Here is a 223,789-nt window from a genome sequence, read left to right on the forward strand (position 1 = left end):
GCCTTGGTTGCGTCCCACGCACCGAAGGCCGCCTTGGTTGCGTCCCACGCACCGAAGGCCGCCTTGGTTGCGTCCCACGCACCGAAGGCCGCCTTGGTTGCGTCCCACGCACCGAAGGCCGCCTTGGTTGCGTCCCACGCACCGAAGGCCGCCTTGGGGCGCTCGAGCGAGGGCGTGCATTCCGGGCAGCGCGTTGCCAGACTGGCCGGTATGGGACTGCGCAGCGAAGCTTGGTTCGACAACCCCGCCGACCCCGGGATGACCGCGCTCTACCTCGAGCGGTACCTGAACTGGGGCCTGACGCGGGAAGAGCTCCAGTCCGGCAAGCCGGTCATCGGCATCGCGCAGACCGGCTCCGACCTCACCCCCTGCAACCGGCACCACCTGCAGCTGGCCGACCGGACGCGGGAGGGCATCCGCGAAGCGGGCGGGATCGCCATCGAGTTCCCGGTGCACCCGATCCAGGAGACCGGCAAGCGCCCGACGGCGGCGCTCGACCGCAACCTCGCCTACCTCGGCCTGGTCGAGACGCTCTACGGCTACCCGATCGACGGCGTCGTGCTCACCACCGGCTGCGACAAGACCACCCCGGCGTGCCTGATGGCCGCCGCGACCGTCGACATCCCCGCCATCGTGCTGTCCGGCGGGCCGATGCTCAACGGCTGGTTCGGCGGCGAGCGCACCGGGTCCGGCACGATCATCTGGAAGGCGCGGGAGCTGCTCGCCGCCGGCGAGATCGACGCCGCCGGGTTCATGGAGCTGGTCGCCTCCTCCGCGCCGTCGCCCGGGCACTGCAACACGATGGGCACGGCGTCGACCATGAACGCGCTCGCCGAGGCCCTCGGCATGAGCCTGCCCGGCTGCGCGGCCATCCCCGCGCCGCACCGCGACCGGGCGCGGATGGCCTACCGGACCGGGCTGCGGATCGTGGAGATGGTCCGCGAGGACCTCAAGCCCTCGGACATCCTGACGCGCCAGGCGTTCGAGAACGCCATCGTGGTGAGCTCCGCGATCGGCGGCTCGACCAACGCCCCCATCCACATCGGCGCGATCGCCCGGCACATCGGCGTCGAGCTGCCCCTGGACGACTGGCAGCGGCTCGGCCACGGCGTCCCGCTCCTGGTCGACCTGCAGCCCGCGGGCAAGTACCTCGGCGAGGAGTTCCACCGCGCGGGCGGCGTCCCGGCCGTGGTGCACGAGCTCATGCAGCACGGGCTGATCCACGAGGAAGCGCCCACCGTCAACGGCCGCACGCTGGGCGAGAACTGCCGTGACACCGAGGCCGGCGACCGGGACGTCATCCGCACCTTCGCCACGGCCCTCACCCCCGACGCCGGGTTCCTGGTGCTGAAGGGCAACCTCTTCGACGCCGCCATCATGAAGTCGAGCGTGATCTCGCCGGAGTTCCGGCGGCGGTACCTGGCCGGGGGTGTCTACGAAGGCACCGCCGTCGTGTTCGACGGCCCGGAGGACTACCACGCCCGCATCGACGACCCGGACCTCGGCGTCGACGAGCACACGCTGCTGGTGATGCGCGGCACCGGCCCGCTCGGCTACCCGGGTTCGGCGGAGGTGGTCAACATGCGCCCGCCCGCGGAGCTGATCAAGCGGGGCGTGCACGAGCTGCCCTGCCTCGGCGACGGCCGGCAGTCGGGCACCTCCGGCTCGCCGTCGATCCTCAACGCCTCCCCCGAAGCCGCGGCGGGCGGCGGTCTCGCCGTGCTGCGGACCGGCGACCGGGTCCGCATCGACCTCGGGGCCGGCACCGCGGACGTGCTCATCCCCGACGAGGAACTCGCGCGGCGCCACCGGGAGCTGGCCGACGCCGGCGGGTACCCCGTCCCCGAGTCGCAGACGCCGTGGCAGGAGATTCAGCGGTCGATGACCGACCAGCTGTGCGACGGCATGGTGCTGCGCCCGGCCGTGGCGTACCAGCGGATCGCCGCGACCAAGGGGATTCCCCGCGACAACCACTGAGTTTCTCGCTTCGGAAGCCGGGAAAACGGGTATCCAGTCCGATAGCCGAGGCGAGGAGGCCCCCCATGCTCCCGGATCGTGAACGCCACGCCCTGCGCGAAATCGAGGCGGAGCTGCAAGCGAGCGATCCCGCGTTCGCCGCCGCGTTCAGCGGCCGCAAGCTGCGGGCCCCTCGGCGGTGGAGCCTGCTGCTGGTGCTCTGCGACGTCACCGCCGTGGTGATGCTGGTCGTCGGGCTGTTCGCCCGCGACGCCGCGCTCGTGCTCTGGGGCACCATCAGCGCGGGCGCGCTGGTGGCCTGGCACATCGCCCGCGCCGAATCCCTCCACGAGTCCACTGAGGACGGTGCGGCCGCCGACTCCCGGTGATCCCTCCCCGACGGACCACGGCCGCCCCCGGAACTCGCGCCGGGGGCGGCCGTGGTCCGTCGGAGCGTCACTCAGTCGTAGGACAGCGCCTCGACCAGCTCGCCGGCGGTCGGGTTCGACAGCGCCCGCGCCACGTCGGCCTGGGCGACGATCCCGACGAGGTCGTGGCCGTCGATCACCGGCAGCCGGCGGACGCGGTGCTCCGACATCGTGCGCAGGATCTCCTGGGCGTCGTCGTCGGCGCCGATCGTGACGACCTCGCCCTGGGCGAGCTCGCCGACGTGGACCGCGCGCACGTCCTTGCCCTCGGCCAGCACCTTCACCACGATGTCGCGATCGGTGATCATGCCCTTCAGCCGGTTGTCCTCGCCGCAGATCGGCAGGGCACCGACGCCCTGCCGGGCCATCGTGACCGCGGCGTCGTGCACGGTGTCCGACTCGCGGGCGCAGGTCGCGTCCGACGTCATGATGTCGCGTGCGGTGGTCATCGTGAACTCCTTTCTCCGGTCCGTTGCCCGGCGGCTACCCGGGTGCGCCGGGTTTACCCGCGGCCCGCGCGGGGAATTTCGGGCCACATGCCGGATTCCCGCGGTGCCGAGCCGCCGGACACCACCGATCTGGACCGCCTGCGGTCGGCGGCGTCCGGCTGCCACGGATGTCACCTGTACCAGGACGCCACGCAGACCGTCTTCGGCGAAGGCACGGCCAGGGCGAAGGTCCTCGTCGTCGGCGAACAGCCGGGCGACAAGGAGGACCTCGCGGGCGAACCGTTCGTCGGGCCCGCCGGCAAGCTGCTGGACCGCGCCTTCGAAGAGGCCGGGTTCGACCGGCGGTCGCTGTACGTGACCAACGCCGTCAAGCACTTCAAGTTCAAGCGCGACGAACGCGGCAAGCGCCGGATCCACCAGAAGCCGGGCCGCACCGAGGTGGTCGCGTGCCGCCCGTGGCTGCTGGCGGAACTGCGCGCGGTCCGCCCGGACCTGGTGCTGCTGCTCGGCGCGACGGCCGCGCAGTCGTTGCTGGGCCCGAAGTTCCGGCTCACCGCCCACCGCGGGGAGCCGGTCGAGGCGCCGGCGGACGTCGCCGAACTGGTGCCTTCGGCGGTCGCCACCGTCCACCCGTCGGCCGTGCTGCGGGCGCCCGACCGCGACGAAGCCTACGCGGCTTTCGTCGCCGACCTGAAGGCCGCGGGCAAGCTGCTCAAGTGAGCTGCTCCAGCGCCGCGGCCGCCGAGGCGGCGTGCTCGTCCAGGTTCCGCCACGGGTCTTCCTTGCGGGCCAGCCGCCGCTTCTCCTTCGCCGCCGACCAGCCGTCCGGGTCGGCGCCGCCCAGCTCCCGCCAGTCCAGCGGCGTGGCGGCCGCCGCACCCGGGCGGGCGCGCAGCGAGTAGGGGGCGACGAACGTCTGCGCGTACCCGTTGCGGTTGGCGTCGAGGAAGATGCGGTCGCCGCGCTTGTCCTTGCGCTGGGCCGTGGTCAGCCGGTCCGGGTCGTCCGCGGCCACGCGGTCGGCGAGGGCGCGGGACAGCTCCAGCACGGTTTCGGTGTCCGACTTCGCGTCCAGCGGCGCGAGCACGTGGAAGCCGCGGCCGCCGGTCGCCTGGACGAACGCCGTCAGCCCGGCCCGCTCGTAGTGGTCGCGGATGCGCCGGGCGACCGCGCGCAACTCGGCGGCCGGGGTGCCGTCCGGGGGGTCGAGGTCCAGCACCAGCCGGTCCGGCCGCTCGGGGGCACCGACCGTCGACAGCCAGACGTGGAACTCGAGCGTGCCCTGGTTGGCCAGGTACGCCAGTGTCCCGGCGTCCTCGCACACCACGTACTCGTCCGTGCCGCCGCCGCGGCGGGGCACGCGCTCGACGCGGATCGAGTCCGGGAAGTGCTCCCCCGGGTGCTTCTGGAACCAGCCCGGCTTCCCGATGCCGTCGGGGTACCGCCGCAGGGTCAGCGGGCGGCCGCGCAGGTGCGGCAGCATGACGTCGGCGACGGCGCGGTAGTACTCGACGACGTCGCCCTTGGTCAGGCCGTCCTCGGGGTAGAACACCTTCTCGGGGTGGGAAGTCTTCACGCGCGCTCCCGGACGACGTCGGCGGCCTTCTTGTCTTCGCGCAACCCGGCGAACCGCGGGTGCCGCAGCCGGCCGTCCCGCGTCCACTCGGAGAAACCGATCTGCGCCACCAGCTCCGGGCGCACCCAGTGCGCTCCGGGTTCCTTCACCGGCCCGGTGAAGGGCGACCGCGCCGTCTCCCGGTCCCGCAGCCGGGTGTGCAGCGACGTCAGCAGCCGCTCGTCGAAGCCGGTGCCGACCTTGCCGGCGTACCGGAGGCCGCCGTCTTCGTGGTAGCCGAGCAGGAGCGCGCCGAAGCCGTGGCGGGCGCCCTGGGGGTCGGTGAAGCCGCCGATGACGAACTCCTGGCCCTGCGCGCACTTGAACTTCAGCCAGTCGGGTGACCGCCCGTGGTGGTACGGCGCATCCGCCCGCTTGGCGATGATGCCCTCCCAGCCGCGCCGGCAGGCCTCCGCGTAGAACTCCTCGCCCTCGGTGTTGCGGTGTGCCGAGAGCCGGAGCGGGTCCGCGAAGCCGAACGCGTCCCGCAGCAGTGCCTTCCGCTGCCGCAGCGGCAGCTCGGTCGTGTCCTGGTCGTCGTAGTAGAGGAGGTCGAACAGGTAGTAGTAGACGCGCACCCCGGTGGCGCGGGCCCGCTGCGGGTCGCTGACGTGGATCCGCGGCTGCAGCGCGGCGAAGCTCGTGTTGGCCCCGTCGAACGCGACGATCTCCCCGTCGGCGACGAACCGCGGGCCGCCCTGGGCGGCGAGCGCCTCGACGATCTCCGGGTAGGCGGCGTCCATCACCTTGTGGTTGCGCGAGTAGAGCGTCGGCGTCCCGGAATCGCGCACGCACAGCGCGCGGACGCCGTCCAGCTTCCGTTCGAAGATCCAGCCCGCATCGGAGAACCGGCGGCCGGTGAGCGTCGCCAGGGTCGGCTCGCGCCAGCCGGGCCCGCTCACGACGCCTTCAGCGCCTTCTCCAGCTGGGCCCGCGTCATCTTCGACCGGCCCTTCACGCCCTGCTCGCGGGCCAACTTGTCGAGGTCGGCCTTGGACAACCCGGTCAGCTCGGCCTGCTGCTTCTTCGGCTTCTTCGCCTTGGCCGGTTTCTTCGCCGGCTCCTTGCCGCCGCCGCTCTTGCGGTTCTTCACGCTGCGCGACAGCGCCTCGAACAGGTCGACGACGTCGGCCGAGGGTTCCGGCGCCTCTTCGTGCGCGATCTCCTTGCCGGCTTCCTTGGCCTTGATCAGCTCTTCGACGCGCTCGGCGTATTCGTCCCGGTAGTCCTCGGGCTTCCAGGGCGCGGTCATCTCGTCGACCAGCGCGAGCGCCATGTCGAGCTCCTTCGGCCGCGGCTTCGGCAGCTCCGGCAGCTTGCCCATGACGTCCTTCGGCTTCCGCAGGTCGGCGACGAAGTGCAGCGTGTTGAGCACCATGACGTCTTCCCCGGCGCGGACGGCGGCGAGGTACTCCTTGCCGCGCAGCACGAACTTCGCGACGCCGGCCTTTTCACTGCGGTCCATCGCCTGCAGCAACAGGCCGTACGCCTTGGCGAAGTCCTCCTTCGCCGGCTTGAGCCAGTACGTCTTGTCGAAGAACCACGGGTCGATCTCGTCGAGCTCGACGAACTGCTCGATGTCGATGCGGCGGGACCGCTCCGGCGCGATCTCGTCCAGTTCGTCCGGTTCGACGAGCACGTGGTCACCGCCGCCGACGTCGTAACCCTTGACGATCTCGTCCTGGGTGACCTCTTCGCCGGTCCGCTCGTTGACGCGGCGGTTGCGGATCCGGTCCGACGTCCCCCGCTCGAACTGGTGGAAGTGGATCGTGTGGTCCGCCACCGCCGGGTACAGCTCCACCGGCACGGTGACCAGCCCCAGGCTCAGCGCGCCGCTCCACACCGGTCGGGCCATGTCGTCCTCCCCGCCTCAGGCGACGTCGCTGCTGCGCTGCCCGCTCCGGTGCAGCCCCAGCATGTCCAGCAGCCGGGCGCAGTCCTCGGGGTCCTTCGCACGCGCCGCCACGGCCAGTGCGGCCTTGCGGCGCGTGCGCACCTGCTCCGGCGAGTCCCCGCCGTCGACGAAGAGGTCCGCCACCGGGCGCAGGTCGTTCCGCTTGTCTCGCATGTTCGCTCCCCTCCGGCAGTTCGTTCGCGGGCGGGTTACCCAGGTTCACTGCGGGCGACACAGGTGTCACCGAAGGAGTCACCGACGTCCGGCCCGAATAGGCCGAACGAGTGAATTCAGCCGGCGCGAGCGCGAGACACGGCAAGGTGGTGAGACCCACGTCACACAGGAGGCCGGATGGGCACCCAGCTCCGCATCAGCCGTGAGGACGGCTCCCTGCCCTGCGAGGTCTGCGGCTTCCCGACGATGCACGTGGCCCGGCTCGTCGCCGACGACGGCACCGTGCTCGGCCGCACCCTGGTCTGCACGACGTGCCAGCGCAGCAAGCCGCGTCCGGAACCGGCGCCGGTGACGTCCGAGGCACCCCCGGACGAGGTCCCGGCCGGCCAGTGACGAACGCCGGCCGCTCACGCAGCTCGCCGAGCGGCGGCGCGGGCGGCGGCCGGCTCAGGTCGTCGTCGTCGCCACCGCCGCCACGAACTCCGCCGCCACCTCGTGGAGCTTCCGGTTGCCGTCCTGGGAGCGCTTCACCAGCCGCTGGAAGGCCTCTTCCGCGGTGATCCGGTGCGCGGCCATCAGGATGCCCTTGGCCTGGTCGATCACCGCCCGGGTCTCCAGCGCGCGGTTGAGCTGGTCGACCAGTTCGCGCGCCGCGAAGTACCGCCGCGCGCTGCGCAGCCCGATCACCACGGTCGCCGTGTACAGCTCGAGGATCTTGGTGCCGAGCTCGCTGAAACCGTGTTCGCCGAACCCGAAGAGGTTGACCGCGCCGGACATGTCGTCGTCCACGGTCAGCGGCGCGGCGAGGAAACTGGCCACGCCGAGCTGTTCGGCCGACGTGACGAACTGGGGCCACAGGTCCCCGACCGCGCCGATGCCGACGCGGACCGGCTGCCCCGTCTCGGCGGCGCGCAGGCACGGCCCGTCCCCGATCCGGTACTGCTCGCGGTCGAAGTTCACCGCCCGCTGGTCGGTGCTGGCCACCGTCTCCGGCACCCCGTCGCGCACGAGGGTGATGCTGGCCATGTCGGCCCCCGGCACGACCTGCACGACGTGGTCGCACACCGCCTGGAGCATCTGGCCGAGGTCGAGCTCGCCGTCCAGCATCGCGGTCAGCGACTCCATCGCGAGCGTGACTTCGTCCAGCCGCGCGGTGAGCTGCTCGTGGCCGCCCGTCATCCTGGTGACGCCCTTCTTTCTTTCGAGAGGGCGCTCTCAACCAGGGAGGACCCGGGCGCGCGCCACTAGTGGGCCGCTAGCGCTTTAACGGGTCCAGCGCGAGATTACTGCATCCCCGTCCGCCCGGGCACGAGCGGTCACCACCGCGGCGCGGCGCACGCCCGTTCGGAGCAACGGCGGTTGCGAGCCGGGGGCGCAGGGTTAGTGTCGGTGGCACGGTTCAACCAGCAGCCGCCCCACTCCCCCGAGCGCGGCGCCGCGGCCGCGCCGCACCAGGACGGTGGCGATCGGCATGAACCTCTCCCGGCCCCGGCACCCCGGACTCCGGCTCCGCACGGCGTGGCCCGCCCCGCACGCGGTCGTGGTGACCGTGCGCGGCGAACTCGACAGCGCGACGGCGGCTGACCTGGCCGCACTGCTGTCCGACCGCCTCTGGGCGACGCCGGCGCGGCTGGCCGTCGACCTGTCCGAAGTGGACTTCCTCGGCGTGGCCGGCGTCCGCGTGCTCCTGCACGCGGCGCTGCAGGCCGAGCAGGCCGGCACCGAGTTCCTCGTGGTCACCGGGACCAACCCGGTGATCCGGCGGGCCCTGCGGGTGACGGGGGCGGACCGGCAGCTGGCATTGGCCGACCGCCGGCCCGCCCCCGCACCGGCTTGACGGCGCCGGGCGGGCTAGCCGCGCAGCGCCGGGAGCAGTTCCTTCTCGGCGAAGTCGAGGAAGCCGTCCTGCTGGTCACCACCGATCTGGACGAGCGCGACGTCGGTGAACCCGGCCTTCTCGAACTCCTGCAGCGCCTCGGCGATCGGCTCGACGTCGGGCCCGCACGGGATCGAGCCGGCGACGTCGTCCTCGCGGACGAACTGCGTCGCCCCGGCGAACCCGGCCGGCCCCGGCAGCTCGGCGTTGACCTTCCAGCCGCCGCCGAACCAGCGGAACTGCTCGTGCGCGCGCTTCACCGCGGCGTCCCGGTCGGTGCCCCACGACACCGGCAGCTGGCCGACCTTGCGGCTCGGCGCACCACCGAGCTTCGTCGCGTCCCACTCCTGGGACAGCTCGACCTTCGGCTCGACGGCGATCATCACATCGGCGACCGGCGCGAACCGCCGGACCGACTGCGAACCGGACACCGCGACGCCGATCGGCACCCGCTTCTCCGGCAGGTCCCACAGCTTCGCCGAGTCGACGCGGAAGTGCTTGCCGTCGTAGTCGAAGTAGCCGCCGTCGAACAGGCCGCCGATGATCTGCACGGCCTCGGCGAGCATCTCGTGCCGGACGTTGGCCGGCGGCCAGCCACGGCCGATGACGTGCTCGTTGAGGTTCTCGCCCGCCCCGAGGCCGAGGGTGAACCGGCCGCCGGACAGCGCCTGCACGGTCGCCGCCTTCTGGGCCACCACCGCCGGGTGGTAGCGCATGGTCGGGCAAGTCACGTAGGTCATCAGCTCGGCCCGCTCGGTCACCTGCGTGACCGCGCCCAGCACGGCCCAGGCGTACGGCGCGTGGCCCTGTTCGGCGAGCCAGGGCGAGTAGTGGTCGCTCATGACCTCGAAGTCGAAGCCGGCCCGTTCCGCACCGGCGGCGAACCGGACCAGGTCTCCCGGGCCGGCCTGCTCGGTCATCAGGGTGTAGCCGATCCGCATCGGCGCCTCCTCTCGGTCGGCTCTCCGCGTACCCTCGGACCGCGCCGGGTAACCACCACGACCGGGATGTTTGCGCCGTGATCAAGCGGGTACCCGACCCGCGAGACGAAGGGAGCGGACATGCCTCAGTCCTGGAGCGGCAAGCGCGAACGCCAGTACGAGCACATCAAGGACTCGGCGGAGGACCGCGGAGCGAGCACGAAGCGGGCCAAGGAGATCGCGGCCCGCACGGTGAACAAGAACCGCGCGCAGTCGGGCGAGTCCCGCCAGGCGAGCAAGACGTCGCTCAAGGACAAGTCGCCGCAGCAGCGCGGCGGCGAGCGGTCCGGCAACCGCAAGGGCCCCGGCGGCCCGACGAAGGAGCAGCTGTACAACGAGGCGAAGAAGAACAACATCGACGGGCGTTCGAAGATGACCAAGAAGGAACTCGAACGGGCGCTGGGCCGTTGACCGTTCCCGGAACCCCCGACCACGAAGTGTCCGTGTCAGCATTACACCGGATGGGTAGTACCTCCCGCATGGAAGAAACTCGAAGCGACAGCTCGTTCGGCGCCAAGCCGACCGTCGACGAGCTGCTCGACGAACTCGTCGAGCTGCGGCTCCCCGCGATGGCGGAGCAGATCCCGCTGGTCCGGATGCTCACCCACGGCGTGGTCTCGCGCGCCGACTTCGGCCTGGACGCGATCGCCGACGCCAAGATGGCCGTCGACGAGGCGTGCGCGCAGCTGGTCCAGCTGGCCGAGCTCGGCTCGCAGCTGCAGTGCCGCTTCCGCCTGGCCCCCGACGGGCTGCACGTCATCGTTTCGACCCGCTCGACCGACCCGCGGCCGCCGAGCGACCGCACGTTCGGCTGGCACGTGTTGACCACCCTGAGCCGCTCGGTGACGGCCCACTGCGACACGCTGCCCGGCGGGGGTGCGGGCATCGTCACGATCGAGCTGGTGCTCAACCCGGGAACGAGCGCGTGAGCAGCGAGCGCAAAACCCTCCTCCACCGCCCGGACGAGTACGCCCACTGCGAACCGCTGTTCGCGGAACTGGGCGAGCTCGAGCCCGGCAACCCCCGGCGCGACGTCGTCCGGAGCAAACTGGTCACGGAGCTGCTCCCACTGGCCGAGCACATCGCCACCCGCTTCTCCGGCCGCGGCGAGCCCCGCGAAGACCTGGTCCAGGTGGCCCGCATCGGCTTGATCAACGCGGTCGACCGCTTCGACCCGGCCCGCGGCCACGACTTCCTGTCGTTCGCGGTCCCGACGATCATGGGCGAGGTCCGCCGCCACTTCCGCGACACCGGCTGGTCCGTCCGGGTCCCCCGCCGGCTCAAGGAGCTGCACCTGTCACTGAGCCAGGGCTCGGCGGTCCTGTCCCAGCGCCTGGGCCGCGCCCCGACACCGACGGAGCTGGCAGAGCACCTGAGCCTGGACGTCGACGAGGTCCGCGAAGGCCTCCTGGCGGGCAACGCGTACCAGGCCCTTTCGGTGGACAAGCCGGTCCACGACGACGCGGAGGCGTTGTCACTGGCGGACACGATGGGCGAACCGGACCACGAGATGGCCATGGTGGAGAACCACGAGGCCCTCCAGCCGTTGCTGCAGGAACTCCCCAAGCGAGAGCGCGCAATCCTGGTAATGCGCTTCTTCGGCGGCTTGACCCAGACCCAGATCGCCGACCGGGTCGGCATTTCCCAGATGCACGTATCCCGGCTGCTGTCCCAGACGCTGGAGCAGCTGCGCGGAAAGCTCACCGGCGAAGGCTGACAGCGACCCCTGCGCCCCAATGCGGCCTTGGTAGCGCCTGACGCACCGAAGGCCGCCTTGGGTGCGCAAGCGCAGAACAAACGCGAGTGCGACCGCAGGACATCCACCCCAGCCCGGCGCCACGGATTTGATCGCCCCGCGACAACTCGAGCCGAATCGCGAGATCCCGAAAACGCGAGTTCGACCGCGACAATTCCCAAAACTTGAGTTCGACCGCGACAATTCCGAAACCGCGAGTCATCAGCCCACCAGAAGTCCCGCACCCGTCCCGGCCACACCCCCCTGCCGACCCGATACGCAGCCGCATTAACGGCCGACAGGCTGTGTCAAGGCACGCTTTCCCGCCTTGACACAGCCTGTCGGCCGTTAAACAATCCGGCGTTCGGGCCGGCGGGAGAACTCCGGCAGAACTGAACCCGCAGAGAGAAATCCCGGCAGAGCTAAATCCGGCAGGTTCTACCGCAGAAACCGAGGCCTAACCCCTTTCCGCAACCTACCCCATTCCTTCCCAAACCGCCCCCGCAACCCCTCAGCCCGCGCACTCTCCCACCCATACAACAACCCGAAAACAAAAGAATTCTGCCCCTCCCCATGCCCGGCAATAGCCAACTGCCGCAGCACATCCCGCCCCACAACAGTATCCTGATGCTCCCCCAACGTCTCCTGAACAGCCTTCACATTCTTCCGCCACCGACGTAGCTTCTTCCCGTACACCGGCTTAACGGTGTCAGCCGCATACCGAGCCTGCTTCGCCTTCTTCCGAACCTCGTGCAGAGCGGTCTCCAACTCCTCCCCCACGAGCCCCCGGCTGGCGGCCTCAGCCCGCCCCAGCTTCCGCGCCACCTTCCGCACCGGCTTCCGCAGCCCCACCTTCGCCGGCTTCCGCGCCAGAGCCGTCAGCGGCGGCTCCGCCAGCAGAGCGTCCAACCCCCGCAGCAGCTCGAGGTACCGCTTCCCGGTCAACGCCGCCGCCACCCGGGTCCGCCCCTCCTCGGCCTCCCGGGCGAACTGCCGCGTCAGGAACTGCCGCACCGGCCCGAACACGAGTTCCGACGGCACGTCGTCGAGCTGCGCCCGCAGCCGTTCCTCGGTGACTTCGGTGTCCCGGGCCGGCGACAGCTGCCGGCCGAGCCACTGCAGTTCCGTGAGGAGAGGCGCGGTCTCCTTCTTGTCGACGATGGACCCGAAAGTGCGAAGCGTGCTCCGCAGCTTACGAATCGCGACGCGCATCTGGTGCACGGAATCGTCGACGTCCAGCCGCACCCCGACGTCCGCCCGGCGCAACCGGCTGTAGTGCTCGTGCAACACCGCCAGCACGACGTCCCCCGCCGAGGGCTTCTTGGCCGCTCGCGGCGGGGCCGGGACCCGGTCGCCGATGAGCCGGCGCAGCTTCGACGGCCACGGCGACGCCGACGCGCCGGCCTCGCTCAACGCCCGGTCGAACTCCGGGAGCAGCGCCGGGTCGGCCGACGGATCCAGTTCGAGTTCCAGCTCACGCCACTCGTCGAGCCGTGCGGTCTCGCCGCCGGCCTCACCGGTCACGTGGTCGTCGGTCAGCACCGCGACGGTGCGGCCGTCGGCGTCGGCCAGCCGGTGGGCGAAGCGGTCGGTGCGCAGGTGCGCGATCGGGACCAGCTTCTCCCCCAGCGTGTACGCCCGCACCAGGCGCCGGAGCCGGCCGGGCACCTTGTGGGCGTCGCCGCCCAGCGGCCACTGCAGCTCCTGCCGCTCGTCGGCCGACACCGGGAGCTTCAGGTGCCAGCCCGCATCGGGCCCGCCGACGCGCCGCCGCAGCGTGATGCCGCTGCGGGCCAGCCGGAAGGTCTCCGTGTCGTAGTAGGACGCGTCGAGGACGTGCTCCACCGGATCGTCCTGGGACTCGACGCCGCCGACGCCGACCAGGTGGGGCACGCCGCTGCCCGCGACGATCTCGTACTTGCGTTCGCGCTCGGTCACCGAAGACGGCGCTGACATGGTTCGTCCTCCCTGGGGCCGGGTTCACCGGATGAGTACCCGGCCGGCGCGCCGCCGACACGGGATTCGGCGCCGGAGCAGCGGGTATCCCCTGAGGCGAACCCGAGCCACGACCAGGAGAGCGCATGAACGGCAACCAGCCCGCCACCGACCTGACGACCGTCCTCACCGGCGACCACCGCGAACTCGACCGGCTCTGCACCGAACTCGAGCTAGGCCAGGGCAGCCCGGAAAACCGCAAGGACCTCGCCGATCACCTGATCGCGGAGCTGGTCCGGCACGCCGTCGCCGAAGAGCCCTACCTCGACGGCGACGGCGATCTGGCCGCGGCCGACGACCTGATGCGGCAGCTCGAAGGCGCGGGGCCGCAGGAGCCGCGGTTCGAGCGCCTGCTGGGCGGGCTGATCCGCGCCGTCCGGCGGCACGTCCGCGAGGAAGGGCCCGCCGCCGTGCGCGAGATCCAGCGGACCTGCTCCCCGGAGCAGCAGGCCGACCTGGGCAAAGAGGTGCTCGAAGCCCGGGAAGCGGCACCGACGCTGCCGCACCCGGACCTCGCCGACCGCGTGCCCCAGATCGATCAGCTGTGGCCGGGCCCCGGGTTCGTCGACCGGGCCCGAGCCGCCCTGGGCACCCCGGCATCGGGTTGAATGGAAGGCTGGCACCGCGAACCCGGAGACAGTGAGGACCCATGAGCGTCGGCGAAGAGGAGTGGGCCCGGGAACGGGCCCGGTTCGGGCAGGAGGAGGTACCCGGGCCGGGGCCGCTGGCCCGGCAGTTCGCCGACCTCACGCGGACCCTGCTCGACGTGGCCCCGACGGTCGGCGGCGTGCTGAAGCTGGTCGTCGGGGCCGCGGCCGCGCTCGTCCCGGACGCCGACCTGGTCAGCGTCACGCTGCGGGACGCCGACGGCACCTTCCACACCCCGGTCGAAACGGACCCGATCGCCGAACGGCTCGACCAGGTCCAGTACGACCACCGCGAAGGCCCCTGCGTGGAGTCGGCCCGCCCGGACGGCCCGGCCGTCGGCTGGTCGCAGGACCTCGGGCGGGACCCGCGCTGGCCGGCGTTCGGCCCGGCCGCCGCCCGGCACGGCTTCCACTCCGTGCTGGCCACGGCCCTGCTCCCGGACGCCCGCCCGCCGCAGCTGTCCGGGGCGCTCAACATCTACTCGCGGCGGCCGGGCGCGTTCGACGCCCGGGCGATCGACGCCGCTCTGCTGCTGGCCACGCACGCGTCGCTGGCACTGACCCACACCCAGGCCGTGGCCGCGGCCGAACTGGCCGCGGCGCACCTGCGCCGGGCGGTCGACAGCCGTGACGTCATCGGCCAGGCGAAGGGCATCCTGATGCAGCGGCGGGGCATCACCGCCGACGAGGCCTTCGACGTGCTCCGCCGCGCGTCCCAGGACCTCAACATCAAGCTCGCGGACCTGGCGAAGGCCCTCGCCTCACGGCACACCGAAGTGGACCTCCCGGCCGCGAAGGCCGACCCACCGGCGCAGGAGAGCGGCACTCTCAGGTGAAAGTGCCGCTCTCCCGCGGGTGTGCAAAAGCCGTTACTGCGCCGTGTACGGCGACCGGTTCTCCAGCGAAGGGCTTGCGGTCGGGTACCGGGGGTCCTGCGTCGGCACCGGGGTGACCGTGGTGCCCTGCTGCTCCGCCTCCACCCGCGGCCGGGGACCGCGCTGGACGACCGCCTCGACCTCCTGCTCACCGCGGATGCGGGCGAGGGCGCCGAGGGTGATCGCGTGGGCCAGTGCGAGGATCAGCAGCAGCACGCCGATCCGCCCGACCACGCCGGGCAGGTCGCTGCCGCCCATGTCGATGGTCGAGATCAGCGCCAGCACCCCGAGGGTCGCGAGGTGGAACAGAACGGTGACCAGGCGCGTCATCGAAGCGCCCGCCGCCGGATCGCCGTAGGAGTTCTCCAGGTACCGGCGGCCGCTGCGGTAGATGATCTGCCCGTCCACCAGGACCAGCGCAACGCCGATCGCGAGGAACGACAGGTACGCGTTCGTGGTCATAACGGACGCTCCTTCCAGGGGGACTCTGCGGAAGGAATACCCGGCAGGTCGCGCAGGGAAACGCCGCAGTCACCCGCTGAAGGTGGCGACCGTCACCCGGTGGGGGCGCCCGCGGTCACCCCGTGAAGGTGTCCGGGTCCGCGCCGGTGCGGCGGCCCTCGTCGAGCCGGCCGATCTCGGCCATGTCCTCCTCGTCGAGTTCGAAGCCGAACACGTCGATGTTCTGCCGCATCCGCTCGGGCGAGGCCGACTTCGGGAACACGATGTTGCCCAGCTGGACGTGCCAGCGCAGGACGACCTGCGCGGCCGTCCGCCCGTGCTTGTCCGCGAGGCCGGTGAGGACGGGGTCGTCGAGCAGCGCGGCCCGCGCGAGCGGGCTCCACGCCTCGGTGGCGATGCCGTGCGCCCGGTGGTACTCGCGCAGCTCGGCCTGCTGCAGCGCCGGGTGGAGTTCGATCTGGTTGACCGCGGGCACCAGCGACGTCTCCTCGGCGAGGCGGTCGAGGTGGGCGGGCTGGAAGTTCGAGACGCCGATGGCGCGGGCCTTGCCCGCGCGGAGGATGTCCTCGAAACCCAGCCACGTCCGGACGTAGTTGTCCTTGGCGGGCAGGGGCCAGTGGATCAGGTAGAGGTCGACGTAGTCGAAGCCGAACCGGCGCAGGCTGCCTTCCAGCGCGGTGATGGCGTTGTCGTGCCCGTGGGCGTCGTTCGCCAGCTTCGTCGTGACGAACACGTCTTCGCGGGCCACGCCGGACTCCGCGATCCCGGCGGCGACTCCGGCCTCGTTGCGGTACATCTGCGCGGTGTCGACGTGGCGGTAGCCCGTTTCCAGTGCCGTCCGCACGGCCTGGGCGGTTTCGCCGGGTTCGAAGCCGTACACGCCGAACCCGAACTGCGGGATCCGCACGCCGTTGTTGAGTTCCAGGGCGGGAACACCGGCCGTGGTGGTCGTCATGCGTACCGCCTACCCGATCGGCCCGGCACGCGAAACGCGGCGGGGCGGGTGATCCCGCCCCGCCGCGTCAACTCACCCCGATCGGGTGAGCGCGGGTACTGGTGAGCTCGGGTGCTACTGCCCCGGCCGGGCCACGTCACCGCGCCAGCCGCCGGTCTCCCGGCCGCGCTGCTCGATGAACTCCTTGAACCGCTTGAGGTCGCCCTTCACGCGGCGGTCGAGCACGCCGAGCTTGTCGGCGACGTTCTCGGCGAAGCCCTCCGGGTCGATGTCCATCTGGGCGGTCACCCGGGTGTGCGAATCGTCCAGCCGGTGGAACGTGATCACGCCGGCGTGGTCCGGCCCGGAGTCGGAAGTCCAGGCGACCCGCTCGTCCGGGTGCTGCTCGGTGATCGTCGCGTCGAATTCGCGCGTCACGCCGCCGAAACGCGTCACCCAGTGGGTGTGGGTGGCGTCCACCTGGCGGATCTCTTCGACGCCCTCCATGAACCGCGGGAACTCCTCGAACTGCGTCCACTGGTTGTACGCGGTCGAAACGGGGACTTCCACGTCCACGATTTCGGTGATCGTGCTCATGCACTCCTCCTCGTCGATGGTCGGTGCACTACGGCTACCCGGCGCAGTCGCGGTCAAACCCCGCGCGATTGACCCCCGGCGGGGCCGGGTACTCGCGGACCAGCAAAGGAGGTGTCCGGTGATCGAAGAGGCAAACAAGACGCCGGCGGCCGACCGCTCGGTCGGCGAGCTGGTGACGGACCTGACCGACGAGGTCAAGCGGCTCGTCCGGGACGAGATGCGGCTCGCGGTCTTCGAACTGCAGCGCAAGGGCAAGAAGATCGGCCTGGGCGCCGGGTTGTTCGGTGCGGCGGGCCTGTTCGCGTTCCTCGGGGCCGGCACGCTGGTCGCGGCCGCCGTGCTGGCGCTCGCGCTGGCCGTGCCGGGCTGGCTGGCGGCGGTGATCGTCGCGGTGGCGCTGTTCCTCGTCGCCGGGATCGCGGCGCTGGTCGGGAAGAAGGAAGTCACGCAGGGGGTGCCGCCGGTGCCCGAAGAAGCGATCAGCGGCGTCCGCGAAGACGTGGACACCGTGAAGCAGGGAGTGCGGGCATGAGCGGGGACTTCCCGAAGAACGCCGAAGAGGCGCGGCTCGACCGGGACACCACCCGCGAGGAGCTCACCGAGACGTTGACGGCGCTCGGCCAGAAGCTCGACGTGAAGGCCCGGGTCAAGGACAGCGTCGACGAGAAGCTCGACCAGGCGACCGCGAAGGTCGCCGACGTGACGAACGAGCCGACCGCGGCCAAGTTCCGCCAGGGCGCCGACACCGTCCGCGCCCACCCGCTGCCGGTCTTCGCCGGCGTGCTGGGCCTGCTCATCCTCATCCGCCTGATCCTGCGCCGGAGGGACTCGTGAACAAAGCACTGTACAAGCCGCTGAGCTGGGTGGTGGGCGCCTTGGGCGGCATCCTCGCCGGTCAGGTGTTCAAGCAGGTCTGGAGCCGCGTGGCGGGCGAAGAGGACGCCCCCGACGCCACGGACCGCGACTACACCTGGCGGCAGGTGGTCATCGCGGCGGCGGTGCAGGGGGCGATCTTCGGTGCGGTCAAGGCCGCCACCGAGCGGGCCGGTGCCGTCGGCTACCGCAAGGCGACCGGCGACTGGCCCGGCGACGACTGACCGGACACGGTACCGGACTGGCCACAGTGGACGGTGGGAGGTGTGTCCGCGACGCGGTCACGCCTCCCGGCCGGGCTGGGGGCCCAGGCCGGCGAGCGCGGCCCCGACGCGGGGGTGGACCTTCAGCACCAGGTCGGCGCCGGTGGCTTCGAGCGACCGGGTGACCGCGTGGCCGCCGAAGACGACGGCGAGTTCGGTGCGGGCGTTCGCCTCCAGCAGCGCTCGAACGCCGGCGCAGCTCAGGAAGGCGACGCGGGACAGGTCGACGACCAGCCGCCCGGCGGTGGCGAGGGCTTCGTCGAGCGTGCCGACCGTGGCGGCGTCGATGTCGCCGACCAGGGTCAGCACGGTGATGCCGCCCGGTCGTTCGGTCGTGGTGACGGTGAGGCCGGACGGTTCGTGGATCGTGCGGAAACAGTCGTACATGGCGCTCCCTATTCTCAGCAGTGCAGGGGCGCTGACCGGAGCACGTGTCTGAACAACAGCCAACCCCCCTGACCGTACGCCCCTGGGCTGGGAGGTCAACCCCGCGGGTTTCCCGGTACTGACCTCGGGTAATCCGTTCGAGACGGACATCCGGCCCGGAAGGAGACCCATGCGAGTCGTGATCGTCGGCGGCGGTTTCGCCGGCTACCACGCGGCGAAGAGCCTGCGGAAGAAAGCCGGCGCGGACGTCGAAGTCGTCGTGCTGAACCCGACGGATTACTTCCTCTACCTGCCGTTGCTGCCGGAAGTGGCGGCCGGGATCCTCGACCCGCGGCGGGTGACGGTTTCGATTCCCGAAACGCTGCGCGGGGTCCGCCTGGTGCTCGGCTCGGCGACCGCGGTCGATTTCGATTCGCGCCAGGTCACCTACACCGATCCCGAGGACAACGAACACCGGATCGGGTACGACCGGCTGGTGCTGGCCGCGGGCAGCGTCAACAAGCTGTTGCCGATCCCCGGCGTCGGAGAACACGCGCACGGGTTCCGCGGCGTGCCGGAGGCGCTGTACCTGCGCGACCACATCACGCGGCAGATCGAGCTGGCCGCGGCGGCCGAGGACCCGGCCGAGCGCGACGCCCGCTGCACGTTCGTGGTGGTCGGCGCCGGGTACACCGGCACCGAGGTCGCCGCGCAGGGTCCCGCGTTCACCGCGGCGCTCGCCGCGCGCCACCCCGAGCTGGCCGGGCAGCGGATCCGCTGGCTGCTGCTCGACCTCGCCGAGCGGGTGCTGCCCGAGCTCGACGAGCGGCTCGCCCGGACCGCGGGCGAGGTGCTGCGCTCGCGCGGGGTCGAAGTGCTCATGAAGACCTCCGTCGACCACGCGGACGCCAAGGGCGTCACCTTGACCACCGGGGACGCCGTGCCGGCCCGCACCCTCGTCTGGTGCGTGGGCGTGCGGCCGGACCCGCTGGTGGCCGAGCTCGGGCTCGAAACCGCCAAGGGCAGGCTCGTGGTCACCGAGCAGCTGAACGTGCCGGGCCGCGACGACGTGTTCGCCTGCGGCGACGCGGCCGCGGTGCCCGACCTGACCCGCCCCGGCCAGTACACCGCGATGACCGCGCAGCACGCCGAGCGCCAGGGCAGGCTCGCCGGGCGCAACGTGGCGGCGTCGCTCGGGTACGGCCGCCCCGGCACCTACCGCCACCACGACCTCGGTTTCGTCGTCGACCTCGGGGCCGGCGCCGCCGCGGCGAACCCCCTGCACATCCCGTTGTCCGGGCGGCCGGCGAAGGCGGTGACGCGCGGCTACCACCTGATGGCGATGCCGGGCAACCGCGTCCGCACGGCCGTCGACTGGCTGCTGGAGACCCTGACCGGCCGTCAGACCGTCCAATTGGGACTCGTCCGGTCCGGTGCCGTGCCGCTCGACACGGACGCCCCGGAACTCCCCCGTCGCTGAAAGGACTGCACATGCCCACCGAACCCGCCCGCTCCGAGGGCCCGTCCGTCGTGACCGCCGGCGACCTGTCGGGTCCCAAGGTGGTCGTCCTCGACCCGGCAGGCGCCGGCAAGCACGACGAACTGCCCGCGACCTGGCGGCCGCTGGCCGAGCAGCGGGCCGTGTTCTGGTGCCGGGTACCCGCCGGCGGCGCCCTGACCGAAGCCGACGACCTCCTCGGCGACGCCGGCCCCGGCGACCCCGAGATCGCCGTGGTGGCCAGCGGCCCCTTCGCGGCGGAGGCGCTGCAGCTGGTCGAGCGCCACCCGGGCGCGGCGACGCACCTGCTGCTGGTCGACCCGGCCTCGGACGCGTTCCTCGCCGCCGGCGACGCCGCCCAGGCCAACGAGGCGTGGCTGGCCGAACACGACGACGTCGTCGCCAAGCTGCGCGAGGCGGGCACGGAAGTGCGGATCGCGGCGTCGAGCAGCGACAGCCTGGACGACCGGGTGCCGCCGCCCCTGCCGCTCGGCCACCCGAGCGTGGTCACGGCGGTGCGCTCGGCTCTTGGGTTGGATTAGGTCCCGCCGGGGCGGGCGGAAAGTACGCACGATCGGAGAAGCCGGAGGTAGGTCCGCGCCGCCACAGCGTCCGGTACGCCCGGACGGCGGCGGCCCCCGCGATGACTGGTGTCGTGCGTCCCAGGTTCGCTGACGCTCCCCGACCCGGGCGTGGGTGCGGGTCCCGAGCGCCCCAATGTGGCCTTCGGTGCGTTGAATCAGCACTGCGGCACGAAGCGCCTCCGTTGAGGGTGGTGGCGGGGGCATGGATGGAGCACCCAAGGCGGCCTTCGGTGCGTCACACGCACCCAAGGCGGCCTTCGGTGCGTCTGACGCAACCAAGGCCGCCTTGGGGCGCTTGAGCCGGGCTGCCGTCGGCCGGGACTAGCTCCCGGACGCCAGCTCCACGAAAGCCCGCACCACCGGCGACACCGGCCCGGCCCGCCAGGCCAACCCCAAGTCGATCCGCGGGGTCGGGTCCGCCAGCCGGCGCAGCGCCACCCCGCGCCGCCGGAGGGCTCGCGCCCGGTGCTCCGGAACCGCGGCGACGCCCGCTCCCTCCGCCACCGCCCGCATCAGCTGCTCGTCCTCCGGTTCCTCGCGGACGATCGGCGGGAGGCCGGCCGGCCAGACCTGCGTGCTGATCGCGTCGTACTGGCCGGGGCCGTTCTCGCGGGGCCAGAACACCACCGGCTCGGTGGCGATCGCGGCGCGGCTCAGCCGGCCGCGGCGGCGGGCGAGGGCGTGGCCCGACGGCAGGGCCAGCAGGACCTCCTCCGACCCGACCACGGCGACCTCGACGCCCGGGGCGGTGACCGGCGGCCGCACGAAGCCGAGGTCGATCTCGCCCGCCGCCAGGCGGGCCAGGTTCAAGCTCGTCCAGCCCGTCTCCAGGGCCAGTTCGACAGCCGGGTGCCGCTCGCGGTACGCCGCGACCAGGTCGCCCGCCTGCGGGCCGGGCGCCGAACGCGTGTAGGCGATCCGCAGGCGGCCGGCGTCGCCCCGGCCGGCCGCGGTGATCGCGCCCCGGGCCCGGTCCAGCCGCTCGAGCAGGTCGCGGGCCTCGGTGGCGGCCACGCGCCCGGCCTCGGTCAGCGCGAACCGCGGCCCCGAGCGGTCGAGCAGCGCCACCCCCAGGTCCGCTTCGAAGGCGCGGATCTGCTGGCTGAGCGACGGCTGGGAGACGAACAGGCGAGCGGCCGCCTTCGTGAAGTGCATCTCTTCGGCGAGCACGGCGAAGTAGTGCCATCGGCGCAGGTCCACACAGCGATTATAGGACTCTCCTATAGCTTGATCGGGACGAAGTCTTGGACGGCCCGCCGCACCCGCTGCTGTCCTGGGTGGGTGACCACGACCAGCGCGCCTCCGACCCGCACCGACCGCAAGCAGCTCGCCCTCGCCGCCGCGGCGGACCGGGAGCTGATCTGCCCGATGGCCGGGTTCGTCGACCTCGCCGCCGTCCGCGAGGCCGTCGAAGACCTCACGGAGGCGTTCGCGCCGCTCGGGCGCGTGCAGCACACCGTCGCCGCGAAGGCGTGCGGCCTGGCGCCGCTCCTGCGGTTCCTGGGCGAGCTCGGGATCGACGCCGAGGTCGCGAGCCCGGGCGAGACGGCGGTCGCGGAAGCCGCCGGCCTGCGCGGCCCGCGGCTCGTGCTCGACTCCCCCGCCAAGACGACCGCCGAACTCGCGCATGCCCTCGCCGAGGGCACGGCGGTCAACGCCGACAACTTCCAGGAGCTCACCCGGCTCGACCGCCTGGTCGGCGCGGCACCGCCGCGGTCGGTGCTCGGCCTGCGGATCAACCCGCAGGTCGGGGCGGGCCGGATCGGCGACACGAGCACCGCCACCGCCGTCTCGAAGTTCGGCATTCCCTTGCGCGACAACGGAAACCGGGCGCTGCTGCGCGAGGCGTTCGCCCGGCGGCCGTGGCTGACGCGGCTGCACGTCCACGTCGGCTCGCAGGGCTGCCCGCCGGAGCTCATGGCCGAGGGCGTGGCCGCGGTGCACGAACTCGCCGAGGAGATCAACGCCGCGGCCGGGTACCGGCAGGTGACGAGCCTCGACATCGGCGGCGGCCTGCCGGTGGACTTCACCTCCGACGAGCCGGACCCCGCCTACGCGGACTACGTCGCAACCCTGCTGGCCCGGGTGCCGGCGCTGGCCGGCGGGCACTACTCGTTCGTCACCGAATTCGGCCGGTCCCTGCTGGCGAAGAGCGGTTTCCTGGTCAGCACGGTCGAGTACACGAAGGTCGCCGGTGGACGGCACATCGCCGTGACGCACGCGGGCGCCCAGGTCGCGGCGCGCACGGTGCTCCAGCCGGAGCTCTGGCCGCTGCGGATCGGCGCGTTCGACGCCGACGGCGTCCCGAAGAACGGGCCAGAGGTGCCACAGGACATCGCCGGTCCGCTGTGCTTCGCCGGCGACCTCCTCGCCCGGGAGCGGCCGCTGCCGCTGCTGGAGCCGGGTGACCTCGTCGTCGCCCACGACACGGGCGCGTACTACTTCGGGGCGCACTACGCGTACAACACGCTGCCGCGCCCGGCCGTGTACGGCTTCACCTCGTCGCCGGACGGTGACGTGGAGTTCACGCCGCTGCGCCGGGCGCAGACCCCGGCCGAGCTGGTCGCGGACGCCGGCGGGGAATTCCTCCCGGCGGGGTGATCCGCCGCGTACGATCCCCGGCCATGGGGGATGGTCGAGAGCTGCCGCGGTTCGCCGCGCTGCCGGTCGGGCTCGTCGTCGCCGTCCAGGCCGCCGTGCTGACGGCGTTGTCCGGACGCTACGGCTTCCACCGCGACGAGCTGTACTTCGTCGCCGCGGGCCGCCGTCCGGACTGGGGGTACGTCGACAACCCGCCGATCACGCCCTGGCTCGCGCGGGCGTCGACGGCGGTGTTCGGCGAGACGCCGTCGGGCCTGCGCGTGGTGGCGACCCTGCTGGGCATGGCGACCGTCGTGGTCGTCGCGCTGATCGCGCGCGAGTTCGGCGGCGGCCGCGGGGTCCAGCTGGGCACCGCGATCGCGACGGCGTTGTCGTCGTACGTGCTGGTCGTGTCCCACATGCTCGCGACCAACTCGGCGGACGTGCTGCTGTGGTCGGTGCTCACGCTGTTCGGCCTGCGGCTGCTGCGCACCGGCGACGGCCGGTGGTGGCTCGCGGTCGGGGCCGCCGCCGGGCTCGGCCTGGCGAACAAGTGGCTCGTGCTGCTCCTGCTGTCCGGGCTCGGCGTCGGCGTGGCCGTCGCCGGCCCGCGCGCGGTGCTGCGGACGTGGTGGCTCGCGGCCGGGGTCGTCATCGCCGCCGTCCTGGCCGCGCCGGTGGTGCTCTGGCAGGCGGCGCACGGCTGGCCGATGCTCACCGTGGCCGGCGGGATCAGCGAGGACGACGGGACGGCGAACCGGCTCCTGTTCGTGCCCATGCAGCTGGTCCTGCTCTCGCCGGTGCTGGTGCCGGTGTGGGTGGCCGGGCTCGCGCGGCCGTGGCGCGAACCCGGTCTGCGCTGGGCCAGGGCACTGGCCGTCGCCTACGCGGTCGTCTGCGTCGAGCTCCTGGCCGTGGGCGGGAAGCCGTACTACGCGGTGCCGTTGCTGCTGCCGCTGGTGGCGCTCGGCGCGGAACCGGCCGTGCGGTGGTTCGGCCGCGGCGGCACGACGCGGCGGGCCCTCACGGGCGTGGCCGTCGCGGTGGGCGCGGTGGTGTCCGTCCTCATCGGACTCCCGGTGGTGCCCGCCTCGGCGCTGAACGGGCCGTTGCTGGCGATGAACAAGGAACCGGGCGAGCAGGTCGGCTGGCCGGACTTCGCCGGCACGGTGGCGGGCGCGTGGGCACGCATCCCGGCCACCGAGCGCGACACGGCGGTCATCCTCACCGGCAACTACGGCGAGGCCGGGGCGCTGGAGCGCTACGGCCCCGAGCGCGGGCTGCCGCAGGCGTACTCGCCGCACATGTCGTACGCGGACTGGGGCCCGCCGCCGGACCGGCTGGTCGGCCCGGTCCTGCTGGTCGGCCGGATCCGGCCGGGCACGCCCGCGGCCCGCCTGATCACCGGCTGCCGGGCGGTCGCCAAGCACCACAGCACCGACGGCGTGCACAACGACGAGGACGGTGTCGTGCTGTCGCTGTGCACGCTGACGCGGCCCTGGTCCCAGGCGTGGCCCCAGCTGCGGCGGTACTACTGAAGCGAGCCGACGGCGACCACACTGTCGGGACACGGCGAAGAGCGCAGCAGCAGCCGCGATGTAGCAATTCTGGTCGGAATCACGGCATACTTCCAGATATCCGACAAAAATCATCGAAGCGGAAGGTCGAATTCTAGCTGCCGTCCCGAGTCCGGGGGCATTCGCAGCACACCGTCCACAGCTTCTGATGGCGCAACAAGAAGCTTAGGCTCAGTCCCGTACCCAGATTTTAAATGCAATCCCGCCATATCAACACGACCGGCAATCATTCTTACCGAATCGAATTCGATTTCGATCGCACCAATTGCGCGAAAACCTCTAAACTCCAGCTCGGAACCACCAAACTCCGCCCCATTGAACCAGACGTGACCAAGGCTGCGACTGCCTGCTTTCTCGCTGCATTCAAACTTGCCGCCCCCAAAATATATTCTTCCGCCCAGGAAACTTGAATCACGGAAAAACAGGTTGAAATCAGTAAATTCAGCTCCCCCGAAGAACACTTCACCCGCCTCAAACTTTGAACCATCAAAAGAGACGACACATTGGTCGAACCTCGCCTGAAAGAAAGATATTCCAGTCTTGAACACACAATTTCTCAGTCGAAACCAACCGAAGTTCTTGCCATCCTCTCTCCGTTGAAAACCCGTGAACCGCGAATCTTGAAATGTGACAATTCCATAAAATTTGCCGCCACTCAGATCCAAGCCGTCGAATGTTCCACCCGAAAAGTCAAAGTCATATCGCGACCAACTTGTTTCGGCATCGGGATCCTGAACATGCTGCCGGATAACCTCGAACAGCGATGCCCGTACTACATATTCATCGTCGTTGTCGACCATCGACACGTATGGCATTCGCAAATAAGCGCATAGCAAATCGATGCACATCTGTCGATTGTCCGGCCAATCGTCCGCCAGGCGGCTAATCGAATAGACACCTGCAAGCCGCACCGCCGCGCGCTCGTGACCCAACTGGACCGCGCCGTCTTGATACCTCTTGCTCAAATGCTCACCGTCTGCACGGAAACTCGCCGCTTCATCGATTCGCTGCTTCCGATAGGCATAAACGAGTGCGAACGTACCCGCTATCAAAGTTCCTGCCGACACGGTACTACGCACGAGATCAGGCAGAGCAGATCCCGACAACGAACCCGCCGACAACGGAGGTAACTTCACCCCCATAAGCCAAGCAAAAAGAATCATAAGAGCCACGGAAGCAACCAGCAATATCAACACGGCAACCAGCGTTATTGCCAGCAATCCGCGCAGCCGTGGTGTATATCGCCCACCTTTTGCCGAAGTGCGCCTGCTGCTCTCTTTTCCACTTCTCCACAACACCGGTATACTGTACTATATAGCAGCCAGAAAAGGCTCTAACTCGGACGTGCAGCAACCAGCTGGACACCGGGATTGCTCAACCTCTTCCGCGAAGCCCGCGCTGGCGATCAGCTCCAGGCGATCTTGAACACCCAGGTGTAGCGGCCGGCCTGGCGGGCGGCGGCCGGGACGTCGATCACGAGCGAGCCGTTCTCCACCGTCCAGTGCAGGGCGCCGCGGTAGCCGAGCAGCGTCACGCGGTCGCCGCCGCGGATCGGAACCGGGGCGTCCACCACCAGGCGGCTGCCCGGTGCCGTCAGCGAATGCACGTAGAACGCTTCGTTCTGCTTCACCGTGAAGCGAAGGTCGCCGAGCTGTGCCATCCGCGACCAGTACGTGGTGTCGTAGACGGCTTCGCCGTTGACCTTCAGCCACGCGCCCGCGTCACGCAGGTGCTGCTGCATGACGGCCGGGATCGTGCCGTCGAAGTCCGGGCCGATGTCGAGCAGGAAATTGCCGTTCTTGGAGACGATGTCGACGAGCGTCCGGACGACCTCCGCCGCCGTCATGTACTTGTCGTCGGGGGTCGCGCGGTTGTAGCCGTAGGAGAACGGGTCGAGACCGCGGCTCGCCTCCCACTTCGCCACCACCGTGTTCGGGTAGGTCGTGTACTCCGGCGTCGTGAAGTCGTGGTCCGGGATGCCGCCGCGGTCGTTGTAGGTGACGTCCTTGGGGCGCTTGCGGTTCTTCGCGCGGTTGAGGTACTCGCTGAGCACGGCCCGGCTGTCGTTGACCCCGCCGATGTCGAACCACAGCACGTCCGGGTCGAACTCCGAGACCAGCTCGAGCACCTGCGGCGCCTGGTAGTCGCGGACGAAGTCCTTCCCCGCCGTGTAGCCGGTGTAGGGCACCGGTGCGCCGGTGTAGGGGTTGCGCGGGGCGTGGCCCATCCACGGGTTGTCCGGGTTGAACCATTCGGGCAGCGAGAAGTACAGGCCGTTGCGCAGCTGCGGCGTGTACTTCCGCGAGGCCGCGAAGAGCTCCGCGACGATGTTCCGCTTCGGGCCGAGCTTCACCGAGTTGCGGTCGCTGACTTTCGTGTCCCACAACGCGAAACCGTCGTGGTGCTTGGACGTCAGCACGTAGTACTCCGCGCCGGCGTCCGCGATCAGGTTCAACCAGGCACGCGGGTCGAACTTCGCCGCGGTGAACATCGGGATGAAGTCGTCGTAGGTGAAGTCCTCGCCGTACTTCTGCTTGTGGTAGGCGTAGGTCGCGCCGCCGGGGTCCTGCTGGTTCTGCCAGTACCACTCCGCGTACTGCTGCCCCACCGGCGCCCACGCGGGCACGGCGTACACGCCCCAGTGGATGAAGATGCCGAACTTGGCGTCGTCGAACCAGTAGGGCGCGCGGTGCGCCGACAGCGACGCGTCGGTGGGCCGGAAGTCCGGGACGCCGAGGGTGATCGGCACCTGCTGCGTGGCCAGGGTGCCGCGCCCGGCGGTGACGCGGATCTGGCCGTTCGTGGTGGTGCCGGGCGGCACGGACGCGGTGGGCGCCAGCCCGAGCCGGACCGTGGCCTGCTCCCCCGGCGCCAGTGCGCGGATCGCCGCGGGCACGGTCGTCCGGCCGCCCGGGACGTCGACGGTCACGCTCACCCGGTCGCCCGCGCCCAGCCACACGGTGCCGGCGTTGACGATGGTCGCCTCGGCGGCCTGCGGGCCGCCGTCGGTCAGCAGGTTGGCCGTCGAGCGGCCGTCCAGGACCAGCGCCGAGCGGCCCACGGCGACCGGCTGCAGGGTGAGCGCGAAGACGTGCAGGCTGGCGACGTTCGGGGCCGGGTCCGCCGTCGTGGGCAGGGTCAGTGCGACGGCCTCGCGGGCCGGGTCGATCCAGACCTGGCCGGTGGCCAGGGAAACCGGGTTGGCGTCCACCACGCCGCCGGGTGCGTAGCGGAACGGCGAGACGAGCGCGCCGCTGCCGGTGTACCAGTCGGGCCCGGACAGCGAGCCGGTGCTCGTGCTGCCGTCGGCGTAGTGCACGGTGGCCGGGCCGCCGGTGGCGCCGTAGCTGGCGGCGAGGAGGAAGTACGCGACGAAGTAGCGGCCCTTCGGCAGGTCGACCGTCTGGCCGGTGGCGGCGATGTTGTTCTTCGCGCCGGCGGCGGCGGACCCGAGTTGGAACGGGACACCGCCCGCGGTGACGGTCTGCCCGGCCGGCACGTGCTCGGCCGGGAACGTGTACCCGGAGCCGTCGAAGTCGCCCCCGGTGGCCGACGCGCTGTCGATGCCGTCGTTGGTGAACCAGGCCTCCAGCGCGACCGGGACCGGTGGCGGCGGCGGGACGATCGGGGTGCCCGGGCTGTCGGGAGCGGCATCGGCGGGAACGGCGGCGCCGGCGGGCGTGCGGCCGGCCGCGCTGAGCGCGACCGCGCCACCCAGCGCGATGCCGAGGGCTTGACGGCGGGGGAAGGTCGGCACGGAACCTCCAGGGATCGGATGACTACGGCGGATTGACGGCAGCAGTCCGCCGTAGGAGGCAAACCTGTCGCCATTGGTGGTGATTCATCCGATGAATGACCCTGCTTGGTCACCTTCGCGCTGTCAAGACCCCAACCGGAGCGATCGCGGTGAACCACGCTCGTGTTCGCCGCGTATCCCTAGGTGACGAGCTGCAGCACTCGCACCCGACCAGCCGCACCGAAAGGCCAGACCGATGTCCACCCACCCGAACGCGCTGAGCCGCCGCGCGATCGCCATGCTCAAGGCGATCGCCGAAGGCCGTGCCGAGCTCCGCTGCAGCTGCGAACCCGACCTCCGCGTCGACGGCTTGTCGTGCTGCGACCAGAACACCGCCCACGACCTTGCCCACGCCGGCCTGGTCCGCGCCGCCGTCGTGACCGCGCCCGGCCGGTGGGCGCCCGCCGAACTGACCGAGGCGGGCCACCGCGCGCTGGCCGGGTTTCCCGCCGCCGCAGCCTGAGCCGCCCGCCCGGGAAGAAACTCCGGAACTGCGCTGAACCACCGCGGCCCGGCGGCCGTGCTCTGGGTGAGGGCGTCTCGCACACGCCCTCCGGGGTCGCCACGACGCAACGATCCGGGCCAGCCTCCGCCCGATCGGGACCGGGTACCCCGGCGAGCGGCCGTCGCGGCAACGGCCACCTCGCGCGGGCCCGTCCGGCATCCCCAGAATCCCGGACGGGCCCGCCCCTTTCCCGCCGAGCGCACTTCCCGGCCGGGGCGCTATTCCGAGACACTGTCCCGGATCCTGTCCGGTGCCCTCACCTGATCAGCGGTCACCGGCTCCGCGGCCGACGCGCGACGGTGGGCGGATGCGACGTTTCGTGGCCGTGAGCGCGGCTGTCCTGGCGGGTCTCGGCCTCCTCACGACGGCCGGCAGCGCGAAGCCGGAAAGCGCTGTCCCGGCGCAGCACGCGGTGGGTGGCTGGGCCGGCACGTGGGCCGCGGCGCCCGCGGCCGCCGTGCCGAACACCCCGGACGGCTACCCGGGCTACTCGATCCGCAACGTCGTGCACACCAGCGCCGGCGGCGGCCGTGCCCGCGTCCACCTGTCGAACGCCTTCGGTGCCACTCCCCTGACCTTCGGGCACGTCACGGTCGCGGTCCAGGCGACCGGGCCGGACGCCGTGCCGGGGACCCTGCGGTCGCTGACCTTCGGCGGCGCCGGGGACGTCGTCGTGCCCGCCGGGGCCGAGACGCTGAGCGACCCGGTGGACCTGCGGGTCCCCGCCGACGCGAACCTGCTCGTGACGACGTACGTGCCGGCGAAGTCCGGGCCGGTGACCTACCACCCGGCCGCGACGCAGACGTCGTACTTCACCCGCACCGGCGACTTCACCGCCAGCGAGTCCGGCACGCCGTACACCGAGCAGACGTCCGTGTGGCACTACGTCTCCGGCGTCGACGTCCAAGGCGGCGCGGAAGCTTCGATCGTGGCCCTCGGCGATTCGATCACCGACGGCGTCGGCTCGGCCACCGGGGCCGACCACCGCTGGCCGGACTACCTCGCCGACCGGCTGCACGGCCGGTTCGGCGTGCTCAACGCGGGCATCAGCGCCAACCGGCTGCTGCTCGACGTCCCCGGCTCCGGCGCCGGCCAGAACGCGCTCGCCCGCTTCGACCGCGACGTGCTGAGCGTCGGCGGCGTGCGGACGCTGATCGTGCTGGAGGGCATCAACGACATCCAGCAGGACCCGCACCAGACCGACCCGAACGCGATCACTTCGGCGTACCGACAGCTGGTCGCGCGGGCGCACGCGCGCGGCATCCGGGTCCTCGGCGGCACGCTGACCCCGTTCAAGGGCTGGCGCGTCTACGACGACACCCTCGAAGCGACGCGCACGGCGGTGAACGCGTTCATCCGCACCGGCGGGGTCTTCGACGGCGTCGTCGACTTCGACGCCGCCGTCCGCGATCCGGCCGACCCGCTCCGGATGCTCCCGGCCTACGACTCCGGCGACCACCTGCACCCCGGCGACGCGGGCTACGAGCGGATGGCCGCCGCCGTCCGGCTCGACCGGCTCTGATCCCGCGGGATGAACAGCACCGCGACCAGGCTCAGCACCGCCACCGCGACCAGGTAGAGCGACACCGAAAGCGAAGTGCCCGTGGACGTCTGCAGCGCCGTCGCGATCAACGGCGCGAAACCCCCGCCGAGCACCGCTCCCACGGCGTAGGAGAAGGAAGCCCCGCTGTAGCGGTAGCGCGGCTCGAACAGCTCCGCGAACAACGCCGACTGCGGCCCGTAGGTGGCGCCGAGGCCGATGTTGAGCACGACCACCGCCACGATCAGCCACGCCGTCGCCTTCGTGTCGACGAGCAGGAAGAACGGGATCGGCCAGAGCACCAGGAGCACCGATCCGGCCAGGTACACCGGTTTGCGGCCCACCCGGTCCGACCACGCCGCCGTGACGAGGATGCTCACCAGCCACGTCACGCTGCCGACGATCACCACGACCAGCAGCGTGGTCCGGTCGATCTTCAGCACCGAAGTGCCGTAGGACAGCAGGTACGCCAGGAAGATGTAGCCGACGGCGGTGTTGGCGACGAAGCTGCCGGACGCGACCAGCAGCGCCCGCGGCCGCTCGCGCAGCACGTCGACCATCGGGCGGCTGCTGCGTTCCTCCGCCTGCCGCAGCCGCGAGAACACCGGGCTTTCCTCGATCCGCAGCCGGATCACCAGCCCGACGCCGACGAGCACGATGCTCGCCAGGAACGGCACGCGCCAGCCCCACGCCGCGAACTGCGCGTCGGTCAGCGCGCGGCCGAGGACGAAGAACATCAGCTGCGCCAGGATGAGCCCGGCCGGCACGCCGATCTGCGAGAACGCGCCGTAGCGGCCGCGGCGTCCCTCGGGGGCGTGCTCGACGGCCATCAGCGCGGCTCCGCCCCACTCGCCGCCGGCGCTCAGCCCCTGCAGCAGCCGCAGCACCAGCAGCAGGATCGGGGCCCAGACACCGATCGCGGAGTACGTCGGCAGCAGCCCGACGCCGACGGTGGCCACCCCCATCAGCAGCAGGGACAGCACCAGCATCGCCTTGCGGCCGACGCGGTCGCCGAAGTGGCCCCAAAGGATGCCGCCGACCGGGCGGGCCAGGAACCCGACCCCGAGCGTCGCGAAGGCGGCGAGGGTGCCGGAAGCGGGCGACAGCGTCGTGAAGAACAGCTTGCCGAACACCAGCGCCGTCGCCGTGCTGTAGATGAAGTAGTCGTACCACTCGATGGTGGTCCCCACCGCGCTCGCCACGGCGACCCGCCGCAAGGGCCGGGCCGCGACCGCGGGGCCGCTCACGAGCCGGCTAGTGCGGGGTCGGAGGCCGGAACCAGGTCGTCCACGAGCAGGTCCATCAGCAGCCCGTCGTGCCAGCTGCCGTCGGGACCGCGTTCGTAGGACCGCATCGTGCCCACCGGCCGGAAGCCGAGCGCGGAGTAGAGCCGGATCGCCGTCTCGTTGCCGGCCGCGGGGTCGATCACCAGCCGGTGGTGCCCCCGCACCGTGAACAGGTACTCGGCCAGCGTCCGGATGGCGTCCGAACCGAGGCCGCGGCCCTGGAAGTCCGGGTGCACCGCGATGTCGATCCCGGCGTGGCGGTACTGCGGATCGGCTTCCTCGAAGGCGAGTTCGATGCCGACGACGGTGCCGGTCAGGTCATCGCCGGTCAGGTCATCGCCGGTCACGTCGTCGAGTTCGATGGCGTAGGTCGTGGTGCCTTCGTCGGGGTCCAGCAGGTAGGACACCTGGGCGGCCACCGGTTCCTCGGCGTCGGCCCACCAGCGGGCGACTTCGGGGTGCGACAGGATCTCCTCGAACCGGGCGGCGTCCGGGGCGGCGGCTGGCCGCAGCCGGACACGGCTTCCGGTGATCAGGCCGGTCATCGGCCCAGTGTCGCCCGCACGGGCGTCCGCTGTCGAGACCCCGAAAGGACCGCTCGGACCCGGACCGCGACGACGGCCGGCCCGGGCCCCGGCGGACTTGCACAGGGCCGCCGGGCCCGAACCGGTCAGTTCACCACGGGTTGTTGTCCTCGTCGTCGGCGGGAGCGGGTCGCCGCGGCGGCTGCGGCGCACCGGGCGCCGGCGGGGTCGCGGCGCCCCCGGCCGGGGACGGCGGCACCGGCTCCGGCGGCGCGGGCGGCTGCTCGTCCGGCTCGTCGGGGTCCGGGAAGCGGCCGCGCAGGTTGTCCAGCAGCGCGCTGCGGGTTTCGCGGTCCTCGTCGCCGAGCTGCTCGGCCATCACCCCGGCGACGCGGTCGGCGATGCCGGACTGCGCCCGCCGCATCGTCGTCAGGATCTGCCGCGACAGCTCCTCCAGCGGGAACGACTTGACCTTGTTGGAGAACGTCAGGTCGGTGACCGTGCCGTCCGCGCCGACGGTGACGCTGACCGCGCCGTCGGCGCTGGTCGCGGTCAGCCGCAGGCGTTCGGTCTGCTCCTGCGCGGCCTGGTAGCGCTGCGCCTTCGCGGCGAACCCGGCGGCCCAGTCGTCCATCCGGCGGATCGTCTCGTCGGGGTCCCGCACCAGGTCCCCGAGCCCGTTCGGCCCCGTCATGCGTTCGTCCTCGCTTCCACCGAGCGCGGCGAGGCCGCGAGCTGGCGTTCGAACGGCTGCGCGTTGGCGTCTTCGCCTTCGCGGTAGGACTGCGCGGCCGCCCGGACGTTGTCCGCCAGCCCGCGCACGCCTTCGCCCGAGGCCGTCAGCGCGTCCTTCGCCTGCTCGTTCGTCGGCCGGATGATCGGCGGGAGGAACGCGCACAGCAGCCCGTAGGCGTGGTCCGACATCGCCGTGTCCGCCGCCGAGCTCGCCGTGTTGAGCCGGTCGACCAGGCTCTCGACGTGACTCGCGTGCGCGACCAAGTCGTCCGGTTCGACCTCGAAGCCGGGAGCCGTCATCGCCGTCACTTCCAATCCTGGTTCTTCCAGTCGCCGATCACCGGAGGCGCGACCGCCTGCTCACCCGCGAAGAAGTTCGGGTCGTCGCTCTCGAGGTAGTCGGCCGACTTGTGTTCCTTGTCGTCTTCCTTCTTGCCGCCGCGGCCGGCGCCCATGCCGCCCATGCCCGGCGAGCCCGCGGCACCGGCCGCGCCGCGGCCCGACATCGCGTTGCGCGCCGCCGCGGCTTCGGCTTCCGCGGCCGCGCCGGACGCGGCACCACCGCTGAGGTTGCCCGCGCCCGTGCCGCGCACGCCGCCACCGGCAGCTCCGCCCGCCCCACCGGCACCGGCACCGCCGCCACCGATGCCGCCGAGGGAACCGCCACCGGCACCGCCGCCGGGGATGCCGCCGAGCCGGCTGGCGATGCTCTCGCCGTTGATCCCGCCGCTGCGGCCGATGGTCGGCAGCTTGGCGCCGCCCGTGCCGCCGCCGGGGATACCGCCCGGGCCGGTGCCGGTGGGCAGGCCGGTGATCGGGTCGATGCCGGGCGGGACGAAGCCCGGGATCGGCGAGCCGCCGCGGACCGAGCCGCCCCCGCCGGAGACGTCCGGGATGCCGGGGATCGACGGCGGGGTGAAGCCGCTGCCGCCGCTGCCGCCGGTCCCGCCGCCCGGGATGCCGGACGGCGTGAAGCCGGAGGAGGTCGTCGAGTCGTCGATGTGCGGCAGCGACGAGCCGGGGATGCCCGCACCGGTGAAGTTGCCGCCGCTCGGCCCGTTCGGGGCGTCGAAGTTCGGCGGCGTGAACCCGGCGCCGCCCGCACCGCCGGCACCGCTGCCGCCACCGGGGATGCCGCCACCCGAGAAGTCGCCGCCCGAGAAGCCGCTGCCCGAACCGCCGCTGCCGGAGCCGCCGGAGCCCGGGATCCCGCTGCCGGCGAAGTCGCTGCCCCCGGCGCCCGGGATGCCGCTGCCGGAGAACCCGGAACCGCCCCTGCCCGAGCCGCCGCCGGGGATGCCGGGCACGCCCGCACCGCCCGCCCCGGAGCCGCCCGCACCGGCGCCGCCGAAGGCCGCGGCGTTCGCGTCGACCGGGGTCTGCGGGGTCACGCCGTCCATCGCGGTCCGCGGCGCCATCAGCGGGTGTTGCGCGCTGCCCGCGCCGGCGCCGCCCGAGGCCGGGGTGCCGGACGAGTACGCCGTCGCGGTGGCGGTCGGCAGTTTCGGCGGGGCCGGGAACCGCGGGGTGGCGACGGCGGCACCGATGGTCTCGTCGTACTGGGTCATGATCTGCGCGGCGTGCTCCCGCGCGGCCTGCTGCGCCCGGTAGGTCTGCATGGCCTCGCCCGCGGCCGCCGCGTACTGCACGGGGTCGGTCATCGACATCAGGCGCTGGTTGGTGGCCTGGAGGTCGAACTGGACCGGCGGGTTGGCGGCCATCTGCCGCTGGGTCTCGTTGAGCGCCTGGGAGTGGATCTCCTGCTGCCGCCCGGCGAGCGTCGCGCCCTGCGCCGTGGCGCCGAGCCACTTGCCGACGCCGGCGAGGTGCTCGCGGACGGCGTCACCGGCGCCGCCCTGCCAGTTGCTGGTGCTGGCGTTGATCGCGTCGGCGAGGGTCTTCTGGTGGGTGCCGAGGTCGTTGCCGACGCTGACCCATTCTTCCGAAGTTTCCGCGACGGTCGCCGGGTTGGCGTCCTGCGTGATGGCTTCGTTCATCTGCTCGTGGCTGGCGTTGTTCCACAGCGTGCGCGGCGCCCCGCCGGTCTCGCGCATGGCGAGGCCCTCGTCGAGGCCGTGCTTGGCGTCGTCGAGGTGCTGCTGGTAGAGCTCCTGGATCTTCTTGTCGCGCAGCACCGGGTCGACGACCGGGCCGAGCCAGCCGCGCCGGATCTCGTCGTCGACCTGCAGGGTCGCCATTTCGCGGATCTGGTCGCCCGAGGGCGAGTGGTCCGTGGTCAGCGGCCCGACGTAGTACTTCGACGACGAATCGGCGGTCACGTCGTAGAGCGGACTGCGCGGGTCGTAGTCCGGGGACGACGGGTCCGAGACGGACTCGGCGGTGGGTGCCACGGTCTCCCTCAGCTCTGGTCGGCGGTCGGGAGCGAGGTCAACGTCTTCTGCGTCGTCTCTTCCCGGGACTTGTAGTTCTGCTTCGCCAGCTTGATGGCCTCGATGTAGGTCGGGAACTCCTGCCGCGCGGCCTGCAGCTGGGTGACGAGGCCGTGCTCGTCGGCGGCGGTGCTGACCATGTGCGCGGACACCCACTGCCCGGTGGCGGTCCGGCTCATCGCCGGGGCGTCGTGCAGCCGCTGCAGGGCGGCCCACCGCGCCTCGAGGGATTCGAGGACGCCTTCGAGCGCCTCGATCAGCTGGTTGCCGGTGGTGTCGTCGACGGCGAAGCCGCCGGTCTGGGCGAGCCGCTTCAGCTGCGCCCCGGCGAGGCCGATCCGCAGCGCGGCCACGGCCTTCGTCTCGGGGGTCGTGGCGGCCTGGAGCTGCATGGTGGCCTGGACAGCCTGGACCGTCGCCGCGGTCTCTTCCGTCGTCATCTGGTCCTCCCCGATCAGTAGACAGCCGCGATCGCGTCGCGGATGGCGCGCGCGAGGTCGGCCCGCCCGGCCGGTACGTATTCGGCGGTCAGTTCCCCGGCGTCCCCGGTGCGCGTGTGCACCAGGTAGCGGCCGTCGGCGGTGTCGAGCCAGCTCAGCGGTTCGCCGGCCAGCCGCTCCCCCCGCCGTCCCTGCGCGCTGACGGCGATGTGCCCGCCGCCGAGCCGCGGTTCGGCCAGCACCCGTTCGAGCACGGCGACGTCGGACGGTTTCGGCGACGGCGGCCGCCGCCCGGGCCGCACGACGGCCTTGACCTCGATCATCCCGAAGGCGTCGGTTTCTTCTTCGTCGAATTCGGCCTCGGCGATCCGCTTCGCGGTCATCGCGGAGACCTCCCGCCCGGCGGCCCGGTGCACGACGTGCTTCCCGGTGGTCGCGGCGGGCGCCGGCGGCAGCACCCCGGTGACGACCTCCACGAGGTCTTCGTCGGCGAACAGCGAGAACAGCAGTTCGTCGGTGTCGGGCGCCTGGGTGATCCCGAGCGCCTGGGCCCCGTCGCTGACGACGAGGACGGCGACGTCGGCCCCGAGCCCGTCGATCCCGCTGACGGCGACCGAGATCCGCGGCTCGGCGAGCAGCTCGAAGGCGGTCCGGACACCCGGGTGCAGCTCACCGGAGACCGACAGCCGCCGCTGTTCGAGGGCGTCGTAGACCTGCCGCGCGAGGCCCACGAACCGCACCGGATCGGCGGGCAGGTTCCCGGCCCGGAGCGGGTACCGCCGGACATCGCCCCCGGTGGCCCGCCCGACGACGAGCGCTTCGAAGACCTCGAGGACGAACTCGAACCGCTCCGCCATTTCCCCTCGCCGGTTCCTTTTCATCAAGCCTTCAAGCAAGTTCCCTGACGACACTAGCAGTGCGCCGGACAGGGGCGTCGGCGCCGCCACCCGGATGCCCGAAAGACCACGATCCCCTGGACCGGGCGGGCAAGGCTCGGGCTTTCACCCGATCGAATGGCGGCGTGGACCGGCTCAGACCTGCTGCCCCACCTCCGGCGCACCGGGAACCCGCCGGGCCCGGTCGATGTCCGGACCGCGGTAGAGCCGCTCCGGGATCCGGGCCAGCGTCGACGGGTGCACCTGCGGCCCCAGGCCGTAGAACTTCTGGAAGCTCATGACGAGCGGCCGCCAGCGGTCCGGGTCGATGTGGTCCTCGGTCCCCGCCAGCCGGATCTCCTCGTGCACCCACACGCGCTGCACCCGCACCTCGAAGGCGAGCACACCGCCGTCGTCCCCCACCGGGTGCACCGCCTCGACGACGACCTCCATGGCCACCGGGCACTCGGCGACCCGCGGCGGGCCCACCGTCGACGACGGCACCGGCGTCAGCCCGGCGCGGGCGAACTTGTCCGCCACGTGGAAGTAGCCGCGCTCCTGCTTGCCGGCCGGGACGGGGTCCGACCCCGTCGTCATGGCCAGCCGGTCGACCTGCGGGGCGAGCGCCTCCGACGGCAGGTTCAGCACGCCTTCGCGGGTGCGCAGCAGGTTCTGCGTGGTCTTCGACCGGGCGCCCAGCCCGAGCACCGCCCGCCAGCCGAGCCAGAACGCCGAGGACATCGGGGCCAGGTTGACGGTTTCGTCTTCGTTGGTCGTGGAAATCAGCACCACCGGGGTGCCGAAGTACAGGATGCCGGGCTCGATCGCCGTGTGCGCAACAGTTTTCACCCGGCCGATCCTGCCGTCCACACGGGACACCCGCTGGCGGGAATCGGCCGTGGCGATTCCCGGGGCGGCGCCGCGGAAGAGAGCCGCCCCGGGGATCGGTCAGCCGCGCGCCGCCGCCTGCGTCAACGCCCTGCGCGTCAGCACCCGCGCCAGGTGCCGCCGGTACTCCGCCGTCGCGTGCGGCTCGTCCGGCGGGTTCGTCCCCGAAGCCGCCAGCGCCGCCGCCTCTTCGATCGACGCGCCCGCCGCCAGTGCCTCCTCCGTGGCCGTGGCGCGCAGGGGTACGCCGCCCAGGTTCACCAGGCCGACGCGGCCGCCCGCGACCACCACCCCGGCCATCGCCCAGTCGATCGCGCGGCGGGTGAACTTCTCGAAGCCCCAGCCCTGGCCGGTCTGGGCCGGGAGGCGGATTTCGGTCAGCAGTTCCGTGGGTTCGAGCGGGGTCGTGAACGGGCCGAGGAAGAACTCCGCCGCCGGGATGCGGCGCTCCCCCGCCGGGCCGCGGGCCACCAGGACCGCGTCCGACGCCAGGACCGCCGCGGGCAGGTCCGCCGCCGCGTCCGCGTGCACCAGGGAGCCGCCGATCGTGCCGCGGTGGCGGACCTGGCGGTCGCCCACCTCGCCGGACACGTGGGCGAGCAGCGGGGCGTGCGCCAGCAGCACCGGGTCCTGCGCCAGCGCGCTGTACCGCGACAACGCGCCGATGACGACCTCGTCGCCCTCGAGCCGGACGTACCGCAGCTCGTCGAGCGGGCCGATGTCCACCAGGTGCTCCGGCGTGGCCAGCCGCAGCTTCATCAGCGGCAGCAGCGAATGCCCGCCCGCCAGCACCTTCGCGTCCTCGCCGTGCGTGGCGAGCAGGGCCAGCGCTTCGTCCACTGTGGACGCACGCGTGTACTGGAACGCCGCGGGGATCACCGGTTCACCTCCTGCCCCGAAGCGTCGATCACGGCGCTGACGATGTTGTGGTAGCCGGTGCAGCGGCAGAGGTTGCCCTCGAGGCCCGCGCGCACTTCGTCCCGCGTCGGCTTCGGGTTGTCGGCCAGCAGCGAGACCGACGCCATGATCATCCCGGGGGTGCAGAACCCGCACTGCAGGCCGTGCTGCTCCTGGAACGCCCGCTGCACCGGGTGCAGCGAACCGTCCGGAGAGGACAGTCCCTCGACGGTGGTGACGGCGTGGCCGTCGGCCTGCGCGGCCAGCACCGTGCAGGACTTGACCGATTCGCCGTCGAGCAGCACCGTGCAGGCGCCGCACGACGTCGTGTCGCAGCCGACGTTCGTGGCGGTGAGCCCGGCCGTGTCGCGCAGGAAGTGCACCAGCAGCGTCCGGTCCGGCACCTCCTCGGTCACCGGCCGCCCGTTGACCTCGATCGAGACCTTCACTGCGCGCTCCCCTTCCGAGCTTCTTCCAGTGCCGCCCACACCCGGATCGGGGTGGTGGGCATGTCGAGGTGCCTCACGCCGTGCGCGGCCAGCGCGTCCACCACGGCGTTGTGCACCGCCGGGGTGGAGCCGATCGTCGCCGCTTCGCCGATCCCCTTGACGCCGAGAAGGTTCCGGTCGGTCGGGGTCGCCATGTCGACCAGCTCGAAGTCCGGCAGCTCGGCGGCGGTGACGAACGAGTAGTCCGCCAGCGTCGCGGTCGTCGGGTTGCCGTCGTCGTCGTAGGTCACGACCTCCAGCAGCGCCTGGGCCGCACCCTGCCCGAGCCCGCCGTGGCGCTGGCCGCGGAAGGTGAGCGGGTTGACGATCGGGCCGGCGTCGTCGACGGCGACGATCCGGCGCAGCCACACCTTGCCGGTCTCGGTGTCGACCTCGACCACCGCGAGGTGGGCGCCGAACGGGAACGTCGGCTTGCCGTCGCCGAACCAGACGTCGGCGGTGAGCTTGCCGCCGTCGGTCCGCCCGGCGACCTCCGCCCAGCCGAGCACGGTGCTCGACGGCGCGCCGCGGACCTGCCAGACCCCGCGCCCGGCGTCGAGTTCGAGGTCGTCCGGCGCTGCTTCCAGTAGTTCCGCGGCCAGTTCGCGAGCCTGCGCGATCACCTCGTCGGCCGCCTGCCGGATCGCCGAGCCGCCCAGCTGCAGCGACCGCGAGCCGAAGGTGCCGACCGCCTTCGGCACCTCGTCGGTGTCGCCGTGGCGGACGGTGATCTTCTCCAGCGGCACACCGAGCCGGTCCGACAGCAGCATGGCCAGCGTCGTGCCGAGCCCCTGCCCGTGCGGCGAACTGCCGGTCCACGCGACGACCGAGCCGTCGGGGTGGACGTCCACGCGGCCGCTCTCGCCACCGCCGTCGCCGCCGGTGATCTCGACGTAGGCCGCGATGCCCAGGCCCAGCTCGACGGGCTCGCCCGCCTCCCGGCGCCGCCGCTGCTCGGCCCGCAGCTGCGCGTACCCGGCGGTGTCCAGCACCTTGTCCAGCGCCGCCGCGTACTCGCCCGTGTCGTAGGACGCCCCGGTCGGCGACTGGTACGGGAACTGCTCCGGCCGGATGAAGTTGGCCCGGCGGACCTCGGCGGGGTCCAGCCCGATCTCCGCGGCGAACAGGTCCATCGCCCGCTCGACCGCGGCCGTCGCCTCCGGGCGGCCGGCGCCGCGGTAGGCGCCGATCGGCGTGGTGGTGGTGACGACCGCACGGCTGCGCGTCTCGACCCGGGGGAAGCGGTAGACGCCGATGGCCATCAGCTCGGTCAGCGTCGGCAGCAGCAGCATCCGCGGGTACGCGCCCGAGTCCTGGACGACGTCGAGGCGGTAGGCCAGCACCGTGCCGTCGCGCTTCCCGCCGATGGTCACGGTGTTCTGCTGCGCGCGGCCGTGCGTCATCGCCGTGAGGTTTTCGCTGCGCGTCTCGACCCAGCGCACGCCGCGCCCGAGCCGCCTGGCCGCCCAGCCCAGCACGGTCGCCTCGGGGTCCGCGCCGATCTTCGCGCCGAAGCCGCCGCCGACGTCCGGCGCGATCACCCGCACCGACTCTTCGCCGACGCCGAGGGTCGCGGCCAGCTGGCTGCGGGCCATCTGCGCGTTCTGCGTGGACAGCCAGGCCGTCAGCCTGCCGTCCTCGCCCCACACGCAGGAAGCGCCGCGCACTTCCAGCGGCGCGGGCGCGACGCGCTGGTTGAGGATGGTTTCGGTGACGACGACTTCGCAGTCTTCGAAGAGCGTGTCGTCGAACTCCGCGACGCCCTTGACCTGCACGACGTTGCTGCCGTGCTCGGGGAACACCAGCGTCTCGTCGGCCAGGGCCGCGTCGACGGTCGCCACCGCTTCGAGCGGTTCGTAGTCGACGTCGACCAGCTCGGCCGCGTCCGCCAGCTGGTAGCGCTCTTCGGTGACGACGAGCGCGACCGGTTCGCCGACGTACCGCACCACGTCCCCGGCCAGCCACGGTTCCGGCAGCGGCCCCGCCCGGTGCGGGGCGAGCCCGAGGTCCGCGGCGGTGAAGACGCCGAGCACGCCCGGTGCCTCCTTCGCCGCGCTCACGTCGATGCCGCCGATCCGCGCGTGCGCGATCGGACTCCGCACGAAAACCGCGTGCGCGGCACCGGAAAGCGCTTCCTCCCGCAGGTCGTCCACGTACGTGCCGCCCGCGGTGATCAGCTCCCGGTCCTCCCGGCGGACCACCCTGGTCCCGACAATGCTCATCTGGTCTCCTGCTCGCCGATGTCCGCAGATCATGCCCGCAGGCCGAGGGCGACCGCCAGGCCCAGTCCGCCGATCCCGATGGCGATCCGCAACGGCGTCGCCGGCAGCCGGCGCACGAGCGCCGAGCCCAGCCACGAGCCGCCGAGCGAGCCGAGGCAGACCGCGAGCGCGGCCGGCCACACCACCTTCCCGGTGACCGCGAAGACGATCGCGGCGAGCAGGTTCGCCGAGCCGGTGACCAGGTTCTTCGCCGCGTTGGTCCGGGCGAGCGGCTGGCTCCAGACGGTGACGAGCAGCGCGAGCATCAGCACGCCCGCCGCGGCGCCGAAGTAGCCGCCGTAGACGCCGATGAGGAACGCGACCACGCCGGTGGCCGGGCTGAGGCCGTGGTGCTCGGCGCCTTCGGCCAGCCGGCGCAGCCGCGGGGCCGCCAGCAGGACCAGCGACGCCCCGCCGATCAGCCACGGCACGATGACGGTGAACGCGCTCGACGGCGTCAGCAGCAGCACGAGGCCGCCGCACGCGCCGCCGACGGTGGTGATCGCGCAGAGCGGGAGGAGCCGCCGCCGCTGCCCGGCCAGTTCGGGCCGCGCCCCGGCCGCGGCACCGGCGGTCGTGCCCAGCATGGCGACGGTGTTGGTGACGTTGGCCGTCACCGGCGGCAGCCCGGCGGCGAGCAGGGCGGGGTAGGACACGAGCGACGCGAGCCCGGCGGTCGCCCCGGTCAGGCCGGCGCCGACGCCGGCCAGCACGAGCAGCAGCAGCACCCACGGGTCGGTGATCACGTTGTCATCAGATCACGCCGCCGCCGCTGTCGATCCGGGCCGCCGCCGTTCGTCTCACGCAGCACCTGAACGCCGCCACCAAGTACGTCGCCTCGACCACCCTCGGCGACGCCGGCGCGCGGGAGAACTCGATCCTGCTGCGGGGCGAGGCGACCCGGACGGTGGCCGAGCTGAAGTCCCGGCCCGGCCGCGACCTGGCCGTCATCGACAGCGTGTCGCTCGTGCGGCTCCTGCACGCCGCGGGCCTGGTCAACCGGCACATCGGCTGCGTCACCACGACCAAGGGTGTCGTGATCGCGCACCACGAGCGCAGCGTGTAGGCCGTTATACGGATGTCCGAAACCGGACGGGATCCGCCGCCGGGGTTGCCCGTGGTGACGGCGGCGTCCCAGAATCCGCGCTGACAAGGTTGTCAACGACGGGAGACCCGGGCATGGAGCTGGACCGGCGGCAGGCGCTGCGCCTGCTGGGCGCGGGCGGCGCGGCGGCGGCACTGGCTTCGGGCCTGCTCCCCGGCCTGGCGCGGGCGGCGGCACCCGGCGGGCCGCCCGACCCGGTCGCCGCGACCTACCTGCGCGTGCTGCTGCGGCACACCCGCTGGGCCGAGCAGCAGTTCGACCCGGTCGCCGGCACCTACCCGGCCCGGGACTTCACCTTCGCCGTCGTGCTCGGCAACGCCGTCCTGCTGACGCGCGACGGCTACGACCCGGCGGTCGCCGGGGTCGACCGGGACACCCTGCGCGCCCACACGCTTGCCACGATCCGGCGCTTCGCCGCCTCCAACCGGCTCGCTGGCGGCGCCGAGTGGGGCCGCAAGCTGTTCTTCGACACGACTTTCCAGTCGTACTTCCTGCTCGCCGCCCGTCTCCTGTGGACGGACCTCGACGACCCCACCCGGGCCGCCGTCGAGCGCATCACCACCGGGCAGGCCGCGTACACGACCGCGCTCGGCACCGGCGACGACCCGGACTCCGGCGCCTGGACGCCGAACGGCCTGCTCGGTGGCCACGTCGGGGACACCAAGCTGGAAGAGATGGGTGTCTACGCCCAGTCGCTGGCCCCCGCGCTCGCGTGGGCGGCCGCCGACCCGCGGGCGGCGGACTGGCGGGCGGGCTTCGGCGCCTGGAGCCGCAACGAAGCCGGGCTGCCCGCCGCCGACCTGGCCAACCCGCGGCTCGTCGACGGCCGTCCGGTGAGCGCGAACACCGCCACGAACCTCTACGACACCTTCCTCGTCGAGAACCACGGCTCGTTCGGCCCGCACTACCAGGAAGAGCTCTGGCGCACCTCCGGCCGCAACGCGATGCACTTCCTCGCCGCCGGCACGCCGCTGCCGGAGGTGCTCACCGCGCAGCCCAACGGCGAACTGCTGTGGCGCACGATGCTGCTGATGACCAGCGACGCCGGTGAGCCGCTGATGCCGATGGTCGCCGACCGCGAGCACCTCTACGGCCGGGACGTCATCCCGCTGGCCTTCCGCGCCCAGGTGCTCGGCGACCGCTACGCCGCTTACGCCGAGGCTCAGCTGGCCGCGCGGCTCGAGCCGTACCAGGCCTACGCGCCCGCCGACCGGATCACGAAGTTCTCGGGCGAGCCGAAGTACGAGCCGGAGGCCCGCGCCGAAGTGGCCATCAGCTACCTGCTGCACGAGTGGCGGGCCGCGCACGGCGGCCCGGTCGTCCCGGTGGGCAAGGGCGAGTTCGACACCCACGCGGCCGGGGTCGCGGACTTCGGCGCCGGGCCGGGTCTGCTGGCCCACCGCTCCCCGGCCGCCTGGGCGGCCACGGTCAGCAAGCCCGGCTTCGTCAAGTTCGCCTGGCAGCCGCACCACGACGACTGGCTGTTCGTGCTCGGCGGCGCCAACCCGATGCTGCTGCCGTCGGCGAACTCCGCGGTGCGGGACCGGCACGCGACGGTCTACGCGAAGGTCCGCGACGGCTTCGACGGCACCGTCGGCGTCCTGCGCTTCGACACCGGGTACGCCGCCTTCGCCACCCTCCCGACCGGCGCCGCCGTGTACGCCAGCACCGGGGTCGCCGAGGGCGAAGGCGTCCTGAACGTCTACAACCTCACCATGCCGGGTGTCCCGGGCCTCGACGGCAACCGCACCTACACCGCCGCCGAGGGCACGGTGACGATCGCGGCGGCGGCCGCCCCCACCGGCGCCCGGACCGACGACCTGACGTTCACGCCGGTCACCGCGCGGCACGTCCGCATGCTCGGCGTCGAGCCGGACCCGCAGTACGGCTACTCGCTCTGGGCGTTCGAGGTCCGCGACGGCGACGGTCCCGACCTCGCGCGGACCGGGACCGCTTCGGCCTCTTCGGCGACGCCGGGCAAGGAAGCCAAGTACGCCAACGACGGCGATGCGGCGACGAGGTGGGCGGTGTCCACATCGGACCGTTCGCGGGCGGACAGCTGGCTCGCCGTCGACCTCGGCGCGCCGCGGCTGATCGACCGCGTGCGGCTGAGCTGGGAGTCCGCCGCCGGGCGCAAGTACCGCATCGAGACCTCGGCCGACGGCGTGACCTGGACGACGGCCACGACCTACCCGGTGCCGGCGCTGCGCAGCACCGGCGGGCGGCTGGACGTCGACGGCCGCGCCGGGATCACCGTCGCGGGCCCGAACCCCCTCACCGTCGCCGGCGACCGCGTCACGCTCTCCGACGGGCCGCCCGCCCGGTTCGTCGCCGAGCTGCGGCCCGGGCCGCCCCAGGCGAGCGGCCGCGTCCCGGCCGGCGCCGACGCGGTCGAGGCCACCGTCACCGACGGCTTCCTCGTGCTGCTCAACCTCTCCGGCGCCGCGGTCCGCGGCACGGCGGTCCTGCCCGGGGAAACCCGGCTGTACCGCGGCGAGCAGACCGTCACCCGGACGGGTACGGCACTGTCCTACGAGCTCGCTCCGGCGGAAGGCCGCATCGAGCCCCCGCGGTTCACCGTGCGCGGCCCAGCCGGGCTGAAAGCCGTCGTCCGCGACGCGAGCCGGGTCGAGCTCACCGCCCCGGCCGGGTTGCTGCCCGTGCTCGTCACCGTGACGCCCGACGGCGGTCGCGCGCGGCCGGTGCTGCTGCCGCCGCGGCGGACCGTCCCGGTCGTGTTCGCCGAACTCCGCCCCTACCCGCTGGCCGACCGCGCCCTCGGCCGGACCACCTTCCCCGCCGAACCCCTGCCGCCGGGCATGTCGAGCCCCGGCGCGGCCGTCGACGACGACCCCGCGACGGCGTGGCGGCCCGGCCCCGACGGGCGGATGGTCGTCGATCTCGGGGCGGTGGCGGAGGTTTCGGCGGTCGAGCTGGCCTGGACCCGCGGCCGGGTGCCCGGCGCGACGGTCGAGACCAGCGTCGACGGCGTCACGTACGCGACGGCGGACTCCGGGCCGGCCCGGTACGTGGCGGTCCGGACGCGCTGGCGGCCCGGCGACGCGAGCCTCACCCGGTTGTCCGTCCGCACTTGATCGATCTCGCACCCCCCGCGGCGGCCCCGCGGGCGAGTACCTTGTCACCACAGAGCTTGGCACCAACGGAGCTTTCCACCGCCCGATCGGGAGGACGGATGCGCGTCACGATCGCCGAGGTCGCCCGCCGCGCGCGGGTGAGCAAGACGACCGTGTCGCGGGTGCTCAACAACAAGGCCGACGTGGACGCCGCCACCGCGATCCGGGTGCGCGAGGTGATCGCCGCGACCGGGTACATCCCCAGCGCCGGCGCGGTCGGGCTGGCCCGCGGGGTGACGCGCACGGTCGGGATGCTGGTGCCGGGACTGACCTGGCCGTGGATGGGCGAGGTGCTCCAGGGTGTCGCCGACGTCGTGGAGTCCAAGGGGTACGGCCTGCTGCTGTCCACCGCCAACCGCGGCGCCGACTCCCTCGGCGAGTTCTCCCGCCAGGTCTCGGCGAAGGCGTTCGACGGCCTCCTGCTGGTGGAACCGCCGGACGCGGTGCGGCACCTGCGCGTGCTGCACGACTCCGGGCTGCCGGTCGTGGTGATCGACGACCGCGGCCGCCGTCCCGCGTTCCCTTCGGTCGGCACGGACAACCGGCAGGGCGGCGCGGCCGCGGCCCGCCACCTGCTGGCCACCGGCCGCACCCGGTTCGCCACGGTCACCGGGCCGCGGGACTTCGGCTGCACGGCCGACCGGCTCAACGGCTTCAACGAGGTCGTCCTCGACGCGGGCCTGACCCTCGACCCGCGGCTGATCATCGAAGGCGACTTCACGAGCGAAAGCGGTGAGGCGGCGATCCTGCAGCTGCTCGCCACCGGCCCGGAGTTCGACGCGGTCTTCGCGCACAACGACCTCACCGCGGCGGGCGTGCTGGCCGGGCTGCGCAAGTCCGGCCGTGCGGTGCCGGGGGACGTCGCCGTGGTCGGCTTCGACGACATCCCCCTGGCCGCGCACACGCAGCCGCCGCTCACCACGATCCGCCAGCCGCTGCGGCAGATGGGCGAGACGGCGGCCGGCCTGCTGCTGGATCGCCTGGCCGGCGCGCCGTCCCCGGACGCCCCGCTGATCGTCCCGACCGCGCTCGTGGTGCGCGAGTCGACTCAGGAGACCGTCAGCGTCCCCGACAGCGGGACGTTGCGCGACGAATCACCCACGTAGACCCGGTACTGGCCCGCGTTGGTCGTCCACGAGCCCGTCCAGTGCGCCAGGTCCCGCGGGGTGAGCGGGAAGGACACCTGGGCGCTCTGGCCGGGGTTCAGCGCCACCTTCCTGAACCCCTTGAGCTGCTTCGGCGGCTCGCCGTTCCCGGCGGGCTGACCGACGTAGAGCTGGACGACGTCCGCGCCCGCCCGGGTACCGGTGTTGGTCACCGTCGCCGTCACGGTCGCCGTGCCGTTCGTCCCCTGCGGCGTCACGACGAGGTTCGAGAACCCGAACGTCGTGTACGAGAGCCCGAAGCCGAAGGGGAACAACGGCTCGAGGTTGCGGCTGTCGTACCAGCGGTAGCCGACGTTGAGCCCTTCCGAATACTCGATCCGGTCGTTCGCGCCCGGGAACTGCTGGACGTTCGCCGTCGGCAGGTCGGCGAGCTGCTTCGGGAAGCTGACCGGCAGCTTGCCCGACGGGTTGACGTCGCCGTAGAGCAGCGACGCGAGCGCGTTGCCGTTCTCCTGGCCCGGGTACCAGCCCTCGAGCACCGCGGCGACCTTGCCCAGCCACGGCATGGTCACCGCCGAGCCCGTGTTGAGCACCACGACCGTGCGCGGGTTGGCCGAGGCGACCGCGTCGATCAGGTCGTTCTGCTGGTGCTGCAGGTCGATGCTGTCGAGGTCCTGGGTCTCGGACTCGCCGTAGCTGGCGAACACGATCGCGACGTCGGCCGCCTTGGCCGCCGCCACCGCACCCGGGATGTTCGGCGTCTGCACGTGCTCCCCGGCGCCGTCCACATAGGACACGGTGACGCCGGACCCGGCCCGCGCCTTGATGCCGTTGATCGGGTTCACCGACGCCGGCGACGGGTTGACCTTGGCGCTGCCGCCGCCGATGTTCTGCGGGTCGATCCCGTCGCCGCCGGAGAGCGCGATCGACTTCGTCGCCGCGGTCAGCGGCAGGACGCCGGTGTTCTTCAGCAGCACCGTCCCGGCCGCGGCGACGTCCCGCGCGGTGGCCACGTTCGCCGCGTTCGTCACGACGGACTGGGGTGTTCCCCGCCGCGCCCGGTCGAAGAGGCCGAAGCGGAACATCTGGGTCAGCACCCGCCGGACCATGTCGTCGACGCGCGCCTGCGTGACCTCGCCGCGCGAGACGGCGTCGAGCAGGCCCTGGCCGAAGAACGCGCCGCCGGGCATCTCCATGTCGAGCCCGCCGTTGGCCAGCTGCCGGGCCCCGCCGGTGGCCGAGCCCCAGTCCGAGCCGACGAACCCGCCCCAGCCGGCGTCCTGCTTGATGGCTTGGGTGAGCACGCCGGCGCTCTGGCAGGCCGGGACGCCGTTGATCTCGTTGTAGGCGCACATCATGGACGCGACCTGGCCCTGGCTCGCCACCTGCTGGAAGGCCGGCAGGTACAGCTCGTGCAGGGTCCGGTCGTCGACGATGACGTTGTCCGACGGCGTCCCGCGCGAAGCCCCGGCCTCGACGTTGTAGGCCGCCGCGTGCTTGGCCTGCGCCATCACGCCCTGGCTCTGGATGCCCTGGATCGTCGCGGTCCCGGCCGCGCCGGCCAGGTACGGGTCTTCGGCGTAGGTCTCGAAGTCGCGGCCCCAGCGCGGGTCGCGGACCAGGTTGATCGTCGGGCCGAGGGCGATGTCGACGCCCTTGCCCGCGAACTCCGCCCCCATCGCGCTGCCGTACCGGTTCAGCAGCCCGGTGTCCCAGGTCGCGGCGGCCGACACCGGCGCCGGGAACTGGGTGACGCCGTCGAGGCCGTCACCGACCCCGGCCGGGCCGTCCTGCAGGCCGAGCGCCGGGATGCACAGCTCGGGCACGGGATCGGTGTTGCCGATGTAGGGTCCCGTGGCGCCGTTGCCGTGCAGCACCTTCACCTTCTGCTGGGGCGTCATGACGGCCATCAGCTGGTTCACCCGGTCGGCGACCGGCGCCGTCGACCCCACCCACGGGCAGCCACCCGGGTTGGTCGGCGTGGTCGTCGGCGTGGTCGTCGGCGTGGCACTGTCGGACGTGTGGACCGCGAACTCCCACAGCGAGACACCCCACTGCGTCGCCCGCGCGGTCGCGGTCAGCCGGACGTACCGCGCGGTCCCGGACACCGCGGGGTGCTCGGTCCCGCCGGTCCCCGCCACGGTCGCCGCCGTGCTCCACGACGAGCCGTCGGTGGACAGCTGGATCGTGTACGCGCTCGCGTACGCCGTCTCCCACGTCAGGTCGACACCGCAGACCGGACGCGGGCTGCCCAGGTCGACCTGGATCCACTGGGGGTCCGCGGCCAGGCTCGACCACCGCGTCCCGAGGTCGCCGTCGAACGCGGCGCTCGCCGGGAACGCGTCGGACTGGACGCTGGACGCCGTCGCCGGTTGCCGCAGGGCCGCGTCGGCGCTGCCGCACGCCTGCGCGGAGCCGTCGCCGAAGACCTGGAACTCCCACAGCGACACGCCCCACTGGGTGGCGCGTTTCGTCGTGGCGAGGCGGACGTACCGGCCGCTGCCGGCCACCGGCAGCGTCTGGGTGCCGCCGGTGCCGGTGGTCGTCGAGTACACCGTGGACCACTGGCTGCCGTCGGTGGACGCCTGGAGGGTGAAGGCCGTCGCGTAGGCCGCCTCCCACTGGAGCACGACCTGGTTCAGCGTGTGCACCGAGCCGAGGTCGACCTGCAGCGTCTGCGGGTCCGAAGCCTGGCTCGACCAGCGGGTGCCGGGATCACCGTCGACGGCCGCGCTCGCGGGGAACGCGGCGTTCTCGGTCGACGACGCCGTCACGGCGTGCCCCTGCGACAACAGCGTCGGGGCGGCCTGGGCGGTGAACAGCGGCGCGGTGAGCAGGCCCGCCGCGACGACGGCGCCCGTGACGAGCGCGAGCCGCCGCCTCACTGGTAGACCCGCACGTAGTCGATCACCATGTCCTGCGGGAGCACGGTCCCGGCGCCCGGCGGACCGGGGAAGTCCCCGCCGATGGCGTTGTTGAGGATGAGGAAGAACGGGTGGTCGTACACCCACGGCCCGCGCGTGCTCTCGACGGTGTCGCGGTTGATCGTCTCGAAGGCGTTGCCGTCGACGGAGAAGGTCATGTGGTTCGCGTCCCAGTCGAGGCCGAACTTGTGGAACCCGGCGGAGACGTCCTGGCCGAGGTCGTAGGGCTGGCCGATGCCGCCGGCGCCGTTGTAGGCCGGGGCGTGGATGGTCGAGTAGGCCAGGTTCGGCGACTTCCCGACGTGCTCCATGATGTCGATCTCACCGCAGTTCGGCCACGGCGTGCCGCTGAAGAAGTTCGCGCCGAGCAGCCAGAACGCGGGCCACAGCCCCTGCGTGCCGGACACCTTGATGTTGGCCTCGACGTGGCCGTAGGTGAAGCTGAACTTGCCCGCGGTGTTGATCCGGCCGGAGGTGTACTGGCACGTGCCGCTGCCGCTGACCGGGTCGACCGGGCACGCGCTGCCCGGCGTGGCTTCGCGGCGGACCTGGATGACGAGGTCGCCGCGGCCGTCCTGCTTGGCGTTGTTGTTGTTCGTGTAGTACTCGAGCTCGTTGTTCACGCCCGGCCCGGTTTCGGCCGTCCACTTGCTCGCGTCCGGGGCCGCGCCCGCGGGACCGTTGAACTCGTCGCTCCAGACCAGCGTGCCCGGGAAGTGCGGGGCCGGCGGCGCGGGCGGCGGCTGCGTCGGGTTGCCGCCGGTGCCGTAGACGTCGAAGCCCCACAGCGAATAGCCGTAGCCGTTCGAGCGGGCGGTGCCGTACATCCGCACGTACCGGCCGGAACCGTTGACGGTCAGCGTCTCCTTGAAGCCCTTGCCGGTCGTGGTCGAGTAGACCGAGGTCCAGTTCGCGTTGTCGTTGGACACCTGGATCTGGTAGGCGACCGCGTAGGCCGGGTCCCACTGCAGGACGACCTGGTGGATCGCCGCGGGTGCGCCGAGGTCGACGCTGATCCAGCCGGGGTCGACCCAGCCGGTGGTCGCGCTCGTCGCCCAGCGCGTGGCCGGGTCGTGGTCGAAGGCCTTCGCCGGGAGGCAGCCCGGGCAGTTGCCGTCGTCCTGGTACGAGGACGCCGTGCCGGGCTTGCCGTAGGACAGCAGGACGTCACCGGGCTGGGTCGTGCCGCCCCCGCCGTAGACCTGGAACTCCCACAGCGAGTAGCCGTACTGGGTGGCCCGCTGGGTGCCGGTCAGCCGGACGTACCGGCCGCTGCCGGTCACGTTCAGGGTCTGGCTGCCGCCGGTTCCCGAGGTGGTCGAGTAGAGCGAGGTCCAGGTGGCGCCGTCGGCGGACGCCTGGATCGTGAACGCCTTGGCGTAGGCGGCTTCCCAGTTCAGCACCACCTGGGACAGCTGCTGGGTGGACCCGAGGTCGACCTGCAGGTATTGCGGGTCGCTGAAGCCGCTGGACCAGCGGGTGCCGGGGTCGCCGTCGACGGCGGCCGAGGCGGGGAAGGCGGCGGATTCGGTCGAGGACGCCGTCACCGGACGGCCTTGGGAGAGCAGGACGGGCGCGGCCTGCGCCACCGGCGCGGTGAGCAGGGCGGCCAGGACTAAGGCGAGGACGGCGAGGACCCGGGTCCTCGACATGCGGCGTTGCATGGGCACCTCCACGGCGAACCGGCGCCGGGGCGGCCTTGCCCCGGCGCGGATCGGCTCACGTGGTCCTCGGCGCGGGTGTGGGCCCGCTCGTCGGCACGCTCTTAGTTCAGGATATAAATAAAGAGTCGTAAAATGTCAACGGTGCTGCGCCGAACGGTCGCGGACCACCCCGCGCACCGGTCTGCGGCAACGAATCCGCGGCGGAGCCTTGACGCCGGTGAACTTCGCGCTGTTAACTGCGAACTCACCGACGGAACCGGTTCCGTGACCGCCACCGGGACGGCTCCGCCGCAACGAGCACCTTTCGGGCTGACCGGTTCGCGCTCACCCCTGCTCCGGCACCGCTCTCCCGGCTCACGGCTCCGGGCGGGGTGACCGGGCGCGGACCCGCCGCACCACCCGACGCCGGCGCGAGCTGTGGGGCTCGCACCGGCCCGCCGCTGTACCTCCCGTTTTCCCGATTCCCCAGGCAGGGTCATGAGATCAACGACGTTCTCCCCGGTACACCGCTCCTTCGTCCTCGCCACGGCCGTGGTCACCGCGCTCACGACCGCGGTGGTGACCGGCGCCGCACCGGCCCACGCGGCCGCGTGCGGCACCACCAACCTCGCGCAGGGGCATCCCGCCACCGCGTCGTCCACCGAGAACGGCGGGACGCCGGCGTCCGCCGCGGTCGACGGCAACCTCGGCACGCGCTGGTCGAGCGCGTTCAGCGACCCGCAGTGGCTGCAGGTCGACCTGGGTTCCGCGCAGCAGCTCTGCGACGTGACGCTGAGCTGGGAAGCCGCCTACGCGAAAGCGTTCTCCGTCCAGTTGTCCCCGGACGCGAGCAACTGGACCACGGCGTACTCGACGACCACCGGTACCGGCGGCACGCAGACCGTGCCGCTGTCCGGCACCGCGCGGTACCTCCGGATCACCGGCACCCAGCGGGCCACGCAGTACGGCTACTCGTTGTGGGAGGTCGCCGCGCACGGCACCGGCGACACCACGACCATCCCGCCGACCGACCCGCGCAACCCGAACCTCGGGCCCAACGTGTCGGTGTTCGACCCCTCGACCCCGGCCGCGACGATCCAGGACCGGCTGACCCAGCTGGCGAACCAGCAGCACACGAACCAGTTCGGCGACGAGCGCTACGCCGTGCTGTTCAAGCCCGGCACGTACAACGCCGACGTCAACCTCGGCTTCTACGAGCAGGTCGCGGGCCTGGGCCTGTCCCCGGACGACGTCAACCTCAACGGCCACGTCCGCGTCGAGGCGGACTGGCTGCAGCAGGGCGACAACCCGAACAACAAGGGCAACGCGACGCAGAACTTCTGGCGCTCGGCCGAGAACCTGTCGGTGACGCTGCCGGCCGGCCAGGTCGAGCGCTGGGCCGTCGCGCAGGCCGCGCCCTACCGCCGGATGCACCTGCGCGGCAGCCAGATCCAGCTGTGGAACGGCGGTGACGGCTGGGCCAGCGGCGGCCTGATCGCCGACAGCAAGATCGACGGCGTCGCCGTTTCCGGCTCGCAGCAGCAGTTCTTCACCCGCAACAGCGAGCTCGGCGGCTGGCAGGGCGGGGTGTGGAACATGGTGTTCGTCGGCTCGACCGGCACGCCACCGGCCTCCTTCCCGAACCCGCCGGAAACGGTCGTCGGCCAGACGCCGGTGGTCCGGGAGAAGCCGTTCCTCTACGTCGACGGCTCCGGTAGCTACAACGTGTTCGTCCCGGCACTGCGGCAGAACTCCTCCGGGACGAGCTGGGGTCACGGCGCCCCGGCCGGGCAGTCGATCTCGCTCAGCGAGTTCTACGTCGCGCACCCGTCCGACTCGGCGGCCACGCTCAACGCGGCGCTGGCGGCGGGCAAGAACCTCCTCGTGACGCCGGGCGTCTACCACCTCGACCAGGCGCTGAACGTCACGCGCCCGGACACCGTGGTGCTCGGGCTGGGCCTGGCGACGCTGATGCCCACCAACGGGACCGCGGCCATCACGACGTCCGACGTGGACGGGGTGAAGATCGCCGGGCTGCTGATCGACGCCGGCGCGGTCAACTCGCCGGTGCTCGTGCAGATCGGCCAGCCGGGGTCGAACGCGAACCACGCGGCCGACCCGGCGTCGCTGCACGACGTGTTCTTCCGGATCGGCGGCGCGGCCGTCGGGAAGGCCACGCAGACACTGGTGGTCAACTCGAACAACGTCATCGGCGACCACATGTGGCTGTGGCGCGGCGACCACTCGAACGGCGTCGGCTGGAACGTCAACACCGCGGCCAACGGTCTCGTCGTCAACGGCGCGAACGTGACCATGTACGGCCTGTTCGTCGAGCACTACCAGCAGTACGAGGTGCTCTGGAACGGCAACGGCGGGCGGACGTACTTCTTCCAGAACGAGATGCCGTACGACCCGCCGGACCAGGCTTCGTGGTCCAGCGGCGGCGGACGGCAGGGCTGGGCGGCGTACAAGGTGGCCGACTCGGTGACCAGCCACGAAGGCTGGGGGCTGGGCAGCTACTGCTTCTTCAACACGAATCCGTCCATTGTGGCCAGTCACTCGTTCGAGGTGCCGAACAGCAGCGGGGTCCGGTTCCACAACCTCGTTTCGGTGTCACTCGGCGGCGTGGGCACGATCGCCCATGTCATCAACGACACGGGTGACGCCGCGAACACCGGGCACCAGGTGAGCCCGCTCGTCTCCTACCCGTAACACCGCGGCGACGTACGCGTCCGGGCGGACCAGCCAGGCTTCGCCCGGGCGCGCGTCGAGCGCCCCGCCCAGCGGGATCTCCACCGATCGCAGCCCTTCGGCCCGCACCCCCGGGGTCGTCAGGGCGAGGAAACCCGGCCGGGCCAGGTCACGCAACCGTCCACTCGCGACGGTGACGTCCGGGAGCAGCACGCCCGGTCCCGGCGCCGGCAGCCCGCCCCGCGGCGGCCGTCCCCCGAACGGCCGCCCGGGGTCGGGCGTGGTCAGCGGCGAGCCGGTGTACCAGAACGGTTCGGCCAGCCGCCCCGAGTCGACCTGCTCGCAGGCCGCCGGGTCGTGCGCCGCCCGCGTGAGGACGTCGAGCCGGCGACGGCGCTGCTCGTCGTCCCGCGGCACCAGGAAGTCCATCGTCGCGGTGGTGACGGCCGCGTTCTCCACCGCCGCCGCGTGCCGCTCGGCGTGGTAGCTCTCCAGCAGCTCCTCCCCCGCTTCGCCGCGCAGGACGGCGGCCAGCTTCCAGGCCGCGTTCTCCGCGTCGGCCACGCCGGAGTTGAGGCCGCGGGCGCCGAAGGGCGCGACGAGGTGCGCGCAGTCCCCGGCGAGCAGCACCCGGCCGACGCGCATCCGCGGGACCAGCCGGGTGTGGAAGCGGTACACCGAGCGCCAGACGACCTCGTAGGGCTCCTCGCCCAGGATCGCGCGGATCCGGCGGTCGAGCGCCCCGCCCGACTCCTCGGCCGCGAGGTCGTAGTCCTCGGGTACCTGCCAGTCGATGCGGAACTGCGAGCCCGGGCACGGGTGGATGAGCACCTGGCGGCCCGGGTTCCACGGCGGGTCGAAGTAGAACCGCCGCTCGGCCGCCCAGCCCGGCAGGTCGGCGCGGATGTCGCAGATGAGGAACAGGTCCCGGAACGACACGCCCTCGAGGTGCTGCCCGAGGGCCCGCCGCACGGTGTCGCCGCGCGCGCCCGTGCAGGCGATCGCGTAGTCCGCCTCGATCCGGCGCGGCCCGTCCGTCGTCTCGCAGTGGACTTCGACGCAGCCGGGCTGGGTCAGGCCGGTGACGCGGTGGCCGCGGCGGACGTCGATCAGCGGCTGCCGGGCGATGAGCTCGTCGAGGACCTCCTCGACGCGGGCTTGGGAGAGGTTGACGAAGGGCGGCAACGCGGATCCGGCGTCCGGCAGGTTCAGCGAGAACAGCTCGGCGTCCCGGTGGAACGTCCGCGCGGTCCGCCAGGTCAGGCCTTCCTCGGCGAGGCGGCCCGCGCCGAGCCAGGCCCAGACGTCCAAGGTGTCCCGCTGCTGGCAGATCGCCTTGGACCCCACGGGATCGCGCCGCTCCTGCTCGTCGACGAGCACGACCGGCACCCCCCGGCGCGCGAGCAGCAGCGCGGCGGTCCGGCCGACCGGTCCGCCGCCGAGGACCGCGACCGTCATCCTTGGAGCTGGTCCCAGACTTCGCGGTCGCGCTCGGCGGTCCACACCACCGGCCGCTCGACGCCGGACAGCTCGTCCCACAGCCGCGAGACGTCGAAGGGCAGGCAGTGCTCGAAGATCGGCCAGTGGCCGTACTCGCCGTTCAACGCGGCGTGGGTGCGTTCGAAGGCGTCCTTGAGCGTGCCGCCGGCGTCGCGGACCGCGCCGACCTCGCGGATCATCGTGTCGAGGAAGTGCCGGGTCTGCGCGATGGCGGCGTCGACCGCTTCGCGGCCGCGGCTCACCCCGCCGCGGCCGCCGATCAGGACCTCCGCCCCGAACGCGGCCACCCGGTCCAAAGTGGACGATGCCCAGTCGCGGTGGAACGCGTCGCCGGTGTACAGCGCGGCCTCGGCTTCCACGAGGTCGCCCGCGTAGAGGATCTTCTGCCGCGGCAGCCAGGCGACGAGGTCGCCCTCGGTGTGGCCGCGCCCGCAGTACTGCAGGACGAGGTCGCCGCGGTCGCCGCCGAGGTCGATCGTGAGCCGGTCGGAGAAGGTCAGCGTCGGCCAGGTCAGCCCCGGCACCGATTCGGCACCCTTCGCCAGCCGCGGCATGCGGCCGAACTCGCTTTCCCAGTCCTCTTTGCCCCGCTCGGCGACCAGCGCGCGGGTGTTCTCGTGCGCGACGATGACGTCGGCGTCGAACGCGGACGCGCCGAGCACGCGCACGGCGTGGTAGTGGCTCAGCACCAGGTACCGCACGGGCTTGTCGGTGTGCTCCCGCAGTTTCGCGAGCCATTCGGCGGCCGCGACCGGGGTCGCCAGCGCTTCGAAGCAGACGAGGAAGTCCTCGCCCTCGATCGCGCCGATGTTCGGGTCGCCCTCGGCCGTCAGCGCGTACACGCCGTCCGCGAGGACTTCCAGGGTCTGCGCTTTCTCCGCCAGGTCGGCCGAAGAGGCGAAGGCTTTCTTCGTCACGGCGAGCGCTCCTTGCTCGTCAAAGGCTTGACTATCGGCGCGGTCAGGCTAGCCCGCCGGGCCGCCGCGGGGAACCCGTCGTCGCTAACCTGGCCGCATGACCGACCGACCGGCCGACCTCGACTACCTCTCGTTCGTCGACTACGCAATCGGGAAGACCCAGGCCGAGCTGCCCACGACCGACCCGGTGGCGATGCGCCTCGGCCTGACGCTGCACCGCCTGGCCGGCGCGCTGGTCTACGACTGGGAGTCGACGGTCCACCGCCCCCGCGGCTGGAGCTGGGGCGGCTTCCGGGTGCTGTTCGTGCTGTGGCTGGCGGGCCCCCTGGAGTCCCGCCACGTGGCCCGGCTGGCGGGGATGAGCCGCGCGGCGGTGTCGGCGCTGGTCAAGACCCTGGAGCGGGACGGCCTGGTGACCCGCACCCCGGTCCCCCGCGACCGCCGCGCAGTCGAGCTGACGCTCACGCGAGCGGGCCACACGGCGGTGGCCGACGCGTACCAGGAGCACAACACGCGCGAACAGGCCTGGGTCGCGGCCCTGACCCCGGCGGAGCAGACGGCGTTGATCGGCCTCCTGGAGAAGCTCACCACGAGCCCGGCCGCCGCAGCCGCCCAACGCCTCGCCTGACCCTCAAGCCACGCAACCCGACCGCCCAGGCACGCAAGCCGACCCTCCAGGTACGCAGCCCGACCCTCCAGGCACGCAAGCCGACCCTCCAGGCACGCGACCCGACCCTCCAGGCACGCAAGCCGACCCTTCAGGCACGCAGCCCGACCCTTCAGGCACGCAGCCCGACCCTCCAGGCACGCAGCCCGACCCTCCAGGCACGCGGGCCGACTCTCGGCGTACGCAAGCCGACCACCCACGCACGCAGGCCGACCCTCCAGTGTCGCGCATCTCAGGTCCGTGGCAGCGGCCCGCCCCGAGCGCCCCAATGTGGCCTTGGTTGCGTCTCACGCACCGAAGGCCGCCTTGGGTGCGTGAGACGCACCGAAGGCCACATTGGGGCGCTCGGGACCCGCACCCACGCCCGGCCCGGCCCGGCCCGGCCCGGTAGCGTCAACGAACCTGCGAACCCGCGGCAGTAGGCGCGCGGGCCGGCCCTCCGGGTCAGCTGGCCAGGCCCGGCAGGCTCAACGTGTGCCCGGTCTGCTCGGCCTTCGCCCGCAGATACCGCACGTTGTTCTCGGTCGCGTACACCCCGGTCGGCACCCGGTCGCGCACCGCGATCCCGGCCGCCTGCAGCTGGGCCGCCTTGTCCGGGTTGTTGGACAGCAGGTCGACGCGGTCCACGCCCAGCGCGCCGAGCATCTGCGCCGCAACCGTGTAGTCGCGAGCGTCCTCCGGCAAGCCGAGGGCGGCGTTCGCGGCGTAGGTGTCCAGACCGCCGTCCTGCAGGGCGTACGCGTCGAGCTTGTTGTACAGCCCGATCCCGCGGCCCTCCTGGCGCAGGTACAGCAGGTACCCGCCGGCCTCGGAGATCCGCCCGACGGCCTCGGCCAGCTGCGGGCCGCAGTCGCAGCGCGCCGACCCGAAGACGTCGCCGGTCAGGCATTCCGAGTGCGGCCGCACCAGCGGCACCGCCCCGGGCGTGCCCAGGACGAACGCGAGGTGCTCACCCCCGTCGGCCAGGCCGCGGAAGGTGACGGCTTCGGCGTCGACCGCGAGGCCGCCGTCGAGCCGCAGCGGGATCCGCACCCGCGTCCGCACCTCGGCCGTCATGCCTTCGCCCCTGGAATCACCCACAAGATCGACCCTACACCAGTTCAAATTCGAACATTCTGCCCCGCGGCGACGAGCGGTCGTACCCTCGGGGCCATGATCCCCGGTGCCACCGCTGCCTCCTTCCTGCTGGTCGTCGTGCTCGGCGCGATGTCGCCGGGGCCCGACTTCGTCGTCGTGACGCGCTCGGCGCTCAGCGGGGGACGGCGGGCCGGGATCGCCGCCGGCACCGGGATCGCGCTCGGCGTCTTCGCCTGGGTCGTCGCGATCGCGCTGGGGGTCGCGGCCGTGCTCACCGCGTCGGCGCTCGCCTTCACCGTCGTCAAGCTGGCCGGAGCGGCCTACCTGGTCGTCCTCGGCGTCAAGGCGTGGCTGGCCGTGCGCCGCGGCGAGTACCGGGACCTCGGGGAAGCCACCGCGGCGCGGCAGCTCGGGGCGGGCGCCGCCTTCCGGCAGGGGCTGACGACCAACCTGCTCAACCCCAAGGTCGCCGTCTACTTCCTGGCGCTGCTCCCCCAGTTCCTGCCCGCCGACGGCTCCACCCTGCAGACCCTCGAACTCGCCGCGATCGCCACCGCCGGCACGGTCCTCTGGTTCATCACCCTCGCCGTCGTGGTCGGGGCGCTGAAGCGGTTCTTCAGCGCCGGCCGCGTCCGGCGGGGCCTCGACGCCGTGCTGGGCACCGTGCTCGTCGCCCTCGGCCTCAAGGTCGCCGCCGAAGCGGCCTGAACCGGCGGTGTGGCTCAGCCGAGCGCCTCGGCAGCCAGGCGCGTGCCCTCCACGCGCGCCGCGATCTTCGCGAACGCGATGTCGCGCGAGGTCGACGTGTCGTCGGCGAACGGCGAGAACCCGCAGTCGTCGCAGGTGCCGAGCCGCTCGGCCGGGAGGTACTTGGCCGCCGTGAGCACCCGGTCCCGGACCTCTTCCGGGGTTTCGACGCGCGGGTCGATCGGGTCGATGACGCCGACGAACACCCGCTGGTCGGCCCGGAGCTGCTCGGCGATCACCCGCAGCGCGCGCTCGGGGTCGGCTTCGCTGGCCAGCTGGACGAAGAAGCGGCCCGCCTTGAGGTCGAACAGCGCCGGCAGCAGGCCCGCGTAGTCGACGTCGAGGCTGTGCACGGAGTCCTGGTCGCCGCCCGGGCACGTGTGGACGCCGATCTTCGCCCGTTCCTCGGCGGTGAACCGGTCGAGCACGGCGTTGTTGAGCTCGACGAACTGCCGCAGCAGCCCGCCGGACGGGTCGAGCTTCAGCGACAGGCGCCCCTCGGTGAAGTCGATCTGCACGCTGTCCGCGCCCGCCTCGAGGCTGCCGCGGATGTCCGCCTCGGCCTCGTCCACCAGGTCGGCGACGAACTGCTCCCGCGAGTACCCGTCGATGCCGTCGGCGGGGTAGATCAGCGACAGCGCGGACGCGGCGATCACCGCCTGCTTGACCGGCCGGTCGGTGCGCGTTTTCGCCTCCCTCAGGTACGACTCCGCGTGGGTCGCGTAGCGGAAGGGACCCGCGGTGAGCCGCGGCAGCTGCCGGGTGTGCCCGTCGGCGAACGGGATGACGACGCCGTCCGGCGCCAGGGCTTCGAGACCGGCCAGCGGGTACGTCGCGAAGCTCGGCTTGCCCTGTTCCCCGTCGGTCAGCACCGGTGAGCCGGTCTCCTCGAACCGCCGGATCGTGTCGGCCAATGCCCGGCTTTCGAGCTCGGCGAGCGCGGCGGCGTCGATCCGGCCGGCGGCGAACTCACCGAGCCCCTCGACGAGGTAGGCAGGGCGCGGGATGCTGCCGATCGGTTCGGTGGGCAGGGTCATCGAGTCCTCCGGCTGTTTGAAGGGCCTGACCGGCAGGCGGCACGAAGGCAGGACGTGGCCACCCGGCCGCCCCCACCGCCGTCCGGTCCGTGACCGGCCACGTTCGAACAGCAACATAACGTGGCCGACGCCGGTCACGGAGCGCGGATCACCCGGTCGGCCCAGAGAAAAGCACGAAATCGGAAGGCGTTCGGCGGTTCGCGGGGAGGACGATTGGGTATTCGCTACGGCGATACGGCGGGTTCGGCGCCGAAGGAGGCGCGATGCTCAGTCACCACGACCGCACCGAGCTCGAGAAGATCGAGCGGACCCTGGAGCTCAGCGACCCCGATCTCGCGGCTGCCCTGCGCGACGGCCGGCGCCCGAAGTCGCGCGCGCTGCGCGGCGCCTTCCTGATCTTCTTCGACATCGCCGCCGTGACGCTGCTGGTCCTGGGTCTGGTGCTGCCCGACCCGGGCGTGACGCTGTGCGGGATCCTCGCGCTCACCGGCACCGTCTGGACCCACGTGGCGCGCCACCGGATCTGAGGCAGACTGGGCGGGGTGAAGTGGGTCCTGCACGTCGACCTCGACCAGTTCATCGCCGCGGTCGAGATCGCCCGGCACCCCGAGCTGCGCGGCAAGCCCGTCGTGGTCGGCGGCAACGGCGACCCCACCGAGCGAGCCGTGGTGGCAACGGCGTCGTACGAGGCCCGCGAGTTCGGCGTGCAGTCCGGCATGCCGCTGCGGATCGCCGCCCGGCGCTGCCCCGACGCCGTGTTCCTGCCCAGCGACCCCGACGCGTACCTCGAGGTGTCGGCGCGGGTGATGGCGGCGGTGCGGGAGCTGCCGGTGGTGCTCGAGGTGCTGGGCTGGGACGAAGCGTTCGTCGGGGCGGAGACGCCGGACCCCGAGGCCCTGGCGGCGTCGATCAAGGAGAAGATCGCGACCGAAACGGGGTTGTCGTGCGCGGTCGGGATCGGCGACAACAAGCTGCGGGCCAAGCTCGCCACCGGGTTCGGCAAGCCGGGCGGGATCTACCGGCTGACGCAGGAGAACTGGTGGGACGTGATGGCGGCCCGCCCGACCGACGCGCTGTGGGGCATCGGCGGCAAGACGGCGAAGAAGCTCGCTTCGCTGGGCATCCACACGGTGCTGGACCTGGCGGGCGCCGACCCGGCGGAGCTCGCGGCGCGCTTCGGCCCGAAGACCGGCCCGTGGCTGCGCCTGCTCGGCGGCGGCATCAGCGACGCCGAGGTGAGCGCGACGCCGTGGGTGGCCCGGTCCCGCAGCCGCGAGACGACGTTCCAACGCGACCTGACGGACCCGGCGGAGATGGCGGCGGAGATCTCGGCGCTGGCGAATCGCGTCGCCCAGGACGTCGTCGAGGAGGGCCGCCCGGCGGCGCGGGTGGCGGTCAAGGTGCGGTTCGTGCCGTTCCTGACCCACACGCACAGCATCACGCTGCCGGAGCCGACGTCGGACGCGGCGGAGCTCGACCGGGCGGCGCGGGAGGTGCTGGGGATGTTCGAGCTGACCCGCGCGGTGCGGCTGCTGGGCGTGCGGGCGGAGTTCCCGCGCGAGGACCAGGCCGCGGCCGGCTAGCGGGCGGGCCGAGCTGCGCCCAGCCCGGCTCCCAGGCGACCTCCCGGGCGGGAGGCTAAAGCCCCTCCGGCAGCGGCAACGGCCGGTCCCGCCCCGCGCGACCGGTCCACTGGCTCCCACAGTGCAACTCGAGGCGCGCGAACCAAGCTCCCACCCAAGGACCGAGGTCCTCCGCAGCCGGGCCGGCTCCAGATTCACCCCGTGCGGCCGACCCATCGAAATCCGCGACGCAGCCGCCTGGGCGCGCGAACGAAACCTCCCGTGCGAGAGTAAGGCCCCCTTCCGCGGCAAAGCCCGGTCGAGGCAAGGCTGCGTCCCGCCCGGCTCCCGGGCGAACCGGATCTCCCGGGCGAGGACTACAGCCCCTCCGGCAGCGGCAACGGCCGGTCCGGGTCCAGTTCCACTCCGCCCGCGCGCAGCATGTGGTCCAGCATCGCCCAGATCGTGCCGGTGAGCTGGGCCGTCAGCTGGGGCAGGGTCAGCGTGCCCGGGTGGTCGAGCCAGCGGGTCGTCGCCGATTCGACGTAGCCGACCAAGCCGAACGCCATCGCGTCCGCCGGGGCCGGGTCCAGGCCGAACGCCGTCAGGTACCCCGCGAACAGCGAGCTGAGGTGGCGGGCGATCGCCCCGCGGACGTCGGGGCCGTCCGGGGTGCCGCGGGTCAGGTAGCGGTGCAGGTGGGCGTGCTCGGTCAGCCAGCGCAGGTGCGTCGAGATCACCGTGGAGATCATCTCGTTCGGCGAGCCCTCGGGGTGCCACAGCGGCGCCAGGTCGGCCGTCACCAGCTCGGCCGCCCGCTGGGCGATCGCCCGGCGGAGGTCCGCCGCGTCGGAGAAGTGGCGGTACAGGCGGGTGCGGGCGACGCCGGCGCGCTCGGCGATCTGCTCGGTCGAGACGTCCGGGCCGTGCTCGGCGATGGCGGCCAGTGCGGCGTCGACGAACTCCGCGCGCCGCCGTTCCTGCTGGCCCGCCCAGCGCGTCGCCCGTCCGTCGACCTTGGTCACGGCGAAAGCCTACTCACCGGCCGCCCGGCGGTGTACGCTCCCGAACTAGCTAGTACACCGCGTACCCCCTACTTTTCGGAGGCCGCCATGGGCGTCGAGGCCCAGGACCGGGACGTCACCGCGGCTCGCCTGCTCAAGAGCTCCGCGAAGAACTCCTACGACCCGTACGTCGACATCGACTGGGACGCGCCGCTCGCCGAAGGCAAGGCGTACATGCCGCTCGAACGCGTCTCCCTCTACGGCACGGACCTCTGGGCGAAACTGACCCCGGAGCAGCGGATCGAGCTGTCCAAGCACGAGATCGCCAGCATCATGAGCGTCGGCCTGTGGTTCGAGATCGTCCTGATGCAGCTGCTCGCCCGGTACGTCTTCGACCTCGACGCGCGCACCGAGCACGCGCAGTACGCGATGACCGAGATCGGCGACGAGACCCGGCACTCGGTCATGTTCGCCCGCACCGCCGAGCGGCTCGGTGTCCCGCGCTACGGCGTCCCGAAGGTGGTGCACCGCGCCGCGAAGGTGTTCGGCGCCACCGCCGCCGGGCCGTCGATGTTCGCCAGCGTGCTCGTCGCGGAGGAGACCACCGACCGGCTCCAGCGGTCGATGATGGACGACGACGGCATCCAGCCGCTGATCCGCTCGGTCAACCGCATCCACGTCGTCGAGGAGGCCCGGCACGTCCGGTTCGCCAAGGAGGAGGTGCTGCGGGAGACGCCGAAGCTGTCGAAGGCGGCCCTGCAGCGCCACCGGCTGCGCACCGCGCTGGTCGCGTTCGGCGTGATCGACAGCATGGTCGACGCGCGGATCTACCGCAGCGTCGGGATCGACCCGCGCGAAGGCCGGGCCGCGGCGCTGGCGAACCCGCACTTCCACGAGACGCGCCGCTGGATGGCCGAGAAGATCGTGCCGTTCCTGCGCGAGGCGAGCCTGATCGGCGGCCGTTCGGAAGGCATCTGGCGACGCGCGCACCTGGTCTAAATCCCTCGCGCCCGTCCCCGGCGTCCGCCAGGCTGCCCGGGTGATCACCACCCGGACCGCCCGCGCCGGGGACGAAGCCGTCCTCGCGAAGCTCGACGAACGCACGTGGACCCCTGCCGTCTCCCCCGCGCCCGCTCCCCCGCCCGGGACACCCTTCTTCGACGACGGCACGCGCCCCGAAGACGTCCTGGTCGCCGAGCACGAGGGCGTGGTCGCCGGGTACGTGCGGCTCGGCGCGGGGTTCGGCATCCCGGCCCACCGGCACGTGGTGGTGATCGACGGGCTCGCCGTCGACCCGGACCGGCGCCGGCTCGGCATCGCGCGGCGGCTCGTCGAGGCCGCCGTCGCCGAGGCGCGCCGCCGCGGCGCCCGCAAGGTGACGCTGCGCGTGCTGGGGCCCAACACCGGCGCCCGGCGGGTGTACGAGCGGTGCGGGTTCGTCGTGGAAGGCGTGCTGCGCGGCGAATTCCGCATCGGCGGCACCGATGTCGACGACGTTCTCATGGCCCGCCCCCTCGCTTGACAGCCTCGCCGCGGCTTTGCCATCCTGGGTGCGGGCCGAGAGGCGCTGCGACGGAGATCCCCTTCCGCCACGCTCGGCCCGAGACCACGACTCCAAGGGCGCCTCCCGCGAGGGAGGTGCCTCTTTCGTTGTCTTCACCGACTTTCGTGCTGCCTCCCGAGCGCATCCCGACGAACTCCGGAGTGCACCGAAGCATGAGTGACAAACTGCAGACCCGAAACGGCCTCGACTTCGCCGTGGCCGACCTCACCCTGGCCGACGCCGGCCGCACGCAGCTGCGGCTGGCCGAGCACGAGATGCCCGGCCTGATGGCGATCCGCCGCGAGTACGCCGCCGCGCAGCCGCTGAAGGGCGCCCGCATCGCCGGGTCGCTGCACATGACCGTGCAGACCGCCGTGCTCATCGAGACCCTGGTGGCCCTCGGCGCGCAGGTGCGCTGGGTGTCCTGCAACATCTTCTCCACGCAGGACGAGGCCGCCGCCGCGGTCGTCGTCGGCCCGGAAGGCACCGCCGACGCCCCGGCGGGCACCTCGGTGTTCGCGTGGAAGGGCGAGACGCTCGAAGAGTACTGGTGGTGCACCGATCAGCTCTTCGCCTTCCCGGGCGGCCAGGCCCCGAACATGATCCTCGACGACGGCGGCGACGCCACCCTGCTCGTCCACAAGGGAGTCGAGTTCGAGGCGGCCGGCGCCGTCCCGCAGCCGTCCGAAGAGGACCCGGAGGAGTACCGGATCGTCCTCGACACCCTCCGCGCGAGCCTCGCCGCCGACGGCGACCGCTTCATCCGGATGGCCAAGGAGATCCGCGGCGTCACCGAGGAGACCACCAACGGCGTCAAGCGGCTCTACAAGCTGGCCAAGGACGGCGAGCTGCTCTTCCCCGCGATGAACGTCAACGACTCGGTGACGAAGTCGAAGTTCGACAACAAGTACGGCATCCGGCACTCCCTCGTGGACGGCCTGAACCGGGCCACCGACGTGATGATCGGCGGCAAGCGCGTGGTCGTCTGCGGCTACGGCGACGTCGGCAAGGGCGCGGTCGAGGCGCTGCGCGGCCAGGGCGCCCGGGTGGCGGTCACCGAGATCGACCCGATCTGCGCGCTCCAGGCGGCGATGGACGGCCTCGACGTCGTCGAGCTCGACGACGTCGTGGCCGACGCGGACATCTTCATCACGACCACCGGCAACTTCGGGATCATCTCGGCGGACCAGATGGGCCGGATGAAGCACAACGCGATCGTCGCCAACGTCGGGCACTTCGACAACGAGATCGACATGGCCGGGCTGGCGAAGCTGCCGGGCGTCGTGAAGAACGAGATCAAGCCGCAGGTCCACGAGTGGACGTTCCCGGACGGCCACGCGGTCATCGTGCTCTCCGAGGGCCGCCTGATGAACCTCGGCAACGCGACCGGCCACCCCTCCTTCGTGATGTCGAACTCGTTCACCAACCAGGCGATCGCCCAGATCGAGCTGTTCACCAAGCCCGGCGAGTACGCCACCGACGTCCACCGGCTGCCGAAGCACCTCGACGAGAAAGTGGCCCGCCTGCACCTCGACGCCCTCGGTGTGAAACTCACCAAACTCACGAAGGCCCAGGCGGAATACATCGGCGTCGACGTCGAAGGTCCGTACAAGCTCGATCACTACCGGTACTGATCCGAGATTGCTCCATTCGCCGTAGTTTGGTTTATCGGGAAAATGGCCATCCTCCCCGCGAGAGCGCATCCGCCCGGACGGCACGGAGCCGGGCCGGGTCTCATGCGAAGGAGTGTGTCAAGTGATCATTCTCGGTGTGATTCTCCTTGTCATCGGGTTCATCGTGGGCATCCCGGTGCTGTACACCATCGGTATCATTCTCGCGGTGGCCGGCGTGGCACTGGCCATCCTGGGCGGCACCGGCCGCCGGATCGGTGGCCGCGCACACTGGTACTGATCCCGGGACTCCCGCCACGGCCTGGCGCGGACCGGCAGCGATGCCGGTGCGCGCCGGGCCGTTCGGCCGTTCGGGACGCAGACCGCAAAAGGTAAGCGCAAAGCAAATCCGCCGGCGTTTCCACCCGGCGGATTTCTTGCGTCCTGCCCAACGCAGGGCAGCCCGACGAAAAGGGTCCTCCGGCTCCGAGGGGGAGGGAGAGCCGAAGGACCCCGTTAGTGTTAGCACATCGCCCAGCGCGTGTACACAGCTGCATACACGATCGGGTTACGAGCTCGACGGCACCCGAACACGCGCAGACCTTCCCGGCAGGCGCGGGAGCCCGGCCGGGAAGGGCCGCCCGGATCCTGGCGGGAGGCTCAGGAAGCTCGGCGCAACAACGGCTTCCCGGGTGCGGCGGCACAGCCGCACCCGCCGCCGATGCCCTGGCAGTCGACGATCAGCGCGTGCCGCAGGCGGTCACCGTCCTCACAGGCCGGTTCCGTGCACTCGGCGAATCCGCCGTCCGGGTGCACCACCAGCGTGCCGTGGCAGTGGTCGATCCCCGCGTCACAAGAAGCACACCCCACGACCGGCCGCCTTTCCGCGCTCGTGCCCGACGTGCCCCAAGGTAGGGCCGGGACGCGGCCGGTTGCGGCACTGCGGCGGCGTGTCGGCACAACCACCCGACCGGGGCCCCTCAGGCGGGCTTCGGCGCCCGCTTGCGCGCGGCCGGCTTCTTCTTCGCCGGCTCGGCGTCCTCTTCGGACGCCTCCGAAGTGGACTGCCGCGACTTCTTCGCGGCGTCCACACTGGCCTGCAGGGCCGCCATCAGGTCGACGACGTCGGCCTTGGCGGTGACCGACGCCGGCTTGGTCGTCTCGTCGCCGGCAACCTTGGCCTCGATCATCTCCTCGAGGGCCTCGCGGTAGTGGTCGTGGTACTTCTCCGGCTCGAACACCGGCTCGGCCAGCGAGTCGATCAGCGAGCCCGCCATGGTCAGCTCCTGCGGGCGGATCTGCGGCGGGTCGTCGCGCAGGAACGGGAAGTCCGGCTCGCGGACCTCGTCCGGCCACAGCATGGTCGTCATCACCAGCACGTCGGCGTGCACCCGCAGCACCGCCATGCTCTCCCGCTGCCGGACCGCGACCTTCGCGATGGCCACCTGGCTCGACTTGTGCAGGGCGTCCCGCAGCACGACGTACGGCTTCACCGCGTTCTTCTGCGGCTCCAGGTAGTAGGTCCGGTCGTACTGGATCGGGTCGATCGACTCCAGCGGCACGAACTCCAGCACGTCGATCGTGCGCTGGGTGGACAACGGCAGCTCGGCCATCTCCGCGTCGGTGATCACCACCATCTCGCCGTCGGGCAGCTCGTAGCCCTTGGCGATCTCGGCGTACGGCACCTCCTGGCCGTCGATGGTGCAGAACCGCTTGTACTGGATGCGGCCGCCGTCGGCCTCGTGCACCTGCCGGAGCGAGACGTTCTTGTTCTCGGTGGCCGCGTACAGCTGGACCGGGATGCTGACCAGCCCGAACGACACCGAGCCCTTCCACATCGCCCGCATGCCACGCACCTCCGATAGACCGCCAGGTCGACTTCACGCTCGGTAACTACCGTAGCCCGAATCGTCCATCGGCGACAGTCGGATCTAGAGCTCTGCCAGGTACTTCTCCCAGCGTGCCGGATCCATGAACCAGTGCCGGAAGTCGGTCGGATCGGAGAACCCGTTGGCGAACCGCCGCGCGACCGCCGGGTGCTGCCCCGCCGCCCCGAGGATCTCGAGCACGTGCGGGGGCGGCGGGAGGAGCAGGGCGTTCGTCCATTCGGTGACGTGCCGGGCGTACTCCCAGTAGCGCTCGAAGGTCGCTTCCATCCACGCGGCGTCGAACGGCTGGTCGCCGTGGGCCACGATGGCGTCGAGGTAGGTCGTGGCGCAGTGGCTGGCGTTGTTCGAGCCCTGCCCGGTGATCGGGTCGTTCGCCACGACGACGTCGGCCATGCCGAGCACCACCGCCCCGCCGGGCAGGGTTCCGACCGGGTGGCGCACGACCGGCGTGTACCCGCCGGCCAGGGTCGCCTTCGCGTCGGTCAGCTCCGCCTCGCGGCAGCGGTCGTACTCCCACGGCACGTACTGCCGCATGAGGTCGAGCACGCGCTTGAAGTGCTCGTCCGGGCCCGGGCGGTCGTCGAAGCAGTCCAGCGGCCCGCCGGGCACGCCTTCGAAGAAGAGGATGTCGCAGTTCCCGCTCAGCGTGTACGCCGGGATCATGAACAGCTCGCCGACACCGGGGACGATGTTGAACCGCAGCCCCACCTTGTCCGGGTGCTCCGGACGGCGGCCCACTCCGTGGGCGTAGACGAGCGAGAGCGTGCGCATCGGCCGGGTGTACGGCGACCGCTCGGGCACCCGGTCGAACAGCTGGACCAGCTCGCCCTTGCCCGCCGAAACGACCACGAGGTCGTACAGCCGGGCCAGCGCGTCCAGCTCCGACGTCATCACGCCGTGGATGACGAGCTTGCCGCCGCGGTCCTCGAACAGCTCCAGCCAGCCGGCCATCTTCACCCGCTGGTCGACCGACTGCGCCGGGTGGTCGAGCTCGCCCAGCCAGTCGAGCGCGCGGCCGCCGTCCGGCGCGGCCACCGAGACGCCGAGGCCTTCGATGTCGACCGTGTCCGCTTCCCACAGGTTGATCCCGAGGTCCCGCTCGTGCTGCAGGGCGTAGTGGAACATGCACTGCGTCGACATCACCCGCCCGCTGCGGATCTCCTCCGGGGTCCGCGCGGACATCACGGTGACGTCGTAGTCCTTCGCCTGCAGCCCGAGGGCCAGTTGCAGGCCGGACTGCCCGGCGCCCACGACCAGGACCTTGCGCATGGAGCTCTTCACCTTCCAGGGGTTCAGGCGAGCGGGGTGCTGCCGGCGAGCTCGCGGCCCGCCGGGCCGGAGAGCACCGCCAGCGACAGCGTGTGGCCGACCAGTTCGGTCAGGGTGGCGATCGTCGACGCGCGGTCGCGGGCGTCGCAGGTGACCAGCGGGACGCTCGGGTCGAGCGCGAGGGCGTCCCGGACCTCTTCGAGGTCGTGCACCGGCATGCCTTCGAACTGGTTGACCGCGACGATGAACGGCAGCTCCGAGTCGTTCTCGAAGTAGTTGATCGCCGCGAAGGATTCGTCGATCCGGCTGGTGTCGACCAGCACGACCGCGCCGAGCGCGCCGCGGCTCAGGTCGTCCCAGAGGAACCAGAACCGCGCCTGCCCCGGCGTGCCGAACAGGTACAGCAGCAGGTCCGGGCGCAGCGTGATCCGCCCGAAGTCCATCGCCACCGTCGTGGTCGACTTGCCACCGGGCGGGATTTCGTCGATGCCCTGCCCGGCCTCGGTCATCCACGCCTCGTTGCTCATCGGCGGCACTTCCGACACCGCGCCGACGAAGGTGGTCTTGCCGACACCGAAGCCCCCGGCGACGACGATCTTCGCGGAGATCGTCAGCAGATCGCCCTCAGGCGGGGAGCCGCTTGAGCCCATCAAGGATCCTCTCGAGCACGTTGGTGTCGTGGTGGTAGGCGTGCGCGGTGGGGTGGACGAACACCGCGCCCTGGGCGGCGAGGTCGCCGAGCAGCACCCGCACCACGCCCAGCGGCAGGTCCAGCCCGACCGACAGCTCCGCGACCGAGCACCGCACCCGGGCGCGTTCGTAGAGCGAGCGGGACTCGGGCATCAGCGTGTCGCTCAGCGCGGGGTCGTACTGCGGCACCGAAATCAGCGTTTCCACCAGCAGCTGGAAGCGCGTTCCGGTACGGCCGCCGGTGAGGGCGTACGCGCGGATCCGGCGGCTGCGGCGCGGCAGTGTGGTCTCCGGCGGGGTCTCCGGCGGGGTGTCCGGTTCGGACACGGGCATCACATCCTGGTCAGGCACGGTGTCACATCCGGGGCCGGCGCGCGGTCAGCACCTGCCGCAGCTCCGCGCGCACCTCGGGGGTGAGCGCGTGGCCGGCGTTGGTGATGAACTGGGTCATCTCGTAGGCGACCACCTTCATGTCCGCCTCGCCCGAGGTCAGCACCGCGAGCCCGGCACCGGACCCGATGCCCATGAACAGGAAGTAGCCGTGGGTGAGCCGGATGATGATCTGCTCGCACTGACCCTTCCCGAACAGCGCCGCGCTGTTGCCGGCGAGCGAAAGCAGGCCGCTGGCGATCGCGGCGAGCTGTTCGGCTTCGGCCTCGCCGACCGAATCCGACGCGGTCAGCGGGAAGCCGTCCACGCTCATGATCAGCGCGTGGCTCACCCCGTGGACCTTGCGCACGAAGTCGTCGAGCAGCCAGGCGAAGTTCGCCGTGGCCGGGTGGGGTGCGCTCACCGGGCGGTTCCTCCGGGCGTCTCGTCCTGACGGGTGCGGTTCTCCGCCAGCGCGGCCTGCTCGCCGTCGGCGAACGCCCCGAGGTCGGCCAGCAGCCGTTCGTGCCCGGCGGCGTCCGGCGCCGGCGCGGGTGGCGGCGGCGGTGGTTCCGGTGCGGCACCGCGGATGCTGCCCGGCACGCGGCGCGGCAGGCCGTTCGCCGTGGTCCCGCCCGCGGCCCGCTCGACCGGCTGCGGCCGCGGCCGGGGGCTGGGCTTGCCGCGGGGCGCGGCGTCCGGGTCCTCCCGCGGGAAGGCGGCCGCCCGGCGGTGCGGCAACCCGCCGGCCGCGGCCGGTTCGCGGCCGGGCGCGACCGGCTCGATGGTGACGGTCCGGGTGCCCGACCACGCGTGCTCGGCGAGCTCGGTGACGACGCCGGTGGGCAGCAGCACGGTGGCCACCGTCCCGTGCGGGCTGCGCCGGTCGAGCCGGACGGTGACGCCGTGCCGGGCGGCCAGGCGGGCGACGACGGCGAGGCCCATGTGCCGCGCCGCGGCGTCGTCGAGGTCGCCACCCGCTTCCAGCCGCGCGTTGAGGTCCCCGATGCGGTCGGCGGGGATGCCGATGCCCTCGTCCTCGATCCGGACGAGCACGCTGCCCTGTTCGGTCAGGTGCGCGCTGACGTGCACCGGCGAGCTCGGCGAGGACTGGTTGGCGGCGTTGTCGAACAGCTCCGCCAGCACCCGCCCGAGGTCTTCGGCGGCGAAGCCGACGACGCCGAGGTTGACCACGCGGCCGATGGTGATCCGGGCGTAGTGGTTGATCGAGGACATCGCCTCGCGCATGAGGTCGAGCACCGAGGTCGCGCGGGCGGCGCCGTCGGCGGTGTCCTGCCCGGCGAGCACGCGCAGGTTCTCGGCGTTGCGCCGCAGCCGCGTGGCGAGGTGGTCGAGCTGGTAGAGCTCGGCGAGGCGGTGGTGGTCCTCCTCCCCCGCCTCCAGCTCCTCCAGCCGCGCCAGCAGCTGGTCGAGGAGGTTGAGGTCACGCAGGGCGACGCTGGCGCAGATCTCGGCCAGGACGCCTTCGCCGGACGGCGGCGCCACCGGCTCCGGCCGCGTCAGCTCCACGAACGCCGGCCCGGCCGCGGGTGCGTACCCGGGGTGCTTCGGAGGCGCGGTGAGGAACTGCGCGGCGGCGACGCGCGAGCGGTCCAGCAGGACGCGTGATCGATCCAGGAGTTCCCGGGCCCGGCTCGCCATGTGGTCCCACTTCTTCCTTGCTCAGGTTCGGAAACGACTGCGGAAACGGCTTCGCTCCGCCGACCCCCGGCGGCGATGCGGGACATGCAAGCAGAAAGGTTCGTGGGATGTCCACAGGCCGTTCCCGCGCGATCGCCGTGCGTGATCTTGAATTCGGAGCGTCGCCGCTGGTGAGCGCAGCGGATTAGGCCATTCGGTTCAATTTTGCAAATTGCGGGTCGCAACACTGCGCACGCGGCCGTCGAACGCCCAGCTGACGCAGGCCCTTGCCGCGGAGCCGCAGGTCGTGCCCGATTCGTCCCGAACTTGCGTGTCACGCAATTTTTTGCGCGGCACGCAAGTTTTTCGCTACACTCTGCACATGCCGCCGGAAGTACCACCGAAGCTGACCTTGCGCGAGCGGAAGAAGCGCGAGGCCCGCCGGGCCCTCGCCCAGGCCGCGCTCCGGCTCACGCTGGAGCGGGGGCTGGAGAACGTCCGGGTGGAGGACATCGCCACCGAGGTGGGGGTCTCGCCCCGCACATTCAACAACTACTTCTCCAGCAAGGAGCAGGCGGTCTGCGCGGTCGTCGCGGACCGGCACGAGGGGATGCGCGAGGCCCTGCTCGCCCGGCCGGCGGACGAGCCGCTCTGGGACGCGGTCAAGCACGCGGTGCTCGAGCAATATTCGCGTGATGGCGAGCCCGATCGCGCGTATGTTGCGCGTATCCGGGAGCTGATGGGCCAGCTCGTGCTGCGGGGCGAATTCCTCAACGCCCACGCGGCGGTCGAGCGGGTCCTCGCCGAAACGATCGCGATGCGGGTGGGCGGTGTGGACCACCTGCTGTGCCGGCTGATGGCCTCCTCGGTGGAAAGCGCCGTCCGCGTCGCCTTCGTCAACTGGTTCACCGAAGGCGAACCGCTCCTGCCGACCCTGGAGCGGCTGCTGGACGAGCTGGCCGCCGGGATGCCGACCCTGTCCGGCAGCACGGCCCGAACACCCGACCCGAACACCACCACCACCGCACTGGGGGAATCGTTGTGCTCGTGAAGCTCCTGCGCAGCCACCTGCGCCCGTACCGGGGCACGTTGTGGGTGATCGTCGCGCTCCAACTGGTGCAGACGATCGCCATGCTCTACCTGCCGACGCTGAACGCCGACATCGTCGACAACGGCCTGATCAAGGGCGACATGCCCTACATCCTGCGGATCGGCGCGGTGATGCTCGCCGTCACGCTGGCCCAGATCGCCGGCTCGATCGGCGCGGTCTACTTCGGCGCCCGCACGGCGATGGCGATCGGCCGGGACATCCGCGCCGGTGTCTTCCACCGGGTGCAGGACTTCTCGGCCCGGGAAGTCGGCCAGTTCGGCACGCCGTCGCTGATCACCCGCACCACCAACGACGTCCAGCAGGTCCAGATGCTGGTCCTGATGACGCTGACGCTGATGGTGTCCGCGCCGATCATGTGCGTCGGCGGGATCATCCTGGCGCTGAACCTCGACGTGCCGCTGTCGTCGCTGCTGCTGGTCATCGTGCCGGTCCTGGCGGTCGCGGTCGGCACGGTCATCGCCAAGATGCGCCCGGCCTTCCGGCTGATGCAGGTGCGGATCGACCGGATCAACCAGATCCTGCGGGAGCAGATCATGGGCATCCGGGTCATCCGCGCCTTCGTGCGGGACACCCGGGAGCGCCGGCGCTTCGACGTCGCCAACGACGAGCTGCTCACCGTGTCGCTGCGGGTCGGGCGGCTGATGGCGCTGATGTTCCCGATCGTGATGCTGGTGATGAACGCCTCCAGCGTCGCGGTGCTGTGGTTCGGCGGGCAGCGCATCGACTCCGGCAGCATGCAGATCGGGGCCATGACGGCGTTCCTGTCCTACCTGCTGCAGATCCTGATGGCCGTCATGATGGCCACGTTCATGTTCATGATGGTGCCGCGCGCGGAGGTCAGCGCCGAGCGGATCAGCGAGGTGCTCGACACGGAGTCGAGCGTGCGCCCGCCGGTGTCGCCGATCCGCCCGGGCGCGGTGCACGGGCACCTCGAGCTCGCGAACGTCGAGTTCCGCTACCCCGGCGCGGAAAAGCCGGTGCTGTGCGACATTTCGCTGATCGGGCGGCCGGGTGAGACCACGGCCGTGATCGGGTCGACCGGTACCGGCAAGACCACGCTGCTCAACCTGATCCCGCGGCTGATGGACGCGACCGCCGGCACGGTGAAGGTCGACGGCGTCGACGTCCGCGACCTCGATCCGGCGGTGCTCGCCCGCGCGGTCGGGCTGGTGCCGCAGAAGCCGTACCTGTTCGCCGGCACGGTGGCGAGCAACCTGCGCTACGGCAACCCGGACGCGACCGACGAAGAGCTGTGGCACGCGCTGGAGGTGGCGCAGGGCAAGGACTTCGTCGAAGCGATGGCCGAGGGTCTCGACGCGCCGATCGCCCAGGGCGGCACGAACGTCTCGGGCGGCCAGCGCCAGCGGCTCGCGATCGCCCGGATGCTGGTGCACAAACCGGAGATCTACCTGTTCGACGACTCGTTCTCGGCGCTCGACTACGCGACCGACGCGGCCCTGCGCCGCGCGCTGGTGGCGGAGACGAAGGACGCGACGGTGGTCATCGTCGCCCAGCGGGTCAGCACCATCCGCGGGGCCGACCGGATCATCGTCCTCGACGAAGGCCGCGTCGTCGGTACCGGCACCCACCACGAACTCATGGACGGCAACGAAACCTACCGGGAGATCGTGCTGTCCCAGCTGACCGAGCAGGAGGCGGCGTGAGCACCACGGAGACGCCCAAGGCCGCCGTCACCGACGCCGGCGAACGCCCGACCGCGCAGCGGCACCGCAACACCGGGACCGCGGCCGGCGGCCCGGCGGCCCGCTGGATGAGCGGCGGCGCGCCGGCGGAGAAGGCCCTGGACTTCAAGGGCTCCCTGAAACGGCTGCTGCGGCTGCTCCGGCCGCAGCGGGTGGCCCTGATCGGCGTCTTCGTGCTCGGCGCGGCCAGCGTGACGCTGACCGTGATCGGGCCGAAGATCCTCGGGCAGGCCACCGACGCCATCCTCGCCGGCGTGCTCGGCAAGCAGGTGCCGCCCGGGGTCACGAAGGAGCAGATCGTCGCCGGGCTGCGGGCCCGCGGCGACGGCACGCTCGCCGACATCTACAGCCGGGTCGACCTCGTGCCCGGCGTCGGGATCGACTTCGACAAGGTCGGGCAGATCCTGCTGACCGTGCTGGCGCTGTTCGTCGTTTCGTCGTTCTTCGGCCTGATCCAGGCCCGGCTGACGACGACGCTGGTGCAGCACGCGGTGTACCGGCTGCGGCAGGAGGTCGAGGACAAGTTCGCCCGGCTGCCGCTGAAGTACTTCGACCGCCAGCCGCGCGGCGAGGTGCTTTCCCGCGTCACCAACGACATCGACAACCTGGCGCAGTCGCTGCAGCAGACGCTCTCGCAGATCGTGTCGTCGCTGCTGACGGTGGTCGGCGTGCTGATCATGATGTTCCTGATCTCGCCGCTGCTGGCGCTGATCGCGCTGCTGACCGTGCCGTTGTCGGCGGTCGTGGCGGCGAAGGTCGGGAAGCGGGCGCAGCCGAACTTCATCAAGCAGTGGTCGACGACCGGCAAGCTCAACGCGCACGTCGAGGAGATGTACACCGGGCACTCGCTGGTCAAGGTGTTCGGCCGCCGCGACGAGTCCGCGGCGATCTTCGACAAGCAGAACGAGACGCTGTACCAGGCGAGTTTCCAGGCCCAGTTCATCTCCGGGATGATCCAGCCGGCGATGATGTTCATCGGCAACCTCAGCTACGTGCTGGTGGCGGTGATCGGCGCGCTGCGCGTGGCGTCGGGCAGCCTGACGCTCGGCGAGGTGCAGGCGTTCATCCAGTATTCGCGCCAGTTCAGCCAGCCGGTGACGCAGATCGCCAGCATGGCGAACCTGCTGCAGTCCGGGGTCGCCTCGGCCGAGCGGGTGTTCGCGCTGCTCGACGCCGAGGAGCAGGCCCCGGAGCCGGCTTCGCCGGAGCGGCCCGCGGAGATCCGCGGGCGGGTCGAGTTCCAGGACGTCTCGTTCCGCTACCTGCCCGAGAAGCCGCTGATCGAGGACCTTTCGCTGACCGTCGAACCCGGTCAGACGGTGGCGATCGTCGGCCCGACCGGGGCCGGGAAGACGACGCTGGTCAATCTGCTGATGCGGTTCTACGAGCTCGACGGCGGCCGGATCACGCTCGACGGCGTCGACATCGCGAAGATGAACCGCGAAGAGCTGCGCGACCAGACCGGCATGGTGCTGCAGGACGCGTGGCTGTTCGGCGGCACGATCGCGGAGAACATCGCCTACGGCGCGGACGACCCGAGCCGCGAGGAGATCGTCGAGGCGGCCCAGGCGACATACGTGGACCGCTTCGTGCGGACGCTGCCGGACGGCTACGACACGGTGCTCGACGACGAGGGCGGCACGGTCAGCGCGGGTGAGAAGCAGCTGATCACGGTGGCGCGGGCGTTCCTGGCCAAGCCGGTGATCCTCATCCTCGACGAGGCGACCAGCTCGGTCGACACCCGCACCGAGGTGCTCATCCAGCGGGCGATGAACGAGCTGCGCAGCGGCCGCACGAGCTTCGTGATCGCGCACCGGCTCTCGACGATCCGCGACGCGGACGTGATCCTGGTGATGGAGCAGGGCCGCATCGTCGAGCAGGGCGATCACGAAACGCTGCTGCACAGCGGGGGTGCGTACTCGCGGCTGTACGCGGCGCAGTTCGCCGAAGCGATGGCGGAAACCGACTGACGCCGGGCCCCGGTACCCTGGACGCTCCGGGAGCGGAAGGGGTACTGGGGCACCCATGGCGGACAAACTCGAGGAGTACCGCGGCAAACGGGCGCGCGACCGCACCTCGGAGCCGTGGCCGGACGGCCCGCCCGTGCCCGGCGGGAACGACCTCTTCGTCATCCAGGAGCACCACGCCACCCGGCTGCATTGGGACTTCCGCCTGGAGCGCGACGGCGTGCTCGTGTCGTGGGCGGTGCCGAAGGGCCTGCCGCTGTCACCCGGGGTGCCCCGGCTCGCCGTGCACACCGAAGACCACCCCATGGAGTACCTGACGTTCTCCGGCGAGATCCCCGCGGGCGAGTACGGCGGCGGCCGGATGACCGTGTGGGACACCGGGAAGTACGAAACCCTGCACTGGAACGACCACAAGGTCGAGGTGGTCTTCCACGGCGAACGCGCGCGCGGCAAGTACCTGTTCACCAACCGGCACGACGAAGACGGCCGGGACTGGACGCTGCGGCGCCTCGACCCGGCCGAACCCGGCCACGAAGACGCACCGGAGTTCCTCGAGCCGATGACGCCGGTCCCGGGCGACCTGCCGCCGGACGACGACGAGTGGGCCTACGAGTTCGCCTGGGGCGGCCTGCGCACGATGCTGCTGGTCTGCGGCGGCCGCGTCACCGCGCACGACGAAACCGGCGCCGACGTGACCGGCCGCTACCCCGAACTCCACAAGCTGGGCGAGCAGCTCGGGTCGACGGAAGTGCTGCTGGACGGCGAAGTCGTCGTGGTGAAGGACGGCAAGCCGTACCCGGAGGGCCTGGCGGAACGCCGCCGGGCCGACGGCGCGGCCGCCAAGCGGCTCAAGGCGAGCTGCCCGGTCTTCTACTTCGCGGCCGACCTCCTGCACCTGGATGGCCGGCCGACGCTGGACCTGCCGTACACGAAACGCCGGGAACTGCTGGACGGCTTGGCGGTCGAGGACCGCCACTGGCAGGTACCGCGGTACTACCTGGGCGGCGGCGAGGCGGTCGCGGGCGCCAGCCGCCAGCACGGCCTCCCGGGCGTCATCGCGAAGCGCGCCGACAGCCCGTACCGGCCGGGCGGCGGTCCGGGCGACTGGCTGCTCATCGAAAACTGAGCGACCAGAGCACGAGCCTGCGTGCCGGAGCCTTTCGCGGCCCACAGCCGGTGGCAGTTCCTGCTCCGGCCGGCGGTCAGGCCTTGTCCGGTGGCTCCTCGCGGGCATACGTCAGCGAAACCTCGGGTTCGTCCGGATCCGCGGGTTCGTTCTGGAGCAGCAGCATCAGCTTCGCGTTCCGGCGACGCTCCTGGTGCGTGGTCCGCGGCCGGGTCAGTCCGAGGTGCCGGTACAACGCGAACCGGTCGAGGTCGATGATCGTCGACACCGCGGTCATGAACTCGTCGGCCGCCGAGACCGCCGCGCGGTAGGCGACGTAGGCGAGCGCGTAAGGGATGAGTGCCAGCAAGAGCCAGAACCCGTCCGTGAGCATGGCCGACAACGTCATCGCGGTGGCCAGCAGCGACACCGAGCACAGCCGGACGGCGAGGTCGAGCTGCTCCCGCGAGTCCTGCAGGTACGCCACGTGGCTCTCCGGCGCGATGAGCGCGAGGTGTGGTGCCACGGTGATCGCGTCCAGCCCGTACTGACGCCCCGCCCGGTCCTCGACGGCCCGCAGGGCGTTCCCGAGCCGCGTCGGCATCATGCGGGCCCGTCCCGGGAACCGTTTCGTCGCCTTGAAGTAGATGTCCTCGGCGACCGCGTGCGACAACGCTTCGTCGTCCGCTTCCCCGGCGAGGTACTCGGCCCGCTCGCGCTGCCATTCGCCGGTACTGAGATCGCCGGCTCGTTCGCCGAGGTGGTCGTCCAGCTTGAACTGGAGGCTGTCCTGGTGCTCCTCCAGCCGGTCTTCGATCTTCTGCGCTTTGGCCCGGTAGTGCGCGGTGCGCAGCTTCACGGCGGCCCGCGCGAGCCGCGACGGGCCCCAGTACCCCTCGAGCAGTTGCACGGTCGGGAACTGGAGCGGGTGGATGAACAGGCCGACGAGCACGGTGGCGAGCACCAGCCAGGCGGCTCCGGCCAGTGACCAGTGGGCGAAGGCGTCGCGCAGCTCGCCGAGGCGCGGCTCGTGGGCCCAGGCGCCGCTCGCGTACAGCGCGTAGACCCACAGGGTGAAGTACAGCGCCGGCGCCACCGTGACCACGCTGAAGTTGCGGCCGATCCTGCCCGCGACACCGAGCGTCGCGTCAGGCAGTGAAGGCGTCGACATTCACTGCCTCTTCGTTTCCGCGTAGTCGAGCACCCTGCCGCACTGGCGGCAGTAGAACTTGCCCCGCTCCTGGCCGGCCCGGGTGACGATGGAGCTGTCGTACCGGCAGCGGCGAGGTTTTCTCCGGTGTTCCCCGGAGCCGGGAACGCGACGCGAGCCGCCTTGGGTCATGTCACCACCGCCTCCCCACCGGCCGGGCCCCATCATGGTAGGACTGTCGATCGTCCGAGTCGATGGGAGTTCGATGGGCACGCTGCGCCGGGCCGGCCGGTCGGTACTGGTCGTGGCGCTGCGACGGCCGTGGGTGCCGCCCGGTTTGGCGGTCACGACGATCGCGGTCGGTGGTCAGCTCGGCCGTGGCTGGCTGTACGCGGCCCTCGGCCTGGTGGTCGCCGGCGGGCTGGGGCTGGCCGGCGGGCTGTGGTGGCTGGGACGCGAGAGTTCGTGAGCCGGCGTCAGCGGGTCCACACCGCAGGTGTCATGGTCCGGAAGGCCGCGCTGTCCTCCGCGCCTTCGAGGGCGGCGCTTCCCGTGGGGCAGTGCGTGGGCGCAGCCCCACGGGGAGCCGCTGCGACTCCTGGAAACCGTGGAACTGCAGGTCAGCACCCGCAGGTGTAGTAGGTGATGTCCCAGTGGTTGCCTTCGTCGCAGTAGAGGTTGCCGGACGCCGCCTTCCACTGCGGGTAGCCGTCGCCGCGCAGGCCGATGTAGCCGAAGTTGTTCTTGATGTAGGCGTCGATGCAGCTGTTGTGCGCGATGTCCACCTTGTAGCCGTTGTAGTGGCTGTAGGTGCCCGACGCGTGGCCGACCTCGGTGCCGCCGGTGATGTTGATCGCGCAGCCGCTGGCCCGCTTCAGCGTGATGACGCCGTCGACCGTGCTCTGGTTGATCTGTTCGTAGGACGTGCACGTCGAGTTGGACCGCGTGGTGCAGCCGCCGCTCGACGAGTGCGTCACCCCGGCCGCGGACAGCTGCGACGCGGCCTGCGCCTGGGTGAGCTTGGTGACCTCGACGGTGGCCGACGCCGTGCCGATGGTGGCGAACACCGTCGTCGCCGCGGCCGCGGCCAGCCCCAGTGCCGCCCGCGCCAGCATCCGTTGTCCCGGCATGAGTTGCCTCCTCTTCTGCGACGATCCGGACGCCGGTGAGCCAAATCGGGACGGCCATAACTTCGCCAAACTCCGGCCGCCGCCCGCCGGGCCGGCTGCCGTCAGGTCCTGATCTTCGTCAAGACTTCACGAGTCCGGTCCCGGTCCGGGGATCCGCTCGTGACGGCGTCGAGTTCCCGCAGCGCGCGCAGCTCCCACAGCGGGAACCCGAGGTCCCGGAACAGGCCGGCCGAGGTGCGCAGCACCCGTTCCGCTTCGCCGCTGTCCCCCGCTTCGGCCTGCGTCCGCCCGAGGCTGAGCAGGGCGTACCCGGCGCCGCGGCGATCGCCCAGCTCCTGGAAGACGGCCAAGGCGAGCCGCAGGTGCCGCCGCGCGCCCGCCGAGTCGCCCGCGCGGTGGCGGGCCTCGGCGAGGCTGCGGTGGGTGTAGGCGGCGGCGTGGCGGTGCCCGATCTGCTCGAACAGCGCCAGCGACCGCGCCAGGAAGCGCTCTCCGTCGGCGACCTCCCCGGCTTCGGTGTGCAGGTCGCCGAGGCTGCGCAGGACGTGGGCTTCCCAGTGCCGCTCGCGGGTGCGGACGGCACCGCCGAGCGCGCCGGTGAGCAGGTCCGCCGCCTGGTCCCGGTCGCCGTGCCGGCGCAGGACGTCGGCGTAGCGCTTCGCGGCGTGGTCGTGCCCGCGGCTGTCGTCGCAGTGCCGGGCCAGCAGCATGCTCACTTCGAAGCTTTCGACCGCGCGCCGGACGTCGCCGACGTCCTCGGCCAGCGAGCCCAGCTGCGCCGCCGCGGCGGCCTGCCCGCGGTGGTCCCCGCACGCGCGCAGCAGGCCCATCGCCTCCCGCAGCTCGGCTTCGGCGGCCCGCGGGTCACCGCCGTCGAGGTGAACGTCGGCGAGCGCGGCCAGCACCGCGCCGGTGCCCCGCGCGTCGGCCAGGGCGCGGTAGCGGTGCTCGGCCAGAACGAAGCAGTTCTCCGCCCGCTGCCGGTGCCCGTGCTGCCAGTGCACGGCACCGAGGTGGTGGAGCTTCTCGGCCTCCGCCCGCGGGTCACCGCGGCGGCGGGCCGCGGCCAGCCCGAGCACCGAGACGGCGCGGGCGGCGTGGCCGAGCCACGGGGTGCCCGCCAGCGCGGTGCAGGCGTCGGCGAGCCGTTCGGTCAGCTCGTGCCAGCCGTGCGCGCCGGCCAGGCGGGCGGTGGCGGCGAGGTGCGCGGTTTCCGCGGCCGCCCAGCCCGCCGGGTCGGCGGTGATCCGCCGGGAGACCGCCGGATCCGGCTCGGGCAGGCCCGGTGCCGGGCGGCCGCGGGCGTGTTCGGCGTGCACCAGCGCGGCTTCGCACGCCCGGCGCAGCGCGGCCTCGTCGGTCTCCGCCGGGGTCTCCGCCAGGACCAGCCGCACGAACGGCGGCACCGCCCACCGCGGGCCCACCGGGTCGAGCAGGTGCGCGGCCGCCAGGTCGTCGAGCCGGTCGCGGGCTTCGCCGAGCGGCCGGTCGAGCAGGGCCGCGGCGCACCAGTCCGGGACGGTGGCGCCGAAGGCGGCGAGCAGCCGCAGCAGCGCCACGTCGGCGGCCGGGCGCTCCCGCAGCGCCGACGTCACCGCGGCGCGGACACCGAGGTCGCCCGCGGTCAGCTCGTCGAGCCGGCGGCGGTCGTCGGCGAGCCGCGCGACGAGGTCGCCGACGCACTGGTTCGGCCGGGCCGCGAGCTTCACCCCGGCGATCCGGACGGCCAGCGCGAGGCCACCGCAGTGCTCGAGAAGCCGTTGTACCGCTTCGGGTTCCGCCCGCAGCCGGGCCTCCCCCGCGATCGCCGCCAGCAATGTCCAGGCGTCCTCTGTGGACAGTGGCGGCACGGCGATCGCCCGCGCTCCGCACAGCCCCGGCAGTTCCCGGCGCGTGGTGACCAGCGTGGCGCAGCCGGGCCCGCTGGGCAGCAGGGCGCGCACCTGGGCCTCCGACGCGGCGTCCTCGAACAGCACCAGCAGCCGCCGGTCGGCGGTACAACTGCGCCACAGCCCGGCCAGCCCCGCGCGGTCGGCCAGTTCGGCCGGCGTCGCGCCGAGCCGGCGCAGGAACCCGGTCAGCACGGCCGCGGGTTCGGCGGGTGTCCCGTCCGGGGCGCGCAGTGCCGCGGTCAGCTGGCCGTCGGGGAACCGGCGGCGGGCGCGCCAGGCCGCCTGGACCGCCAGCGCCGACTTCCCGGCCCCGGCGGCGCCGTGCAGCACGACCGGGGCCGGCCCCCGCAGCGCCCGGGCGACGTCGGCGAGCTCGGCGGCCCGCCCGGTGAAGTCGGGCACCGCGGGCGGGAGCTCGGCGGGCGGCCCCGGCGTCGTCCACTCCGTGCCGGCGATGCGCCGGTACACCGCGACGAGGTCGGCACCCGGCCACACGCCCGCCTCGTCCCACAGCGCCCGCCGCGTCCGGCGGAGCACCTCCAGGGCCGATTCGCGGCGGCCGACGGCGCCGAGCGCGGCGGCGAGCCGGGCGGCGAACCGCTCGTCGGCGGGCCGCGCCGCGACCACCGGGTCGAGCCGTTCGACGACGGACCGGCCGTCGCCGTCGGCGAGTTCCAGCTCGACCAGCTGCAGCAGCGCCGCCGAGCGGCGGTCCTCCAGCCATAGCTTGTGCGCCTCCAGCAGCGGGCCGCCGGCGACGTCGGCGAAGGCGTCGCCCCGCCAGCACGCCAGGGCCCGTTCGAGCGCGCGGCGGCGCTGGGCCCGGTCGTCGGCCCCCGAGGCGAGCAGCGCCAGGAACTCGTCCGAGTCCAGCTCCCCCGGCTCGACGGCCAGCGCGTAGCCCCGCGGCCCCGAGCGCAGCCGCTGCCCGGCCTCGGCGGCCCCGAGGCCGGGCGAGAGCGTCTTGCGCAGCTTCGACACGGTGACCTGGACGACCGCCGCGGCGCTCGGCGGCGCGCCGTCCGGCCACAGTTCGTCGACCAGCGTGTCTCGGCCGACGAACCGGCCGGCGCGGGTGAGGAGGACGGCGAGCAGCCGCCGCGGCTGGGCCGCCGACGGCAACGGGACGGAGGCCGCCAACGGGCCGAGGACCTGGAACCGCACGGCTACCACACCCCACCCGCGAGATCACCTGATCGAGCGAGCCGAATCTAGCCGTCCGGCGCGCCGGCGGAACCCCGCTCACCCGGATGGCCGACGACGTTCGTCCTCACGCGTGCGCGAGCAGTTTCGCCAGCAGCTCCGGGTGCTGCGCCAGTCCCGCGCGCAGGGTGTGTTCGCGCAACGGCTTCAGGTCGCCGTACGGCTGGTTCGCCCAGTCCAGTGCGCCCTGCGGCGGCTCGGGGTCGTACTCGATGGCGAACTGGATGTTCGTCGCGACCTGCCGTCCGGCCAGCCGCTCGGCCAGGTGCAGCGCCAGGTCGATGCCCGCCGAGACGCCGGCCGCGGTGATCACCGGGCCGTCTTCGACCCACCGCCGGGCGACGGGGGTGGCGCCGAGGCCCGGCAGCAGGTCGCGGAACATCCAGTGCGTCGTCGCCTCCCGGCCCTGCAGCAGCCCGGCCGCGCCGAGGACGAGCGAGCCGGTGCACACGGAGGTCATGAGCTCGGCGTGGCCGGCCGCGGTGCGCAGCCAGGCGAGGAGGCGTTCGTCCGCCATCGCCTGCAGGGTCGGCACGGTGCCGCCGGGCACGAGCACCGCGAAGGGGGACGGCACCTCGTCGAACGTGTGGCTCGGGGCGATCCGCAGCGGCGTGTCGGTGCCGACGGTGTCCTTCGTGGCGCCGACGACGACGGTCCGGTAGCGCGCGTCCATCTGGGCGAGCGCGCCGAGGACTTGCAGCGGGCCGACGAGGTCCAGCGGGGTCAGGCCGGGGTAGACGACGAAGGCGATGGTCTTGGGGTCATCGGTCATGCCGCTCACGGTGGCTGCCGCACCGGACGCGGGCGACGCGGATGTCCGGATTCCTGCGAACCACGTCCGAGCGCCGGTCGGGCTGCTAGCGTTCGATCATGCCAGGCTCACCCAGACGGGTCGCGATCGTCGGTTACGCCGACGCCGAGCTGCTGGACATCGCCTGCCCCGCCGATGTGTTCGACGCCGCGAACCGGCTCGGCGCGCGCCCGCCGTACGAGCTGCAGCTGGCCTCGGTCGACGGCCACGGCATCCGCACCGGCTCCGGCCTGACGCTGCAGCCGCACCTGCGTCTGGACCAGGTCTCGGGCGACCTCGACACGCTGGTCGTCGCGGGCGGCTGGGGCAGCACGGCCGCGGCGGCCGACGAGCGCGTCCTGGCCCACGTCCGCCGGCTGGCCCGCACCAGCCGCCGCGTCGCGTCGGTGTGCACGGGCGCGGAGGTGCTCGCGGCGGCGGGGCTGCTCAACGGCCGCCGCGCGACGACGCACTGGCGGTACGCGGCCCGCCTGGCCCGGGACTACCCGTCGGTGACGGTGGACCCGGTCCCGCTGTACGTCCGCCACGGCAACGTCTACACGGCGGCGGGCGTCACGAGCGGGCTGGACCTGACGCTGTCGCTGGTGGAGGCCGACCACGGCCCGTCGCTGGCCCGCGAAGCCGCCCGCGCGCTGGTGACGTACCTGCAGCGGCCGGGCAACCAGGCCCAGGTCAGCCTCTTCCTGGCCGGGCCGCCGCCGGAGCACCGCGAGGTCCGCGACCTGACGGCGTACATCGCCGAGCACCTCGACGCCGACCTCGGCACCCCGGCCCTGGCGACCAGGGCCGGGATCAGCACCCGCCAGCTGACCCGGCTCTTCGACGCCCACCTGGGCACCACCCCGGGCCGCTACGTCCGCACGATCCGCACCGAACACGCGGCCCGCCTCCTGTCCGGAACGGATCTCCCGCTGGCGACGATCGCCCGCCGCTGCGGCTTCGGCTCGACGGAAACGCTGCGCCAGGCCTTCCTCGACCACTTCGACACCCCGCCGTCGGCCTACCGCAGGGTCCACGTCCGCCAGGCCTACGGCTGAAAGTCCGTGATGCCCCGGCAATCACGCGAGATACCCCTCCAATCACGCGAGATACGTCTCTGATCACGCGAGTTCCGGTTTCGATCACGCGAGTTCGGGGTTTGCTCGGGCGGGTTTCGCCGGGCCGGAGAGGCCGACACGCAGGATTGCGGGGACGACACGGCGCATCGGGACGAACCGGGCCGTCGGCGGCCCCTCGCGCGGGGTGCGGAAACCCGCTGTCAGGATGTGCGGGTGGACCGCCCTGACCTCGACGACGACGAAACCGGCCCGATCCGCCGGATCACGGACGAGGTGTCCCTTTCGCCGGACCGCGGGACGTCCGGAACGCCGGGTACGTCCCGCCAACCCGCCCGCCGCACCCCGCCGGAGGCCGCCCGCCGCGCGGCCGAGCCCGGCCGCCGCCGAGCCGACACCGGCCCCCAGCGCACGACGCACACCGGCTCGCTGCGCCTCCCGGCCGAAAACGGCCGTGCGGAGACCCCGCGGAAACGCCGCGGCGACACCGGACCGCAGCCCGCCGCGGGCAACGACCAAGCCGCCGCACCACGCCGCCGCGGCGACACCGGCCCACAGCGCGCCGCCGAGAACGCCCACACCGACACGACCGCACAACGCCGCCGCGGGGACACCGGACCACAGCCCATCCCGACCGAAAACGGCCGCGCAGAAACCCCGCGCAAACGCCGCGGCGACACGGGACCGCAGCCCGCCGCGGCAAGCAACCAGCCCACCGCCCAACGCCGCCGCGGCGACACCGGACCGCAGCCCGCCGCGAAAAACGACCAAGCCGCCGCACCGCGCCGCCGCGGAGAGACCGGACCACAGCCCATCCCGACTGAAAACGGCGGCGCAGAAACCCCGCGCAAACGCCGCGGCGACACCGGACCGCAGCCCGCGCCGGGCAACGACCAAGCCGTCACACCACGCCGCCGCGGCGACACCGGACCACAGCCCGTCCCGGCAGAAAACGACCGCCCCGCTTCCCGCCGCGGCGACACCGGCCCCCAGCGCGCCACCGAAGCCCGGCCCCGCCGCAAACCCACCCCCGACACCCCGGACGCGCACACCGGCCACGGCCACGGCCACGGCCACGGCCACGGACCAGCCGCCCCCGCGTCCCGGCGCGTGAAAACCCTCCTGATCTGGCTGCTGGCCCCGCTCGCGCTCGCCACCGTCGTCGGCATGGTCGTCCTCTACCCCTGGGGCAAGGCCTCGCCCACCAGCGTCGTCCCGCAGGGCACGCCCGTGCACGCCGACATCCGCGCCACCACCACCGGCCCGTGCCTCGCCCAGGGCCAAGTCCAGGTCGGCGACCAGAGCGATCCGAACGCGAAACCGTGCCTGACCGTCGAACTCACCATGACCGACGGCCCGGCCGACGGGAAACCGCTGCGGCTGACCGTCCCCATCGAGCCCAGCACTCCCCGCTTCACCGCCGGTGACGCCGTCGTCCTCGCCTACAACAACGGGAACCCGGACGACCCGGCCAGTTTCCAGCTCGTCGACTTCCAGCGCGGCACCCCGCTGCTCGTGCTGGCCGCGCTCTTCGCCGTCGCCGTGCTCGTGCTCGGACGGTGGCAGGGCATCGCCGCGCTCGTCGCGCTCGGGTTGTCCTTCGTCGTCATCGCGCTGTTCATCCTCCCGGCCATCCTCGCCGGGGAAAACCCGCTCGTCGTGGCCATCGCCGGGGCCGGCGCCATCATGTTCATCGCGCTCTACCTGACCCACGGGCTCTCCGCGCGGACGTCCGCGGCCGTGCTCGGCACGCTCGTCAGCCTCGCCCTCATCGGCGTCCTGTCCGCGATCTTCTCCGCCGCGGCGTCGCTCACCGGCCTCGACGACAGCACCTCGACGCTCATCGGCTCGCTCGGCCACGGCATCGACGCGCGCGGGCTGCTGCTCGCCGGCGTCGTGATCGGCGCGCTCGGCGTGCTCGACGACGTCACCGTCACCCAGACGAGCGCCGTGTGGGAGCTCCGGCGCGCCAACCCGGACCTGACCTGGCGCGAGCTCTACAACTCGGGCCTGCGGATCGGGCGCGACCACGTCGGGTCGGCGGTCAACACCCTCGTGATGGCCTACGCCGGGGCCGCGCTGCCGGTGCTGCTGTACTCGTCGATCTCCGGGGTGGGGCTCGGGGCGCTGCTCGGCAGCGAGGAGATCGCGCAGGAGATCATCCGCACCCTCGCGGGCAGCGTCGGCATCGTCGCGGCCGTGCCGGTGACCACCGTGCTGGCCGCGTTGATCGCCTCCCGCGAACCGGCCACGCACCTCAGCACGGCGGGCGCGGGACTCAATCCAGCGTAGCCACGAACCGGCTGACCGCCTCCATCGTGAAGCGCTGCACGTACTTGCCCGAGGGCGCCACCGACGCCAGGCGGTAGAGCGGGCGCTCCGCCACGCCGGAGCCGCGCGCCTCCGCCTTGAGCTCGGCGACGAGCAGCTCGCCGAACACGAGCCCGTTCGCCTCGGTGTTGTTCATCAACGCGTTCGCGAGCTTCCGCAGCTGCAGGATGCCCAGTTCGCGCCCGCCGGTCCCGGAGAACACCGCGAGGTCCACCTTCGCCACCTTGCCGCGCTGGCCCGCGTTCACCAGCAGGCTCACCGTGCGGTTGCCCCGGACGTCGCCGATGACGAGGTCGAGGCGGGTCGCTGTCGACAGATCGACCCGGCGCAGGCCCCACGTGCGCACGAGCAGCGTCGAGCCTTCGATCCAGACGCGCCGCCGGATGCTGACCGCCATCACGTACAGCAGCGGCAGCGCGATCACCAGCGCGACGACCAGGCCGGTCACCGTGCCGCCGATCAGGCCGGCGATCCCGCCGAAGGCCGCGGCGACGATCACCACCCCGACCAGTCCCGAGATGCCGCGGCGACGGCGGCCGCGCGGGTCCTCCTCGAACAGCGCGATCCGATCGGACGTCTCCTCGGCCATGTTCACGCCCCCGTCCCGGCCAGGAACGGGTTGCCCGCGCGTTCCCGGCCGATCGTCGTCGCCGGGCCGTGACCCGGCAGCACCACCGTGTCGTCCGGGAACGCCGCCAGCAGGTCCCGCAGCGCCTCCGCCACGTCGCCGCGGCCGATCGACCCGGCGAAGAGCGTGTCACCGGTCAGCGCGAGCCGGCCGCCCTCGGGCGTTTCCAGGCCCAGCACCACCGAGCCCGGCGTGTGGCCGGGCACGTGCCGCACGTCGACGTCCAGGTCCGCGAACACACCCGGCTCGAGCGGCACGCTGCCGCCGTCGTACAGCGGCGCGTCGGCGGGGTGCAGGTGCAGCGGGACGCCGTGTTCGGCCGACAGCGCGGCCGCCGAAGCGACGTGGTCGGGATGGCCGTGGGTGGCCAGCAGGGCCGCCGGGACCAGCCCGTGTTCGCCGAGCGCGGCGGCCAGCGGCGCGGCCACCTCCTGCCCCGGATCCACGACCACGCAGGGCCCGCCGGCGGCCGCCGCCAGCAGGTAGCAGTTGGCCTGCAGCGGGCCGCTGCCGAACCCGACGACGAGCACCGGACGCCTCCCCGGACTTCCGCGCCGGATGGCGCCGATCACGATCGGGTTGAGACTAGCGGGCCCTGTACATGGTCCTCACAGGCTGTGCCCATACACTCCCCCTACCTCAGACGTGTGACACGAGCGGAAACCTGGAGGGTACGGGGTGGCGACCAACCAGCAGCGCCGCGAAGCTGCGAAGCGCAAGCTCGAGCGGCAGCTCGAGCGCCGAATGGAGCAGCAGAAGCGACGCCGGATGATCGGGGCTGGTGTAGTCGGCGTGGCCGTCCTCGTCGTCGCCGGTGTCGTGGTGTGGATCGTGAGCGCGAACAGCGGCGACAGCACGAACACCGCGTCGCCGTCGTCTTCGGCCGCTCCGCCGCCCACCGACCTGCAGATCCCGACGCAGCGCACCGCGCTGCCGAAGCGGTCGAAGCCGCTGCCGAACCCGACGACGTGCGACTTCAAGGCCGACACGACGGGCAAGGCGCCGAAGAAGGTGAACCTGCCCGACGGCAAGAACGTCTCCTCGACCGGCACGGTGAACGTGACGCTCAAGAGCACCGCGGGCGACATCCCGCTGACGCTCGACCGGGCGCTCGCCCCCTGCGCGGTGCAGAGCTTCGTCAGCCTGTCCAAGCAGAACTTCTACGACGGCACCATGTGCCACCGGCTCGGCACCGAGGGCCTGCAGATGCTGCAGTGCGGTGACCCGTCGGCCACCGGTGACCCGACCCAGGACGGTCAGGGCGGCCCGGGCTACACGATGCCGGACGAGGCGTTCCCGGAGATCAAGTACGGCCGCGGCATCCTCGCCATGGCGAAGACGCAGGCCCCGAACTCGGGCGGCAGCCAGTTCTTCATGGTCTACGGCAACGCCGACGGCCTCCCGGCGGACTACTCGGTGTTCGGCAGCATCAGCGACGAGGGCCTGAAGGTGCTCGACGCGGTGGCGAAGGCGGGCATCGCGAACCCGAACCCGCAGGACGGCACCGGAGCGCCGACCAAGCAGGTCAAGTTCACCGGCGTCACCGTCTCGTAGTCCCCAGCCGACCGAAACCGCCCGTTCCGGACGTCCGGAACGGGCGGTTTCGTGCGTTCTCCCGGACGGAGATCTGAACCCCGGCCGCACCGGCCCCGTGTAGAGGGCAACACCGCCAGACCCAACGGGGTCGCCGGGGAGAGGTGCCGACGATGGTCGAAAACCGGGTTCGCGCGGTCCGCCGCGTCCTCGGGCGGGCCGGCCAGGCCGGCTGCGCCGGTGTCCTCTTCGCCGTGCTCGCCGGTGGTCCCGCGTTCGCGCAGACCGATCCCCCGCCGCCGCCGGTGAAGTACTTCATCGTGCCGCACGCCGACAACCCCGACGACATCACGCTGTTCAAGATCGCCGAACGCGCGCTCGGCGACGGACGGCGCTTCCCGGAGATCTTCGCGCTCAACCAGGGTCGGCCGCGCCCGGACGGCACGCCGTTCACCGATCCCACGTCGATCGAGCCGGGTCAGGTGCTCCAGCTGCCCGAGGACGCCGCCGCGCAGCCGGGCGTGCAGTTCGGCCCGCTGCCGGCGACCCCGCCCGTCACCCCGGCCGCCCGGCCCGCTCCGGCCGCCGCGGAGCCGTCCGGGCTCGGCGCCGGGCTGGCGTCGGCCGTCAGCGGCACCGGCGGCCTGTTGACCGGCCTGCTCGCCGGGCTCTGGTGGCGCCGGCGTCCGCAGCTGCTGCCGCCGGCGCCGTTCGAACCACCCGCGCGCGAGGAAGAGGACTTCGGCGCCGGCTCGGTCAGCGGCACCCTGCCGCTGCCGATCGTGGTCCCCGAACCGCGGCCGGACGTCGTGTTCCGGCCGGAACCGATCACCACCGAGCTGGCGATCATCGTGCTCGACACGGCCGAAACGCAGGTGATCGCCGCGGTCCGGCCGGGCTCGCGCTTCCACTTCCGGATCGGCGGGCAGCCGGACTCCGCGGACAGCTCCACCGTGCTCGTCGTCGACGCCGAAGGCGAGCAGCCCTGACCCCGTGGCGTGCCCGCCGGGGCACGGTGCGCTGAACGGATCAACCGGCGCCGGAACACTGGCCAGCGGGCCGCCGGGCCCGCGATAGTCGTCTCATGACCTGGGATCCGTTCGGCACCCTTCGGAAGGCCCTGTGGATCGGCGGCGCTGCGTGGACCGGGAAGTCCACCGTCGCGCGGCTGCTGGCCGAGCGGCACGGCCTGACGACCTACCACCACGACGACCGGGCCCGGCCCGGCACCCCGCTGCCGGACGACCTCCCGGCGGGCGACCAGCTGACCGCGATGATGGCCGAGTTCGGCAACCGCTTCCGCTACGCCGTCGACGACCTGCGCGCGCTGACCTCGCCCCGGCCGATCGTCGCCGAAGGCCGCGGGCTGCGGCCGGAACTGGTCGCCCCGCTCGTGGACTCCCCCGATCGCATGGTGGTGCTGGTGCCGACCGAGCTGTTCCGCCAGCACCAGCTCCGCCACCGGCCGGCCGGACCCGCGATCCCCGTGCAGCGCACCCGGTTGACGCGCGACCGGATGCTCGCCGCGCACGCCGTGCGGGCGGCGCGCGACCTCGGCATCCGCGTCATCGAAATCGACGGCAAGCTCGACCCGGCCGGGGTCACCGACGTCGTCGCCGAGCACTTCCACGCCTACCTCGACGGCTGAGCTCAGCGGAAGGTGAACCGCGGCGGACGCCGTTCGAGGAACGCGGCGACGCCTTCCGCGTAGTCCTCGCCGTGCAGGGCTTCCGAGCGGATCTCCTCGACTTCGGCGTCCGGCGATTCCTGGCCGGCGACGATCTTTTCGATGATCCGGTTCATGCCGCGGATCGACGCCTGGGAGCGCGAGCACAGCGTTTCCGCGAACGCCAGCGTCGAGGCCTCGAGGTCGTCGGCTCCGAAGACGTCGTTGAGCAGGCCGATTTCCCGGGCACGGGCGGCGGTGATCAGCTCGCCGGAGAGCAGGAAGTACTTGGCGTGCGCCGGGCCGACGAGCGAGACGAGCTGGCGCGTCGAGTCGAAGTGGTAGACGATGCCCAGCTTCGCCGGGGTGATGCCGAACCGCGCGCCCTCGGCGGCGAACCGGAAGTCGCAGGCCACCGAAACCTGGCAACCGCCGCCGATGCAGTTGCCCCGGATCATCGCGACCGACGGCTTCCGCATCGCGGTGAGGGCGGCGACCGCGCCTTCGACGGCCTTGTCGTAGCTCGCCGCGCCGTCCGCGGTGGTGCACAGTTCCCCGAACTCGCTGATGTCGGCGCCCGCGGAGAAGTGCCGTCCCGCGCCGGCGACGACCAGGACCTTCAGCGCCGGATCGGCCTCCACCTCGGCGACGACGTCCGGGATCGCCGCCCACATGCCGTAGGTGATGGCGTTCATCTTCTCCGGCCGCGTCAGCGTCAGGCGCGCGACTTCGCCGTCGCGGGTCAGGTCGAATCCGTCGGTCATGGACGGCACTTTAACGCTCGCCCTCAGCGAAACCTGCGGTGTGTGACGCGGTCGGGTGGCTAGTTTGGGGCCATGGCGACGATCGAGGTGGGCGGGACGGCGTTCGGCTGCGACGAAGCGGGAGAGGGGCCCGCGGTCGTGCTGCTGCACGCCGGGATCGGCGACCGCCGGATGTGGGACGCGCAGTTCACCGAGCTCGCCGCCACCCACCGGGTGATCCGCTACGACCGCCGCGGCTTCGGGGAGACCCGCGGCGAAACCGGCGAACACGCCCACTACGAGGACCTGCTGGCCCTGCTCGACGCCCGGGGGATCGAGCAGGCCGCCCTCGTCGGGGCGTCGATGGGCGGGGCGTGCGCGCTGGACGCCGCCCTCGCCGCGCCGGAGCGGATCACCCGGCTGGTCCTGCTCGGTTCGGGGCTGAGCGGGCACACCTGGCCCGGCCACATGCAGGCGGACATCGCGAAGGTGACGGCGGAAATCCTGCCGGCGGGCCGCCTGGCCCGGTACCAGGCCCGCGAACTCGAGGTGGCCCCGGCGGACGTGCGGGCCATGGCGGAGGCCAACATCCGGTACCTGGTCGCCGGCCCGGAACGCGACGTTTCGGTGCTGCCGGCCGAAATGCTGGCACTGGTGCGGGAAATGTGCGAGCAGGTCTACCGGCACGACTGGACGGCTCCACAGTGGACGGAGCGCGTCCCGGACACCCGGCACCGGCTCGCCGAGATCACCACGCCGGCGCTGGTGGTGATCGGGACATCGGACGCGCGGGGGCTCGTGGAGCTTTCGCAGCACCTGGCGGAGTCGTTGCCGCAGGCCGAACTCGTCGAGCTGGCCGATGCCGGGCACCTGCCGTCGATGGAACGGCCGGCCGAGGTGAACGCCCTGCTGCGGAAGTTCCTCTAGCCCGGGTTTCCGCCTGGAACGGGTCGCCGGGAAGTCGTCAAGAAAGCAGCCGCGCGGTCAGTTCCCCGCGGCTGCGGACACCCACCTTGCCGAACACCGACTTGAGGTGGTCCTGCACGGTGTGCGCCGAGATCGCCAGCCGGGCCGCGATGTCCGTTGTGGACAGCCCGGCCAGCACCTCGCGGCAGACGTCGCGCTCCCGGGCGGTCAGGCCGTAGGCGGCGAGCAGCACGCCCAGCAGCTCGGCACCCGAGGCGCGGTCGACGGTCACGACCGTTTCGCCGTCGCCCTCCCCCGCCACCAGCAGGCTCGCGTGCAGCACGATCCACCCGCCGTGGGCGTCGCGGACGCGGGCGCGGAACGTCCCCGTCGCGGCCGCGCGGGCGCCGGTCACGACCGCGCGCAGCAGGACGGCGAACCGGCCCGGGGCGATTTCGTCGAGTTCGGTGCGCCACGCTTCGGTCGCGGCGGTGGCCGCGCGCTGCCTGCCGTCCGGGCCGACCACGACGATCGCCGGCTCCGCCCGCGGCCCCGGCCCGCGGGTGCGCGCGGCCACCCGGGTCGCCGTCGCGAGCGCCGGGGCGACCGACGTCAGGAATTCGACCTCGCGGTCGCTGAACTCGCCGCGCCGCACCAAGCCGGCCGCGCCCCACGACGTGCCGTCGACCCGGAACACCGCGCGCAGGTCGTGGCCGAGCCCCAGCGGCCGCCAGACCTCGTTGAGCCGGCCGCTGCGCTCGGCGACCCGCCGCGGCAGGTCGGTCAGGCGCGCCACCGGCACCGGCCGCCGCGCCAGCTCGGCGAAGGTGCCGGGCTGCGCGCCGTCGTACTCGTAGGCCGCCAGCAGCGGCTCGTACTCGCCGGGGATGCGGGCCCGGCCGCTGGTCATCGAGCTGATCACCGCGGTGTCCGGGTCGAGCGACGCCCAGCAGGTCAGCTCGGCCGGCACCACGCGGTCGACCAGCTCGATCGCGGCGGCGTGCAGCTCGGCGACGCCGAGGCCCGCCGTGGCGAGCGCGGCGACGTCCCGCCGCACCGCCTGCGCCCGGCCGTCCCACATGGACGCAGTATGCGCCGCCCGCGCCCGAGCGGGTATCCCACATTTCCGGGATGGCCCCGGTGGCGGCCGCGTTCCTACCGTCGTCGGCATGACCCACTTCAGCGCCCCGGGTGACGGCCCGGAACTCGACACGCACGACGCGCGGATCACCGTCAAGGTCGGCGCGGAACACACCGGCGGCACCTACGAGGTGTTCGAGGTCGACGCACCCCGCGGGCCGTCGGTCCCGCCGCACACCGAGCCGTGGGCGAAGACCTTCTACGTGCTGCACGGCCGCATCACGGTCTACGTCGACGGCGAACTCCACGACCTCGACCCCGGGGCGTCGATCAGCATCCCGGCGGGCGCGGTCAACACCTTCACCGTGCACACGCCGTCGGCGCAGTTCCTCGCGCTGTGCCCGACCGACGGGATGGGCCGCTTCTTCCGCGCCGTCGACGAGGCACCGCCGGAGCGGATCCCGGAGCTCGCCGGGCGCCACGGGATCGAGCTCGTGCCGTGAACGCCGTCGCGCAGGTCTTCGCCGGGGTGGCGGTGCTGGTGCACCTGCTGGCGTTCGCCTGGGAAGTGCTGCTCTTCGAACGGCCGGGCGTGCACGAGGGCATCTTCCGGATCCCGACGGTGAACCTCCCGGCCACCCGGCTGTGGTCGTTCAACGTCGGGTGCTACAACCTGTTCCTCGCCGCCGGCCCGGTGCTCGGGCTGGTCCTGCTGCACACCGGCCACGTCGGGGCCGGGCGGGCGCTGGTGCTCTACTGCTGCGGGTTCATGCTGCTGGCCGGGGTCGCCCTGGGGGTGTCGGACGTGCTCGCGCTCAGCCGCCCGCGCGGCGCGGGCCGCGGTGGGGCACTGGCGCAGGCGCTGCCTTCGCTGGGCGCGCTGGTCGCGGCGTTGTTCTAGCTCTGGCCGGTCAGCTGCTCGCTCCACGCCTTGATCGCCGCGGCCTGCTCGGGCGTGAGCCGGTCGAGGACGAGGCGGCGGATGTTGGCTCCGTGGGCCCGGACCGCGTTCTCCGCCGTCCGGCGGCCTTCGGCGGTCGGCTCGATCCCGGTGCGCCGTCCGGTGGCGCCGTCCTCGATGCGCGCCACCAGGCCGCGGTTCTCCATCCGGGTCAGCAGGTGCGCGACGCGGCTCTTCTCCCAGTCGAGCGCGTCGGCGAGCTCGCCGACGCGCATCGGCCCGGTCAGCGTCATCAACACGCTGAACTCGGCCTTCGAAATGCCGCAGTCGCGCTGCAGCCCCCGGTCGAGTTCGCGGGTGAGCAGCCGCTGGGCACGCACCCAGGTGTCCCAGAACTCCCACTCCGCCGGCTCCAACACAGGAGTAGCATACTGAGTTGACGCGTCAACTCTTGGAGGAGAGCGATGAAGACACTGCTGCGCGGCGGCATGGTGGTCAGCATGGACCCGGCGCTCGGGGACCTCCCCCGCGGTGACGTCCTGGTCGAGGACGGCCGGATCGCCGCCGTCGCTCCGGAAATCGAGGCCGACGGCGCCGAGATCGTCGACGCGACGGGGAAGATCGTGCTGCCCGGCTTCGTCGACACGCACCGGCACACCTGGCAGACGGCGTTCCGCGGCCTCGGCGCGGACTGGACGTTCGACCAGTACCGCGTCGCCGCGCACGGCACGCTCAAACCGCACTACCGGCCCGAGGACGTCTACCTGGGCAACCTCCTCGGCCGGCTGGAAGCCCTGAACTCCGGCGTCACGACCATGCTCGACTGGTTCCACTGCGCCCTCCACCCGGAGAACGCCGACGCCGCGATCGCCGGGCTGCACGACGCACCCGGCCACTCGATCTTCTGCTACGGCGCCGACGGACCCGACGTCGCGCCGGAGATCCGGCGGGTGCGGGCCCTGCTGCCGGGCGACGACCTGGTGCTCGGCCTGCGCGGACCGGTGATCTCCACGATGGACGAAACCGCCGCCGATGTCCTGCTGGCCCGGGAACTCGGGCTGCCGGTGAGCGTGCACGTCCACGGCACGGGCGGCTGGCGCCACGGCGACCGGCCGATCGCCGGGATGGCCGAGCGCGGGCTGCTCGACGAGCGCACCACCGTCGTGCACGGCAACGGCCTGTCCGACGACCAGCTGAGGATGCTCGCCGACGCGGGCTCGTTCGTGTCGGTCAGCCCGGACGTCGAGCTGAAGATGGGCTTCGCGCCGCCGGTGACCGGCCGGGCGCTCGCCGCCGGCCTGCGCCCGACGTTGTCGGTCGACGACTGCCTGTCCGCCGGGGGTGACCTGTTCGGCGCCATGCGCACGGCGCTGGCCGTCGACCGCGGCCTCACGACGCGGACCGTCCTCGAGTGCGCCACGACCAACGGCGCCCAGGCCTGCGGGCGCAACACCGGCAGCCTCACCCCCGGCCAGGACGCCGACCTCGTCCTGCTCGACGCCGAGGACCTCTCGGTCTTCCCCGTCGGCGACCCGGTCGGCACGATCGTCAGCGCCGGTCACCCCGGCCTGGTGGACAGCGTCTACGTCGCCGGGAAGGCGGTCAAACGGCACGGCCGCCTGCTCGGCGTCGACTTGCCGCCGTTGCGCGCGCGGCTCCTGGAGTCGCGAGAGCGGATCGCCGCGGCCGCCGGCGTCTCCTTGATCGGTCAGGAAGCCGACGTCACGCGGTAGACGTCGTAGACGCCTTCCACGCCGCGGACCACCTTCAGGACGTGGCCGAGGTGCTTCGGGTCGCCCATCTCGAACGAGAAGCGGCTGACCGCGACCCGGTCGCGGGACGTGGTCACCGACGCCGAAAGGATGTTGACCTTCTCGTCGGCCAGCACCTTGGTCACGTCCGACAGCAGGCGGTGCCGGTCGAGCGCCTCGACCTGGATGGCCACCAGGAACACCGACGACGCCGAAGGCGCCCATTCGACCTCGACCAGCCGCTCGGGCTGGGACTGCAGGTCACCGGCGTTGGTGCAGTCGGTGCGGTGCACCGAAACGCCGCCGCCGCGGGTGACGAACCCGAGGATCTCGTCGCCCGGCACCGGGGTGCAGCAGCGGGCGAGCTTCGCCCAGACGTCGCTGGCGCCCTTGACCACGACGCCGACGTCGTTGGAGCCGCGGCGGCGGGTCACCGTGGACGGCGTCGCGCGCTCGGCGAGCTCCTCCTCCGCCGCGTCGACGCCGCCGATCAGCGCCACCAGCCGCTGGACGACGTGCTTGGCGCTCGTGTGGCCCTCGCCGACCGCCGCGTACAGCGACGAGATGTCGGCGTGGCGCAGCTCGGTGGCCACCGCGCCCATCGACTCCGCGGAGACCAGGCGCTGGATCGGCAGGCCGACCTTGCGGATCTCCTTGGTGATGGCTTCCTTGCCGCCTTCGATCGCCTCGTCGCGGCGCTCCTTGGCGAACCACTGCCGGATCTTCGCGCGGGCCTTCGGCGAACCGGCGAACTGCAGCCAGTCGCGCGACGGGCCGGCGTTTTCGGCCTTGGACGTGAAGATTTCGACGACTTCGCCGTTCTCCAGCTTGCGCTCGAGGGCGACCAGGCGGCCGTTGACGCGGGCACCGATGCAGCGGTGCCCGACCTCGGTGTGCACGGCGTAGGCGAAGTCGACCGGCGTGGACTCCACCGGCAGCGTGATCACGTCGCCCTTCGGCGTGAACACGAAGATCTCGCGGGAGGCCAGCTCGTACCGCAGCGACTCGAGGAAGTCGCCCGGGTCCGCCGCTTCCCGCTGCCAGTCGAGGAGCTGGCGCATCCACGCCATCTCGTCGACGTCCATGGCGTTGCCGGTGTGCGTGCCCTTGGTTTCCTTGTAGCGCCAGTGCGCGGCGATGCCGTACTCGGCGGTGCGGTGCATTTCGTAGGTGCGGATCTGCACCTCGAGGGGCTTGCCGTCCGGGCCGATCACGGTGGTGTGCAGCGACTGGTAGACGCCGAACCGCGGCTGGGCGATGTAGTCCTTGAACCGGCCGGGCACCGGCTGCCACAGCGCGTGCACGACACCCATCGCGGCGTAGCAGTCGCGGACGTCCTCGACGAGGATCCGGACGCCGACCAGGTCGTGGATGTCGTCGAGGTCGCGGCCGCGGACGATCATCTTCTGGTGGATCGAGTAGTAGTGCTTCGGCCGGCCCTCGACCTTGGCGGTGATCCGCGAGGAGACGAGGTTGCTGGTCAGGTCCGTGATGACCGAGCGCAGGTAGATGTCGCGCGAGGGCGCGCGGTCGGCGACCAGGCGCACGATCTCGTCGTACTTCTTGGGCTGCAGGATCGCGAACGCGAGGTCTTCGAGCTCCCACTTGACCGTGGCCATGCCGAGCCGGTGGGCCAGCGGCGCGAGGACTTCCAGCGTCTCGCGGGCCTTGCGGGCCTGCTTCTCCGGCGGCAGGAAGCGCATGGTGCGCATGTTGTGCAGCCGGTCGGCGAGCTTGATGACCAGCACCCGGGGGTCCTTGGCCATCGCGATGACCATCTTGCGGATGGTCTCGGCCTCGGCGGACGAGCCGAGCTGCACCTTGTCCAGCTTCGTGACGCCGTCGACGAGCTCGGCGACCTTCTCGCCGAAGTCGGCCTTCAGGCTTTCGACGGCGTACCCGGTGTCCTCGACCGTGTCGTGCAGCAGGGCCGCCACGAGCGTGGTCGTGTCCATGCCCAGCTCGGCGAGGATGGTGGCGACGGCGAGCGGGTGGGTGATGTACGGGTCGCCGGACTTGCGCCGCTGGTTGCGGTGCAGCTCCTCGGCGACGTCGTAGGCGCGCTGGAGCAGGCCGAGGTCGGCGTTGGGGTGGAGCTCGCGGTGGATGACGGCCAGTGGCTCGAGGACCTGCTTGACCGGGGCGGCGCGTTGCGCGGTGATCCGCCGGGCGAGCCGGGCCCGGACCCGCCGGGTCGCGGACGGGTTCGGCGCCGCACCGTTCGGCTTCGGCGGCGCGGGCTGTGCCGCCGCCTGCCCGTTCTGCTGGGCGCCCTGCTTCGCGGGCACCGCGGCGTCGAGCTCCTGGCTCACCCGCACCTCCTGCTGCTCGTGCGGCCTTCGGACCACCAGGGTAGCCGTTGCACCTCGCAGCCCTGTCGGGTGCGCCCGTTCAGGGGGATGCCGACGCCCCGACCAGCCCCTTCACGGGACGAAACCCGTCACCCGCGTGATCCGGGCCGTCACTGACGTGATCGAAGCCGGAACTCGCGAGTTCCGGCTTCGATCACGCGAGTTCCGGCCTCGATCACGCGAGTGACGGCTTCGATCACGCGGGTGACGGGTTTCAGCAGGCCTGGAGGGCGTGGACCTTGCGGTCGGCGAGGACCTGGCGGCCGCCCAGGGCGGCCAGTTCCAGGACCACGGACACGCTGTCGACCACCGCGCCCGCGTCCTCGAGGAGCTTGCCGGTGGCCGCGACCGTGCCGCCCGTGGCCAGGACGTCGTCGAGGACCGCGATCCGCTGGCCCGGCCGGACCACGCCGGCCGGGAGCTCGACCGTCGCCGTGCCGTACTCCAGGGCGTAGTCGACCCGGCCCGCCACGGCCGGCAGCTTGCCCGGCTTGCGGATCAGCACCACGCCGAGACCGCGGGCGTACCCGACGGCCGCGGCGAGGAGGAACCCGCGGGCCTCCACGCCGGCGAGCGCCTCGACCGCGGGGTCGAGGGTGTCCGCCAGCGCGTCGGTCACCGCTTTGAACGCACCCGCGTCCGCGAAGAGCGGGCTCAGGTCACGGAACAGCACGCCGGGCTCGGGGAAGTCCGGCACCTCGGCGATCAGGCCGAGGGCGTCGTCGAGTTCCACGTCAGCGCTTCCTCTTCCCGGCCGGGCGCTGCTTCTGGATGCGGGCGGGGACGCTGGCCGCGGCCGCGTACGCCCGCTCCTTGCGCAGTTCCTTCGCCAGGGCGTCGTCGTCCGAGGCGTCGAAGTCCTCGCCCGCCGCCGCCTTGCGCTCCTGGCCCGCGCGACGCTGGCGGACGCGCTCGGCCTGCTGCGCGTACTTCGGGTCGCGCATCTTGAAGTCGACCAGCAGCGGCGTCGCCAGTGCGACCGACGACAGGACGCCGACGAGGGTACCGGTGAGCTGCACCAGCGCCAGGTCCTGCAGCGTGCCCGAGCCGAGCAGCACGTACCCGACGATCAGCAGGCCGAGGATCGGCAGCAGCGCGATGAACGCCGTGTTGAACGACCGCATCAGGGTCTGGTTCAGCGCGAGGTTCGCGGCCTCGCCGTAGGTGCGGCGGGTCAGGCCGAGCAGGCCGCGCGTGTTCTCGCGGACCTTGTCGAACACCACCACCGTGTCGTACAGCGAGAACCCGAGGATGGTCAGCAGGCCGATCACGGTCGCCGGGGTGACCTCGAAGCCGACCAGCGAGTAGACGCCCGCGGTGACGAAGATGTCGTGCAGCAGCGAGATCAGCGCCGCCAGGGCCATCCGCCCGTCGAAGTAGATCGCCAGGAAGATGACCACCGCGACGAGGAACACGCCGAGCGCGATCAGCGCCTTCTGCGAGATCTCCCCGCCCCACGACGCGCTCACCGCGCTGTCGGAGATGGCCTGGACGCTCGGCTGGCCGTTGGTGCCCTTCGGGCCGAGGTCCTGGAACAGGCCCTGCTTGAGCTTCGCGACATCGGCCGCGTTCAGCGTGTCGGTGCGGATCTGGATGGTCGACGCGTTGCCCGTGCCGACCTTCTGCGCTTCGGCCGCCGGACGGCCGAGGGCCTTCTCGAACGAGTCCTTCGCCTGCTGCTCGGTGATCAGGCCGTGCGTGCCGTCGGCCGGCATCTGGATCTGCGTGCCGCCCTCGAACTCGATGCCGAGGTTGAAGCCGCGGAAGATCATCGAGGCGAGGCACACCAGCACCAGCCCCGCGAAGAAGATGTACCAGCGCTTGCGCTTGCCGACGACGTCGAACGCGCCCGTGCCCACGTAGAGCCGGTGGAACACGCTCTCCCGCTTGCCGGGCTTGGCCGCCACCTTGGCGTTGCCCTCGGCGTCCGTGCCCAGTTCTTCGACCCCCATGTCAGGCCTCCTTCACGTTCGCGCGGCCGACCGAGGTCGACTTCTTACGCTGCGAACCCACTTGCTGCACGGCGCCGAGGCCGAGGTGCCTCGGATTGGACAGGAACGCGTTCTTGGACGTGGACACGATGGCCACCAGCGGGTGCGTCACCAGGTACACGACCACCAGGTCGAGCACCGTGGACATGCCGAGGGTGAACGCGAAGCCCTGGACGTCGCCGACCGCGATGACGTACAGGATCGCCGCGGCCAGGAAGCTCACCGCGTCCGAGGCCAGGATGGTGCGCCGGGCGCGGACCCAGCCGCGCGGCACCGCGGACCGGAACGTCCGGCCCTCCCGGATCTCGTCCTTGAGCCGTTCGAAGTAGATGACGAACGAGTCCGCCGTGATCCCGATGGCGATGATCAGGCCGGCGATGCCCGCGAGGTCCAGCGTGTAGCCGATCCAGCGGCCGAGCAGCACCAGCACGGCGAACACCAGCGCGCCGGACAGGGCCAGCGACAGGATGGTGAGCACGCCGAGCAGCCGGTAGTAGAACAGGCAGTAGACGAAGACGACCAGCAGGCCGATGCCGCCGGCGATCAGGCCCGCCTGCAGCGAGGCGAGGCCGAGGGTGGCCGACACCGTGGTCGCGTCCGAGGACGCGAACGACAGCGGCAGCGAGCCGTACTTGAGGATGTCCGAGAGGTCCTTCGCCTCGGCCTGGGTGAACTTGCCGGTGATCTGGGTGTTGCCGTCGAGGATGGCCACCTGGATGTTCGGCGCGGACACGACCTGCGTGTCGAGCACGAACGCCGCCTGCTGGTTGACGTTCTTCGACGTGAAGTCGGCCCAGATCTTGGTGCCCTCGCTCTTGAAGCTGAGGTTCACCACCCACTGGCCGTTCTGGCTGTTGTAGGTCGAGTTCGCGTCGGAGATCTCGGTGCCCGGCAGGAACTCCGGCTCCAGCAGGTACTTGTACGTGTTGTGGTCACCGCAGGCGACCAGCGGCAGCTTCGGGTCGTCGTTGCCTTCGAGGGCGTCCTTGGCGTTCGGCGCGCAGGTGAGCGAGGCCATGGCCTTCGCGACGAGCTCCTGGTTCGGCTGGCCGTCGGCGCCGATCAGCTGCGGGTTCTGCCGGACCGCCTTGGCGGCCTGGATCTGCTGCGCGGTCTGCGCGTCGACCGACCCGTCCGAGGGGGCCGGCGCCGGGGTGGACGCGGGCGGCGGCGGGGTGCTGCTGCTCGGCGCGGCCGGCGTGGTGCTCTGCTGCTGCGCGGGCGCGGCGCCCGGCGCGCCACCGCCACCGGACTTGGTGGTCGGCGCACCGGAGGTCGCCGCCGGCGCGCCGGCGGACGGCGGGGCCGAGCTCTTCGGCGCGCCCGACGTCGGGGCGCCCGTGGCCGGCGGGTTCGTGGCGGGCGGCGCGGTCTGCGGCGGCACCACCGGCTGGGTGGCGCTGGAGACGACCTTCCGGAAGCCCAGCTTCGCGGTCTTGCCCAGGTTCTTCGCCTGGTCGCCCTGCTCGCCGGGGACCGTGATGACGACGTTGTTGCCGTCGAGGAGGACCTCGGTGCCGCTGACGCCGATCCCGTTGACGCGCCGCTCGATGATCTGGCGCGCCTGGTTCAGGGACTCCCGCGTCGGCTGGCCGCCGTCGGGGGTGCGGGCGGTGAGCGTGACCCGGGTGCCGCCCTGCAGGTCGATGCCCAGTTTCGGGGACGGCTTGTGGTTGCCGGTGAGGAACACCAGCGCGTACAGGACGACCACGATCAGGGCGAACAGGGCGAGATAACGTCCCGGGCGGAGATGCCCGGCTGAAGCTGCCACGGTGCTTCGGTCTCCTCGGACGGGGTGGACCCCAACGTTGCGGTGCCCGCCCGGAGGGTTACCGGGAGGGACTGTGTGCGATTCACTCCCGGGCGCGGGTATGACGGCGGACACGCACGCAGCACCGAGACACTACTCGGTGCTGCGTGAGCCCGGCGTGCGAGGCCGTACCGACTTTCGTCGGGATTCCCGCCCGGCCCAGGAGTGCCGCGAAAGTTACTTCTTGCCGTGCTCCAGCGGGGGCGCCACCTGCGCGGTGGTCGGCGGCTCCTCGGTCTTGACCGCGGTGGCGGACTCGATGACGGCCGGCTCCTCGACGGGGGTCTCGTCGACCTCGACGGCGGAGTCTTCCTCGGTCTCGACGACCGGCTCGACCTTCTCGCGGACGGCCAGGCGCAGCCAGGTGGTGACGACACCGGGCGCGATCTCGATGTCGATCGTGTTGTCGCCGGAAGCGTCGGCGACCGTGCCGTAGAGACCCGAGGTGGTCATCACGCGGTCGCCGGGCGCCAGGCTGCTCTGCAGTTCCTGCTGCGCCGCCTGCTGCTTCTTCTGCTTGCGCGTGCTCATCACCAGCGGCACGGCGAGGACGAGCACGAGGAGCAGGGGCAGCAATAGACTTTGCATGATTCTCCGTTCGACGGACACCGGCACGGCGCCGAAATGTCCGGTTCTTGGGTGTGTGCTCCGGTCAAGTGTGCCAGGTACCAGCGCGGACGCCGACACCCACCCGCCGGTTCGGGCCGCTCAGTCCTGCTCGAACAGCGTCGGCCCGCCCTGGTCCGGGCGCCCCGGGAGGTCCGCGGGCGGCACCATGCCGAGGTGTTCCCACGCGGTCGCGGTCGCGACGCGGCCCCGCGGGGTGCGGGCGAGCATACCGGCGCGCACGAGGTAGGGCTCGCACACCTCTTCCACGGTGGTCGCCTCCTCCCCCACGGCCACCGCGAGCGTCGAAATGCCGACCGGCCCGCCGCCGAACGACTTGGTCAGCGCGGTGAGGACGGCCCGGTCGAGGCGGTCGAGGCCCAGCTCGTCGACGTCGTAGACGGCCAGCGCGGCGCGGGCGATGTCGCGGGTCACCTTGCCGTCCGCGCGGACCTCGGCGTAGTCGCGGACGCGCCGCAGCAGCCGGTTCGCGATCCGGGGCGTGCCCCGCGAGCGGCCGGCGATCTCGGCGCAGCCGTCGCGGTCGATCGGGATGTCGAGGATCGTGGCGGCCCGGCGGACGACCAGCTCCAGCTCGGCGTCGGTGTAGAACTCCATCTGCCCGGTGAAGCCGAACCGGTCGCGCAGCGGGCCGGTCAGCGAGCCGGACCGGGTGGTCGCGCCGACCAGCGTGAACGGCGCGATCTCCAGCGGGATGCTGGTGGCGCCCGGGCCCTTGCCGACGACGACGTCGACCCGGAAGTCCTCCATCGCCAGGTAGAGCATCTCCTCGGCGGGGCGGGCGATCCGGTGGATCTCGTCGATGAACAGCACGTCGCCGGGGGCCAGGTTGGACAGCATCGCGGCGAGGTCGCCGGCCCGCTCCAGTGCCGGGCCGGAGGTGATCCGGATGGCCGCGCCCAGCTCGGCGGCGACGATCATGGCCATCGACGTCTTGCCGAGCCCGGGCGGGCCGGACAGCAGGACGTGGTCGGGCGGCACGCCGCGGCGCCGCGCGCTCTCCAGCACCAGTTCCAGCTGCTCGCGCACGCGCGGCTGGCCGACGAACTCGTCGAGCTTGCGGGGCCGCAGCGTGCCCTCGACGGTTTCTTCGCCGGTCTGGGCCCACGCCGAGAGGGCTTCTTCTTCCTCCACGGCTTCATACTCCACGGCCGCGCCTACCGCTTCCGGCCGAGGGTGGCCAGCGCGGCGCGCAGCACGCTCGCCGTCGTGTGGCCGTCACCGTCGGCGAGGACCTTGTCGACGGCCTGCTCGGCCTGCTTGGCCGGAAAGCCGAGGCCGGCGAGGGCCTCCACGACCTCCGAGCGCAGGGCGCCGGGGGCGGTGACGGCGGGCGCGTCGCCGGTGCCGCCGAGCGCGGTGACCTTGTCGCGCAGTTCGAGGGTGAGCCGTTCGGCGCCCTTGCGGCCGATGCCGGGCACCGAGGTGAGCACGGTGATGTTGCCTTCGACCAGTGCCGCCCGCAGCTTGTCGGGGTCGAGCACGGCGAGGGTGGCCAGCGCGAGCCGCGGCCCGATGCCGGACACCGTCTGCAGCAGCCCGAACAGCTCGCGGGCGTCGGCGTCGGCGAAGCCGAACAGCGTCAGCGAGTCCTCGCGCACGACCAGTGCGGTGTGCAGGCGGGCCTCTTCCCCGCGGCGCAGGGTCGCCAGCGTCGCCGGGGTGGCCTGCACGGCGAAGCCGACCCCGCCGACCTCGACCACCACGTGGTCGAGGCCGACCGACAGGACTTCTCCGCGTACCGACGAGATCATCGTGCTGCTCCCGGGTTCTTCGCTTGTTTGGCGGCCGCGGCCAGGCGGGCCTTGTGCGTGCGGGCCAGTTCGGCCGCGCGGGCTTCGGCTTCGGCCAGCCGGGCCCGCATCGGCTCCCGCCAGAGGTGGCAGATGGCCAGGGCGAGGGCGTCCGCGGCGTCGGCCGGGTGGGGCGCGACCTCGAGGTTGAGCAGGCGCATCACCATGGCGGTGACCTGCGCCTTGTCGGCCCGGCCCGACCCGCTGACGGCGGCCTTGACCTCGCTCGGGGTGTGGAACACGACGGGCAGCCCGCGGCGGGCGGCGGCGAGCGCGACGACGCCGCCGGCCTGCGCTGTCCCCATCGCGGTCCGGACGTTGTGCTGGGCAAAGACCCGCTCGACGGCGACGGCCTGCGGTTTGTACCGGTCCAGCCACCGCTCGACCTCGTCGGAGATGCCGAGCAGGCGGTGGGCCAGGTCGGCGTCCGCCGGCGTCCGCACGACGTCGACGGCGACGCACCGGACGGCCCGGCCCTTGCCGCCGTCGACCACCCCCAGGCCGCACCTGGTCAGACCGGGGTCGACCCCGAGCACGCGCACCCGCATTCCTTCCCGCCGCGAACACCAGTTCGAGCTTGCAGGCTACTGGGCGGCCCTGCGGCAGGATGGAGGACATGCCGGAGCCGTCGGATTTCGTCACCCACCTGGGACTCCAGCCGTTGCCCGTGGAAGGCGGGCAGTGGGCGCAGAGCTGGCGCTCGGCCGCCGGGTCCGCGATCTACTACCTGCTGGTCGCGCCCGAACGCTCCGCGCCGCACCGCCTGGACCGGGTCGAGGTCTACGCCCACCACGCCGGCGCGCCCGCGGCCGTGCTGCTGCTGCACCCGGACGGCTCGGTCGAACGGCCGGTGCTCGGCACCGACGTCGCCGCCGGGGAACGCCCGCAGGTCGTGGTGCCCGCCGGGACTTGGCAGGCCGCCGTCACGCTCGGCGCGTGGAGCCTGCTGGGCACGGTCGTCGTGCCGCCCTACACCGACGACTGCGTGGAGTTCGCGGCCGCCGCCGACCTCGCGCGGCAGTACCCGGAAGCGGCCGCCGACCTGCGGAAGTTCTAGGGCCGAATCAGGGGCCGTCGACGCCGGGGGTCCAGCTTTCGGGGTCGCCGCTCTCGGTCAGCACCGGCTGCCAGCGCGCGAAGCCCTCGGGCGCGTCCGGGTGCCAGGGGAACTTGCCCTCCGGCGTCGCGACGATCAGCTGCAGCGCCGGGAAGTCGCCGTCGGGGTAGATGAGGAACGCCGAGCCGAAGTACTCCGGGTAGTGGCCCTTGGCGACGCGCTCGAGGACCACCGGGACGCCCTGGAAGAAGTCGTCGTAGCGCCGGCCGACCTCGAAGATCTCGCCGTTGGCCGCGCGGTCGACGTAGGCGTCGAGCAGCACCTGGCCCATCTGGCCGGGCAGCCCGACGACGACCGCCTCCGGCACGTTGTGCAGCGCCCACGCGCAGGCGGTGAAGCAGTAGCCGGCGCCCTCGTCGTCGGAGGCGACGGTGATGACCGCGTTGCCGCGTTCCTTGGCCTGCCCCTCGATCCATTCGATGAGGCGCACTTCGTCCGCGGACAGTTCGGCGGCGATGTCGGCGGCTGCGGCGGGGGTCGTCGAGGTCACGGCGCACATTGTGCCTGACGGGCCACCGGAAGCCCAGTGCCCGGGCCGGAAAGTTTCCGGCCCGGGCACGAAAGCGGTGCGACGTAAGGGAAAACTCAGCCGACTTCGGCGAGCACCTCGTCGGACACATGGAATGCTACGCAGTGCGTAGACGTTCTGGACGTCGTCACCCGACTTCGGCGAGCACCTCGTCGGACACATCGAAGTTGGCGTAGACGTTCTGGACGTCGTCGCAGTCTTCGAGGGCGTCGATCAGCTTGAAGACCTTCTTCGCGCCGTCCGCGTCGAGCGGGACGCTCACCGACGGCAGGAACGTCAGGTCGGCCGACTCGTATTCGAAGCCGGCGTCCTGCAGCGCCTTGCGGACCGGCACCAGGTCGGTCGCCTCGGAGACGATTTCGAAGCTCTCGCCGAGGTCGTTGACCTCTTCGGCGCCCGCGTCGAGGACCGCCATGAGGACGTCGTCCTCGGCCGCCGCGCCCTTGGGCATGAGCACGACGCCCCTGCGGTTGAACAGGTAGGCGACCGAGCCCGGGTCGGCGAGCGAGCCGCCGTTGCGGGTCAAAGCGGTGCGGACCTCCGACGCGGCGCGGTTGCGGTTGTCGGTGAGGCACTCGATCAGGACGGCGACGCCGTTCGGGCCGTAGCCTTCGTAGGTGATGGTCTGCCAGTCGGCGCCGCCGGCCTCTTCACCGGCCCCGCGCTTGCGGGCGCGCTCGATGTTGTCCTGCGGGACCGAGTTCTTCTTCGCCTTCTGGATGGCGTCGTAGAGCGTGGGGTTGCCGTCCGGGTCGCCACCACCGGTGCCCGTGCGGGCGGCCACCTCGATGTTCTTGATCAACCGCGCGAAGAGCTTGCCGCGCTTCGCGTCGAGGTTGGCCTTCTTGTGCTTCGTGGTGGCCCACTTGGAGTGGCCGCTCATCTCTCCTCCATCTGTTCCGTACCCCGGCCGGGCACCGCGTCTCAGGCAGCCTTTCGCACGAGGTCGACGAACAGCCGGTGCACCCGCACGTCGGGCGTCAGTTCCGGGTGGAACGCGGTCGCCAGCACCGCCCCTTGCCGGACCGCGACGATCCTAGCGGTGTCCGCTTCGACGCCGGGCACGCCGCTGACCGTGGCCAGCACCTCGACGCCGTCACCGGCCTTCTCGACCCACGGGGCCCGGATGAACACGGCGCGGACGTCCCCCTCGACGCCGGCGAAGTCCAGGTCCGCCTCGAAGGAGTCGACCTGCCTGCCGAAGGCGTTGCGGCGGACGACGACGTCGAGCCCGCCGAGCTGCTGCTGGTCGGGCCGCCCGTCGAGGGTCTGGCGCGCGAGCAGGATCATCCCGGCGCACGAGCCGAACGCGGGCAGCCCCTCGGCGATCCGCGCCCGGAGCGGTTCCAGCAGCTCGAAGCTCTCCAGCAGCCGCGACATGGTGGTCGACTCCCCGCCGGGCAGCACCAAACCGTCCACTTCGGACAGCTCGGCGGCGCGGCGGACCGGCTTGGCCCGCGCACCCGCTTCGGCCAGCATCGCGACGTGCTCCCGCACGGCACCCTGCATGGCGAGCACACCGATGACCGGTTCCGACGACGCTCCTGCCACCCGACCTCCCGAAAGACCTTCCCACCAGCCTAGACGCCCCCGCCCCGCGCCTCACGAGCAGGTCAGGCCCGCTCCCCCGGCCCGTCGCCCCGGGCGCCCCAATGTGGCCTTCGTTGCGTCACACGCACCGAAGGCCACATTCGTTGCGTCTCACGCACCGAAGGCCGCCTTGGGGCGCCGGCAATGGGCCAACAGCGGAGTGTGAGTGTCCGGTCAGGGGACGCCGGCGAGGCGGAGGAGGGCCGCCGTGGCCGCGGCCGCGACCACCACCAGGACGAACGGGGCCTTCCGCCAGGCCAGGACGCCCGCCACCAGGACACCGGCCGGCCGGGCGATGCCCGCGAAGCCGTGGCCCTCGGTCAGTGCGCTGACCGCGACCAGGGCGGCCAGCAGGACCACCGCCGCCAGCGCCATCAGCCGTTCCGCCTTCGGGGTCAGTTTCACCCGGCTGCGCAGCAGCGGACCCGCGAAGCGGAAGGCGAACGTGCCCACGGCCAGCACGGCCGTGGCGATGAGCAGTTCCGCGCCGTCCATCAGTGCACCTCCTGCGGCTCGGGTTCCTTCGCGGCGACGCCCGCGACCACCCCGGCCAGCGCGAGCAGCACCGGCAGCCCGGCCGGCAGGAACGGCGTCGCGGCCAGCGCGACGAGCACCCCGAGCAGCACCGGCAGCCGGGCCGCCTTGTCGCGCAGGGACGGCAGCACCAGTGCCAGCAGGACGGCCGGGAAGGCCGCGTCCAGGCCGAACGCGTCCGTGTCGCTGATCGCCGTCCCGGCGAACGCGCCCGCGACGACGCCGACGTTCCAGCAGGCGAACAGGCCGATCCCGCACGCCCAGTACGCCGCGCGACGGCGGTGCGCCTCGCGCTGGGCCAGCGCGAACGCGACCGATTCGTCGATCATCAGGTGGCTGCCCGCCAGCCGCGCGGCCCACCGCTCGCCGAGGACGTCGCCGATCGCGAAGCCGAACGGCAGGTGCCGGGCGTTGGCCAGCAGCCCGGCGAGCACCGCGGCGAACGGGTTGCCGCCCGCGGCCACGATCCCGACGAACATGAACTGCGACGCCCCGGCGAAGACCAGCAGCGACATCAGCATCGGCAGCCACAGCGGGAAGCCGGAGCTCACCGCGATGGCACCGTAGGAGACCCCCACGAGACAGTCGGCCAGGCAGACCAGGCCGATGTCGCGGGCCAGGCCCCGATCGAGTGTTCGCCATATCGAACGCATGTGTTCTATAGTGAACACACGACCCCGTGTTCGTCAACGCGAACAAAACGACCGATGGAGCGAACAGTCATGCCGCACGAAACGCCGGGCGCGCCGCTGGACCTCATCGCGGCCTCGCTGCGCCGCGAACGGACCCGCGCGGGACTGTCCCTGACCGAGGTCGCGCGCCGCGCCGGCCTGGCCAAGTCGACGCTGTCCCAGCTCGAGTCCGGCACCGGCAACCCGAGCGTCGAGACGCTGTGGGCCCTCGGCGTCGCCCTCGACGTGCCGTTCTCCCGGCTGGTCGAACCGGACCGCCCGAAGGTCCGGGTGGTCCGCGCGGGCAAGGGCCCGACGGTGTTCGCCGAACACGCCGACTACGCGTGCACGCTGCTGTCGGCTTGCCCCACCGGCGCCCGCCGCGACATCTACGTCGTCCGCGGCGAGCCCGGCACGCCCCGCCGCTCGGACCCGCACATGTCCGGGGTGGTCGAGCACATCGTGCTGTGCGCGGGCCGGGCCCGCATCGGCGTCACGGACGACCCGGAGGAGCTCCTGCCCGGGGACTACATCTCCTACCCCGGCGACGTCCCGCACATCTTCGAAGCCCTCGAGCCGGGCACGTACGGCGTGGAGATCTCCGAATACGTCTAGGGGGCCCGGAGCGCCCGCCGGTACGCCCCCGGCGTGGTGCCGACGCGCTCGCGGAAGCGGCGGCGCAGGTTGACCGCCGAGGCGAGGCCGACGCGGGCCGCGACGGCCTCCACCGGCAGGTCCGTCTCCGCCAGCAGCGTGCGGGCCGCCGCCACGCGGCGGGACAGCAGCCACGCGCCCGGGCTCGTCCCCACCCGGTCGGCGAAGCGCCGGGCCAGCGTCCGCGGGGAGACGTTCAGCCGCGCGGCCAGCTCGGCCACCGGCAACGGCGTCCCGAGCCGCTCCTCGGCCCACGCGAGGAGGGCGGCGAACTCGTCTTCGCCCGCCGGTTCGCGTCCGTCGTCGCGGTGCGGCGGCAGGACCATGTGGCGGGCGAGCCGGGCGGCGTACTCGGCGCCGTGATCGCGCCGGACGAGGTGCAGGCACAGGTCGACCGCGGCACCCGCGCCCGCGCTCGTGGCGACGTCGCCGTGGTCGACGTACAGCGCGCCGGGTTCGACGCGCACCCGCGGGAATTCGCGCGCCAGCTGCTCGGCGCGCGAGGAGTGCGCGGTCGCCGAACGGCCGTCCAGCAGGCCCGTGCGGGCGAGCGCGAAGACGCCGGAGCAGATCGAGACCAGCCGCGCGCCGCGGGCGTGGGCCTGCCGCAACGCCTGCCGCACGCGGGCGGGCAGCGGGGCCTCCACCGGCGCCCAGCCCGGGACCAGCACGGTGCCCGCGGACTCCAGCGCCTCGAGGCCGTGCGCCACGGCCATCGCGTACCCGGCCGTCGTCGGCACCGGGCCCGGCGCCTCGGCGCACACCTCGAACTCGTAGTGCCGCGGCAGCCCGGCGCGCGTGGTGCCGAACACCTCGGCGGCCACGCCGAGTTCGAACGTCGACTGCACCGGCCGCACGAGGGCCACCACGCGATGCATGGCAGGAAAGTACCCCACGGTGTCGTTCCGGCCACTGTCGCGCACCGGCGGCGCCGAGGCACGGTGGGGCCATGCACCCGGAAATCCTCGCCCAACCGGGCTACACGTCCGCATCCGTCGCCGACGCCCCCGTCCGGGAGCTGTTCCCGGGCGTCCGGCTGCGTCCACTGTGGACGGGAGCGAACGGCGCCCACGCGAACGTCCTGGAGATGGCCGCGGGCAGTTCGTGGCCGCGGCGGGACGTCCACGAGCCCGGCCCGGAGGAGGTCTACGTCGTCGCGGGCACGTTCGAGGACGGCGCCCGCAGCTATCCGGCCGGGACGTTCCTGCACGCCCCGGCCGGGAGCTGGCACGTGCCCGCCAGTGCCACCGGCTGCACGCTGTTCCTCTTCTACCCCGAGGGTTAGGAGGTCACCAGCCGCGCTCGGCGAGGCGGTGCGGCTCCGGCAGCTCCTCGACGTTGATGCCGACCATCGCCTCGCCCAGGCCGCGCGAGACCTTGGCCAGCACGTCGGGGTCGTCGTAGAACGTCGTCGCCTTGACGATCGCCTCGGCGCGCTGGGCCGGGTTGCCGGACTTGAAGATGCCCGAGCCGACGAACACGCCCTCGGCGCCGAGCTGCATCATCATCGCCGCGTCGGCCGGGGTCGCGATGCCGCCCGCGGTGAACAGCACCACCGGCAGCTTCCCGGCCTCCGCCACCTCGCGAACGAGCTCGTACGGCGCTTGCAGCTCCTTCGCCGCGACGAACAGCTCGTCCTCGGGCAGGTTCTGCAGCCGCCGGATCTCCTGGCGGATCTTGCGCATGTGCGTGGTCGCGTTGGAGACGTCGCCGGTGCCGGCCTCGCCCTTGGAGCGGATCATCGCCGCGCCCTCGGTGATCCGGCGCAGGGCCTCGCCGAGGTTGGTCGCGCCGCAGACGAAGGGCACGGTGAACGCCCACTTGTCGATGTGGTTGGCGTAGTCGGCCGGGGTGAGGACCTCGGACTCGTCGACGTAGTCCACGCCGAGGGACTGCAGGACCTGCGCCTCGACGAAGTGGCCGATGCGCGCCTTCGCCATCACGGGGATCGAGACGGCCTCGATGATGCCGTCGATCAGGTCGGGGTCGCTCATCCGGGCCACGCCGCCCTGGGCGCGGATGTCGGCGGGCACGCGTTCGAGGGCCATCACCGCGACCGCGCCGGCGTCTTCGGCGATCTTGGCCTGCTCGGCGGTGACGACGTCCATGATCACGCCGCCCTTGAGCATCTCGGCCATGCCGCGCTTCACCTTGGCGGTGCCGGTGACGGACTGGACGGTGCCGCTGGAGGGGGTGGTCTGCTGCTCGGACACGACGAGGCCTTTCGACACGAAGACGGGGGGTTACCTCTCCGAGGGTAGGACCGCGGTGGACCCTCCAGGCAGGCCAGTGCGCGGGTATCTCAGGAGTCCACTTCCGGCACTCCCGCGACCAGGACCTCCGCCGCCTTCGTGCGTGCGTACAGCACGTGACGTCCGGCACGGTGGCCGCTGACCAGGCCCGCGGCCTTGAGGACGCCGAGGTGCTGCGACACCGCCCCGGCGCTGAGCCCGGTCCGGCGGCCCAGTTCCGCGGTGGACGCCGGCGCGGCCAGTTCGGCCAGCAGCATCGCGCGGCCGCGGCCGACCACGGCGGCGAGCGCGCCGGGCGCGGTGGCCGTGCCGGTCTCCCACAGCGTGGCGATCCCGCGCGGCGGGTAGCGCAGCACCGGCTGCCAGCGCGCGTCGGTCTTCGAGAACACCCGCGGCCAGACGAACGCCGAGGGCACGAGCACGAGACCGCGCCCGTCCAGCGGGACGGCCGCGTGCAGGTGCCGGTGCGCGACCGTGAGCGTGCCGCCCTGCCAGCGGACCAGCGGGGTCAGGTCGTTGAACAGCTCGGCCGCCCCGCCGCGGGCCAGCAGCCGGGACCGGTACAGCACGTCGGCTTCCAGCAGCGCCCGGATCCGCGGCCAGTCCGGGGCCAGGACGAGCTGCCAGTACCGCTCCATCAGCGTCGCGAGCCGCTCCAGCCCCGCTTCGGGCTCGCGGTGGAGGCGGTTCAGCGCCGGCGAGCGCGGCCCGCTCATCGCGTCCAGTTCGCGCCGGACGAAACGGGCGGGCACGTCCCGCAGGTCGGCGAGCTCGTCGGCCAGCTCGGGCAGCGGCGACGACGGCGTCCCGGCGAGGAACCCCGGCAGGTGCCGCAGCGGGACGAGGTCGCGCAGCAGCCCGATGTCCAGGCCGGCCTCGGCGAGCGCCGCGGTGGCGCGCTTGATCCACGGCAGGTGCAGGGCGTGCTGTCCCGGCGAGTTCAGGACGCGGACGCTCGCCACGATCTCCCACGCCGGGGAGAACGCGAACCGGGTGTGCGCCAGGTCCTCGGTGGAGAACGCCAGATCGAGCACGGCTGCCTCTCTGCGGAAACGTCCGCGCAGTCTAGGTAGCTCCGATGTGGACAGTCGAGCGGGGGGCCGGCAGTCCCTGCGGGAACGCGAAAACGCCGTGCGGGTCGTAGTGGCGGGCGACCGCGCGCAGCCGGGGCAGGTTCACCCCGTAGTACGCCTGCGCCCAGTCGGGCATTTCCGGGTCGAGGTAGTTGACGTACCCGGTCGTGCCGAACTCCGGTCCCAGCCCGTCGCGCACGGCGGCCAGCGCGCGCCGGGCCTCGGCTTCGCCGCCGTCGTCGGGCGTCGCGCCGTGCAGGAACTGGAAGCTCGCCAGGGCCGACCGGTGGGGAAAGGCGGTCTCGCGGGCGCCGACGCGGGCGATCGCACCGCCGGCGGAGTCGATGAGCGTGCCGACGCGCGGCGCCCGCGTCAGGACCTCGACGACCGCGGCCGGGTCGCGGACGGGCCGCAGCAGCATCCGCGAAGTGCCGACGTAGGCCGCCCGCACCGCAGCCGTCCCCGGACGGGACTCGTGGTCGTCGAACGACCGCATCGCGCTCAGGTGGTCCCGGACCACCGCCTCCCGTCCGGCGGGCGGCGTGCCTACGCGCCGGACGAGGTCGTCGAGCAGCGGCTTCAGCCGGGCTTCGGGGCCGAGGAACGTCCCGCTGGTCTCGGCGGCCGCCGCGCCGATGTTCACCCCCGACCACAGTTCGTCCGGCATCCCCGGCAGCCAGTCCTGCCAGCCCGCCAGCAACGCGGCCTGCGTCCCGGTGGGGAAGGTGAGCTTGTAGGTGACGACGTCGGCGATCGGGACGGTCGAGAAGGTGAAGCCGGTGACGATCCCGAAATTGCCGCCGCCCCCGCCGCGCAGCGCCCAGAACAGGTCGGGTTCCGCCGTGCGCGACACCGTGCGGACCCGGCCGTCAGCGGTGACGATCCGCGCTGCTTCGAGGTGGTCGCACGTCAGCCCGTGCTTGCGGTCGAGGAGGCCGAGGCCGCCGCCGAGGGCGACCCCGGCGATGCCGACGGTTTCGCACGAGCCGGCGGGCAGCACCCGGCCGCGGGCGGCCAGCGCGGCCGCGATCGGCCCCAGCCGGGCACCCGCCCCGATCGCCACCCGGCCGTGCGCGAGCACGTCGATGCCCGAAAACCGGCTCAGGTCCACCACGATCCCGCCGTCCACAGTGGAATAGCCGGGGTAGCTGTGCCCGCCGCTGCGGGCAGCGATCGGCAGGCCGTGCCGGGCCGCGAACCCGACCGCCGCCTGGACGTCCTCGACGCGCGCCGCGCCGACGACCGCGGCCGGCACCCGGTCGTCGTACATGGTGAAGAAACCCTGCTTGGCCTCCGGGTAGCCCGGGTCACCCGGGCGGTACAACGGCCCGGCCAGCCGCTTCCGCAGCCGCCCCCAGTCGTCCGGCGGGGGCCACCCCGCCAGGCCCGCCACCGGCACCGCCCCGGAAATCCGCAGGAAAGACCGCCTGTCCACGCACTCCCCCTCACACCGCGCCTCCCCCCGGGGGCATTCGGCTGGTCCCGAGGGCCTTGCCTTGCCGTGACCAGGGTAGCGGGTGTGTGATCGAGGACACATCCCGTACACCAGCCGTTCGCCGAGGAGTCGTCATGGCAGACAAACAAGCCAAGAACGCCGACGCCGGGGCCGCCGTCGCTGTGGACGACCCCGCCAAGGTCCGCAACGTCGTGCTCGTCGGCCCGGCCGGGTCCGGGAAGACCACCCTCGCCGAAGCCCTGCTCGCCGTCTCCGGCACGGTGCCGCGGGCCGGCTCGGTCGTCGACGGCACGACGGTGTGCGACCACGACCCGGCGGCGGTCCGCCAGCAGCGCTCGGTCGGCCTCGCCATCGCGCCGGTGCTGCACCAGGGCCACAAGATCAACCTGATCGACACGCCCGGCTACGCGGACTTCGTCGGGGAGCTGCGGGCCGGGCTGCGGGCCGCCGACGCGGCGCTGTTCGTCGTGAGCGCCTCCGAAGGCGTCGACGCGGCGACGGCCGCGGTGTGGGAGGAGTGCGCCGCGGTCGGGATGCCGCGGGCGGTCGTCGTCTCCCGGCTCGACCACCACCGGGCCGACGCGATGGCCGAGATCGCCGCTTGCCGGGCCGCGTTCGGCGCCGGCGTGCTGCCGCTGTACCTGCCGGCGGGCGACGGCCTGGTCGGGCTGATCACCCAGCGGTACTTCGACTACTCCGGCGGATACCCGCCGAAGCTCGGCGAGCCCGACCCGGCCGACCTGGAGCGGCTGGCCCAGGCCCGCAACGAACTGATCGAAGGGGTCATCGCCGAGAGCGAGGACGAGTCCCTGATGGACCGGTACCTCGCCGGCGAGGAGATCCCCGAGGAAACCCTCATCGCCGACCTGGAGACCGCGGTCGCGCGCGGGTCCTTCCACCCCGTCATCCCGGTGTGCTCGAGCAGCGGGGTCGGCCTGGCCGAGGTGCTCGACGGCATCGTCCGCGCGTTCCCCTCCCCGCTGGAGCACCGGCCCCCCGACGTCACCACGCCCGACGGCGGCGAGCACGCCGCGCTCACCGCCGACCCCGCGGGCCCCCTCGCCGCCGAGGTCGTCCGGACGGCGGTGGACTCCTACGTCGGCCGGGTGTCCCTCGTCCGGGTGTTCTCCGGGACGCTGCGCCCGGAACGGCCGGTGCACGTGTCCGGACACGGCCTCACCGAGCGCGGCCACGAGGACCACGACGCCGACGAGCGCGTCGCCCACCTCTATTCGCCGCTCGGCTCTTCCCTGCGGGAGGTGCCCTACTGCGTCGCAGGCGACCTCTGCGCGCTGACGAAGGTGGGCTCGGCGGAGACCGGCGACACCGTCTCCTCCCCCGACGACCCGCTGCTGATGGAGCCGTGGGCGATGCCGGAGCCGCTGCTGCCGGTCGCGGTGGTCGCGAAGACCCGCAGCGACGAGGACACCCTCGCCCGCAACCTGGCCCGCCTGGTCGCGGGGGACCCGACGCTGCGGCTGGACCGCAACGCAGAGACCGGCCAGCTGGTGCTGTGGTGCATGGGCGAAGCCCACGCCGACGTCGTGCTCTCCCGGCTGCGCGCGGGCGGCGCCGACGTCGGCACCGAACCGGTGAAGATCAGCCTGCGCTCGACGTTCGCCAAGCCGGCCAAGGGACACGGGCGGCACGTCAAGCAGTCCGGCGGGCACGGCCAGTTCGCCGTCTGCGACATCGAGGTCGAGCCGCTGCCGCGCGGCAGCGGGTTCGAGTTCGTGGACAGGGTCGTCGGCGGCGCGGTGCCGCACCAGTTCATCCCGAGCGTGGAGAAGGGCGTGCGGGCCCAGCTGCAGCGCGGGCTGGCCGACGGCCACCCGGTGGTCGACGTCAAGGTGACGCTGGTGGACGGCAAGGCGCACAGCGTGGACTCGTCGGACGCGGCGTTCCAGATGGCGGGCGCACTGGCCCTGCGCGAGGCCGCGGCCAACGGGCACATCACGATGCTGGAACCCCTGGAGGAGGTGGCGATCCGGCTGCCGGACGAGCACCTCGGCACGGTGCTGGGCGACCTGTCCTCCCGCCGCGGCCGGGTGCTGGGCACCGAAGCCGGCGACGGCGGCCGCACGGTGATCCGCGCGGAGGTCCCGGCGACGGAACTGGTGCGCTACCTGATCGACCTGCGCTCGATGACCTCGGGCACGGCGACGTTCACCCGCCGCCACGCGAGGTTCGAGCCGATGCCGGAAGGAATGGCGGTCCACTGAGCAGCCTGGAGGGTCGGCCCGGGTACCCGGACGGTCGGCCCGCGTACCTGGACGGTCGGCCCGCGTACCTGGACGGTCGGCTGGTGAACCGACCCTCTGGGTACGCGAACCGACTGCCTGGGTACGCGAGCCGACCCTTCCGGTTCGCTAGGAGGTGAAGTCGAAGCCGCCCGGGCGGTTGTTGCGGTCGGCCAGGAGGCCGGCCAACGTCGCCAGGGCAATCTCCGGCGGGGTGCGGGAGCCGATGTTCAGCCCGACCGGGCGGTGCACGCGGGCGATGTCCGATTCGGGCACGCCGAGGCCCTGCAGCGCGGCCACGTGCGGGCCCGGGTGACGCGGGTTGCCGAGCACGCCCACCCAGCGGGGCTCGCCCTCGAGCGCGGCCTTCAGCACTGCGCCGAGTTCGGGCCGGTGGTGGTCGGTGACGACGACGTCCGCGGCCGCGTCGAGCCGCGGCAGCACGGTGTCCGCCTCGAAGCCCTCGGGCACGTCGGTGACGCGCGCGGGGTCGGGCTCGAAGAGCGCGACGCGGTACCCGAGGTCCTTCGCGAACTTCAGCAGGTACCGGGAAACCGGCGAGGCGAACACCGCCACCAGGGTCCGCAGCCCGGGGTCGGCCGGGGCCGTGCCGTGGGCGACGTCGCACGTCTCACTCATGCGCCCAGTGTGTCAGCCGCCGACCTGCTCGCCCACCGTCACGCGGAACTGCCACACGTCCGTCCGGCCCTTGATAAGCACCAGGTACCCGTCGCCCACCTCCAGGACGACCCGCTTCTGCGGCGACGACGGCCGCGGCGGCCGGTGCTGCTTGGCCAGCAGGTACGCCTCGCCGAACGCGGTGTCGCGGTCGGCGTACCCCGCCGCGTCGGCGACGCCCCAGCCCCGGCCGTCGCCCGCACCGCCCTGCTCCTCGATGACCACCCACCACGTACTCATGCCCGTTCCGACGCCGGCGGGCCGCGGAAGGTTTCAGATCTCTTCGAGCACGCTCAGCCGGAAGTGGAACGTCGACGTCCGGCCCTCGACGACGACCAGGTAGCCGCCCGGGCCGCGCAGCACCGTCCGCGACTTCGGCGACCACGGGAAGGCGGGCTGGTGCTCCCGCGCCAGCCGCAGCGCTTCGGCCTCGGCGGTCGGCTGGTCGGCGTAGGAAAACCGCTCGGACAGCGACCACGTCCGCTCCGAGGTGCGCTGCTCCTCGACGACCACCCACCACACGTCAGACCTCCGGCTCGGCGAACTCGAAGTACTCCGGCAGCGGCGCGGTGCCCGCGAGGCGGAAGTACCGCACCTTCCGCCGCCGCCGCAGGCGCAGCGTGTCGCGGACGGCGTCGTTGTGAACGCGGCGGGCGATCACCACCCGGTGTTCGGCGTCGGTGAGTTCCTCGGCCAGCTCGGCCGGCAGGCACGCCCGGTCGACGCGCCTGAGCTGCAGCGTCAGGTCACCCTCTTCGGCCTCGCGGTCCGCGCGCGGTGCCGCTTCGGCGCGTTCGGCCGAGGTCCGCAGCTCGGTGTCGCCCAGTACCACCGCCACCGCGCGCGCCACCACCGCGCGGCGGGCCAGCGCCGCGTCGAGCGCCGCCCAGCCGGCGTCCGTGCGGATGTGCAGCCGGTCGAGCCGGTTCGCCGTCGCCACCAGGAAGAGCCCGCCCAGCACGACGATCGCCGCCAGCACCGGGAGCAGCCAGCCGAGCACGCTCACCGGGCGAGCTCCCGCTCCGGCGCCGCCACCCGCCGCGGGTCGGCCGCGACGGCCGTCTCGTAGACGCGCAGCACCTGGGTGGCCACCACCGACCAGTCGTACATCGTGACCCGCTCCCCCGCCGCCGCGGCCAGCGACGCGCGACGCGCCGGGTCGCCGAGCAGCTCGCGTAGCCCATCGGCGAGCGCGGCCGGGTCACCGGTCTCGACGAGCTGCCCGGCGCGGCCGTCGTCGAGCACCCGCCGGAACGAGTCGAGCCCGCTGGCCAGCACCGGGGTGCCCGCGGCCATCGCCTCGGTGAGGATCATCCCGAAGCTCTCGCCGCCGGTGTTCGGCGCGCAGTAGACGTCGACGCTGCGCAGCGCCTGGGCCTTCACGTGGTCGTCGACCTGGCCCAGCAGCTCCAGGTGCGGGGCCAGCTCCGGCCCGGCGTCGCGGCGCAGCTGCTCTTCGTCGCCGCGGCCGACCACGACCAGCCGCAGGTCCTCGAACTCCGGGAGGATCCGCCGCAGCGCCTCCAGCAGCACACCCATCCCCTTGCGCGGCTCGCCGAACCGGCCGACGAACCCGACCGTCCCGCCGGCCCGCGGGTAGCCCGGCAGCGGTGTCGCCGAGGAGAAGAACTCGACGTCGACGCCGTTCGGGATCTCCACGGCGTCGCCGCCGGCGTGCTCGACCTGCACCCGGCGGGCCAGCGCGGACACCGCGATCCGCGCGGTGATCTTCTCCAGCAGCGGCCGCAGCACCGGCTGGAACGCCGAGAGCGTGCGCGAACGCGTGGTCGCGGTGTGGAACGTCGCCACGATGGGGCCGTCCGCGATCAGCAGCGCGAGCAGCGACAGGCTGGGCGCGGCCGGTTCGTGCAGGTGCAGGACGTCGAAGTCGCCTTCGCGGATCCAGCGCCGCACCCGCGTGTAGGACACCGGACCGAACTGCAGCCGCGCGACCGAGCCGTTGTACGGGATGCCGAGCGCCTTGCCCGCCGGGTGGACGAATTCGGGCAGGTCCGCGTCCTCGTCCGCGGGCGCCAGCACGGACACCTGGTGTCCGCGCGCGAGCAGTGCTTTCGTCAGGTCGATGACGTGTCCCTGCACCCCGCCCGGCACGTCGAAGGAGTAGGGGCACACGATCCCGATCCGCATCGGCCGCGTGGCCACCGCTCAGCTCGCTTCTTCGAGGCTGACCCGCTCGCCGGCCTCGAGGTCGGCGGGCCAGAACTTCTGCACCATGTGCCAGTCGGCCGGGTGCGCGGCGATGTCGCCGGCGAAGATGTCGGCCAGCGCCTGGGTCGCGGCCGGGACCTCGGCCCGCGCGGTGACCCGGATGCGCGGGTGCAGCCGGATCTGCCAGCCGTCCTCGGTGAACCAGCAGCCCGCCGGGATCAGGGCCGCACCGGTCGTCGCGGCCAGCCGCGCCGGGCCGCCGGGCAGCCGGGCCGGCTCGCCGAAGAACTTCACCTGGATGCCGCTGGTGGTCAGGTCGCGGTCGCCGACCAGGCAGACCGCCTTGTTCTCGCGCAGGCGTTTCAGCAACACGCGCATCGCCGAGCTGTCGCCGGTCAGCGGCACGATTTCGAAGCCGAGGGACTCGCGGTACTCGACGAACCGGCGGTAGAGCGACTCGGGCTTGAGCCGTTCGGCCACGGTCGTGAAGCCGCCGAGGTAGTCGGCCAGCCACACACCGGCGACGTCCCAGTTGCCGCTGTGCGGCAGCGCCATCACCGCGCCGTTGCCCTCGGCCAGCGCCGCGTCGAGGTTCTCCACGCCGGTGATCGACGCCGCGACCTTGGCGCTGACCTCCTTGTGGTCCATCGAGGGCAGCCGGAACGTCTCGTGCCAGTACCGGGCGTACGAACGCATCGCGCGCCGGGTCAGCTCGTCGAGCTCGACCGGGTCGGCCTGCGGCACCACCCGGGCGAGGTTCGCGCGCAGCTGCCGCACGCCCCCGCCGTCGTGGCGGACGGCGAGGTCCGCGCCGAGCGAGAAGACCGTACCGCCGAACCCGGCGGGCAGCCAGCCGGCGAGCTTCCACCCGGCCGCGTAGCCGAAGGCGCTCAGCCGCTCGCTCAACTTGCTCATGCGCCCGCCTCGCTGACGCTCGGCGCGGCCTGAGCCGGATGCGCAGTGTTGAATGATTCGTTCGCAGGCTCACTCATGCCGGTTGCTCCCCGGCGGCCTCGCGGGCCGCCTTCGCCACCGCGGCGAAGCGCTGCGCCAGCGTGATCACGGACCCGGCGGCGAGCAGCCAGAGCGTGACGTCCACCGTGTACGGGATGCCGAAGCCGTGCAGCCCGGTGCCGACGAGGGCGATGATCAGCCGCTCGGCGCGTTCGACGAGGCCGCCGTCGACCGGCAGGCCGGAGGCGTCGGCGCGGGCCTTGACGTAGGAGATGACCTGGGCGAGGACCAGGCACAGCAGCGCCGCGGCGGCAGCCGGGTGGTTGTCGTCGACGACGAAGCACCACCAGGCGATGGCCGCGAACAGGGCGCCGTCGACCAGCCTGTCGCAGGTCGCGTCGAGCACCGCGCCGAACGGGGTGCCGTAGCCGCGGGCGCGGGCCATCGCGCCGTCGAGCAGGTCGAGCATGGCGAACCCCCACACCGTGAAGGTGCCCCAGAGGAGGTAGCCGTTCGGGAAGAAGGCCAGGGCGCAGACGACCGCGCCGGCGGTGCCGAGCACGGTCATCGCGTTCGGGGTCAGCCCGGCACGGACCAGCGCCTGGCCGATCGGGTCGGTGACGCGGGAAACGGAGGCACGCGCGAAGATATTGAGCATCGGTTCGTCGAGGCACCTGGCTACGAGGGTCGGGTGGGCGAATGCAGCCTATCCACCCACGTGCGCGGCCCCGACGCGCCGCCCCGGGTCAGCCCGATTTCGTGAGCCGGCCCTCGTGCTCCCGCGCCTCTTCTGCGGCCGCCGCGGCCGCGCACTTCGGCGAGAGCTGACGCCGGATCGCCGCACTGATCTCGCCGAGCGCCGTCACCTGCTCCGGGGTCAGCGGGTCGAACAGGCTTTCGCGGACGGCCTCGACGTGCCCCGGCGCGGCCGCTTCGAGCGCGGCGAAGCCGGCGTCGGTCAGCACCGCCCAGGCGCCGCGCTTGTCGGTCGGGCACGCCTCGCGCCGCACCCACCCGTTCGCCTCCAGCCGCGCGACGGCGTGCGAAAGGCGGCTGCGGGACGCCTGGCGCGCGTCGGCGAGCTCGCTCATCCGCAGCCGGCGGCCTTCGGCCTCCGAGAGCGCGACGAGGACTTCGTAGTAGGTGTGCGGCATGCCCGAGTCGTGCTGCAGCTGCCCTTCGAGGTGTGCGCTGAGCATGCGGGTGGCCGCGTTGAACTCACGCCAGACGCGCTGTTCGTCGTCGCTGAGCCATCGGGTTCCGGACATAACTCCAGCATACTCTCGGTTGAACACTCAATCAGGAGTTTTTGCCGGTCAGCGCGGCCGGCTCACCAGGCGTCGGCCAGCATGTCCCGCGTCTCGCCCAGCAGCTGCGGCAGCACCTTCGTCTGGCCGATGATCGGCATGAAGTTGGCGTCCCCGCCCCACCGCGGCACCAGGTGCTGGTGCAGGTGCGCGGCGATGCCCGCGCCCGCGATGTGCCCCTGGTTCAGGCCGATGTTGAAGCCGTGGGCGCCGGACACCGCCCGGATCACCTTCATCGCGTGCTGCGTGAACTCGGCGACCTCGCGCGTCTCCTCGACCGTCAGCTCGGTGTAGTCCGCGACGTGCCGGTACGGCACCACCATCAGGTGGCCCGGGTTGTACGGGTACAGGTTCAGCACGGCGAAGACGACGTCGCCGCGGGCGACGATCAGGCCGGTTTTGTCGTCCAGCGAAGGGATCCGGCAGAACGGGCAGCCGGGCTCCTCGTCGCCGTCCGGCTTGTCCTGGCCCTTGATGTAGGCCATCCGGTGCGGGGTCCAGAGGCGCTGGAAGGCGTCCTGGACCCCGATGCCCTGCTGCTCGACGAACTCGGGACCGTCACTCACCGAACGACCGTCTCCAGCGCGTCGGCCGACGGCGACGCGTTCTCGCGGCGCGCGACCCACTCGGCGATGGCCTCGACCGCCTTTTCCACCGGCACGCCGTTGATCTGGCCGCCGTCGCGGAAGCGGAAGGACACCGCGCCCGCCTCGACGTCCTTCGCGCCGGCCAGCAGCATGAACGGCACCTTCTGCGTGGTGTGCGTGCGGATCTTCTTCTGCATCCGGTCGTCGCTCGCGTCGACCTCCGCGCGGATGCCCTTGGCCCGCAACGCCTTCTCGACGTCCTGCAGGTACGCCACCTGGTCGGCGGTGATCGGGATGCCGACCACCTGCACCGGGGAGAGCCACGCCGGGAACGCGCCCGCGTAGTGCTCGGTCAGCACGCCGAAGAAGCGCTCGATCGAGCCGAACAGCGCGCGGTGGATCATGATCGGCCGCTGGCGCGAGCCGTCGGACGCGGTGTACTCGAGCTCGAACCGCTTGTTCTGGTTGAAGTCCAGCTGGATGGTCGACATCTGCCAGGTGCGGCCGATGGCGTCCTTCGCCTGCACGGAGATCTTCGGGCCGTAGAAGGCCGCGCCGCCCGGGTCCGGCACCAGCTCGAGGCCGGAGTCGACGGCGGCCTGCCGCAGCGTCTCGGTGGCCTCCTCCCACTCCCAGTCCTCGCCGATGAACTTGTCGGAGTCCCCGCGGGTGGACAGCTCGAGGTAGAAGTCCGAGAGGCCGTAGTCGGCGAGCAGGTCGAGGACGAACTTGAGCAGCGACTTGAGCTCGCCCGGCATCTGCTCCTTGGTGCAGTAGATGTGCGAGTCGTCCATCGTCAGCCCGCGCACGCGGGTGAGACCGTGCACCACACCCGACTTCTCGTAGCGGTAGACGGTGCCGAACTCGAACAGCCGCAGCGGCAGTTCGCGGTAGGACCGCCCGCGCGAGCGGTAGATCAGGTTGTGCATCGGGCAGTTCATCGCCTTGAGGTAGTAGTTCTCCTCGTCGAACTGCACCGGCGGGAACATCGTGTCCGCGTAGTACGGCAGGTGGCCGGAGGTGTGGAACAGCTCGCCCTTGCTGATGTGCGGGGTGTTCACGAACTCGTAGCCGGCCTCCTCGTGGCGGCGGCGCGAGTAGTTCTCCAGCTCACGGCGGATGATGCCGCCCTTGGGGTGGAACACCGGCAGGCCGGAGCCGATTTCCTCCGGGAAGGAGAAGAGGTCCAGCTCGGCGCCGAGCTTGCGGTGGTCGCGGCGCTCGGCCTCGGCGATGCGCTCGAGGTGGGCCTCCTGCGCTTCCGCGGACTCCCACGCGGTGCCGTAGATCCGCTGCAGCTGCGGGTTCTTTTCGCTACCGCGCCAGTACGCGGCGGCGACGCGGGTGAGCTTGAACGCCGGGATGAACTTCGTCGTCGGCACGTGCGGGCCGCGGCAGAGGTCACTCCAGACACGTTCCTTGGTGCGCGGGTCGAGGTTGTCGTAGATGGTGAGTTCGCCCTCGCCGACCTCCATCACCTCGGCGGTGTCCACTTCGGACTTGAGATCGACGAGTTCGAGCTTGAACGGCTCGTCCGCCAGTTCCTTCTTGGCCTCGTCGACGGAGTCGAAAACGCGCCGCGAGAACTGCTGAGCGCCCTTCACGATCTGCTTCATGCGCTTTTCCAGCGCCTGCAGGTCCTCCGGGGTGAACGGCTTGTCGACGGCGAAGTCGTAGTAGAAGCCGTCCTTCACCGGCGGGCCGATGCCCAGCTTGGCGTCCGGGAACTGCTGCTGCACGGCCTGGGCCAGCACGTGCGCCGCCGAATGGCGGATGACGCTGCGGCCGTCCTCGGTGTTCGCGGCGACCGGCTCGACCTCGGCGTCGGCTTCCGGCACCCAGGCGAGGTCGCGCAGCTTCCCGCCGGCGTCGCGGACCACGACGATCGTGTCCTCGCCCTTGGTCGGCAGACCGGCCTCGCGGACCGCCGCGCCCGCCGTAGTGCCCGCCGGTACCACCACGCGGGAGGCGGCCACGGGGGAAACGGGGGGCGACTGCGACACGATCGGCTCCTCAAGCTGGAGTGACAGAGATGACGCGGTCGATGCTAGTCGTCGGCGCCCGCGGACCTCACGCGCGTGGCGCGAACGCGGAACAGGCCGCTCCCGGATCCGGGAGCGGCCTGTCGGAGCGCGCTCAGAGGGTCTCGACGACCTGCTCGAAGTCCAGCCGCGGCAGGCGGTCGTACCACGGGTTCTCGCCCGGCTTGCCGACGTTGACGACGACGAGCGAACGCCACTTCTTGTCCGCGAAGAACTCCTCGTCCACACCCTGGGCGTCGAAGCCGGTCATCGGGCCGGCGGCCAGGCCGGCGGCGCGGACGCCGATGATGAAGTAGCCGACCTGCAGCAGCGAGTTCAGCTTGGAGAACTCGACGCGGCCCTGCTCGTCGGCGAAGTTGTCCTTCACCTGCGGGGCGTGCGGGAAGACCTGCGGGATGTTCTCGTGGAAGTCGACGTCCGCGGCCAGCACGACGGTCAGCGGGGCGGCTTCGGTCTTGGCCCGGTTGCCCGGGGCCATGTGCGGGAGCAGGCGGGCCTTCGCCTCGGCGGTCCGGAGCACCAGCGCGCGCAGCGGCTGGGTGTTCATCGACGTCGGGGCCCACTTGACGAGGTCGTAGATCGCGCGGACCTGCTCCTCGGTCACCGGCTCGGAGCTGAAACTGTTGGCCGTGCGGGCCTCGCGGAACAGCAGGTTCTGGACGTCCGCGGGGACCTGGATGGCTTCGGTCTGCTCGGCAAAGGTGGTCATGGGGCTGAGCTTCCTTCCGTTGGGTCGGTACCCCGTCCAACCAGGTTGAGCGTTGAACTATTTCGAGCTCAACTATCGAATCGTGGTGAGCTGGACCACAGGCGGGACCACCGGCTGTCGGCGGCTGTCACCCGAGCGGGTGACCGACGGCCGGCCGGGCGCCGGTAACCGGCGCGAACGGGCCAGGCCGGCTGACCCGTCGGACCCGGGTGCGCATGGGCCAACGGGCGCACCGGGGCGGCCTGACGGCCCGGGAGCGCGCGGGATCGCCGCGGGCCGTTGCACGGCGCAGCCACCGGGGCGGAAACGGGCACGGCCGCCGGCTCCCCGCGTCGGGAGCCGGCGGCCGTGGTGCGCGGCGCGGTGGAGCCGGGTCAGTAGGCGCCCTGCCCGCCCATCACCGCGCGGAACGTCTTCCAGAGGATCACCAGGTCCAGGGCGAGCGACCAGTCCTCGACGTAGCGCAGGTCGAGGCGGATGCTCTCCGCCCACGTCAGGTCGCTGCGCCCGCTGACCTGCCACAGGCCGGTGAGGCCCGGCTTGACGAGCAGCCGGCGGCGGGCGTCGGGGGCGTACGTCTCGGTTTCTTCCGGCAGCGGCGGCCGCGGGCCCACGAGCGACATCTTCCCGGCCACGACGTTGAACAGCTGCGGCACTTCGTCGAGCGAATACCGGCGCAGGAAACCACCCACCCGGGTGATACGCGGATCGCGCTTCATCTTGAAGAGCGGGCCCGCGCCCTCGTTTTCCGCGGCCAGTGCCTGCTTGATTTCGTCGGCGTTGGTGACCATCGTCCGGAACTTCAGCATGGTGAACGTCGCGCCGTCGCGGCCGACGCGGCGCTGCCGGTAGACCACCGGGCCGCCATCGTTCAGCTTGATGGCGACGGCGATCGCCAGCAGCAGCGGGGACAGCAGGGTGAGCAGCAGGGCGGAGCCGCAGCGGTCGACGATCTCCTTCACCACGCGGCGGCCGCCGGTGAACATCGGCGCGGTGACCCGCAGCAGGGGCATGCCGAGCACGCCGGTGACGTTGAGCCGGGGCCCGGCGACCTCCATCAGGACGGGCGCGACGACCATCTCCGCGCCGGTGCCTTCCATGTCCCAGGCGAGCCGCTGCAGCCGCTTCGGCGTCCAGTACTGGTCGGCGGTGATCGCCACGACCCGGTAGCCGCCGCGGCGGACGTGCCGGGACAGCTCCTCCAGCCGCCCGACGACCGGGACGCCGTCGATCTCGCCGCTGTCGCGGTCTTCGCCGTGCCCGGTGAACGTGCAAGCGGCCTCGACGCGCCAGCCGACGTGCACCTCGGAGCGGGTCCGGGCGATGAGGTCGGCGACGGTTTCCGGGCTGCCCGCGGCCATCACCGGCAGCAGGCAGAGCCCCTTGGCGCGCTTGCGGTGCAGCACCTGGCGCAGCAGGTAGCGCTGCGGGAAGGCCACCAGGGCGATGGCCGGGACGACGACGAAGACCCAGACCTGGACCTCCAGCGCGCCGAACAACAGGCCGCCGAGCGCCACCAGGACGGCGGCGGTGATGAAGCCGCGGCCGAGGGTGCGGTACTCCTCGGCGCCTTCGCCGAGCACGCGCGGGCTCCAGGCCCGGCTGGCGGGCAGCGAGACGAAGACCGCGAGGATCGTGCCGAAGGCGTGCATGTCGTGCGGGGCAACGCGATCGATGACGAACGCGCTGATCGCGATCACCAGCAGCGTGATGAAGACGTCGCTGCCGATGACCCAGGCTCTGTACCGCGCTTCCCAGGCCGCCGGCCACGCCTTGGCCGACGGGCCGCCGGCGTCGACGAGGCTTTCGTCCCGCTTGGCGGGACGCGGGATGGCCTGGAGGTCGATGTGCGGCGGTGGCTGGCTCACCGTGTACGAAGGCCGCACCGACTCTTCCATCTGACCTCCCGCGAACTGGATCGAGTTGAGCCGCAGGCACGCAGCGTCACCGGAGATGATTTCGGAGAGTTAACCGAATCTCAGTGGTCGCGCAGAGCCCGCGGAGGCTTCACACGGCAAGTTATCGGCGACCCTCTCAGCAGTGTTACAAGGGATTTCCAGCCACATCCTGCGGGCGATCCCCGCCAGAAAATGGCCGGAAGATAACAAGATGACGACGATGCGCGGGACGACGTATTCCCACGAAAACTACGTTGAGTAACGAATTGGGCGATGCCCGCACCCGGGTGGACCAAGCTCGGCCGAACGGCCCAACGGCGGGACGGGGTTCTACTGTGGACACTGCCGGGCCCGGGTGGTCCACAGTGGACCAAGCGGGCCGGTGGACTGGGCGCGGCGGACACCGACAGTGACATTCGTCGCTGCGGCGTCACGTGCGCCGGCGTTCGCCGGCTCTCCGGACGTGCCGAGGATCACATCGGACCTCCCGCGGGGTGACGTTCGACAGAAACCCGCCGTGGCGGCAAGGTTCGAAGGCACGTTCGGCGGGCCCCGGCGGCGCGGCACGAACCGCTTTCGTGAGCTCATACGGACGATTCGAACGGATCGTTCACTCCGCTTCGGGCGCGCGCGAGGCCTCGCCGCGGAAATGCGGCCCGGCCTGGGAACGCGGCGGCCGTCGCCGGCGGCGTCGACGAAAAAAGCCCCGTTCGCGGTTGGGCGAACAGGGCTCTCGGGTGGGCGATACTGGGATCGAACCAGTGACCTCTTCGGTGTGAACGAAGCGCTCTCCCGCTGAGCTAATCGCCCGCTCGCGGTGTTGTGAGGAACTCTACCGTACAACTTTCAGGCGCCTGCAAACGGGTGGTCCTGTCCGACCACACTCCGCTTACCGGCGAGTACGGAACGCACAACCCCGAGCTAGCCGGGGTCGTGCCGGCCGGGGGCCGCCTGACGCCACGTTCGACATCCGTGCGACGGTGCTATCGCCCGGCGACTAAACCGCGCAGTATGGAGGCGTGGGCTCCGCGGGGCGCGCCGGTCAGTTGCGCGCCGCGGGTGGTCACGGGTGGAGAAGGGGGCCGAAGCGCCCGGACGGGTGATCTGCGGCGCACCCGCGACGGAAGCGGCCTCCTGATGCGTCCAAGCAGTGACGCCCTCGGCCGGGCCGGGCCGGGAAGGGAGACGAAGGGTAGGACGATGCGCAACGATCACGTGACGCTCCGCTCGACGGCGGTCTTCGACCTGCTGGCGCCGCGGACTCCCGCGGTTCCGGTCAAGGTGGAACTGCGCTACGACACACGCGACCCGTACGCGGTCGTCGCCGCCTTCCGCACCGGCCGCGCCGGCTGGGTCGAGTGGGTGTACGCACGCGACCTCCTCGCGGACGGCCTCCTGGCCGACGCGGGTGACGGAGACGTCCGCATCCGCCCGTCGGTCGAAGACCCGGAAGCGGTCCTGATCGAGCTGAACTCGCCCTCCGGGCACGCCATGTTCGAGGCGTCCGCCCAGGAGCTGGCCGACTTCCTCGACCGGACGTACGACGTGGTCCTCCCGGGCAACGAGCACCTGTGGGTCGACGTCGACGACGCCCTGACCCACCTCATCCCGCACGATTTGGCCTGATGACGGGCCCGCAACGGCGGAGTGACACCCCGGTGTCGGGCCGGTTTTCGGGGTCCGATATGGTTTTCCCACACCACGGCGACGGGGACTCGGGTTCCCGGAGCTGCGGATTGCGGATGTAGCGCAGCTGGTAGCGCATCACCTTGCCAAGGTGAGGGTCGCGGGTTCGAATCCCGTCATCCGCTCGGTAGGCTCTCGAGCCTGGCACGGTGGAGTGGCCGAGAGGCGAGGCAACGGCCTGCAAAGCCGTGTACACGGGTTCGAATCCCGTCTCCACCTCGCGCGATTAGCTCAGCGGGAGAGCGCTTCCCTGACACGGAAGAGGTCACTGGTTCAATCCCAGTATCGCGCACTCGATCGCAGGAGAGCCCTGTTTGCGGAATGCGCAAACGGGGCTCTCTTCGTTGTGTCCTGTGGGGGCCGAGCCCCCACACCCCCGCCGGGGGCAAGCCCCCGGACCCCCGCGTGTGGTCACCTCGGGCAGTGCAGCCAGGGACTGCAGCCGGTATCTGGTTGAGCACGGCGTCGTCCAGTTCGAGCCCGTCCCACGCCGGTCGGTTGTTCGGCGGTCGAGGGCAGCTCACTCTCCGGTGGACGGCACGAACCCCGGGAAGCTCTGCTCACGTTTGCCCAGCCAGTGCGAAATGCGGGCCGGGGCGTGGGCGTACGGGTCGGGTACGCCCAGTTTGCGGGCGGCGTCCAGGGGCCAGTTCGGGTTGTAGAGCAACTCTCGGCCGAGCGCGACCAGGTCCGCCCGGCCGTGCTCGATGATGGACTGGGCTTGGGCCGCACGGACGATGTGCCCCACGGCCATCGTCCTGCTTCCGGTGCGCTCGCGGACCTGCTGCGCGTAGGGCACCTGGTAGCCGTAGCCGGTTTGCAAGCCTGGGAACGGCAGCCCGGTGATCCCTCCGGAGCTGCAGTCGATGACGTCGACGCCGTGCGCCTTCAACTCCCCGACCAGCTCGACGGTCTGGTCGATCGTCCATTCGACGTCGACGCACGAAAGGCGGACGAAAAGCGCCTTGCCGTCCGGCCAGACCGTCCGGATGCGGTCGACGATCTCCACGAGGAACCGGAACCGGTTCTCCGTCGACCCGCCGTAGTGGTCGGTGCGCCGGTTCGCCAGCGGCGAGAGGAAGCTGTGGATCAGGTAGCCGTGGGCCGCCTGCAGTTCGAGGACCTCGTACCCGGCTTCGTCCGCCCGTCGGGCGGCGTCCGCGAAAGCCGTCACGGTGTCTTCGATGTCGCGCAGCGTCATTTCGACCGGAGTCTCGGCGCCCTCGAGTCCCATGGGGATCGCGCTGGGCGCGAGCAGTGGCCAGTCCGCGGACGGCGGTGGTGTGCCGGGGATCCACGGCGGGTTCCGGCGCCCTTTGCGGCCGGCGTGGATGAGCTGGATGCCCGGCACGGCGCCACCGGCCTTGACGACTTCCACGAGCTGCGCGTAGAGCGGAACCACGTCGTCCTCCCACAGACCGAGGTCGCCCGCGGTGCCGCGGCCGCGCCGGTCCACCGTCGTGCCTTCCTGGATCACCAGTCCCGCCCCGCCTTCGGCCAGCCGTCCGTAGTGGACGGTGTGCGTCGGCGTCGGGTGACCGTCCACTCCGGAGTACTGCCACATCGGGGACACGACCACCCGGTTCGGCAGGCGCACCCCGCGGATCTCGATCGGACTGAACAGGGTCGGCGGCATTCCGCGGCTCCTTCACTCGGCGATTGACATGCCTCCACGGCGCACTTACCGTCATGCTAACCAATGAAACGCCGTATCGCATAGTGGCACGAGGAGCAGGCATGGCGACGAACCGGGTGACGGAAAGCCGCGAAGTCCACCGGCCGGACGAGACGTCCATCCGGTACTCGATCAGCGGACCGGACGAGGGGCCCACGGTCGTCTTCGTCCACGGCTGGGCGTGCGACCGGACGGACTTCGCCGCGCTGACCCGGTTCCTGCCGGACGAGTTCCGCGTGCTCGCGGTCGACCTCGCCGAGCACGGCGAATCGCGCTCGGCGCGCGACACCTGGACGATCGAGGAGTTCGCGCGCGACGTCGCCGCGGTCCTCGACGCCGAAGCGGTGACCGACGGCGTCGTCGCCGGGCACTCACTCGGCGGCGCGGTGGCGGTCGAGACGGGCCGGCTGCGTCCCGCGCGGGTCCGGCACATCGTCGCGCTTGACGCCCTGCACTACCTCTTCCTCTTCGGCGCCGTGACCGACGAAGAGGCCGAAGGGTTGCTGCGACCGCTGCGGGACGACTTCGCCGGGCTGGTCCGCGCCATGGTCGAGGCCGGTTCGCCGCCGGGCACCGACCCGGCGCTCAAGGACGCGCACTTCGCCAAGATGGCCGCGGTGCGGCAACCGGCGGGGACCAGGGCGTTCGAAGGCCTGGTCGCCTGGGACATGGACGAGGCGCTCGCCGACGTAACGCAGCCGATCACGGTGTTCGGCGTGCGCGACCTGGTCACCCCGGAAGCGATCGACCGGCTGGCGGGCCGGGCCGACGTGGTGCTCGTCGACCTCGGCAGTCACCACTTCCCGGCGGAGTCACCGGAAGGAACGGCCGAGCTCATCGCCGGCGTCGTGCGCGCGGAGGCCGTCACGGGGACGACAGCAGGCGGCTGATCTCGTCCGCGGCCGCGACGACCTTCTTCGCCAGCTGCTCTTCCCGTGCGGGCTGGTACCGCATTTCCGGGATGCTCAGCGTGACCGCCGCGATGGGTCGTCCGGCCGCGTTGGTGACCGCCGCGCCGAGGGAAGCGACGTGCGGGCGGTACCACGACGACATGTTCACGGCGTAGCCGCGCCCGGCGGTCCGCGCGATCTCCTCGCGCAGCTCGTCGGGACCGAGCAGCGGCGCACCCTCGAACTCCCGGGGCTCGGCCCGCAGGACTTCGCCGACCTCGCCGGGGTCGAGGCGGGCGAGGATCGCGACGCCGCCCGAGCTCGCCGCGAGCGGCACCCGGGTGCCGATCTCCATGAACACGCGGACGAGCTGCGAGCTGTCCTCGCGCGCGACGATCAGGTACTCGTCGCCGTCGCGCAGGCCGAGGAGCACCGTCTCGCCGGTCTCGGCGGCCAGGCCCTTGATGACCGGCGTCGCCACTTCGCGCAGGTCCTGCTCGCCCGCGCTGCGCAGACCCAGCACGAGCGCCTTCATCGTGACGCCCCACCGCGCGTGCTCCCGGTCCACGATCCGGAGCCAGCGGGCCTGTTCGAGGGTGACCAGGCAGCGCTGGACCGAGCTCTTCGGGATGCCCGTCACCCGGGCCAGTTCCGAGACGCCGATCGGCTGGCGCACCGCGACTTCTTCGAAGACGCGAAGCGTGCTCAGCACGCTGTTCATCGACCGGATGCTGCTGCTCGGCTTGTCCGGTTCGCCGCCGTCGCCAGGGGTGCTCATGAGGCCACGACCGTACCACTGGACGCACCTGCCGTACCTCATCCCGGCACAGCGACGTCTTTACAACGTCGACAGCGTCGGTCTACTGTGCGGCACAGCGTGCCGCACAATGGAACGGAGTGCGCATGGACCTGACTGTCGTGGGCGATGTCGTGATCTCGGGGTGGCCGCGCCGCCCCGGTGGCGCGGCCCCCGGAGCTTCGGCGTTCGGGCTGCTGCGCGGCGGCGACCTGACGATCGGCAACCTCGAAGTCCCGCTCACCGGACGGGGACAGCGCGCGGAGAAGCTGGTCGCCATGCGGGCCCCGACGTCGGGCGCCGCCGAGCTGGCCGACCTCGGGTTCGACCTGGTGTCCCTGGCGATGAACCACGCGCTGGACTACGGCGCCGACGGAATGCGCGACACCGTCCGCGCGCTGGACGCCGCGGGAGTCGGCCACGCCGGATTCGGCGAGACGCGCGCCGAAGCGACGCGTGCCCAAGTCGTCTCGGCCGGCGGCGAGAGCCTCGCATTCTTCAGCTTCTGCTGCGCGCTACCGCGGGGCTTCGACGCGACCGCGGACCGCGCGGGCATCGGCGCCATCCGGGTGCGTCAGTCCTTCGAATACGACAGCGGCTTCCTCGACGAGACGCCGGGCACGCCGCCCTTCGTCCATTCCGACGCCCACGAACCCGACGTGCGGGCGGCCGAAGCCCTGGTCCGGGAAGCAAAGCGGCACAACGACTTCGTCGTCGTCGCACTGCACTGGGGCGTGCCGCACTGCTACCTGCCCGCGGCGCAGGGACCGCTGGCCCAGTACCAGCAGCCCCTGGCCCGACGGTTGATCGACGCCGGCGTCGACCTGGTCATCGGGCACCACCCGCACTGCCTGCACCCCGTGGAGTTCTACGGGCACGGGCTGATCCTGTACTCGACCGGCAACTTCGTCTTCGACTGGTGCGACGGCTGGAACGCCGAAGCGATGGTGCCGAAGGAAGACGCCCACCCGTCGGCCCCTTACCAGCCCGCCCTGGTGCGCGGCCCCTGGTTCGAGAGCGCCGTGTTCCGCGTCGGGCTGGGCGGCCACGGCGGGCCCACTCTCCGCATCGACCCGATCGAACTCGACCCGGACAGCCAGCCGGTCCTCCCCCGGCCGGACGTCGCCGCGTCGATCCTCGCGCAGGTCGCCGAGGCGTCCAGGGACCTGGACCCGGCGATCGTCGTGGACGACGACGGCACCGTCCGGCGCGCTGCCACCGCCTAGCCGCCACCGACCACAGAGGAGCGTTGTCGATGTACAGTCCCGCCGCCGAACCCGACGACTACGAGTCATTCCCCTACCTCCGACGCGGGGTCGACTTCCCCGCCGTCGAGCTGTCCGATCCGGGCGCCCGCCGAAGCCGCTTCACCGCCGGTTCGGACGACCGGATCGACCGCCTGCTGGCGGACAACGTGACCATCAGCTTCCACGACCACCCGCAGCTGCTGCCCGCCGACTTCGCTGACACACCCGGCTTCCTGCGCGCCAAGCACGAGTTCACCGCGTTCGCCGAGCTGCGCCGGGCCGGCTTGACCGCGGTCTTCGACAACTGGTTCGGCGTCATCGGCAGCACGCGCCGGGCGGGCTGGAAGTGGGACGACCTGATCACCACGCTGGGCCTGCGGCTCGCCGACCTCGCCCACCAGGACGGTGTCGTCGTCGCCCGCACCGTCGGCGACATCCTCGGCGCCCAGCGCGACGGGCACGTCGCCTTCGTCATGGGCACCGAGTCCGCCGGGATGATCGAGAACGAGCTGGACCGCATCGACGTCCTCTACGGACTGGGCATCCGGCAGATGGGTTTGGTCTACGCGGAGGCCAACACCCTTGGCAGCGGCCAGAAGGAGCAGCGCGACGGCGGCCTGACCGCCTTCGGCCGGCGCGCGGTCGAGCGCATGAACGCCGTGGGCATGCTCGTCGACGTCTCCCACGCGAGCGACCGGACGAGCCTGGACGCGATCGAGGCGTCGGCCAAGCCCGTCGCGATCACGCACGCCGGCGCGCGGGCGGTCTGGCCCATCGCCCGGATGAAACCGGACGAAGTCCTCAAGGCGTGCGCGGAACGCGGCGGTGTGCTGGGCATCGAAGCGGCGCCGCACACGACCGTGTCCTACGAACACCGGGCGCAGTCCATCGAGTCGGTGATGGACCACTTCACCCACGCCGTCGAGCTGATGGGCATCGAGCACGTCGCGTTCGGCCCGGACACGCTCTACGGCGACCACGCCGCCTTCCAGAAAGCCATCTCCGACGTGATCAGCTCCTCCACCGTGTTCGACGCGGGCGACCTCGAGTGGGAGCGGGTCAGCCACGTCGACGGGCTCGAGAACCCGACCGAGAACTTCCGCAACATCGCCGGCTGGCTCGTCGAGCACGGGTACCGCGACGACGAGATCACCGCCGTGCTCGGCGGCAACATCCTGCGGCTGCTGGGAGAGGTGTGGCGATGACCACCATCGAAAGCGCTTTCGCGAGGCACCTCGACGACGTCTTGGCGTTGTCGCACGCGATCAACGCCGACCCGGAGCTCGCCTTCGAGGAGCACCGGACCTCGGCCGCGATCACCGACGTCCTGGCGCGGCACGGGTTCGTCGTCGAGAAGCCGGTGGCGGACCTGCCCACGGCGTTCGTGGCCTCAGTGGGTTCGGGTGAGCTGGTGTTCGGCATCTGCGCCGAGATGGACGCGCTCCCCGGGATCGGCCACGGCTGCGGGCACAACACGATCGCCGCGGCGGCCGTGGGCGCGGCCCTGGCGTTGGCGCCGTTCGCCGACGAGCTGGGCCTGACGCTGAAGGTGTTCGGCACGCCGGCGGAGGAACGCGGCACCGGCAAGGAGATCATGGTCAACCGCGGTGTCTTCACCGGCACGCACGCGGCCATGATGGTGCACCCGTCGCTGAAGGACGTCGTCAGCCCCCAGTTCCGGGCTTCGCGGTCGTGGCGGATCGAGTACACCGGCCGCGGCGGCCACGCGTCGCGTCCGTGGAACGCGCTGAACGCCGCCGACGCGGTGGTGGTCGCGCAGACCGCCATCGGACTGCTGCGGCAGCAACTGCGCGACGGAGTTCGGGTCCATTGCGTGGTGCCGGAAGCCGGTTCGGCGGTGAACGTCATCCCCGACCGGGTCGTGGCCGAGTGCATGATCCGCTGCGACACCATCGCCGAGGTCGACGAGGTGTGGGCGCGGGTCCGCCGGTGTTTCGAAGCCGGCGCGCTCGCGGCCGGGACCACCGTGGACTTCACCACCCAGCCGTCGCTGTACCGCGAGTTCCGGCACGACCCGGATCTGGCCGCGCTGTTCGAGACCCACGCGAAGACCGTGGGCCGCACGTTCCCGGACTACCCGGACAAGCTCTTCGGCTCGACCGACATGGGCAACGTCTCGCAGGTGATTCCCGCCCTGCACCCGATGCTGTCGTTCGACCTCCCGGAGGAGGACGGGAACCACACCGCCGCCTTCGCGGCCGCGGCCGGTGGCGCGGAAGGCGACCGGTTCGTGCGCGACGGCGGTCTGGCGATGGCGCTGACGATCGCGGACGTGGCGCGGTCCGCCTCGATCCGGGCGCGGCTGACGGCTTCCGGGAACTGAGGGAGAACGACCATGGAAAACACTCGGATCGGTACGGTCCCGGCGGAAGCGACCGGCCGGGGCAACCGCCGGGCGCTCGTCGCCGGCAGCATCGGCAACGCCGTCGAGTTCATCGACTGGGCGGTGTACACGACGTTCTCGTCCGTCTTCGCGCACCACTTCTTCCCGCCGGGCAACGACAGCGCGGCCCTGCTGTCCACTTTGGCCGTCTTCGCCGTCGGTTTCGTCGTGCGGCCGATCGGCGCCGCGATCATGGGCGCCTACGCGGACCGGCACGGCCGCAAGAAGGGCCTGATGCTCACGATCGGCCTGATGGCCGCGGCGACGTTCGTCATCGGGGTCTCGCCGTCCTACGCCCAGGTCGGCCTCGTGGCGCCGATCATCCTGGTGCTCGCGCGCTTGGCGCAGGGCTTCGCCGCCGGGGGTGAGTTCGGCTCTGCGTCGGCGTTCCTCGTGGAGTCCGCCGGCCCCGGCCGCCGCGCATTCGCGGGCTCGTGGCAGCAAGTCTCGGTCGGCGTCGGCATCCTCATCGCCTCGGGCATGGGCGCGATCGTCACCTCGGTGCTGCCCCGGCAGGCGGTGGACAGCTGGGGCTGGCGCCTGGCGTTCGTGGTCGCGTCGCTGTTCGGCCTCATCGGGCTCTGGCTGCGCCGCTCGGTGGAGGAAACGGCTTCGTTCCGCCGCGCCCGCGGCCCCCGGCGCAACGTCCTGGTGACGATGCTCCGGGAGCACCCGAAGGCGGCGTTGCGTGTCTTCGGCCTGAACATCGCCGGTGTCGTGCTCTACAACATGTGGCTGACGTACCTGCCCACCTACGCGGCCGTGTCCACGCACATCCCGCTCCACCAGGCGCTGCTGGCCAACGTCATCGGGCTCGTCACGTTCGTGGTCCTGCTGCCGTTCGCCGGGATGCTGTCCGACCGGATCGGCCGCAAGCCCACCTTGGTGGCGTTCGCCGGCGGGTTCCTGCTGCTCGCGTGGCCCGCTTTCCGGCTGCTGAACGGGGACTTCCGGCTGCTGCTGCTCGTCCAGGTCGCCGGGCTGGTCCTGCTCTTGGGTTACTCGGCCAACGTCGCGGCCGTCATGGCGGAGCAGTTCCCGCCGGAGGTCCGGGCGACCGGCATCGGTCTCCCCTACGCGATGTCGGTCGCGGTGTTCGGCGGCACCGTCCCGTACCTTACGACGTGGCTGACCACCCACGGGCTCGGGTCGTGGGTGTGGCTGTACTGCGCGATCGCCGCCGCGATCGGCCTCATCGTCTACCTGACCATGCCCGAGACCAAAGACAAGGCGATCGACTGATCAGCCGATCGTCAGCACGACCTTGCCGAAGCGGTCCGGGCTCACCAGCCGTTCGTGGGCCCGGGCCAGGTCGGCCAAGGGGAACACCGAGTCGACCACGGGCCGTACCTTCCCCGCGGCGAGCAGGGCGAGGACGTCGGGGACTTCGCGGAGGTCCCCGGCGTGCGCCCCGCGGAAGTCGACCTCGTGGCGGTAGAGGCTGTACAGGCTGATGTCGGCGTGCGGTCCGGAGTGCGAGCCCATGCCGATCAGCCGCCCGCCGGGGCGCAGCGCCCGGATGGACTCCTGGATGGTGGCCCCGCCCGCCGAATTGTGGACGAGGTCGACGCCCCGGCCGTCCGTCAGCGAGCGGACCGCGGCGCCGAATCCGGGCACCTTCCGGTAGTTCACGACTTCGTCGGCGCCGATTCCCCGGAGAAGGTCCCGCTTGTCGTCGGTGCCGGTCGTGGCGATGACCCGCGCGCCGAAGGCGTGGGCGAGCTGCACCGCGGCCGTGCCCACACCGCTTCCGGCGCCGACGACCAGCGCGGTTTCGCCGGGCCGCAGGTCGCCGCGCGTCACCAGCATGTGCCAGGCCGTCAGGTACGCGAGCAGGCTCGCCGCCAGGTCGACGTAGGTCAGGGATTCCGGCGCCGGGACGGCGTTGCGGGCCGGGACGGCGAGGTATTCGGCGTACGTGCCGTCGGTGTGCTCGCCGAGGAACTTCAGCTCGCGGCAGCGACTGTCCACATCGGATCGACAGGCGTCGCACGCGCCGCAGCCCAGCATGGGCAGCACGACCACGCGTTGCCCCACCTCGACGTTCGTGACCGCGCTGCCGACCGCCGCGACGTCTCCGGCACCTTCGACACCGAGGATGATCGGGAACGGCGGTTGTTCGGCGAACTTTCCGTCCCGGACGAGCACGTCGGCGCGGTTGAGCCCGGCGGCCCGGATGCGGACCAGGACGTCCCCCTCGCCGATCGGGGGACGCGGCACGTCGTCGATCTCGACGACCCCGGCTTGCCGGACGATGGCGGCCTTCATCGTGCTTTCCTTTCTCCAGTGTGCGTTTCGACCTGGCCGGTCGCGGTGATCCGGCCACTGTGGTCACGAACGGAAACCCCGCCGCCGGTGGCGCGCACCACCAGACCTTGGTGGTCGAACAGCGGCGCGACGACGCGGTAGTCGATCGCGGTGGCCGCCGCCTCGGTTCCGCGGACGGCTTCCGCCATGGCCAGCGCTTGCAGCGGGCCGTGGACGACCAGCCCCGGGTAGCCCTCGACGTCCCGGGCGTAGTCGCGGTCGTAGTGGATGCGGTGGGCGTTGTAGGTCAACGCCGAGAAGCGGAACAGGACGGTCGGGTCGACCGGGAACTCCCGCTCGTCCGCTTCAAGCGGCACCGGGGTCGACGCCGTCGCCGAGGTCGGCGCGGACGTGGCGTCGCGGTAGACGATGTCCTGCTCCTCGACGACCTTCACCTCGCTGTCCTGGCTGATGGTGTGCCGGACGACGACGAAGGTCAGCGGGCCAGAGCGGCCCGTCTTGTCCGTCGTCGACACCACTTCGGTGCGCCGGGTCGCGGACCGCCCGACGACCAGCGGCCCGGTGCGGGTGACCCGGCCGCCCGCCGCCATGCGCCGGCGGCCCGGCGCGGGCGGAGCCGGGACGACCCCGCGCACCGGGTGGCCGTCCGGCCCCAGATCGGCCTGGTGCGGCCGATCGAGCAGGTAGACCCAGTGCCACAGCAGCGGCAGTCCGTCGGTCTCCAGGTCCGGCAGGTCGACGCCGAGCAGCCGGGCCAGCGCCACGGCGGGCTCCGGTTGCAGCACTTCGGTGTGCTCGGTCACGGGGTGACCTCCTCGAATTCGGCGCGGAGGGCGTCGTTGTGCTCGCCGAGCCGGGGCACCGGACCCAGCACCGGTTCGACTTCGTCGATGTCGACCGGCGGCAGCAAGGCCCGGACGGCACGACCGGGGGCCTGGACCTGCTGCCAGCGATCCCGCGCGGCGAGCTGCGGGTGGTCGAGGAGCTCACCCGGCCGGCGCAGGCGGGCGCACGCGATCCCGGCCTCGCCGAGCAGGTCGACGACCTGGTCGGCGTCGAACGCGGCGAACGCCGACTCGATCAGCGGCTCGATCAGGTGGTCGTGGGCGACGCGTTCCGGGTTGTGGGCGAACCGCGGGTCGTCGGCCAGGTCCGGGCACCGGAGCACCTCCCGGCACAGCCGAACCCATTCGCGGTCGCTTTGGACGGCCAGGAAGACCTGGTTGCCGTCTCCCGTCCGATAAGGACCGTAGGGCGCGATCGACGCGTGCTTCGCGCCGGTCCGGCGGGTCTCCGAACCGCCGTAGGCCGCGTGGTAGGCCGGTTGGACCATCCACTCCCCCAGCGCGTCGAGCATGGCGACCTCGACGGTCGCGCCGACGCCCGTGGTGGCCCGGCGCAGCAGCGCGGTGAGGATGCCCGAGTAGGCGTACATGCCCGTTGCGATGTCCGCGATGGAAATCCCGGCCTTGCTCGGCTGGTCCGGCGTGCCGGTGGCGGTGACGAGCCCGGCTTCGCACTGGATCAGCAGGTCATAGGCCTTTTTCGCCTGGTACGGGCCGCCGGGGCCGTAGCCCGAAATCGAGCAGTGGACGAGGTCGGGACGGGTCGCGCGCAGGGTCGCGGCGTCGAGGCCGAGGCGGTTCACCGCGCCCGGCGCGAGGTTCTGGACCACGACGTCGGCGGCCGCGATCATCGCGTCGAGCACGCGGCGGTCGGCCGCAGCCTTGATGTCCAGCTCGATCGACTCCTTGCCGCGGTTGAGCCAGACGAAGTAGCTGGAGTCGCCGTGGACCGTCCGGTCGTAGCCGCGGGAGAAGTCCCCGGCACCGGGGCGTTCGACCTTGATGACGCGGGCGCCGAGGTCGGCGAGCTGCCGGGTCGCGAAGGGCGCGGCGACCGCCTGTTCCAGCGCGACGACGGTCGTGCCTTCGAGTGGGAGCATGGAAAGCCTTTCGTAGCCGGTGCTTCAGGACCGGAGGATCGCGTGGGCCCGGTCGAGCACCGGTTTGTCGATCATTCGCCCGTCGGGACCGGTGACCGCGCCTGCCGATCCCTCGGCCGCCCGAAGCACCGCACGAGCCCACGCGATTTCGTCCGCGCCGGGGGCCAGGCCGCGGGCCGTGGGCTCGATCTGGGCGGGGTGGATGCAGAGCTTGCCGCGGAAACCGAGGCTCCGGGCGTAGCGAGCCGCCGCGGTCACGGCGTCGGCGTCGTCGATGACCGTCGTGACGCCGTCGATCGGCGCCGGCAAACCGGCCACCCGGGAGGCGAGCACGATCGTGCTTCGCGCGAACAGCATCGCCTCGGCGGTGTCGTCGGCCCCGAGGTCGGCGGCCAGGTCGAGCGCACCGAACGCCAGCCGGGTCACCCCGGGCGCGGCGGCGACGTCGTGCACGCGGTGCAGCCCGGCCGCGGTCTCGACCAGCGCCACCACCGCGGTGCCCAGCCGCGCCGACAACGCGGCCAAGGCCGCCGGGTCCTCGGCCTTGGGCACGAGCACGCCGAGCAGCCCGGACGCGCCGGCGACGGCGTCGACATCCGCGTCGAACCACGGCGTTCCGGCGGCGTTGATGCGGACCCAGGCCTGTCCGCCTTCGGACAGCCAGCGGAGCGTCTCGGCACGGGCAGTGTCCTTGTCCTCGGGGCGCACCGCGTCTTCCAGGTCGATGACGACGGCGTCCGCGCCCGCAGCCGCCGCCTTGGCGAAGCGCCGAGGGCCGTTGCCGGGCACGAAGAGCCAGGTGGCCGCGGGCCTCATCGGACCGGGTTCCGCTTGATGAGCTGGCGTGCGATGACGGTCCGCTGGATCTCGTTGGTGCCCTCGCCGACGATCATCAGCGGCGCGTCGCGGAAGTACCGCTCGACGTCGAACTCCGTCGAGTAGCCGTAGCCGCCGTGGATCCGCACCGCGTCGAGCGCGATCTTCATGGCCGTCTCGGAGGCGAACAGCTTCGCCATCCCCGCTTCCATGTCCGCGCGCTCGCCGGAGTCGTAGCGGCGGGCGGCGTACTGGACGAGCTGCCGGGCCGCGGTCAGCCCGGTGGCCATGTCGGCGAGGTGGTTGCCGATCGACTGGTGCTGCCAGATCGGCTGCCCGAAGCTTTCGCGTTCCTGGCTGTACCGAATCGAGCGGGCGAGCGCGGCGGCGCCGACGCCGAGCGCCCGCGCCGCCACCTGGATGCGGCCGATCTCGAGCCCGCGCATCATCTGCGCGAACCCCTCGCCTTCGGCGGTGCCCAGCAACGAGCTGCGGGGCACGCGGAAGTCGGTGAAGGACAGCTCGCAGCTCTCCACGCCCTTGTAACCGAGCTTCGGCAGGTCGCGGGACACCTCGAACCCGGGTCCCTTTTCGACCAGCAGGATGCTGATGCCGCGGTGCTTCGGCTCGGCGGTCCGGTCCGTGCGGCACAACAGCGCGACCAGCTGGGCGCGGCGGGCGTTGGTGATCCAGGTCTTGGACCCGTTGATGACGTAGCTGTCGCCGTCCGTTCGCGCCACGGTCCGGATGGCCTGCAGGTCGGATCCGCCGCCGGGTTCGGTGAGCGCCATGGTCGCCCGGATCTCCCCGGTGGCCAGCTTCGGCAGGTAGTGGTCCTTCTGCGCCTGGGTTCCGTAGTGGAGCAGGAGCTTGGCGACGACGCTGTGCCCGCCCATGGCGCCGGCGAGGCTCATCCACCCGCGGGCGAGTTCCTCGGTCACGGCGGCGTAGCACGGGGTGGACACCCCGGCGTCGTTCCACGGCTCCGGAACGGCGAGCCCGAAGATGCCCATGCACTTCATCTGCTCGATCAGGGCTTCGGGGTAGGTGTCGGCGTGTTCCAGGTCCCGCACCACGGGCTCGACCTCGCGGTCGACCCACTCGCGGACGACGTCGACGATCGCGGTCTCGTCTGCGCTGAGTTCGTACATGGCTGTCATCATGGCTCGTGATGACGAGTCGAGAGAAATACCGATTCGTGATATCCCTAGACGCGTCCGGCAAACCGGCAGGAGGACGCGTGGAACTCAAGCAGCTCTTGGCCTTGGTGACCGTCGGCGACACCGGGAGCGTCACCAAGGCGGCACGCCGGCTCCACGTCGTGCAGCCCGCGGTCAGCCGGTACATCCGCGCGCTGGAGGACGAGGTCGGGGTCCCGCTCTTCGAGCGCAGCCGCCAGGGGATGACCCTCACCCCGGCGGGCGAAGTCCTCGCCGAGCGCGCGAGACGCGCGCTGCTCGAACTGGACCGGGCCCGCGCCGAGATCCGCCCGGACCGCGAGCACGTGCGGGGCATCGTGACGATCGGGCTGCTGGAAAGCACCGTCGAACTCGTCGCCGCGCCGTTGGTGGCGGTGCTGGGGCGCCGGCACCCGGGCATCGAAGTGCGGATCCTGAGCGCGTTTTCCGGTCACCTTCGGCAGTGGCTCGACGACGGCGCGGTGGACATGAGCCTGCTGTACAACGTGAACTCGACACCGTCGATCGCCGTCACCCCGTTGCTGAGCGAAGCGTTGTGGGCGATCGCTCCCCCCGACGCGGAACTCGGCCGCGAAGCACTCACCTGGCAACGGGTGTGCGACAACCGGCTGATCCTGCCGGTCGAGGGACACGGCCTGCGCACCCTCGTGGATCAAGCGCTCGGCACCGCGCCCACGATCGTGTGCCAGACCAACTCGATGCCGGTGCAGAAGAGGCTGGTGGCCGCCGGCACCGGGTGGAGCGTCCTTCCCGCGGCGGGCGTCGCCGAAGACGTGGCCGCCGGGCGGCTGCGGGGCGGCCCGATCGTCGATCCGGCGATCTCCCGCACGATCGTCCTGGCGTTGCCGCGAGCCGGCCGCGTCCCGCCCGCTGCCGAGGTCGCCGCCACCGAGATCGTCCGGGTGACCCACCGGCTGGTCGAGGACGGCTCTTGGCCGACAGCCAGCGTGGCTCAGGCCGGGTAGCCACACCCGGCCGACGGCGGCCGCCGCACGAACCAGGATCGGCATGACACCCCAAGCAGCGGCCTGGAGCCCCGGTCAGGGAACGTAGGGAGTCGCGATGGTGGCGAGAGCGTCCCAAGGCATGACCGCGTAGCCCGCCCCGTTGTGCCAGGCCCGGATCTGGCGTTGCGGGTCGACGGCGATCGCGTCGGCGCGGTGGTCACCGTCCAGATCGGCGAACCGCAGCGGGGCGACATCGGGGAACCCGGCGGCCACCACGATGCTCGCGCCCTCCCACGGCATCGGCGAGAACCCGCGCACGTTGTGCCACGCGTGCCCCTCGCCGTTCTCCCACACCGAGATGATGTCGGACTTGCCGTCACCGTCGAGGTCGGCGAAGAACGTGGTGGCCGGCTTCATGTCGGCGCCCACCACGATGCTCCCGCCCTCCCACGGCATGGGGGCGAACCCGCGGGCGTTGTGCCACGCGCGGACTTCACCGTTGGCGTCGACCGACATCGCCTCGGCCCGGCCGTCACCGTCGAGGTCGGCGAACTTGAGGCCCTGCGGATCGACGATTCCGGTCGTCACCACCACGCTCGCGCCCTCCCACGGCATCGGCGAGAACCCGCGGACGTTGTGCCACGCGTGCCCCTCGCCGTTGTCCCACAGAGAAACGATGTCGGCCTTGTGGTCGCCGTCCAGATCCGCGAAATAAGTCCGCCCGGGCCGCATGTCGGTGGCGACCACGATATCGGCCGGATTCCACGGATTGCCACCGAAACCACCGTCGTTGTGCCAGGCGTGCACATCCCCGTTCGGGTAGATCGCCATCAATTCCGCCCGGCCGTCCCCGTCGAGATCGGCCAGCATCACCCGCGACGGCGTGGCCGTCAGCGGCTTGGTCTGTTCGGCGATCCAACCGGCCAGGTCGTCGGCACGGGCCACCACCGCGCCACTGCGCGTCTCGGTCTCGGCCAGGCAACCGTGCTGCCAGGACGCGCTCGTGACACCCGCGAGCTCGACCCGGTCGCCGGTCTCACGCAGTGCCGGGCCGCCGGCGTCCCCCTTGCACGGATCGTTCGCCCCACCCGCCGCGGTGATCGACATCGAGGTCGCCGTGACGCCCTGGACGGTGTAGCTCGCGGTGTTCAGCCGGGCAGGAACCCATTCGGTGGCGGTCCGTCCGAAGCCCCCGACCCGCACCGTCTCCCCCGACGCCGGCGCGGTCGCCGCGATCGGTACCGGCGTCACCGACGGCAACGGCGAAGTACCGCTGGGGACCGTCACATGCGCGAGCACCACATCCCGGTCCGCGGCCGGCACCAACCGATCCACCACCGGCAGTGGCCCCGCTCCGGGGGCACCGGGCCCGAAGGACACCGTCGTGGGCTGCGGCGGCGGCCCATCCAGCACATTCTGCCCGAAGCATCGCTTCGCCGTGATGACCCACCCCTGAGCCACGACCGCCCCCGAGCAGCCCGCGGTCGTCCCGTTGACCACGAGCCGCGCGGCATAGCCGTAGCTGCCCTCCGGCGCCGCGGCTCCCCCGCTCACCGCACCCGCCGGCGCGGCCGAACAGACCCCGGCCGCACCGAGGACAACCGCCGCAATGGCCAGTTTTCGAACGCGCACCTGTTCCGCCCCCCTCGTCGCCGGCCTGTTCACCGGCACCCCTCACGGGAGAGTAGCAAGGGATACGGTTGGCGATCACCCGACCTTCGGCGGGCCGGCCGGCCGCACATCACTTCCGCCGCGGATTCCTGCTGGGCACGCCAACCGCGGACCTGAGCGAAGCCGCCTCGATCACAAACCCTCACCACCACTTTCCCTTTGCGGGTTCGTCGTCCGGAAAAGCCGTCGTGACCACGGTGGTGTCGTCGTGGGTGACCCAGTGACATCGGCATCGGTCACGTAGACGCGGGTGAGCTTGGCGCCGACGAGGTACGCCTGGGTCAGGTTGGCCGCGACGAGGTTGGCGCCGTCGAGGTTCGCGGCCCTGAATTGTGCCCCGGTGAGGTTGGCTCGTCCGAGGTCCGTCGTGTCGAGGTCCGCCTGATCCAGGTTCGCGCCGGTGAAGTCGGTCTCTTCGAGGTCCGACCAGGCGAGGCTCGCTTCCTCACCTTTCGCGTCACGGAAGCTGGCGCCGTTGAGAAGCGAATGGGCGATGCTGACGTGGTAGACGACCGCTCGACTGAGATCCGCACCCTTGAGGTCCGCCTCGTCGAAATACGTGTGGGCCAGAATTGAGTCGGCGAGATGTGCGTTGACGAGGTTCGCACCACCCAGGCACGCCCGGCTCAGGTCGACGCGGGCCATGTTGTCGTCTGCGGTGTCGCGGCGCCCCAAGATCGTGAGCGCGGCTTGGATATCCGCAGTCGGCAGCGCCGCCGGGCACCCGCCCTTGGCGACAACCGACGGTGCTGTGGTCCGGATGAAAGCGGAGAGGACCTCGATGATGGCCGGCTGGTCGCGGGGCGAGTCGCGAGCCAGGCGTTCAAGGCCGTAGAGCGCACCGAGGCGGCCCTGTAGGTGGTCACCACCCGCCTTGTCGAGCTGCTCGACCGCCTTCGTGTAGCGATCGGTGAACTGGCCCTGTTCACTCAGCGACACCCCGCCCGGCTCCGAGCGCGAGCCGGTGACGCTGTCTGCGGACGGCCGAGCCGGGGCCGGCGGGAAACGGCGGCGCGCAGCCGCAGGCGACGAGTGGTCACGTAACAACAGTCGCCGGCGGCCATCAGATCGTCACGCCTCGCGTCGAACGCCCCATTTCGCAGCGCGGCTATGCGGTAGCCCGGACTCCTCGGTGATCTCGCGAGCGAGGCGTTTTGCTCGGGGGTCTCGCCGGGTCACCGGCCAGCCAGCTCGGCAACGACCGGCGCAAGAGCAACGGCGGCCTCGGCGCCGACCACGAAGTAGGAGAACCCGATCTCCTCCCGCCGCCGTTGAATCTCCTCAGCAGCGGCAGCAGGATCACTGGGCAGGAACGCCAGCGAGTCCGCGGCCCGGACGGCAGCGGGGTCGGTGTCGGGTCCGGCCATGAACGCCGCGACCGAATCGCCGACCACCGGCACGTGCAACGCCAATTCCACACCGCGACGGTTGTCGAAGCCTTCCACCCGTTGCATCGACGCGGCCCGCGTCTCGATCTGCGGCATCACGAAGGTGACCGTGTCGGCGACTTCCGCGGCAAGCGCCTGCGCCTTCGGGCCGCCCACAGCCATGACCACCGGCGTGTGCCGGTCCGGGCCGTCGAGGTCACGCAGAGCCGCGACCACGTCACGCACCTGACTCAACCGCTGGCCCGCCGGGGTGGCCGGCAGGCCCAGCTCCCGGAGCTGGTCGGCGATCCCGGGCCGGCCGGTGCCGATGCCCAGCTCGAAACGCCCCTCGGTGAGCACCGCCAGCGAGTGCGCCTCCCACGCGGTGATCCACGCAGGCCGAACCGGAGACGCGTACACCCAGGTGCCCACCCGCAAGCCGGTGATCGTCGCCGCCACCGCGAGCGCCGGCCCCGGTGCCGGCTGCCACTGCGGCACATCGGGCATCAAGATCGTCGAGTAACCACTGTCAGCCAGAACACGGAGCTGATCACGCCACGCCGGTAAGCCTGCGGTGATCGGCGCCACGACCCCGAACCGCAACGGCCTGACCTCGCGTGCAGAGATACCCACCATGGTGCAGCCCCTTCCCCTAAGCCCCCGGCCTAACGCCGAGCTCATCCCTACCACGAACGAGCGACCGCGCATCCGACACAACCCGCCAAGCGATCTGGCGGCCACTCAAGAGCTGATCTTGAGCAGGAGACGCACGGCACTCGATCGCGCCGTCGAACCGCTACAAGGCCTCACGGACACTCAACGCCCTCGCCCCAGGAGACCGGCGTGGACACCCGGCAGATCCGCCCGGCGCATGGCGACCCGGGCACGAAAGGACAGCGCCACCGGGCCGGCTGGCAGCGGAGCCGTCCACCGGTAGGACGGGGCACGAGCCACCACGGCCACCACCAGCGTCCGACCGAAGCCGAAGCGGCGGTACTCGGCGGCGACGTGGACGTAGTCGAGGGTGGCTGTCGGCAGCCGGCGCACGGGCTCGCAGTGACCGCGCCGATTTCGGTGCCGTCGAGGTGAAATTCGATCCGACCGGCCAGTGTTCCGGCTGCCAGTGGATGGGCGACCAGGGCAAGCCCGTCGCCCGGGGCCGTGCCAGATCCGTGCTGTTGACGTCGAGGTGCGCTCACTCGGCGAGACGCCGGGCCGCGGGCTCGCAGCCCTCCTGCGCGCGGCAGACCGCTGGGTGCCAGAAACGGATGCGGAAGTTCGACCGCCGCCACGCTGCTGACCAACGAGTTCACCCCATCGAGCGCCGGCATAGTCCTCATGCAGCTCCGACAGCCACCGCTCAACCTCGACGTAGCCGTTGAAGATCGCGATCAACAGCCACGCCTTCCACAGCAGCAAGGGCGTGCAAATGCCCACCGAGCGAAGTCGCGGCGCGCACGCTCGCGCGGAGACCACCGGCAACCCCGGAAAAGTACCGTCAGAACGGCGCTTCCTCCCGTGCTTCACTCACTGGCATGCGGAAACACCTCGCCGCAAGTGCGGCCATCGTGAGTGCTCTCGTCGCCTTCGCCGCTCCGGCCGGCGCCGCGACGAGGTACTACAGCCAGACCGTCACCGGAACCACTCAAGCCCAGTGCGAAGCCGACGGCTGGGCGCTCGCCCAACAGAAGCAGGCCGAGGGCTACCTCGTCACCTGGATCGGCTGCGGCTACTCGAACTTCCGCTGGGCCGGCGTCCTCGGCTGGCACGACTGAGACAGCGGAGCTCGCCGATACGACCGGCTCCCGCCAGCCGCCCGGTTCAGGAGCCGGTCCGGGTGACCCCGGCGCACGGGATCGCGCCGGACCCGGTGCAGGACACTTCGGCCCAGGCCGTCTTGCCGCCCGCGGGATGCTCGAACACTCCCCATGCGCCGGCAAACTCGTCGACCACCCGCATCCCGCGGCCACCCGGCCGGTCGCGGACAATCTCGGCGACGTCGGGCCGGTCAAGGAAGCCGTCGTCGGCCTCGAGGCGCACCCGGCACGGTGTCGCGGTGCGGCTCAGCCGGATCTGCAGCGGGTGCCGGCCGTGAACGCAGGCGTTGGTCACCAGCTCGGTGGTCACCAGCAGGACGGATCCAGCTGGTCGAGCACGGACCGGATGAGGCTGGTGAGCGCGTTCGATCCTTCCGCGGTCCAGGCGTTGAACCAAGCGACGCGGACCCGTCCGCGATGCTCCTTCGCCCGGGTCCCGATCTCTTGACGTCCGCACGGGCACTCGACCCAACTCACCCTCATGCCGCAGTGAGGTCGTCTTCCGAGGTTCACGCCTGCGCCACGGCCGGGAAGCTGGCCCGCCGGCTTGACTTGGAGCGCGCTCCAGGTCCTAGCGTCGACGGCGTTCATCAGCTTTCGAGGTACGGCCCGGTCCGCCGGGCAGGAGGAGTATCCGCGCATGATCGCCCGGACCACGCTCGGCTCGCCCGGTCTCACCGTCAGCGCGATGGGGCTGGGGTGCATGGGGATGAGCGAGAGCTACGGCGCCGCCGACTGGGACGGCGGGATGGCCACCATCGACCGGGCCCTGGAGCTGGGCGTCACCTTCCTGGACACCGCCGACGCCTACGGCACCGGGCACAACGAGGTACTGGTGGGCCGGGCCATCCACGGCCACCGGGACCAGGTGCAGCTGGCCACCAAGTTCGGCATCGACCGCAGCGCCGGCGACCGGGCACGCCGCATCCGCGGTGCGCGCGACTACGTGCTGCGCGCCTGCGACGCGTCGCTGCTGAGGCTGGGCGTCGAGGTGATCGACCTCTACTACGCCCACCGCCCGCCCCAGGACGTGGAGATCGAGGAGACCGTCGGGGCGATGGCCGAGCTGGTCCAGGCGGGCAAAGTCCGCCACCTCGGCCTGTCCGAGGTCGACGGCCAGCTGCTGCGCCGGGCATACGCGGTACACCCCATCACCGCAGTGCAGAGCGAGTACTCGCTCTGGACCCGCGACGTCGAGGCGGTCACCCCCGTGATGGCCGAACTGGGAGTCGGGCTGGTGCCCTACTCGCCGCTGGGACGAGGATTCCTGACCGGCACCCTGGACCGCTCCACGCTGGGCGAGAGGGACTTCCGGCGCACCAACCCCCGCTTCGCCGGCGAGGCGGGCGAAGCCAACGAGAAAATCGCGCAGACCGTGCGCAAGGTGGCCGACCGGCTGGGTGCCACCCCGGCCCAGATCGCGCTGGCCTGGGTGTACGCCCAGGCCGACCGGCTCGGGGTGGCGGTGGCGCCCATTCCGGGCACCCGCAACCCGGCCCGCCTGGAGCAGAACGCGGCCGCGCTGGAGCTCACCCTTGACGCCGAGGCGCTGGCCACGCTCAACCCGCTGAGCGACCAAGTGACGGGCGAGCGCTACACCCACGCGCACACCTCTGAAGTCGCCCGGGGCTAACCGGCGCGCGCGACGTCAACGATGTCCGGGCCGCCGACGTCGCCGACACGACGAACTACCCCTGCCACCCCAGCGGAAGCGCGGCATTCGTTGGGGGATCACGGAATCGCATGGGTGTCAATCGGCTTATCGCGGGTCCGGCGTCGCTGACGCACCACGAGCAGGATCGGCACCGGCTCGGCGGCGTCGCGGTTCTCGAGCAGTGACTTGGTCAGCAGCATGGCCAGCACGCTCTTGCCCGACCCCGCATCCCCGAGCACGACCAGCCGGCGGGCGGGAATGGAGCGGAACGCGGACGAGATGCGGGTGACCTCCCCGGTCAGGCGTGGCCGCGGTGCTCCCGGCACGCCGCGCAGGCGTTCGTCGTCGACCACCGCGGCCGGGTGGTCGCTGATCCCCTTGCGCCGGGTGACGTGGAACCGCACCGGCAGAGGACGGGGACCGTACACTCCGCGCAGCAACGCCTCGTCGGTCCACTGGCGCCGCACTGCCGTGGCCAGGAACTCCTCGGCCTCGCGCAACGGCCCAGCCGGTTCCGAACGCCGGGTCTTCACCACCTCCAGCGCCAAGGCCAGGACAGCGAGCGCACCCAGCAGGCTCCAGACCACCGGTGTCCACCACGGGGGCATGGCGGAGACCGTGTTGGTGGCGAGGTTGGCGGAGAGCCCCACCAGGACCGTCACGGTGCCCGAGAACACGAGAAGTGTGGTCTGCGAGGGCCGCCAACGCACTCAGTTCTCCCCCGGGTTCAGAATCTTCAGCCGTTTCTCAGTCGTTCGGACCCGTGCCGATGTTTCACGCCGCCGACCCGCACCACAGGAGAAATCGGCATACTGATCGGCAACCGCGTCGAACTCACTACGGCGTCCGGGCCGGGATTGAGCGACCGGGCAAGTCACTCGAGCGGATTGGTTGTTCCGGCCGACGACGGCTTCACGGCGTCAGCGGTGGGGCGGCCGGTGCCGCTCCACCCGGGCGTCACGCCAGGTCCGGAATCAGCTCGCCGATCAGCCGGATGCTCTTCAGCACCTTCTCGTGCGGGATGCCGCCGATCTGCTGGAGGCACATCATCCGGTCGATGCCCAGCTCCGCATACGCGCGCAGCTTCTTGCGGCACGTCTCCGGGCTGCCCACGATCAGCGAATCCTGTGCACTCAGCACCTCGAACACCTCGTCGTCCGGGACCTGCTCGCCCTGCAGGATCCGGGCGATCAGAAGGTTCGCCTCCGACGGTGCGTTCGAAGCCTCGCCGCGCAGGAAGTCGCCCGTCAGGCCCGAGGACTTCATCAGCTCCTCGTTGCGGGCGTTGGCGCGCACGAACTCCGTCGCCGCTTCGAAGAACGTCAGCGCCGTCACCGTGTACCACGCCGCGGCCGCTGCCGCGCCGTTGTGCATCGCCTCTTCGTCCGTCTCCGCGCAGTGGACGAACGTGAAGAAGCCGACCTGGTCGTTGACGAACGCTCCGACCGGCTCCGTGCACTGCGCGGCCGCCGCGCGGTACAGGTCGACCAGACGGCCGGCGCGTTCCAGGGACTCCCACATCGTCGTGCCGAGCACGCCCACCCCGCGCCGGCCGGCCTCCTCGAACGACGCCGGGCTCGCGGCGGCCTGCCACAGCGGCGGGTGCGGCTGCTGCAGCGGCTTCGGCCCGATCCCGACGCCGTCGACGCGGTAGGCGTCGCTCTCGTAGGAGAACCGCTCCGACGTCCACATCTTCGGCACCATCTCGAACGCCTGCTGCGTCTGGGCGCGTGCGTCGTCGGGCTCGATACCGAACAGGCGCCACTCGGGGATCGTCGAGCGGGTCAGGCCCAGCTCCACGCGCCCACCGCTGAGGTGGTCGAGCGTCGCCGCCCGCTCGGCGACGCGGATCGGGTGGTTGAACCGCCCGGGCGCGAGCACCGCGGAGTGCCCGAGCCGGATCCGGCTGGTGCGCTGCGACAGCGCGGCGAGCATCAGCTCGGGCGCGGACGAAAGGCTGAACTCCCCCGCGCCGTGGTGCTCGACCTGCCACCAGCACCCGTAGCCCAGCTCGTCGGCGAGGACGGCCTGTTCGATGGCCTGCCGGAACCGCAGCTGTTCGTGCCCTTCGGGCCAGGGCCTCGGGTTCTGGATCTCGTTGAACAAGTCGATCTTCATCCACGGCTCCTCTGCGTCGGGTCACCGCAAGATCAGTCCGCCAGGACTATCGCTCCGTTACCGGCAGTCGCCCGGACGGACTAGTTCGATTCCCCGGGCCTCCCGGTGGCTCGCTCACGGGTGGTCTGCGGCTGCAGCCTGGGACGTTCTTCGCGCCGCGCCGCTCAGGGCGTCTGCTGAGCCGTGATCGTCGTGGTCGGGGTGCCGGGCCGGTCCGTGTTCGCGCAGGTACCGCCATGGTGATCGCCTGCCCGCCACCGGCCGTCACCGACGCGGGGAGCTCGCGGGCGGCCCGCCGGGTCGTGGCGAGGTCGAAGGCGGCGAGCTGGGTGTTGCCGAGGCTGATCCGCACCGAGCCCTGGTCGACTGCGGGGTCGGTCAGCTCCAGGCCGGTCAGGCGGTAGGTGCGCCCGCCGGAGACCACGTAGGAGAACAACTGCGGCCCGGACACCCCGGGGTACGCCGTGCCGGTGATGGTCAGCCGCGTCGTCGTCGCGGCGGTGGTGAGCCGGACGCCGAAGCGCCCGGCCCGCTCGTACCGGCCGAGCTCGGCCGCACGGGCGGGCAGGCCCGGCATCGGCACGCCGAGCGGAGCCACTTCGTGGATGTGCTCCCCCAGGATGCCCAGCGGCTGTCTGCTGGTGCACAGCTCGCGGAGGCCCGCGCCGTGCCGCAGCAGCGCACCGGCCAGCCTCGCGCTCTGGTCCAGCAGGTGCTCGCAGTTGTCCAGCACCAGCAGCACGGACCGGTCGGCGAGGAAACGCCGCAGCCCCGGGCCCAGCCCGCGCCGCGGATCGTGCTCGATGCCGAACAGGGCGGCGAGCTGCTCCTCGACCGACTCGGCGACCCCCAGGTCGCCGAGTTCGAGCAGCCACCCGCCGTCCGGGAAGCCGTCCCGCACCGAGGCCGCCACCCGGAGCGCCAGCCGGGTCTTGCCGACGCCGCCGGCGCCGGCGCCGGCGCCGGCGCCGGCGCCGGCGCCGGTGAGGGTGAGCAGCCGCGTCCGGGACAGCAGCGCCGCCACTTCGGCCAGTTCGGTGCGCCGGCCGACGAAGCTGCTCACCTCCGTCGGCAGCGGTCAGCCGATCGGCGGGCACTCTCCTGCGCCCGGCTGACCGGTGCCGCCGCCCAGGAGACCGCCGAGGAGGCCGCCGAGAGTTCCGGTGACCGTCGTGACGGTGCACGTGACCAACCCCGTCACGGGATCGAGCACCGGCACCGCCGACGGCTGGGACGGAGGCGGAGGCGAGACCGAAGTCGTGGGTGGGGCCGGGCGGGTCCCGGAGGTGGGCGGCGGAACGGGCGCGGACGTCGGCGGAACCGGTGGTGGGCCCGGCGGCGGAACGGGTGGGGGAACCGCGGTCGGTGCCGGAGCCGGCGGCAGGAGTGCCGGTGCGCCCTGCGGAGCCGCCGCGGCGGCCAACCGCGGGTCCGGGCTCACGGGGACCGCGCCCTGGTAGACCAGCATCCAGGACCGCACCTGACCCAGGTAGACGGCCGAGTGGTTGTAGCTGAGCACGGCCGCATCCAGCCCGGCCGCCGAACGCAGGTCACGGCCGCCCGCGCAGAGGTACCGCCCGCTCGCCTCCGCCGCGTCGGCCACGTTCTCCGGATCGGCCCGGCCGTCCCCGTTGCCGTCGGTGGCCCAGCGCCGCCAGGTGGCCGGGATGAACTGCATCGGGCCCACGGCCCGGTCCCACGCGGCGTCCCCGTCGAGCGCGCCTCCGTCGGTGTCGGCGATGGCCGCCGTGCCGGCCCGGCCGTCGAGCACCGGGCCGAGGATCGGGCTCAGCGCCGTGCCCGCGGCGTCGACCCGCCCGCCGCGGGCGTGCCCCGACTCCACCTTGCCGATCGCGGCCAGGAGGGCGACCGGCAGCCCGCACGCCGGGGTGTCGGCCGCGAGCCGGGCGGCCGCCCGCTGGTACGCCGCCAGCACGATTCCGGGGACCCCCGCCGTGCCGCCGGAAGTCCCGGCCTGGCCCGGAAGCTGCGGGCCGGCCGGCAGCGGAACCGGGACGCCCGCGAACGAAGGCAGCGGGAACTGCGGCACAGTGCCGCCGTCCACGCCGTAGGGCGCGGCGGTGTCCCGGCCGGCGCCGGGCGCCACCGGCGCGGCGTCCGGTGCCGGCCGCCGCTCGACGTGCGCGTCCGGCGCCGGGGTGACGTCACCGGCTCCCGCGCTCAACGCGGTGGCGGCCAGGAAGAGCACGGCGGCCAAGTGCGTGGTGCCCGCCGGGAGACGCACTCGCGACGGCCTGCTCGCTCGGGACATCTGCGGTCCTTCCGGGAGAGGTGGCGCTTCGAGTGGACCACCGGAGACCGCGGGCCGGACGGGATCCGCGCGAAGCCGGCCCCTGTGGCGGCCAGGTCGGCCCACAAGGGTCAGATCAGGCCGCCCTCGAGGGCAAAAGCGATGGCGTGGGCGCGGTTGCGCAGCTGGAAGCGGTTGAGCACGTCGTGGGTGACCCGCTTGATCGTCCGCTCCGAGTAGGCGAGCTTCTCCGCGATCTCCTTGACCTCGAAACCCTGGGCCACGAGGCGCAGCACCTCGGTCTCGCGGTCGCTCAGCCCGGTCGGTCCCACCCCGCGGGGCGCGAGCACCTGGTTCTGCAGCCGCGCCACCTGGTCGAACAACCGGCCGACCATCCGCGGCGACAGCACGCCGCCACTCCCGGCGACCTGCGTCACGGCCGCGACCAGCCGTTCGGGAGTGGCCTCCGCGCGCGGCACCACCCCGCCCGCACCGGCGCCGATGCAGGCGATGAGCGCGGGATCGTCGATTTCGGCGGGCACCAGCAGCACCCGGCCGTGCCCGGTGCCGGCGCCGCTCGCCTCCCGCACCAGGACCAGCAGCTCGTCGGTCACCGCGTCCCCCACCACGATGGTCACCGTGCCCGCGGGCGCCCCCGCGGCCGGCACGGGGAAACCCCGAAAGATCTTCCGGTGGCCGCACGACACCACGGACGTTCCTCGGGGCAACCCCCGATGCGGGGACCGGCTCCCCCGGTGGTCCGCCGGAGGTTCCCGGCCGACGGCAACCGCCGAAGTCGGAGAAGCGCAAAGACACGGCACCCGCGCAGGTGTCCGTCGCGACGGTGCGGCAAACTGCTGACGCGGATCGCGCCGACGTCAGCGAGCATCCACCACGCGGATACTCCCTTCAGGACAGGCGGTTTCCCACCGGCCTCGCTTCCCACACCGCCTCGAGCGGTCCCGGCAGCCGCAGCTTCCAGCCGTGGGGCGCCGCCCGCCGGCCGGGTGCGGGCCGCACGCCGGGGAAGCTCTCGAAGAACACCTCCAGCGCGGTGCGCGCGAGGGCGGTGACCAGCAGGTACGCCGGGCACCGGTGCGGTCCGGCGCCGAACCCGAGGTGGACGCGGGCTTCGCGCCGCACGTCGAACCGGTCCGGCTCGGTGAACACCGTCTCGTCGCGGTTGGCCGAGGCGATGGCCGCCGCGATCATGCTGTCCGCCGGGATTTCGCGTCCCGCCAGTGTCGTGGCGCACTTCGTGCGCCGGCCCAGCACGCCGACCGGGCCGCTCCACCGCAGCGCCTCGGACACCGCCGCGCCGGCCAACGCGGGGTCGGCGCGGACCGCGGCGAGCTGAGCGGGCGACGACCACAACGCCGCCAGCGTCCAGCCCGCGAGCCAGCCGGGTTCGACCGCGCTCAACGCGAGGTGCTTGACCACCGGCACCACGTCGGCGTCCGGCCTCGGGTCGCCGCGCGGCCGGTGGGCGTGCAGCAGGTCGGAGATCACCGACCCGTCCGGTTCCGCGCGAAGCCGCCGGACGACCGCGGTCAGGGCGCTGTCGGCGGCCAGGTCCGCGGCCGCGGCCGCCCCCGCCGCCGGGTCGCGGCCGAAGTCGTTGGCCACCCCGGTCAGCAGGTTTCCCCACCGGCGCAACGTTTCCGCGCCGGTGTGCCGGCCGAGCCCGAGCAGGGCGGACACGGCGATCGCCGCGACCGGTTCGAAGTAGCCCGCGGCGACGTCGGCCCGGCCGGCCGGGCGCAGTTCGCCGGCGACCCGGCACGCGACGGGCCGGGCGACCGCGTCGACGAAGCCGCCGATCCGCTCGGCTTCGAAGCCCGGCTCCAACGCCTCTCGCACGTCCCGGTGCGACTCGCCTTCCCGCATCAGCAACGGCGTTCCGCCGCACAGGCCGAGCATCGGCGACCCCGGCTGGTCGGTGGTGAACCGCTCCTCGTCGGTCAGCACAAGACGGACGTCGTCCCAGCCGGTCACCAGCCACTGGCGGACCTCCGGTACCCAGCTCACCGGCTCGGTCCGGCGCAACCGGGCGTAAACCGGGTACGGGTCGGCCTCGAGTTCGGCGACGGTGACCACCTGTCAATCCTGGAACGTCAGTGCGGTGGCCACCGCGGGCAGGGGGAACGGGTGGCCGGCCAGCCGTTCGGTGTGTTTGAGGAGGCTCTCCAGGAACTTCTGCGCGAGGTCGAGGGTGAACCCCTGCCGGCACACCACGCGGATCACGTCCACGTGCTCCAGGTCCGGCGGCAGGCTGTAGGCGGGCACGTGCCAGCCGTCGCCCTTGAGCGCCTCGGACAGGTGGTACACGGTGAAGCCCACGTCGTCCGGGTCGCGCAGGCGGAACGCCACCACCGGCAGGTCCTCGCCGTCGGCGATGACCTCGTACGGGGCAATGGCCCGGATGCCCGCCGCGACCTGCCGCGCGACTTCCTGGCACCGCTGCGCGATCAGCTGGTAGCCGGCGAGCCCGTTGCGCAGGAACTGGTAGTACTGGGCGATCACGCCGGATGCCGGGCGGGAGAAGTTCAACGTGAACGTGGGGTGGTGGCCGCCGAGCACGTTGCAGTCGAAGATCAGCGACGTCGGCAGGTACTCCGGGTCGCGCCACAGGCACCAGCCCGAGCCCGGGTAGACCAGGCCGAACTTGTGGCCGGACGCGTTGATCGACACCACGCGCGGCAGCGCGAAGTCCCAGGCGAAGTCGACGTCGAGGAACGGCGCGACGAAGCCGCCGCTCGCGGCGTCGACGTGCAGCGGGACGTCGACGCCCCGGTCGCGGGCGACGCCGTCGAGAGCGGCCGCGATGTCGGCGACCGGGTCGTAACGGCCGTCCTGCGTGCTGCCCAGGACCGCGACGACGCCGATCGTGTTCTCGTCGACCGCGTCCGCAGTCAGCGCCGGGTCCAGGGTCGTGCGGCCCGGCGCGAGCGGCACCGTCCGCGCTTCGACGTCCCAGAAGTTGCAGAACTTCGGCCAGCAGACGTGGACGTGGGTGCCGAACACCATGTTGGGCCGCCCCGTGCCACCGCGTTCCCGCCAGCGCCGCAGCATCGCGAGGCCGGCGAGCATGGCCGCCTCGGAGCTCCCGCTGGTGGAGCAGCCGACGAACGAGCCGTCGTCCTCGTGCCACAGGTCAGCGAGCGCGTTGATGCACTCCTGCTCGATCTGGGAACTCGCCGGGTACTCCTCCCGGTTCATGAGGTTGATCGACGCGGTCTCGGCGTAGATCTGTTCCAGTTCCGGCTCGGCGGCGGTGGTGCAGAACGTGGCCAGGTTCAGCGCCGCGCGGCCGTCGAGCAGCAGCCGGGAGCGCACGATGCCGGCCGCGACGCTCGCGGGCATCGGGTTCTCCGCGAGCCGTCCCTTCGGGACGACGTCCTCGTCGATCCGCTGGGCGAACAGCGGAGCTATCTGCAGATCGCGGTCATCGGTGATCACGCGCTGCAAGCTCATGGCAACCTCCGGAGCGTTCGGGAACTGTCTCGGCATCCGGCCGGGCCCTCGTCGATCCGGATCGGCGGAAGACGACCTGTTCGGATCGTGGCAGGTCGGCAGGAGGCAAGGGAACAGCACCGGCCAAGCACAACCCGGACGGGTCGGCGTCCGACCTCGTCGGCTGACCGCGGCTCACGGACCGTTCGCGCGGCCCGCTGCTGCCACTTCGGAAGGCACGAACGGCCCAACCCGGATCACCCGGCCGGGCAGTGGGCCACGGGTTCGCGGAACGGCAGGCGATCCTCTTGTCTTATGTGGACAGACGACTTCGCCGCCGACGTCGAGAGCTGGTCTCCCGATGTTTCTTGACCGCTACGCGGTTCGGGTCCGGGGTCAGCGAAGATGGGCCGGCGTACCCATGAACCAGTTGCCCGGGGCGTCCGGGTCGCTGCTGGTCCAGTAGTCGACGGTGGCGCGCACGAACTCCTGGGCCGACAGGGACCCGTCGCCGTCGGTGTCCATGTGGGCGAATGCCTGCTCGACCTCCACCTCGGACAGTCCCGGGAAGTGCCCGGCGACGAAAGCCCGGTACTCCGATGGGCCGACCCTGCCGTCCCGGTCGATGTCGGCGATGGCCAGGAACGCCTCGGCCAGAGCACCGACCGTGGCCTGCGCGGCGCCCGGATCGGTGGCCAGCGTCCGGGTCGAGCGCAGGAAGTGCTCCTTGGTGATGGCGGTGCCTCCGTCGGGGATGTGCGGCAGGTGCAGCTCCCGCCAGATCCGCACGTAGGCCTCGACGATGCGGCTTTCGCTGTCGGAGCCCGGCGCGTGCCCCAACGCGACAGCGACCCGCCGGCCCATCAGCACGTGGTCGTGTTCGGTGAGCCGGCCGTCGCTGTCGGCGTCGAGGTGATCGAAGCCGTGGTTGATCTTCGCCGTGAGAATTTCCGAGCCGCTCATGGTTCTTGCCTAGCGTGTCGCCCGCGGTGCCGGCACCGCCGAGCCGGTGATCATGCGTCCGGCACCAGGGTGGCGGGCCCGGCCCCGGCACCGACAGCGGAGGGGGAACCGGTGGTGCCGCGGGGTCCCGGCCGCGGCACCACCGGAGGGTCTGCGTCAGCAGGGACCGTTGTCACCCCAGACCGCCCAGGACCCGGGTGCGCCCGGCTCCGCGCCCGTGGAGTACCACTTGGACGTCCACTTGTGACCGCTGTAGGAGACCACGTCGTTCGGCACGTAGGCCTTGGTGGCGCTCCAGGCCGCGACGCCACCGCAACCGGCCGGCGGGGTGGTCGGGGTGGTCGGCGGGGTCGTGCCGCCCGTCGTGGTCGTCGTCGGCGGGGTGGTGGTCGGGCCGCCGGTGCACGTCGGCTCGCCCGACTGCGCCGGGACGCTCACCGCGTTCCACGCGTTCTTGACCGTCGTGAAGACCGCGCACGTGGGGTCCAGGGTCTTCGCCGCCTGCAGCGTCCACTTGCGGTAGGCCGGGTACGAGCTGGCCGACGTCTTCATCTGCATCGCGTTGTACATCACCGTGATGGCCTTCTGGACGCCGACGCCGGTCACCGAAGAACCGTTGCAGGTGGGGCTCTGCGGCTGCCCGTTGGCCGGGTTCGTGCCTTCGGCCACCAGGTAGAACCAGTGGTTGCCGGGACCGGCCGCCGCGTGCACCTCGCCGCCGGGCACCGAGGAGCTGTAGCAGTCGGGGTCGTTGTTGACCCGGGACGGGTCGGCCATGTTGCGGATCGGCCCGTTGCCGACCAGGTTGATCTCCTCGCCGACGGTGAAGTCCGGGGTGTCGTACGGGCTGGGCTCGTTGGCGAACCACTCGGTCGAGGCGCCGAAGGTGTCGGCGACGAACTCCTGCGTCCCGCCCTGGGACATGCTGCCCGGCGTGTGGTCGTCGATGCCGTGCCCCATCTCGTGCGCGACGACGTCGATCGACGGGATCCACTGGCCGGCCTGGTTGTGCCCGATCTGCACCGAGGTGCCGTCGTAGTAGGCGTTGACGTCGTTGAGGCCCATCTTGATCGGCCAGGCCCCGCCGTTGCCGTCGGGGCCGCTGCGGCCCAGCCACTGGGCCAGCATCCGGTTTTCCGTCTGCGTGGCGAACAACGCGTCCACGCAGCCGGTTTCCTTGTCGGCCGCGTTGCCGCTGCCCCAGCTGTCCGAGGCCTTCGTGAACACCCGGCCGGTGCTGTAGTCCGCGCAGCTGAGGTTCGCGATCTGCGGGTCCTGCATGACGTAACCGCTGCCGCCCCGGCTCGTGTCGATGTGCACCGGGTTCGGCCCGTTGTAGGCGGAGTTGCCGTCGCCGTGCGCGACGTGCTCGCGGGTGTCGAGCACCGCACCCGTGACGGCGTCGACGTAGACGGTGAGCCGGCTCGGTCCCCCGGTCCGGTCGGTGCCGTCGACGGTCGACTCCCAGGCGGCGCGCCCGTCCTTGCCGCCGAGCAGGTCGATCACCAGCCGGGACGGCTCGACCTTCGTGACGGAGGCGAGCCGGCCCTTGGCGGCCGATTCGGCCTGCGCCTGCGGGACGGTGGCCGTCGTCGGCACGGCACCGAGCGTCCGGTCCTGGGCCACGGACAGGTACTGGACGCCGCCGCGGGCGTCGGTGGCCACGACGAAGTCGCCGCCGACCACCGGCAGGCCGGCGTAGGTGCGCTCGTAGCTGACGTACTGGTTCCCGTTCGAGGAGCTCACGCCGCGCCGGACGAACGCGTCCTGCGGCCCGGCGTGCAACGCGGCGGGATGCGTGGCCACGAGTGCGTCGGCGGCGGAGGTGGCGTTGGCGACGGCTTCGGCGGCCGACGGCCCGGCCCCGGGTTCGGCGTCGCCGGGTGACGCGACGACGACGCCGGCCACGACCAGGGCCGCCGACAGGGAGCCTCCGACGGTGAGGAGACGGCTGGGTACTTTCACGACGTGCTCCTATCCCGGGCGGTGGTGCGCACCGGCCGGAAATGTGAAATAAGGACGCCTTTTGCTCACGGCCATGGCACACGATCGGGGGTTAATCACTCGTGTGAGTGGCCGACGAGGAAGGTGAAGTAACTGTCGATGACCAACGACCCGGAAACAACTGGGGAAACAGCTCGTACCGCTACCTGATCCGGGTACTTTTCCCGGCAGCCGTGGACTTATCCCGGCGCCGCCACCCGCGATCGGACGAGATCCTGCCGGGACCGGGCCCCGACCTTGCGCAGCGTGCGGGCGACGTGGAACTCGGCGGTGCGGGTCGAGATCGAGAGCGCCTCGGCGATGTCGCGGTTCGTGCGTCCCAGGTGGAGCAGGCGCAGCACCTGCTGTTCACGCGGCGACAGGTCGCCGCCGTAGCCGCGGCGGCCGCGGTGCGACGGGTTGACCACCCCGGACGACCGCAGCGTCTGGTGGCACCGCGCGGCGTCGGCGGTGGCCCCGAGCCGTTCGTAGCGCGCGGCGGCCTCGGTGAGCGCGGCCGCGTCGGTGGGGAGCCGCAGCCGCGCGGCTTCCTCGAACGCGCGGGCCGCGGGATACGGCGCGGGGAGGGCGGCGTACCGGTCCGCGGCCGCTTCGAACGTCGTGACGGCGGCGGGGTCACCGGCGGCGGCGAGCGCGAACCCGTGGCAGAACACCGAAGCCGCGGCGGCCAGTGGTGCGTCCACTCCGGACAGTCCGGTGTCCAGTTCGGCCACCAGCCCGGTGACGTCGGTGCCGTGCGCGGTCCGGGCGGCAGCCACCGCGGGCAGCAGGTCGCCGGCCCAGGCCCACACCCGCTTGGCGCGCAGCACGGCCAGGCCGCGCTCGCCCTCCGCGACCGCGGCCGGAGCCTGGCCGCGGCGGAGCAGCAGCCACGTCTTCGCCGCGTGGACCGCCAGGACGACGGGGGTGCAGGTCCGGCCGGGATCGGTGAGGTCGGGCCGGTCGAAGCCGTCGACGGCGGCGAAGAAGTCACCTCCGGCCGCGTCGAGCGCGCCCTGCACGTACGACAGTTCGCTGACCACGGGCCAGAACGCCGGATAGCCCGCCCGGAGACCGGCGGCCGCTTCGGCCAGCCCGGCCCAGGCGCCCGTGCGCCAGGCCAGGCACAGCCCGGTGGACCGCAGCGCGGCGGCGGTGAAGGGCAGCTCGGCCTCGGCGAGCTGCCCTTCGGCCGAGGTGAGCCACCGGTGGGCCCGCCGGTAGTGCCCGGTCAGCAGGTCGGCGTAGGCCAGGTTCGCGTGCGCGCGGGCCAGCTCCCGCCGGTCCTCGGGGCCCTCGCCGGCGGTCCCCAGCCGCTCGGCCCGCTCGCCCGCACCCGGTACCCCGGTCATCAGGTCGGCGGCGACGTCGTCGGCCAGCACCGCGAACCGCAGCGCGGGCTCGGCCAGCCGCGGCCCGCGCCGGCGCGCCACGGCCGCCCACCGCCGGTGGTGCGCCAGCGGCGCCGGGCCGAGCACCGGGTTCGCCAGCACCGCCCCGGCCCGGCAGGCCGCCGGCGAGCCGGGCGGGACGTCGCCGAGCGCCGCCGCCACCTGGGCGCGGCCGTCGGCCAGCGCCGGTTGCCGGAACAGGAGCAGGCCGAGGGCCAGCCGCAGCTCGCCCCGCACGTCCGGGGGAACGCGCCGGTCGTCGAGCAGGGCGCGCAGGACGCTCACGAGCGCGGTGTGGTCGGTCCCGTGCGCGGCCACCCGGCCGAGCCGGCGGGCCAGCCGGACGAGGTCGGCGGGCGCCAGGGCGGGGTCGGCGACGAGGTCGCGCAGCAGCGCCACCGCGCCCGGCACGTCGTTGGCCGCGAGCGCGTGTTCGGCCGCCGCTTCGCCGTAGCGCACCCATCGGGCGTGCTCGCCCGCGTGGCGGGCGTGGGCGGCGAGTTCCGCCAGGGGCGCCGGGCGCCACCGCGCCAGCACGGCCATCGACCGCCGGTGCAGGCGGGCGCGGTCCGGGCCGGGAACGCCGTCGTGGACCGCCTGCCGCGCCAGCGCGTGCCGGAACCCGTACCGGCCGGTCGCGGTCTCCACGACGGCCCCGGCCGCCAGCGCGGCCACCAGGGCCGGGCCGGTGTCGCCGGGGTCCAGGCCGGCGATCTCGGCGAGATCGGCTTCGGGCACCGGCACGCCGGCGACGGCCGCGGCGCGCACGAGGGCGACCGCGGAGTGCGGCAGTCCTGCCAGGCGTTCCGCGACCGCCTCGCGCACCACGTCGGGCACGGCCAGGTCGTCCAGCCGGGGCGCTCCGGTGCCCATGGCGTGCAGGGTCTCCTCGATGAGCAGCGGGATCCCGGCCGTCCGCTCGTGCAGCCGGGCGGCGAAGTCGAGGCCGACCGGCTCGTCGCCGAGGTGCGCCGAGGCCAGCGCGTGCGTCTGCTCGCGGGTCAGCGGCGGCACCGTCACCCGGGTCACGGTGACGTCGGCCGCCGGGCGCGCGGCGGCGCCGAGGGGCAGGCCGAGCGGGCAGTCGGACCGGCGGAAGGTCCCCACCAGCGACAGCCGCGGCGGCGGGTCGTCGGCGAGGAAGCGCAGCAGGTCGCGTGCGCCGTCGTCGGCCCAGTGCAGGTCTTCCACCAGCAGCACGACCTTCCCGGCCGCGTCCAGCAGCTGCCGCACGGCCCGGAACGTCTGGTGCCGCCGCACCCCGGGGTCGGCCGGCGCGGCCGGCGCGGGCGGCAGGAACGGGCCGAGTTCGGGCACGAGCGGCCGGAGCGCGCCGGTCACCGGGTTCAGCTCGGCCGGAGGCGGGAGCAGCGGCCCCAGTTCGGCGAGCGCCTCGAGCACCGGACCGTAGGGAAACGGTTCCCGCCGCGCCCGGCAGTGCCCGGTGAGCACCGGCCGGCCGCCGAGTTCGGCCGGCAGTTCGCGCAGGAGCCTGCTCTTCCCGATTCCCGCCTCCCCTTCGACGAGGACCACGGCCGGCGGGTTCGACACGGCCGTGGCGATCCGGTCCAGTTCCGCGCGCCGCCCGATGAGAACGGGCGAAGACGTCCGCGGGGCGATGTCGGCATCCATGGTGTCCCCTTGCGTTCCTCGGCCGGCCGTACCGGGTCACGATTTCCCGGCGGTTCCCGGGGCCGGTGGCAAAACCGCAGCATATTGGTCTGAACCAACGCGGGGAACGGACTTTAGTCGGCCCCGCACCCGGCACCCGGGCAGTTCGCGACGACTGCGGCATTCGTCCGATTCGCCGGTCAAACCGCACCACTACCGGAAAACCGGCCACACGCGACAGTCCACAAGAGACAGACGTGGTCCCGGTTAACCCGCCGGGTGGCGGAGCACCCTGCTCTCCCCCGTCCGGGAACGCTACTTCCTGCCTGGAACGTACGGAGGTACCCGGGAATTCGCCGGTGCGCTAACTTCGGTGGTGATTCGACTCGAACACGAACGCCGCCGCCGTGAATGCCCCTTCGATTCTTCGCTCCGCGCGGCGTGACCGTATTGCCGGAACTCGAAGAAGTGAAGGACGGTCGTGAGCAAAGCATTCGAGCATTCCCGGGCCGAGTACGCCACCACACCCGCGCTACCGCGACTCGTCGTGCGGAAATACGGCGGGACGTCGTTGGCCACCCCCGAGCTGGTCCACCGGGTCGCCGCCGACGTGGCCGCGTGCGCGCGGACCGGGCGAGCGGTCGTGGTCGTCGTCTCCGCGATGGGCGACACCACCGACCGGCTGGCCGCGTTCGCGCGACGGTTCGCCGACCGGCCGGACCCGCGTGAGCTCGACCAGCTGCTGGCCACCGGGGAGCAGGTTTCGGCCGCGGTCCTGGCCATGGCCCTGCGCCGGTGCGGCGTCGCCGCGGTTTCCCTGTCCGGCGGCCAGGCCGGCATCGAGACCGGCGGCGAGCCGGGCGCGGCCACCGTCGCGCGGATCGACCCGCACCCCGTCCTCGACCGCCTGCGGTCCGGCCAGGTGGTCGTCGTGGCCGGCTTCCAGGGCCGGGACGCCGCCGGGGAGCTGCGCACCCTCGGCCGGGGCGGCTCGGACACGACGGCCGTCGCGCTGGCGGCCGCGCTCGGGGCCACCGAGTGCGACATCCGCACCGACGTGCCGGGCGTGCACACCGCGGACCCGCGGATCGTGCCCGGCAGCCGGCCGCTGACGTCGATCCGCACCGACGTCATGGCCGAGCTGGCCCGCGCGGGCGCCGCGGTGCTGCACCCGCGGTCGGTCGAGCTCGCCGCCCGGCACGGCGTGACCGTGCTCGTCAGCCACGCCACGCGGACCGGGCCCGGCACCACCGTCCGGCCCGGTCCGCCGGAGCTGGAGCGCGGGACCGAGGTCGTCGGCATCGCGCACGCCCGTGACGTGCACCTGGTGCGGATCGAGGAGCCCGGCCTGACCCCGGGCCGCGGGAGCCGGCTGCTGGCGGAGCTCGTCGCCCGCGGCCTGCGGCCGGACACGCTGAGCTGGCCGGACCCCGGCGAGCTGCGGTTCACCGTCCGCGGCCCGGATCCGCGCGAGCGGCTCGCGTCGCTCGACACGGAGTCCACTGTGGACGGCGGCCTGGGTTCGGTGTCGGTGGTCGGTACCGGCCTGCTCGACACACCCGCCCCCTGCGCCGAGGTGCTCCGCCTGGCCGGCGAGCTGGGCGTGACCGTGCCGGCCATGGCCACCTCCGCCGGCCGGCTCACCGCGGTGTTCCCCGCCGGTCTGCTCGACACCGCCGTGCGCGCCCTGCACCGCTGCTTCCGCCTCGACCTGCCGGCGGAGGCCCGGCCGTGAGCCCGCACGCCACCCACGCCGGCACCCTCACCGCCGACGGCCGGGTGCTCACCTGCGCGGGGTTCGACCCGCGGATCCGCGCCGCCGACGGCGACCGGCTCGACCACGTCTTCGAGTCCTCGTGCGACCGCCACCCGGACCGGCTCGCGGTGGACGCCGGGGAAACCCGGCTCACCTACGGCGAACTCGACGCCGCGGCCAACCGCCTCGCCCGGCACCTGCTGGCCCACGGCGTGCTGCCGGGCGACCGCGTCGCGGTGCTGCCCGGCGAGCCGGTGGACGCCTACGTCGCCCTGCTCGCCGTCCTCAAGAGCAACGCCGCGTACGTTCCGCTGGACGCCGCCTTCCCCGACGAGCGGCTCGCCTACATCGCCGGGGACGCCCGCGTCCGGCTGGTGCTGACGTCCGCGGCGCAGGCCGGCCGGTTCGACGGCGAGACCGTCGACGTCCTCTGCCCGGACGAGCAGGCGGCCCGGATCGCCGAGCGGCCCGGCGGGCGGCTCACCGCGGCCGAACGCGGCGCCGAAGCGGGCGAACTCTGTTACGTCGTCTACACGTCCGGCTCGACCGGCCGGCCGAAGGGCGTCCCGATCGGGCACCGCGCGATCGTCAACTTCGTCCGGGTGGCGGCCGAGGTCTACGGCATCGAAGCCGGTGACCGCGTCTACCAGGGCCTGACGATCGCGTTCGACTTCTCGGTCGAGGAGATCTGGGTCCCCCTGCTCTGCGGCGCGACGCTGGTGCCCAAGCCCGCCGGACCCGGCCTCGTCGGCGCGGACCTGCACGAGTTCCTGCGGGAGCGGCGGGTGACCGCGCTGTGCTGCGTGCCCACGTTACTGGCCACGCTCGACGAAGACCTGCCGGACCTGCGGTTCCTGCTGGTGTCCGGGGAGGCGTGCCCGGAGGACCTGGTCGCCCGCTGGCACCGCCCGGACCGGCGGTTCCTCAACGTCTACGGGCCGACCGAAACCACGGTCACCGCGACCTGGGCCGTCCTGCGCCCGGACCGCCCGGTGACCATCGGCGTGCCGCTGCCGACGTACTCCGTGGTCATCCTCGACCGCGAGCGCCCGGTCGCGCTGCCCGCGGGCGAACTCGGCGAGATCGGCATCGCCGGGGTCGGCCTGGCCGACGGCTACCTGAACCGCCCGGACCTGACCGCCCGCGCGTTCGTGCCGGACTTCCTCGGTCTCGACGGCAATCCCTCCGGCCGGATCTACCGCACCGGCGACCTGGGCCGGATCACCGCCGACGGCGAAATCGCGTACCACGGCCGCGGCGACACGCAGGTCAAGGTGCGCGGCTACCGCATCGAGCTCACCGAGATCGAGTCGCTCCTGCTGCGGGAGCCCGGCGTCGCGCAGGCCGTCGTCGGGACGCACCACCCCGAGCCGGGCACCACCGAGCTGGTCGCGTACTACAGCCTGCGCGCCGACACCGCCGCGGTCGACATCGGCGAGCTGCACCGGCGGCTGCGCGAGCAGCTGCCCGCCTACATGGTGCCGGCGTACTTCGAACGGCTCGAGCGGATCCCGATGACCCCGGGCCAGAAGGCAGACCGCGCGCGGCTCCCGGCCCCGAGCGGGCCGCGGGCGGCGACCGGCAGCACCGCGTTCGAGCCCCCGGCGACCGAGACCGAACGCGTGCTCGCCGACGCCCTCGCCGCGGCGCTGCGGGTCGAGCGGGTCTCGGTCACCGCGCACCTGTTCGCCGACCTCGCCGCGGATTCCCTGTCGCTGGCCGGGTTCTGCGCGCGAGTCCGGGAAGTCCTCGCGCCGGTGGCAGTGCGGGAGGTCTACCGCCACCCGAGCGTGCGCGAGTTGGCCGCCGCGCTTCCCCGCGAGCCGGTCCCGCCGGCGCCAGCGCCCGAGCCGTACCGCGCGAGCAGTGCCGCGTACCTGCTGTGTGGGTTGGCCCAGGTCCTGGTGTTCCTCGGGTACGCCGTTGCTGCGGCCGCGTTCCTGGACCTCGCCTACGCGTGGCCGGCCGCCGCGGCCGGGCCGGTGGCCGCCTACCTGCGGCTGGCCGCCGTGGGCGCGGGCGGGGTCGGGGCGCTCTGCGTGCTGCCGATCGCGGCGAAGTGGCTGCTGGTGGGCCGCTGGAGACCGGGCGAAATCCGGCTGTGGAGCCCGGCGTACCTGCGGTTCTGGCTGGTCAAGACGGTTACCCGGTTCTGCCCGCTCGTGCTGTTCGCCGGTTCGCCGGTGTACGCGCTCTACCTGCGGCTGCTCGGCGCGAAGATCGGGGCCGGTGCGGTGATCCTGACCCGGGTGCCGCCGGGGTGCCCGGACCTGCTCACCGTCGGCGCCGGCGCGGTCATCCGCAAGGACGCGCACGTGCACTGCTACCGCGCCGAAGCGGGCAAGATCCACATCGGACCGGTCACGATCGGCCGCAACGCCTTCGTCGGCGAGAAAGCCGTGCTGGACATCGGCACCGCGATCGGCGACGACGCCCAGCTCGGGCACGCGTCCGCGCTGCTGTCCGGGCAGGAGGTACCGGACGGCGAGCGCTGGCACGGCTCCCCGGCCCGTCCCTCCACTGTGGACTACCGGGCGCTCCCGGCGGCGACGGCGAGCCGGCTGCGGCGCACGCTCTTCGGCTGCGGCCAGCTCGCCACCCTGCTGCTGGTGACCACGCCGCTGACGCTGGCGGCCGCGGGTGTCCTCGCCCGGTTCGTCTACCCGGCGACACCGGACTTCGGCGGCTGGCGGTTCTACCGCGACGAGCTCACCGAGAGCACGGCGGTGTACGCCGTCGCGGTGCTCGGCGGCCTGGCGGTCGTGCTCACCGTGCCCCGCCTGCTGACGCTGCTCCTGCGGCCGGGCCGGGTTCACCCGCTCTACGGCGTCCGGCACGCGGCGCTGCGGGCGATCACCCGGCTGACCAACATCCGGACCTTCACCTACCTGTTCGGGGACAGCAGCTACATCGTCCACTACCTGCGGGTCCTGGGGTACGACCTGGCGCGGGTGCGCCAGACCGGGTCCAACTTCGGCGTCGAGGTCAAGCACGAGACGCCGTTCCTGAGCACGGTCGGCTCCGGCACGATGGTGTCCGACGGGCTGTCGCTGCTGAACACCGACTACTCGGCGGCGGCGTTCCGGCTGCGGCACACGGCGGTGGCGCCGGACGCGTTCCTGGGCAACGAGATCGCCTACCCACCGGAGGCCCGCGTCGGGCGCAACTGCCTGCTGGCGACCAAGGTGCTCGTCCCGCTCGACGGGCCGCTGCGCGAGGACGTCGGCCTGCTCGGCTCGCCCGCGTTCGAGATCCCGCGCAGCGTGCGGCGCGATGTCGCCCTCGCGCACCTGCGAACCGGCGAGGCCCTGCGCCGCGGGCTCGCGGCGAAACTGCGGCACAACACGGCCACGATCGGCTGCTACCTCGGCGTCCAGTGGCTGCTGGTGACCGGTCTGACCGGCATCGGAGTCGCCGCGGGCAGCCTGCACGCACGGTTCGGCACGCTCGCCACGGCTGGCGGGATCGTCGTGTCGCTGGTGTTCTCGGTGCTGCTGCAGGTCCTGGCCGAGCGCGCGGCCTCCGGTTTCCGGCGGTTGCGGCCGCGGTTCTGCTCGATCTACGACCCGGTTTTCTGGCGGCACGAACGGTTCTGGAAGCTGAGCCCCGGTCGCTACCTCGCGCTGTTCGCCGGGACGCCGCTGAAGAACCTGCTGTGGCGGCTGCTCGGCGTCCGCACCGGCAAGCGGCTCTTCGACGACGGCTGCGGCGTCCCCGAGAAGACGCTGCTCACCCTGGGCGACGACTGCGTGCTCAACGCGGGCAGCGTGCTGCAGTGCCATTCGCTCGAAGACGGCGCGTTCAAGTCCGACCACACCACGATCGGGTCCGGCAGCACCGTCGGCGTCGGCGCGTTCGTCCACTACGGAGTGGCCATCGGGGACGGTACGGTCGTCGAGGCCGACGCGTTCGTGATGAAGGGCACCACCACCGCGCCGCGCTCGCGCTGGCGCGGCAACCCCGCCACGGAAGCGGCCGAGCACGGGAGGCAGTCATGACCGACGTCCGCACCACGGAACTCGCGCCGCACGTGGCCGGCGCGCTGCCGGGCCCGCGGTCGGCCGAGTTCCTCGAGCACCAGCGGCGCTGGGAGTCCAACGCCCGGGTGTACCCGCGGCACCTGCCCATCGCGCTGGCCGAGGGCACCGGCTGCCACGTGCGCGACGTCGACGGGAACGTCTTCATCGACTTCCTCTCCGGCGCCGGCGTGCTCGCACTGGGCCACAACCACCCCGAGGTCGTCCGCGCGGCGGCTGCGCAGCTGGAGACGCTGACGCACGGCCTGGATTTCCCGACCCCGGCCAAGCGCGCGTTCCTCGACGCGCAGCTGTCGATGCTGCCCGAGGGCCTGCGCCCGCGGATGAAGGTGCACTTCTGCGGTCCCGGCGGCGCGAACGCGGTCGACGCCGCGCTCAAGCTGTGCAAGACCGCCACCGGCCGCGGCGACGTCGTCGCGTTCCAGGGCGGCTTCCACGGCGCGAGCCACGCGGCGATGGCGCTGACCGGGCTCGTCGCGCAGAAACAGCCGGTGCCCAACGGCGTGCCCGGCGTGCACTTCTTCCCGTACTCGCACTGCGCCCGCTGCCCGGTCGGGCTCGCCCCGGACACGTGCGACGTCAACTGCGCCGGTTTCCTGGAGCGGGCCCTGCGCGACCCGAACGGCGGCGTGCCCCGGCCGGCGGCCGTGGTGCTGGAGCTGGTGCAGGGCGAAGGTGGCGTGATCCCGGCCCGGCCGGAGTTCGTCCACCGGGTGCGGCAGCTGACCCGCGAGCTCGACGTCCCGCTGGTGGTCGACGAGGTCCAGACCGGCTGCGGCCGCACCGGGACCTGGTTCGCGTTCGAGCAGTACGGCATCGAGCCGGACGTCATCGTGGCGTCGAAGGCGCTGAGCGGCGTCGGGTTGCCCGTGGCGGTCATCTTCTACGACCAGCGCCTGGACGTGTGGGCCCCGGGCGCGCACACGGGCACGTTCCGCGGCAACCAGGCGGCGTTCGCGGCGGGCGCGGAGACGGTCCGCATCATGCGCCGCGACGACGTCCTGGCCAACGTCCGCCGCCGCGGCGAGCAGCTCGGCGAGCTGCTCGCGGTGCTCCGGAACCGGCCGTGGGTCCGCGACATCCGCGGTCGCGGCCTGATGTGGGGCATCGAGCTGGCGGACCCCGATGCCGGCGACCGCGCACGGAAGGTGCAGGCGCACGCGTTGCACCACGGCCTGATCGTCGAGCTGGGCGGCCGGGACGACACCGTGGTCCGCCTGATGCCCCCGCTCACCATCACGGAACCGGTGCTTCGGACGGCGGCGCGCATCCTGCTGGCCGCCATCGAGGCGGCCGTGGTCACGCGGTGACCGTGCCGGACGGGACGGCGTCGCTCAGCCGCCGGCGGCGATGAAGGGGTAAACCTCGCCGGAGTTGTCACCTCGTCGCGAAGACCCACCGGTTGCTCGCCAGCGCGTCATCGGACACCGGCTCCAGACCGGCGTCGAGCGCACTGACCGTGACAGCCTGGCGAGGCTCCCTGCGCGGGGATGAGGTTTCCCGTCGGCTGGCGCTACCCTCGGTCTCGCGCGCCGAACGGAGGAAGCCCATGGGCCGGAACCGGAAGGTCGCCCGGCAGCTCAAGTACGGGCCGGGCGCCACCCCGCCCCGAGCGGGCGGCCGGGACGAGGAAGACGGGGACGACGGCGGCGCCGGGGTGCGCGAGCCGCGCCGCCCGCTCCCGCCATCGCCGCCGAGCGGTGGGGCCGCGCGGCCGCGGCCGGAAGAAACCGCCCCGCTGATACCTGTTGTCGATCACGCGTTCACCTCGTCGAGGCGATCCGAGGCTACGTAGGGGTGTCGTGGGCGGGCAGCCTGGTCCGCCGAGGATGGCGATCCGGCCGGGCTACAGCCGCCTGGTGGTGACCAAGGAGGGCCCGTGGACCGCGTCCACCTGCTCACGCCCGGCTTCGGTGAATCCGAGCTTCTCCAGCACGCGGCGGGAGGCCGTGTTCCACTCCCACACCGTGGCCCGCAAACGTCCGTACCCGGCCGACCTGGCCCACTCCACCACAGCCATCGCCGCCTCCGTCGCGTAGCCACGCCCCCAGGTCCGGCGCAGCAGCTCGAACGCCAGCTCCGGTTCTCCCTCGAACCCCTGCCCGTCATCGATCAGCCCGCAGTAGCCGATGACGTCGCCGGCGACCTTCCGCTCGACCGCCGGCAATCCGGCCGACGACCGGCCCGCACGAATCGCCTGCTCGAACTCGGCAACGGTGGGATGACCGGCCGCATCGATCCGCCGATGCGGCGGCACCCGCGGATCACGTTCGGCCCACAGCTCGCGCTGCACCGCCGCCTCGGCCACCCGCCACGGCCGAAGCAGCAGGCGATCGGTCTCGAGCACGACCTCGAGTCCCGCGGTCTCTTCAGCTGCCATGAGAGACAATCTCCCACGCGCACGTCCGGTCATGCAGATCTGCGGGCGTTGGGCGCAATCGCCTACCCCTAATCACCCGCCGACTCGTAGACACTCGCTGAATCAGCGTGCTCGGACCTCCCGGCACCGAGCTCGCGGCGTCTTAGCTTCCGCAACAGCGGCTGTAACCCCCGCTCCTATTTCCCGGCGGCGTGTGAAGCGCCGATTCCGCCGATCACCGGAGGGGTTATGAAAACAGGACGCTTCATCGTTCCAATCGGTCTGCTGGCCGCCGCGCTGCTGACCGCCGGGCCGTCGTCCGCCGCCGGACCGGCGATCAAGTGGCATCCGGGGCACTACATGACCAGTGACTGGTGGCACTCCGCCGGCACGCCGGCGAGCATGGCCGGCAACGAACTGCACGTCGTCAACACTTCGCCCAACGTTCGCGGGTGGAAGGGCAACTACTACTGGGCGGCCCTGGAAACCGGAAAGGGCGTCTACAACTTCTCGACCATCGACGCCGAACTGGCGCAGCTCAACCAGGGAAACCCTGCGCCTCGCAAGAAACTGGTCATCGAGGTCTCCTCGAGCGGGTTCCAACGGACCTCCCACCAGGACCCCGGTGGCTTCCTCAACACCGTGCTCCCCAGCTACCTGACCACCGACGCCGCCACGTACGGCTCCGCACCCAAGGCCGGCACCAGCGGCTGGTGGTACGGCGGCAGCGGCTTCTCCATCACCGCGGCCGTGTGGCGGCCCGCCGTCAACGACCGCCTGATCGCGCTGCTGCAAGCCCTCGGAGCGCGCTACAACAGCAATCCCGACGTCGAAGGCATCGAGCTCACCGAAACCGCGTCCCAGGTCTCCGACGGCGGTGGCTACAACGACAACACGCAGCTGAGCCAGCTCGAACGGATGCTGACCGCCGCCACCACCGCGTTCCCGAACACCAACGTCACCATCCAGAACAACTTCCTGGGCAACCAGGCCGACACCAGCGCGCTGGTGCAGTTCGAAAACACGCACCGGGTCGCGGAAGGCGGCCCGGACCTGCTCGGCAAGACCGCCGCGGACCGGACCTCACCGCCCAAGGAGCTGACCTGGGGCCAGCAGTGCGTGACGGGCTACCCCGGCACCGGGTGCACCAACCTCACCGGCAGCATCGCCGTCCTCCACAACGTCGACGAGCCCGAACTGCTCGGCACCCAGTTCCAGGGCGCCGGCGCTCCCTTCACCCCGCTCGACATCTACAACAACGGCGAGGACTACCTGCACGCCAGCCACCTCGAGTGGACCTACCTGATCGGGAGGCCGACCAACAACTGGCCGACGGTCGCCGCGATGATCGACGCCCACCCGATCCGGTACACGGCCTGCCCCACCGGCTACCCGGCGTGTGACACGCGGTGACCCGCACCCCGGGGGCCGGCCGCATGCCGACCCCCGGGTCGCCACGCCCCGCACGAATCTCGGGTCGGCCCTTCCCGTCGGTCAACCTGGGTGATTGGTTCAAGCACGCCAGCTGCGCCACCACGTCGACAACCATCCGGAAGCGCAAACGTCCTGTCCTCGAATACGCAGGGAACTCGCGGTCGAGGGCAACGAAGACCGGCACCGGGATCTGCAGGCGAATCCGGGCACGGAGCGGAGCGGGTGAGCGTGTCGGTCAGGTTTGGCACGCTTGGATCATGAGTGCGGCAAAGCGCCGGGAGGCCGCGATGCGTGCCGCCGGTGCACTCTCGCGGATGCCGCCACCGGCCGTGATCATGAGGGTGAGGTCGTTCACGGCGATCTCGGGGCGCAGGCGGCCGGTCTCCTTGGCGCGACGGATCAGTTCGGCTGCCGAGGTCAGCGAGGAAGTGCGGGCCGCGGTGAAGTCCATCGCACGCGGAAAGTCGGATTTGACGGCTGCGATGAAGCGGTGATCGCGTATTTGCAGCTCGCAGAGCTTTTCGACCACGAGGCAGAAGCCGTGCCACGGATCGGGGTCGGCGAGCCCTTCGTCCAGGACGGATCGCCATGCGCGTACCTGGTCGAGGAACGCCTCGGTGACCAGGATCTGCTTGGTCGGGAAATGGCGGTAGACGGTCGCGGGCCCGACTTCGGCGTGCCGGGCGATCTCCCGGATCGGCACGTCCAGGCCATCGGCGCCGAACACCGCGCGGGCCGCACCGAGGATGCGGTCGCGGTTGTCCCGGGCGTCGGAACGCCGGTCGTGAGGCAAACGAGCGGTCACTGCTCTCACTTTAGTTCAGGGGACACGGGTGCCCGTTACGGTCCGGCTACCAGTGCTGATCCGTTGTGGACGCCGGCGCGGCCGCCACTGCGGGTCCGCAGCCGACCGGACGGACAAGGCAGGGCGAGGCATGACTTCCCACCGGCACGACGGAGATACCTGGGACCTGGCGTCCAGCGTCGGCACGACCGCGACCGCGGCCGCAGCGGCCCGGGCGATCGCGACCCGCGAAGACCGTTCGCTGATCGACGACCCGTTCGCCGAACCGCTCGTCCGGGCGGTCGGTATCGACCTCCTGACCCGGCTGGCGACCGGCGCACTGCCCCCCGGCGACCTGGTCGGGCAGCCGGCGATCGACGTGGCCAAGATCCGCACCAAGTTCTACGACGACTTCTTCCTCGACGCGGCGAACGCGGGCATCACGCAGGCCGTGATCCTCGCCTCGGGGCTGGACTCCCGTGCCTACCGGCTGCCCTGGCCGGCCGAGACTGTGGTGTACGAGCTCGATCAGCCGCAGGTCATCGAGTTCAAGACCCGCACCTTGGCCGAGTTGGGTGCCGAGCCCACAGCCGAGCGGCGCGTAGCCGCGGCCGACCTGCGCGGCGACTGGCCGTCAGCTTTGCGCACCGCCGGATTCGACCCGGCACGGCCGACCGCGTGGAGCGCTGAAGGTCTCCTGGGCTACCTGCCGCCGGAGGCACAAGACAACCTCTTGGACACCATCACCACACTCAGCGCGCCGGGGAGCCGGGTGGCCACCGAGAGCAGGCCCAATCCGGGACCGGGGGATGACGCTACGACGAAAGAAACCCTGAACCTCCTTTCCGAACGCTGGCGCGCGCAGGGTTTTGATCCCGGCATGGCGAAACTGCGTTACTTCGGCGAACGCAACGAAGCAGCTCCCTACCTGACCGGCCTCGGCTGGACGCTGGCCGGAGCGACCATCCGGGACCTGCTGGCCGCCAACAACCTCTCGCTGGACGACGACGATCTGCGCATGGGCGACGTCCGCTACATCAGCGGCATCCTCACCGCGACTACGAAATAGCCCCTGTCCGGCAGGACGACCAGTCTTGTTGCGGAAGCTCGCGAAGCCGTGGCCGAGACTACATCCGGACCTCCGCGGGCCTGAGGTTGTAGTGGGGCGCCCCGCGTTCGAACGACACATTCTCGACCACGGGCAGCTCACGCAGCGGACCGAGGTCACCGTCGCGGACCGTCGTCCGCCCGCCGAACGCCACCGTGCGCAGGCGCCGATGTCCCCGCAGCGGCGCCAGGCTCTCGACCTCCCCCGCGTTCTCGAGGAACAGCTCCCGCAGCCGCGGCAGTGTGCGGACGAAGTCGAGGGACGCCACCTTCGCGCTGTGCAGCCGCACGACCTCCAGCTCCGGAAACGCGCCCGCGAACGTCACCCTGCCGTCGTAGAGCCACAACGTCCGCAGCCTCGGCGCGGCGAAGCCGGCCAACGTCAACGCCGTGGTGCGCTTGAGCTCCAAGCGCAGGAACTCCAGCGACGGCTTGTCCCCGAGCACCTCGAGGGACGGCTCCGTCTTGGGCCAGTCCCACACCGTCAGCTCCCGCAGCTCGCCCAGCCCCGCCAGATCCGCGACCGCCGGGAGGAACGGCATCCCGAGCACCCGCAGCCGCGTCAGGCCGGCGAGCGCGAGCGGCCCGCGGTAGTTCGAGGCCAGGGTCAGCTCCTCCAGACCGGGCACGTCGGCCACCGCCGAGCAGTCCGCGACGCCGCGCAGCAGCCGGACCCGGGTCAGCCCGGGCAGGTCCCGGACGAACCCGAGATCCGGGACGACGGGGCCGCCCGGCGAGCCGACGAGCAGGCCCGTACACCCCTCGGCCGCGAAGCGCTCGCCCAGCTCCGGGGCCCAGGGAACGTCCTCGACCTGGAGCTCCTTCGCGCCGTTGACCGTACGGACCTTCACACCCACGCTTCGCCTCCTCATATCGCACGTACTTGCGGGACGCCCGGATTCTGTCCGTCAGGCTCGCCCCGGCATCAGGCTCGCCGGTCGACGCCTACAGTGCTCCGGCGAGTTCGGTCACCGCGTCGGTCAGGATCCGGTCGGTTTGTTCCAGCACGGCCTGCGGTGGTGGCGTCCGGAGGTACCCGAAGAACACCTCGACGTCGACGAGATTGTGTCCGATGTGGACGCTGTATTCCCGGCTGATGACGACCGCGGGTTTGCCGTGGAACCGGCCGGTGAACGACCGGTTGCGCGTCCGAGCGGGGTAGGGCAACGCCGAAGGCGGTCCCGCCGTCAGGACACCGTCGAGATGTCCGCCGTCGTAGACCTCCTCCGGTACGCGGAAGTGCGCGCACGCGCGCGTGGCTTCGTCCATCGGGACGAACAAATCCTCGACACCCGTGTAGGAAGTGACCGATGCCGACACGTGTCCTCCCCCGACCGTGCCGTCGGCGGCGAACTCGAAGCTGCGCTGGACATCGGCCGTCCGCGGCTTCGCTTTCTCGATCGCGGCGAACTTCTTGTTTGCTGCGTCGCAGGCCACCGGAGTGACCGTCGCCGACGTCGAAGGCGCGTTGTCCTCGGGTTTCGCGTCGGCTGGGAGGACGGCGGACAGGCGGCCGAGTGCCGCGGTGGCGGCGGGTTCGTCCAGCGGGCGGCCGTGGTCCGTCGTCGTTGTCGTCGGGGTGACCGGCGTCGACGTCGGCGCAACGGGCGCGATGACCGCTTGCCCGGCCGCGTAGTCGCGCTCGGTGACGGTGACCGCCGAGAGCTGCCCGCCGATCAGGACCACCGCCAGCAAGACCGTGGCGACCCCGGCTCCCAAAGCCCACGGGATCGCTGTCCGCCGCGGGTTCCACTGTGCCCAGACCAAGACGAGCAGCGACGTCATCGGAAGCGTGACGACCAGCGCGACCAGCAGCAGCCAGCCGGGCACCTGCACCGACTGTTCGAAGACCGACGATTCCCTGGCGTACCCGGCGATCCGGACAGCCGTGTACTGGATGGCCCCGGCGACGGTGGTGACGAGCAGCCCGCACACCGCCGCCAGCGGCGTACCGGCAAGGATTGCGCCGCGACGCCGGGTCGCGATTGCGACCGCAACCGCCGCGACCAAGCCGGCGAACGCACAGATCCACCATCGCTGGTAGGCCAGCAGGTATCGGACATCGTTGCCCTGACCGGCCTGCAGCCGCAGGAGCCCGGACAACGCCGCGGCCGTGCCGCCGACCACCGCGGTCACCACGCCCACCGCCACCACGACCGGGCGGGGCCGGCGCCACCGCTGCCGCGAGCCGACGAACACGAGCCCGAAGAGGATCAGGGCCGGGGCGTACTGCCACACCTGATCGCTGCCGAGTCCCGCGACGTAACCACGCACGAGCGCCGGATCGTGGAACAGCAGATGGGTCGTCACCGAAGACACGGTCCCGCTGACGGCGGCGGTCATGGCGACCACGACCGTGAGAGCGGCACTGATCCAGCTCACCCACCGGCGCAGCGGGCTGTCCGCCGTCACAGCGAGACGAGTCGCGGTCGCCGACGTCAGCACGCTGACCGCGAACGCCGTGACCGCGAGGGCGACGATCAGCAGCGGCCGCTCCGGGGCGAAGAACGCGGTGATCGCCGCGGACGCACCCGGGGTTTGCAGGCAGAAGCCGGCGACCAGCCCGAGCACCGCGCCCGCCCAGGAGGCCGGCCACCCGGGCTTCGGCAGTGCTGCCCGGCGCGTCCACGCCGACAGGACGACCGAGGTCCAGAGCACCGCCGCGACGGCCATCGCCACGTCGGCCGGCAGCCGGGAACGGGTGTCGAGGAACCCGAGCAGGTTCCCGAGCACGGCGTGAACCCCGTGGTAAGTCAGCATCGCCACGACGCCGGCGACAGCCGTGTAGACGAACCCGCCGTCCCAGTGTCCGTCGCGGCTGTCCGGGACGAGCCGGTCCGACGCCGACGGGTGCGTGGCGAAAACCCGGTGGATCCACGAGGTCCGGTCGCTTGGGGGGTGGAGGACGACGGCCATGGTGTCCGGGTCTCCCGTCGCATCGGCCGCGTGCCGGTCGGCGGCCAGCTCACGCCGGCGCAGCAGGGCCGCACGGACCACCAGCAGAGAGACCGCGGTGACCGCGGCGACGACCAGCGATCCGCCGTAGAAGGTCCACATCGTCGCCGGCACGTCCAGGATCGGCAGCAGCGCCAGGACCAAAGCCGGAAGCGTCAACCAGCCGGCCCACCACGCGGCCGCAGCCCATCGGACGTCCCGGGCGCGGACATGACCCAGTTCGTGCAGCACGACGGCGTCGAACGCGGCCCGATGGGCGTACGCGTAGGCGTGCGGCACCACAACCCACGGCCGTGCGCCCGGAAGGCCTGTGGTGAACGGATCCCGCACGCCCGTCGCGGGCGGAGCGAGAACGAGCCTCGGCTGCCGGCGCTCGGCCAGCCCCAGGCTGTCGCACAACACCGTGAAGCGCTGGGTGAGCCGACCGAGGTCGGACGGCGGTACCCCGGCAAGCCGGCGCTTGCGCAGCCGGCGGCGCGTGCCCAGACCGCCGGCGACCATCAGGAGCCACGCCGTCACCGGGAGCGCGAGCGCCCCGGCGAGGCTGATGACCCCCAGTCGCCGGTCGTAGTCGTGGACGCAGGCGGCGTACAGCGGACCGATCGAAGCGGTCGGCTGCACGTCGGAGACGGAGATCCCGTTGCGAGCCAGGCAAGCCTGTGCCGCGGTGTAGTCGCCGAAGTCGTGGGTCACGAACAGGGCTTCCGCGGCGCCCGAGCCGGTGACCGCCAGCGCGAGCGTGACCAGCACGTACACCCACCACAGGCGCGGTGGCGCGGGCACCGCGCGCAAGGACGCGGGCTCATCCGGAGCCACGGGGACACCGGCGGTCAAGGGCGCTCGCCCCTCACGGCTCGGCGCAGCGCCGCCTCCACGGCATCGGCCAGCAATGCCGCTTCGGCTTCGTTCAGGCCCAACGTCTGCCCGTGGACGAGGCAGGCATCCCGGACCTCATCGATCCGGTCGACGTCCAAGGCCAGTTGCGTCGGCGTTGTCGCTCGCCGGCGGCGGCGCCACCACCGGCGGCGCTGCAGACCGGCGAACCCCGCCGCGCCAAGCACCTGGGCAGCGGTGCCGGTCAGCAGCGGGTAGATGATGTCGCTGAGCACCGAGGGATCGGTGCCGCCCAGGCCGATCTCGCCGCCGGTCCAGGCGCCGGCCGGCTTGCGGGGATCCCTGCCCGCCGCCCATTCGGCCGTCACCAAGGCCAGGTAGGGCAACTGGCCGGGAGCGACCTCGGCGACGACCTCCTGGGCGAGATCCGCGAGCCCGATCACGAGCCGGGCCGGCGCCACCCCGCCACGGCCCACGTCATCCGGATGGGTCATCTCGGTCATCCGGTCACCCGATCCCCGTGTCCACTCGACTGAATCAGCACGGGCTGTCAGTCGCCGCCCGCGCGCCGGGAGTTACACCAGCTGCCGAATCCCGTGGTGACCGCCTTCGACCGGTGAGGCGGCCTGCCGGGTTCGTGGTGCCACCCGGCAGGCCTGGCCGCCGGGAGCGAGTCGGGGGGATACCCGCGTGCCGGACGGCGTCCACCGATAGTGGCGATGGCCGGGGGTGTCGACCAGGGTCGAACGGCTCTGGCTATCGGTCAGCGCACGTCGTAGGTCATGCCCCGGCGGCGGGTGGTTCCAGCGCCAATGTGGACTCGAGGCCCAGGCTCATCAGCTTGCGACGGGCCGGCTCGGAAGCCACGAGACGCAGCGGTGTTCCGCGTGCGGCGCAGCGGTGGGCCAGTGCGACGAACGGGACGACGGCTTCCACGGTCAGGTAGGTCACCGCGGTCAGGTCCAGGACGATGGCGGCGGCACCGGCCGTGTACGCCGGGGCCACGACCTCCTCGGCGACGTGGGTTCCGATGAGCTCCCCGGCCGCGCGCAGGATCAGCACGTCGCTCGGCGGCAGCGCTCGCGAGTCGGTGAAGGTGGGATCACCGTGGGGATCCGCCACAGTGCTCACGTGCCCGTCCTGTTCCGCCGGGCATCCTCGACGCCTCTCCTGACGAGAGGCACAGGGTCGCGAGCTGCGCAGCTGTCCTACTGGGGTATCTCGTCGGGCATTCGTCGTGCGTTACCACTCGGATGGGTGGATCGAGGCGCGCATCAGGGTGGCTCTGGTCCGCGGCGATCGACCGCGCCGCGGTGACGTTCGCAGCAGCGGCGCGGCCTCGAAGTCGGGCGCCGGTCAACGGGGTTCGCGGGGCCCTGCCGCGCGGCGAAGCCGGTTGGCGATCGCGAGACCCAGCTCCGCCTCCGCCGGCAGTGACGCGATGATGAGGTCACACCCCAGCTGGTCGAGTTCCCGCAGGAAGCCGTACAGCCCGCGCGCGTAGTCGGCCATCGACTCCGGAACCGTCACCACGGCGTGCGCCTTCACCGGAACGTCGGCGCAGGACGGCGGCAGGAAGACGCCCACCCGGTGTCCCCGTTCCTGCGCGAGCTGCGCTTCGGCGACGATCTCGTCCGGCTCGACCAGGACGACCCGCGCGCGGGGTGCGTAGTGCGACGGGTGCTGCCCGGGCACCCGGATGGGGCTCGTCGACCCGGCCGCGACCGGGCGCCCGAGCACGGCTTCGAGGTCTTCGGCCGTCACGCCTCCGGGGCGCAGGATGCTCGCGGTGTCGCCGGTGGCGTCGACGATGGTCGACTCGACGCCCACGTCGCAGGGGCCACCGTCCAGCACGAAGTCGACGGCGTCCCCGAGTTCGGCGCGGACGTGCTCGGCCGTGGTGGGGCTGACCGAGCCGAAGCGGTTGGCCGAGGGCGCCGCGACACCGCCGCCGAAGGCCGACAGCAACTCGAGCGCGACGGGGTGGGCGGGCACCCGCACGGCCACCGTCTCCAGCCCGCCGGTCGCCTCCAGCGGCACCCGGCGACCGCGGCGCAGGACGAGCGTGAGCGGCCCCGGCCAGAAGTGTCCAGCCAGCACGAGCGCCGTCTCGGGCACGTCGGCGACCCAGTCGCCCAGCTGCTCGGCGGCGGCGAGGTGGACGATCAGCGGGTGCGTCGGCGGCCGGCCCTTCACCTGGAACACCCGCGCCACAGCGGCGGGGTCCTCGGCGTTGGCGCCCAGCCCGTACACCGTCTCGGTCGGCACGGCGACCAATCCCCCGGCGCGCAGCACGTCGACCGCCTGGGCGATATCACCGGCTCCTGCTGTCACCCTCAACCCCTTTCCGACCGTTCTGCCGGCGCGCCGAGCGGTCTCGTTCTCGAGCGCAGCGGCCCGGCACGTCCTGGAGCAGCGTAGAACCTGCAGATCGACCGGCGGCTTCCTGGTGCGTTCCAGAGCGAGTGCCCGGTTTACATCTCGGCTGGGAAGACCTTCACGGGCACCAGCGCCCACACGACCTTGCCGCGCGCGTCGGTGCGGACACCCCAATCCGAGGACAGCTGACCCACCAGCCGCAACCCGTACCTCAACGCGACGACCCGGACCGCGCCCGCCACCGCGTCACCGTCACACACCTCGACCAGCACGTTCTCCGACGTACGGCCGATCCGCAGCAGCTTCGGCGACCTCGCGTGGCGGTAGGCGTTGCCGACCAGCTCGTCGACCACCAGCAACACCGCACCGAAACGGTCGTCGAGCTCCGCGCCCGGCAGCATCGCCTCGATCATCGCCGCCCGCACCTGCCGCAGATCCGGCCGGCCGGTCAGATCGACCGTCACCCCCGCCGTCGAGCCCGCCAGCGGCCCGATCCCCCGGTTCTCGTCGAACGTCACGCCGTCGCTTCCTTCCACTCCGCCTGATGTGTGTTCGTCACCCGGCAGCGGATGGATGGGCGCCGAGGGTTGAATCCTTTTCCGGTGCCGGGCCCTCTTATGGGTGTTGGTCACGTCGAAAGGGACAGGTGCGATGGGATGGGTCAGCGAGCAGCTCGTCGAAGCCGCGCAAGGAGGTGACCGGGAGTCGATCACCGCACTCGTGCAGGGGGCTCATCCGCACGTGCGGCGCTTCGCCGACCACCTCTGCGCGTCGCCGCAGGACGCCGAGGACGCGGCGCAGGAGGCGTTGATCGTCCTCTACCGCAAGATCGGGTCGTTGCGCGCGACGGCGGCGCTGGCTTCCTGGATGTTCCGGATCGTCCGGCACGAGTGCCTGCGCCGGGCCCGGCGCGTCCTGGACGGCGCCGACGCAACCGGCCCCGCTCTCGAGGCCTCGGCCTCGGCCGAGGAGGAAGTCCTCCAGCGGCTGGAAGCCGAGCGCGTGGCCGAAGCCATCCGGGCGCTGCCGGACGTCCAGCGCCGCGTGCTCATCCTGCGCGATGTCCTGGGGCACCCGGGGCGGACGGTCGCCGACGGCCTCGGCCTGAGCACCGCGGCGATGAAGTCCCACCTCTACCGGGCCCGGACGGCGGTCCGGCTCCGGCTCCACAACTCCCCCGGCGCCTGATCCGCCGGCCGCGAAAGGAAGCCCACATGCTCGAAGCCGGATCGCCCGCGCCGCAGCTGACACTGGAAGACACCGAAGGACGGATCGTCCGCCTCGCCGACCACCGCGGCGAGCACGCGGTGCTGCTCTACTTCATGCGCTCGACGTCCTGCCCGGTCTGCCACCGGCACGTCCGTGACCTGGTCGAGAACGCCGACGCGCTGGCAGCCGCCAACGTCCGGGTCCTCATCGCCATCCCCGAGGACCGCCCGGCAGCGGCCGCTTGGCGGGCGAAGCACCGGATACCGTTTCCGGTCCTCACCGGCCGTCGCGCCACACCGCACGAGCTGGTCGGCCTGAGCCGGAAGATCTTCGGCTCGATGCAGCAGTCCGGCAGCATCCTCGTCGACGCCGAGGGCATCGTCCGCCACGCCCACGGCGCCACCATGCCCACCGGCAGCTACGACAAGAAAGGCATCACGGCCACCATCGCCGGGCTGCGCGCCCCGGCTTGACTGTCGAAGGCGACCGGTGGCACGGGTTCAGGCGAGCTGCCGGGAGCCGCTTCCGTGGAACACCAGCGGACGGGTCGATGACCGGAACTCGACCGCCGCCACCGGCAGCAGAGCGATCACGTGATCGCCGGCCGGCACCTCTTGGCGCAAGGTGCCATCGAACCGGGCAACGGCGCCGCGGAAGATCGGCCACGTGGTGGACGTGCGCTGGATCGAGGCGGCGACCAAGGGCGGTTCCAGGGAGATCGAGGCGAAGGCACTCACCGCCATCCCCGCCGGAGCGCCGGATAATTAGCCCGGCAAGGTCAGGAAAGAGTGGCCCCATGGCAGGACAGGCACCCACGCGGTCGTTTGCGGATGTCGCCAGGGCGGCCGCACAGGTCTTCACCCGGCGCGGGTACCGGGAGGCCGGCATTTCCGATGTGGCCAAGGAACTCGGGCTCAGCCACGGTGCGCTCTACACCTACGTCCAGAGCAAGGAGGCGCCGCTCTACGTCGCACTGGCCTGGTCGATCGACCCGGACCTGCTGGACGGGCTCGAGACGCCCGTGCGGCTGTCGTCCGAAGAGGAGATCGTCGCGCTCGCACGGCGGTGGACCGAAGCCGAAGGGTTTCCGCGGCTGGCCGCCGCCTCGGGCCGGCGGCGCGTCGAGTCGGCCCGTGCGGAGTTCGGCGAGATCATCGACGAGCTCTACAGCTTCATCGAGCACAACCGGGACGTCCTCGCGCTCGTCGCGCAGTGTGCCCGTGAACTGCCGGAGATGTTCCAGTTCTGGTTCGTGCAGCGCCGCCGCGGCCATTTCGACGCGCGGAACGGCTGGCCGAACCTGGCGATGGCGCGGGTGCTGAGCGACCGGTCCGGCGGACCGCTCGGCTCGCTGGCGCAACTGCCCCTCCTGCCGCTGCCGGCGGGTCCGCCGCTCATCGTCCTGTGCGTGCTCGGGGTCCGCCGGCTGGGCTGGGGACCGGGCCGCGACCACCGGTGGGCGCTGGCGGTCGTGGTGACCGCGGTCGTCGTTTTCACACTCGGGGGCGGCAAACCCTACTACCCCGCCCCCGCACTGATCGCGCTCTTCGCGGCCGGCGCGGTGCGCGCCGAAGCGACCAGCCGGGGCCGGCGCCGCTGGCCGGCGGTCATCGTCCTCTCCGGACTGATCGCCGTCCTGATCGGATACCCCGCACTGCCCGCCCGCGGCCAGAACGCGTTGCGCGCGATCAACCCCACGGTGATGGAGACGTTCGGCTGGCCCGAATTCGCCGACCAGGTCAGGGCCGCGGAAAGCCGGCTGCCGCCCGCCACCCCGATATTCACCAGCAATTACGGCGAAGCCGGAGCGCTCACCATCGACGGCGGATTCGCCGGACCGATCCTCAGCGGGCAGAACGCCTACAGCTTCTGGGAACCGCCCGCCGGCCGGCCGGACACCGTGCTGTGCGTCGGCGAGTTCAAGCTGTCCTACCTGCGGCGATTCTGGTCGGACGTGCGGGAGGTCGGGCCGATCACCATGCCGGACGGCATCGGCAACCAGGAGACCGACCACCACGCCGCGATCTACGAGTGCCGGGAACCACAGGGCACCTGGCAGCAGCTCTGGCCGTCCCTGCGCCACTTCGATTGACGGACGCCAGTACCTCGTCCACGACGACGTCCACCTGCGTGGCGGTGCCCGGTTCGAGAAATGATCGTTTTCCGACGCGATCAGAAGCGCTCCCGTGAATAGTGGACAAATCTTGCCGGTGCACGCCGACGCCACGACCATTCGGGCAGAGGTGACCCCAGACCCTTGACATCCTTTTTGGGGAAGGCCAGCATCTGGGATTGGTTGGGGTGTCGCAAGTATTGATCAATCGGGGGGTGAGCGGCGCGTGCAATTCGATCAGCCGGTTCTTCGGCGGGCCAGGACTACTCGTTGGCGGTCGCTCCCGGCGAGCCAGCTTTGGCACGCAAGGGAACTCGCGGCTTCCGATCCGACCATCCGCTCGCAAGACAATGGAGTTCAGCAATGTCCGAGTCTGCCATCACGACCGACATAGCCACGCGTCCGAGCCGGTCCATCGGATTTTCCGGAGAGCGGGCCAGAATCCAGACCTCCTTCGCTCCGGGAGCGACGGACCTGCCTTTGCTCGTGCCGATCATGTTCACTTTCATGTTCCGCAACATCGCCAGCGATGGCTTCATCTTCAGCGATCCGGAGTCGCCAGGCGACATTTCACGGGACTCGAAACCGGGGTGCATCATCGCCGCCCCGTCCTTCCCGGCCGCCACTCCCGGCATCGACGAGGACTACGTCTTCAACTGGGTGCGCGACGGGGCCATCACGGCCATGGAAGTGGCCAAGGCCGCCCTGCCCACCGGTCCCGACGGCACGGTGCAGACGCTCAACGACTACGTGCGGTTCGCCGACCTCTGCCACTCGAACGCCCAGCCGACCAAGGGGCACGCCTGCTTCACCATCGCCGGCGAGGCCCGTCCGTGGACCGAGCAGAACGACGGTCCGGCCCTGCAGTCGATCACCATCCTGGCCGCCTACGACCAGCTCGACGCCGACACGCAGAAGCGGGCGCTCGACCTGGTGAACTCCAACGTGGCCTTCCTGCTCGGCGTCTACGAGGAGCCCACCACGAACCTGTGGGAGGAGCACACCGGGTACAGCTTCTTCGCCCGGTCCGCCCAGCTGCGCTGCTTCGAGGAGGTCCAGGCCTCGACCGTCGCCGGAATCGACAAGCCGGCCGGGCTGCAGACCGCCATCGACTGGCTCCGCCAGGCCCTCGACGGCCACTGGGACGGGAACGTGTACGTGAGCATGCTGGCCGACCCCGGTGACGGCGGCCGGCCATCGCCCCAGAACCCGGTCGTGAGCTTCTACGACCCGAACATCGACATCGTCCAGTCGTCCGTTTACGGCGGCATTCCCGTCACCGACACCAAAATGCTGGCCACGGCGGCCCGGCTGCGCTCGCAGTGGGAGGAAGGCGGCATCGCCTGCTACCCGATCAACAAGTCGGACAAGGAACAGTTCGGCATCGGGCCGCTGTTCGGCCGCTACCCGGGCGACGTCTACGACGGTGACACCGCGCACCCGGTGCTCGGTGGCCACCCCTGGGCCCTCTGCACCTGCAACGTCGCCGAGCTGCACTACAAGCTGGCGGCCGAGATCAAGGCGAGCGGCGAGGTACCCCTGGACGAGCTGTCCGCGCCCTTCTTCGCCCAGTCCGGCATCGACGCGTCGACGGCGTGGGCGGCCGCCGCCGAGGCCCTGACGGCGACCGGGGACGCCATGGTGCGGTCCGTCGTCTACCACAGCGACCACTTGGAACTCTCCGAGCAGTTCGACGGCACCACCGGCTTCGAGCGCAGTGTCCACGACCTGACGTGGAGCTACGCCGCCTACCTGTCCGCCATGCGAGCTCGCGCCGAGGCCGTGTGACCCCCACCGACCCGGATCCCGGCCGGTCCGGCGAAGGAGTGACTGCCTCATGTACGTGAAATTCCCCGGCGGGGCGGCGAAGCGCACCGACCCCGCGGCGGCGGCGGACGTCGTCTACGACGCCGTCATCGTCGGCGGCGGGATCGCCGGCGCGATCGTCGCCTCGCGGCTGAGCGACGCCGGAAAGAGAGTGCTGCTCCTCGAAGCCGGCTCGGCCGAGGACCTCACCCTGCGGGGCTACGAGGGCTACCTCGACCGTTTCTACTCGGCACCCGGCAAGGACAACCAGTCCCCCTACCCGGTCGTCGCCAACGCCCCGATGCCCCGCGGCACCGACGCGCGGCGCATCGCGCCGGGAGTGCCCGACGCCTCGGCCTACATCGTCCAGAGCGGGCCGCTCGCCACCGACACCACCTACACGAGGGTCCTCGGCGGCACCACCATGCACTGGGAGGCCAAGACGCTGCGGATGCTGCCCGAGGACTTCCGGATGCGGACCCTCTACGGCGAGGGCGTCGACTGGCCGCTCGGCTACGAGGACCTCGCCCCCTACTACAACGAGGCCGAACGCGAGATCGGCGTCTCCGCCGACGTGGCGGACCAGGCCTACCTCGGGATCGCCTTCGACGAGGACTACGTGTTCCCCATGCAGGGGCTGCCCCTGTCCTACCTGGACCGGGTGGTCGCCAGGGACCTCGACGGGATGCCGGTCGAGCTCGACGGGCAGCAGCGGGAGCTGCGGGTGCGGCCGTTCCCCCAGGGCCGCAACGGGATCCCGAACCCGGCCTACGACGGCGGGAAGGGCTACGTGCCGCGCGGAGCGGTGAGCTCGTACCAGGTCGAGGTCGGCGAGCGGTGCCAGGGCAACAACAACTGCGTGCCCATCTGCCCGGTGCAGGCCAAGTACAACGCCGGCAAGACCCTCGCGGTGGCCCTGCAGAGCGGCCGGGTCGACCTGGTGGCCCAGGCGGTGGCCCACAAGGTGCACGTCGACGAGCGAACGGGCCGGGTGACCGAGATCGAGTACCGCCGCTACGACCGGCCGGACCGCCCCGGCTTCACCACCGTGCGAGCCCGGGGCCGGCTGTACGTCCTGGCCGCCAACGCGGTGGAGAACCCCCGGCTGATGCTGGCTTCCGGCCTGCGCGGCTCGAGCGGCCTGATGGGACGGAACTTCATGGACCACGCCTACCTGCTGGCGTGGGCCCTGCTGCCGGAGGTGGCCGGCACCTTCCGGGGCACCAACTGCACCGGCGGCATCACCGACCTGCGCGGCGGCCGGTTCCGCCGCCGCCAGGCGGCGTTCAGCGTCGACATCCACAACGACGGCTGGGGCTGGGCGCGCGGGGCGCCGATGACCGACCTGGTCGACCTGGTGGACGCCGGTGGCCGCTACGGCGAGTCGCTGCGCCAGGGCCTGGTGGACCGGGTGTCGCGGCAGCTGCAGCTGGCCTTCATGGTGGAGGTCCCCGCCAGCCCGGGCAACCGGATCACCGTCGACCCGGCTTACACCGACGACCTCGGGAACATGCGGCCCATCCTGACCTACGACCTCCCCGAATACACGATGCGTGGGGTGGCGTACGCCCGGCAGCTGTCGAAACGGATCTTCGCCCGCCTCGGGGCCGAGGACCACACCGTGTACGACCCGAACTTCTGGGGCTACGCCACCTACGCCGGTGAGGGCTACGAAATCCGCGGCGGCAACCACCTCGCCGGCACGCACATGATGGGCCGCGACCCGGCGACCTCGGTGGTCGACGCGGACCAGCGGTCCTGGGACCACCGGAACCTCTTCCTGGTCGGCGGGGGAAGCATGCCCACCGTGGGCACCTCCAACGTGACGCTCACCATCGCCGCCCTGTGTCTGCGCAGCGTCCGGGCCATGCTGGCCCAGCTGGACTCCGACGCCACGCCGATCGCCGTCACCCCGGACGCCGCCACCCAGGGCCACCTCCAGGAGGTGGCCCGGTGACCGCGTCCACCATCGACACCCGTGCCGAGCTGATCAGCTACCTGGAAACGGCGATGGCGCTCGAGCACGCGACCATTCCGCCGTACCTGACCGCGTACTACTCGATCCGGTCGACCACCAATTCCGACGCCGCGCACCTCATCCGGGTGGTCGCGGTGGAGGAAATGCTGCACCTGACCCTCGTCGCCAACGTCCTGAACGCCATCGGCGGGACGCCCGACCTGACCCGCCCCGGCTTCGTGCCCTCCTACCCGGCCTACCTTCCCGACGGAGAGGACGATTTCACCGTCGACCTGCGGCCCTTCTCCCCCGAGGCGGTGGAGACGTTCTGCAAGATCGAACGGCCGGGCCGGGCTCCCAGCGCCGACACCCGGCTGGTGCGCACCCGGGCCGGCGAACCGCCGCTGCTGGTTTCCAGCCCGACGGCCGAGCGAATGCACTTCTACAGCATCGGCGAATTCTACGCGGAGATCATCGAAGGGCTCGAGAAACTGGCGGCCGGCGACCCCGGGCTCTTCTGCGGGAACCCGGCCCTGCAGGTGGGGCCCGAGTACTTCTATTCCGGGGGCGGGAACGTGATCCCCGTCTTCGACCTGGACTCGGCCCGGCGGGCACTCAACTTCATCGCCGACCAGGGCGAGGGCCTCGATTCGGGCCTCTACGACGCGGAGGGGGAACTGGCCCACTACTACCGGTTCCGGCAACTGCAGCTCGGCCGCTACTACCAGGTCGGCGACCTCCCCGACGCGCCGTCGGGGCCGCCGCTCAGCGTCGCCTGGGACGAGGTGTACGACGTGAAGGTCAGCGCCAAGCTGGCCGACTACCCGGCGGGATCGGGACTCGCCGCCGCGGCCCGGCAGTTCAACGCCGACTACGGGGCCTTCCTCGCGCTGCTCACCCGGGCGTTCACCGGGGAACCGGCCCTCCTGCTGGACGCCGTCTGGGCCATGTTCCGCCTGCGCGACGGGTTCACCCGGCTGATCCGGAACCCCCTGCCGGGCAGCGGCGGCCGGCACGCCGCTCCCACCTTCGAGATCCCGGCCGTCTCCGCGGCGGTGGCGCCATGACCACCGAGCTGCTCGACGAGTTCCTCGTCCTCTCGGTCGACCTCACCGCCTTCGAGGAGACCGACCTGCTCGGCACCGGCCTGGCCCGGCAGTACCTGGCCAAGGTGCGGGACGCCTGCGGTGCCGAGGTCGTCACCGCTCTCCTGGCCGCCCACCGGGCGGCCCGGACCGACGCGGCCGGGAACGGTGACCAAGCCGTGCTCGACCGGACCGTGCTCGACCGGACCGTGCTCGACCGGACCGTGCTCGACCGGGCCCTGCGCCACCGGATCTTCAGCGACGACCGCCTCGGTCCGGTGGCCCGCAACGTGATCAAGCTCTGGTACGCCGGGATGTGGTTCGGGCTGCCACCCGAGTGGATCGACTGCTACGGAGCTCATCCGGCCGCGGGCACCTCGACCGTGACCGCCGCCTCCTACCAGGAGGGGCTGCTCTGGCGGGCCATCGGCGCCAACCCTCCAGGGGCGAAAGCGCCCGGCTACGGCGCCTGGGCGGAACCACCCCGCATCGAGGACCGCTACCTGAAGGGGCACCGGAATGACCGCAATCGTTGACCGCCTCGGTCCGGACAGGGTGAAACTCGGCGTCTGCTGCACCCTGTGGTGGAACGACGACTTCCCCACCATCGACGCCGGGATCTCCTTCGGCCAGGCCGTGAGCGAGATGGCGCTGGCCGGCTTCCAGGGCTGCAGCCTCGGGCACAAGTACCCGTCGGACGCCGCCACGCTCAAGGCCGCTCTCGACCTCCGCGAACTGTCGGTGTCCGAGCCCTGGACGAGCACCTACTTCACGATCGGCAAGATGCGGCAGAAGACGATCGCCGCCTTCGAGCAGACGCTGGCCCACATCAAGGCGCTGGGCGGGACCGAGCTGGTGGTGGCCGAGTTCGGCGCGTCGTCGCACCTGCTCCCCGTCGACGTGTTCGCCAACCGCCCGGTTCTCACCGACGCCCAGTGGGACGACCTGACGTCCGGCTTGCAGGAGCTCGCCAAGATCGCCGTCTCCGCCGGGATGAAGCTCAGCTACCACCACCACATGGGCACCGGCGTCATGTCCGGTGCCGACGTCGACCGGTTGCTGGCCTCGACCGATCCCGACCTCGTCCACCTGCTGCTCGACACCGGGCACGCCGCCTTCGCCGGCGACGATCCGCTGGAGATGGCCCGGGCGCACGCCGACCGCATCGGCCACGTCCACCTGAAGAGCGTCCGGCCCGAGATCGTGCGCCGGGTGCGTGCGGAAGGCCTGTCGTTCCAGGAGGCCGTCGAGCTCGGCGTCTTCACCGTGCCCGGCGACGGCGCGATCGACTTCCGGCCCATCCTCGAGGTGCTGGCCGACGCCGGCTACCGGGGGTGGCTGGTCGTGGAAGCCGAGCAGGACCCGAACCAGGCCGTCCCGCTCGAGTACGCCAAGAAGGCTCGCGCCTACCTCGCCGACGTCTTGGGCTGGTAGCGCATGAACGCGACCTTCGAACGAGACGTGTTCTTCAGCTTCTTCATGTTCACGGCCGATCTCAGGCCGCAGGACCCGCGTTACACCCGGACGCTGATCGGTCACCTGCGGGCCCTCACCGACATGGGCTACGACGGCTTCGACGTCCACATCGCCGCCCGGCCCGCGGCCGTCGACCACGAGCTGGAGGTCGAACACTACGCCGGCCTGAAGAAGGCGTTCGACGAAGCCGGGTTGGCGGAGGCGAAGTTCACCACCAACGTCGGGACCACGCGGACCTTCGACCCGACTTCACCGTACGAGGACCAGCGCCGGCAGGCCCTGTCCTACCTCGAATCACGCGTCGACATCACCCGGGTCCTGGGCGGCGACTCGATCATGTCGGGACCGTTCCTCTACCCCTACGGCGTCTTTCCGGTCACCGACGCCGGCGAGCCGATCTGGAGCGACGCCCTCCAGGATTGGCTGAAGCCGCGCTACGACGCGGCCCGTGACGTCTTCGAGGAGCTGTTGGCGTACGCGGAAACGCAGGGGGTGAAGCTCGCGATCGAGCCCGTCAAGAGCTGGGAGACGCCACCGCCCAACATGGTCTCGGAGGCCCTGGACTTCCTCGAGGGCCTCGATCACCCGCGGGGTGGCGTGACGATCGACACCGCGCAGGTCGTGCTGGAAAGCCAGGGGCCGGCGGTCTTCAAGGACAACGTCGCCCGGGCCGCCCGGCAGGACCGGCTCCACTACGTCCACATCTCCGCACCCGACCGGGGCGCGGTGCGCGACAGCTGGATCCCGTGGGACCTGATCCTGAACGAGGTCGAGCCGGTCTACCGCGGGCCCTACCTGATCGAGGTGTTCAACGCGGTCCCGCCGTTCGACAGCTCCATGCGGATGAGCCGACGGCGCTTCTGGCGGCCCGGCGAGGACGACCCGGTGTCCGATGTGGACAGCGCCTACGACGTCGCCAGGGCCGCGTTGGCGGAACTGGGCGAGCAGCTCGCTCGTTCCGCCCGAGCTCGACAGGAAGGTCACGGATGCTAGCCCAGGTGTCAGACCCCATCATCATGGTCGCGAAGCAGGCGGGCGACGTCCGCATTCACACCTTCGTCTCGTCCTTCGCCGACGGCAACATCGCGAACGCCACGCACATCGTCGAGACCGGGAACCAGCTCGTGCTCGTGGACGCGCAGTTCCTCGCGCCTTACGCAAGCGCCTTCCGGAGCTACGCGGACAGCCTCGGCAAGCCGATCGAGAGGCTGTACGTCTCGCACCGGCACCCGGACCACTGGTTCGGCTTGGGCGCGGCGTTCGGCGATGTCACGAGCTACGCGTTGCCGGAAACCAGGGACTTCATCCAGGAGCACGGCGAAGAATCGAGAAGCGACCACTGGAAGCTCGGTGACCTCGTGCCGGACCGGGTCGTCGTCCCGCAGAAGGTCGTCGACCCCGGCACGGAGACGATCGACGCGGTCAGGTACGTCTTCGACCGGGTGACGGACACCGAGATCGACTTCCACCTGACCATCGGGTTGCCGGAGCTGGGCGTGCTGTTCGCCCAGGACCTGGTCTACAGCGGCACCCACCTCTACCTGACGAAGGACATCGGCCACTGGATCCGGGTCCTGCAGGAACTGCTGGTGGCGGACTACGAACTCTACCTGCCGGGCCACGGCCTGCCGGCCGGCAAGAACGAGGTCGCCCGCAACATCGAATACCTCTCGGCCGCCCGGCAGGCCATCGGCAACGGGCTGACTGGCCGCGCCTTCAAGGACTTCCTGCTGCAGCGGTACCCCGAACGCAAGTGCCCGGGGATCTTCGACATCTACCTGCCCCGGCTGTTCGGCGGAGCGAGCGAATACTGACTACGGAGGTGTTCGAACCATGAACCAGGGGTACACCGTAGGACGGTACCTGGCGGACCGGCTCCACCAGCTGGGCTTGGCGCACCTGTTTTCGATCGCGGGCGACTATTCGATCGAATGGCTGAACCGGTACGTCGCGCAGAGCCGGATCGAGATCATCGAAGAAGTCAACGAGGCGAACGCCGGTTACGCGGCGGACGGGTACGCCCGGCTGAAGGGCATCGGCGCACTGTGCGTCACCTACTCCGCCGGCGCGTTGTGCGCCGTGAACGCGGTGGCGGGGGCCTACGTCGAGAAGGTGCCGATCGTGTTGATCAACGGCACGCCGAGCATCAAGAAAACCCTCACCTTCGAGCAGACCGGCTTCAGCGCGCACCACTTCATCAGCGGACGCGAAACGGATCTCCAGTCGTTCGAGCACATCACGGCCGCGGCCATCCGGATCGACAACCCCGACGTCGCACCGATGCTGATCGACTACGCGCTCACCCGGTGCATCAGCGAACGGCGTCCGGTGTACATCGAGCTCCTCCAGGACATGATCGACCTGGTGTGCGAACCACCGAGGGGCGTCCTCAAGCCGGCCCGGAAGCTGTCCGACGAAACCAGCCTCGAGCAGTCGGTCGCGCGGATCTGCGCCAGCCTGGCGACCGCCGAGAACCCGCTGATCTGGGTGGGCGTGGAGGTCGACCGATTCGGCCTGCAGGAGAAGGCCCTGCGGCTGATCCAGCTGCTGAACGTCCCGTTCGTCACGGAACTGCTGAGCAAGGCGGTCCTGCCCGAGGATGATCCGCTGTTCGCCGGGGTGCTGGACGGCCAGGCTTCCTCGGCGTCCGTCCTGGATCTGGCGAGGACGTCCGACTTCACGCTGGCCCTCGGCGTGTGGCTGACGGACATCAATTCGCTCGGCTGGACCCCGGACTACGACAAGACCGCGATCGCGTCGTTCGATTCGGTCAAGTTCGGCACCTATTTCGGCGCGCAGGTGGCGTTGGAGCACCTGATGGACGGGATCCTGGAGGAACAGGTCGCGGCCACGGCGCGGAAGCTGCCGGAGAAGAAGGTCCACCGCGCGCCGGCCGCCGGCTCGGTCGAAAACATCACGTACCAGGGATTCTACGAATTCATCCAGCAGTACATCGACGAGAACACCATCGTCGGTGCCGATGCGAGCATGAACTACTTCGGGAGCCTGCTGCTCGAGGTGCCCAGCCAGGGCGGGTTCATCGTCCAGTCGTCCTATTCGGCGATCGGTTACATCGGCGCGGCCGCGACGGGCATCTGCTTGGCGAAGCGGCACGACCAGCGGGTGATCGTGTTCTCGGGCGACGGCGGTTTCCAGATGACCGCCCAATGCCTCTCGACGCAGACCCGGTTCGGGCTCAACCCCATCATCTTCGTCATCGACAACGGGGTCTACGGCGTCGAGCAGTGGCTGGCGGATTCGACCGTTTTCGCCACGGAAAAACCGTTTTACGAATCATGCGTCCTGCACCGCTGGAACTACAGCAAGCTGTGCGACGTGTTCGGCTGCCAGGGCTGGAGCGTCGACACCTACCGGGAACTGGAAGGCGCGGTGGCGGGCGCACTGGCCAACTCGAACAGCCCGTCCCTCATTCAGGTGCTTGTGCCGGGCAAGTCGATTCCCGACAATGCGGAGTGGAAGACCCAGTAGTCGTACCAACGTTCACGATATCCCCGGAGAAAGGGCGAAAAAAGTGACCACGAAGATCACTGCGGTCTACGACAACCCCAAGGACGCCGAGGCCTTCGAAGCCGGCCACGCCGAACAGATCGCGTTGGCGAAGAAGCTTCCCGGGGTCATCAGGCTCGAGAGTGCGAAGGTCTGGCCGAAGGAGGACGGCAGCGAGACCCCGGCCTACCGCGTGCTCGACATCTACTTCGCCGACTACGACGCCGCAAGCCGGGCCGTCCAGACCGAGGAGGCGAAGGCGTTCGTCGGCAAGGTCTTCGAGCTGGCGACCGGCGGGGTGCGGCTCCTCTTCACGGACGTCGAGGAGGTCTGACCCACGCCTCGGGCGCCGGGACCCGGTCCGGCCACGGGGCCGGCGCCCCGGAGAGGCGGCGATGAAGGTCGAGGACGGCCTTCGCGCGGGCGAATTCGGCCGGGGTGAACGGCAGCAGCGCCCGGGTCACCACCAGGCCACCCTCGGTCCCGGCCAGCCGCAGCACCGTTCCGTCGAGGCCTTCACCGGTCCCCTTTCCCCGGCGCCCCAGGGGTTTCCGTTCGATTTCGCAATCGCCCAGGACCGCGAGCAGCAGCTGGACCAGGTCCGTTTCCGGCGCGGCCGCCAGCGTCAGCACCCGGGTCGGCAGGTCGACGAACTCGTGCACGTCCGTGGGTACGACCCGCACGGCCCGGCCGCCGCCGAGTTCGGTGACCGTGGCGATGTCCGCCGCGCTCGTGCCGGACGGCGTGCGGACCAGGAATTCGTCCACCACGCCGTCCGGCACCGCGAGCACCTGCAACGAGACGATGTCGTAGCGGTGCGCCGCCAGCGCGGCCGTCACGCCGGCCAAGCTTCCCGGCACGTCACGCACCGTGGCGCGCACCCGCCACGCCACTCCGGTCTGCGGCGGGTGTGCGCCGAGGTGGCCGCGAGCCGGGTCCGGTCGCGGGCGGTGCGTCCACCACCGGCGCCACGCGGCGGTGGCGATCAGGAGCCCGCCCAGCCCGAACAGCACGACCGGCCCCACCCGGTTGTGCGACAACGTGCTGACGAACAGATCGGCGACCCCGGTGGCGATGAACAGGGCGGCGAGCTCGACGAGCTCACGGCTCATCGAGGTCCTCGCTCGCCCGGCGGTCTTCGGCTGTGCCTCGGCTTCGCTCATGCGGCCAGCATCCACGGCGGCTCTTGCCCGGACCGCACTCATCTGTCTCGGTTCAGTTAACTCGGACCGCTCACCGGGCCCGCATGGGCAAACCCGTCGTAACCCGCCGTGCTCGAGCTCACTTCGGACCTTCGTCAGAAGCTCGGTCCGGAGTCGCCCTCCTGGTGGGTCACCTGGGGCGATGCGATCAGGTCGGTCAACGCGCCCAGCAGCCGGCGCCCCGCCTCCGGCCGGTCCGCCAGGTCGTTTTCCACCGCGGTGCGGAGGTTGTCCAGCCCGACCGTCGCCACGGCGAAGCGGCGGGCCTGGTCGAGGTTCCCCAGCTCGGTCACCGCAGCCTGGTAGGTCAGCTGGGCCTCCCGTTCCTCGTCGAGGCCCAGGTGCGCGAGCATCAGGTCGAACAGCACGCCGGCGCGGATCTGCCGCTCGTCGACAGCGCGCTGGAAGCAGTCCATCGCCTCGACGTACCGCTGCAGCCGGTAGAGGCACCAGCCGCGCAGAGAGTTCAGGAAGGCTTCCCGAGGGGAGATCCCCGCGAGGGCGCGCACCACCCATTCGTAGTGCTCGGCGGCCTGCTCCGGTTCGCCGGTCAGGTAGTAGGCGTTGGCGAGGCCCTTGCGCGGCCACGGATCCCGCGGCGCCAGCTCGACGGCGTGGGCGTAGACCTCGATCGACCTGGCGGGATCGGCGGCCTCGCCGTGCTGCAGGGCCCAGCCGAGCTCGAGGTACGTCGACAGGTCGGGACGGCCGAGGTCGATCGCCTGGGTGGCGGCATCCGCGGCTCGTTCCCACAAGCCCATGTCGGCGAAGATGTCGGCCCGCGCGGTCAGCGTTTCGGAAGTGTCCTCGAGCCGGGTCAGTGCGGCCAGCGCTTCCTCGAACCGCCCGGCCTGGGACAGCGCGAAGGACAGGTTCATGGTCAGCGTCGTGTTGCCGGGTGCGAGTTCGAGCCCGCGCGTGTACGCCGCCGCCGCTTCTTCGTAGCGCCCGGCTCCGGACAGCGTGTTGCCCAGCAGCCGCAGGACGTCGGGGTCGCCGGGGCTGCGCCAGAGCAGGTCGTCCAGCAGGCTCAGCGCCTGCCGGGTGTCGCCGGCCGCGGCCAGTGCCTGGGTGTACTCCTTCAGCAGGTCGACGTCTTCCGGCGCCCGGTGGATCGCGTCGGCGAGGATGGCGGCTGCTTCGTCCTGGCGCCCGACGCGCTCGAGCAGTACGCGCAGCTGGTGGTGGGTTTCGTGGTTGTCCGGCGCCAGTTCGAGCGCGCGTTTCAGGTCGGACTCGGCGTCGCCGAACCGGCCCGCTTGCGCGTGGGCAGCGCCGCGTGCGTTCAGCGCCGGCACGTTCGCCGGCTGGACGGCCAGCACGGCGTCCGCCTCGTCCGACGCTCCGGGCAGATCCCCGGCGAGGCGTTTCGCCGTGGCCAGCAGCGCGCGGTCGTCCGGTTGCTCCCCGTCCAGAGCCAGTGCCTGCTCGAGATCCGCCACCGCACTGACCGCGTCCCCCAAGCCGAGGTAAGCCCGGCCGCGAAGCCGGTGCGCCCCGGCGAGCCCGCTCTGTTCGCCGCACACCTCGATGGCCTGCGTCAGCAGGCGGACGGCTTCACGGTGCTTCCCTTGCAGCTGCAACGCCTGTCCCATACCGGTCAGCAGGTGGGGATCCCGGGGCGACTCCTTCAGGCCCGCTTCCGCCAGGTCGACGGCCTTGTCGAAGTACCGCTTCTTGGCCGTGGCCGCGTACCGCGCCAGATACGCTTCGACGAGGTGACCGCGGATCCAGCCGATCTCGACGCCGAGTTCGAGCGAACGTTCCATGTCTTTGATCGCTTCGGAGAACCGCTTCAGCGCCAGCAGCACTTCCCCCCGGGTGCCGATGGCGTAGGCGTATTCCGGCAGCAGTTCCACTGCTTCGTCCAGCTGGGACAGTGCGGCCTCGAACCTCCGGCGCCGGCGCAGTACTTCGCCGAGCAGCGCGTGTCCGACGGCGTTCGCGGGGTCGGCTTCCAGCGCCAGTTCGACCGTGCGTTCGGCCTCACCGAGTCGATCGGTCCCACCGGCGCTGAGCAGCGCGTTCGCGAGGCCGATCAACGCCGTGACCTCGCGCGGGCGCCGATCGAGTGTCTTCCGGTACCAGCGCTGGGCCTCGGTCCATTCGCCGAGCCCGGCCAACGCGTCGCCCAGCGTCGTCCACACCCACGGGACTTCCGGGTCGAGGGAGATCGACGTTTCGAGCTCCGCTTTCGCCTCGGCGAACCGTGACGCGCGGCAGAGCAGCTCGCCCAGCAGGGCGTGGGCTTCGGCGTTGCGGGGCTCCCGGGCGAGAGCGGCCCGGACGTCCGCGTCGGCGTCGGCGACCCGGCCGAGATCCAGGAAGGCGCGGCCGCGCAGCAGGTGCGCCCAGGCGTCGTCGGGATCGAGGCTCAGTGCCTGGTCGAGGAACTCCATCGCCGTGCCGAGGTACTCGGCGCGGGCGAACGCGGCACCGAGGTGGGAGAGGACGAAGGGCTGGCCGGGAGCGAGCCGGTCGGCTTCGCTCAGTGACGCGATGGCGAGGAAGGGCTCATCCGCGGCGAGGGCGAGGACCCCGGCCAGGATGGGGGTGCGCACGTCGTCCTCGGCGATCTTCCCCAGCCGGTCCACCAGCCGCCGGGCTTCGCCGACCCTGCCGACGTTGAGGAGCAGCTGGGCGTGCAGGATCAGCGCTTCGACGTCGTCAGGATCTTCGGCGCGGATCGCTGTCACCACTGTTTCGGCGCGATCGAACTCGCCGAGCTTGAGGAACAGCTCGGCCGCGGACAGCCGCTGTTCGGTGGTCCGCGCCGCGTCCAGTGCCACGGCGAGCCGGTCCAGCGCGTCGGCGGGGCGACCGTCGTCGATCAGCGCGTCGACCAGTGCCAGTTCCGCGTCCGCGGTCAGTTCCGGCGCCAGCCTCCGCACCTTGGCGGCCGCGTCGAGGGCGTCGTCGATGCGGCCGGCCGCGAGCAGCGCGGACAAGGCCGACAGCCACGCTTCCGCGGTGCTGCGCCGGTTGCCCTTCGTCGTCTCCATCAGTTCGGCGCGGGCGACCTGGGCCTGCCAGTCGTAGGGCGCGCGGTCGACCAGGGTGTCGAAGGCGTCCAGCGCCGCTCCGTGCTGACCGAGGTCGCGGAGCACCTCGGCGTGCGTGCGTCGGACGTCCGGGTTGTCTTCGCCCAGGTTGATCGCCGAGACCAGCCACCGCGACGCTCGCTCGGTCTCGTTCGCGCCGGCGAGCGCGATGCCGAAATCGGCGGTCAGGTCGCCGCGGCGCGCGACGACTTCACCGGCCCGGGTGAAGTCCGCCACGGCGTCGAGGAAGTGGTCCGGATCCGACTCGGCGATGCCCAGCACGGTGGACGCCGCCCCGGAGAGCGCGTGCAGCAGGCTGGTCTTCGCGTTCGGCAGCCGGAGCTTCCGCTCGACCTCGGACAGGATGTCCTTGGCCGAATTCACCGCCGCGTCCGTGTTGCCGTCCCGGAGGTCCTGCCGGGTCCGGTTCAGCTGCTCGTCGAGATCGGCCGTGTGCCGTGGCGGGAGCAGGGCGCGGGTGGGTGGCAGCGTCGAGGAGACCGCCCATTCGCCGGCGTAGGGGTCCCTTCCGGCCGGTTTACGCTTGACCACGACGGCCTCCTCGCTGCGGACGGCGTCCGGGCTGGGCCTTCCACATCGCTTTGACGTTGCCGTTCACCGTTTCGGCCCACTCGGGCGAACCGGGATTGGCCAGCCAGGCCGCCCAGGCCGCGTTCACCAGGACCAGCGGGTTCAGGTCGGCGGAAGAGCGCCCGATTTCGGCAGGCTCCCGTTCGAGCAGGGCCTGGTATTCCTCGACCTCGCCCCAGTTGGCGGCGTCGAAGGGATCGATGTCCTCCGTGTGCAGTTCATCGCAGATGCTCCGTGCGTACGGCCGCATCGAGTCCAGTTTCGGCTGGGAGAGCGAGGGGTCTCCGAGATGGGTCACCGCCTCCTGCCAGTACTCCCTGGTGAGCCTGACGACGTGCTGGTACTTGGCCGCGGTGCCGCCGAGTTCCTCCAGCACGCAGAGGATGACGGCGGCGCGTTCCAGGTCGAAGGGACGCTGCGGCTGGAACTTCAGCAGCGCCGCGGCACACCCGTAGGCCGGTCCGATGACGTAGGCGGCGTAGCCCTCCGCGAGCAGGGCTCGGTACGCGTCCGGCTGGTCGTCGGGCAGGCCCGGCACGGCCGTGCCGCGGTGTTCGAGGAAGAACTCGCTCATCGGTTTGACCGCGTGCGCCTTGCCGATCTCGAGGCCGACCAGCGGGATGTTCCAAATGGTCCAATCCGGGAAGCCGACCTTGACCAGCTCGTTGAGCGCACTTTGCAGCGTGGGCCGGCGGGCGGGCAGGGTCAGCAGCTTTCCCGAGGACGGTATGTAGCGCAGCAGCGCGTCGGTGATCGCACAGACCTCGTCGTCCAAGGCGTTGTCCCGCAGGGTGAGCCCGCCGAGCAGGTCGACGTAGTCCGCGAACAGGTCCTGGCAGCCGTTCTCGAAAGTCGACTCGTACGCCTTCCAGATCTCGCAGGGATCCTCGTCGCCCTTCAGCCGGTCTTGCAGAGCGGAGATGTCCGAGGCCAGTTCGGCGCAGCGGAGGTGGAGGCTGGCGGTCAGCTGGGTGTCGATCTCGACCACGGTTTCGTCGATGGTCGCCAGCTCGGCCTTGGCTTTCTTCGCCGTCTCGAAGGTGACGCGCAGCAGGTCCTCGAGTCCTCCCAGCGCCTGGTCCAGGTCGGTGCCGTCGTCGGCGTCACGTCTCAGGTTGAGGACGGCCCGCCTCGCCGCGGTCAGGTGGTTTATCACCGAGTCCCCGGTGGACGCTCCGATCAACCGGTTGAGCTTGTCGTGGCTCTGATGACGCGTACTCGCGGCGTTGGCGACGCGGCGTACTTTCGCGACGTCCTGAGCGAGCGCCACCAGCCGCATCTCCAGCAGCTCCTGGGGTTCCGGAATGCTCATCCGCTCACTCCTTCACTTCCCGGCACAGGGCGAGCGCTCGCTTGCTCACTTTGCCGAGAAGCCAGTCTTCGCAATCCCAGTGGTCCAGCCGCCACGTCCAGGCGGCGTTGAGGACGTCCGCGATGGTGACGTCCGGGGCCGGCGACGTCATGAACCGGTCATGGACCAGTTCCTGCACCCTGGCCGGCATTTCGTAGCGCGCACCGGGAAGGGCGTGGGTGGTGAGGAGGCCGACCATGGCTTTCGCCCGGCCGCGGATCTCTTCCGTGCACGGTGTGTTCGCCGCGACGGTGTCCGCGAGCGTGGCCAGCACCCGGCCCAGCGCGCTGTACCCGTCGCAGTTCGCCTGACCGTCTTCGCCGAGCACGGCGACGGTCGCTTCCACGGTGCGGACGCGCAGACTCCACGGCGGATGGGTCTCGCTCGTGGTCCCGGGCACGTCCGGTCGCGCGGCCAGGGTGAACATGGCGAACGGGTACGCGGCACCGAGCACGTAGGTCGCGTAGACGTCGGCGAACAGTTCGTTCGCGTGGGCCAAGCGGACCTTCCGATCGGGGCCGGTGCCCGCCAGCTCGCTGAGGTGGGCCCGGACCGGGCGGAAGTCGTCCCGCAGGGCGGGGTCGCTGTGGCTCAGTGCGGACGCGACGTGGTGGCCGAATTCGTGGGCCAGCACGGGCAGCTTCCACACCGACACATCGGGGAACCGGCTGCGCACCATGCTGACCGTGTGCTCGAAGAACTCGTTCTCCGCCACCGAAAGCAGCACGCCGCGCTCGACACCCGTGCGGCGCCGGAGGTGCTCGAGCAGGTGTTCCGCGACCTCGCCGATGCCCTGGTCGTGACCGCTTCGGCGCAGCAGTTCCCCCTGGGTGAACGACAGCGCCTCTTTTTTGATTTCGCTGGCCGAAACCCTTGCCGTTTCGAGCTTTGCCCAGCCGGCGCCCGGGTTCGCGTCCTTCTTGATCTCGGCGAGCTTGGCTACGGCGCCGGCGATGAGCCCGGCGAAGCGGTCTCGTACCGCCCGCCCGGTGGCGTTGGCCGGCGCTACGGCGTCCAGGACGGACGAGACCTGGCGCAAGTCGGCGATTTCGTGTTCTGCCTGTGCGGCCAGCAACTCGGCGGAAGTGGGGGCGGCCATCGGTTCACTCCGCCGCCCGTCCGACGATGCGGTTGCTCGTCCCGACGTACTCCCGGCCGATGACGACCACCGCGGCGACGAGCAGCACGTGCACGCCCAGGAGGATGAGGTGCAGGTGCGGGATGACCAGCTTGACGAACAAGGTGACCGGGGCGGCGAGGCTCACGGCGGTGCCGATCCACGCGCAGAGGTCCATCACCTTGGCGTGTTTCCCGCCGAGCTCCACCAGTTCCCCGGTGGCGGCACCCAGCTTGCCCGGGTCGAGTCCGCTCCGGTCGAGCTTCTCCCGGCAACCCCGGGCGGCTTCGTCGGCGCCGAGGACCACGCCGAGGGTGGCGAGACCGGGCGAGCCGTCGGCGGCGCTCCGGACCAACCGCTCGACGCGCTCGCGAACCGCCGCCAGCCGTTCCGAAGGCACGACCCGGTTCAGCAGGTCGACGGCCCCTTGGAGCGCGCGCAACCCCAGCTTCGCCAACCGGCCGCCGATCTCGTCCGAACGCACCTTCTCCTTGACCCAGTCCCACATGTCCTGCATCGGCTTGGGGCCGCCGTCCCGGATTCCGGTGATCGACTCGGTCACGACGTCCAACGAGCGTTTCGTCAGTTCCTCCAGGGTTTTCGAGAGCTGGTTGCACAGCGCCAGAACCGCTCCCTTTTCCGTGGCGGAATCGGGCGACGGCGGATCTTCCGGCGGGGCGACCGCCAATACTGCGACAGTTCGGTCGAGCTGCTGCAGCGATTCGTCGAGCGCCGACGGCTCGGCCTCGCCTTCTTCGCCGACCGCGATGCTCGCCGCGAGGAGGGTGTTGGCCACCTGGAATTGCCCCAGTGCCGAGGCGAGCACCTCGTCGGCGGCCTCCTGGCGCCGCTCGGGCGTGGGTTGTGCGCCGAGACCGTCGAACGCCATCGCGGCGGTTTCGTCGAATTGGCTCAGGCTTTGTTCGGCCGCGAGCGCGAGCCGGTCCGTGGCCAGTTCCAGGCCCGGGCCACCGAGCGCATCGCGGAAGTCCAAGCCCGCCGTGAGCACTGACGCAGCCGAAAGCCGGATCTTGTCACGCGGCATTGTCGTCGCCTCCCGCGGCCGAGCGCCCGTTTCACAATCCTAGTCGCGCGGTGCTACCCGAGCATTACAGAAACGTCCGGGTGACGAGTGGTCGTTACCGTCGCTCCGCTCCCCCGAGACGTTTCCACAATCGCGGACCGAGGACAGGACTCGCAGGATCACGGACATCCGGTCCCCGCCGGAGCCGGGACGGCGCGAAGGTTTCGGGCACAGCAGTCGGCCACCGACCACGAGGAGTCCCGATGAACCTGTCCTTGCGCACCCTGCCCGTCGTCCTCGCCGCATTGTCCCTCGCCGGCGTCTCCCACCTTCCCGCGTCGGCCGCCCAGGCGACCTGCACGCCGTGCAACGGCTACCGCTACGAGGAGCCCGGTTCGCCGGCCGTCTACGTGGTGATCGACGGTGTCCGGCACCACGTCCCGGACGAGGCGACCTACTTCAACCTGTGGCGGACCCGGGACGGCATCCTGCCCGGCGGCACGAACATCACCCTCGGGGAGCCCCTGCTGTCGAACTCCTACCTCGGGCAGGACGGCTTCGCGCCGTACAAGGTGTACCTCGTCGGCCGCAGCAGGCGGTGGATCCCGACCCCGGAGATCTTCAACCAGTACGCCTTCGACGCGAACAAGATCCAGCACCCGGCGAACATGCCCGGGCCGGGCCCGGACATCCCGGGACGGTGAACCGCCCCCTCCTCGCCGCCGCACCGCGTAGGCTGGTTGCGCGGCAGCGGCGGTGAGGGGGTCTCCGACGTGATCGAGGCACGGCGAGTGCTGGTGGTCGCCTACGACAACGCCCAGATCCTGGACGTCGCCAACCCGTGTGCGGCCTTCGAGATCGCGAACCGGCACGGCGCGGGTCCGCCGTACCGGCTCGAACTCGCCACGCCGGCGGGCGACCAGGTGCGCAGCTCGGCCGGGATCGCCCTGTCGGGCGCCCGCCGGCTCGCCTCGCTCACCGGCCGCATCGACACCCTGGTGGTCGTGGGCGGCTACGGGACCCGCGCCGCCATGGCCGACGAGGGACTGCTCACGCAGCTGCAGCGGCTGGCTCCGCGCAGCAGGCGGATCGCCTCGGTGTGCACCGGCGCGTTCGTGCTCGCCGCGGCGGGGCTGCTCGACGGCCGGCGGGCCACCACGCACTGGAGCTGGGGACAGCTGATGGCTTCGGTGTTCCCGGCCGTCACCGTGGACGTCGCACCGCTCTACGTCCGCGACGGCAACGTCTACACGTCCGCGGGCGTCACCAGCGCGCTGGACCTGTCCCTGGCGCTGATCGAGGAGGACCACGGGCCGACGCTGGCCCGCGACGTCGCCCGGGAGATGGTCGCCTACCTGCACCGGCCCGCCGACCAGGCGCAGATCAGCACGTTCCTGGCGCCGCCGCCGGGTGACCGGGTCGTGCGCGACCTGACCGGCTACATCACCGCCCACCTCGCCGACGACCTCAGCCCGACGGCGCTGGCCGCCCGCGCCGGGATCACCACCCGCCACCTCACCCGGCTGTTCACCGCCCAGCTGGGCGTCACGCCGGCTCGTGCCGTGCGGGCGGCGCGCGCGGAGGCCGCCGCCCACCTGGTCCGCGGGAGCGAGCTGTCGCTCGCGGCGGTGGCGCGGCGCTGCGGATTCCGTTCGGCGGAAACACTTCGCCAGGCGTTCCTCGGCCACTACGGCATGACCGGCGACCGGATTCGCCGGAGCGCGGAGCTGCCCCGGCCACTGGACGGGTGAGCACCCCGTGCCCCGGTCCGCGACGCCGCGTCGGGCCGGACGCGGCGATCGCCGCGCCCGGCCGGTACCGCATCAGAACCCGACGACGAGCTCGTGGTCGACTTCGACGAACTCCGTGATCAGGTCGGCGAACTTGCCGGAGATCAGTTCCTGGTACACCGCGGAACCGGTGTGCGCGTCGTAGGCGGCCTGGTCGGCGAAATGCTCCACGAACAGCAGGTAGTCCGGCTTGGCGGGGTCGCGGTACACGCGGAAGGACAGGGTGCCTTCCTCCCGGCCGGGGCCGAGGGGCGCGAACTCGTGCACGAGCCGCTCGGCCTCGGCCTGCCAGCCCGGTTTGAGGGGAATGGGGAAGACTTTCGCCAGCATGGAAAACCTCTCGGTAGCGGGGTGCGTGATCGGGACTCACCCTGCCGAGTGGGCGCGGTCGCGTCCGGTCGGATCCGGACACGTCTCGCCCGGTGCGCCGGGCACGGTCATGTCCGGATCCGGCTAGCGCCGGCCGGGCCGGATCGCCTACACCTGAGGACATGACGACTTTCTCGGCCGTGGTCACGACGGGCATCTACTGCCGTCCCGGCTGCGGGGCGAAGCCGCTCGCGGAGAACGTGAAGACGTTCGAGCTGGCCGCCGGGGCCGAGGCCGCGGGGTTCCGGGCCTGCCTGCGCTGCCGCCCGTACCGCGTCGCCGGCCCGGTCGGCGCCGACGCGCCGGAGCTGGTCTGCCGCGCGGTGCAGCTGATCATCGCCGGGGTGCTGGACACCGGGACCGAGGCGGCCCTCGGCGAGCGGCTGGCCGTGTCGCCCCGGCACCTGCGCCGGCTCTTCCGGGACCACCTCGGCGTGACGCCGGACGGGCTGGCCCGCTCGCGGCGGGCGCACTTCGCGCGCCGCCTGCTCGACGACTCCGACCTGACCGTCGCCGACATCGCGTTCGCCTCCGGGTTCGGCAGCCTCCGCCAGTTCAACCGGGACATGAAGCTGGTCTTCCGCGCGCCCCCGGTCGAGCTGCGCAACCGGCGCCGCAAGGCCGACCGGCTCGCCGCGGACGGCGGGCTGGTGCTGCGGCTGCCGTTCTCACCGCCCCTGCACTGGGAGGCGCTGAGCGCGTTCCTGGCCGAGCGTGCGGTCCCCGGCGTGGAGTCGGTGCGAGACGGCGTCTACCGCCGCACGATCAGCCTCGACGGCGAGGCGGGCGTCATCGAGGTGACCCGCGGCGGCGGCGACCACCTGCTGCTCACCGCGCACATGCCGTTCTGGGAAGGCCTCATCCACGTCGTCGGCCGCGTCGGGCGGGTGTTCGGCGTCGACGCCGACCCGGCACCGGCCGAAGCCGGGCTCGCCGCCGACCTGGTGATCGGCCCCCTGCTGCGCGCGCGGCCCGGCCTGCGCGTGCCCGGCGCCTGGGGGCCCTTCGAGGTCGCCGTGGCGGCCGTGCTCGGCCAGTACAGCGCCCGCGCACGGGTGCGGCGGCAGCTGGCCGGGCTGGTCGAGGCGGCGGGCCGGCCGGTGCCGGGCCTCGAACACGGCCTCACGCACCTGTTCCCGTCGGCCGCGACCCTGGCCGAGGCGGACCTGACCGGGGCCCGGCTGCCGGCGGAGGCCGAGCGGACGCTGCGCACGTTCGCCTCCGCGGTGGCGGACGGCGAGAACCTGCTCGACCCCGGCGCGAGCCTGGTCGGCTGCACCGCGGCGCTGACCGCGTTGCCCGGCATCGAGCAGAACACCGCCCAGGAGATCGCGCTGCGGCTGGGCCACGCCGATGCCTTCCCGGGGCGCACGTTCGAGACGACCTCGCTCGAACACGACCCCGCCGCCGACGCCGGCCGGCCGGCCGCGGCCTGGCACCCGTGGCGCGCCTTCGCCGCCACCCACCTGATCGCCGCCGGCGAGTCCACGTCGGCCGGTTGAACCACCGAGAAGGAGAACGGATGTCCACGAACCGGCGGGAGCTCGCCGAGAAACTGCGTGCCCTGCACGAGGGCACGCTGGTACTGCCGAACGCCTGGGACGCCGCCAGCGCGGCCCTCATCGCGCGGGCCGGCGCCCCGGCGATCGCCACCACCAGCGGCGGGGTCGCGTGGTCCGCGGGACGCCCCGACGGGCACGGCCTGACGCGCGAGGAGATGGCCGCACTGGTCGCGCGGATCGTGCGCGTCGTCGACGTTCCGGTGACCGCCGACATCGAGGGCGGCTACGACGACGTCGCGGCGACCGTGCGCGCGGTCGTCGAAGCCGGCGCGGTCGGGATCAACCTGGAGGACTCGACCGCCCCCGGCGGCCCGCTTTTCGACGCCCCCGAGCAAGCCGGACGGGTCCACGCGGCCCGCGAAGCGGCGACGGCGGCCGGCCTGCCCGAGCTGTGGCTCAACGCCCGCACCGACGTCCACCTGTTCGGCATCGGCGCGCCCGAGGGCCGGCTGGACGACGTCCTGACCCGCGCGGGCGCCTACGCCGCCGCGGGCGCGGACAGCCTCTTCGTGCCCGGCCTGGTCGACCTGGAGACGCTGGAGGTACTCGTGAAGGAGAGCCCCCTGCCGGTCAACGTCATGGTGTGGCCGGGCGCGCCGACCGTCGCGGAACTGGAAGCGGTCGGCGTCCGCCGGATCAGCGTCGGCACGGCGATCGCGCAGGCCGCCTACGCCGTCGCCCAGCGCGCCGCGGCCGAACTGCTCGAACAGGGCACCTGCACCGCGTTGGAGGGCGGTCTGGACTTCGGCGCGGTCAACAGGGCCGTGACCGGTTGATTCTCCCCGGGCTGCCACTGAACCGGCAGCCGAGCCACGACACCGCACCGCACGACGCCGGAGGCCGCCACACGAGGGTGGCGGCCTCCGGGGTCGGTCACCGCGGCACTCGTTCCCACGAGCCGTCGGCGCGGCTAACTGACCAGGACACAGCTCGGGCGGTTGTTCCACGTCCCGAGGTTCGAGCTGTTGTCGATCCAGCCCGTCTGGTCGCCGTGGCTCGGGCAGTTGTACGAGTCGTAGAAGCGGACGTCGCACTGGCTGTACGTGTGCACCGACATGGTCTCGTTGTCCCAGCCCTCGTAGAGACGCAGGTCGTAAAGGCCTTCGTCGTCCGTGTAGCCGGCAGTGCAACGCTGGAAGCCGTAGAAGGTGATGCACCGTCCGGCGTAGCCGGTGAGGTGGTACAAGGTGAAGTGCTCCACCGAGCCGGCGCCGGCGGTCTCGCACGTGACGGCGGCGGACACCGATGGGGCGGTTCCGGCGCCGGCTGCGACGGACGCCTGTGCGGGGCCGGCCGTCGTCACGGCCAGCACCAGCAACCCCAGTGCGACCAGCAGTCCTCGAATACCCTTCATGATTCCTCCTCGGTGATTCGCGACGATGTCTTGTTTGCGGTTCAGTCCTCGGTGCAGGCGCTGATCACCAGGCCCGCGAGGGGCGCGTGCGAGACTCCCGCGCGAATGTCCGGAATGAGGATGTACCCGTTCGCGCCCGTGGAGCCGCAGCCGTCGTACCGGTCGCCGAGGACCAATTTGCGGCACGCGATGTACTCGCCGCCGGCGAGCCAGTATTTGATGTCGTTGCGATCGGGGCTGGCGTGGTTGAAGACGCCGACCGTGTCGGTCAGCCACACCCACGGGCCCGTGCACTGTCCCGGCGCGGAGGCGACCCGCGCCCGGCCCCGCTGGGCCTGCAGGTTCGCCTTGGTCACCGCATCGGCCTCCGCTTTGGAGGCGAACGCCTGCGGCGCGGCGGCCGGCGAATCCACCTGCTGCGCGGTCGCCGGTGCGGCGCCCTGCGCACCTGCCAGTGCGAGCGTGGCGAGCGCAGCCGCCGCGACCACCGCGAAAGAGTTCCTGAAGCGCCGGTTCGTCATGAAAACGTCCCTTCGATTGCCGATGTTCGAGCCCTTGAGGACGTTCAGTGAACGGCCTCTCGCCAATTCGACGGCGGATCCTGGACGAAGCTGGACAGATCTGGACGATCGGGGGTTACGCTGGATGAGCTCGGCGACGCGGGGAGGGCGACGTGGGGGCGGATCCGTTGCGGGTGCAGACACGCGCCGATCTGGTGCGCCAGCTCGATCTGCTGCGCACTGACGGTGCCCGGGGCAGCGGGCGGCGGAAGGTCTCGCTCGCGGAGCTGTCACAGCGCATCAAGGTGCCGCGCTCGACGTTGCACACCTACCTCACCGGGATGACGTTGCCGCCGGCGGACGTGCTGGATCGGATCGTCATCGCCCTCGGGGGTGACGCCGACGCCCAGGCTCGCTGGGCGACGGCGTGGGATCGCGTGACGGCGAGTGAGCAGCGTCGCCCCCGTGGCCCGGTCACCGCGTCCGCCGTGGTGTGCCCGCCGCGGCAGTTGCCCGCCGACGTTCCGGTCTTCACCGGTCGCGACGAACAGCTCGCCGAGCTCGACCGCCTGCTGGCCGCGAACAGCGCGGGGCGGACGGTGGTGGTCACCGCCATCGCCGGCACCGCGGGGGTGGGGAAGACCGCGCTGGCCGTGCACTGGGCGCATCGGGTGCTCGATCGGTTCCCGGACGGGCAACTGCACCTCGACCTCCGCGGCTACGACCTCGACGCGCCGGTCACGGCGGCCGAGGCGGCCGCGTCGCTGCTGCGCGCGCTCGGCGTCGCCGAGTCCGGCATCCCGCGCTCACTCGACGAGCGCGCGAGCCGGCTGCGCAGCCTGCTGGCGGGCACCAAGGTATTGCTGCTGCTCGACAACGCGAGCAACGCGGAGCAGGTGCGCTGCCTGCTGCCGGCGTCGCCCTCCTGCTTCACGGTGATCACCAGCAGGGACACGCTGTCCGGGCTGACGATCCGCGAAGGCGCCCAGCGGCTGGAGCTCGACCTGCTGTCGATGGCCGAATCGGTGACGTTGCTGCGGCACCTGCTCGGTGAGCGCGTCGACTACGAGCACGACGACGCCGAGGAGCTCGCTCGGCTGTGCGGCCGGCTGCCGCTGGCACTGCGCATCGCCGCGGAGCGGGCGCGGGTGGGCGCCGGAGCGCCCCTGCGCGAGCTGGTCGGCCAGCTCGCCGACGAGCAGCACCGATTGCGGCTGCTCGACAGCGGCGACGATCCGCGCACCACGGTTCGCGCGGTGTTCTCCTGGTCCTACCGCCGGCTCGCACCGGAGGCGGCGAAGTTGTTCCGGCTGCTGGGCTGCCATCCCGGCCGCTCCTTCGACACGCGGACGGCAGCCGCGCTCGCCGGCTGTGCGGTGGCCGCCGCGGCCCGCACGCTCGATCTGCTGGTCCGCGCCAGCCTCATCCGCCGCCTCGGGGACGGCCGCTACGACCTCCACGACCTGTTGCGCGACTACAGCCGCGAACTCGCTCGAACGGCGGTTCGCGCCGAGACGCACGCGGCGACGGAACGGCTGTTCGACCACTACACCACCACCACGGCCCAAGCGGTCGCCCTGGTGTACCCGGCGCACCGGCAGGACCCGGGCGACGCCGGCTGGCCGCGTGACGAATCCACGGCCCGGTCGTGGCTCGACGCCGAGCTCGCCAACCTCGTCGCCGTCGTCGCGGCCGCAACCGGCGAGTTCGCCGACCGGGCCGTCCGGCTGGCCGCCGTCGCGGCGAGGCACCTGGACACGACCGGCCGGTGGCGGGACGCGACCACGATGCACACCCGGGCCCGTGACGCCGCCGAAGCCATCGGCGACACCGCCGCCTACGCGACGGCGTTGCGCGACCTCGGAATGGCGGTCGAGGCGCTCGGCGACCACGAGCAGGCGCTCGCCTGCTTCCGCCGGTCCGCCGGACTCCGGCGGGATCTCGGTGACCGGGCCGGTCAAGCCGCCGCGCTCACCAGCATCGGCGTCGCCCTCGATTCGCTGAGCCGGTTCGACGAGGCCATCGCCGCTCAGCAGCAGTCGCTGCGGCTGCGCCGGGAGATCGGCGACACCCACGGCACCGCGGTGTGCCTGCTCAACCTCGGCGTCGTGCTGCAGCAGCGAGGAGACCTCGAGTGCGCCGCGGACAACTTCCGGCAGGCCATGGCCGCGTTCGACGGCCTCGGCGACCGCCTCGGCCAGGCACACGCGCAGACGAACCTCGGCAACGTCCTCAACCTCACCGACAGCCACGACGCCGCGCTCGAACACCACACCCAGGCGCTCCGCAGCTACCGCCACCTCGGCAGCCGCATCGGGGAAGCGTTCGCGCACAACGGGATCGGCGTCGCCCTCGCGGCGCTCGGCGAGCACACCGAGGCGATCGACCAGTACGCCCGCGCGCTGGAGATCACCGGGGAGATCGACGACACCGGCCTTCGTGCCGAGCTGTTCAACCGGCTCGGCCGCGCGTACCACCAAGTAGGTGACCGCGCCGCGGCACGGGCCGCGTTCGACGAGGCCCTGGTGCTGGCCCGGACGCACGGAGACCGGCTGGAGGAGGCCAACGCCTTGGCCGGCCTGGGTCAGATCGCCCACGCCAGTGGCCACCCGGCCCAGGCGACGCGGCATTGGACCGCCGCTCTTGCCCACTACGACGCCCTCGGAGTTCCGGAAGCCGACCACCTCCGCGCGCGGTTGAACGGCTGAGCGTCACCGGTCTCGAGTCCGGCGCCGGGATCCGAACAGCACCCTCACGGCGAGATGTCCAGGAATTGTCCGGCTTTTGTCTGCTCCGTTCCGCGCGGCTGCACGATTCCGGCGCGCCTCACCGCTCTGGCTGACGTGCCGGTGCGCCAATGGCCGTATCCCGCTGCCGCGGCAACGGAAACAGCTGCACGGCGCTCACTCAACCGGGTCGCGAATCCACAATAAACCGTGCCACCGGATGACTTGGGTTTCGGTGTCCACCCACAACTGCCAGCATTGTTCGTAGCGGGTACCGGCACTTTCCGCCGCTTCCGGAAATCGTCGGAGTCTTCCGGCGGCGTCGCCGCGGTCCCGCTCAAACCGTGCAGTAACCCCAAGGAGGTCAGGGTGACAACGCACTTGTTCCCGAGATTCACCGACGGTCCCGTTTTCTCGCGCACCCGGCGGGCGGGACGGCGTGCAGCCGTCGCCGTCCTGCTCGTCGCCGGGCTGTTCGCCGTCGTTCCGGCGCCGACCGGGGAGGCCGCCGCGGCCACCTCGATCTGCCTTAACGGCAAGCTCGCTTTCGACCACGCCGACGCCGAAGCCGGCACCGGGAAACCCGTGGTGACGCTGCCCGCCCGCGGCGCGGCCTGGGACCTGTGGGGCCGCACCGGCTCGACCGGTTCCAGCCAGTGGCTGACGGGCAGCACCACCTGGCCGGACGACGGCCACTTCAACGCCTGCTACGACGCGGCGGCGCCGCTGCAGGACGTGTTCATCCGCTTCCGCTCGACCAGCTGGCTGTGGCAGGTCGTCAAGAGCACGGCCGACCAGACGCAGTACTCCTTCGACACCCCGCACATCGCTTCGCTCGGGGCCAGCCAGGACATCGGCACGGTGAAGGTGCCCACGGAGATGCAACGCGCCTGGAACATCATCGACACCGTCAACCTGCTCTGGTCCAAACGGGCGAACCCGTCGACCGAATGCTGGACGCGGCACCAGGCCTGGGGCACGTGCGACATGCTCACCTACGTCTGGAGCCAGAACGCGACCAGCGGCGGTTACTGGGACCCCGGCACCAAATACGTGATCATGAACGGCAACCAGCCCGACTCCCGGCACTTCATCCTGCACGAGGCCGGACACTGGTTCATGTGGCGCCTCTACAACCGCTCGTTCCCCGCGGTCGTCAACTGCAATCCGCACTACATCACGAAGTCGAGTTCGACGTCGTGCGCCTGGACCGAGGGATTCGCCGACGCCGTCGCCGCGTATTCGATGGGCGACTACCGGTACGTCTACGACGACGGAAACGAAACGAGCATCACCAACGACAAGAATTCGGCCGGTTGGGACCCGGGCGACACGGTCCAGGGCCGGGTCGGTGCCTCACTGCTCGATTTCTGGGCCGTCAACGGGCCGGACGGCGGTAACTGGAACCGCGACATCGACCTGATGTCCCGCCAGTCCAGCCAGGACTTCAAGGACTTCTTCACGGTCGGCCGCCCCAGCGCCGTCCCGGCGCTGAGCACGACCGGCACGGCGAAGACGATCATCGACGGCCACACCATCACGTATTAGCCATCCGTGGACAGGCCGGGTCCGGGCGAGGCTTCCCTGCAAGCCCCGTCCGGACGCGGTCACGCGTGTCCGGCCGACGCACCGGAAAGCGGGTTCAGTCGACGCCTTCGACGATGCGGAAGTCGCGCTCGACGGCGTCGGAGAGGGCGGCCAGCGCCTTCTGGTAGGCCTCGCTTTCGCGGACCGCCACCGCCTGTTCGAAGCTGTCGAACTCGATCACGATGGTGCGCTCGGCGATTCCGGCGTCGTGGGCGGCGACCCGCCCGCCCCGGACGAGGACCCGGCCGCCTCCCGCCTGGACGGCCGAAGCGGCCAGCTTGTTGTAGGCAGCCAGCTTTTCCGGATCCGAAATGGTGCGGTAGGAACTGACCCAATAGCCCTTCGGCACGGAACCTCCATCACGCCGACTGAAGATCAGTCATGCGGTTCGATCATACCAGCGCTACTTCAGCACACTGACCGCGCGGGCGATGACCAGCAACGACGTCAACAGCGCCGCGACGCTCTGCACCGCCATCAGGACCTTCGCCCGGGACGACAGCGGCATCGTGTCGGTGGGGCTGAACGCCGTCGAGTTGGTGACCGAAACGTACAGGTAGTCCAGCAGGGCCGGCACCCAGTCGGACTTGACGCTGGAACCTTCGGCCACTTCCTCGACGTTGTCGGCGTTCTCGTCCTGGGAGAAGCGGAAGTCGGCCAGCGGCAAGTCGGCGCGGCCGGCCTGGGTGCGCTTGACCGGGCCGCCGCGGTCGAGCTCCCAGTAGGCCAGGCCGAACGCGATCACGTTGGTCAGCCACACCTGCAGCGCCCCCAGCAGCAGGGCCGGGCCGCTTTCGGCCGCGCCGGCGACGAGGTCGTGGATGAGCAGCACCAGTGCGCCCAGGTTGGTCACGCCGATGACCGCGACCAGCGACAGCGACAGGACGCGGGAGAGCCGGGTCTGGCGGGTGACGCGCCGCGGGTTGATCGCGACGAGCGGCACCAGCAGCACGATCTCCAGCGCCGGCACCACGAACCGGGGCGCGACCAGCAGTTGCTGCGGCAGGGCCAAGTAGAGCGCGATGGCCACGAGCGTCGCGACGACGGCCGGCAGCCGGGCCTCGCCGCGGCGTTGGTGGCGGGGGTGGCGGGTCCGGACCTCGGCCCGATCGGCTGGCATGGTGGCGCTCCTCGCGGACGGCCGTCGACCGGCCTCTGTTCGTCGGGACGCCAGCCTAACGTCCGGCACGGCCCCTGCCGAGTACCGCACGTCCCGCGTCGGAGGCCCGAGGCCGACCGGCCGCCGGAATGTCCGTTTTGGACAGATGGTCGATTGCGCCCGCCCCCGTCATCAGGCTTCCCGGTCGGCGCGGTTCGCTCGGCCGCAGGTTCGGCTGTCAGCGCGGCGCGGTCGCCGTGGCCAGGACGCGTCGCATTCCGTCGAAGCTGGGGAGGAGCCGCCGGGCTTCCTCCTGCATGGACCGCATCCCGGGGTCGTCACCGGCGTCGGCGGCGAGCGCCTGCTGCCACAGCGTTTGCTCGGCCGCTCGCCACACCGGCTTGTCGGTGACCTCGACGTCCACGAAGCCGGCCGACGGCAGCTGCGCGGCCAGATCCATTTCCCGCATGCGCCGCGGCAACCGCTCGTCGGCCGGGTCCAGCGCTTCCCAGCAGGTGACGACCACGCGGCCGCCGGGCCGCAGCACCCGGCGGCATTCGCGCAGCGCGGCCGGCTTCGGCTCGGCGAACTGCAGGGAGTCGACGACGAGCACCGCGTCGACCGACGCCGGGCCCAGCCCGGTGCCGGTCAGCTCGCCCACCCGGAAACCGGCCCGGTCCGCCAGGCCCAGCTCCCGTGCCCGGCGGTGCGCCTGCTCGAGGGCGACGGCCGAAAAGTCCACCCCGACCACCCGGACCCCGGTGCGCCGCGCGATCTCCAGTCCGTAGCCGCCACGACCGCACGCCAGGTCCAGCAGCACCTGTCCCTCGCGCAGCGCGAGCTCCGCCACGACCTCGTCGAGCCCGGCCCCGGTCAGCAGGCTGGTGGACTGCAGGCCCGGTGGCAGACCGAGCACCCGCCGCACCAGCTCGTCGGCGACCGGCGAATCCGTCCGGTCCGCGTACCAGCGATCGAACTCCGCAGCTCCCAGCTCCACGCCCGGACCCTCTCACATCCCGGCTCGTGCGGTGGGCCCATCGAGAGGGCCTCCTGGCCGGACTTCGCGGGTGACCGGCGCGTCAGCCGGGGGAACGTGGGATCGTGGTCGGGTGGACGTCTCGGACGATCCCGGCTCGGCCGCCGCGGAGGCCACCCGCCTCGCCGGTGCGCGGTTGGACGATCTCCGCCGGCGGCGGGCGGAACTCGCCGCCGACCGGCGGACCGGTGACGCCGGTGCCCGGCAGGAGGGCGCGGATTCCGCGCTCGAGGCCGCCCAGCGGCGGGAACGAGCCGCGCGTAGCCGGCTGCAGGACGCGCTGCGACGGGCCGCCCGAGCCCACGATCGCGCCGCCGCGCGACACGATGAGGCCGCTGCCCGGAGCCGGGGTGCGGCCGCGGAAGAACACCGCCGCAAGGCCGCCGGCCACCGGTCCGCGGCCGGCGCCGACCGCCGGCGCGCCGACGACCTCACCTCGGGCGAGCACTCGCCGTGAAGGCCGGTGCCGCTCGGGAGCGAGTGCCCCGGGCGGCCGAAGCGGGACGACCCTGCCGGCCCCTCGGTTGGACCGGCAGGGTCTGGACCCGAAGGAACCCGTACGGGAGATCCGGATCTACGCTCTCGTTACCCCACCCGCGCGGGCGGAAAACACGAATCTTTCTCTCACCACGTCGTGCCGCGCGAGGGCTCGTAGCGGCCGGGCGGCCCGGCGCGTTAGGTTGGTCGCTGCGATGGTTGAGAACGCAGCCGTCTTCCACAGCTACTCAGGGAGACCGGCATGGACACCGACCAGGACTGGCAGCGCGACAAGGCCGCGTTCGTCGCGAACGACGAGCTCGCCCCCGGACCGCTGGCGGAGCAGTTCGCCCGGCTGACGCGCACCCTGGTCGCCGCCCCGACCGTGGAGGACGTCCTGCGGCGCGTGCTCGAGGCCACGACCGCGATGGTTCCGGCCGCCGACCTGGCCAGCTTCACCCTGCTCGACGCCGACGGCCACTTCCACACCCCCGCCGAGACCGACGAGGTCGCCACCGAGCTCGACCGGCTGCAGTACCGGTTCCGGGAAGGCCCCTGCGTCGAAGCCGCCGACCCGGGCGGCCCGGCGGTGGCGATCGCCCCGGACCTCGCGGCCGAAGCGCGCTGGCCCCGGTGGGCGCCGGCCGCCACGCAGCTCGCCATGGGGTCCGTCGTGTCCACCGCGCTCCTCACCGGGCCGCCGACCGGCGAGTCCAGTGGCGCCCTCAACGTCTACTCGCGGTCGCGGCACGGGCTGGACGCGGCGGACCGGGACGTCCTGCTGCTGCTGGCCACCCACGCCTCCCTCGCCCTGGCCGCCACCGACGCCGTCACCCGGGCGGAACTGAAGGCGGCGCACCTGCGCCGGGCGATCGACAGCCGCGACGTGATCGGCCAGGCCAAGGGCATCATCATGGCCCGGCGGGGTGTCTCCGCGGACGACGCGTTCGACGTCCTGCGGCGGACGTCCCAGGACCTCAACGTCAAGCTGGCCGAACTCGCCCGGACGCTCGCCGGCCGCCACACCGAGATCGACCTGCCCGCCCGCTGAGCGGCGCCGCCGGTCACCCCCGGCCGGCGGCGAGCAGGTCGTTTTCCCGGACCTCCGGAGCCGAGAGCGTCTTGTAGCCGTGCTCATCGAACACGACGGTGACCTTCTCGTCGTCGGTGGACATCACGATGCCGCGGCCCCACTCGCCGTGCTCGACCACGCTGTTGACCGCGAACGCCCCATCCCCGGCCGAGAGCGCTTCGGCGGTGCCGGCGATGCAGGTGTCGCAGTTGCCGCAGGGCTGCTCGAGCTGCTCGCCGAAGTAGCCGAGGAGGAACTGGCGGCGGCAGCCGGTCGTCTCGGCGTACCCGCGCATCATCTCGATCCGCGACCGGATCAGCCGCTGGTGGGCTTCGGCGGCCTCGACGCCGAGCTCGACGGCCTGGCCCGGGTCCACGTCCCCGCGGTATTCGAGGCGGCCGTCGGCCGTGACGCCGACCGACCCCGTCTCTTCCAGCAGGTTCACCGCCCGGGTGCGCTGGGCCGCCGAGACGTCCACCCGCCTGCCCAGCTCGGCCGGCTTCAGCGGCGTGTCGTGCCCGGCGAGGGTGGTGGCCACCTCGGCCAGCGCCTGCTCGGGCGCCTTCGCCGCGGTGAGGAACTTCTGCCTGCCGAGGTCCCGCGGCCGGTGGTACAGCGTGATTTCCGCCGGTTCCCCGTCGCGGCCGGCGCGGCCGATCTGCTGGTAGTACGTGTCGAGCGACTCCGGGGCCGCCGCGTGCAGCACGAACCGCAGGCCGGGCTTGTCGATCCCCATGCCGAACGCCGAAGTCGCCACCACGACGTCGAGGTCGTCGCGCAGTAACTCCTCGTGCACCCGTTCGCGGTCGGCCGCCTTCATCCCGGCGTGGTAGGCCGCCACGCGGACCCCTTCGGCGGCGAGCTCGTCCGCGTAGGTTTCCGCGTCCTTGCGGCTGGTGACGTACACCAGGCCCGGACGGGTCGCCGGATCCGCCGTCAGCGCCCGCGTCCGGGTGAGGACCGCCTGGTGCCGGTCGTCGTCGTCCGGCAGCGGATCGACCCCGAGGCACAGGTTGGGCCGGTCGAAACTGGCGAGCACCTCGCGGTGGTCGCGCAGCCCCAGCCGGGCCACGATGTCGGTGCGCACCGGCAGCGCCGCGGTCGCGGTCAAGGCGATCACCCGCGGGTGCCCCAGCCGCTCGATCACCGGCGCCAGGCGCAGGTAGTCCGGCCGGAAGTCGTGGCCCCACGCCGAGACGCAGTGTGCTTCGTCCACCACGAACAGCGAGACACCGAGCTCGGCGACCGCGTCGAGCACCTCGTCGGAGGCCAGCTGCTCCGGGGACAGGAACAGGTACTCCGCTTCGCCCGCCCGCAGCGACTCCCACGCGTGCTTGCGCTCGGCCGCGCGCTGCGCGGAGTTCAGCGCAACGGCCGCTGGGGCGCGGCTTTCCTCGATGCCTTCGATCTGGTCGTTCTGCAGGGCGATCAGCGGCGACACGACCAGGGTCGGGCCGTCCAGCAGCAACGCGGGCACCTGGTAGATCGCGGACTTCCCGGCGCCGGTGGGCAGCACGGCGAGGACGTCGTGCCCGGCCATCACCTGCTCCATCGCGGCCAGCTGCTCGCCGGTCAGCTGGGCCCAGCCGAACTTCTCCGCCGCGATCCGCTGGAGTTCCTCGTGTCTTCCTGCCATCCGCCGCAGGTACCCGCGCCCGGGGCGGAAAAACGCCGCCGCGTCGTCAGCCGGGCGATCGGGTGCACGGCCACCTCCCGGCGACCACCCCGGTAGGGCACCCCGCCGCGCAGCAGCCGGCCCGCAGCACACGCCCCGCTGGCCGCGGCGGCCGGTGCGGTCCTCGTCCAGGACCCGCCGACCCCGGGAGCCCGAGCATGCCCGCGACCGCTCCGGCCCGGGTGCCCGGCGCCGCCTGGCCGGCGGCCGAGCTCGGGCCCGCCGTCGCCGACCTGCTCGTGCCCGGCCCCTCCCGGCGACCGGACGGCGTCGACCGCCAGGTCGCCGGACTCGACGACGCGCTGTGGACCGCGGTGTCACAGCTGCCCGCGAACGCCGTCCTGCCGCGCTGCCGGCCCGGTGGTTCGCCGGGGCAATCCGGCGACGACGACTGACGGCCCCGATCCGCCTGCGCCGCCGCGCCGGACGCCGAACCGCTCAGCCGCGCGACCACCGCTGATCCGCCGCCCCAGCGCACGGCCGGACGACGAACGGCGTCCCATCAGCCGTCCCGTGCCCCTTCACGTCGAGGCACTTGCCGGAACCGACGTTGACCACCGCGCCGCTCGCCTGGACCCGCCACTGCTGCGTCGCGGCTCCGGTGCAGCTGTGGATCTGCACCGCGGTGCCGTCGGCCGTCGCGCCGGCGGCGGGCTCCAGGCACTTGGTGCCGAACACCTCGAGCCGGTTGCTCGTCGTCGACGTCCACGCCTGGTTGCTGCCGTTGTCGCACGACCACAGCGCCGGCACGGTCCCGTCGGCCTGGTTCGCCGCCGGGACGTCGGCGCACTTGCCCGACTCCGCCGACTCGAGGGTGCCCGTGGTGTCGCCGCGGGCCCACTGCTGGTTCGCGCCCCCGGTGCAGTCCCAGACCACCAGCGGGGTGCCGTCGGTTGTGCCGTGCGCGTTCGAGTCGAGGCATCGGACGGATCCGGGGTTGGCGACCGAGCCGTCGGCTTGGACGGTCCACTGCTGCGCGGCGGAGCCGTCGCAACCGGCGATCTCGGCCGGCGTGCCGTTCGCCGTGCCGCCGGCCCGGGTGGCCAGGTACTTGGTGCCGTAGACCCTCAGCCGCTCGCCGAGCCGGTGAGGAACTGCCGGCCGGGGCGGGTTCGAGTACAGCACGGCGATCAGCGGTCAGTTCATGAAGCCGGTCAGCCGAATTCACTGGCCCACAACGGTTTCCCGGTGGCGACGGCGCGCAGGTGGTCGCGTCCGAAAGATAGCCGCACGGGTAGTGGGAGCCGACGACACCGACGGCCGCGCCGAACCGGCTGTCGGCGAGCACGTCGTCGGCCGTGTTCCAGCCCGTGTCGTCCCCGACGATCTGCACGGCGCCGTAGCCGCGGGCGTCCAGTGCCGAGCGCAGGTTCTCGTACCAGGTCTTGTCGTGGCCGCGTTCGTTCCAGCCGCCGAGGTAACCGATGGTCAGCCAGGGCCACGAACTTGATCGCCGGGTTGCGGGCGACCGCCTGCTCGCCCAGCCAGAACTCGTAGCCGGCGGTGCAGTCGATGTCGCCGCGCACGTGCTGGTGACTCGGTCCGGCGCCGTCGGTCGAGTTCGCGTCCCCGCCGATTTCGAGCTTGAGCAACTGTACGGCGGCGCCGTAGCAGCCGGGAATTCCCGCCACCGCCGCTGATCGCGCCGACGCCGTCGACGGTCCGGCCGGTGCGGCCACCGTCGACGGCGACCGTGGTGGTGGCCGCGGCGGCGGGCGCCACCGAGGACCGCCGGCGAGCAGCGCTGCCGAAAGCAGGAGGAGAATCCGGCGCAGCGTCGAGTCGCGGTGGTCTGGGCGCGCCGGCAGGACTTCGCCAGCACAGCTCCCGGCCGCGCGCGAAGTCAAGGCACACCGGCGATCACGTCTCGTCATCGGTCTGGTCGGCCCGGAAGCTCCCCGGCCGGAACCCGTTTCGCGGCCGGCTCCCCGGGGTAGCCGCCGGGGGTCGCCGGAGGTGGGCCGTGGAAGACTCGTTCGAGCCGGAGCGCCTGGGAATCGTGCGCTCGGAGACAAGCACCGGATTCGCGGCACTGGCGTTGTCGGGGGACCTGGACGCCGCAACGGCACCGAAGCTGACCGGCACCGTGGTCGAAGTGCTGGCCGAGGAGCGCGAAGTGCTCATCTTGGATCTGTCCGGGCTGTTGTTCCTGTCCGCCGCCGGAGCCCGCTCGATCCGGCTCACCCACGACGCCGCCGGAGCCACCCGGCTGCGCGTCGTGACGGGCGGCGTCCGTGCGGTGGAGCACGTGCTGCGGGCGACGGGGTTCACGGCGGTGCTGGACTGCTACCCGACCCGGTCCGCGGCGCTGAGCGCCGGCAGCCGGAAGTCCTTCGTGAGCCAGGTGATCGCCTGCTGGGACGTCGACCGCTGACGACCCGGTCCGGCTTCTCCCCCGGCACGCCCCCGACCGGCTCCCGGTGGATCTCCTGAGCCGGTGCGGGCTTTCCCGCCGCCCCCAGGGCGGGAAAGCCCGGTCGGTCACGGAAGGCTGAGACCGTACGCCTGCAGCACCGCCGGCACCGGCTGGAAGAACGTCTCGCCGCCGGACGTGCAGTCGCCGCTGCCGCCGGAGGTCAGGCCGATGGCCGTGGCGCCGTCGAACAGCGCGCCGCCGCTGTCGCCCGGCTCGGCGCACACGTCGGTGTCGATCAGGCCGTACACCGAGCCTTCTTCGTAGTTGACCGTCGCGTCGAGGCCGGTGACCGTGCCGGAGTAGACGCCGCTGGTGGATCCGCTGCGCGTCACCGGTTCGCCGACCGAAGCGTCACCGGCGCCGGTGATCTCCTGGCCGGTGTTGACCGCGCTCGGCCCTTCGGCTCCCGGGTCGTAGGCGGCGTAGGAGTAGTCCGTGCCCGGGAAGTCGGCCCGCTGGGTGCTCGCGATGTGCTCGTAGTTCCCGGAATCGGCCCACCAGTCGTTCGTCGCGACGCCGCAGTGCCCGGCGGTGATGAAGCCGGGGTTGCCGCCCGGATCGTGCACGTTGAAGCCCAGGGAACAGCGCAGGCCCTGACCCCAGATCGCATCGCCGCCGCTGAGCAGCGGACGCAACCGGGCGGTCCGCTCGAGGCGGGCTTTCGCGCCGAAGCCGCGTACCTGAGCTGTCAGCTTCGCCAGCGCGGCGCCGGTGACCGTGGGGTCGGCCGTCACGCGGACCTGGCCGGTCCGCGGGTCGATCCGCCACGCGGTGCCGGGAATGCGGTCGAACCGGTTCAGCAGACCGGTCACCGCGGCGAGCTCGGACCGGCGGAAGGGCACCGGCCGGGGCTCGGCACCGGCCGCCCGCACCTGCGCCGCCGCGGCGGCGTCGGTGACGGTGACGACCAAGTGCGCGTTGTCGTAGTAGGCACCCACGGTGCGGTCACCGAGACCGCTCGTGAGCTGTTCGCCGAGCGCGGTCGCGGCCCGGACGTCCATGGGCTGGGCGGCGATCGCCGCGGCGGTCGGCGTGAGGGCGATCCCGGCGGCGAGCACCGCGGCGGCACAGATCGTGCCGCCACGCCGGATCCGGGAAGCCGGACGGGCAGTGGACATGGGTCATCTCCATGCTTGTGGGATGGGACGATGACACACCGGTGCGGAAAGCGCGCGTCGCCAGCCTACGACGGTGCGCCATTTTCCTTCCACCGACCAAAGTCGCATTCCTCCGGCACACCGGATCCGGCGAAGTCCATTTCCGGGAAAGCAAAAGAACCGCCGGTTTTCCGGCAACGGCGAATGGCCGGTTCGCGGCAGGCCGGCCGAGCCGGGATTATCCACCCCCACCTCTGTGAGGACCCTGAGAAGACACGGAACGACTATGTCCTCATTGGACTGTATCCGGGCGCGGCCGGGTTTCGCCGGCCCGGCACTCAGGTCCAGTACAGCGCCCGGGCGGCGGGCAGCCGCTCCGCCAGCGCGGTGTCGAACCACGTACGCAGTTCGTGCATGTCTTCCCGGCGGTAGACGTACTTCACCGAGCCGTACTTGCCGAACTTGCGTGACCGCTGCTCCGGATCCATCTCCAGCTTCGTGCGCGGGTACCAGCCGGTGAGGACTTCCCGGCTGCCCGGGGTGAACCGGTGCGTGATGCACTCGACGGTCAGGTCGAGCCCGGGCACGGCGTCGAGTTCCGCGGCGGCCGCGTCCAGCAACGCGCCGTACTCGTCCCGCCAGCCGGGCACGGGCATGATCGGGGCGATCGTCAGGCCGACCGGGTACCCCGCGCGAGCCAGCCTGCCGAGCCCGGCGAGCCGGGCGGCCACGGGATCGGTACCGCCTTCGAAGCGCCCGGCCACCCCGGCGGCGTTGACCGACGCGCGGATCCGCGTCCGGCCGCCGTGCGGCAGGCCGAGCAACGGCTCGACGGCGCCGAACTTGGTGGTCGCGCGCAGCTGCACCGGGCCGCCGAAGCCGTGGGTGCCCACGTGCGCGACCGCGGCGGCGAGGCTGCCGGTGACGTGCTCGATGCCCAGCGGATCGGTGTAGCACGACGCCTCGAAGGTCGTGCCCTCGTGGGCACGCGCGGCCGTGCCGGACGTGACGCCGCCGCGGCCGACGTAGGCGTCCATCCCGGCGAGGATGTCGTCGAGGTCGGCGTACACGCGGGTGACGGGCGGGCCGGACAGCGAGCCGGCCAGGTAGCAGTACTGGCAGTGCGCGGGACAGCCCTCGGCCAGGTCGAGCCGCCAGTCCGCGCTGGGCGGGATGGGCTGGAGCTTCCGCTTCGACGGCGGGCTGACCACCACCGCGAGCGTCGACTTCGCCCGGGCGTAGGTGGCGCGCTCGTCTTCGCCCCGCAGGCCGGTGATCCGGTCGGAGCGCAGGAACTCGATGTCGGCGACACCCGCGGCCTCGCACCGCGCGACGATCTCGGCGGCGTGCGGCCGCTCGGCGGCCGACCGGGTGACGACGACGTGTCGGGGGGTCCACAAGCGGGAGCGGGTCTGCGATGCGGTCATCACTGTTGTTCAACGCACCGCCGCCCGCCGGTGCATCCGGGGGCCGGCTAGACGTCGGTCACAGCCGGCCCCCGGTCGAGCTCACCCGGCGAGCGTCGCCTGCAGAGTGATCTCGGGCACCCCGGCCAGTGCGCGGCTGACCGGGCAGTTCGCCTTGGCCTGCTCGGCGTACTCGCGGAACTGCGCCTCGTCGACGCCGGCGACGCGGCCCTGCGTCGTCAGCTCGATCTTGAGGATCGTCGGCGCCCCGTCGACCGGCCGCAGCGTCACCGCCGCGTCCGTTTCGATCGACTCGGCCGGGAAGCCCGCGCCGGCCAGGGTGCTCGCGAGGGCCATCGAGAAGCAGGACGCGTGGGCCGCGGCGATGAGCTGCTCCGGGTTGGACCCGGGGCCGTCCTCGAAGCGGGACTTGTAGGTGACGCCGCCGCTGATGCTGCCCCCGCCCGCGGTGAACTGCCCGGACCCCGTGGGGATGTCGCCGTTCCAGTTCGCGTGGGCCTTCGAGACGGGCATGGGTCCTCCAAAGATCGGGTCGGTGCTCGTGCCGAGTCAATCAGGACCGGGCCCGCTCCGCCAAAGGTGTCCGGAACTCGCGCCGTTCGCCACCTCCGATCACCCGATCAGGCCCGGCCCTGCTCAGTACGCTGAACCCATGCTCGACAAGACCCCGGCGGACCTGAGCGCCGTGCTCGGCGGCGTCGCTCGCACCCTGCAGGCCGAGCCGGACGTCGGCTCGACCCTCGCCGCGATCGTCGAAGCCGCCGTCGACCACGTCGACGGCGCCGCGTACGCCGGTATCACCCTGGTCGAGCAGGACGGCTCGCTGCGCACCGTCGCCCCCACCGACGAAGTCGTCTCGGCGATCGACCGGCTGCAGTACCGCTCCGGACAGGGGCCCTGCCTCGACGCGATCGCCGAACACCGCGTTTTCCGCACCGGCGACCTCACCGCCGAAGCCCGCTGGTCCGGCTTCGCCGCCGCGGCCGCCGGGACCGGGATCCGCTCGATCCTGTCCTACCGGCTGTTCGTCACCGGTACCACCCTCGGCGCGCTGACCATGTACTCCGGCACCCGTGACGCGTTCACCGACCGGACCGTCGACGACGGCGCCGTGTTCGCCACCCACGCGGCCATCGCCCTGGTCGGCGCGCAGACCGAAGCGCAGCTGCAGGCCGCCGTCGAAGGCCGCGACATGATCGGCATGGCCAAGGGGCTCCTCATGGCGCGCCACGCCGTCGACCCCGTCCAGGCGTTCCGGTTGCTCGTCGAGGCGTCGCAGACCACCAACGTGAAACTGCGCGACGTCGCCGCCTGGCTGGTGGAGCACCACCGCGAAATGTGACGTGCCGGCGTGTCCGTCGTCGTGACGCGCCTCAGTGGAACGGCATGGCGTGCCGCCGGGCGATGACGGTGGCCCGCAGGCGCGCGGTCTCGGCCCGGGCGCGGGCCCCCGCGGTCTGCCGGTTGCGTTCGGCGGTGACCGTGGTCGCCAGGCGGACGGTGAACCCGCCGTCGTCCCG

General features: G+C 72.0%; 213 protein-coding genes, 4 tRNA genes, 3 pseudogenes and 1 riboswitch (1 of these 221 cut by a window edge). Of the genes and pseudogenes, 89 read left to right on the plus strand and 131 right to left on the minus strand.

The genetic code is table 11. The features are described 5' to 3' along the window. Positions 1 to 210: 210 nt before the first annotated feature. Together ACLJPY_RS26735 and ACLJPY_RS26740 are read left to right on the plus strand one after the other, a co-directional pair. Positions 211 to 1,977 carry an IlvD/Edd family dehydratase gene (locus tag ACLJPY_RS26735; RefSeq protein WP_410592492.1) on the plus strand — a complete coding sequence of 589 codons (1,767 nt, stop codon included), beginning with the start codon at positions 211 to 213 and terminating at the stop codon, positions 1,975 to 1,977. A gap of 65 nt (positions 1,978 to 2,042) precedes the next feature. Continuing rightward, a complete protein-coding gene (locus tag ACLJPY_RS26740) occupies positions 2,043 to 2,345 on the plus strand; it encodes a DUF3040 domain-containing protein (protein WP_410592493.1) in 303 nt (100 codons plus the stop codon). 71 nt (positions 2,346 to 2,416) lie between these two features. On the opposite strand, the gene ACLJPY_RS26745 is transcribed toward ACLJPY_RS26740, so the two are convergent. Further along, the gene (locus ACLJPY_RS26745; protein WP_410592495.1) at positions 2,417 to 2,833 is read right to left on the minus strand and encodes a CBS domain-containing protein; all 417 of its coding nucleotides are present in this window, start codon (positions 2,831 to 2,833) and stop codon (positions 2,417 to 2,419) included. Positions 2,834 to 2,920: 87 nt separating this feature from the next. Here ACLJPY_RS26745 and ACLJPY_RS26750 point away from each other — a divergent pair, with 87 nt between their 5' ends. Continuing rightward, the gene (locus ACLJPY_RS26750; RefSeq protein WP_410592497.1) at positions 2,921 to 3,553 is read left to right on the plus strand and encodes a UdgX family uracil-DNA binding protein; all 633 of its coding nucleotides are present in this window, start codon (positions 2,921 to 2,923) and stop codon (positions 3,551 to 3,553) included. Here ACLJPY_RS26750 and ligD (ACLJPY_RS26755) read toward each other — a convergent pair. From ligD (ACLJPY_RS26755) to ACLJPY_RS26770, 4 genes are read right to left on the minus strand one after another with little or no spacing between them, the layout of a single operon-like run. Beyond that, on the minus strand, positions 3,546 to 4,409 hold the full coding sequence (ligD, locus tag ACLJPY_RS26755) for a non-homologous end-joining DNA ligase (protein ID WP_410592498.1): 864 nt from the start codon (positions 4,407 to 4,409) through the stop codon (positions 3,546 to 3,548). The two genes, ACLJPY_RS26750 and ligD (ACLJPY_RS26755), sit on opposite strands and share 8 nt — an antisense overlap. Further along, positions 4,406 to 5,350 carry a non-homologous end-joining DNA ligase gene (ligD, locus tag ACLJPY_RS26760; protein ID WP_410592500.1) on the minus strand — a complete coding sequence of 315 codons (945 nt, stop codon included), beginning with the start codon at positions 5,348 to 5,350 and terminating at the stop codon, positions 4,406 to 4,408. The genes ligD (ACLJPY_RS26755) and ligD (ACLJPY_RS26760) overlap by 4 nt, the downstream gene beginning before the upstream one ends. Continuing rightward, positions 5,347 to 6,303 carry a Ku protein gene (locus ACLJPY_RS26765; RefSeq protein WP_410592501.1) on the minus strand — a complete coding sequence of 319 codons (957 nt, stop codon included), beginning with the start codon at positions 6,301 to 6,303 and terminating at the stop codon, positions 5,347 to 5,349. The genes ligD (ACLJPY_RS26760) and ACLJPY_RS26765 overlap by 4 nt, the downstream gene beginning before the upstream one ends. 15 nt (positions 6,304 to 6,318) lie before the next feature. Beyond that, on the minus strand, positions 6,319 to 6,516 hold the full coding sequence (locus ACLJPY_RS26770; RefSeq protein ID WP_410592503.1) for a hypothetical protein: 198 nt from the start codon (positions 6,514 to 6,516) through the stop codon (positions 6,319 to 6,321). 177 nt (positions 6,517 to 6,693) lie between these two features. Here ACLJPY_RS26770 and ACLJPY_RS26775 point away from each other — a divergent pair, with 177 nt between their 5' ends. Further along, positions 6,694 to 6,909, plus strand: coding sequence for a hypothetical protein (locus ACLJPY_RS26775; RefSeq protein WP_410592504.1), 216 nt, complete (start codon positions 6,694 to 6,696; stop codon positions 6,907 to 6,909). 54 nt (positions 6,910 to 6,963) lie between these two features. On the opposite strand, the gene ACLJPY_RS26780 is transcribed toward ACLJPY_RS26775, so the two are convergent. After that, positions 6,964 to 7,695 (minus strand): ANTAR domain-containing response regulator, encoded by a 732-nt coding sequence (locus ACLJPY_RS26780; protein WP_410592506.1) that lies wholly within the window; start codon positions 7,693 to 7,695, stop codon positions 6,964 to 6,966. A 292-nt stretch (positions 7,696 to 7,987) separates the two neighbouring features. On the opposite strand from ACLJPY_RS26780, the gene ACLJPY_RS26785 reads away from it, so the two are divergent. Further along, positions 7,988 to 8,353, plus strand: coding sequence for an STAS domain-containing protein (locus ACLJPY_RS26785; RefSeq protein WP_410592507.1), 366 nt, complete (start codon positions 7,988 to 7,990; stop codon positions 8,351 to 8,353). A gap of 14 nt (positions 8,354 to 8,367) precedes the next feature. Here ACLJPY_RS26785 and ACLJPY_RS26790 read toward each other — a convergent pair whose 3' ends face one another. Then, positions 8,368 to 9,333 carry a TIGR03557 family F420-dependent LLM class oxidoreductase gene (locus tag ACLJPY_RS26790; RefSeq protein ID WP_410592509.1) on the minus strand — a complete coding sequence of 322 codons (966 nt, stop codon included), beginning with the start codon at positions 9,331 to 9,333 and terminating at the stop codon, positions 8,368 to 8,370. A 120-nt stretch (positions 9,334 to 9,453) separates the two neighbouring features. Here ACLJPY_RS26790 and ACLJPY_RS26795 point away from each other — a divergent pair, with 120 nt between their 5' ends. From ACLJPY_RS26795 to ACLJPY_RS26805, 3 genes are all read left to right on the plus strand, one after another. After that, positions 9,454 to 9,783, plus strand: a complete 330-nt coding sequence (locus ACLJPY_RS26795) for a plasmid stabilization protein (protein WP_410592511.1) — start codon at positions 9,454 to 9,456, stop codon at positions 9,781 to 9,783. Positions 9,784 to 9,851: 68 nt separating this feature from the next. After that, entirely contained in the window at positions 9,852 to 10,301 is a 450-nt protein-coding gene (locus tag ACLJPY_RS26800; protein WP_410570908.1) for an ATP-binding protein, read from the plus strand. After that, the gene (locus ACLJPY_RS26805) at positions 10,298 to 11,089 is read left to right on the plus strand and encodes a SigB/SigF/SigG family RNA polymerase sigma factor (protein ID WP_410570907.1); all 792 of its coding nucleotides are present in this window, start codon (positions 10,298 to 10,300) and stop codon (positions 11,087 to 11,089) included. The genes ACLJPY_RS26800 and ACLJPY_RS26805 overlap by 4 nt, the downstream gene beginning before the upstream one ends. Before the next feature lie 456 nt (positions 11,090 to 11,545). Here ACLJPY_RS26805 and ACLJPY_RS26810 read toward each other — a convergent pair whose 3' ends face one another. Then, the gene (locus ACLJPY_RS26810; protein WP_410592512.1) at positions 11,546 to 13,063 is read right to left on the minus strand and encodes a CHAD domain-containing protein; all 1,518 of its coding nucleotides are present in this window, start codon (positions 13,061 to 13,063) and stop codon (positions 11,546 to 11,548) included. 125 nt (positions 13,064 to 13,188) lie between these two features. On the opposite strand from ACLJPY_RS26810, the gene ACLJPY_RS26815 reads away from it, so the two are divergent. Then, positions 13,189 to 13,710: a hemerythrin domain-containing protein gene (locus ACLJPY_RS26815; RefSeq protein WP_410592513.1), complete on the plus strand. Its 522-nt coding sequence runs from the start codon at positions 13,189 to 13,191 to the stop codon at positions 13,708 to 13,710. Between the two features lie 41 nt (positions 13,711 to 13,751). Next, the gene (locus ACLJPY_RS26820; protein ID WP_410592515.1) at positions 13,752 to 14,585 is read left to right on the plus strand and encodes a GAF and ANTAR domain-containing protein; all 834 of its coding nucleotides are present in this window, start codon (positions 13,752 to 13,754) and stop codon (positions 14,583 to 14,585) included. A 33-nt stretch (positions 14,586 to 14,618) separates the two neighbouring features. Here ACLJPY_RS26820 and ACLJPY_RS26825 read toward each other — a convergent pair whose 3' ends face one another. The 3 genes from ACLJPY_RS26825 to ACLJPY_RS26835 form a co-directional block, all read right to left on the minus strand. Then, positions 14,619 to 15,086 carry a hypothetical protein gene (locus ACLJPY_RS26825; protein ID WP_410592517.1) on the minus strand — a complete coding sequence of 156 codons (468 nt, stop codon included), beginning with the start codon at positions 15,084 to 15,086 and terminating at the stop codon, positions 14,619 to 14,621. 115 nt (positions 15,087 to 15,201) lie between these two features. Further along, on the minus strand, positions 15,202 to 16,041 hold the full coding sequence (locus tag ACLJPY_RS26830) for an aldo/keto reductase (protein ID WP_410592519.1): 840 nt from the start codon (positions 16,039 to 16,041) through the stop codon (positions 15,202 to 15,204). A gap of 114 nt (positions 16,042 to 16,155) precedes the next feature. After that, positions 16,156 to 16,617, minus strand: a complete 462-nt coding sequence (locus ACLJPY_RS26835; protein WP_410592521.1) for an SRPBCC family protein — start codon at positions 16,615 to 16,617, stop codon at positions 16,156 to 16,158. Positions 16,618 to 16,735: 118 nt separating this feature from the next. Between ACLJPY_RS26835 and ACLJPY_RS26840 the strand changes: the two genes are divergently transcribed. The 3 genes from ACLJPY_RS26840 to ACLJPY_RS26850 are packed head-to-tail and all read left to right on the plus strand — an operon-like array spanning position 16,736 to position 17,714. Continuing rightward, on the plus strand, positions 16,736 to 17,149 hold the full coding sequence (locus ACLJPY_RS26840) for a phage holin family protein (protein WP_410592522.1): 414 nt from the start codon (positions 16,736 to 16,738) through the stop codon (positions 17,147 to 17,149). After that, on the plus strand, positions 17,146 to 17,451 hold the full coding sequence (locus ACLJPY_RS26845; RefSeq protein WP_410592524.1) for a DUF3618 domain-containing protein: 306 nt from the start codon (positions 17,146 to 17,148) through the stop codon (positions 17,449 to 17,451). Before ACLJPY_RS26840 ends, ACLJPY_RS26845 begins: the two co-directional genes overlap by 4 nt. Further along, a complete protein-coding gene (locus ACLJPY_RS26850; RefSeq protein ID WP_364247189.1) occupies positions 17,448 to 17,714 on the plus strand; it encodes a DUF4235 domain-containing protein in 267 nt (88 codons plus the stop codon). The genes ACLJPY_RS26845 and ACLJPY_RS26850 overlap by 4 nt, the downstream gene beginning before the upstream one ends. Before the next feature lie 57 nt (positions 17,715 to 17,771). On the opposite strand, the gene ACLJPY_RS26855 is transcribed toward ACLJPY_RS26850, so the two are convergent. Continuing rightward, positions 17,772 to 18,140 carry an STAS domain-containing protein gene (locus ACLJPY_RS26855; protein ID WP_410592526.1) on the minus strand — a complete coding sequence of 123 codons (369 nt, stop codon included), beginning with the start codon at positions 18,138 to 18,140 and terminating at the stop codon, positions 17,772 to 17,774. Positions 18,141 to 18,309: 169 nt separating this feature from the next. Between ACLJPY_RS26855 and ACLJPY_RS26860 the strand changes: the two genes are divergently transcribed. Further along, complete coding sequence (locus ACLJPY_RS26860) at positions 18,310 to 19,599, plus strand: NAD(P)/FAD-dependent oxidoreductase (protein WP_410592527.1); 1,290 nt, start codon at positions 18,310 to 18,312, stop codon at positions 19,597 to 19,599. A gap of 11 nt (positions 19,600 to 19,610) precedes the next feature. After that, positions 19,611 to 20,159 carry a hypothetical protein gene (locus tag ACLJPY_RS26865; RefSeq protein ID WP_410592529.1) on the plus strand — a complete coding sequence of 183 codons (549 nt, stop codon included), beginning with the start codon at positions 19,611 to 19,613 and terminating at the stop codon, positions 20,157 to 20,159. Between the two features lie 363 nt (positions 20,160 to 20,522). On the opposite strand, the gene ACLJPY_RS26870 is transcribed toward ACLJPY_RS26865, so the two are convergent. Beyond that, entirely contained in the window at positions 20,523 to 21,401 is an 879-nt protein-coding gene (locus tag ACLJPY_RS26870; protein ID WP_410592531.1) for a LysR family transcriptional regulator, read from the minus strand. Positions 21,402 to 21,482: 81 nt separating this feature from the next. Here ACLJPY_RS26870 and ACLJPY_RS26875 point away from each other — a divergent pair, with 81 nt between their 5' ends. Together ACLJPY_RS26875 and ACLJPY_RS26880 are read left to right on the plus strand one after the other, a co-directional pair. Next, a complete protein-coding gene (locus ACLJPY_RS26875; RefSeq protein WP_410592533.1) occupies positions 21,483 to 22,802 on the plus strand; it encodes a diaminopimelate decarboxylase in 1,320 nt (439 codons plus the stop codon). Between the two features lie 23 nt (positions 22,803 to 22,825). Then, positions 22,826 to 24,319: an ArnT family glycosyltransferase gene (locus ACLJPY_RS26880; RefSeq protein WP_410592535.1), complete on the plus strand. Its 1,494-nt coding sequence runs from the start codon at positions 22,826 to 22,828 to the stop codon at positions 24,317 to 24,319. Positions 24,320 to 24,429: 110 nt separating this feature from the next. Here the strand turns inward: ACLJPY_RS26880 and ACLJPY_RS26885 are convergent, their stop codons facing one another. Further along, entirely contained in the window at positions 24,430 to 25,656 is a 1,227-nt protein-coding gene (locus tag ACLJPY_RS26885) for a hypothetical protein (RefSeq protein WP_410592536.1), read from the minus strand. A gap of 107 nt (positions 25,657 to 25,763) precedes the next feature. Continuing rightward, positions 25,764 to 28,115, minus strand: coding sequence for an alpha-L-fucosidase (locus ACLJPY_RS26890; protein ID WP_410592538.1), 2,352 nt, complete (start codon positions 28,113 to 28,115; stop codon positions 25,764 to 25,766). Positions 28,116 to 28,350: 235 nt separating this feature from the next. Here ACLJPY_RS26890 and ACLJPY_RS26895 point away from each other — a divergent pair, with 235 nt between their 5' ends. Then, positions 28,351 to 28,617 (plus strand): hypothetical protein, encoded by a 267-nt coding sequence (locus ACLJPY_RS26895; RefSeq protein ID WP_410592540.1) that lies wholly within the window; start codon positions 28,351 to 28,353, stop codon positions 28,615 to 28,617. A 349-nt stretch (positions 28,618 to 28,966) separates the two neighbouring features. Next, the gene (locus ACLJPY_RS26900) at positions 28,967 to 30,181 is read left to right on the plus strand and encodes an SGNH/GDSL hydrolase family protein (RefSeq protein ID WP_410592541.1); all 1,215 of its coding nucleotides are present in this window, start codon (positions 28,967 to 28,969) and stop codon (positions 30,179 to 30,181) included. On the opposite strand, the gene ACLJPY_RS26905 is transcribed toward ACLJPY_RS26900, so the two are convergent. The 12 genes from ACLJPY_RS26905 to ACLJPY_RS26960 all read right to left on the minus strand — a co-directional run bounded on the left by ACLJPY_RS26905 (position 30,139) and on the right by ACLJPY_RS26960 (position 41,729). Then, positions 30,139 to 31,446, minus strand: coding sequence for an MFS transporter (locus ACLJPY_RS26905; protein WP_410592543.1), 1,308 nt, complete (start codon positions 31,444 to 31,446; stop codon positions 30,139 to 30,141). The two genes, ACLJPY_RS26900 and ACLJPY_RS26905, sit on opposite strands and share 43 nt — an antisense overlap. Further along, on the minus strand, positions 31,443 to 32,030 hold the full coding sequence (locus ACLJPY_RS26910) for a GNAT family N-acetyltransferase (RefSeq protein ID WP_410592544.1): 588 nt from the start codon (positions 32,028 to 32,030) through the stop codon (positions 31,443 to 31,445). Before ACLJPY_RS26910 ends, ACLJPY_RS26905 begins: the two co-directional genes overlap by 4 nt. Positions 32,031 to 32,160: 130 nt before the next feature. Continuing rightward, complete coding sequence (locus ACLJPY_RS26915) at positions 32,161 to 32,703, minus strand: YbaB/EbfC family nucleoid-associated protein (RefSeq protein ID WP_410592546.1); 543 nt, start codon at positions 32,701 to 32,703, stop codon at positions 32,161 to 32,163. Beyond that, positions 32,700 to 33,044, minus strand: coding sequence for a type VII secretion target (locus tag ACLJPY_RS26920; RefSeq protein ID WP_410593058.1), 345 nt, complete (start codon positions 33,042 to 33,044; stop codon positions 32,700 to 32,702). The genes ACLJPY_RS26915 and ACLJPY_RS26920 overlap by 4 nt, the downstream gene beginning before the upstream one ends. 5 nt (positions 33,045 to 33,049) lie before the next feature. Then, positions 33,050 to 35,095 (minus strand): hypothetical protein, encoded by a 2,046-nt coding sequence (locus ACLJPY_RS26925; protein WP_410592548.1) that lies wholly within the window; start codon positions 35,093 to 35,095, stop codon positions 33,050 to 33,052. A gap of 8 nt (positions 35,096 to 35,103) precedes the next feature. Further along, positions 35,104 to 35,574, minus strand: a complete 471-nt coding sequence (locus tag ACLJPY_RS26930; protein WP_410592549.1) for a hypothetical protein — start codon at positions 35,572 to 35,574, stop codon at positions 35,104 to 35,106. 14 nt (positions 35,575 to 35,588) lie between these two features. Continuing rightward, the gene (locus tag ACLJPY_RS26935) at positions 35,589 to 36,431 is read right to left on the minus strand and encodes an ESX secretion-associated protein EspG (RefSeq protein ID WP_410592550.1); all 843 of its coding nucleotides are present in this window, start codon (positions 36,429 to 36,431) and stop codon (positions 35,589 to 35,591) included. Between the two features lie 174 nt (positions 36,432 to 36,605). After that, positions 36,606 to 37,298, minus strand: a complete 693-nt coding sequence (locus ACLJPY_RS26940; RefSeq protein WP_410592551.1) for a flavin reductase family protein — start codon at positions 37,296 to 37,298, stop codon at positions 36,606 to 36,608. Between the two features lie 99 nt (positions 37,299 to 37,397). Continuing rightward, the gene (locus ACLJPY_RS26945; protein WP_410592553.1) at positions 37,398 to 38,216 is read right to left on the minus strand and encodes an FAD binding domain-containing protein; all 819 of its coding nucleotides are present in this window, start codon (positions 38,214 to 38,216) and stop codon (positions 37,398 to 37,400) included. Then, positions 38,213 to 38,683, minus strand: coding sequence for a (2Fe-2S)-binding protein (locus ACLJPY_RS26950; RefSeq protein WP_410592554.1), 471 nt, complete (start codon positions 38,681 to 38,683; stop codon positions 38,213 to 38,215). The genes ACLJPY_RS26945 and ACLJPY_RS26950 overlap by 4 nt, the downstream gene beginning before the upstream one ends. After that, positions 38,680 to 40,944 (minus strand): xanthine dehydrogenase family protein molybdopterin-binding subunit, encoded by a 2,265-nt coding sequence (locus tag ACLJPY_RS26955; protein WP_410592555.1) that lies wholly within the window; start codon positions 40,942 to 40,944, stop codon positions 38,680 to 38,682. Before ACLJPY_RS26955 ends, ACLJPY_RS26950 begins: the two co-directional genes overlap by 4 nt. Positions 40,945 to 40,973: 29 nt before the next feature. After that, positions 40,974 to 41,729 (minus strand): sulfite exporter TauE/SafE family protein, encoded by a 756-nt coding sequence (locus tag ACLJPY_RS26960; protein WP_410592557.1) that lies wholly within the window; start codon positions 41,727 to 41,729, stop codon positions 40,974 to 40,976. A 161-nt stretch (positions 41,730 to 41,890) separates the two neighbouring features. Here ACLJPY_RS26960 and ACLJPY_RS26965 point away from each other — a divergent pair, with 161 nt between their 5' ends. The 3 genes from ACLJPY_RS26965 (at position 41,891) to ACLJPY_RS26975 (ending at position 46,328) form a co-directional block, all read left to right on the plus strand. Then, complete coding sequence (locus ACLJPY_RS26965; protein WP_410592558.1) at positions 41,891 to 42,049, plus strand: hypothetical protein; 159 nt, start codon at positions 41,891 to 41,893, stop codon at positions 42,047 to 42,049. Between the two features lie 113 nt (positions 42,050 to 42,162). Further along, positions 42,163 to 45,183: a discoidin domain-containing protein gene (locus tag ACLJPY_RS26970; RefSeq protein WP_410592559.1), complete on the plus strand. Its 3,021-nt coding sequence runs from the start codon at positions 42,163 to 42,165 to the stop codon at positions 45,181 to 45,183. Between the two features lie 98 nt (positions 45,184 to 45,281). Next, the gene (locus tag ACLJPY_RS26975) at positions 45,282 to 46,328 is read left to right on the plus strand and encodes a LacI family DNA-binding transcriptional regulator (RefSeq protein ID WP_410592561.1); all 1,047 of its coding nucleotides are present in this window, start codon (positions 45,282 to 45,284) and stop codon (positions 46,326 to 46,328) included. On the opposite strand, the gene ACLJPY_RS26980 is transcribed toward ACLJPY_RS26975, so the two are convergent. Next, entirely contained in the window at positions 46,271 to 49,213 is a 2,943-nt protein-coding gene (locus ACLJPY_RS26980; protein ID WP_410592562.1) for a glycoside hydrolase family 3 C-terminal domain-containing protein, read from the minus strand. The two genes, ACLJPY_RS26975 and ACLJPY_RS26980, sit on opposite strands and share 58 nt — an antisense overlap. Continuing rightward, complete coding sequence (locus ACLJPY_RS26985) at positions 49,210 to 50,916, minus strand: discoidin domain-containing protein (RefSeq protein ID WP_410592563.1); 1,707 nt, start codon at positions 50,914 to 50,916, stop codon at positions 49,210 to 49,212. Before ACLJPY_RS26985 ends, ACLJPY_RS26980 begins: the two co-directional genes overlap by 4 nt. A gap of 477 nt (positions 50,917 to 51,393) precedes the next feature. On the opposite strand from ACLJPY_RS26985, the gene ACLJPY_RS26990 reads away from it, so the two are divergent. Further along, the gene (locus ACLJPY_RS26990; RefSeq protein WP_410592565.1) at positions 51,394 to 53,607 is read left to right on the plus strand and encodes a discoidin domain-containing protein; all 2,214 of its coding nucleotides are present in this window, start codon (positions 51,394 to 51,396) and stop codon (positions 53,605 to 53,607) included. Here ACLJPY_RS26990 and ACLJPY_RS26995 read toward each other — a convergent pair. Further along, complete coding sequence (locus ACLJPY_RS26995) at positions 53,509 to 55,044, minus strand: FAD-dependent monooxygenase (protein ID WP_410592567.1); 1,536 nt, start codon at positions 55,042 to 55,044, stop codon at positions 53,509 to 53,511. The two genes, ACLJPY_RS26990 and ACLJPY_RS26995, sit on opposite strands and share 99 nt — an antisense overlap. After that, positions 55,041 to 56,003, minus strand: a complete 963-nt coding sequence (locus tag ACLJPY_RS27000) for an MBL fold metallo-hydrolase (RefSeq protein ID WP_410592568.1) — start codon at positions 56,001 to 56,003, stop codon at positions 55,041 to 55,043. The genes ACLJPY_RS26995 and ACLJPY_RS27000 overlap by 4 nt, the downstream gene beginning before the upstream one ends. A gap of 97 nt (positions 56,004 to 56,100) precedes the next feature. Between ACLJPY_RS27000 and ACLJPY_RS27005 the strand changes: the two genes are divergently transcribed. After that, positions 56,101 to 56,631, plus strand: coding sequence for a MarR family winged helix-turn-helix transcriptional regulator (locus ACLJPY_RS27005; RefSeq protein ID WP_410592570.1), 531 nt, complete (start codon positions 56,101 to 56,103; stop codon positions 56,629 to 56,631). Then, positions 56,628 to 57,092: a hypothetical protein gene (locus ACLJPY_RS27010; RefSeq protein WP_410593060.1), complete on the plus strand. Its 465-nt coding sequence runs from the start codon at positions 56,628 to 56,630 to the stop codon at positions 57,090 to 57,092. Before ACLJPY_RS27005 ends, ACLJPY_RS27010 begins: the two co-directional genes overlap by 4 nt. Before the next feature lie 22 nt (positions 57,093 to 57,114). Here ACLJPY_RS27010 and ACLJPY_RS27015 read toward each other — a convergent pair whose 3' ends face one another. Continuing rightward, positions 57,115 to 57,726, minus strand: coding sequence for a GTP cyclohydrolase II (locus ACLJPY_RS27015; protein WP_410593062.1), 612 nt, complete (start codon positions 57,724 to 57,726; stop codon positions 57,115 to 57,117). A gap of 96 nt (positions 57,727 to 57,822) precedes the next feature. Between ACLJPY_RS27015 and ACLJPY_RS27020 the strand changes: the two genes are divergently transcribed. Further along, positions 57,823 to 58,455 carry a LysE family translocator gene (locus ACLJPY_RS27020; protein ID WP_410592571.1) on the plus strand — a complete coding sequence of 211 codons (633 nt, stop codon included), beginning with the start codon at positions 57,823 to 57,825 and terminating at the stop codon, positions 58,453 to 58,455. Positions 58,456 to 58,469: 14 nt separating this feature from the next. Here ACLJPY_RS27020 and ACLJPY_RS27025 read toward each other — a convergent pair whose 3' ends face one another. Next, a complete protein-coding gene (locus ACLJPY_RS27025; protein WP_410592572.1) occupies positions 58,470 to 59,531 on the minus strand; it encodes a cobalamin-independent methionine synthase II family protein in 1,062 nt (353 codons plus the stop codon). Positions 59,532 to 59,794: 263 nt separating this feature from the next. Here ACLJPY_RS27025 and ACLJPY_RS27030 point away from each other — a divergent pair, with 263 nt between their 5' ends. Continuing rightward, the gene (locus ACLJPY_RS27030; RefSeq protein WP_410592574.1) at positions 59,795 to 60,058 is read left to right on the plus strand and encodes a DUF3040 domain-containing protein; all 264 of its coding nucleotides are present in this window, start codon (positions 59,795 to 59,797) and stop codon (positions 60,056 to 60,058) included. 15 nt (positions 60,059 to 60,073) lie between these two features. Next, positions 60,074 to 61,114, plus strand: a complete 1,041-nt coding sequence (locus tag ACLJPY_RS27035; protein WP_410592576.1) for a DNA polymerase IV — start codon at positions 60,074 to 60,076, stop codon at positions 61,112 to 61,114. A 356-nt stretch (positions 61,115 to 61,470) separates the two neighbouring features. On the opposite strand, the gene ACLJPY_RS27040 is transcribed toward ACLJPY_RS27035, so the two are convergent. Next, the gene (locus ACLJPY_RS27040; RefSeq protein WP_410592578.1) at positions 61,471 to 62,118 is read right to left on the minus strand and encodes a TetR/AcrR family transcriptional regulator; all 648 of its coding nucleotides are present in this window, start codon (positions 62,116 to 62,118) and stop codon (positions 61,471 to 61,473) included. A gap of 87 nt (positions 62,119 to 62,205) precedes the next feature. Between ACLJPY_RS27040 and ACLJPY_RS27045 the strand changes: the two genes are divergently transcribed. From ACLJPY_RS27045 to ACLJPY_RS27060, 4 genes are all read left to right on the plus strand, one after another. Next, positions 62,206 to 63,096, plus strand: a complete 891-nt coding sequence (locus tag ACLJPY_RS27045) for an AurF N-oxygenase family protein (protein ID WP_410592580.1) — start codon at positions 62,206 to 62,208, stop codon at positions 63,094 to 63,096. A 40-nt stretch (positions 63,097 to 63,136) separates the two neighbouring features. Further along, positions 63,137 to 63,619, plus strand: a complete 483-nt coding sequence (locus ACLJPY_RS27050; RefSeq protein WP_410592581.1) for a GNAT family N-acetyltransferase — start codon at positions 63,137 to 63,139, stop codon at positions 63,617 to 63,619. A 31-nt stretch (positions 63,620 to 63,650) separates the two neighbouring features. Then, positions 63,651 to 63,730: riboswitch (S-adenosyl-L-homocysteine riboswitch) on the plus strand. An 83-nt stretch (positions 63,731 to 63,813) separates the two neighbouring features. Next, a complete protein-coding gene (gene ahcY, locus ACLJPY_RS27055; RefSeq protein ID WP_410592582.1) occupies positions 63,814 to 65,274 on the plus strand; it encodes an adenosylhomocysteinase in 1,461 nt (486 codons plus the stop codon). 121 nt (positions 65,275 to 65,395) lie between these two features. Further along, a complete protein-coding gene (locus ACLJPY_RS27060; RefSeq protein WP_004559113.1) occupies positions 65,396 to 65,551 on the plus strand; it encodes a hypothetical protein in 156 nt (51 codons plus the stop codon). Positions 65,552 to 65,910: 359 nt separating this feature from the next. On the opposite strand, the gene ACLJPY_RS27065 is transcribed toward ACLJPY_RS27060, so the two are convergent. The 7 genes from ACLJPY_RS27065 to ACLJPY_RS27095 all read right to left on the minus strand — a co-directional run bounded on the left by ACLJPY_RS27065 (position 65,911) and on the right by ACLJPY_RS27095 (position 71,129). Next, complete coding sequence (locus ACLJPY_RS27065; protein ID WP_410592584.1) at positions 65,911 to 66,120, minus strand: hypothetical protein; 210 nt, start codon at positions 66,118 to 66,120, stop codon at positions 65,911 to 65,913. 110 nt (positions 66,121 to 66,230) lie between these two features. Then, positions 66,231 to 67,097: a Ku protein gene (locus ACLJPY_RS27070; RefSeq protein WP_410592585.1), complete on the minus strand. Its 867-nt coding sequence runs from the start codon at positions 67,095 to 67,097 to the stop codon at positions 66,231 to 66,233. Between the two features lie 84 nt (positions 67,098 to 67,181). After that, positions 67,182 to 68,408 (minus strand): styrene monooxygenase/indole monooxygenase family protein, encoded by a 1,227-nt coding sequence (locus ACLJPY_RS27075; protein ID WP_410592586.1) that lies wholly within the window; start codon positions 68,406 to 68,408, stop codon positions 67,182 to 67,184. 23 nt (positions 68,409 to 68,431) lie between these two features. Beyond that, entirely contained in the window at positions 68,432 to 69,058 is a 627-nt protein-coding gene (locus ACLJPY_RS27080; protein WP_410592588.1) for a GTP-binding protein, read from the minus strand. Next, entirely contained in the window at positions 69,033 to 69,431 is a 399-nt protein-coding gene (locus ACLJPY_RS27085) for a DUF742 domain-containing protein (protein ID WP_410593064.1), read from the minus strand. The genes ACLJPY_RS27080 and ACLJPY_RS27085 overlap by 26 nt, the downstream gene beginning before the upstream one ends. Positions 69,432 to 69,453: 22 nt before the next feature. Next, positions 69,454 to 69,891: a roadblock/LC7 domain-containing protein gene (locus ACLJPY_RS27090; protein WP_410592590.1), complete on the minus strand. Its 438-nt coding sequence runs from the start codon at positions 69,889 to 69,891 to the stop codon at positions 69,454 to 69,456. Beyond that, complete coding sequence (locus ACLJPY_RS27095) at positions 69,888 to 71,129, minus strand: sensor histidine kinase (RefSeq protein WP_410592591.1); 1,242 nt, start codon at positions 71,127 to 71,129, stop codon at positions 69,888 to 69,890. Before ACLJPY_RS27095 ends, ACLJPY_RS27090 begins: the two co-directional genes overlap by 4 nt. 361 nt (positions 71,130 to 71,490) lie before the next feature. On the opposite strand from ACLJPY_RS27095, the gene ACLJPY_RS27100 reads away from it, so the two are divergent. The 4 genes from ACLJPY_RS27100 to ACLJPY_RS27115 are packed head-to-tail and all read left to right on the plus strand — an operon-like array spanning position 71,491 to position 77,015. Continuing rightward, positions 71,491 to 72,159 carry a TetR/AcrR family transcriptional regulator gene (locus ACLJPY_RS27100; protein ID WP_410592592.1) on the plus strand — a complete coding sequence of 223 codons (669 nt, stop codon included), beginning with the start codon at positions 71,491 to 71,493 and terminating at the stop codon, positions 72,157 to 72,159. Next, complete coding sequence (locus tag ACLJPY_RS27105; protein ID WP_410592593.1) at positions 72,150 to 73,883, plus strand: ABC transporter ATP-binding protein; 1,734 nt, start codon at positions 72,150 to 72,152, stop codon at positions 73,881 to 73,883. Before ACLJPY_RS27100 ends, ACLJPY_RS27105 begins: the two co-directional genes overlap by 10 nt. Continuing rightward, positions 73,880 to 75,892: an ABC transporter ATP-binding protein gene (locus ACLJPY_RS27110; protein ID WP_410592595.1), complete on the plus strand. Its 2,013-nt coding sequence runs from the start codon at positions 73,880 to 73,882 to the stop codon at positions 75,890 to 75,892. The genes ACLJPY_RS27105 and ACLJPY_RS27110 overlap by 4 nt, the downstream gene beginning before the upstream one ends. A 55-nt stretch (positions 75,893 to 75,947) precedes the next feature. Next, positions 75,948 to 77,015, plus strand: coding sequence for a DNA polymerase ligase N-terminal domain-containing protein (locus tag ACLJPY_RS27115; protein WP_410592596.1), 1,068 nt, complete (start codon positions 75,948 to 75,950; stop codon positions 77,013 to 77,015). 76 nt (positions 77,016 to 77,091) lie between these two features. Here ACLJPY_RS27115 and ACLJPY_RS27120 read toward each other — a convergent pair whose 3' ends face one another. Next, the gene (locus ACLJPY_RS27120; protein WP_410592597.1) at positions 77,092 to 78,165 is read right to left on the minus strand and encodes a hypothetical protein; all 1,074 of its coding nucleotides are present in this window, start codon (positions 78,163 to 78,165) and stop codon (positions 77,092 to 77,094) included. Between the two features lie 244 nt (positions 78,166 to 78,409). On the opposite strand from ACLJPY_RS27120, the gene ACLJPY_RS27125 reads away from it, so the two are divergent. Continuing rightward, positions 78,410 to 78,613, plus strand: a complete 204-nt coding sequence (locus ACLJPY_RS27125) for a hypothetical protein (protein ID WP_410592599.1) — start codon at positions 78,410 to 78,412, stop codon at positions 78,611 to 78,613. A gap of 151 nt (positions 78,614 to 78,764) precedes the next feature. Here the strand turns inward: ACLJPY_RS27125 and ACLJPY_RS27130 are convergent, their stop codons facing one another. The 3 genes from ACLJPY_RS27130 to ACLJPY_RS27140 all read right to left on the minus strand — a co-directional run bounded on the left by ACLJPY_RS27130 (position 78,765) and on the right by ACLJPY_RS27140 (position 83,141). Next, positions 78,765 to 79,274: a hypothetical protein gene (locus ACLJPY_RS27130; RefSeq protein WP_410592600.1), complete on the minus strand. Its 510-nt coding sequence runs from the start codon at positions 79,272 to 79,274 to the stop codon at positions 78,765 to 78,767. Positions 79,275 to 79,375: 101 nt separating this feature from the next. Beyond that, positions 79,376 to 82,330 carry a BTAD domain-containing putative transcriptional regulator gene (locus ACLJPY_RS27135; protein WP_410592602.1) on the minus strand — a complete coding sequence of 985 codons (2,955 nt, stop codon included), beginning with the start codon at positions 82,328 to 82,330 and terminating at the stop codon, positions 79,376 to 79,378. A gap of 106 nt (positions 82,331 to 82,436) precedes the next feature. Continuing rightward, positions 82,437 to 83,141, minus strand: a complete 705-nt coding sequence (locus ACLJPY_RS27140; RefSeq protein WP_410592604.1) for a DJ-1/PfpI family protein — start codon at positions 83,139 to 83,141, stop codon at positions 82,437 to 82,439. A 98-nt stretch (positions 83,142 to 83,239) separates the two neighbouring features. Between ACLJPY_RS27140 and ACLJPY_RS27145 the strand changes: the two genes are divergently transcribed. Beyond that, complete coding sequence (locus ACLJPY_RS27145; protein WP_410592606.1) at positions 83,240 to 84,217, plus strand: GlxA family transcriptional regulator; 978 nt, start codon at positions 83,240 to 83,242, stop codon at positions 84,215 to 84,217. Positions 84,218 to 84,451: 234 nt separating this feature from the next. Continuing rightward, positions 84,452 to 86,527: a YibE/F family protein gene (locus tag ACLJPY_RS27150; protein WP_410592608.1), complete on the plus strand. Its 2,076-nt coding sequence runs from the start codon at positions 84,452 to 84,454 to the stop codon at positions 86,525 to 86,527. Here the strand turns inward: ACLJPY_RS27150 and ACLJPY_RS27155 are convergent. After that, the gene (locus ACLJPY_RS27155) at positions 86,514 to 87,155 is read right to left on the minus strand and encodes a hypothetical protein (protein ID WP_410593066.1); all 642 of its coding nucleotides are present in this window, start codon (positions 87,153 to 87,155) and stop codon (positions 86,514 to 86,516) included. The genes ACLJPY_RS27150 and ACLJPY_RS27155 overlap by 14 nt on opposite strands. A gap of 2 nt (positions 87,156 to 87,157) precedes the next feature. Further along, positions 87,158 to 87,724, minus strand: a complete 567-nt coding sequence (locus ACLJPY_RS27160; protein ID WP_410592610.1) for an MBL fold metallo-hydrolase — start codon at positions 87,722 to 87,724, stop codon at positions 87,158 to 87,160. Positions 87,725 to 87,872: 148 nt separating this feature from the next. Here ACLJPY_RS27160 and ACLJPY_RS27165 point away from each other — a divergent pair, with 148 nt between their 5' ends. The 3 genes from ACLJPY_RS27165 to ACLJPY_RS27175 all read left to right on the plus strand — a co-directional run bounded on the left by ACLJPY_RS27165 (position 87,873) and on the right by ACLJPY_RS27175 (position 90,375). Next, the gene (locus ACLJPY_RS27165; protein ID WP_410592611.1) at positions 87,873 to 88,748 is read left to right on the plus strand and encodes a peptidylprolyl isomerase; all 876 of its coding nucleotides are present in this window, start codon (positions 87,873 to 87,875) and stop codon (positions 88,746 to 88,748) included. A gap of 152 nt (positions 88,749 to 88,900) precedes the next feature. Next, positions 88,901 to 89,716 (plus strand): hypothetical protein, encoded by an 816-nt coding sequence (locus ACLJPY_RS27170; RefSeq protein WP_410592612.1) that lies wholly within the window; start codon positions 88,901 to 88,903, stop codon positions 89,714 to 89,716. A 95-nt stretch (positions 89,717 to 89,811) separates the two neighbouring features. Continuing rightward, the gene (locus ACLJPY_RS27175) at positions 89,812 to 90,375 is read left to right on the plus strand and encodes a hypothetical protein (RefSeq protein WP_410592613.1); all 564 of its coding nucleotides are present in this window, start codon (positions 89,812 to 89,814) and stop codon (positions 90,373 to 90,375) included. Positions 90,376 to 90,377: 2 nt separating this feature from the next. Here ACLJPY_RS27175 and ACLJPY_RS27180 read toward each other — a convergent pair whose 3' ends face one another. Further along, positions 90,378 to 91,157, minus strand: coding sequence for an enoyl-CoA hydratase/isomerase family protein (locus tag ACLJPY_RS27180; RefSeq protein ID WP_410592614.1), 780 nt, complete (start codon positions 91,155 to 91,157; stop codon positions 90,378 to 90,380). A 72-nt stretch (positions 91,158 to 91,229) separates the two neighbouring features. On the opposite strand from ACLJPY_RS27180, the gene ACLJPY_RS27185 reads away from it, so the two are divergent. Next, positions 91,230 to 92,063: an alpha/beta fold hydrolase gene (locus ACLJPY_RS27185; RefSeq protein WP_410592615.1), complete on the plus strand. Its 834-nt coding sequence runs from the start codon at positions 91,230 to 91,232 to the stop codon at positions 92,061 to 92,063. A 37-nt stretch (positions 92,064 to 92,100) separates the two neighbouring features. On the opposite strand, the gene ACLJPY_RS27190 is transcribed toward ACLJPY_RS27185, so the two are convergent. Beyond that, on the minus strand, positions 92,101 to 93,123 hold the full coding sequence (locus tag ACLJPY_RS27190; protein ID WP_410592616.1) for a LuxR C-terminal-related transcriptional regulator: 1,023 nt from the start codon (positions 93,121 to 93,123) through the stop codon (positions 92,101 to 92,103). Between the two features lie 88 nt (positions 93,124 to 93,211). Here ACLJPY_RS27190 and ACLJPY_RS27195 point away from each other — a divergent pair, with 88 nt between their 5' ends. Beyond that, positions 93,212 to 93,625: a cupin domain-containing protein gene (locus ACLJPY_RS27195; RefSeq protein WP_410592618.1), complete on the plus strand. Its 414-nt coding sequence runs from the start codon at positions 93,212 to 93,214 to the stop codon at positions 93,623 to 93,625. Continuing rightward, positions 93,622 to 94,023 (plus strand): DUF1304 domain-containing protein, encoded by a 402-nt coding sequence (locus ACLJPY_RS27200; RefSeq protein ID WP_410592620.1) that lies wholly within the window; start codon positions 93,622 to 93,624, stop codon positions 94,021 to 94,023. Before ACLJPY_RS27195 ends, ACLJPY_RS27200 begins: the two co-directional genes overlap by 4 nt. Here ACLJPY_RS27200 and ACLJPY_RS27205 read toward each other — a convergent pair. Next, positions 94,020 to 94,442, minus strand: coding sequence for a MarR family winged helix-turn-helix transcriptional regulator (locus ACLJPY_RS27205; RefSeq protein WP_410592621.1), 423 nt, complete (start codon positions 94,440 to 94,442; stop codon positions 94,020 to 94,022). The two genes, ACLJPY_RS27200 and ACLJPY_RS27205, sit on opposite strands and share 4 nt — an antisense overlap. 45 nt (positions 94,443 to 94,487) lie before the next feature. Between ACLJPY_RS27205 and ACLJPY_RS27210 the strand changes: the two genes are divergently transcribed. Further along, a complete protein-coding gene (locus ACLJPY_RS27210; protein ID WP_410592623.1) occupies positions 94,488 to 95,756 on the plus strand; it encodes an amidohydrolase family protein in 1,269 nt (422 codons plus the stop codon). On the opposite strand, the gene ACLJPY_RS27215 is transcribed toward ACLJPY_RS27210, so the two are convergent. The 8 genes from ACLJPY_RS27215 to ruvC all read right to left on the minus strand — a co-directional run bounded on the left by ACLJPY_RS27215 (position 95,732) and on the right by ruvC (position 104,888). Beyond that, a complete protein-coding gene (locus tag ACLJPY_RS27215; protein WP_410592625.1) occupies positions 95,732 to 98,086 on the minus strand; it encodes a RelA/SpoT family protein in 2,355 nt (784 codons plus the stop codon). The two genes, ACLJPY_RS27210 and ACLJPY_RS27215, sit on opposite strands and share 25 nt — an antisense overlap. A 253-nt stretch (positions 98,087 to 98,339) precedes the next feature. Further along, complete coding sequence (locus tag ACLJPY_RS27220) at positions 98,340 to 98,858, minus strand: adenine phosphoribosyltransferase (RefSeq protein WP_410592627.1); 519 nt, start codon at positions 98,856 to 98,858, stop codon at positions 98,340 to 98,342. Position 98,859: 1 nt separating this feature from the next. After that, positions 98,860 to 100,077, minus strand: a complete 1,218-nt coding sequence (secF, locus tag ACLJPY_RS27225) for a protein translocase subunit SecF (protein WP_410592629.1) — start codon at positions 100,075 to 100,077, stop codon at positions 98,860 to 98,862. Position 100,078: 1 nt separating this feature from the next. Next, positions 100,079 to 101,887, minus strand: coding sequence for a protein translocase subunit SecD (secD, locus tag ACLJPY_RS27230; protein ID WP_410592631.1), 1,809 nt, complete (start codon positions 101,885 to 101,887; stop codon positions 100,079 to 100,081). Between the two features lie 216 nt (positions 101,888 to 102,103). Next, positions 102,104 to 102,514, minus strand: a complete 411-nt coding sequence (gene yajC / locus ACLJPY_RS27235) for a preprotein translocase subunit YajC (RefSeq protein ID WP_410592632.1) — start codon at positions 102,512 to 102,514, stop codon at positions 102,104 to 102,106. Positions 102,515 to 102,634: 120 nt separating this feature from the next. Then, positions 102,635 to 103,702, minus strand: a complete 1,068-nt coding sequence (gene ruvB, locus ACLJPY_RS27240; protein WP_410592633.1) for a Holliday junction branch migration DNA helicase RuvB — start codon at positions 103,700 to 103,702, stop codon at positions 102,635 to 102,637. Positions 103,703 to 103,710: 8 nt separating this feature from the next. Next, positions 103,711 to 104,307 (minus strand): Holliday junction branch migration protein RuvA, encoded by a 597-nt coding sequence (gene ruvA / locus ACLJPY_RS27245; protein ID WP_410592635.1) that lies wholly within the window; start codon positions 104,305 to 104,307, stop codon positions 103,711 to 103,713. Further along, positions 104,304 to 104,888, minus strand: a complete 585-nt coding sequence (gene ruvC / locus ACLJPY_RS27250) for a crossover junction endodeoxyribonuclease RuvC (protein WP_410592637.1) — start codon at positions 104,886 to 104,888, stop codon at positions 104,304 to 104,306. Before ruvC ends, ruvA begins: the two co-directional genes overlap by 4 nt. Positions 104,889 to 104,962: 74 nt before the next feature. Here ruvC and ACLJPY_RS27255 point away from each other — a divergent pair, with 74 nt between their 5' ends. Further along, positions 104,963 to 105,403: a cupin domain-containing protein gene (locus tag ACLJPY_RS27255; protein WP_410592639.1), complete on the plus strand. Its 441-nt coding sequence runs from the start codon at positions 104,963 to 104,965 to the stop codon at positions 105,401 to 105,403. A gap of 7 nt (positions 105,404 to 105,410) precedes the next feature. Here ACLJPY_RS27255 and ACLJPY_RS27260 read toward each other — a convergent pair whose 3' ends face one another. The 5 genes from ACLJPY_RS27260 to ACLJPY_RS27280 form a co-directional block, all read right to left on the minus strand. Next, a complete protein-coding gene (locus ACLJPY_RS27260; RefSeq protein WP_410592641.1) occupies positions 105,411 to 105,962 on the minus strand; it encodes a DUF4262 domain-containing protein in 552 nt (183 codons plus the stop codon). Between the two features lie 157 nt (positions 105,963 to 106,119). Next, positions 106,120 to 106,875, minus strand: a complete 756-nt coding sequence (locus ACLJPY_RS27265; RefSeq protein ID WP_410592642.1) for a YebC/PmpR family DNA-binding transcriptional regulator — start codon at positions 106,873 to 106,875, stop codon at positions 106,120 to 106,122. A 41-nt stretch (positions 106,876 to 106,916) separates the two neighbouring features. Further along, positions 106,917 to 107,543 (minus strand): pyridoxal 5'-phosphate synthase glutaminase subunit PdxT, encoded by a 627-nt coding sequence (pdxT, locus tag ACLJPY_RS27270; protein WP_410592643.1) that lies wholly within the window; start codon positions 107,541 to 107,543, stop codon positions 106,917 to 106,919. Between the two features lie 213 nt (positions 107,544 to 107,756). Then, positions 107,757 to 108,077 carry an AzlD domain-containing protein gene (locus ACLJPY_RS27275; protein WP_410592645.1) on the minus strand — a complete coding sequence of 107 codons (321 nt, stop codon included), beginning with the start codon at positions 108,075 to 108,077 and terminating at the stop codon, positions 107,757 to 107,759. Further along, positions 108,077 to 108,769 (minus strand): AzlC family ABC transporter permease, encoded by a 693-nt coding sequence (locus ACLJPY_RS27280; protein WP_410592647.1) that lies wholly within the window; start codon positions 108,767 to 108,769, stop codon positions 108,077 to 108,079. The genes ACLJPY_RS27275 and ACLJPY_RS27280 overlap by 1 nt, the downstream gene beginning before the upstream one ends. A 69-nt stretch (positions 108,770 to 108,838) precedes the next feature. Here ACLJPY_RS27280 and ACLJPY_RS27285 point away from each other — a divergent pair, with 69 nt between their 5' ends. Then, entirely contained in the window at positions 108,839 to 109,402 is a 564-nt protein-coding gene (locus ACLJPY_RS27285) for a helix-turn-helix domain-containing protein (RefSeq protein ID WP_410592648.1), read from the plus strand. On the opposite strand, the gene ACLJPY_RS27290 is transcribed toward ACLJPY_RS27285, so the two are convergent. Next, positions 109,399 to 110,319, minus strand: coding sequence for a GlxA family transcriptional regulator (locus tag ACLJPY_RS27290; protein WP_410592649.1), 921 nt, complete (start codon positions 110,317 to 110,319; stop codon positions 109,399 to 109,401). The genes ACLJPY_RS27285 and ACLJPY_RS27290 overlap by 4 nt on opposite strands. Before the next feature lie 71 nt (positions 110,320 to 110,390). Here ACLJPY_RS27290 and ACLJPY_RS27295 point away from each other — a divergent pair, with 71 nt between their 5' ends. Beyond that, entirely contained in the window at positions 110,391 to 110,726 is a 336-nt protein-coding gene (locus ACLJPY_RS27295) for a cupin domain-containing protein (protein WP_410592651.1), read from the plus strand. 4 nt (positions 110,727 to 110,730) lie between these two features. Here ACLJPY_RS27295 and pdxS read toward each other — a convergent pair whose 3' ends face one another. From pdxS to ACLJPY_RS27310, 3 genes are all read right to left on the minus strand, one after another. Then, positions 110,731 to 111,654, minus strand: coding sequence for a pyridoxal 5'-phosphate synthase lyase subunit PdxS (pdxS, locus tag ACLJPY_RS27300; protein WP_410592652.1), 924 nt, complete (start codon positions 111,652 to 111,654; stop codon positions 110,731 to 110,733). A gap of 89 nt (positions 111,655 to 111,743) precedes the next feature. After that, entirely contained in the window at positions 111,744 to 112,727 is a 984-nt protein-coding gene (locus ACLJPY_RS27305) for a DUF5937 family protein (RefSeq protein WP_410592653.1), read from the minus strand. A 31-nt stretch (positions 112,728 to 112,758) separates the two neighbouring features. Continuing rightward, positions 112,759 to 114,201 (minus strand): FAD-binding oxidoreductase, encoded by a 1,443-nt coding sequence (locus tag ACLJPY_RS27310; protein WP_410592654.1) that lies wholly within the window; start codon positions 114,199 to 114,201, stop codon positions 112,759 to 112,761. Positions 114,202 to 114,335: 134 nt separating this feature from the next. On the opposite strand from ACLJPY_RS27310, the gene ACLJPY_RS27315 reads away from it, so the two are divergent. Next, a complete protein-coding gene (locus ACLJPY_RS27315; RefSeq protein ID WP_410592655.1) occupies positions 114,336 to 116,444 on the plus strand; it encodes an elongation factor G-like protein EF-G2 in 2,109 nt (702 codons plus the stop codon). Positions 116,445 to 116,591: 147 nt separating this feature from the next. Here the strand turns inward: ACLJPY_RS27315 and ACLJPY_RS27320 are convergent, their stop codons facing one another. From ACLJPY_RS27320 to ACLJPY_RS27380, 13 genes are all read right to left on the minus strand, one after another. Next, positions 116,592 to 117,101 carry an XdhC family protein gene (locus ACLJPY_RS27320; RefSeq protein ID WP_410592657.1) on the minus strand — a complete coding sequence of 170 codons (510 nt, stop codon included), beginning with the start codon at positions 117,099 to 117,101 and terminating at the stop codon, positions 116,592 to 116,594. Positions 117,102 to 117,113: 12 nt separating this feature from the next. Continuing rightward, entirely contained in the window at positions 117,114 to 117,380 is a 267-nt protein-coding gene (locus ACLJPY_RS27325; RefSeq protein WP_410592659.1) for a hypothetical protein, read from the minus strand. 33 nt (positions 117,381 to 117,413) lie between these two features. Beyond that, complete coding sequence (locus ACLJPY_RS27330; protein WP_410592661.1) at positions 117,414 to 117,662, minus strand: hypothetical protein; 249 nt, start codon at positions 117,660 to 117,662, stop codon at positions 117,414 to 117,416. Position 117,663: 1 nt separating this feature from the next. Next, a complete protein-coding gene (locus tag ACLJPY_RS27335; RefSeq protein ID WP_410592662.1) occupies positions 117,664 to 118,146 on the minus strand; it encodes an NUDIX hydrolase in 483 nt (160 codons plus the stop codon). Beyond that, positions 118,143 to 119,288, minus strand: a complete 1,146-nt coding sequence (locus ACLJPY_RS27340; RefSeq protein WP_410593068.1) for a glycosyltransferase family 4 protein — start codon at positions 119,286 to 119,288, stop codon at positions 118,143 to 118,145. The genes ACLJPY_RS27335 and ACLJPY_RS27340 overlap by 4 nt, the downstream gene beginning before the upstream one ends. A gap of 18 nt (positions 119,289 to 119,306) precedes the next feature. Next, positions 119,307 to 120,224: a phosphatidylinositol mannoside acyltransferase gene (locus ACLJPY_RS27345; protein ID WP_410592664.1), complete on the minus strand. Its 918-nt coding sequence runs from the start codon at positions 120,222 to 120,224 to the stop codon at positions 119,307 to 119,309. Between the two features lie 73 nt (positions 120,225 to 120,297). Further along, on the minus strand, positions 120,298 to 120,921 hold the full coding sequence (pgsA, locus tag ACLJPY_RS27350; protein WP_410592666.1) for a phosphatidylinositol phosphate synthase: 624 nt from the start codon (positions 120,919 to 120,921) through the stop codon (positions 120,298 to 120,300). Between the two features lie 88 nt (positions 120,922 to 121,009). Next, positions 121,010 to 121,531, minus strand: a complete 522-nt coding sequence (locus ACLJPY_RS27355) for a MarR family winged helix-turn-helix transcriptional regulator (RefSeq protein ID WP_410592667.1) — start codon at positions 121,529 to 121,531, stop codon at positions 121,010 to 121,012. A 62-nt stretch (positions 121,532 to 121,593) separates the two neighbouring features. Continuing rightward, on the minus strand, positions 121,594 to 122,136 hold the full coding sequence (locus tag ACLJPY_RS27360; RefSeq protein WP_410592669.1) for an HIT family protein: 543 nt from the start codon (positions 122,134 to 122,136) through the stop codon (positions 121,594 to 121,596). Next, on the minus strand, positions 122,133 to 124,160 hold the full coding sequence (gene thrS, locus ACLJPY_RS27365; RefSeq protein WP_410592671.1) for a threonine--tRNA ligase: 2,028 nt from the start codon (positions 124,158 to 124,160) through the stop codon (positions 122,133 to 122,135). The genes ACLJPY_RS27360 and thrS overlap by 4 nt, the downstream gene beginning before the upstream one ends. Before the next feature lie 133 nt (positions 124,161 to 124,293). Then, positions 124,294 to 124,908, minus strand: coding sequence for a malonic semialdehyde reductase (locus tag ACLJPY_RS27370; RefSeq protein ID WP_410592673.1), 615 nt, complete (start codon positions 124,906 to 124,908; stop codon positions 124,294 to 124,296). A gap of 374 nt (positions 124,909 to 125,282) precedes the next feature. Next, positions 125,283 to 126,806 carry a sugar transferase gene (locus ACLJPY_RS27375; protein WP_410592675.1) on the minus strand — a complete coding sequence of 508 codons (1,524 nt, stop codon included), beginning with the start codon at positions 126,804 to 126,806 and terminating at the stop codon, positions 125,283 to 125,285. A 738-nt stretch (positions 126,807 to 127,544) separates the two neighbouring features. After that, positions 127,545 to 127,616: transfer RNA gene (locus ACLJPY_RS27380), tRNA-Val, on the minus strand. 390 nt (positions 127,617 to 128,006) lie between these two features. Here ACLJPY_RS27380 and ACLJPY_RS27385 point away from each other — a divergent pair. From ACLJPY_RS27385 to ACLJPY_RS27400, 4 genes are all read left to right on the plus strand, one after another. Beyond that, positions 128,007 to 128,432, plus strand: coding sequence for an SsgA family sporulation/cell division regulator (locus ACLJPY_RS27385; protein ID WP_013227152.1), 426 nt, complete (start codon positions 128,007 to 128,009; stop codon positions 128,430 to 128,432). Between the two features lie 112 nt (positions 128,433 to 128,544). Then, positions 128,545 to 128,617: transfer RNA gene (locus ACLJPY_RS27390), tRNA-Gly, on the plus strand. Between the two features lie 23 nt (positions 128,618 to 128,640). Beyond that, positions 128,641 to 128,711, plus strand: a tRNA-Cys gene (locus ACLJPY_RS27395). Between the two features lies 1 nt (position 128,712). Then, positions 128,713 to 128,784: transfer RNA gene (locus ACLJPY_RS27400), tRNA-Val, on the plus strand. 228 nt (positions 128,785 to 129,012) lie between these two features. Here the strand turns inward: ACLJPY_RS27400 and ACLJPY_RS27405 are convergent. Then, positions 129,013 to 130,128 carry a hypothetical protein gene (locus ACLJPY_RS27405; RefSeq protein WP_410592677.1) on the minus strand — a complete coding sequence of 372 codons (1,116 nt, stop codon included), beginning with the start codon at positions 130,126 to 130,128 and terminating at the stop codon, positions 129,013 to 129,015. A gap of 101 nt (positions 130,129 to 130,229) precedes the next feature. Between ACLJPY_RS27405 and ACLJPY_RS27410 the strand changes: the two genes are divergently transcribed. Beyond that, positions 130,230 to 131,057, plus strand: a complete 828-nt coding sequence (locus ACLJPY_RS27410; protein WP_410592678.1) for an alpha/beta fold hydrolase — start codon at positions 130,230 to 130,232, stop codon at positions 131,055 to 131,057. On the opposite strand, the gene ACLJPY_RS27415 is transcribed toward ACLJPY_RS27410, so the two are convergent. Continuing rightward, positions 131,032 to 131,835: an IclR family transcriptional regulator gene (locus tag ACLJPY_RS27415; RefSeq protein ID WP_410592680.1), complete on the minus strand. Its 804-nt coding sequence runs from the start codon at positions 131,833 to 131,835 to the stop codon at positions 131,032 to 131,034. The two genes, ACLJPY_RS27410 and ACLJPY_RS27415, sit on opposite strands and share 26 nt — an antisense overlap. Positions 131,836 to 131,960: 125 nt before the next feature. Here ACLJPY_RS27415 and ACLJPY_RS27420 point away from each other — a divergent pair, with 125 nt between their 5' ends. The 4 genes from ACLJPY_RS27420 to ACLJPY_RS27435 are packed head-to-tail and all read left to right on the plus strand — an operon-like array spanning position 131,961 to position 136,746. Continuing rightward, positions 131,961 to 133,079, plus strand: a complete 1,119-nt coding sequence (locus tag ACLJPY_RS27420) for a CapA family protein (RefSeq protein WP_410592681.1) — start codon at positions 131,961 to 131,963, stop codon at positions 133,077 to 133,079. Positions 133,080 to 133,108: 29 nt separating this feature from the next. After that, on the plus strand, positions 133,109 to 134,305 hold the full coding sequence (locus ACLJPY_RS27425) for a dipeptidase (RefSeq protein WP_410592682.1): 1,197 nt from the start codon (positions 133,109 to 133,111) through the stop codon (positions 134,303 to 134,305). Beyond that, entirely contained in the window at positions 134,302 to 135,444 is a 1,143-nt protein-coding gene (locus ACLJPY_RS27430; RefSeq protein ID WP_410592683.1) for a M20 family metallopeptidase, read from the plus strand. Before ACLJPY_RS27425 ends, ACLJPY_RS27430 begins: the two co-directional genes overlap by 4 nt. A 12-nt stretch (positions 135,445 to 135,456) precedes the next feature. Beyond that, positions 135,457 to 136,746 carry an MFS transporter gene (locus ACLJPY_RS27435; RefSeq protein ID WP_410592685.1) on the plus strand — a complete coding sequence of 430 codons (1,290 nt, stop codon included), beginning with the start codon at positions 135,457 to 135,459 and terminating at the stop codon, positions 136,744 to 136,746. Here ACLJPY_RS27435 and ACLJPY_RS27440 read toward each other — a convergent pair whose 3' ends face one another. Genes ACLJPY_RS27440 through ACLJPY_RS27460 form a run of 5 tightly spaced genes read right to left on the minus strand, consistent with a single transcriptional unit; the run spans position 136,747 to position 141,684 of the window. After that, positions 136,747 to 137,772, minus strand: coding sequence for an alcohol dehydrogenase catalytic domain-containing protein (locus ACLJPY_RS27440; protein ID WP_410592687.1), 1,026 nt, complete (start codon positions 137,770 to 137,772; stop codon positions 136,747 to 136,749). Beyond that, positions 137,769 to 138,575 carry a MaoC family dehydratase N-terminal domain-containing protein gene (locus tag ACLJPY_RS27445; RefSeq protein WP_410592688.1) on the minus strand — a complete coding sequence of 269 codons (807 nt, stop codon included), beginning with the start codon at positions 138,573 to 138,575 and terminating at the stop codon, positions 137,769 to 137,771. The genes ACLJPY_RS27440 and ACLJPY_RS27445 overlap by 4 nt, the downstream gene beginning before the upstream one ends. After that, entirely contained in the window at positions 138,572 to 139,717 is a 1,146-nt protein-coding gene (locus tag ACLJPY_RS27450; RefSeq protein WP_410592689.1) for a CaiB/BaiF CoA transferase family protein, read from the minus strand. Before ACLJPY_RS27450 ends, ACLJPY_RS27445 begins: the two co-directional genes overlap by 4 nt. A gap of 24 nt (positions 139,718 to 139,741) precedes the next feature. After that, positions 139,742 to 140,533, minus strand: a complete 792-nt coding sequence (locus ACLJPY_RS27455) for an HpcH/HpaI aldolase/citrate lyase family protein (protein ID WP_410592690.1) — start codon at positions 140,531 to 140,533, stop codon at positions 139,742 to 139,744. Further along, positions 140,530 to 141,684 (minus strand): acyl-CoA dehydrogenase family protein, encoded by a 1,155-nt coding sequence (locus ACLJPY_RS27460; protein WP_410592692.1) that lies wholly within the window; start codon positions 141,682 to 141,684, stop codon positions 140,530 to 140,532. Before ACLJPY_RS27460 ends, ACLJPY_RS27455 begins: the two co-directional genes overlap by 4 nt. Before the next feature lie 89 nt (positions 141,685 to 141,773). On the opposite strand from ACLJPY_RS27460, the gene ACLJPY_RS27465 reads away from it, so the two are divergent. Next, the gene (locus ACLJPY_RS27465; protein ID WP_410592694.1) at positions 141,774 to 142,697 is read left to right on the plus strand and encodes a LysR family transcriptional regulator; all 924 of its coding nucleotides are present in this window, start codon (positions 141,774 to 141,776) and stop codon (positions 142,695 to 142,697) included. Positions 142,698 to 142,772: 75 nt separating this feature from the next. Here ACLJPY_RS27465 and ACLJPY_RS27470 read toward each other — a convergent pair whose 3' ends face one another. From ACLJPY_RS27470 to ACLJPY_RS27485, 4 genes are all read right to left on the minus strand, one after another. Continuing rightward, positions 142,773 to 144,233 carry an FG-GAP-like repeat-containing protein gene (locus ACLJPY_RS27470; RefSeq protein ID WP_410592695.1) on the minus strand — a complete coding sequence of 487 codons (1,461 nt, stop codon included), beginning with the start codon at positions 144,231 to 144,233 and terminating at the stop codon, positions 142,773 to 142,775. 249 nt (positions 144,234 to 144,482) lie between these two features. Continuing rightward, on the minus strand, positions 144,483 to 145,289 hold the full coding sequence (locus tag ACLJPY_RS27475; RefSeq protein ID WP_410592697.1) for a pentapeptide repeat-containing protein: 807 nt from the start codon (positions 145,287 to 145,289) through the stop codon (positions 144,483 to 144,485). 236 nt (positions 145,290 to 145,525) lie between these two features. Continuing rightward, a complete protein-coding gene (locus ACLJPY_RS27480) occupies positions 145,526 to 146,305 on the minus strand; it encodes an LLM class flavin-dependent oxidoreductase (protein WP_410592698.1) in 780 nt (259 codons plus the stop codon). A 228-nt stretch (positions 146,306 to 146,533) separates the two neighbouring features. Further along, positions 146,534 to 146,764, minus strand: a complete 231-nt coding sequence (locus ACLJPY_RS27485; RefSeq protein WP_410592699.1) for a hypothetical protein — start codon at positions 146,762 to 146,764, stop codon at positions 146,534 to 146,536. Positions 146,765 to 147,252: 488 nt separating this feature from the next. Here ACLJPY_RS27485 and ACLJPY_RS27490 point away from each other — a divergent pair, with 488 nt between their 5' ends. Further along, positions 147,253 to 147,492, plus strand: coding sequence for a hypothetical protein (locus ACLJPY_RS27490; protein WP_410592700.1), 240 nt, complete (start codon positions 147,253 to 147,255; stop codon positions 147,490 to 147,492). A gap of 46 nt (positions 147,493 to 147,538) precedes the next feature. Here the strand turns inward: ACLJPY_RS27490 and ACLJPY_RS27495 are convergent, their stop codons facing one another. Continuing rightward, positions 147,539 to 147,844 carry an ATP-binding protein gene (locus ACLJPY_RS27495; protein ID WP_410592702.1) on the minus strand — a complete coding sequence of 102 codons (306 nt, stop codon included), beginning with the start codon at positions 147,842 to 147,844 and terminating at the stop codon, positions 147,539 to 147,541. 330 nt (positions 147,845 to 148,174) lie between these two features. Between ACLJPY_RS27495 and ACLJPY_RS27500 the strand changes: the two genes are divergently transcribed. Beyond that, positions 148,175 to 149,167: an aldo/keto reductase gene (locus ACLJPY_RS27500; protein ID WP_410592703.1), complete on the plus strand. Its 993-nt coding sequence runs from the start codon at positions 148,175 to 148,177 to the stop codon at positions 149,165 to 149,167. A gap of 98 nt (positions 149,168 to 149,265) precedes the next feature. Here the strand turns inward: ACLJPY_RS27500 and ACLJPY_RS27505 are convergent, their stop codons facing one another. The 10 genes from ACLJPY_RS27505 to ACLJPY_RS27550 form a co-directional block, all read right to left on the minus strand. Then, complete coding sequence (locus tag ACLJPY_RS27505) at positions 149,266 to 149,865, minus strand: hypothetical protein (protein ID WP_410592705.1); 600 nt, start codon at positions 149,863 to 149,865, stop codon at positions 149,266 to 149,268. Between the two features lie 280 nt (positions 149,866 to 150,145). Beyond that, complete coding sequence (locus ACLJPY_RS27510; protein WP_410592707.1) at positions 150,146 to 151,306, minus strand: LLM class flavin-dependent oxidoreductase; 1,161 nt, start codon at positions 151,304 to 151,306, stop codon at positions 150,146 to 150,148. A 46-nt stretch (positions 151,307 to 151,352) separates the two neighbouring features. Further along, the gene (locus tag ACLJPY_RS27515) at positions 151,353 to 152,369 is read right to left on the minus strand and encodes a hypothetical protein (protein ID WP_410592708.1); all 1,017 of its coding nucleotides are present in this window, start codon (positions 152,367 to 152,369) and stop codon (positions 151,353 to 151,355) included. A gap of 15 nt (positions 152,370 to 152,384) precedes the next feature. Next, positions 152,385 to 153,578 (minus strand): lytic transglycosylase domain-containing protein, encoded by a 1,194-nt coding sequence (locus tag ACLJPY_RS27520; RefSeq protein ID WP_410592710.1) that lies wholly within the window; start codon positions 153,576 to 153,578, stop codon positions 152,385 to 152,387. 110 nt (positions 153,579 to 153,688) lie between these two features. Then, entirely contained in the window at positions 153,689 to 154,225 is a 537-nt protein-coding gene (locus ACLJPY_RS27525; protein ID WP_410592711.1) for a response regulator transcription factor, read from the minus strand. A 241-nt stretch (positions 154,226 to 154,466) separates the two neighbouring features. Beyond that, positions 154,467 to 155,654, minus strand: a complete 1,188-nt coding sequence (locus ACLJPY_RS27530) for a cytochrome P450 (protein ID WP_410592712.1) — start codon at positions 155,652 to 155,654, stop codon at positions 154,467 to 154,469. Positions 155,655 to 155,657: 3 nt separating this feature from the next. Beyond that, entirely contained in the window at positions 155,658 to 157,031 is a 1,374-nt protein-coding gene (locus tag ACLJPY_RS27535; protein ID WP_410592713.1) for a glutamate decarboxylase, read from the minus strand. A gap of 375 nt (positions 157,032 to 157,406) precedes the next feature. Continuing rightward, the gene (locus ACLJPY_RS27540) at positions 157,407 to 157,973 is read right to left on the minus strand and encodes an EF-hand domain-containing protein (RefSeq protein ID WP_410592714.1); all 567 of its coding nucleotides are present in this window, start codon (positions 157,971 to 157,973) and stop codon (positions 157,407 to 157,409) included. Positions 157,974 to 158,129: 156 nt separating this feature from the next. Then, positions 158,130 to 159,938, minus strand: coding sequence for a M4 family metallopeptidase (locus tag ACLJPY_RS27545; RefSeq protein WP_410592715.1), 1,809 nt, complete (start codon positions 159,936 to 159,938; stop codon positions 158,130 to 158,132). A gap of 218 nt (positions 159,939 to 160,156) precedes the next feature. Further along, positions 160,157 to 162,979: an ATP-binding protein gene (locus ACLJPY_RS27550; RefSeq protein WP_410592717.1), complete on the minus strand. Its 2,823-nt coding sequence runs from the start codon at positions 162,977 to 162,979 to the stop codon at positions 160,157 to 160,159. A 460-nt stretch (positions 162,980 to 163,439) separates the two neighbouring features. Here ACLJPY_RS27550 and ACLJPY_RS27555 point away from each other — a divergent pair, with 460 nt between their 5' ends. From ACLJPY_RS27555 to ACLJPY_RS27565, 3 genes are read left to right on the plus strand one after another with little or no spacing between them, the layout of a single operon-like run. Then, entirely contained in the window at positions 163,440 to 164,693 is a 1,254-nt protein-coding gene (locus ACLJPY_RS27555) for an aspartate kinase (protein WP_410592719.1), read from the plus strand. Further along, entirely contained in the window at positions 164,690 to 168,712 is a 4,023-nt protein-coding gene (locus ACLJPY_RS27560) for a Pls/PosA family non-ribosomal peptide synthetase (RefSeq protein WP_410592720.1), read from the plus strand. The genes ACLJPY_RS27555 and ACLJPY_RS27560 overlap by 4 nt, the downstream gene beginning before the upstream one ends. After that, a complete protein-coding gene (locus ACLJPY_RS27565) occupies positions 168,709 to 170,061 on the plus strand; it encodes a diaminobutyrate--2-oxoglutarate transaminase family protein (RefSeq protein WP_410592722.1) in 1,353 nt (450 codons plus the stop codon). The genes ACLJPY_RS27560 and ACLJPY_RS27565 overlap by 4 nt, the downstream gene beginning before the upstream one ends. A 536-nt stretch (positions 170,062 to 170,597) precedes the next feature. Here the strand turns inward: ACLJPY_RS27565 and ACLJPY_RS27570 are convergent. Further along, on the minus strand, positions 170,598 to 171,131 hold the full coding sequence (locus ACLJPY_RS27570; protein WP_410592724.1) for a GNAT family N-acetyltransferase: 534 nt from the start codon (positions 171,129 to 171,131) through the stop codon (positions 170,598 to 170,600). Positions 171,132 to 171,359: 228 nt separating this feature from the next. On the opposite strand from ACLJPY_RS27570, the gene ACLJPY_RS27575 reads away from it, so the two are divergent. Next, on the plus strand, positions 171,360 to 172,523 hold the full coding sequence (locus tag ACLJPY_RS27575) for a hypothetical protein (RefSeq protein ID WP_410592725.1): 1,164 nt from the start codon (positions 171,360 to 171,362) through the stop codon (positions 172,521 to 172,523). A gap of 256 nt (positions 172,524 to 172,779) precedes the next feature. On the opposite strand, the gene ACLJPY_RS27580 is transcribed toward ACLJPY_RS27575, so the two are convergent. Then, a complete protein-coding gene (locus tag ACLJPY_RS27580) occupies positions 172,780 to 173,349 on the minus strand; it encodes a TetR/AcrR family transcriptional regulator (protein WP_410592726.1) in 570 nt (189 codons plus the stop codon). Between the two features lie 130 nt (positions 173,350 to 173,479). Here ACLJPY_RS27580 and ACLJPY_RS27585 point away from each other — a divergent pair, with 130 nt between their 5' ends. After that, positions 173,480 to 174,397 carry a class I SAM-dependent methyltransferase gene (locus tag ACLJPY_RS27585; protein ID WP_410592728.1) on the plus strand — a complete coding sequence of 306 codons (918 nt, stop codon included), beginning with the start codon at positions 173,480 to 173,482 and terminating at the stop codon, positions 174,395 to 174,397. A gap of 58 nt (positions 174,398 to 174,455) precedes the next feature. On the opposite strand, the gene ACLJPY_RS27590 is transcribed toward ACLJPY_RS27585, so the two are convergent. The 6 genes from ACLJPY_RS27590 to ACLJPY_RS27615 all read right to left on the minus strand — a co-directional run bounded on the left by ACLJPY_RS27590 (position 174,456) and on the right by ACLJPY_RS27615 (position 181,121). After that, the gene (locus tag ACLJPY_RS27590; protein WP_410592730.1) at positions 174,456 to 175,292 is read right to left on the minus strand and encodes a hypothetical protein; all 837 of its coding nucleotides are present in this window, start codon (positions 175,290 to 175,292) and stop codon (positions 174,456 to 174,458) included. 88 nt (positions 175,293 to 175,380) lie between these two features. Continuing rightward, complete coding sequence (locus ACLJPY_RS27595; protein ID WP_410592731.1) at positions 175,381 to 178,206, minus strand: M48 family metalloprotease; 2,826 nt, start codon at positions 178,204 to 178,206, stop codon at positions 175,381 to 175,383. A 14-nt stretch (positions 178,207 to 178,220) separates the two neighbouring features. Then, positions 178,221 to 178,727 (minus strand): hypothetical protein, encoded by a 507-nt coding sequence (locus ACLJPY_RS27600; RefSeq protein ID WP_410592733.1) that lies wholly within the window; start codon positions 178,725 to 178,727, stop codon positions 178,221 to 178,223. 277 nt (positions 178,728 to 179,004) lie between these two features. Then, a complete protein-coding gene (locus ACLJPY_RS27605) occupies positions 179,005 to 179,355 on the minus strand; it encodes an STAS domain-containing protein (RefSeq protein ID WP_410592734.1) in 351 nt (116 codons plus the stop codon). 225 nt (positions 179,356 to 179,580) lie between these two features. Further along, positions 179,581 to 180,558, minus strand: coding sequence for an L-threonylcarbamoyladenylate synthase (locus ACLJPY_RS27610; protein WP_410592735.1), 978 nt, complete (start codon positions 180,556 to 180,558; stop codon positions 179,581 to 179,583). 140 nt (positions 180,559 to 180,698) lie between these two features. Further along, entirely contained in the window at positions 180,699 to 181,121 is a 423-nt protein-coding gene (locus tag ACLJPY_RS27615) for an ATP-binding protein (protein ID WP_410592737.1), read from the minus strand. A 133-nt stretch (positions 181,122 to 181,254) separates the two neighbouring features. Between ACLJPY_RS27615 and ACLJPY_RS27620 the strand changes: the two genes are divergently transcribed. Together ACLJPY_RS27620 and ACLJPY_RS27625 are read left to right on the plus strand one after the other, a co-directional pair. After that, positions 181,255 to 181,791, plus strand: a complete 537-nt coding sequence (locus ACLJPY_RS27620) for an RNA polymerase sigma factor (RefSeq protein WP_410592739.1) — start codon at positions 181,255 to 181,257, stop codon at positions 181,789 to 181,791. Positions 181,792 to 181,817: 26 nt separating this feature from the next. Further along, a complete protein-coding gene (locus ACLJPY_RS27625) occupies positions 181,818 to 182,285 on the plus strand; it encodes a peroxiredoxin family protein (protein ID WP_410592741.1) in 468 nt (155 codons plus the stop codon). Between the two features lie 27 nt (positions 182,286 to 182,312). On the opposite strand, the pseudogene ACLJPY_RS27630 reads toward ACLJPY_RS27625, so the two are convergent. Then, a pseudogene (locus ACLJPY_RS27630) lies at positions 182,313 to 182,558 on the minus strand (flavin reductase family protein); the annotation flags it as partial. A gap of 50 nt (positions 182,559 to 182,608) precedes the next feature. On the opposite strand from ACLJPY_RS27630, the gene ACLJPY_RS27635 reads away from it, so the two are divergent. From ACLJPY_RS27635 to ACLJPY_RS27680, 10 genes are all read left to right on the plus strand, one after another. Next, the gene (locus ACLJPY_RS27635) at positions 182,609 to 183,904 is read left to right on the plus strand and encodes a TetR/AcrR family transcriptional regulator (RefSeq protein WP_410592742.1); all 1,296 of its coding nucleotides are present in this window, start codon (positions 182,609 to 182,611) and stop codon (positions 183,902 to 183,904) included. Positions 183,905 to 184,432: 528 nt separating this feature from the next. Beyond that, positions 184,433 to 185,713, plus strand: a complete 1,281-nt coding sequence (locus ACLJPY_RS27640; protein ID WP_410592743.1) for a glycoside hydrolase family 15 protein — start codon at positions 184,433 to 184,435, stop codon at positions 185,711 to 185,713. 49 nt (positions 185,714 to 185,762) lie between these two features. Continuing rightward, on the plus strand, positions 185,763 to 187,688 hold the full coding sequence (locus tag ACLJPY_RS27645; protein ID WP_410592744.1) for a GMC family oxidoreductase: 1,926 nt from the start codon (positions 185,763 to 185,765) through the stop codon (positions 187,686 to 187,688). Then, positions 187,685 to 188,755, plus strand: coding sequence for a ferritin-like domain-containing protein (locus ACLJPY_RS27650; RefSeq protein ID WP_410592745.1), 1,071 nt, complete (start codon positions 187,685 to 187,687; stop codon positions 188,753 to 188,755). The genes ACLJPY_RS27645 and ACLJPY_RS27650 overlap by 4 nt, the downstream gene beginning before the upstream one ends. Further along, on the plus strand, positions 188,752 to 189,309 hold the full coding sequence (locus ACLJPY_RS27655) for a hypothetical protein (RefSeq protein WP_410592746.1): 558 nt from the start codon (positions 188,752 to 188,754) through the stop codon (positions 189,307 to 189,309). Before ACLJPY_RS27650 ends, ACLJPY_RS27655 begins: the two co-directional genes overlap by 4 nt. Further along, complete coding sequence (gene iolE / locus ACLJPY_RS27660) at positions 189,293 to 190,207, plus strand: myo-inosose-2 dehydratase (protein ID WP_410592748.1); 915 nt, start codon at positions 189,293 to 189,295, stop codon at positions 190,205 to 190,207. Before ACLJPY_RS27655 ends, iolE begins: the two co-directional genes overlap by 17 nt. A gap of 3 nt (positions 190,208 to 190,210) precedes the next feature. Further along, the gene (locus tag ACLJPY_RS27665) at positions 190,211 to 191,242 is read left to right on the plus strand and encodes a sugar phosphate isomerase/epimerase family protein (protein ID WP_410592749.1); all 1,032 of its coding nucleotides are present in this window, start codon (positions 190,211 to 190,213) and stop codon (positions 191,240 to 191,242) included. A gap of 5 nt (positions 191,243 to 191,247) precedes the next feature. Further along, on the plus strand, positions 191,248 to 192,063 hold the full coding sequence (locus ACLJPY_RS27670; RefSeq protein WP_410592751.1) for an MBL fold metallo-hydrolase: 816 nt from the start codon (positions 191,248 to 191,250) through the stop codon (positions 192,061 to 192,063). Between the two features lie 19 nt (positions 192,064 to 192,082). Continuing rightward, positions 192,083 to 193,738: an alpha-keto acid decarboxylase family protein gene (locus ACLJPY_RS27675; RefSeq protein ID WP_410592752.1), complete on the plus strand. Its 1,656-nt coding sequence runs from the start codon at positions 192,083 to 192,085 to the stop codon at positions 193,736 to 193,738. A gap of 43 nt (positions 193,739 to 193,781) precedes the next feature. Further along, positions 193,782 to 194,090 carry an EthD family reductase gene (locus tag ACLJPY_RS27680; protein WP_410592753.1) on the plus strand — a complete coding sequence of 103 codons (309 nt, stop codon included), beginning with the start codon at positions 193,782 to 193,784 and terminating at the stop codon, positions 194,088 to 194,090. On the opposite strand, the gene ACLJPY_RS27685 is transcribed toward ACLJPY_RS27680, so the two are convergent. From ACLJPY_RS27685 to ACLJPY_RS27705, 5 genes are all read right to left on the minus strand, one after another. Further along, positions 194,068 to 194,919 (minus strand): hypothetical protein, encoded by an 852-nt coding sequence (locus ACLJPY_RS27685; RefSeq protein ID WP_410592754.1) that lies wholly within the window; start codon positions 194,917 to 194,919, stop codon positions 194,068 to 194,070. The two genes, ACLJPY_RS27680 and ACLJPY_RS27685, sit on opposite strands and share 23 nt — an antisense overlap. A gap of 134 nt (positions 194,920 to 195,053) precedes the next feature. Further along, the gene (locus ACLJPY_RS27690) at positions 195,054 to 198,551 is read right to left on the minus strand and encodes a tetratricopeptide repeat protein (RefSeq protein WP_410592756.1); all 3,498 of its coding nucleotides are present in this window, start codon (positions 198,549 to 198,551) and stop codon (positions 195,054 to 195,056) included. Next, on the minus strand, positions 198,538 to 199,902 hold the full coding sequence (locus ACLJPY_RS27695; protein WP_410592758.1) for a hypothetical protein: 1,365 nt from the start codon (positions 199,900 to 199,902) through the stop codon (positions 198,538 to 198,540). The genes ACLJPY_RS27690 and ACLJPY_RS27695 overlap by 14 nt, the downstream gene beginning before the upstream one ends. 4 nt (positions 199,903 to 199,906) lie before the next feature. Further along, the gene (locus ACLJPY_RS27700; protein ID WP_410592760.1) at positions 199,907 to 201,040 is read right to left on the minus strand and encodes a hypothetical protein; all 1,134 of its coding nucleotides are present in this window, start codon (positions 201,038 to 201,040) and stop codon (positions 199,907 to 199,909) included. A gap of 4 nt (positions 201,041 to 201,044) precedes the next feature. Beyond that, positions 201,045 to 202,103 (minus strand): hypothetical protein, encoded by a 1,059-nt coding sequence (locus tag ACLJPY_RS27705; RefSeq protein WP_410592761.1) that lies wholly within the window; start codon positions 202,101 to 202,103, stop codon positions 201,045 to 201,047. A gap of 242 nt (positions 202,104 to 202,345) precedes the next feature. On the opposite strand from ACLJPY_RS27705, the gene ACLJPY_RS27710 reads away from it, so the two are divergent. Together ACLJPY_RS27710 and ACLJPY_RS27715 are read left to right on the plus strand one after the other, a co-directional pair. Then, positions 202,346 to 202,786, plus strand: a complete 441-nt coding sequence (locus ACLJPY_RS27710; protein WP_410592763.1) for a hypothetical protein — start codon at positions 202,346 to 202,348, stop codon at positions 202,784 to 202,786. A gap of 87 nt (positions 202,787 to 202,873) precedes the next feature. Beyond that, the gene (locus tag ACLJPY_RS27715) at positions 202,874 to 203,833 is read left to right on the plus strand and encodes a GlxA family transcriptional regulator (protein ID WP_410593070.1); all 960 of its coding nucleotides are present in this window, start codon (positions 202,874 to 202,876) and stop codon (positions 203,831 to 203,833) included. Between the two features lie 72 nt (positions 203,834 to 203,905). Here ACLJPY_RS27715 and ACLJPY_RS27720 read toward each other — a convergent pair whose 3' ends face one another. After that, a complete protein-coding gene (locus ACLJPY_RS27720; RefSeq protein WP_410592764.1) occupies positions 203,906 to 204,202 on the minus strand; it encodes a putative quinol monooxygenase in 297 nt (98 codons plus the stop codon). 161 nt (positions 204,203 to 204,363) lie between these two features. Here ACLJPY_RS27720 and ACLJPY_RS27725 point away from each other — a divergent pair, with 161 nt between their 5' ends. Both ACLJPY_RS27725 and ACLJPY_RS27730 read left to right on the plus strand, forming a co-directional pair. After that, complete coding sequence (locus ACLJPY_RS27725) at positions 204,364 to 205,743, plus strand: AlkA N-terminal domain-containing protein (protein ID WP_410592765.1); 1,380 nt, start codon at positions 204,364 to 204,366, stop codon at positions 205,741 to 205,743. A gap of 20 nt (positions 205,744 to 205,763) precedes the next feature. Continuing rightward, positions 205,764 to 206,579: an isocitrate lyase/phosphoenolpyruvate mutase family protein gene (locus tag ACLJPY_RS27730; RefSeq protein ID WP_410592767.1), complete on the plus strand. Its 816-nt coding sequence runs from the start codon at positions 205,764 to 205,766 to the stop codon at positions 206,577 to 206,579. A gap of 134 nt (positions 206,580 to 206,713) precedes the next feature. Here ACLJPY_RS27730 and ACLJPY_RS27735 read toward each other — a convergent pair whose 3' ends face one another. Beyond that, positions 206,714 to 207,157 (minus strand): hypothetical protein, encoded by a 444-nt coding sequence (locus tag ACLJPY_RS27735; protein ID WP_410592768.1) that lies wholly within the window; start codon positions 207,155 to 207,157, stop codon positions 206,714 to 206,716. 41 nt (positions 207,158 to 207,198) lie between these two features. Further along, entirely contained in the window at positions 207,199 to 207,678 is a 480-nt protein-coding gene (locus ACLJPY_RS27740) for a hypothetical protein (RefSeq protein WP_410592770.1), read from the minus strand. A 152-nt stretch (positions 207,679 to 207,830) separates the two neighbouring features. On the opposite strand from ACLJPY_RS27740, the gene ACLJPY_RS27745 reads away from it, so the two are divergent. Together ACLJPY_RS27745 and ACLJPY_RS27750 are read left to right on the plus strand one after the other, a co-directional pair. Beyond that, positions 207,831 to 210,365 (plus strand): ATP-binding protein, encoded by a 2,535-nt coding sequence (locus tag ACLJPY_RS27745; RefSeq protein ID WP_410592771.1) that lies wholly within the window; start codon positions 207,831 to 207,833, stop codon positions 210,363 to 210,365. A gap of 387 nt (positions 210,366 to 210,752) precedes the next feature. Continuing rightward, complete coding sequence (locus ACLJPY_RS27750; RefSeq protein WP_410592773.1) at positions 210,753 to 211,931, plus strand: metalloprotease; 1,179 nt, start codon at positions 210,753 to 210,755, stop codon at positions 211,929 to 211,931. Positions 211,932 to 212,025: 94 nt separating this feature from the next. Here the strand turns inward: ACLJPY_RS27750 and ACLJPY_RS27755 are convergent, their stop codons facing one another. The 4 genes from ACLJPY_RS27755 to ACLJPY_RS27770 form a co-directional block, all read right to left on the minus strand. Further along, positions 212,026 to 212,319 carry a DUF1330 domain-containing protein gene (locus ACLJPY_RS27755; RefSeq protein ID WP_410592774.1) on the minus strand — a complete coding sequence of 98 codons (294 nt, stop codon included), beginning with the start codon at positions 212,317 to 212,319 and terminating at the stop codon, positions 212,026 to 212,028. A gap of 54 nt (positions 212,320 to 212,373) precedes the next feature. Further along, on the minus strand, positions 212,374 to 213,090 hold the full coding sequence (locus ACLJPY_RS27760; protein ID WP_410592776.1) for a hypothetical protein: 717 nt from the start codon (positions 213,088 to 213,090) through the stop codon (positions 212,374 to 212,376). 217 nt (positions 213,091 to 213,307) lie between these two features. Beyond that, complete coding sequence (locus ACLJPY_RS27765; RefSeq protein ID WP_410592777.1) at positions 213,308 to 214,066, minus strand: class I SAM-dependent methyltransferase; 759 nt, start codon at positions 214,064 to 214,066, stop codon at positions 213,308 to 213,310. Positions 214,067 to 214,148: 82 nt separating this feature from the next. Continuing rightward, entirely contained in the window at positions 214,149 to 214,553 is a 405-nt protein-coding gene (locus tag ACLJPY_RS27770) for a hypothetical protein (RefSeq protein ID WP_410592779.1), read from the minus strand. Positions 214,554 to 214,844: 291 nt separating this feature from the next. Here ACLJPY_RS27770 and ACLJPY_RS27775 point away from each other — a divergent pair, with 291 nt between their 5' ends. Further along, positions 214,845 to 215,633 (plus strand): GAF and ANTAR domain-containing protein, encoded by a 789-nt coding sequence (locus ACLJPY_RS27775; RefSeq protein ID WP_410592781.1) that lies wholly within the window; start codon positions 214,845 to 214,847, stop codon positions 215,631 to 215,633. Between the two features lie 13 nt (positions 215,634 to 215,646). On the opposite strand, the gene ACLJPY_RS27780 is transcribed toward ACLJPY_RS27775, so the two are convergent. After that, positions 215,647 to 217,290 (minus strand): RecQ family ATP-dependent DNA helicase, encoded by a 1,644-nt coding sequence (locus ACLJPY_RS27780; RefSeq protein ID WP_410592783.1) that lies wholly within the window; start codon positions 217,288 to 217,290, stop codon positions 215,647 to 215,649. Between the two features lie 197 nt (positions 217,291 to 217,487). Here ACLJPY_RS27780 and ACLJPY_RS27785 point away from each other — a divergent pair, with 197 nt between their 5' ends. Then, a complete protein-coding gene (locus ACLJPY_RS27785; protein WP_410592784.1) occupies positions 217,488 to 217,724 on the plus strand; it encodes a hypothetical protein in 237 nt (78 codons plus the stop codon). 43 nt (positions 217,725 to 217,767) lie between these two features. Here ACLJPY_RS27785 and ACLJPY_RS27790 read toward each other — a convergent pair whose 3' ends face one another. The 3 genes and pseudogenes from ACLJPY_RS27790 to ACLJPY_RS27800 form a co-directional block, all read right to left on the minus strand. Next, a complete protein-coding gene (locus ACLJPY_RS27790) occupies positions 217,768 to 218,454 on the minus strand; it encodes an RICIN domain-containing protein (protein ID WP_410592786.1) in 687 nt (228 codons plus the stop codon). 148 nt (positions 218,455 to 218,602) lie between these two features. Further along, positions 218,603 to 218,761, minus strand: a pseudogene (locus tag ACLJPY_RS27795) (hypothetical protein); the annotation flags it as partial. Between the two features lie 61 nt (positions 218,762 to 218,822). Then, positions 218,823 to 219,203 (minus strand): annotated as a pseudogene (locus tag ACLJPY_RS27800) (hypothetical protein); the annotation flags it as partial. Positions 219,204 to 219,292: 89 nt separating this feature from the next. Between ACLJPY_RS27800 and ACLJPY_RS27805 the strand changes: the two are divergent. Continuing rightward, a complete protein-coding gene (locus ACLJPY_RS27805; protein ID WP_410592787.1) occupies positions 219,293 to 219,703 on the plus strand; it encodes an STAS domain-containing protein in 411 nt (136 codons plus the stop codon). A 107-nt stretch (positions 219,704 to 219,810) separates the two neighbouring features. Here the strand turns inward: ACLJPY_RS27805 and ACLJPY_RS27810 are convergent, their stop codons facing one another. From ACLJPY_RS27810 to ACLJPY_RS27820, 3 genes are all read right to left on the minus strand, one after another. Further along, positions 219,811 to 220,863 carry a S1 family peptidase gene (locus ACLJPY_RS27810; protein WP_410592789.1) on the minus strand — a complete coding sequence of 351 codons (1,053 nt, stop codon included), beginning with the start codon at positions 220,861 to 220,863 and terminating at the stop codon, positions 219,811 to 219,813. A 317-nt stretch (positions 220,864 to 221,180) separates the two neighbouring features. Next, positions 221,181 to 222,242 carry a spore photoproduct lyase family protein gene (locus ACLJPY_RS27815; protein ID WP_410592790.1) on the minus strand — a complete coding sequence of 354 codons (1,062 nt, stop codon included), beginning with the start codon at positions 222,240 to 222,242 and terminating at the stop codon, positions 221,181 to 221,183. A 108-nt stretch (positions 222,243 to 222,350) separates the two neighbouring features. Further along, a complete protein-coding gene (locus ACLJPY_RS27820; protein ID WP_329048788.1) occupies positions 222,351 to 222,782 on the minus strand; it encodes an OsmC family peroxiredoxin in 432 nt (143 codons plus the stop codon). 139 nt (positions 222,783 to 222,921) lie between these two features. Here ACLJPY_RS27820 and ACLJPY_RS27825 point away from each other — a divergent pair, with 139 nt between their 5' ends. Continuing rightward, entirely contained in the window at positions 222,922 to 223,611 is a 690-nt protein-coding gene (locus tag ACLJPY_RS27825) for a GAF and ANTAR domain-containing protein (protein WP_410592792.1), read from the plus strand. 31 nt (positions 223,612 to 223,642) lie between these two features. Here the strand turns inward: ACLJPY_RS27825 and ACLJPY_RS27830 are convergent, their stop codons facing one another. Next, positions 223,643 to 223,789, minus strand: partial view of an ATP-binding protein gene (locus ACLJPY_RS27830; RefSeq protein WP_410592794.1) — the final stretch only. It continues 825 nt past the right edge of the window; 147 of the gene's 972 nt are visible here — the last part of the coding sequence; the start codon falls outside the window, past its right edge — the gene reads right to left on this strand; the stop codon is at positions 223,643 to 223,645.

The sequence above is a fragment of the Amycolatopsis sp. lyj-23 genome, assembly GCF_046549135.1.
In the GTDB taxonomy this organism is placed as follows: Bacteria; Actinomycetota; Actinomycetes; order Mycobacteriales; family Pseudonocardiaceae; genus Amycolatopsis.

Excerpts from the sequence above, each read along its gene's own strand:
- ACLJPY_RS26995 (WP_410592567.1), bottom strand. The coding sequence starts at position 55,044 with ATGACGGTCGCGGTCCTCGGCGGCGGACCGGTCGGCCGGACCGCCGCG.
- ACLJPY_RS26990 (WP_410592565.1), top strand. The coding sequence starts at position 51,394 with ATGAGATCAACGACGTTCTCCCCGGTACACCGCTCCTTCGTCCTCGCC.
- ACLJPY_RS27290 (WP_410592649.1), bottom strand. The coding sequence starts at position 110,319 with ATGCATCGCGTGGTGGCCCTCGTGCGGCCGGTGCAGTCGACGTTCGAA.
- iolE (WP_410592748.1), top strand. The coding sequence starts at position 189,293 with ATGACCGCAATCGTTGACCGCCTCGGTCCGGACAGGGTGAAACTCGGC.
- ACLJPY_RS27030 (WP_410592574.1), top strand. The coding sequence starts at position 59,795 with ATGCTCAGTCACCACGACCGCACCGAGCTCGAGAAGATCGAGCGGACC.
- ACLJPY_RS27780 (WP_410592783.1), bottom strand. The coding sequence starts at position 217,290 with ATGGCAGGAAGACACGAGGAACTCCAGCGGATCGCGGCGGAGAAGTTC.
- ACLJPY_RS26775 (WP_410592504.1), top strand. The coding sequence starts at position 6,694 with ATGGGCACCCAGCTCCGCATCAGCCGTGAGGACGGCTCCCTGCCCTGC.
- ACLJPY_RS27275 (WP_410592645.1), bottom strand. The coding sequence starts at position 108,077 with ATGGACGGCGCGGAACTGCTCATCGCCACGGCCGTGCTGGCCGTGGGC.
- ACLJPY_RS27340 (WP_410593068.1), bottom strand. The coding sequence starts at position 119,288 with ATGCGGATCGGGATCGTGTGCCCCTACTCCTTCGACGTGCCGGGCGGG.
- ACLJPY_RS26830 (WP_410592519.1), bottom strand. The coding sequence starts at position 16,041 with ATGACGACCACCACGGCCGGTGTTCCCGCCCTGGAACTCAACAACGGC.
- ACLJPY_RS27210 (WP_410592623.1), top strand. The coding sequence starts at position 94,488 with ATGAAGACACTGCTGCGCGGCGGCATGGTGGTCAGCATGGACCCGGCG.
- ACLJPY_RS27315 (WP_410592655.1), top strand. The coding sequence starts at position 114,336 with ATGGCAGACAAACAAGCCAAGAACGCCGACGCCGGGGCCGCCGTCGCT.
- ACLJPY_RS27725 (WP_410592765.1), top strand. The coding sequence starts at position 204,364 with ATGACGACTTTCTCGGCCGTGGTCACGACGGGCATCTACTGCCGTCCC.
- ACLJPY_RS27665 (WP_410592749.1), top strand. The coding sequence starts at position 190,211 with ATGAACGCGACCTTCGAACGAGACGTGTTCTTCAGCTTCTTCATGTTC.
- ACLJPY_RS27640 (WP_410592743.1), top strand. The coding sequence starts at position 184,433 with ATGTTCCGCAACATCGCCAGCGATGGCTTCATCTTCAGCGATCCGGAG.
- ACLJPY_RS27265 (WP_410592642.1), bottom strand. The coding sequence starts at position 106,875 with ATGAGCGGCCACTCCAAGTGGGCCACCACGAAGCACAAGAAGGCCAAC.
- ACLJPY_RS27435 (WP_410592685.1), top strand. The coding sequence starts at position 135,457 with ATGGAAAACACTCGGATCGGTACGGTCCCGGCGGAAGCGACCGGCCGG.
- ACLJPY_RS26825 (WP_410592517.1), bottom strand. The coding sequence starts at position 15,086 with ATGACCACGAACGCGTACCTGTCGTTCCTCGCGATCGGCGTTGCGCTG.
- ruvA (WP_410592635.1), bottom strand. The coding sequence starts at position 104,307 with ATGATCTCGTCGGTACGCGGAGAAGTCCTGTCGGTCGGCCTCGACCAC.
- ACLJPY_RS26845 (WP_410592524.1), top strand. The coding sequence starts at position 17,146 with ATGAGCGGGGACTTCCCGAAGAACGCCGAAGAGGCGCGGCTCGACCGG.
- secF (WP_410592629.1), bottom strand. The coding sequence starts at position 100,077 with ATGGGGGTCGAAGAACTGGGCACGGACGCCGAGGGCAACGCCAAGGTG.
- ACLJPY_RS26810 (WP_410592512.1), bottom strand. The coding sequence starts at position 13,063 with ATGTCAGCGCCGTCTTCGGTGACCGAGCGCGAACGCAAGTACGAGATC.
- ACLJPY_RS27145 (WP_410592606.1), top strand. The coding sequence starts at position 83,240 with ATGCCAGGCTCACCCAGACGGGTCGCGATCGTCGGTTACGCCGACGCC.
- ACLJPY_RS27430 (WP_410592683.1), top strand. The coding sequence starts at position 134,302 with ATGACCACCATCGAAAGCGCTTTCGCGAGGCACCTCGACGACGTCTTG.
- ACLJPY_RS26920 (WP_410593058.1), bottom strand. The coding sequence starts at position 33,044 with ATGACGGCTCCCGGCTTCGAGGTCGAACCGGACGACTTGGTCGCGCAC.
- ACLJPY_RS27375 (WP_410592675.1), bottom strand. The coding sequence starts at position 126,806 with ATGGAAGAGTCGGTGCGGCCTTCGTACACGGTGAGCCAGCCACCGCCG.
- ACLJPY_RS27675 (WP_410592752.1), top strand. The coding sequence starts at position 192,083 with ATGAACCAGGGGTACACCGTAGGACGGTACCTGGCGGACCGGCTCCAC.
- ACLJPY_RS26935 (WP_410592550.1), bottom strand. The coding sequence starts at position 36,431 with ATGGCGGAGCGGTTCGAGTTCGTCCTCGAGGTCTTCGAAGCGCTCGTC.
- ACLJPY_RS27285 (WP_410592648.1), top strand. The coding sequence starts at position 108,839 with ATGCCGCACGAAACGCCGGGCGCGCCGCTGGACCTCATCGCGGCCTCG.
- ACLJPY_RS27820 (WP_329048788.1), bottom strand. The coding sequence starts at position 222,782 with ATGCCCGTCTCGAAGGCCCACGCGAACTGGAACGGCGACATCCCCACG.
- ACLJPY_RS26795 (WP_410592511.1), top strand. The coding sequence starts at position 9,454 with ATGCCTCAGTCCTGGAGCGGCAAGCGCGAACGCCAGTACGAGCACATC.
- ACLJPY_RS27600 (WP_410592733.1), bottom strand. The coding sequence starts at position 178,727 with ATGACCGAGATGACCCATCCGGATGACGTGGGCCGTGGCGGGGTGGCG.
- ACLJPY_RS27565 (WP_410592722.1), top strand. The coding sequence starts at position 168,709 with ATGACCGACGTCCGCACCACGGAACTCGCGCCGCACGTGGCCGGCGCG.
- ACLJPY_RS27540 (WP_410592714.1), bottom strand. The coding sequence starts at position 157,973 with ATGAGCGGCTCGGAAATTCTCACGGCGAAGATCAACCACGGCTTCGAT.
- ACLJPY_RS27125 (WP_410592599.1), top strand. The coding sequence starts at position 78,410 with ATGGGCACGCTGCGCCGGGCCGGCCGGTCGGTACTGGTCGTGGCGCTG.
- ACLJPY_RS27410 (WP_410592678.1), top strand. The coding sequence starts at position 130,230 with ATGGCGACGAACCGGGTGACGGAAAGCCGCGAAGTCCACCGGCCGGAC.
- ACLJPY_RS27085 (WP_410593064.1), bottom strand. The coding sequence starts at position 69,431 with ATGCCCGTGTCCGAACCGGACACCCCGCCGGAGACCCCGCCGGAGACC.
- ACLJPY_RS26970 (WP_410592559.1), top strand. The coding sequence starts at position 42,163 with ATGGAGCTGGACCGGCGGCAGGCGCTGCGCCTGCTGGGCGCGGGCGGC.
- ACLJPY_RS27425 (WP_410592682.1), top strand. The coding sequence starts at position 133,109 with ATGTACAGTCCCGCCGCCGAACCCGACGACTACGAGTCATTCCCCTAC.
- ACLJPY_RS27355 (WP_410592667.1), bottom strand. The coding sequence starts at position 121,531 with ATGTCCGGAACCCGATGGCTCAGCGACGACGAACAGCGCGTCTGGCGT.
- ACLJPY_RS26985 (WP_410592563.1), bottom strand. The coding sequence starts at position 50,916 with ATGCAACGCCGCATGTCGAGGACCCGGGTCCTCGCCGTCCTCGCCTTA.
- ACLJPY_RS27645 (WP_410592744.1), top strand. The coding sequence starts at position 185,763 with ATGTACGTGAAATTCCCCGGCGGGGCGGCGAAGCGCACCGACCCCGCG.
- ACLJPY_RS27405 (WP_410592677.1), bottom strand. The coding sequence starts at position 130,128 with ATGCCGCCGACCCTGTTCAGTCCGATCGAGATCCGCGGGGTGCGCCTG.
- ACLJPY_RS26800 (WP_410570908.1), top strand. The coding sequence starts at position 9,852 with ATGGAAGAAACTCGAAGCGACAGCTCGTTCGGCGCCAAGCCGACCGTC.
- ACLJPY_RS26900 (WP_410592541.1), top strand. The coding sequence starts at position 28,967 with ATGCGACGTTTCGTGGCCGTGAGCGCGGCTGTCCTGGCGGGTCTCGGC.
- ACLJPY_RS27175 (WP_410592613.1), top strand. The coding sequence starts at position 89,812 with ATGACCTGGGATCCGTTCGGCACCCTTCGGAAGGCCCTGTGGATCGGC.
- yajC (WP_410592632.1), bottom strand. The coding sequence starts at position 102,514 with ATGCAAAGTCTATTGCTGCCCCTGCTCCTCGTGCTCGTCCTCGCCGTG.
- ACLJPY_RS27415 (WP_410592680.1), bottom strand. The coding sequence starts at position 131,835 with ATGAGCACCCCTGGCGACGGCGGCGAACCGGACAAGCCGAGCAGCAGC.
- ACLJPY_RS27130 (WP_410592600.1), bottom strand. The coding sequence starts at position 79,274 with ATGCCGGGACAACGGATGCTGGCGCGGGCGGCACTGGGGCTGGCCGCG.
- ACLJPY_RS27280 (WP_410592647.1), bottom strand. The coding sequence starts at position 108,769 with ATGCGTTCGATATGGCGAACACTCGATCGGGGCCTGGCCCGCGACATC.
- ACLJPY_RS26770 (WP_410592503.1), bottom strand. The coding sequence starts at position 6,516 with ATGCGAGACAAGCGGAACGACCTGCGCCCGGTGGCGGACCTCTTCGTC.
- ACLJPY_RS26895 (WP_410592540.1), top strand. The coding sequence starts at position 28,351 with ATGTCCACCCACCCGAACGCGCTGAGCCGCCGCGCGATCGCCATGCTC.
- ACLJPY_RS26750 (WP_410592497.1), top strand. The coding sequence starts at position 2,921 with ATGCCGGATTCCCGCGGTGCCGAGCCGCCGGACACCACCGATCTGGAC.
- ACLJPY_RS27550 (WP_410592717.1), bottom strand. The coding sequence starts at position 162,979 with ATGGATGCCGACATCGCCCCGCGGACGTCTTCGCCCGTTCTCATCGGG.
- ACLJPY_RS27005 (WP_410592570.1), top strand. The coding sequence starts at position 56,101 with ATGACCGACCGACCGGCCGACCTCGACTACCTCTCGTTCGTCGACTAC.
- ACLJPY_RS27635 (WP_410592742.1), top strand. The coding sequence starts at position 182,609 with ATGGCAGGACAGGCACCCACGCGGTCGTTTGCGGATGTCGCCAGGGCG.
- ACLJPY_RS27655 (WP_410592746.1), top strand. The coding sequence starts at position 188,752 with ATGACCACCGAGCTGCTCGACGAGTTCCTCGTCCTCTCGGTCGACCTC.
- ACLJPY_RS26815 (WP_410592513.1), top strand. The coding sequence starts at position 13,189 with ATGAACGGCAACCAGCCCGCCACCGACCTGACGACCGTCCTCACCGGC.
- ahcY (WP_410592582.1), top strand. The coding sequence starts at position 63,814 with ATGAGTGACAAACTGCAGACCCGAAACGGCCTCGACTTCGCCGTGGCC.
- ACLJPY_RS27140 (WP_410592604.1), bottom strand. The coding sequence starts at position 83,141 with ATGACCGATGACCCCAAGACCATCGCCTTCGTCGTCTACCCCGGCCTG.
- ACLJPY_RS27180 (WP_410592614.1), bottom strand. The coding sequence starts at position 91,157 with ATGACCGACGGATTCGACCTGACCCGCGACGGCGAAGTCGCGCGCCTG.
- ACLJPY_RS27760 (WP_410592776.1), bottom strand. The coding sequence starts at position 213,090 with ATGCCAGCCGATCGGGCCGAGGTCCGGACCCGCCACCCCCGCCACCAA.
- ACLJPY_RS27170 (WP_410592612.1), top strand. The coding sequence starts at position 88,901 with ATGGTCGAAAACCGGGTTCGCGCGGTCCGCCGCGTCCTCGGGCGGGCC.
- ACLJPY_RS27775 (WP_410592781.1), top strand. The coding sequence starts at position 214,845 with ATGGACACCGACCAGGACTGGCAGCGCGACAAGGCCGCGTTCGTCGCG.
- ACLJPY_RS27015 (WP_410593062.1), bottom strand. The coding sequence starts at position 57,726 with ATGACGGCCGAGGTGCGGACGCGGGTGCGGATCCCGCTGCGGCTCGAC.
- ACLJPY_RS26740 (WP_410592493.1), top strand. The coding sequence starts at position 2,043 with ATGCTCCCGGATCGTGAACGCCACGCCCTGCGCGAAATCGAGGCGGAG.
- ACLJPY_RS27450 (WP_410592689.1), bottom strand. The coding sequence starts at position 139,717 with ATGCTCCCACTCGAAGGCACGACCGTCGTCGCGCTGGAACAGGCGGTC.
- ACLJPY_RS27080 (WP_410592588.1), bottom strand. The coding sequence starts at position 69,058 with ATGGGCTCAAGCGGCTCCCCGCCTGAGGGCGATCTGCTGACGATCTCC.
- ACLJPY_RS27345 (WP_410592664.1), bottom strand. The coding sequence starts at position 120,224 with ATGAGCAAGTTGAGCGAGCGGCTGAGCGCCTTCGGCTACGCGGCCGGG.
- ACLJPY_RS27045 (WP_410592580.1), top strand. The coding sequence starts at position 62,206 with ATGGGCGTCGAGGCCCAGGACCGGGACGTCACCGCGGCTCGCCTGCTC.
- ACLJPY_RS27385 (WP_013227152.1), top strand. The coding sequence starts at position 128,007 with ATGCGCAACGATCACGTGACGCTCCGCTCGACGGCGGTCTTCGACCTG.
- ACLJPY_RS27095 (WP_410592591.1), bottom strand. The coding sequence starts at position 71,129 with ATGGCGAGCCGGGCCCGGGAACTCCTGGATCGATCACGCGTCCTGCTG.
- ACLJPY_RS27190 (WP_410592616.1), bottom strand. The coding sequence starts at position 93,123 with ATGTGGGACGGCCGGGCGCAGGCGGTGCGGCGGGACGTCGCCGCGCTC.
- ACLJPY_RS27490 (WP_410592700.1), top strand. The coding sequence starts at position 147,253 with ATGCGGAAACACCTCGCCGCAAGTGCGGCCATCGTGAGTGCTCTCGTC.
- ACLJPY_RS27020 (WP_410592571.1), top strand. The coding sequence starts at position 57,823 with ATGATCCCCGGTGCCACCGCTGCCTCCTTCCTGCTGGTCGTCGTGCTC.
- ACLJPY_RS27440 (WP_410592687.1), bottom strand. The coding sequence starts at position 137,772 with ATGAAGGCCGCCATCGTCCGGCAAGCCGGGGTCGTCGAGATCGACGAC.
- ACLJPY_RS27620 (WP_410592739.1), top strand. The coding sequence starts at position 181,255 with ATGGGATGGGTCAGCGAGCAGCTCGTCGAAGCCGCGCAAGGAGGTGAC.
- ACLJPY_RS27325 (WP_410592659.1), bottom strand. The coding sequence starts at position 117,380 with ATGAGTACGTGGTGGGTGGTCATCGAGGAGCAGGGCGGTGCGGGCGAC.
- ACLJPY_RS27255 (WP_410592639.1), top strand. The coding sequence starts at position 104,963 with ATGCCGGAGCCGTCGGATTTCGTCACCCACCTGGGACTCCAGCCGTTG.
- ACLJPY_RS27570 (WP_410592724.1), bottom strand. The coding sequence starts at position 171,131 with ATGGCAGCTGAAGAGACCGCGGGACTCGAGGTCGTGCTCGAGACCGAT.
- ACLJPY_RS27695 (WP_410592758.1), bottom strand. The coding sequence starts at position 199,902 with ATGAGCATTCCGGAACCCCAGGAGCTGCTGGAGATGCGGCTGGTGGCG.
- ACLJPY_RS27155 (WP_410593066.1), bottom strand. The coding sequence starts at position 87,155 with ATGGCCGAGGAGACGTCCGATCGGATCGCGCTGTTCGAGGAGGACCCG.
- ACLJPY_RS27420 (WP_410592681.1), top strand. The coding sequence starts at position 131,961 with ATGGACCTGACTGTCGTGGGCGATGTCGTGATCTCGGGGTGGCCGCGC.
- ACLJPY_RS27700 (WP_410592760.1), bottom strand. The coding sequence starts at position 201,040 with ATGGCCGCCCCCACTTCCGCCGAGTTGCTGGCCGCACAGGCAGAACAC.
- ACLJPY_RS26745 (WP_410592495.1), bottom strand. The coding sequence starts at position 2,833 with ATGACCACCGCACGCGACATCATGACGTCGGACGCGACCTGCGCCCGC.
- ACLJPY_RS27705 (WP_410592761.1), bottom strand. The coding sequence starts at position 202,103 with ATGCCGCGTGACAAGATCCGGCTTTCGGCTGCGTCAGTGCTCACGGCG.
- ACLJPY_RS27295 (WP_410592651.1), top strand. The coding sequence starts at position 110,391 with ATGCACCCGGAAATCCTCGCCCAACCGGGCTACACGTCCGCATCCGTC.
- ACLJPY_RS27520 (WP_410592710.1), bottom strand. The coding sequence starts at position 153,578 with ATGTCCCGAGCGAGCAGGCCGTCGCGAGTGCGTCTCCCGGCGGGCACC.
- ACLJPY_RS27455 (WP_410592690.1), bottom strand. The coding sequence starts at position 140,533 with ATGAGGCCCGCGGCCACCTGGCTCTTCGTGCCCGGCAACGGCCCTCGG.
- ACLJPY_RS27025 (WP_410592572.1), bottom strand. The coding sequence starts at position 59,531 with ATGACCCTGCCCACCGAACCGATCGGCAGCATCCCGCGCCCTGCCTAC.
- ACLJPY_RS27825 (WP_410592792.1), top strand. The coding sequence starts at position 222,922 with ATGCTCGACAAGACCCCGGCGGACCTGAGCGCCGTGCTCGGCGGCGTC.
- ACLJPY_RS26955 (WP_410592555.1), bottom strand. The coding sequence starts at position 40,944 with ATGAGCATTGTCGGGACCAGGGTGGTCCGCCGGGAGGACCGGGAGCTG.
- ACLJPY_RS27575 (WP_410592725.1), top strand. The coding sequence starts at position 171,360 with ATGAAAACAGGACGCTTCATCGTTCCAATCGGTCTGCTGGCCGCCGCG.
- ACLJPY_RS27260 (WP_410592641.1), bottom strand. The coding sequence starts at position 105,962 with ATGTGCGCCGTGACCTCGACGACCCCCGCCGCAGCCGCCGACATCGCC.
- ACLJPY_RS27685 (WP_410592754.1), bottom strand. The coding sequence starts at position 194,919 with ATGAGCGAAGCCGAGGCACAGCCGAAGACCGCCGGGCGAGCGAGGACC.
- ACLJPY_RS27075 (WP_410592586.1), bottom strand. The coding sequence starts at position 68,408 with ATGCGCAAGGTCCTGGTCGTGGGCGCCGGGCAGTCCGGCCTGCAACTG.
- ACLJPY_RS27320 (WP_410592657.1), bottom strand. The coding sequence starts at position 117,101 with ATGAGTGAGACGTGCGACGTCGCCCACGGCACGGCCCCGGCCGACCCC.
- ACLJPY_RS26785 (WP_410592507.1), top strand. The coding sequence starts at position 7,988 with ATGAACCTCTCCCGGCCCCGGCACCCCGGACTCCGGCTCCGCACGGCG.
- ACLJPY_RS27585 (WP_410592728.1), top strand. The coding sequence starts at position 173,480 with ATGACTTCCCACCGGCACGACGGAGATACCTGGGACCTGGCGTCCAGC.
- ACLJPY_RS26860 (WP_410592527.1), top strand. The coding sequence starts at position 18,310 with ATGCGAGTCGTGATCGTCGGCGGCGGTTTCGCCGGCTACCACGCGGCG.
- ACLJPY_RS27720 (WP_410592764.1), bottom strand. The coding sequence starts at position 204,202 with ATGCTGGCGAAAGTCTTCCCCATTCCCCTCAAACCGGGCTGGCAGGCC.
- ACLJPY_RS26780 (WP_410592506.1), bottom strand. The coding sequence starts at position 7,695 with ATGACGGGCGGCCACGAGCAGCTCACCGCGCGGCTGGACGAAGTCACG.
- ACLJPY_RS26915 (WP_410592546.1), bottom strand. The coding sequence starts at position 32,703 with ATGACGGGGCCGAACGGGCTCGGGGACCTGGTGCGGGACCCCGACGAG.
- ACLJPY_RS27785 (WP_410592784.1), top strand. The coding sequence starts at position 217,488 with ATGCCCGCGACCGCTCCGGCCCGGGTGCCCGGCGCCGCCTGGCCGGCG.
- ACLJPY_RS26820 (WP_410592515.1), top strand. The coding sequence starts at position 13,752 with ATGAGCGTCGGCGAAGAGGAGTGGGCCCGGGAACGGGCCCGGTTCGGG.
- ACLJPY_RS27070 (WP_410592585.1), bottom strand. The coding sequence starts at position 67,097 with ATGCGGGCGATGTGGAAGGGCTCGGTGTCGTTCGGGCTGGTCAGCATC.
- ACLJPY_RS27370 (WP_410592673.1), bottom strand. The coding sequence starts at position 124,908 with ATGACCACCTTTGCCGAGCAGACCGAAGCCATCCAGGTCCCCGCGGAC.
- ACLJPY_RS27735 (WP_410592768.1), bottom strand. The coding sequence starts at position 207,157 with ATGAAGGGTATTCGAGGACTGCTGGTCGCACTGGGGTTGCTGGTGCTG.
- ACLJPY_RS27740 (WP_410592770.1), bottom strand. The coding sequence starts at position 207,678 with ATGACGAACCGGCGCTTCAGGAACTCTTTCGCGGTGGTCGCGGCGGCT.
- ACLJPY_RS26765 (WP_410592501.1), bottom strand. The coding sequence starts at position 6,303 with ATGGCCCGACCGGTGTGGAGCGGCGCGCTGAGCCTGGGGCTGGTCACC.
- ACLJPY_RS26855 (WP_410592526.1), bottom strand. The coding sequence starts at position 18,140 with ATGTACGACTGTTTCCGCACGATCCACGAACCGTCCGGCCTCACCGTC.
- ACLJPY_RS27115 (WP_410592596.1), top strand. The coding sequence starts at position 75,948 with ATGGCGGACAAACTCGAGGAGTACCGCGGCAAACGGGCGCGCGACCGC.
- ACLJPY_RS27195 (WP_410592618.1), top strand. The coding sequence starts at position 93,212 with ATGACCCACTTCAGCGCCCCGGGTGACGGCCCGGAACTCGACACGCAC.
- ACLJPY_RS27460 (WP_410592692.1), bottom strand. The coding sequence starts at position 141,684 with ATGTACGAACTCAGCGCAGACGAGACCGCGATCGTCGACGTCGTCCGC.
- ACLJPY_RS26835 (WP_410592521.1), bottom strand. The coding sequence starts at position 16,617 with ATGAGCACGATCACCGAAATCGTGGACGTGGAAGTCCCCGTTTCGACC.
- pgsA (WP_410592666.1), bottom strand. The coding sequence starts at position 120,921 with ATGCTCAATATCTTCGCGCGTGCCTCCGTTTCCCGCGTCACCGACCCG.
- ACLJPY_RS27535 (WP_410592713.1), bottom strand. The coding sequence starts at position 157,031 with ATGAGCTTGCAGCGCGTGATCACCGATGACCGCGATCTGCAGATAGCT.
- ACLJPY_RS26930 (WP_410592549.1), bottom strand. The coding sequence starts at position 35,574 with ATGACGACGGAAGAGACCGCGGCGACGGTCCAGGCTGTCCAGGCCACC.
- ACLJPY_RS27510 (WP_410592707.1), bottom strand. The coding sequence starts at position 151,306 with ATGAAGATCGACTTGTTCAACGAGATCCAGAACCCGAGGCCCTGGCCC.
- ACLJPY_RS27185 (WP_410592615.1), top strand. The coding sequence starts at position 91,230 with ATGGCGACGATCGAGGTGGGCGGGACGGCGTTCGGCTGCGACGAAGCG.
- ACLJPY_RS27730 (WP_410592767.1), top strand. The coding sequence starts at position 205,764 with ATGTCCACGAACCGGCGGGAGCTCGCCGAGAAACTGCGTGCCCTGCAC.
- ACLJPY_RS27100 (WP_410592592.1), top strand. The coding sequence starts at position 71,491 with ATGCCGCCGGAAGTACCACCGAAGCTGACCTTGCGCGAGCGGAAGAAG.
- ACLJPY_RS26735 (WP_410592492.1), top strand. The coding sequence starts at position 211 with ATGGGACTGCGCAGCGAAGCTTGGTTCGACAACCCCGCCGACCCCGGG.
- ACLJPY_RS27500 (WP_410592703.1), top strand. The coding sequence starts at position 148,175 with ATGATCGCCCGGACCACGCTCGGCTCGCCCGGTCTCACCGTCAGCGCG.
- ACLJPY_RS26865 (WP_410592529.1), top strand. The coding sequence starts at position 19,611 with ATGCCCACCGAACCCGCCCGCTCCGAGGGCCCGTCCGTCGTGACCGCC.
- ACLJPY_RS26880 (WP_410592535.1), top strand. The coding sequence starts at position 22,826 with ATGGGGGATGGTCGAGAGCTGCCGCGGTTCGCCGCGCTGCCGGTCGGG.
- ACLJPY_RS27120 (WP_410592597.1), bottom strand. The coding sequence starts at position 78,165 with ATGTCGACGCCTTCACTGCCTGACGCGACGCTCGGTGTCGCGGGCAGG.
- ACLJPY_RS26910 (WP_410592544.1), bottom strand. The coding sequence starts at position 32,030 with ATGACCGGCCTGATCACCGGAAGCCGTGTCCGGCTGCGGCCAGCCGCC.
- ACLJPY_RS26790 (WP_410592509.1), bottom strand. The coding sequence starts at position 9,333 with ATGCGGATCGGCTACACCCTGATGACCGAGCAGGCCGGCCCGGGAGAC.
- ACLJPY_RS27710 (WP_410592763.1), top strand. The coding sequence starts at position 202,346 with ATGAACCTGTCCTTGCGCACCCTGCCCGTCGTCCTCGCCGCATTGTCC.
- ACLJPY_RS27625 (WP_410592741.1), top strand. The coding sequence starts at position 181,818 with ATGCTCGAAGCCGGATCGCCCGCGCCGCAGCTGACACTGGAAGACACC.
- ACLJPY_RS26975 (WP_410592561.1), top strand. The coding sequence starts at position 45,282 with ATGCGCGTCACGATCGCCGAGGTCGCCCGCCGCGCGCGGGTGAGCAAG.
- ACLJPY_RS27810 (WP_410592789.1), bottom strand. The coding sequence starts at position 220,863 with ATGTCCACTGCCCGTCCGGCTTCCCGGATCCGGCGTGGCGGCACGATC.